Origin of the sequence: Agrobacterium sp. 22094 (genome assembly GCF_052046015.1) — a bacterium.
GTDB classification, from domain to species: domain Bacteria; phylum Pseudomonadota; class Alphaproteobacteria; order Rhizobiales; family Rhizobiaceae; genus Agrobacterium; species Agrobacterium cavarae.
Genome location: NZ_JBQEPX010000002.1, coordinates 1 through 230,686, shown reverse-complemented (window position 1 = coordinate 230,686; position 230,686 = coordinate 1). Strand labels below are relative to the sequence as shown.

Here is a 230,686-nt window from a genome sequence, read left to right as displayed (position 1 = left end):
GCATGGTTGCGAGCCAGAAGTTCGGAAACGACAGGCCGACGAGCGAGAAGATGCGGATCACCTGATCCGCCGTCTTGCCGCGTGACGTAGCAGCCTTGATCCCCAGCGGAATGGAAAGCGCGATCGACACAGCCATAGAGATGAAGGCGAGCGCCAGTGTGGCTGGGAGTGCGTCTGCAATCAGTCGAGAAACAGGGGTACTGCCTGTAAAGCTGCGTCCGAAATCAAGCGTCACGAGACCTTTCAGGAAGCTGAAATATTGGACGAAGAATGGCCGGTCGGTGCCAAGCGCTGCACGGATGCGCGCAAGATCGTCCTCCGTCATGCTGCCGCCGCCCTGGAACATGGTGACCGCGGGATCGCCCGTCAGACGGATCGCGAAGGAGACGAGAAGGGTGATGGCGATGACGACAAAAATCGCCTGCAGCAATCGCTTGATGAGAAAACCGGCCACGAGCTTTTCCTTGAGAAATGTCCTGCCTTGCCCGCGCAAAACGGGCAAGGCGATGCGTCAAAGGGTCGAGAGACTTATTCGACGGTGACGTCGGTGAGCTTCAACCGGTTGTCCGGTGGTGCGACGAAACCCTTGACCCGCTTGTTCATGCCGTAGATGGCATTGGTGTTGTAAAGCGGAAGTTCGAGTGCGCGATCAGCGGTGTAACTGCCGATCTCCTTGAGGATCTTTTCGCGTTCGGCACGGTCGGTCAGCGGGCGCTGGGATTCCAGCATCTTGTCCAGCTTCTCGTCCTTGTCGTAAGGGTTCCACTTCTCGCCGGAGTGGTACATGGAGTAGGCCGTGTTGTCGTAGTCGAAGGTCCAACCGCCCCATTTCTGCTGGAACATGGCGCCGGTCTTGCCCTGCGGGATGATGTCGTTCAGCAGCACGTTGGTTTCGTAGGGCTTGATCGTCGCGGTGATGCCGACCATCGAGAGGTAGCTTGAAATGACCTGAGCCACTTCGTTCATCGTCGCGTCATTGCCGCGAATGTCGATCTGGAGCGTCGTGCCCGGCTTCACTCCGGCTTCGGCCAAGAGCTTCTTGGCAGCTTCCGGATCGTAAGGCAGCGGCTTGAGTTCAGGATCGTAGCCAAAGGACAATGCACTCTGGAAGCTGGCGATTTCCGAGGCCTGACCGGCAAGGATCGACTTCACGATCGTGCCGCGATCGACCGCCATGATGATCGCCTTGCGGACCTTCGGATCGGCTGTGACGCCGTCGCGCGTGTTGAAACGCAGCGCATCGACCGTGGGCCCTGGAACGCTGACGATCTCAAGTTTGGAGTCGCCTTCGATAACAGGGATCATGCCGATTGGAATGGTCGGCGGGATGACCAGATCCACACGGCCAGCCTGAAGTTCCGCCACTGCGGTCGCCGGTTCGGCGATGAAGCGGTATTCCAGTTCCGAGAGCTTCGGAGCGCCGCCCCAGTAATCCGGGTTGGCTTCCAGCTTGATGTTATTTTTCGGTGCGTAGGACACGAACTTGAACGCGCCGGTGCCGACAGGATTGAGGTTGAAGTTGTCCTCGCCCTTTTCCTGGATGTATTTCGGTGGCACGATCATGGCGCCGTAGCCTGCCAGCTTGGTCAGCAGCACTGGATCGGGCGCCTTCAGCTTCATGTCCACGGTGTAGTCGTCAATAACATCGACGCTTTCGATCGACACATAGTTGGAGCGCTGTGGGCCCTTTGCACCTTGTTCGCCTAGAAGGCGCTCGAAGGTGAACTTGACCGCGGCTGCGTTAAAGGGCTCGCCGTTGTGGAACTTGACATTCTGGCGAAGCTTGAAGCGGATACGCTTGCCTTCATCCAGTTCTTCCCAGGATTCGGCCAAGCCCGGCACCAGTTTCAAATCCGGGCCGCGATAGGTGAGACCGTCAAAGATGTTGGTGGCCACCGCCGCCCACTGAACCAGAAAGGTGTCGATCGGGTCCCAGCTACCCGGGTCCTGCGGGCTGGAAATGGTCATTTTGCCGGCGGCAAGAGCGGGCGATGCCACGAATGCAACGCTGGCCAAAGCCAGCGATGTCACAGCAGCGGATATTCCCCTTTTGATTATTCTCATCTTCTGTTTCCTCTTCAGATGGTGTGAACGTTGGATCGGTCAGGCGCTTTGAGCGATGAAGTGGCCTGGGTTGATTTCCCGATGGACAAGGATTGGTGGTTCGTCGCCCACGCGGCGCACCGGATTGGGGATCTCACCTTCGATCATGGCGATGCGACGCTCGATAGTCGGGTCGGCGACCGGCACGGCGGAGAGCAGCCTGCGGGTGTAATCATGCGTCGGGGTTTCGAACACCTGGCGACGGCTTCCCATCTCCATGATCTGACCGAGATAGAGTACCGCCACGCGGTGGCTCATCTTCTCAACCACGGCCATGTCATGGCTGATAAAGAGATAGGCCAGCCCGCGTTCGGCCTGCAGATCCATGAAGAGATTGATGATCTGGGCCTGAATGGAGACGTCGAGCGCCGAAAGAGCTTCATCGGCAATGATCAGCTTTGGATCGGATGCGAGGGCACGGGCGATACACACACGCTGCCGCTGGCCGCCTGAAAACTCGTGAGGATAGCGCGAGGCGTGTTCGGACGTTAGTCCAACGCGCTCTAGCAGTTCATCAACACATCGTTTCACGGCCTTGTTATCGTTGATCAATCCGTGAGTGTTGATGGGCTCGGCAATAGAAAAGCCGACTGTCTTGCGCGGATCAAGCGAGGCGAAAGGATCCTGGAAGATGTACTGAACTTCCTGGCGCATGCGGAAGCGCTCGGAGGCGGACATCTGCGAAAAGCTACGCCCATTGAAAGAGATATCGCCGGACACAGCGTTCTGCAATTGCTGGATGGTCCGTCCAATGGTGGACTTGCCGGAACCGGATTCACCGACCAGCGCCAGCGTTTCGCCTGCATGAATGTCGAAGCTCACCTTCTGGACTGCACTCAGACGATGGGTCGTCTTGCCGAACAGGTTCTTGCGGATGTCGAAACGCACGAAGAGATCTTTTACGGAGAGAAGCGGCTTTTGATCGTATTTTGCCGTGTCCTGGACACGCTCTTCCCCGACGGTGACGGGCTCGCCATTCTGCAATACTGTCAAAGGCAAGCGTTTGGGATAGTCTTCGCCTTCCATGCTGCCAAGGCGGGGAACAGCGGAGAGCAGGCCGCGCGTATAAGGATGTTTCGGATTGGCAAAGACCTCCCTGACCGGACCTTCCTCGACCTTTTTACCCTTCCACATCACAACGACATCATCGGCCATCTCTGCCACCACGCCCATATCGTGGGTGATGAAGACCATGCCCATGCCGAGCTTTTTCTGCAGGTCGCGCATGATGTTGAGGATCTGCGCTTGAATGGTGACATCGAGTGCGGTTGTGGGTTCGTCGGCAATCAAAAGTTTCGGCCGGCAAGCGAGCGCCATGGCGATCATCACGCGCTGGCGCATGCCACCGGAGAGCTGGTGGGGATAGCGATTTAACAGTTCGGCCGCATCCGGCAGACGCACCATGTCCAGAAGCGAGCGAGCTTGTGCCATCGCAGCCTGTTTGCCAAGCTTTTCATGCAAAATCAGCACTTCGCAAATCTGGTCGCCGATGGTGAAAACCGGATTGAGAGAGGTCATCGGCTCCTGGAAGATCATGGCGATCTCCTTGCCGCGGATCGACCGCATCTCCTTCTGAGAAGTTCTCAACAGATCCTTGTTTTCAAATAGAATTTTCCCCGTCGGATAGGTCGCACCCATCATATCTGCCAGACGCATCGTCGATAGTGATGTGACCGACTTGCCCGATCCTGATTCACCGACAACTGCAACAGTCCGACCCGCATGCACCGTAAAAGACAGATCGTCCACGACGCGGCTTTCGCCAAACTCAACGCTCAGACCTTGGACGGAGAGGAGCGGCTTGCTGTTGTCCATAAAAGTAATGTCCTTCGTCATGCTCATACCAACACTCTTGGTGCAAGGACCGTGCCAGTGTCGCAGAGGTGAAGGACATAAGCATCGTCCACGCCGGCTGCGCAGGCGCTAAAATTGGTCACAAGGTCGCTTTTTGGGCCGATGAGCAGCATCGTACTGGTTTCCTCCACAATACAAGTCGACGCTAACAAAGGCGAACAATCCTGTCCATCATGTTGAACAATTTTTGCATATTGCCCTACAAATAGTCACATGCTTTTGCATTGGGCGAGAGGTGCACGCGATGGGCACTGCGTAGCATGGCATGATCACGCGGTTTGAAACTGGATGCGGCTCGGCCGAGCTTTTCGGTTTTGAGGCATCTTAGCCGGATGCCGCCGAGCGCGGATGAAGAAACCGAACTCGATCCGCTCGACGGGAGTGACACGGAGGCACTGGAACCCTAGGGGCCTTTTGACGAGGCATTCAGAAATTGAGCCGACACCCTATCTGCTCAGTTACCGTTGGCACGGTCTTCTTCGGCAAGCTGCGAAAACCAGGCCGCGTAGGCTGTGTTCTTCACGAGATGCCGATTAAGATCCGGCTCCCCATCATTCCACCATACCTTTCCCCTCTCGCCGAGAGCGATCTTGGCTTCGTCGACCCGCGCTCTCGCTTGCGCCAGCGCTACACGATCGCCCTTGGCTTGCCGAACCGCTCGCCTCGCTGCCATCAGTTCCTTGACCAACCGTATCCTGGTCTCTTCATCCAGAGCGGGATCGCTTTTGCGCCAGAGGCGCCCGTGGACCACGAAGTACCGACCATCCGGCGTGTCAGGGTAGGAGAGGGGCTTTTCACGACTGCTCACAGCAACGACCCCTGCGCCGGTTCAAAGTCCTGCTGCGTTTCCATTTCACCGCGCCTTGTCAGCTCGGTTTGTGCGCTGAAGCGCACATCGCTATCCCGGTCTTGAAGATAACCCATCAGCGTTTCGGTGCTCAGGCGGTCCCAACCTTTGCCGCGATCCGGACCCGCAGGCACGCGCGGCAGCAGCCCTGGCTCGGTGCTCCAAGCCAATAGCTCCTCGAGCGAGGCGGCGTTCAGCATATCGCGCAGGTGATGGGCGGTCACATAGGCGTCTGGCATGGCGCGGTGTGCTGGCAGGCCAATCTCATGCACCAGCCCTTCCGGCATGCGCAGATAGCGTAACATCTGATTGGAAAAACGCGGCAACTCGGGCCAAACCCGCAGCGCACATTTCCACGTGCAGATCCAAGGCAATCCTCCCGTCAGCCGAGCCGTGCAGTATCTCTGTTCGAAGGCTGCGCGGTGGGCTGCAAAGCCCACCACGCCTCCCTCGGGGCGCAAGACGCTTGGCGCCACTTCCTTCCAAAACGGGGCGTCCGCGACCTGCTCGTCGAGAATATGATGGATGGCCATGGTGTCGGGCGTAATCGGGCGACCGGGATTGACGAAGAGTGCGCCGCGCTCATTCGTCAGCGCCCAACGTCCCCCTTCTAAAAGTGCGACATCCTGCCAGCCGATTTCGCAAACGTCGTTGGCGCCGTTGCCGGCGGTCTCCAGATCAATCACGCGGATGCGGTGCACTGACACCTTCAGCTCTTCCCTAGGCTCTTTCATTGATCATAAATCGAAGCCGAGCTGAGGTTGTTCCCCGTCGTCTGAAATGCTCTCGTTGGTGAGGGAGGAAAGAGTGACTCCGAGCAAGCGAACGGACCGTTTGAACGGATAGACGGTCGCAAGTAGTCCCGCAGCGGTTTCGAGGATCGCGTTGCCGTTGGCGAAGGGGACAGCGCTGCTTCTGCTGCGCGTCGCTTGCGTGAAGTCGGAGTACTTGATCTTCACGGTGACGGTCTTGCCGCTGAAACCTTTGGCCTGGCAGTAGCTCCAGACCTTCTCGGCAAGTGGCTTCAACTCGTCGGTGGCCAGATTGAGGTCATCAATATCCTGCATGAAAGTGTCTTCAGCACCGACTGATTTTCGCACACGGTCGGGTCGGACCCGGCGCTCGTCGATGCCACGCGCGATGCCATAGAAATATGGCCCCGACTTGCCGAAGTGATGTGTCAGAAACTGCAGGGTCTGCGCCTTGAGATCGGCGCCGGTTTCGATCCCCAATCTGCGCATCTTCTCCGCAGTTGCCGGTCCAACGCCGTGAAACTTCTTCACCGCGAGGCCCTCGACGAATGCAGGCCCGCGCCTGGGCGTGATTACCGCCTGACCGTTGGGCTTGTTGAGGTCCGACGCCATCTTGGCGAGAAACTTGTTATAGGAAATCCCGGCGGATGCATTGAGGCCAGTCACCTCTTTGATCTTTTCGCGGATTTCCAGCGCAATCTCAGTCGCGATCGGCATGTCCTTCAAATTTTCAGTGACATCCAGATAGGCTTCATCAAGCGATAGCGGTTCTATCAATGACGTGTATTCGGCAAATATCTCTCTGATCTGCTGCGAGACGGCGCGGTAGACTTCGAAGCGTGGTCTGACGAAAATCAGGTCGGGGCACTTTCGGGCTGCGGTCACGGAGGGCATGGCTGAATGCACGCCAAAGGCGCGCGCCTCGTAGCTCGCCGCCGCCACGACGCCACGCGCCGCAGCACCGCCCACGGCGAGAGGCTTTCCGCGAAGATCAGGATTATCACGCTGCTCGACAGACGCGTAGAATGCGTCCATGTCCACATGGATGATCTTGCGAAGCGGCGAGGGGTCGTTGAAGCTCATGGAGGCCAGAGAAGCTGTTTCGAACAAAAGAAGAACATAGCATGTGTGGTGGCATGCGCCAAGACATCGCGGCCAGAAGTTTGTTGCGTTGATGAAACCAGCGGACCGATGGGGAGTTTGACCTACTCACTATGTCTCAGGGAGATCCGTCATGGCCGACAACGCCACCAGTACCATTCGCGCGACATTCGAAACCCGCGAGGCCGCCGACCTTGCTGTCGAACATTTGGTGCAGCAGCACGGCATTGCTCGCCCAGATATCTTCATCCAGTCGGCTTCCGACGAAAACACCACCGGAACGGAATCGTCACGCGGCGACGTGAAGCGCGCCGACGCTCCCCACGAAGGTGAGATCGAAGTGTCGGTCGATATTGCAGCCGACCAGCTGCAGGCCGTTCAGCGCAGTTTTGGTGATGCCGGTGCGATCCGAGTTTCAGGCCGCTGAGGCGAAGCGATAAGCTTAGGTGGCAAGCCATGCGTTCATGCATGTGAGCTTGCCGCCTAAGTCAATAACGACGTTGATGATCCCGCGTTGTGGATGTATTTGATCCGGCAACGTCAGGGATCAAAATGCAGACCTTTTCTAGATTGCCGCCACTTGAAGCGCTGGTTGTTTTCGAAGCGGCATCGCGTCTCGGTAGTTTTTCCCGTGCAGGCGTCGAACTCGGCCTGACCCAAAGCGCGGTCAGTCGCCAAATCGGCAAGCTGGAAGCATTCATCGGCTCGAAACTGTTCGAACGGGTGCCGACAGGCGTGCGATTGACGACGGTTGGTGAGAATTATTCGATTGATGTCTCCCGACTGATCCTAGATATCGCAAGTGTAACGGATGGTGTTCGCTCCTGGACGGGGGCCAGCCAGATCACGATCGCCTGTTCCAGAGGGATCGCCGATCAGTGGTTTATGCCTCGCCTCAAGAAACTGAAGAACGATATTGCGGGGCTTGAACTCAGGCTGCGCGTTACCGACGACGTTGCGCATTTGCGGCTCGACGAATTCGATCTTGCAATCTTCTACCGCAAAGAAAGACCGATCGGGGTTTGGCTCTCTGAGCTCGGCCAGGAAGAGGTGGTCCCGGTCTCTGGCGCTGGCGCATTGTTGCTGGAAGAGCAGAAGGCGCCGGTCCTCATTTCCATTGAAGACTCCATGCGCGAGTGGCAGGATTGGGGAGATTGGTGGCGATCATCAAAGATGTCCCCGCCGCAGGATGCAGTGCACTGGAAACTTGGAGATTACGGTCTGTGTGTCGCCGCTGCCTCCCAGAGTCTCGGCACGACGCTCGGCTGGACATGGCTCATCCGCGATCAACTGGACAGCGGTGTCCTCGTTCCGGTGCATAGCCACACGATGCGATCCGAAGGACGATTTTATCTCATGCGGCCTGCTGACCGACATCAGCGAAAGATCGTGCGCGAAGTGGCCGACTGGCTGATTGCAAACAACAAGGCGACAGCGCGCTGATTTTCGTTACGCTTGCACCACACGCGCTCTGCGCCGACGATCCAGCATGAAGCGTGCGTAACCGATCAAAGTGAATATCAGCCACGCCACCTGCGAAATCAGGGAGCCAAGATTGAAATTCCATATCAGCGAATAGATCAGGAGAACGCCGCCTAGGATGTTGAGAATGGTGTAGCGACCGTCTTCAACGCTCAGAATGCGCAATTGCAGCAGGGCATATGCGATGAGATAGAAAATTGCTCCTGCAAGGCCAACAATGTCCGCAAGCCCCATTTATACGCACTCCGTAACCGCCTATTATAGACGCCTGGCCACGCCGGCTCATTCCGGCGACGCTCGTGTACTCCGCTTCGCAAACAAGCGGATACGCTTTGATTTCATGACCCCATGCGCAAAAATCATACCCCAGCTTACGGCTGCGTCTCTAGTGCCGAACCGCTGAGTACGATAGGCCAAGCCCCCGAGAGCCGTCCCATGAACGGCGATGATAAAAACAGGGAACTGCACCATGACACACTCCCCATCTTCCTTTTCGCTCGACCGACGTAGCTTCCTCATTGGCGCTGCCGGTCTGACGGCGCTTTCTGCTGGCTTCATCACACAGGCCAGCGCCCAAGACGCTCAAACGCCGAAGAAAGGGGGCGTGCTGAAACTTGGTATCGGCGGCGGTAGCACGACAGACAATCTCGATCCGCGCATCTTGAAGGACTGGGTTCCCGTCAATCAGGCCTTCATGATCATGAATGGTCTTGTCGAGATCGACGCCAACAATCACGCGGTTCCAGAATTGCTCGAAAGCTGGGAAGCGCAGCCGGGTGCCAAGGAGTGGGTGTTTAAGCTGCGCCAAGGGGTGACCTTCCATAACGGCAAGGCGCTGACGGTCGAAGATGTGATTTACTCGATCAATCTCCACCGCGGCGAGACCACCTCTGCAGCGCGTTCGATCGCGTCTGCGCTGAAAAGCGTCGAGAAAGTCTCAGACAGCGAAATCAAGATCGTCCTTGAAAGCGGCAACGCCGACCTTCCCTACATTCTCTCCGACTACCACTTCCTTGTCGTTCCCGAAGGATGGACGGATTTCAACAAACCTGTCGGTACGGGGCCGTTCGTGTTCGAAAGCTACGATCCCGGCGTCCGGTCGCGTTTCACGCGTAACCCCAACTACTGGAAGCCGAACGCCGCGCATGTCGACGCCGTCGAAGTGATCGTCATCAATGATATCGCTGCGCGCACCAATGCCATGATGTCGGGTCAGGTTCATGCGATCAACCAGCTCGATTTCAAGACCGTCGATCTCCTGCGTCGCAACCCTAACCTCAACATCGTCCAGTCGGCTGGTGGCCAGCATTTCACATTCCTGATGGATTGCACGCAGGCGCCTTATAAGGACAACAATGTCCGCCTCGCAATCAAGCATGCGATCGATCGCGAGCAGCTTTTGAAGACCGCCCTGCGTGGCTATGGCCGCCTCGGTAACGATCATCCGATCCCAAGTTCCGATCGCTTTTACGCGGCCGACCTCCCGCAGCGCCCTTACGACCCCGAGAAGTCCAAGTTCTATCTGAAGCAGGCTGGGCTCGATACGTTGAAGGTCGAGATTTCGGCCTCGGACGCTGCTTTTTCCGGCGCGGTCGACGCAGCAGCGATTTTCCGCACCAGCGCTGCCAAGAGCGGGATCGATGTGTCGATCAAGCGCGAGCCAGCGGATGGATACTGGGACAATGTCTGGATGAAGGCGCCGTTCTGCATGTCCTATTGGGGCGGACGTCCGACTGCCGACCAGATGCTGACCATTGCGTACCAGTCCACCTCGGCACAGAACGATACGCACTGGAAAAACGAGACCTTCGACAAGAAGCTGATTGAAGCCCGCGCACTTCTGGACGATGCCAAGCGCAAGGAAATCTATGCCGAGCTTCAGGCGCTGATCTCGAACGAGGGCGGCGCAATGATCCCGATGTTCGGCGATTATCTCGACGCCACCTCCAAAAAGCTCAAAGGCGTCACCACGCACCCCATGTTCAACTTCATGGGTGCTCGTCTCGCTGAAAAGGTATGGTTGGACGCGTAATGACTATTCTTATCCTGAAGCGCATTGCTTTGGGTATTCTGACGCTACTGCTCGTGTCGGCGCTTATTTTCGCCGGCACGCAGCTTCTTCCCGGTGACGTGGCGTCGGCAATACTCGGACAGAATGCAACGCCCGAGTCTCTAGCAGTGCTGCGCACGGACCTCGGTCTCGACCAACCGCTACTGCATCGATATTTTGCCTGGCTCGGCGGGTTTGTAACCGGTGACCTGGGCAATTCTCTCGCCAACCGTCAGCCCGTCGCGGATCTTCTGTGGCCACGGTTCTGGAACACGATGGCACTTGCGTTCTACGCTGCCGTGATCTCCGTGCCGGTTGCCGTTCTCCTGGGGCTGTTAAGCGCGATCTGGAGAGGCACTGTCTTCGACCGGGCCGTCAATATCGCTGCCCTCGCCTTTGTGTCGCTTCCCGAGTACTTCCTCGGCTTGCTACTGATCCTGTTCGTTTCCGTGCAATACAATCTCCTGCCGAGCCTTGCGGACACATATCCGGGAATGAGCATGGCAGACTGGCTGAAGGCGACGACGCTTCCGGCTCTGACGCTTGTTCTGGTAACGGTTGCCCAGATGCTGCGAATGACCCGGACGGCGGTCCTAGCCGTCATGGATCAGGCCTATGTGGAGACCGCTTATCTGAAGGGTCTACGCACGAAGCGCGCCGTTCTCCGCCACGCGCTTCCCAATGCCGCGGCACCGATCGTCAATGTCGTATCCTTCAATATCGCCTACCTGATTACCGGCGTCGTTCTGGTCGAGGCGGTGTTTAATTACAACGGGCTTGGTCGCTTCATGGTCGATGCCGTTTCGAAACGCGATCTACCGCTGGTGCAAGCGGCGGCGCTCGTGTTTGGCACCGCCTACGTCATCTTGAACATTATTGCCGACGTTACGGCCATCGCGCTCAATCCGCGCCTGAGGCATGCCCGATGAAATTCCTGCGTACTGTTTCACCGACGGCATGGATCGGTCTGTTCATCATTTCACTCAACATTATCCTGTTCTTGGCCGGCCCCCATATCGCGCCTTTCGGGCAGGAGGAGATCGTTGGATCGCCCTTCGATCCGCCTTCGGCTGCCCACTGGTTCGGTCTCGATCAGAATGGCCGGGACATGCTGTCGCGCATTCTCGCTGGCGCGCAGATGTCCATCGGCGTTTCGCTCGCCGCATCTTTGTTGTCGTTTACCATCGGCATCACGCTTGGTTTCATCGCCGCTATTTTCGGCGGCTGGCTCGACACCATCCTCTCGCGCATCGTTGATACCGTCATGTGTATTCCGGTGTTGATCTCGGCCTTGGTCGTCTTGCAAGCGTTGGGATCGTCAATTCCGGTTCTCATCGTCACCATCGCTCTCCTGGACTCGACACGCGTGTTTCGTCTGGCACGCATCGTTGCGCAAGGGATCAATGTTCTCGAATATGCCGAAACCGCACGTCTGCGGGGCGAAGGTCTGTTGTGGCTGGTTTTCAAGGAAATCCTGCCGAATGCGCTGCCGCCGCTTATTGCGGAATTCGGTCTGCGTTTCTGCTTCACCTTTCTCTTCGTTGCCGGCCTGTCGTTTCTTGGCCTCGGTATTCAGCCGCCTTTCGCAGACTGGGGCGGTATGGTGAAAGATAATCAGCAGGCTATTCTTTACGGCCTTTATGCGCCGCTTTATCCCGCTGCCGCAATCGCCATCCTGACCATCGGCATCAATCTTGTGGTCGACTGGTTGCTGGCGGGACGTAGCGCTATTCAAGGAGCGGATCGATGAGCGAAGACAAGGTCCTTCAAATCCGTGGCCTTAAGGTCGCAGCTCCCAACGGCACCATTCTGGTCGATGGCATTGATCTCGACCTGTCACGCGGTGAGGTCAAAGGCCTCATTGGTGAATCGGGGGCGGGGAAATCCACGATAGGCCTCGCCGCCATGGGCTACGGTCGAAATGGCTGCCGCATCGTTGACGGCGAGATCGTCGTCGATGGAATCTCTTTGATGAAGATCGGCCGCGCTGGACGTGAGGCGGTGCGTGGCGCGCGTATCGCCTATGTCGCACAGAGTGCTGCTGCGGCTTTCAATCCGGCGATGAAAATCGGCGATCAGATCATCGAGGGGCCTCTCTATCACGGCATCATGAACCGGCAGGAGGCACAAGCCTGGATGTTGGAGCTGCTTGAGGCGCTGCAACTGCCGGATTTTCGCAATTTCGGCAGTCGCTACCCGCATCAGGTTTCCGGTGGTCAGTTGCAGCGCGCCATGGTTGCCATGGCGATGTCATGCCGCCCAGACATCCTCGTGCTGGATGAGCCGACCACGGCTCTGGACGTCACGACGCAGATCGAGGTTCTCGCACTGCTGCGCGATCTTATCCAGCGGTACAAGACTGCAGCCCTTTATATCACGCACGACCTGGCGGTGGTGGCGCAGGTGGCCGATAGCATCACGGTCTTGCGCCATGGAAAGCGGGTAGAGGAGGGGAGCGCCGAGCAGATCCTCGAGCATCCTCAGGAAGAATACACCAAGCGTCTCGTCTCGGAACGCGAAACGAGCATGGCGGGGCAAGGGCTTCACCACGAAAGTGGCGAGGTCTTGCTGGATGTGCGTGACGTGACCGCTCATTACGGGCGCAAAAAGGTATTGGACAATGTCGATCTGACGCTGCGCCGCGGTGAGACTCTCGCCATTGTCGGCGAATCCGGGTCGGGCAAGTCCACGCTCGCACGCGTCATCGCGGGTCTACCGCCTCATTCGTCGGGAGTGATCTCACTCGCCGGACACAGGCTGGCCGATAGCTACAAGAAGCGCAGCCGGGAAGAGCTGCGCCGTATACAACTCGTCTATCAGCTACCGGATGTGGCCCTCAATCCGCGACAGACGGTTGGCGACATCATCAGTCGTCCCATGTCATTTTATTTCAACATGAAAGACGATCAGCGCGCTTCTGAGGTCGGACGGTTGCTCGATCTTGTCGGACTACCGCGAGACTTTGCCGAGCGACTTCCAAAGGCGCTTTCGGGCGGTCAGAAGCAGCGCGTCTGTATCGCCCGCGCTCTTGCAGCGCGTCCCGATCTCATCATCTGCGATGAGGTCACGTCTGCGCTCGACCCCCTCGTGGCAGAAGAGATCTTGCGATTGCTGCGCTCGTTGCAGGATGAATTGTCTGTCTCCTATCTGTTCATAACCCATGATCTGGGTGTCGTTCGCAGACTGGCGGACCGGACGATGGTGATGCAGCATGGCGTGATCGTTGAAACGGGCATAACCGCAGATGTTTTTGCCCCGCCTTACAAGCCCTACACCGAGCAGCTCATTACCTCAGTGCCGGAACTGCGACGAGACTGGCTTGATGGGGTGCTGGCAAAACGCGCAATCCCCGCCGCTTGAGGACGATGGCGATCTCGGATCGCCGTTCAAAATCCTGTCGTCGCTACTGGAGTCCCGGTACGGCGCCTAATCTGACTGGAATATTTGAAATGACAGTGCATGTCCAAGAACACATCTGGATTCCCTTGAGCGATGGTACGCGCCTTGGGGCGCGGCTCTGGTTGCCGGAAGACGCGGAACAATCGCCGGTCCCGGCAATCCTTGAATATATTCCCTACCGCAAGCGCGACGGTACTCGTGGGCGCGACGAGCCGATGCATGGCTATTTCGCAAGCCAGGGCTACGCGGCCATTCGCGTCGATATGCGCGGGACGGGCGAGTCCGATGGACATATGGCGGATGAATATCTGAAGCAGGAGCAGGATGACGCGCTTGAAGTGATTGACTGGATTTCCCGCCAAGCCTGGTGCAGCGGCAACGTTGGGATGATGGGAAAAAGCTGGGGCGGCTTCAACAGTTTGCAGGTGGCAGCGCGCAGACCTCCCGCGCTGAAGGCGATCATCACCGCCTACTCGACAGATAATCGTTATACGGACGACATCCATTACATGGGCGGTTTGCTGCTCAATGATAATTTGTGGTGGGGCACAATCATGCTGGCCTACCAGAGCCGGCCTCTTGATCCAAAGATCGTCGGCGACGTGTGGAGAGAGCAGTGGCTGGAACGGCTCGACAAGCTCCCTTTCTTCCCCGCTCTTTGGCTCGAACATCAGCGTTATGACGACTATTGGAAACACGGATCCGTTTGTGAAGACTGGAGCGCCATTGAGTGCCCGGTGCTGGCAATCGGGGCATGGGCCGACAGCTATACCAATCCGGTGTCCCGACTATTGGAAAACCTTCAAGTTCCACGTCGCGGGATCATCGGCCCCTGGGGGCACATTTACCCTCAGGATGGTGTTCCAGGTCCTGCCATCGGCTTCCTTCAGGAGGCAACCCGCTGGTGGTATCAGTGGCTCAAGGGTGAAGAGACCGGCGTCATGGACGAGCCCATGCTGCGTGCGTTTGTCTGTGACACGATCGAACCCACAGGCACGCGCACCACGACGGAGGGTCGGTGGGTTGGTGAAGCAGAATGGCCATCGCCTGAGATAACTGCAAAGCAGTTCGATCTTGGCGCTGATCGTCGCCTTGGCGGAAACGCATCGCAGGCAGCGATCCTGCAAATCCGTTCTCCGCAGAGCCACGGAAAAGCAGGTGGCGAATGGATGGCAACGGGTTGCCCAGGCGAACACCCGACAGACCAGCGGCTTGATAATGGGGGCGCGCTCGTTTTCGAAACCGAGATACTGGAACAGGATCTCGATGTGTTGGGTGCACCTTCGGTCCGCCTTCGCGTTGCTGCAGATTGCCCGGTAGCACAAATATCGCTGCGGTTGAACGATGTTCTGCCGGATGGCCGCGTGACGCGGGTAAGCTATAAGGTCTTCAACCTGACCCATCGTGATAGCCATGAAGAGCCGGAAGCATTGGAAGCGGGCAAGTTTTACGATGTAGCGATCAAGCTCAACGATTGCGGCTATCGATTTGCCAGAGGTCATCGCGTTCAACTCGCCATCGCAACCGCCTATTGGCCAATGGTCTGGACGTCACCACACAATGCGACGCTCAGCATCTCCGTGGCGGAGAGCAGACTTGAGCTCCCTGTTCGTGCGCCATCACATGAGACGAAAGTGCGTTTCGATTCACCCGCTCACGGGCCGTCGACTCCGATGACGCAGGTCGATGCCGGCACCGTCAGGCGCTGGACCGAACAGGACCATGAAACCGGAATCAACACCTACATCACGGAGGGCGTGGGGGGCTTGTTCGGCGAGGGTGTCATCCGCTTCGACGAGATCGATACTCAACTCAGTCACAGTCTTCGCCGCGAATTGACCGTCAAGGACGACGACCCGCTATCGGCGAAATACGTGCTGACCCAAACCTATGAAATGGGGCGTGACGGCTGGCAGATAAAAATCGAAAGCCGGACAGAAATGCGCTCGGACGAGAACACATTCTACCTGGCCGGAGAGTTGTCAGCATTCGAGAATGGAACGCTGGTCAAGACGCGCCAGTGGGACGAGCGCTTTGACCGCGATCTGATCTGAGCCCAATATCGGATGACCAGCAAGAGCGATCGGTGCTGAGCGCACCCTTCGCTCAATTGGCTGAGGCATGGCAGAAAAAGTGCGTCTCAGTTTCCCATTGGTGCTTTTGGCCAATCGAAATGAGCCTTCGAGGTCGCTCTTATTCCCCTACGGCAACGCCTTCTCTGCGTGGATCGGCGCTGCCAATCAAGCCTTTGCCGGTGATCTCGATGGCGTGCAAGCCGGAATTCATCTCGCCCGGCTTCACGTCGTACCCGAGTGATTTGAGAGGTTCAGCCATGTCTTCCGCCTTGGTACCGGCCTCGATATCGTAGGTCCCGAAGCGATTGATGAGATGCGGCTGGGCCACGATCTCCTCAACGGGCATACCCCAGTCGATATAGGCAATCAGCGCCTGCGCCACATATCCGATGATCTGGCTGCCACCTGGCGAGCCGATGGCGAGCAGTGGTCTTCCGTCCTTCATCACGATGGTTGGTGCCATCGATGAGCGCGGCCGCTTTCCAGGCTCGACCCGATTGGCAATCGGCAGGCCGCCGTCATGGGTCTTGAAGGAAAAGTCCGTCAACTCATTGTTGAGGAGAAAGCCGTTGGTCATCAGACGCGAGCCAAATCCGTTTTCGATCGTTGTCGTCATGGAAACGACGTTGCCTTCCTTGTCGACGATGACGAAGTGGCTGGTGGACGGCAATTCCAGTGCCGCATCCCGGCCGAAGAGGAGCGCGTGGTCCCACCCAGGTTCACCGGCTTTGACCGCATCCTTGCTCAAGGCCTTGTCACCATCCAGCAGCCTTGCGCGCTCACCCAGATAGGATTTGTCGAGCAGGCCCTTGATCGGCAACGGCACGAAGTTTGGATCGGCCACGTAACGTTCACGGTCGGCAAAGGCAAGACGTTGGGCATCGCCGATAATGCGCCAGCTTTCCACATTCTGTGGCCCCAAAGCCTTGAGATCGAAATTCTCCGAGAGGCCGAGGATTTGGCTGACGGCGACTGCTCCTGACGACGGCGGGCCCATGCCGCAGACATCGAGAGCGCGATAGGTGAAGCAGACCGGCTCTCGCTCGATGATACGATAATTGGAAAGGTCGGCGAGCGAAAGTACGCCGGGATTGCCGGTGGCTTCCCGCACGGTCTTGACGATGTCCTCCGCAATTTTCCCCTTGTAGAATGCGTCAGCACCATCTTTCGCGAGAAGCGCAAGCGTGTCTGCGTATGATGGATTTTTTAACACGGTGCCTGCCTTCAAAGCCGCGCCCGAGCTATCGAAGAAATAGGACGTGGTCTCCTTGTAGGTCTTCAACCGGTCACCCTCGGAGGCAACCAGGGAGGCGAGGCGTGGCGATACCCGGAAGCCTTGTGTTGCCAGGGTCTCGGCCGGCTTCAGGAGGTTTGCCCATTCCGCTTTGCCGAAGCGTTTGTGGACGTCCTCGAGAAGGCGGACGGTTCCAGGTGCACCAACCGAGCGGCCGCCCACCACGGCGTCCATGAACTTCAGGGGCTGGCCTTTCGCGTCGAGAAAGAGTGTCGGGGTGGCCTCCATGGGTGCCGTCTCCCGGCCATCGAAGGTGGTCAGCTTCCCGCTTTTTGCGTCGTAGTAGACGAGAAACGCACCGCCGCCGAGACCGGAACTCTGCGGTTCGACAAGACCGAGCACGGTCTGCACCGCAACCATTGCATCAATCGCGTTCCCGCCATTGGCAATCACATCACGCCCCGCCTCAGCCGCGAGCGGATTGGCCGCCGCGACCATAAAGCTTTTGGCTTCCACGCGTTGAGCCGTTGCAACCGCCGTCGCTTTTTCCGGGGCAACGGTGTCGGACGCCTGTTGTGCCGAGGCCACGGAGGTGCAGAGTGTAAGGGCTAGAAAAGTTCGGCTGAGAAGTCTCGGTTGCATTTGTCCTATCCTTCTAATTGCCACGACGACCAATGGCAGTGGGACGCGACACCCCGCGAGCCCATGTGGGTCCACCGCAAAACGATTTGGTCACACTATGAGGACTGTGTCACAGCCTGTCCACTCTGACTGATGACAGGTGCACGACGCGCGTATAGGGGCCTCCGATGATAGTCCGGCATTTTACCGCCGATGCTTTTCTGATGATTATCCATCACCGGATGCGCGAAAAAGTATAAGCCATGCGCCAGTGTAGCCGCCTCTGGAAACGCGAAAATTTTAGCCTTTCATCGTGCCGTTGCACGGCTTGTGAACATATCACGCGAAGTTGTTGGCTAAAATCGGTGTAGGATTGGTGTTCATTGTTAGGTTCAATGCACTGCTATTCCTTTTTCAGCATAGAGCAGTCAAAAAAGTATCAGCAATTTCTACGGCGTGAGGTGGAGTAATAGCTCCGGCCGCGCCTATGCTCCATCTCAACGCCTGGGACGAGCCATGAGAGGAATGGTCTCGTTTCGACTTGAGGCGGACGTGCGTGAGGGAGGAGCCATGATGCAGCCCGATCTGGAACTGGTCCACATTCGCAAGGGCGAGTCTTTCGCTGCTTGGCGGCATGGCTACCCGTTCCGTACGGTTCGCTGGCATTACCACCCCGAATACGAAATCCACCTCGTCGTGGCCACGTCCGGCACCTTCTATATCGGCGACTTTGTCGGACGCTTCGACCCCGGCCAGCTGATCATGACCGGCCCCAATCTCCCCCAGAACTGGATCAGCGAGATAGAGCCCGAGGAAATCGTTCCGACGCGCTCTCTCGTGATCCAGTTTCCGGAAGCGTTCATAGAAGAAGCCAGTGCATGCATGTCGGAGATGGAACCGGTCCGCAGTCTGCTGGAACGCAGCCGCCGCGGAATTCTGTTTGACGATGAGACGAGCAATCGCGTCCGGCCTTTGATCGAAAGGTTGATCGAAGCGCAGGGGCTTACGCGCCTCGCGCTCTTCTGGGAAATTCTTGACCTTCTGGTCAAAGCGCCATCTCCCGAGGTTCTGGCCAGTCTCAGCTATGAGCTGGACTTGGCAGGCACTGGCGATAGCGGCATCAATCGCGCCCTGTCGCATCTGCGCCAGCATCTGACCGCGCAGGTGGATGAAATTGATCTGGCTGAGATCGTCGGCCAGAGCCCCAGCACGTTTTCACGCGCCTTCAAGCGCCACACAGGCACGACGCTCGTGCGTTACCGCAATCAACTCAGGATCGATCTCGCCTGTCAGATGCTGCTGGCGGATCAGGACGTCAAGGTTGCCGAAGTCTGCTACGACGTGGGCTTCTCCAACCTTTCGAATTTCAACCGGCATTTCCTGAAACTGAAGGGAATGTCGCCGTCGAGGTTCCGAACCATATTCGCGGCCCAAAAGGCGGCAGTCATGGCGGAATAACCCACCGGCACATCGCAGATTTCATCAATTCGGACAGACGACTGTCCGGAAACGGGTAGTTGCTGCCCAAATTCCAACGGGAGGAAGAGTAATATGAAAATGAAGTCAAAGTTTCTGATGGCGACAGCCGCCCTCGCACTGATGGCCGCTCCGGCTCTGGCACAGGAAAAGCTGAAGATCGGCATGACGTTTCAGGAGTTGAACAACCCTTACTTCGTGTCCATGCAGGAAGCGCTGAAGGAAGCCGCAGCGAGCATCGGAGCCGATGTCGTCGTAACCGACGCCGGCCATGATGTTGCAAAGCAGATTTCCGACGTCGAAGATATGCTTCAGCAGAAGATCGACATCCTTCTTCTGAACCCAACCGACAGCGCGGGCATAGAAGCCGCCGTTCATGCAGCCAAAGCCGCAGGTGTCATCGTCGTCGCTGTCGATGCCAATGCAAACGGTCCGGTCGACACCTTCGTGGGTTCGAAGAACCGCGATGCGGGCTACATGTCCTGCAAACATCTCGGTGAAGCCGTTGGCGGCAAGGGCGAGGTTGCGATCCTCGACGGTATTCCGGTCGTGCCGATCCTCCAACGCGTCGAAGGCTGCAAGGCCGCACTGGCGGAATTCAAGGACATCAAGCTCGTCGACACGCAGAACGGTCGTCAGGATCGCTCCGTTGCTCTTGGCGTGGTCGAGAACATGATCCAGTCGCACCCGAACCTCGTGGGTATCTTCTCCGTGAATGATGGCGGTGCCATGGGTGCGCTTTCGGCGATCCAGGGCTCCGGCAAGGACATCAAGCTGACCTCCGTGGACGGCGCTCCCGAAGCGGTGAAGGCCATCGCCGACGGTACGCCTTTCATCGAAACGACGGCGCAGTTCCCACGTGACCAGGTCCGCGTTGGACTTGCCATGGCGCTTGCTCAGAAATGGGGTGCACGCGTTGTGCCGAAGGAAGTGCCGATCGACGTCATGGTCGTGGACAGCAAGAACGCCAGCGAATTCAGCTGGTAATAACTCCTCCCAGGCTCCGTCCCCGCTTAGGCGGGGGCGGGACGCTTGGATCTAAAGACATTAGAGCGTCCTTTGTGCGTCCTGAAAGACGCACGGCGCTCTAAATCCCGACCATTGAGGAGGGTAGAGTGCTCGAACTGAACGGAATAAGAAAAAGCTTCGGCAAAATCGAGGTCCTGCGCGGCGTCGACCTCCAGGCACGCCCCGGTGAGGTGCACGCGCTTCTCGGCGAAAACGGTGCCGGCAAGTCGACCTTGATGAAAATTCTCTGCGGCATTTTGCAGCCCTCCGACGGGAGGATCCGCATCGACGGAAGAGAGCGGCAATTCGCCAATTATGACGAGGCGATTGCTTCCGGGATTGGCATCGTCTTTCAGGAATTCAGCCTGATCCCCTATCTCAACGCCGTAGAGAACATGTTCCTTGCCCGTGAGATCCGCGGGCCGCTTCGCCTTTTGAACAAGGGCGCCATGCGCAAGCGGGCTGCCGAGATCATGAGCCGCTTGGTGGTGGATGTTCCACTCGACGTGCCGGTCAATCGGCTCTCGGTCGCCCAGCAGCAATTCGTCGAAATTGCAAAGGCGCTTTCTCTGGATGCGCGCATTCTGGTGCTCGACGAGCCGACGGCAACGCTCACTCCGTCCGAGACCGAGCACCTGTTCAATGTCATGCGAGAGCTGCGTCGTCAGGGTGTGGCGATCATCTTCATTTCGCACCATCTCGAGGAAATTTTCGAAATCTGTGACCGCATCACCGTTCTGCGTGACGGCGAGCTCATCGGGTCTTGCATGACATCCGAGGTGGACAATGACCGCCTGGTTGAAATGATGGTGGGCCGACGCATCGAGGCGAGTTTCCCGCAAAAGCCGAAGCTTGATCCGTCGGCCGAGGTGGTGATCGATGTTGAAGAACTCCAGCTGAAGAAGGGCGGGCCTGTCTCGCGGTTTTCACTGCGCAAGGGAGAGATCCTCGGCTTCGCGGGGCTGGTTGGCTCGGGTCGCTCGGAAACGGTGCTCGCCATGCTTGGCGCGCACTCGGCTTCACGGCGCAGAATAAAACTTGATGGCTCGGAAACACGGTTTTCCGGTCCTGATGATGCGCTGATCCGCGGAATCGGTCTGCTGCCGGAAAGCCGAAAGGAGGAGGGGCTGATTACCAGCTTCTCCATCCTTCAAAATATTTCGCTGAACAACTACCGCAAATATCGGAAAGCCCACTGGTTCCTCGACCTGAAGAAGGAACTGGAGCACACGAAGAAAGCAATGGCGCAGGTGCAGGTCAAGGCGCAGGGACCCTATGCCCGCGTTGACACCCTATCCGGTGGCAATCAGCAGAAGATCGTGATTGCCCGCTGGTTGAACCATGACATGCGGGTGCTGATCTTCGACGAGCCTACGCGCGGCATCGACGTTGGCGCAAAAGCCGAGATCTACGCGCTGATGCGGGCATTCGCCGCGAGCGGCCACTCCATCATCATGATCTCGTCGGAACTGCCCGAGGTGATCGGCATGTCCGACAGGGTCTGCGTCTTCCGCTCCGGCGGCATCGTCGCCACGCTTCAGGGCGAAGATATCAATTCCGAAACAATAATGACAAACGCTACCACCGGGAGAGTTGAACATGTCGCTTGATGCTAACACCGGCGTTGCCGCGAAGACGGGCGGCTTCAAACTGAGCGGCCTGCTGCATTCGCCGCTGGCATTGCCGCTCGCAGGTCTGATCGTCGTCTCGATCCTGATGGGTCTTGCGAGCGACAATTTCTTCAGCGTCAACAACATCATGAACGTGCTTCGGCAGGTGTCCGTCGTTGGCATCCTTGCCGTCGGCATGACTTTCGTCATCCTGACCGGCGGCATCGACTTGTCCGTCGGCGCGGTCATGGCGCTTGTGGGAACGCTCTCGGCGGGATTGATGGTCAATACCGGATTGCCGGCTTCGATCGCGCTGCCTGCCGGACTCTTCATTGGGCTCGGTATCGGCATATTCAATGGCGCACTCGTCGCCTGGGGAAAAATGCCAGCCATCATCGTCACGCTGGCGACAATGGGAATGGCGCGTGGTCTTGGCCTCATCTATTCCGGAGGGTATCCGGTCAGCGGCATTCCGAGCTGGATTTCCTGGTTCGGTGTCGGTCGCATCGGTGTCGTTCCAGTCCCCGTTGTCATCATGGTCGTCATCTACGCCATCGCCTGGGTCCTTCTCCAGCGAACCGCCTTTGGCCGTCACGTCTACGCCCTTGGCGGCAACGAGCTCGCAGCCCGGCTTTCGGGAGTGAAAACGCAGCGCGTCAAGCTCGCCGTCTATGGCATTTCAGGTGTCACCGCCGCCCTTGCCGCACTCATTCTGACCGGTCGCCTGATGAGCGGTCAGCCCAATGCCGGCGTTGGTTTCGAGCTGGATGCGATCGCTGCGGTGGTGCTTGGGGGGACGGCGATCGCCGGTGGCCGCGGGCTCATCCTCGGCACGCTGATCGGCGCCGTGCTGCTTGGCATTCTTAATAACGGCCTCAACCTGATGGGCATCAACCCCTATCTGCAGGACGTCATCAAGGGCTTCATCATTCTGCTGGCCATCTACATCGGGCGCGAGTGGCGCTAGGTCAGCCGACAACCTTTCCATAACGCAGGAGAACTAAATGTCTGAATTGCTGCAAGGCAAAATCGCGGTCATCACCGGTGCCGCCTCCGGTATCGGGCTTGCTACCACCGAGGCGCTCTTGGAGCAGGGCGCCACCGTGGTCATGGTCGACTGGAACGAGAAGGCCTTGAATGAGCTTGTCGCAAAGCTTGGCGAGCGTGCCATTGCGCAGGTCACCAATCTTCTGGATACCGACAGCTGCAACGCCATGATCCCCGAAATCCTGGCAAAGGTCGATCACATCGACATTCTCTATTGCAATGCCGGGACTTACATCGGCGGTGACCTGACGGAGACCACACCGGAAGCCATCGACAAGATGCTGAACCTCAACGTCAACGCCGTCATGAAGAATGTCCACGCCGTCGTGCCGCACATGTCGGAGCGCAAGACTGGCGATATCATCGTTACCTGCTCGATTGCCGGACACTTCCCCACCTATTGGGAGCCTGTCTATTCCGGTTCCAAGTGGGCGATTACCAGCTTCGTCCAGGGCATGCGCCGCCAGATGATCCCGCACGGCGTACGTGTCGCCCAGGTCTCGCCCGGTCCGGTTGTCTCCGCGCTGTTGGCAGACTGGCCGGAGGAAAACCTCCGCAAGGCCAAGGAATCGGGTAGCCTCATCGACGCAAGCGAAGTGGCCGATGCTATTGTCTACATGCTGACGCGCAAGCGCACCGTCACCATCCGCGACATGCTGGTTCTGCCGACCAACTTTGATCGCGTCTGATAATCGAGTGGCGGCTGTCACATCAATGGGTTCAGCCGCTTCTATCATGTGTTGTGTGATCCGCTCGAGGAGTATTGCAAATGGCTTCCTACCTGATTGGCGTCGATGTCGGCACCGGATCTGCTCGGGCAGGTGTCTTCGATGTGGAAGGTAAGCTTCTCGCAACGGCCAAACGGCCGATCTCAATGCACCGGCAAGATGGCGGTATTGCCGAGCAAACAAGCGGTGAGGTGTGGCAAGCGGTTTGCGAGAGCGTCCGGGAAAGCGTTTCGCGAGCCGGTATCGATCCGGTAGACGTGACGGGTCTCGGTTTCGATGCAACGTGTTCGCTTGTGGTCTGCGGTCCGGACGGTGAGACGCTTCCGGTTGGCGCCCCCGACCATCCTGAGCGGGACATCATCGTTTGGATGGACCACCGCGCGGTTGGACAGGCTGAGCGGATCAATGCCGGCAACCACGCCGTCTTGCAATATGTCGGCGGGCGCATTTCGCCAGAGATGCAGACGCCCAAGCTCCTATGGCTTAAGGAAAACAGCCCTCGTGTTTACGCCCGCGCCGCGCACTTTTTCGATCTGACGGATTTCCTGACATGGAAGGCCACCGGATCGCTCGACCGCTCTGCCTGCACCGTGACCTGCAAATGGACCTATATTGCCCATGAGGATCGGTGGGACGCTGATTATTTCAATGCCATCGGTCTCGGGGACTTGGCGGAGCAGGGCTTCCGTCGCATTGGTCAAAACGTCGTCCATCCAGGCACTGCGCTCGGCGCCGGGCTGACGGATGAGTCCGCGAAGGCAATGGGGTTACGCCCCGGCACCGCTGTCGCCGCCGGTCTGATCGACGCGCATGCTGGCGGGGTGGGGACGGTCGCGGCAGGCGGAGACGCCTCGCGATGCCTCGGTTATGTGTTTGGCACCTCATCCTGCACCATGACGACCACCGCCGAACCTGCTTTTGTACCAGGTGTCTGGGGTCCGTATTATTCTGCCATGGTTCCAGGCGCCTGGTTGAATGAGGGCGGGCAGTCCGCCGCAGGTGCTGCCATCGATTATCTGGTGCAACTGCACCCGGCGTTTACGGAGGCGAAAGAGCGCGCAAACAATGAGGGCAAGGCCTTGCCGGTCTGGCTCGCCGATCGCGCGTTGAGCTTAGCTACGTCGGCTTCTGCCGCAGCGGATATCGCCAGGGATTTTCATGTGGTGCCGGAATTTCTCGGTAACCGCGCACCGTTCGCCGATCCTCACGCGCGCGCGGTCATCGCTGGTTACGGTATGGAGACAGGGGTGGATTCGCTAGTTGCGCTTTATGTCGCTGGACTTCTTGGCCTCGGATACGGGCTTCGCCAGATCATCGAGACGCAGGCCCGACACGGTGCCCCGGTGGAAACCATCAGCGTCAGCGGCGGCGCCGGTGCCCATCCGCTTGCCCAGCAATTGCTGGCTGACGCAACCGGCATGCCCGTCGAGTTGACGGAATGCGAAGAGCCGGTTCTTCTTGGTTCGGCTATGCTTGGCGCAGTTGCGGCAGGAACTTTCCCGGATCTTTCGTCGGCCATGCCGAAGATGTCTCGGGTTAAAAACCTTGCCTCGCCAGAGGCCGCGTTTCGCGAGGTGCATGACGTGCGCTACGAAGCGTTCCTGGCGCTGCAGAATGCAGCCCGCGCCATTCGCTCCAATACCCATTCCTGAATACCGTCGAAGTCAAAGATCAGCAGGCCAACGCGGCCGCATTACGCGAGGATACCATGCAGTTTTCTGGAAAGTCCGTCATCATCACCGGAGCTGGCAAAGGGATTGGACGCGCCTGTGCCCGCCTCATGGCGGCACGCGGTGCAGAGGTCGTGGCGATCAGCCGGACGCAGTCCGATCTCGACAGCTTGAAAGCCGAAATTGGCGGACGTTCGATCCGCGCCGATCTCGCCGATGCCGTCGCCACTCGTGCTGCGATGGCAGAGGCAGGCACCTGCGATTTTCTGATCAACAGCGCCGGGATCAATGTGTTGGAAAGCGTATTGAATATGACCGATGCAGGCTATGAAGCTGTGCTCGGCATCAATCTGCGCGCCGCCATCATCACCTGCCAGGAGTTTGCCCGGGCACGCGTCGCAAATGGCGGTGGTGGTGCGATCGTCAACATCACGTCGATTGCCGGTCACCGCGGGTTTCAGGATCACCTTTGCTACGCGGCCTCCAAGGCGGGGCTTGAGGGCGCGACACGCGTGCTCGCCAAGGAGCTTGGTCCCCATGGCATCCGCGTCAACGCGGTCGCCCCCACCATCACGCTGACCGAACTTGCTGCGGAAGCATGGAACGATCCGGTGAAGAGCCAGCCGATGATGGTTCGCCATCCGCTTAATCGCTTCGCTGAAGCGGAGGAAGTGGCAGAGAGCATCGCACTCCTGCTCTCTGACGACAGCAAGATGATAACCGGTGCCATTTTGCCGATCGACGGTGGTTTCCTGGCTGTTTGATCGGTGGTTTTGCGAAGCTGATCCGCAGCGAAGCCGCGCGCTTGGCGCTCGATGGGCGAGGCGTGGCTATCGTTCCGCCTGCTTCGGAGAGGTTGAGACTGCAAGCGGATCGGCCTCGACGAAGGCGGCAAAGGATTGGGCGATATCCCCGATGTCGCCATCGACAATAAAGACGAGAACGCTTATGCGGTCCTCTGCTGGCCAGGCGGCCATGTGGACGGGCTGGTGGATGAGATGTTGAACGCCGTGGATCACCACCGGCGTCTCATGTCCGTCGACGCCGATGATGCCCTTGACGCGCAGGAGCTTCTCGCCATGCCTGTTGACCAGCAACGAGAGCCATGTCGAAAACCGCGGCCATGAGACGGCGTTGGGCGTGGTTAGGGATATGGCGCGGATCGCCCCATGCGCGTTGACGTCCTGAAACGGTGCATGCGCATGGTCATGGTAGCGCTCCGCTGCGACCCAACGCCTTGCTTCGGCTGGCCGGGCTGAAAGGTCGTGGATGTCCTCCGTCAGGATCAGGCTCGCAGCAGGATTGGCAGGATCACTGATTTCAATGCTGGCCGTCGGATTCATGGTCGACAGCTTGGCGATGAGCGCCGCTATCGCATCGGGCTCGGCAATGTCCGTCTTGGTGATGACAAGTCGATCGGCGACGGCGACCTGCCGCGCGCTTTCGGTATAGGTCTCAATGTTGTGTTGGCCATTCGGAACCTCGACGACGGTGACGATGTTGCCCATCGAAAAATGATATTTCAACATCAGATCAGCCGTCAGCGTGGCGACGATCGGGGCCGGGTCGGCAAGTCCTGTTGTCTCGATGATGAGCCGGGTGAAAGACCCTATACGACCTGACTTGCGCTTTTCGAAGAGCGACAGGATCGCCTGCTTGAGATCGCCGCGGATTGTGCAGCAGATGCACCCACTCTGCAGAAGGACAGTGTCGTCCTCGATTGTCTCAACCAGCAGGTGATCGAGGCCGATGCTGCCGAATTCGTTGATGATCACGGCGGTGTTGGAAAGATCGGGACCCGACAGCAACGCGTTAAGCAGGGTCGTCTTGCCTGAGCCCAGAAAGCCGGTGAGGACGTTGACGACGATGGGTGGTTGAGCGCCAGATGGCATCACGCCTCCCGCATTTTCGACAGAAGCGTTGGATCGAGAGGGTCGATCACCTCGCCGGCAAAAGCCTCAGCCAATGGCCACAATTGGCCCAGATGGTCTACGACGGCACTTTTTCCCGTGCGGCCGGTGAGAACATACCGATCATTCCAGACCTTCAACCGCAGGCCAAAATGAGTGAGGACTGCATTGACGGCGCTGGCCTGACGGTAGCGCTCGGCGGCAGGCGTCATCGACGCAACGCCTTTGCCGCCGCTGCTCCAATGATCCGCCGCGCCAAGCGCACCGCACAGGCCGCACATTCGCTTTCTCCCTTATGCCTTGAGACTTATGATTGCGGACGCGCCGTGCCGCTGCGCGGGTAACGCTTGGCAAAGTCAGCGGCGATTTCTTCCATGGTGACGAACTTCACGCCCTCAAACTGACGGATGTGGTCGAAGATGCGCTCGTGCATCTTGAGGACGTGCGGTTTGCCGGAAACATCCGGGTGGATGGTAAGCGGGAAGACGGCATAGTCATAATTTTCATAGACCCACTCGAACTGGTCGATCCACATTTGCTCGAGGTCGCGCGGGTTGACGAAGCCGTGGCTATTGGGCGCGGCCTTGATGAACATCATCGGCGGGAGGTCGTCGAGGTTCCAGGACGCAGGGATTTCGATCAGGTCGGTTTCGGGACCTTGGGTAAAGGGTTTCATCCAGTGCGACGGATGCTTGGAATAATCAATCTTCGTCCAATCGTCACCGACGGTGACGTAATAGGGGTGGTGGTCGTTGTGCATCAGGGAGTGATCGTAAAGAATACCTTTTTGCTTCAGCAATTCGTTGGTCTTGGAGCCGAACTCCCACCAGGGGGCCACATAACCGCGCGGCGGCTTGCCGGAAAGCTTGGTGATGAGATCGACGCATTTGTCGAAGATCGCTTCTTCCTGTTCGGGCGTCATGGCAATCGGGTTTTCATGGCTATAGCCATGCATGCCGATTTCGTGACCGGCATCGGCAACCTGCTTCATCTCATCCCAGAATGTCTCGATCGAGTGCCCGGGAATGAACCAGGTGGTCTTGATGCCCCACTTTTCGAAGAGACGGAGCAAACGCACAGAGCCGACCTTGCCTGCAAAGACGCCACGGGAAATATCGCAGGGGCTGTCTTCGCCACCGTAAGAGCCAAGCCAGCCCGCGACGGCATCGACGTCGACACCATAGGACACCAAAATTTCCTTCGCCATGATCGCTTCCTTCTGTAATGGCCGGGTCGGCCTGATTGAATTCAGGGCAGTTCGGTTGGAGGGAGGCCCGAGCGGCTGCCCCCCATGCTGATATGTTTGCGCATATAATAAAGCGCACCGTCTGGATCGCCGCGTTCGATCGCCTCCAGGATCAACTCATGCTCCTTGACCGCAGGCCAAAGATCGCCAGGGTGCAGGACCGGCATGCGCTGGCTCTCCTGCATGACGCCGGCGAATGTCCGATGCATATCGACGAGGAGGCGGTTGCCGGAGATCGCCAGGATCTGGCGGTGAAACTCGGTATCTGCCTCCACGTAACCGCTCAGATCTGCGTCCTGTGCCGCGCGGCGAAATGCGGCTAGCGTGTTGCTCAGGGCGGCAAGATCGTGCTCCGTGCGAGACATCGCAGCAAGTTGCGCAGCATAACTCTCGACGACATGCCGCAACTGGTACACCTCGCGAAGAGAATAGGGTGCGGCTTTTGGCCAGGCACCGTTCCTCTCGTCGCTGCCATCGGCGATAACGAAACCGCGACCATTGTCTTGAGCTTTGATTTTGCCTGTGGTCAACAAAACGGAGATGGCCTCACGAAGCGTCGCTCTGCTGATGTCGAGCAGCCTTGCAAGCTCCCGCTGCGGTGGCAGCGCGGAACCCTGCGACCAGTGGCCTTCAGCGATCATCGAGGCGAGTGCTCTCACCGTTGCCGCGACAGCGCTTCCGCCTGCGCTTCCCGCTTCTGCTTTTTTCCCGATCGCTGTCTCAACCAAGTGTGCGCTCCATCTTGGTCTGACCAAGAGTTCCATTCAATACAGAAGATCGGATTTCGGTCAGGCCGTCAACGTCAAAGAATAGGCAGTTGGTGCCCAATTCTTCGCCATTTGACAATCTTGGTCAGACCAAGTTAGCTGACGTAAAGATTTAGGGGAAAGATCATGACGAAAACTGTTTGCCTCATCACCACGGGCGGTACGATTGCCTCGCAGAAAAATGCGAGCACAGGCCATGTGACGGCGAAGCTTGGCGCAAGCGAGCTTCGGGCGTCGTTGGGAAGCCGTCTCACCGGTGTCGAGCTGGTGGTCGATGAATTCATGACGGTGGGGAGCTTCGCACTCTCGCTCGAAGACGCCTTTGCTCTCGCCTGCAGGATAAGAGACCATCTCGCCGACCCCAAGATCGACGGTGTCGTCGTCACGCACGGAACCGACACAATGGAGGAGAGCGCCTATATGGCCGATCTTCTCATCGATAGCGAGAAGCCGGTCGTCTTTACCGGTGCGCAGCGCGCTGCCGATGAACCGGATGGCGATGGTCCACGCAACATTGCCGACGCGGTTCGCATCGCTGCATCTGAGACCGCCCGCGGTCTGGGAGTCCTTTTGTGTTTCGAGCAGGAGTTTCATGCAGCCCGCGACGTGACGAAGTCCCACACCTCTCGCACCGACACGTTCATCTCTGCCGAACATGGGAAGCTGGGTGAAGTCGATGGTGACTTGGTCATCGTGCACCGGCGCCCGGTGGGCCCGGGCAAAATTCCTGCGACACGTGTCGAGACGGATATCGAGATCGTCAAGCTCGGAATCGGCACAAGCGACAGGTTCCTGCGCTTCGCCGCCTCGGAGGGAATGCGTGGCATCGTGATCGAGGGCTTTGGCCGTGGCAACGCCACACCTACCGTCACGGCTGCCGCTATCGATCTCGTCAAGAGCGGTGTTCCGGTCATCATGACGAGCCGATGCCAACGTGGTCGCGTCAAGCCGATCTATGGGAATGGTGGCGGCAAAACGCTTGCGGAAGGCGGCGTTATCTTTGCAGGGGATCTCAGTTCGCAGAAGGCACGCGTTCTTCTGGCGATGCTGCTCGGATCCGGGTTGGGAATCGAGGACATACGCCGTGAGGTCGAGCGCTTCGGTCTTTAGTCGGCGTGTCGGTCTATCGAATGCTTGAAGCGGGACCTTTGGAGGTCCCGCTTCATTCTTGACGTCAGTCGATACGAGCGCCGCTGGCGTTGAAGAAGTGCAAATCTGCCGCCTTTGCGCCGATCTGCACGACGTCGTCCATCTCGATGCGCGAGCGTCCGGCCACACGAAACACGATGGCGCTGCCATCTGCCAATATGCCATGCACGTAGCTTTCCGCGCCGACCAGTTCCACCGCAGCAACCTTGACGGAGGCGGTAAAAGCCTCGTCCTGGTGAGCGTCTGCGATCAGGTGGAGGTCTTCCGGACGGATGCCGAGAGTGGCTGCTGTGGCCGGAATTGCCGCGGTCTGCGTCATCGACCAATTGCCGGACGATGTCCGGATCGCCAGCAGGTTCATCGACGGCGAGCCGATAAAGGTCGCGACAAAGGTCGTTGCCGGACGCTCATAGAGTTCGATCGGCGTGCCGACCTGTTCGATGCGCCCTGCATTCAGGACCACGAGCCTGTCGGCCAGCGTCATCGCTTCCATCTGATCATGCGTGACATAGACGCTTGTCGTTGCAAGCGAGCGCTGGAGCCGCTTGATCTCGACACGCATCTGGACGCGAAGCTTGGCATCGAGGTTCGATAGAGGCTCGTCGAAGAGATATGCGGCGGGTTCGCGCACGATGGCGCGGCCCATCGCCACGCGCTGGCGCTGGCCGCCGGACAGTTGCCTCGGCTTGCGCTCAAGGAACTGCTCGATCTCGAGCGCCTTGGCTGCCTGCTCGATACGGCGATCGATCTCGTCTTTCGGCGTATTGCGGTTCTTCAACCCGTAAGCAAGGTTCTGCCGCACCGTCATATGCGGGTAGAGCGCGTAGTTCTGGAACACCATGGCGATATCGCGCTCTGACGGCTCCAAGTCGTTGACCACCCGATTGCCGATGGAGATTTCACCGCCTGAGATGCTCTCAAGGCCTGCGATCATGCGAAGCAAGGTGGACTTGCCGCAGCCGGATGGGCCCACAAGGACAACCAGTTCCCCATCGGCGATCTGCAGCGACACGCCTTTGATGGCTTCGACATTGCCATACATCTTGCGGACATCGTTCAAAACAATCTGGGCCATTACTTTTCTGTCTCCACAAGACCTTTAACGAACCATCGCTGCATCAAAACAACGACGATGATAGGTGGGATGATAGCGAGGATCGCGGTTACCATGACGTAGTTCCAGGGGGTGGAGGCGTCAGTGAAATCGACCATGCGGCGCAGGCCGATGATGATCGTGTTCATCTTGGCATCGTTCGTGACCAGAAGTGGCCAGAGATATTGGGTCCAGCCATAAATGAACAGGATCACGAAGAGTGCTGCAATGTTGGTGGTCGAGAGCGGAAGAAGGATGTCCTTCATGAAGCGGAAGGGTCCGGCATTATCGATGCGCGCTGCTTCGACCAGTTCTCCCGGGATGGTCAAGAAGAACTGCCGAAACAGGAAGGTTGCCGTCGCTGACGCCATCAGAGGCAGGGTCAGGCCTGCATAGGTGTCGATCAAACCGAGATCAACGATCACCTTATAGGTTGGCAGGATGCGTACTTCGACTGGCAGCATCAGCGTGATGAAGATCATCCAGAAGAAGAACATCCGGAAGCGGAAGCGGAAAAAGACGATGGCGAAAGCGGAGAGGAACGAGATGATGATCTTGCCGACGGCAATCGCCATTGCCACAACGAAGGAGTTGAAGAGCAGGCGTTCAAGACTGACGCCGACCACACGTTCGACACCACCCGCCACGGCTTCCCGATAATTTTCTATCAGATGTCCGCCCGGGAGCAGCGACATGGGCGGGCGGATGATGTCTTGCGACGTCATCGAGGAAGCAATGAACGTGTAGTAGATCGGGAAGGCGACAATGATGATGCCGATGATGAGGATGAGATGGCCAATGCCATTTGCGATGGGGCGTTTTTCAATCATGTCCGGTCCTCATCCGTAATGGACCCGCTTCTCGACGAAGCGGAACTGGAAGGCAGTCAGGCCGATCACGATGATCATCAGGATCACGGACTGGGCCGCGGATGAGCCAAGGTTCAAATTGACGAAGCCATCATTGTAGACCTTGTAGACCAGCGTTTCGGTCGCCTTGGCGGGACCGCCTCCGGTTACGGCATGGATGATGCCGAACGTGTCGAAAAAGGCGTAGACGGTATTGACCACCAAGAGGAAGAAGGTGGTGGGGGCCAGAAGCGGGAAGATGATGGTCCAGAAGCGCCGGCTCCCACGAGCACCGTCGATGGCTGCGGCCTCAATGAGCGATTTAGGGATTGCCTGAAGACCGGCCACGAAGAAGAGGAAATTGTAGCTGATCTGCTTCCAGGCGGCTGCGACGACAATCAGCGCCATTGCCTGGTCTCCCTTAAGCAACGGGTCCCACTGGAAGCCGGTCGAGCGTAGCAGATAGGCGAGCGTTCCCATGGCAGGGTTGAACATGAAGAGCCACAGCATGCCGGCAACCGCTGGTGCCACGGCATAAGGCCAGATAAGCAGCGTGCGATAAAAGGTCTGTCCGCGCACGACCTTGTCGGCGGCCGTTGCAAGCAGCAATGCTACGGCCATGGAAACCAGGGCCGTCAACGCACTGAAGACGATCGTGACCTGAAGCGCGTGGAGATAATTCGGGTCCGAAAGTGTATCGGAAAAATTGGCGAGACCGACGAACGTCGTTTTAAGCCCGAATGCATCTTCCTGCAGCACCGATTGATAGATCGCCTGGCTTGCGGGCCAGAAGAAGAAAATCGCCGTCAGGATGATCTGGGGTGCCAACAGGAGGTAGGGCAGGATTTTGTTCGGGAAGTGAACCGTGTGCAAGGGTGATGCTCCTCAGCCGGCCAGGGAAAAAGCATTGCCCGCATCCAGAGATGCGGGCAGCGGCTTCAGCTTATGGTGATTACTTGGAGGCAGCCGCGATGGCTGCATTGCCGCGCTCGACGATCTGGTTCAGCGTCGTCTTGGCATCCTGCTTACCAGCCAGCATGGCTTCGAACTGCTCGTTCATGATGTCGCGGACCTGTGGCAGGTTTGGCAGGCGAACACCCTTGGAGTTTTCCGTCGGTGCCTTGCCCATCATCTGAAGGATCGGCGTTTCACGCGCCGGATTCTTTTCGTAGAAGCCGGAAGCCTTCGTGGCTTCGTAAGCGGCATTGGTTACAGGCAGATATCCGGAAACCTGATGCAGGCGTGCCTGGATCGGCGTTTGCGACAGGAAGTGGAAGAACTGGGCAATGCCCTTATATTCTTCATCCGTCTTTCCGCCAAAGACCCAGAGGCTCGCGCCGCCTGGAATGGTGTTCTGTGGTCCGTGACCTTCGTAATAGGGAAGCTGTCCGATGCCGTAATTCATTCCCGACTTTACGATGTCGCCAAGACCGCCGGAAGACTCGGTCAGGATTGCGCATTCACCCGACAGGAAAAGCTGTTTCGCTTCGGACGTGCGACCGCCGTAACGGAACGTCCCGTCCTTGGCCATATCGGCGATCGACTGGAAATGCTCGACAAAGAGCGGCGCGTTGATCTTCAACTCCACCTTGCCGCCACCGAGGCCGTTTTCATTCGTGCCGTAAGAAACATTGTTCCAGGCGGCGAAGTTCTCGGTCTGGATCCAGGTCAGCCAGGTCGAGGTGAAGCCACAGGGTGCCGCACCGCTTTCCTTGATCTTGCGAGCCGCTTCGAAAACTGCGGGCCAGGTCTTTGGAGGGTTCTCCGTGTCGAGGCCGGCTTTCTTGAAGGCATCCTTATTGTAGTAGAGGATCGGCGAAGACGAGTTGTACGGGAAGGACAGCATTGTGCCATCCGGCTTGGAATAATAGGCAACGATGCCTGCCAGATAGTCGGCCTTGTTAAACTCGAATCCACCCTTCTTGAGAACATCGGCGACCGGCATGATGGCGCCTTCTGCACCCATCATGACACCAGAGCCAGCATCGAAAACCTGAATGATGGCTGGAGGCTGCTTCGACCGGAAGGCTGCGATCCCCGCATTAAGGGTTTCCGGATAGGTGCCCTTGAACACCGGTGTGATCTTGTACTCGCTCTGGCTCTCATTGAACTCCTTGGCGAGCTGATCGACCACCTCGTTGTTCGCACCGGTCATGGCGTGCCACCATTGCAGCTCGGTCGCGGCAAAGGCAGAGGTGCCAAAAGAAAGCGAAATAGCAAATGCCGCCGCGGATGCAGCGAGACGTTTCGTGGACATGATGCCTCCCTAGTTTTACGCATGGTCCAGCAACAAGCTGTCCAGGATTTTTTTGCGCCGGAACCTCCCAGAACCAGCGGCAACTCGCTTCATTCGAAGCGTGTCATATAGAAAACGAAAACAAGTGAACGTGCAACGAAATTATGACAGTTGGTTTTCGCGGGTTGTGCAAAACCAAGGGCTGAGAAGATCAATGGGCCACTGGCTTAGGCGTGGAACACTCCAGACGATGTAGAGAAGCCCCGAAGACAATCGTCCTCGGGGCTTCTGGTTTGACGATATTGTGATCGCCGTCACACCGCTTCGCTCATTTTGTAGTCGGTGTTTGCAGGCTCTTGCTTGTGCTGAATCAGCGGGCGGTTGCCGGAGAGTTTGCGAACGAGCACATAAAAGACCGGCGTCATGAAGATGCCGAAGATCGTGACCCCGATCATGCCTGAGAAGACTGCGACGCCCATGGCGGCACGCATCTCGGCTCCCGCACCCGTAGAGATGACCAGCGGCACCACGCCCATGATGAAGGCAAGCGATGTCATCAGGATCGGACGCAGGCGAAGGCGGCTGGCTTCGATGGCCGCGGCAACCGGTGAGCGGCCTTCGAACTCCAGTTCCCGTGCGAACTCCACGATCAGGATGGCATTCTTCGCCGATAGCCCGACAAGGACGATGAGGCCGATCTGGGTGAAGATGTTGTTGTCTCCGCCCGTCAGCCAGACGCCGGTCATGGCGGCGAGCACGCCCATCGGCACGATCATGATGATCGCGAGCGGCAGAGTGAGGCTCTCATACTGTGCGGCCAAAACCAGATAGACCAGCAGCAGCGCCAACGGGAACACCAGCAAACCTGAGCTTCCGGCAAGGATCTGCTGATAGGTCAAATCCGTCCACTCAAAAGAGATGCCCGATGGCAAGGTCTCACTGGCAATGCGTTCTATGGCTGCCTGGGCTTCGCCGGAAGAGAAGCCGGGCGCTGGGCCGCCATTGATATCAGCCGACAGGAAGCCATTGTACCGCGTTGTGCGCTCCGGGCCGGTCGTGGCATTCACCTTCAACAATGCGGACAGGGGTATCATCTGTCCATTCGATGAGCGAACTTTCAACTGACCGATATCTTCCGCCTGGGAGCGGAACTTGGCATCGGCCTGCACACGCACGCTGTAGGTGCGACCGAAGGCGTTGAAGTCGTTCACGTAAAGAGAGCCAAGATAGATCTGCAGCGTCTCGAACACGTCCGTTACCGAGACACCCAGTTGCTCTGCCTTGGCACGATCGAGATCGGCGTAGAGCTGCGGCACATTGATCTGGAAGCTTGAGAACAGGCCAGCCAGTTCGGGCGTCTGATAGGCTTTGCCGAGGAAGGCCTTGGTGACCTCGTCGAGCGTCTGGTAACCGAAGCCTGCGCGGTCTTCGATCTGCATTTTGAAGCCGCCTGTGGTGCCAAGTCCGTTGACGGGCGGTGGCGGGAACATGGCGATGAAGGCATCTTGCACCGCGCCGAATTTCTGGTTGAGCGCCATAGCAATAGCGCCGCCAGAAAGCTCCGGTGTTGTGCGCTCTTCAAATGGGCTCAAGGCGACGAAAACGACGCCCGCGTTCGAGCTGTTGGTGAAGCCATTGATGGAGAGACCCGGAAACGCGATTGCATGTTCGACGCCTGGCTGCTGCATGGCAATATCACTCATGCGCTTGATGACGTCTTCCGTCCGGTCGAGACTTGCAGCATCCGGCAACTGGGCAAAGCCGATCAGATACTGCTTGTCCTGCGCAGGCACGAAGCCGCCGGGCACCGCATTAAACATGGCATAGGTTGCGCCTGCGAGCAGCATATAGACGACCATGACTATGCTCTTACGATTGAGCAATCCGCCGACGCCCTTGCCATACCCGTTCGAGGCTGCTCCGAAGGCGCGGTTGAAACCCCTGAAGAAGCCACCCAGCACCTTGTCCATGCCGCGGGTCAGCCAATCCTTCGGTGCGTGGTGATCCTTCAGAAGCAGGGCTGCCAGTGCAGGAGACAATGTCAGCGAGTTAATGGCCGAGATGACCGTCGAAATCGCGATCGTCAATGCAAACTGACGGTAGAACTGTCCCGAGAGGCCCGAGATGAAAGCAAGCGGCACAAAGACGGCCACGAGTACCAGGGCGATCGCAATGATCGGACCCGAGACTTCCTTCATGGCGCGATAGGTCGCCTCACGCGGAGAAAGACCGTTCTCGATGTTGCGCTCGACATTTTCGACAACGACGATCGCGTCATCCACGACGATGCCGATCGCCAGCACAAGCCCGAACAGGCTGAGCGCATTGATGGAAAAGCCGAAGACATACATGACGGCGAATGTACCGATGATCGACACTGGAACGGCAATCAGCGGGATGATCGAGGCGCGCCATGTCTGGAGGAAGAGGATAACGACGATGACGACGAGAGCGATGGCTTCCAGCAGCGTGTCAATGACCTTGTCGATCGAGGCACGGACAAACTCGGTGGTGTCGTAGACGATTTCGTATTTCACGCCATCGGGCATCGCTTTCTGCAGGTCCTGCATGGTCGCAGCGACCTGGTCTGAAATGGTGATGGCGTTCGAACCGGGAGCCTGGAAGACCGGGATAGCCACCGCAGATTCGCCGTCAAGCAACGAGCGCAAGGCGTAATCGGCTGCGCCGAGTTCGACACGCGCCACGTCACGCAGGCGGGTGATCTCGCCATTCGAGCCGCTTTTGACGATGATGTTGCCGAATTCTTCCGGAGTGGAAAGCCGACCTTGTGCGTTGACGTTGAGCTGCAGATCGACGCCGTTCGGGCTTGGCGAAGCACCGATCGTGCCGGCTGCCGCCTGTACGTTCTGTTCGCGAATAGCGTTGCTGATATCGCTTGCGGCAAGGTCGTGCTCGGCGGCCTTCTGCGGGTCGATCCAGATACGCATGGAGTAATCGCCGGCACCGAAGATCTGTACCTGGCCCACACCCTCGATGCGCGCCAGTCGGTCCTTGATGTTGAGGACGGCGTAGTTGCGCAGGTAGGTGAGGTCGTACCGATTGCCAGGAGAGACGAGATGCACGACCATCATCAAGTCAGGAGAACTCTTGACGGTGGAAACGCCGAGGCTTCTGACTTCAGCGGGAAGACGCGGCTCGGCTTGCGAAACGCGGTTCTGCACCAGCTGCTGCGCTTTGTCCGGATCGGTCCCCAGCTTGAAGGTGACAGTCAGCGTCATGACACCGTCGGAGGTCGCCTGGCTGGACATGTAGAGCATGTTCTCTACGCCGTTGATCTGTTCCTCGAGCGGTGTCGCCACCGTCTCGGCAATGACCTTCGGGTTGGCACCGGGATAGGTGGCACGAACGACGATGGAAGGTGGCACGACTTCCGGATACTCGGAAATCGGCAAGGCGCGCATGCCAATCAGGCCTGCCACGACGATAAGAACCGATAGGACGCCAGCAAAAACTGGCCGGTCTACGAAAAATCTGGAGATGTTCATGGGTTAGCCCTCTCCGGGTGAATTCTGAACGCGGGAGACCACCCCGGTCGCGTGTCGCCACCGGCAGGGATCTTTCTGCATCGATTGGGAATAGGACGGGCCGAGGAGGGCCCGTCGGATCAATTAGTGGGCTGCGGCGAGCTTGTCGTCGGTCTGCGGAGTCACGACCGCACCGGGGCGGATGCGCTGCAAGCCGCTGACGACGATCTTGTCTCCGACCTCAAGGCCGCTTTCGACGACACGCATTCCCTCGGCCGATGGGCCGGGTTTGATCTGGCGGTAGTTCACCTTGTTGTCCTTATCGACGACAAAAACGAACTTCTTGTCCTGATCGGTGCCAATCGCGCGGTCGGTGATCACGATGCGCTTTTCCGACTTCGGCTCGCCCAGTCGGACGCGAACGAACTGACCGGGAATGAGATGCCCATTGGTGTTGGCGAATACCGCGCGGACGCCGATGGTGCCGCTCGCACCGTCTACCTGATTGTCGATCAGATGCAGGGTACCCTTGATGGGCGTGCCCTCATCGGCGAGCGTGCCGACTTCAACGGGGATCTGCTCCAGCGCCTGAAGTGCCCCGTTAGAGGTAGGCAGTTGCGACAGCGCCTTGGCGACGATCTCCTCGCTGGCATTGAAGCTTGCATAGATAGGATCGACAGACACAAGCGTGGTGAGAGCAGGGGATGCGGAGCCGGCGGCAACCAGATTGCCGACCGTCACATCAAGCTTGCCGACGCGTCCTGAAATCGGTGCGCGCAACTCCGTGTAGCTGAGATCGAGCTGTGCCGTCGTCAGTGCTGCGCGGGCGGCCCGCAGTTGCGCTTCGGCCTCCGCCACATTGCTTTGGCGTTGATCAAGATCGCTTTGCGAAATGGTGCGGTTGTCGGAAAGTCGCCGACCGCGCTCCAGTTCGGTTTTAGCAAGGCCGATCTTTGCGTCCGCCGAGGCAACCTGTGCCTCCGCACCCGCAACCGCTGCCTGGTAGGGAGCTGGATCGATGGTGAAGAGCAGATCACCAGCCTTTACCAGTGCGCCTTCACGGAAGTGAACCGCTTGAATCTGGCCAGCAACGCGGGAGCGGACCTGAACACGCTCGACAGCTTCGAGCCTGCCGGAAAATTGCTCCCAGTGGGTGATGTCTTTGCTTTGCACAACTGCGACCGTCACTGGAACCGCAGGCGCCTCCGCCTGCGGAGCCGCAGCAACGGCGCCCGTCGTCATGGGAAGATCGAATAGCAGCGCTGCGGCTGCTACGGACATGGCAAGTCCTATGCCGGCACCCGCAAGGGCACGGCGCTTGTTCTTGAGCGTCATGGGATACTCCTTGGCTTCGTAAGGAAGCCGATCAGTGATTGTCTAAAATGCTAATTCTTGAGGTCTTGAACAAAACCCGAAAACTCGTCGCAAACAGCCGAAAGCCACTTGCCACCCTCACCTCGATAAAGCCCTGTCCAGCCGGAGCCGGCAGGGAAAACATGCAGCCGAACTTGTATCCCTGCATCACGCAGGCGCGCGGCATAATTCACTGTCTCGTCACGCAGAGGGTCGTCCTCGGCGGTAAAAATCAAAGCTGGGGCCACACGGTCGAGCCGTGTACACTGGCACGGTGCCGCGTATGGGTGCGCTACCCCACAGGCCTTTGCCAGGTACCGGCTCCAGCCTTCGGCCCAACGCTGCCGCATGCCGATCTTGTCGGCATCCCGAAAGGAGGTCGACGCCATCAGCGGATCGATCATCGGCGACAGCAAGATCTGTCCTGCCAGTTTCCCAGGCATCCGATCACGAGCCTTTAGCGCCAGGCCTGCGGCAACATTCCCGCCAGCCTCTTCTCCCGCCACGAACAGCAAGGATTTCGCGCTACCATACTGCTTGCGGCTATTGCTCAGACAATCGAGCGCATCGAAAGCCCGATCGATCACAGCCGGAAACTCATTGCAGGAGCCGGTGCTATAATCTGCCTCGATGACCACCGCTCCACTTTCGGCAAGCGCTTTCGCGACCGGTAGCTCCTCGCGCTGAGCCCCTTCTGCCAGAAAAGAGCCACCTCTAAGATAAAGGACCAGCGGAGGCGTCCGCACTTTGCCTTCGTTGCTGTAGACACGCACGGACAGGGGCGTGCACGTTGTGCCGCTCGTTTCGATCTCGTGCCACCGGGTGTCCATCATCGTTTCCTTGAGAGACTCTATCTACGTCTCTTGTAGTACTTTCTAATATGGATATATTGTTCGGGATAAGTTGCGCAAGCATCCAAATTCGAAAACACTATTCCAAATAAACGGACAATCGAGCGAGGTTGACAGGATGGACCAGCTAGCGGCGATGCGCGTCTTCGCACGGGTCGTTGAGACAGGAAACTTCACAAAGGCTGCCAATGCCCTGAATATCCCCAAGACGACCGTGACCAACATGGTGCAGGGTTTAGAGGCGCATCTGCGTACAACGCTACTGAACCGAACGACGCGCCGCGTCATGGTGACCACAGACGGTGCACTTTACTATGAGCGTGCAACGCAAATCCTGGCGGAAATCGACGAGTTGGATGGTAGCGTTTCGAGCGCCAACGTCCAGCCTTCCGGTCGCCTGCGCGTGGAGATGGCCGGGATGTTCGCCGATAAGATCATCATTCCGAATCTTTGTGATTTTTACCAGCGCTTTCCGCAAATCCGGCTCGACATCGGTGTTGGAGACCGTCTTGTCGATTACATCGCCGAAAACGTGGATTGTGCCCTGCGCGTGGGCACACTGCGTGACCAGTCGCTTATCGCGCGAAAAGTCTCGGACCTCGACTTTCTTACGGTTGCCTCACCCGCTTACATCGAGCGCTTCGGCATGCCAAAGACGCCGGAAGATCTGGAAGTCGATCATCATTGTGTTGGTTACCTGAATGCCAATGCAGGACAAGTGATGAGCATGGCCTTCGACGACGGTACCCGTACCGTTGAAATTAGCCCGCGCTACATCGTATCGGCGAACGATGCGAGAACCTATCAGCATGCTGTTGTTGCCGGAATGGGCGTCGGACAATTGGTACCGTTCTCGATAAGGGACGAGATCAGGGAGGGAAAGCTGGTGCGTGTTCTTCCTGAATGGAAAAGCGAGCCCATGCCGATCTACATCGTCTACCCACAGACCAGACACGTGACGAACAAGGTTCGCGTTTTCGTTGATTGGGTGGCAAAGCTACTGAACAGAAGCGCACTGGGAACTTTATAATTTACTTTCATAAAGTTTTTTAAACAATTGAAAAACATGAGATACAGTCTCGTCATCATTTCCTTCGTTGCGTCAATGATCGATTTGCTGTCGTATGGATGAGGAGGCGCAAGTGGTGTCAGCGATCAATTCAGAACGATCGACCATCACCAAGCGCGCGTGTTTCAAGAGGAGGCAAGAAATGACCAAACGTATCGTTTTCACCGGGGGCACAGGCAAGGCTGGGCGCCATGCCGTTCCCAAGCTTCTGGACAAGGGATACTCCGTCCTGAATGTCGATTTGAAGCCCTTGGACTTGCCCGGAGTGAATACGCTGATCGCGGACATCATCGACAGTGGTCAGGTCTTCAATGCCCTGACGACCCATTTCGGTTTCGATGGTTTCGAAAACGGCGCTCCGCCTTCTGCGCCCGATGCCGTCGTGCACTTCGCGGCGATCCCTCGGGTGCTGATCGAGCCGGACAATGAAACATTTCAGGCCAATGTCGTCGGCACATACAATGTCATTGAAGCTGCGATGAAGCTCGGCGTCCGGAAAGTCATCATCGCCTCAAGCGAGACCACCTATGGTGTGTGCTTTGCGGAAGGAGACAAGGACTTCCACTCGTTTCCTCTCGAAGAGGATTACGATACCGACCCAATGGATAGCTATGGTCTTTCCAAGCTCGTAAATGAGAAGACGGCACGTGCCTTCGCCATGCGATACAAAGCCGATATATACGCCCTGCGCATCGGCAACGTGATCGAACCGCACGAATACGGCAACTTCCCGGCCTTCATTGATGACCCCATGTCTCGCAAACGCAATGCCTGGAGCTATATCGACGCGCGCGATCTCGGGGAGATTGTTCATCTGTGTATCGAGAAGGACGGCTTGGGCTTTCAGGTGTTCAACGCGGTCAACGACACGATCACGGCCGATCTTCCGACCGCCGAATTCCTCGCCAAATATGCACCCAATACGCCTGTGACGCGCGAAATGGGAAGGGACGAAGCACCGCTGTCCAATCGTAAGGCGCGAGAAGTTTTGGGATTCAAGGAAGAGCATCCCTGGAAGCGCTATGTGACAAGGTAGGCTCGGCCTGTCTGACCACGACGTAAAAATGATGGCGGGTCTAAATGCGGATCCGCCATTGGCCTCTTCTCCCGTTGATGCGTGAGCCTCCCCCCGCTTCAGGTCGTTCTTGTTTCGTGCGCCGTTATCTCAAAGCCGCTGCACATTTTTGCGTGGACCATGATTTAACGCTTTTTCTTGATGGTCTTGTTGCCACGTGGTCCGCTTAGCACTGGAGTGCGGCTGCTGTTTTCGGCAGACAGGCTTCTCCAACGTTCGAGGCGATCGGCATCGACCTCGCCTTTCGCTATCGCATCTTGTACCGCGCATCCAGGTTCATGCGCATGGGTACAATCGCGAAACCGACACAGAGGCGCTAACTCTGTGATCTCGGCGAAGAGCGTATCTATTCCGTCGGTGATATCGCTGACGTAGAGCGTCCTTATTCCCGGCGTATCGATGACCCAGCCACCGCCTTGAACAGCATGCAGGGACCGCGCCGTCGTGGTGTGCCGGCCCTGTGCATCAGACTCACGGATGGTTCCGGTTTTCTGCATAGCATCGGAGGCGGTCAGTGTGTTCACCAGCGTTGACTTTCCAACACCGGATGATCCCACCAGTGCAACAGTTTGACCAATGCCCAACCATGGCATCAACGAGACGACAGCATCGGCAGAGTGCCCATTCAGCGCAATCACGGGGAGATCGCGCTGCAATGCCTCTGCTTTTGACTGAAAATCCCCAACGTCTGCCGTTGTGTCCGCTTTGGTTAGCACGATCACGGGCTTGCTTCCGGCCTGGTCTGCCATGATCAGATAACGTTCCAGCCGGGCGGGATGGAAGTCCGCATTGCATGAGGTCACAATCAATAATGTATCGATGTTGGCGGCAACCAGTTGCTGGCCACGTCCGCCCTCCTGGCGTCTTTGAAACAGGCTTTTTCTGGCCAGTCTGGCGACAAACATTCCGGTCAGCGGATCGGCGAGGATCCAGTCGCCGACTGCAAAGTCTGCTGTGTTGCTGTTGGCTGGTAGTTCCAACGCAGCAGACCCCGCTACATCGATTGCCTCCACGCGTGAACGGTGAACCGATGATATGCGTCTTGGCGCCAAGCCGGAGTCTTTCTCGCTCACTTGATCGGCAAAGAAAGGGGACCAACCGAGTTGCTCAAGAGACGGGGTTATCGCAGTCGTCATGAACTGTTGCCTCGCCTATTTCTGGGGATCGCGGCTCGGCAGAGATCTTGCATAAGCGGCGGCTTCTCCTGAGTAAGGGAAATCTTCGCCCAATTGACGATCGCCATCGAGCACCTTGAACGTTGGACCATCGACCTCAGCGATCTTGTAGCCATTCACGTACTCAAATTTCGGCGTTCTAAAACCCATCGGCGTTCCTTCGCTCAGGCAAAATTGCTCTTGGAACTACCTGTCTATCAGGCAGCACCCTAAAATACGACGTGCAAAACCGCCGCGTCACTCGATACTCGATAGCGCGTCGATATCTTGTCCGATGGCACAAGCTGGGGTCGCTCGGATCTGAAGGCGATTGGACCTTAGTTTTTCTTCTTCTTTTTCTTTTTACCGGACGAGACGACGATATCCCGGTACTCGTCCATATCGCCCTCGAAGGTGGTGACAGTGCCATTGTTGACAAGCCACAGGCGGTCTGCAGTCGCTTCGATGAGATGACGATCATGCGAAATCAGGATGACCGCACCATCATAGTCGTTGAGAGCCTCGATCAGAGCTCGACGACTATCGATGTCCAGATGGTTCGTCGGTTCGTCGAGGATGAGCAGATTGGGCGCATGGAATGCTGCAAGCCCCATCAGCAGACGCGCCTTTTCTCCACCGGATAGATCCTTGGCCGCGGTTGCCATCTTTTCGGTGGCAAGACCCATTTGCGCGACGCGTGCACGCACCTTGGACTCAGGCGCCTGCGGCATCAGCTTGCGCACATGATCGACTGCTGAGTCCTCAGGCACCAGGTCATCCGTCTGGTGTTGAGCAAAAAAACCGACCTTAAGGGAAGGCGCTGTGCGCAGATCTCCAGTCTCCGGCGCGAGACGGCCGGAGATGAATTTGGCGAACGTCGATTTGCCGTTGCCATTCGATCCCAGGAGCGCGATGCGGTCATCATTGTCGATGCGCAGATCGATACCCTTGAGGATTGGATTTCCAGGCTCATAGCCAACAGAACCACCATCGATGGCGATGATCGGCGAGGCAGGCTGCTTTTCCGGGGTAGGAAATGTCATGGGTTGAACGTGATCTTCGATCACAGAAGACACGGTGCCCATCCGCTCCAGCGCCTTGACGCGCGATTGTGCCTGCTTGGCCTTCGATGCCTTGGCCTTGAAGCGGTCGATGAAGCTCTGCAGGTGCTTGCGCGCTGCCTCGTTTTTGACCTTGGCCTTGTTTTGCAGTTCGTCGTTTTCGGCCTTCTGGCGTTCGAACTGGTCGTATCCACCGCGATAGAACGTCAATTTCTTCTGGTCGAGGTGGACAATGGCATTGACGGCGTTGTTCAACAGGTCGCGGTCATGGCTAATGATGATGACTGTGTAAGGATAGCGGCGAATGTAATCCTCAAGCCAAAGCGAGCCTTCCAGATCGAGATAGTTTGTCGGTTCGTCGAGCAGTAGCAAGTCAGGTTCGGCAAACAGCACCGATGCCAGCGCCACGCGCATGCGCCATCCACCGGAAAAGGATGAGGCGGGGCGAAGCTGGGCCTCCTGATCGAACCCAAGGCCTGCCAAGATGCTGGATGCGCGCGCCTCGGCCGAATGCGCGTCGATATCAACGAGCCGCATCTGGATGTCAGAGATTCGTTCCGGATCGGTCGCTGTTTCCGATTCCAGCATCAGCGCAGCACGCTCCTTGTCGGCAGCCATGACAATCTCGATGAGACTATCTTCAGTGCCTGGAGCTTCCTGAGCCACCTGACCAATCCTGGCATTCTTTGGGATCGAGACTGATCCGGTTTCGGCGCCGTGATCGCCTGTGATGACTTTGAACAACGTGGACTTGCCGGCGCCATTCCGCCCAACGAGGCCGGCCTTGGTGCCGCTCGGAAGCGTAACGTTGGCTTTATCAAGGAGGAGACGTCCGGCGATGCGGGTCGAAAGATCAGAAATGGAAATCATGAAGACGTCTTGGTCAAACTTGCGGGTGATAGCAAGCGCTGGACGTTCTGCGCCTTTGATTAGGGAAAATAGAATTGTTTGTGGATGCTGCGTTGCAACACGTCACGCGTGAAGAACGCGGGCTTTCACAGGCCGACAAGGCATCTACGCGGAAATCAGGCTTGGACAAGACAAGCTGGTGGGCGGCACCTGCGGCCTAGATGCATGGTGGTACACCTGCCCTTAGGAGAGGTTTCTGCCGTAGACCTGCAACGCTATTAGAAACGTCAGACAGCCAATCGCCGTCAAGATCAGTGCTTTCTTCCAGGCCTCCTTGTCTCGATATGCCAGCGCCGCAATGAACGTGCACACTGTCCAGATACCCGTCGTCAGCATCAACAGCCATGAGTAGATGAAGGGTCCGAGATCGTATCCGCCCCCGCCGATGGACGGCCCGGCAGACAGATCAATCTGAAGCGAGATCAGTACGGAAACCGGAACGGCAAGCGCCGCGAGCCAGAGCCAGAAAGACCATCTGCGCATTATTACTCCATCAGCCTAAAATCGACCGCAGCGGCTTGGCGGTTCGATGCAGCAATCTGCTTTAGAAGGAGATGTGTTGCTTGTCATGGCCTTCGCAATGATGGGGTTTCGTTCTTATGATCTTGCGCGGTACGAGGTGTTCAACCTGAACCGTTGCGACGCAGGCGCACGAGGTCATACAGATGACAGTTGTTGAGCGTGCCTTCAAAGAGTGAAAGCTAGCGCGGCATGCGTGCAAATCCCTTCGCCAGGATCGGTCCCGTTGGACGCCCTGTTGGCGAACCGCCTGCTTGCTCAAGCGTCAGCTCGTAAAGCTGATCGGCGCGTGGTTTCGGAAGGGCTGGTCCTTGAAGGCGAGCCGAATGCACGCCGTCAAGCAGACCAAGGGAGACCGGCCCCACATCGCGCGATGGCAGGGTCCAGACCTGGATCGTCTTGTCGCGCGGAACGGTGAAATCGGCCAGCAGCCGGACAGAGGCTTCGTCATTGCCGAAATCCTCCACGACCGCCTGGACTTCGCCGGCATCATTGACAAGCACCGCGATGACCAGCGGTTCTACCGTTCTGGTCAGGCTGTAGACGAGTCCAACGGCCAGTAGCAGTGACGCGGCGAGAGAGGTGAGCGCTGCGAACTTCCAGCGCCTTAGGCCGTTGTCGTTTGCGACTGGCCGGTCAGGGGCACGATGGTCTTGACGGGGCAGAGCAGACTCGATGCGCCGCCAGAGGTCTTCGCTGACCGATTGAGGAACCAGGCTCGTGTCGAGTGGCAGGAACCGATCCCTGCTTGCCGCGATCGCGGCCTTGAGTTCAGGATCACGTTTCATGGCATCCTCGATCTCTCTGGCCTCAACCCCGTCGAGCAATCCCAGTACATACTCGTCGGCAAGATGAGGCACGTCCTTGCGGTCATAGTTCATGCCAGGCACTCCCGCAGTGCCGACAGTCCACGCCGGATCCATGATTTGGCAGTACCGAGCGGAATTCTCAGGCGACCTGCTATTTCGCCGTGTGAGTAACCGCCGACATAGGCCATCAGAATGCCTTGCCGCTTCGTGTCCTCGAGAGAGCCGAGGCATTCATAGAGGCGGGAATTGCGGTCCAAGCGATGCCAGGCCGCCATGATCTCATCTGCCTGCTGATCGTCGCGGAGCGTCTCAACGTCTTCGACCACATGCTCTCGTCTGCCGTCACGAAGCAGATTGAGCGCTCTGTTGCGGACAATGGCATAAATCCAGCCGCGTGCCGAACCGCTATCGGAGCGGTACTGATGGGCGTGCGTCCAGATGCGGATGAAGGCGTCCTGTACCACCTCTTCTGCAAGCTCACGACGCCGAACGATACGTTGGGCCACGGCGATAAGCTTGCCTGCCTCTTGATCGAATATCTGACGCAAGGCCAGCCGGTCGCCGTTGGCGCAGCCATTGAGCGCTTTTTCTAGATCAACCGGCAAAGAGCCCATCGCTGTCAAACTCATCTCCTCGGATCGGAAAGGTAAATCCGCTGTCTTTGCCATCTATACCCGGGTCGCGGCCACTTAGATGCAGCTTTCAAAAAAATTTTCACCTGCTGCATCCAATCGCATCCCCCGTGGTGTCTCAAGATGGAGGGTTGAAAGCCATGTGGCGAAACCTTCTTTGATTTTAAACGCACGGGAGAAGAATATGCAGACCATTCGTTTTGCTTTGGCAGCCTCCATATCCGTCGTCGCTACGGCGACATCCGCGCTGGCAGCGCCGGTATTGGGATTGAGCGGCGACAAGACACTCGTCATGTTCGACACGGAAAAGCCCGCGGTGTCGAAGACGATGGAGGTCACAGGCGTCGATAAGCTTGTCGGCATCGATTATCGCCCCGGCAACAAGACCGTCATTGGCGTTACGCCCGATCATCGCATCGTCAGCATTAATCTGGAAACGGGCGCTGCAAGCGATATAGCGAAAATGGACAAGATGCTGACGATCACCGATGCTCCGGTGGTGGTCGACTTCAACCCGATGGCGGATCGTCTGCGTTTCATGAGCGGAACCACCAACCACCGGGTTCACCCTGACACGGGTGCGGTAACGGTTGACGGTACGCTCGCCTTCGAAGAGGGCGATATGCACAAGGGCGAAACGCCGAATATCGTCGCGGCCGCCTATACGAACTCCATCGGAAAGCCGGAAAAGACGGCGATGTACAATATCGACGCCACCATTGGCGCGTTGATCCAGCAAACGAAGCCGAATGATGGGACGCTGAAGGCGATCGGTAAGCTTGGCCTCAAGGATAAGCCGGCGACATACGCCTTCGATATTCAGGGCATGGAAGGTGGCAAGAACACGGCCTACCTTGCCGCAAACAAGATGCTCTATACGGTCAATCTCGAAACCGGCAAGGCGACCGAAGTCGGCGCGATCACCGGCGTGGAGAATGAAGTGAGGGACATTGCCGTTCTGCCGGCGATGTAAGGAACGAGGGGGCAGGCGGCCAAAGCTGACTGCCTCCTTCCATCTCATAGACTGTGGGGCGTGACGCCGGGTACTTGCGCCTTTAGACCGTCATCACCGCCGAATTGAGCTTGCCCGGCGAGGGGGTATTCACGCTAATCTGCCGCTCACGCGATTCTCGAGGGAGGAAACGATGAGCCGCAACATCATTCTGGTCGATCCATTGCCGAGAACGCTGGACCTGATCATGGAGCCTTCCGTTCGAGCCCGTCTGGAGGCGCTCGGCGAGGTGGTCGTATCCGAAGACCGCCAGATGCCCGCCGAAGAGGTGGAGCGCTACCTCCCAGACACGGTTTTGATTTTCGGCCAGACTGACATGCCAAGAGAGCGTTTGGATCGCGCGCCGCGATTGAAGGCGATCATTAATGTGGAATCGAATTTTCTGCCCAATGTCGATTATCAGGCCTGCGTCGAGCGAGGCATATGGGTGATCACACCGGCGTCGGCTTTCGCATCACCGGTTGCGGAAGCGTCGCTTGCCATGGCGCTGGACCTGGCACGCGGCATTACCGCAGCGGATCGTGCGTTCAGGCAGGGCACCGAGCGTTATGGACTTGAAGGGAATTCGGAGACATTCCGCTTTGCCGGAGCCCCGGTCGGCATCATCGGTTTCGGCGATCTTGGTCGTGAACTGCGTGAGCTCATTCGACCGTTCCGAAACACGGTCCGCGTGTTCGATCCCTGGCTACCGAAGGAGATTGTCGAGCGGCTCGACTGCCTGCCATCGACGCTTGATGAACTCCTGCGAGAAAGCCAGGTCGTCTTCGTCTTTGCCAGTGTCACAAGCGAGAACGAAGGTTTCCTCGGCAAGAAGGAATTCGCCTCGATGAAACCGGGTGCGGCTTTCCTGTTGATGAGCCGTGCCGCCGTCGTAGACTTTCCGGCGATGCTTGAGGCTGCAGCATCAGGCCATATTAGGGTGGCAACCGACGTGTTTCCGGATGAACCAGTCAAGCCAGACGATCCGATCCGGAGCGCGCCTGGCATCCTTCTCTCTGCTCACAGGACTGGCGGTACACGCGATGCCTTCTATGCTTTGGGCTCGATGGCCGTCGCGGATGCGGAACTCATCATGAAGGGGCTTCCACCGAGGCTTTGCCGTCGTGCTGATCCAGCGACGGCCAGGATGATGAGATCGAAGCCGGTTTCCGTTTCATAATCATGAGCTTATCCGCGTGACCTAAACGGATATGGCTGCTCGACTCTAGGTCGGTCATAAAGCGTTTCGCTGCTACCTCATGCTCGTGTTGGCTTCCGCCAGAATCTGCTCGAATTGTTCCAGTTGCTTTTCGCCTGTGCCGCTTGAAACCTGGAAGATCAGCCTGTCGTCCCGTTGCACTGCTCCTGCCTTTTTCGTGAGGTGTGCGAGCAGCTTGGCTGGGGTCTTTGGTGTGAAGGTCAAGGCGAGCGCCTTCGGTCCCGCCTCGAGCTTTGAGATGCCCAATCGCGCCGCGCTTAGTTGAACGCGGCTTGTTCGCAGCAGGATGAGCACCTCCGAAGGCAATTCACCGAACCTGTCCTCAAACTCTTCTTTCAGATCATCTATCTCGAGGAGACTGGAGGCACGGGAGAGCTTGGCATAGAGATTGAGTCTGGTGGCGGGATCCGACACATAGTTCGCCGGTATCGTCGCCGCTGTGTCGAGCTGAAGGATCGTCTGTTGCGGGAAAGGTGATGACTTCTTGCCCAGTTCCGCGACGGCCCCAGCCAAAAGCTTTTGGTACAGTCCGACGCCGATCACCCTCATATGCCCAGCCTGATCATCACCGGCGATGTCGCCACCGCCACGCAGATCGAGATCTCGCACACTGATCGCCAAGCCAGACCCCAACCGGTCACTCTCTACAAGCGTGGAAAGCCGCGACAAAGCCTCGTCGCCCAGATCTGCCCCCTCTTCCAATAAGAGGGTCGCTCTGCCCTGCGCGCCAGAACGACCGACGCGTCCGCGCAGTTGATGAAGTTGAGCAAGCCCGAAGCGCTCTGGGTGCCATATAAACATGGTATTAGCCCGCGGCACGTCCAGCCCATTCTCGATAATGTTGGTGGCGAGCAGGACATCTCCATCGCCTCCCGCAAAACCGACAATGGTCTCGTCGATTTTTGCTGCCGGCATCCTGCCGTGCGCCACCTTGACCGAAAGTTCTGGAACGATGTTCTTCAGTATGGTTTCGACACCCTCGATGTCCTCAATACGAGGAACGACGACGAAGCTCTGTCCGCCTCGGCGATGCTCCCGCATCAAACCCGTTCGCATCGATGCGCGGTCGAAAGCAGCGAGTGAGGTACGCACCGGGCGCCTTCGCGATGGCGGCGTGGTGAGAAGGCTAACCTCCTGCACGCCAACCATAGCCGATTGCAGTGTTCGCGGAATTGGCGTCGCGGACATCATAAGCGTGTGAAGGGAAGGCGCGAGCCTGTTCATCGCACTCTTCTCTTTCAACCCAAAACGATGCTCCTCATCCACGATCAACAGCCCCAGCCGAGCAAAACGCACATCTTTTGCGAAGATCGCTTGCGTCGCCACGATGACCCCGATTTTGCCCTCGGCCAGAGCCGCTTTGGTTTGCTTGCTTGCGGCTGGCTTCACCAGCCGCGACATCATTCCGACAGAGACGTCTGTCCCTTCGAAGCGTTGCTGGAAGGTTTGGAAGTGCTGACGCGCTAAAACGGTGGTGGGCGCGATAACGGCAACCTGTCCGCCAGAGAGGGCCACCGCCGCCGCGGCACGCAGCGCGACCTCCGTCTTGCCGAAGCCGACGTCTCCGCACACGAGGCGGTTCATTGCCTTTCCCGATGCGAGATCAGACAAAACATCGTTGATCGCTTTTGATTGATCGCGGGTCTCGGCGAAAGGAAAACGGCGCGTGAATGCTGCAAATTGAGTGCGAGGAGGGATGAATGTCTGCGCCTGTGAGGACTGCCTCTGCTTGGCAATCTTCGAAAGGTGACGGGCAGTTGAAACGATGTCCTGCGCAATCTTCTGGCTCTTTTTGCTCCAGGCCTCGGTGTGAAGACGATCGAGCGAAACAGCATCAGGCTCGGAACCATAACGCCAGAGCTTGTCGAACTCTCGCATGGGAACGAGGATGGAATCTCCATCGCGATACTCCAATCGGGCTGCGTCGCGCGCGACGTCTTCGACAAGGATCGTCTCGAGATCCTTCAGAACGCCAATGCCATGATCTTCGTGCACAACCACATCACCGATCCGAAGCTCGGGCTCGGTTAGCAATTGATGAGAGTTGGTGTCGGCCATCGGTGCATCGGGCGTAGCAACGACGACGATACCCTCACTCGTATCGACAAAACCTTCCTGGAGATTGGTGGCAATCTTCATGAGACTGCCAGGCGTCGCTTTCAAAACATCATCCCATCGGGCGACGGTGCCGTTGGGAGCGTCCGCTCCCTTCTCCAGTCGCCGATAAAGAGCCTCGGCGCGCTTGCCGTTACCCGCGATCAGAACCTTTTTATGCTCTTGAAGGGCGTCCTGCGCGAATCTGGTGACCGACTTCCGGTAGTCGGCGTTATAGGGCTTCGTCGGCAGATCCTCACCATCGTCGATTTTTAGGGTCTCCAACCCCATACGACCGGTCTGCTCGTCCCATTCGCCGCGGTCGAGATAGAGCGACGGACGCGACGCTGCATCCGCTGCGCCGAAATCAATATGGGCCTGCTGCGCGTCGTCGATGATGTCCAGATAGTGTTCGAGCCGCTGATTGATGCCCTGTCCCAGGATCAGGGTTGTATCACCGAGGAGATCAAACGCGCTTGGCATGTGATCGTACTGGCGAATGAGCGAGTTCTCGATGGTGCTTGCAGATGGACCGGCGTCTTGAGAAGCGTCATCACCCTTAATAACTTCGGAAGCGGGGCCAATCGATACGTGCTCCAAAGAACTTTCCGTGCGCTGCGACAGGCGGTCGAAGCCATGCAACTCCAGGAGGTTGTCATTCTCATCAAGGACAATCCGCATGGGCCCCGGAGCACCGGCAGGGTAGATGTCGATGACGCAGTCACGGACAGCCAATTCCCCCGGATCGTCGGCAACGCCTTCTTCCGTATATCCTGTGCGTGCGATGAAATCCATGAACGCATCGCAGTTGAACGATGTGCCGACCTCCAGTTGGAAAACGCTCTCGGAGATCGCGTCTGCCGGCGGGACGCGTTGAAGGATAGCTTCCAAGGACGTCAGCATCAGGCGACGGCTGGAACCCCCACCAATCCATAGTCGCAGCGCGTCCATTCTTCGGCCCATGCAGTGACGAGACGGGAGAACGCGGTCGTATGGAAGGCAATCCCATGGAGGAAACACAATATGGTTTATCTCTGGGAAAAGAGCAGTGATGGCATCCGCTATCCGGTCAGCCTCTCCCTCGCTCGCCGCAACATAGCAGAGTGACGTTTCGGATTGGGCAAGCAAAGCAGCAAGCCTCGTTGCAACGAATCCTGGCGGTAGCTTTGGTGGCTGGATCGGCTCAGGGGCGTTGTTAGATGCGGCGGCTCTTTTCTTATTAGGTCTAGACGCGCTCACATCCATTCGCATTTCTTTCATAAGCAATTTCACCAGCCATCGAGAACAAAGTTCCCAACAGCTTGTTCCTTGCCAACGTCATCTTTGCAGCGCGTGAGCCCGTGCGGATGAACGATTGTGACGGCCCTTTAGCGAGCCGTCGAGGATGCGTCCATTTTCGCTTCGATTGGATTTGAACGATCAGAGATCCTTTGCAATACGCAGACCGTCGTAGATTGCGGCGTGGGTGTTACGCGCCGCTACTGCATCGCCAATCCTGAAAAGCTGAAACGTGCCGTTCTCGTTTCGCGTCACGGATTGGGAATCGCCTGCAATAAGCTGATCGTGGGAGACTTCACCACCGTTGATCGATTGCGGCTTGAGCTCGAAGTAGAGTTCATCCAGCGGCCGTGTTCCGTGGTTGACCACTACCTGGTCGAAGAGCTTGCGCTTGTCGACACCACCATAATCGCTGCCGATGTGGGCCAGCAACTGGTTTCCGCTTCGCTCCACTGCCGTCAACGTATAGGTCACCGTGAACGTGGTTTCGAGCTTCTGCAATGCTCTGATATAGGGGACGAGATTCATGCCCATGACCTCCGGCGCAAAGGCGCGGTCGCGTGTCATGATCTCCACCTTCGCTCCGGACTTCGCGGCAATCTCGGCAGCTTGAAGGGCTGCGTGGTCGCCGGCATCGTCGTAGATCAGGACGTTCGTGCCGGGTTTGACGTCGCCCGAGATGATGTCCCATGAAGACACCACGAGTTCGTTGCCGGCCACCAGTACATCGGTATGGGGAAGTCCGCCCGTGGCGATGATCACCACGTCTGGCATCTCAGCCTCTACGGTCTCCACATCCGCCCAGGTGTTGAAGTGAAACTGAACGCCGAGCTTTTCGCACTGGCTCATCCGCCAGTCGATAATACTAATCATCTCCCGGCGGCGCTCGCTTTGAGCCGTCAAACGGATTTGCCCACCGGCGTTGTTGGCGGCCTCGAAGACGACAACCGAATGGCCGCGTTCGGCAGACACCCGGGCCGCCTCAAGCCCCGCGGGTCCCGCCCCAACGATGACCACTTTTCTACGTCGCGTGGCTTTGGGGATGGTGTGAGGGATGTCGACCTCTCGTCCCGTTGCGGCGTTGTGGATGCAGAAGGCCATGCCGCCCTGGTAGATGCGATCGAGACAGTAATTCGCCCCGACGCAGGGTCGTATGTCATCCTCCCGCTTTTCCATGATCTTACGGACAATGTGGGGGTCTGTCATATGGGCGCGCGTCATTCCAACCATATCGACCTTGCCGGAAGCGATGGCGTGCCGAGCCGTTGCAACATCGGGAATTTTTGCGGCGTGGAACGTCGGGAAATTGGTTGCTGACCGGATCTGACCGGCGAAATCGAGATGCGGCGAATTGGCCATCCCCTGGATCGGAATGACATCCGTCAGTCCTGGGTCTGTATCGATATGGCCGCGGATGACATTGAGGTAGTCGATCAGGCCGCTTTCCTTTAGGCGTCGCGATATTTCGAGACCTTCCTCCGAGCCCGCGCCATTCGCTACCCGCTCATCTGCCGTGTAACGAATGCCGAGAATGAATTCGTTGCCAACGCGCTTTCTAATCGCGCCAAGCACGTCGAGACAGAACCGCATGCGGTTGTCGAGCGAGCCGCCATACGGGGCATCCAGCTCATTGGTTCGAGGCGAGGTGAACTGCTCGAGGAGATGGCCGTATGCCTCCAGTTCCACGCCATCCATGCCGCCTGCCTGCATCCGCTCTGCGGCGTCGGCGAAGTCCTTGATGATCCGCTCGATATCCCAGTCCTCTATCTTCTTGGGAAAAGCGCGGTGCGCGACTTCGCGATGATGGGATGGGGCGACGACCGGGAGCCAGTCGCCCTTGTCCCATCGCGTGCGACGGCCAAGATGGGTGAGTTGAACCATGATCGCCGAACCCTGCTCATGCACGGCATCGGTCATTTCCCGGATCCAGGGAACAATCTCGTCCTTATAAGCGAGCAGGTTGTTGAAAACCGGAGGGCTGTCTTTCGATACGGCTGCTGATCCGGCCGTCATCGTCAGTGCAACTCCGCCTTTCGCCCGCTCCACCGTGTATGCGCGATATCGCTCCTTTGGCATCCCGTCTTCCGGATAGGCCGGTTCGTGCGCTGTGACGATGATGCGGTTTCGGAGCGTCAGGTGCTTAAGTTGAAAAGGCTGGAGGAGGGGATCGTTCGACATCGGCTTTCTCCGCAAGAGGGTTGTCGTCAAACTAAAAAAAAATGTACATAGGTGTCAATATTAAGAGCATGGCAGTACATTGGTTCGATGCATGTGTGATCAGGCAATTGTTTGAGATCCACCGGTTTGATAGGAACCGACCATGACAGAGATTTCTCACGACAGCGGTTGGCGCGGATCGCAAGAGGTGTGGCTGCAGGCTGCCTATGAAGCCTTGTTGGAAACCGGCGTCGAGTCGGTGAAAATCCTGCCGCTTGGAAAAAAGTTGAACTTGTCCCGCACGAGCTTCTACTGGTTCTTCAAGGACCGGGAAGAGCTTCTGTCGGCGCTTCTCACCCGCTGGCGGGAGAAGAACACTGGCAATTTGGTCAAGCAGTGCGAGGCTTATGCTGAGAGTATCGTTGAGGCGATGTTCAACGTCTTTGATTGTTGGATTAGCCCCGAACTGTTCGATCCACGCTTTGAATTTGCGGTTCGGAGTTGGGCCCTGCAGTCTGAGGACATTTCGACAGAGATAGAAAATGCCGACCGCGCAAGGCTCTCCGCGCTACAGAATATGTTCATGCGGTTTGGCCACGCCGAGCTGGACGCGGATGTTCGGGCCCGCACGACCTATCTCGTTCAAATCGGCTACGTTTCGATGCGCACGAAAGAGAACATTTCTTTGCGCATGAAACGCATTCCTCACTACATCGAGGTGTATACCGGTATCGCGCCCCAGCAGCGCGATCTCGACCGCTTTTTTGCCCGCCATAGCTTCAAGGGTGCCGATCTTGGATGATTTTACGACCTTCCACGGCAACTCGATTTGAGTTTCCTGCGAAAATTGCCGACGAAATGTTGTGCCTACGGTGTCAGAAGCTAGGTCGACGCTTAAGCAGTTTTATCAGGCAGCGTAGGCCCGCCTAGGATCGCCCCTCTATCCGCGCTTCTTGAAAGCGTCCGGTCCTGCCTCGAAGGTGAGCCTCGATAGGGATGCTTCGGCGGTCAACGGCTTGTCGAACAAATAGCCCTGACCCAAGTGGCATCCTGCGGAACGCACAATTTCACGATGTTCTTCGGTTTCGATGCCTTCGGCGACGATCGTCAACTTCAGCCGGTGGGCAAGATCGCATGTCCCGGCAATGATTGCGGCGGCTTCCTCGGAATGTGATGCGCCGCGCAGGAATGACTGGTCGATCTTTATTTTATCGAAGGGGAAGCGACGTAAATAGCTGAGAGAAGCGTAGCCGGTGCCAAAGTCATCAAGGGAAATTCGGCAACCCATGAGCCGGAGTTCATGAAGAACGGAGAGCGCGCGTTCGTCATTCTCGATCAACGTGCTCTCCGTGATCTCGATCTCGAGGCGCTCGGGTGAAACGCCATTTTTTGTCAGAGATGCGCGCGTATGGAGCACAAGGGATGGATTCGTCAGCTGAGCTGCGGACACGTTGACAGCAATAAAGGTGTTGGTCGGAAGAAGGGCTGCCTGCTGGCAAGCGGCTTCGATAACCCAAGATCCGATAGGGCCGATCTGGCCGCTCTCTTCAGCGATCGGAATGAACTCCACAGGGGAGATGAGACCGAGTTCAGGATGTTGCCAGCGTAACAATGCCTCGAAGCCTCGCGTCGTGTCGGTGGCAAGATCGACGATCGGCTGAAAAAGCAGAAATAGCTGTCCTGTTTCCGTAGCAGTCGCGAGATCGTTTTGCAGACATTGCCAACGTGTCAGGTGTTGGTTCATGTCCGGGTGAAAGATCATGAACTGGTTGCGTCCAGCCTTCTTTGCTTCGTAAAGTGCGATATCGGCGTGTCTGAACAGGGTTGAGCCGCGATCGGAATTAACGTCGCTTGAGCTGACACCGAGGCTGACGCTTGAGGTGACGAGCCTGCCATCGATGTCGAAAGGTGCACGGACTTCCTGCAAAATCCGCTTGCTGCATTCGACGGCCTCATTTGCTGCGTTCGAGCCAGTGTATAGAATGCCGAATTCGTCACCGCCAATTCGTGCAATGACGCTGGCGCCGATGCACGATGTGCTCAGTCGCTTAGACAATTCGACAAGCAATCGATCGCCAGAGGCGTGCCCCAGCGTGTCGTTGATCATCTTGAAGTGATCGACGTCGAGGATGATCAGTGACTGTTCGACATTCTGTTTACCCGAAATCGAAGCGTGGAAGCCAATCCGGTTTGCGATACCCGTCAAAGAGTCTATTCGTACGACGCGGTCCAACTTGGCATTTTGGCGGAAAACAAACACCAGCAGAACGGCGCCAAAGGCAACGAATGTCATCGTGACAAAACAGATCGTGGCAAAGATGATGCTGAGCTGGCTCTGGTTCTGTTGAATCTCGTCTCCGACAGTCGCATGCGAAAGCGAACCTAGTCGCAGCACGGGCGCGATGAAAGGCTGAAGTTTTGATACGCCTTCGCGCATGGCCGTCGGAGAATGCGGCTCGGAGACCAGCGGCGCAAGCGTCGATACAACGGTTTTCAGGTCTTCCAGCATCGCCTTCTGCTTGGGGTCGCTGCTAGACGAACTGGATGACAGGATCTTCAACCGGTTATTGATGATGCTGAGCCGAAACGCGACATCACCGATTTCGCCTGATGTCTGACTTTGCTGGAGAGCAAACTGGAGGCGCAGCAACTCGACCGCGGTTTGGCCTAGATCGAAGGTGCGATTATAGCGGGATGCTTCCACGATATGGCGTTGGTAACTGAAAGCCAGGAAAGAACTCGCAACAGCGATCAACGCAAGTGCCGCCGTGACAAGTGTCAACGTTATCTTGGTACGCCGGTAGCGGACTGGAAGGTCAATTGTGTCCCCGATCGCTCTCACTGGACGTTGATTTCCGCAATTTGCCACACAGCACGACTGTAATAGGTCTGATGCTGCAATTCGGGGCGGCTATCGAATGGGAAAACCAGAAACACCGGACCCTTGTCACTGACCGGCATAATCGTGCCGTTTTGGCGGGTCGCTAGGAGCGCACCGGCCTCTTGCAGCTCGGATATATCCGCTTCCACTTCGTAGTCATTCAAAGCGATGATCTGTAACTTCGTGCCGCTGAGCTGCGTAGAAGACAGGAAATCTTTCAGCGACACACCACTGAATTCCGTCACGCCATTATGCCAAGGCGTCGTGGTCGAGAAGCTGGTCTGGGGCATCTTGTCCATTGCCGGCAGATCAAGAGCGATCGAAATTGGCTGCCCAGAAGCAAGTCCCTGAATCTTCAAGATTGGTTCTGAAGAATGTGCAGTATTACCGCCAACAACACCAGCAAGCATCAGCCCGGTCAAGAAACGAATAACGTGTCGGCGAGTTGGCATGGATCATCCCCAATTTGATTGCCAAGCCTTACCTCAAGTTTCGTTGTGTTCAATCTTATTCGATTGCGGTATTATGTTATGTGTAACAATTATTTAATGCCGCTGCAGGAACCGGTCGCATTTTAAGACTTTTGGGTGCGGTGCTTAAGTTTCCGGCTCATAATTTGAATTTGCGCATGTTGTATCAAGTCGAAGTAGTCAAGCAGTGCTTCTAAAGCGTCGCCAGCTCGCAGGATGGTACAGCTCTCTAGCCGAGTGGCATCCGATGCGCCTGAAAAATGTCAGGGCGATCAAGGGGCTCGTGGTCGGTGGAGCTTTGCGAGAGTCCGGCGATCATACTAAGCTCCCTGTGCGTTTTTACGTGTGGCATGTCGCAAATAGACGGATTCTGGCTGGGGATGTCTGCCCCCGAATCTCGCGATCACGTGGATTTTACGAAGTGCCTTTTTGGTACGACACGGCAGTGCATTTGCGTCTCATGCAGCGTCTGAACGCAAGTACCGACCACTTCGCGAAAAATATTTGAGGTTTTTTTATGGACATTGGAAAAAAATTGCCGTAAATTGTCCGCCTTGGTAAGCTTCACGCTCGCCACTCCGTATTTTCATTCGGGTTAGATAACGAGCATGCGAAAGCATCATCACGGATCTGAGCCCTCGTTCCAAAGCTTGCGGTAGCGGTGATGTCGCAAACAAGCTGTAATCCTGTCGATGTCCCGATCCTCTCGAACCGTGAGGTTGTCGGGGTCCCACTGCGATAAAGAAGGAGAATGCCCTTGCTCTATGCTGGGCTGAATTAAATTTATGAATTCTCAAACTGAAAATGACGCACTGGCTCCGCCGGTTACGACCAAAATCAGTCTCAATAACGTCTATAAGATATTCGGTGAGGACACCGACAAGGCGCTGGATATGGTTCGCGCCGGGAAGACGAAATCTGAAATCCACTCCTCGACTGGATGTTCGGTTGGCGTCAACAAGGCAAGCTTCGATATTCAAGCCGGCGAAATTTTTGTCATCATGGGCCTCTCAGGCTCGGGCAAGTCCACCCTCCTGCGATTGCTTAACCGGCTGATCGAGCCCACGGCGGGTTCGATTGAGATCGATGGCCAAGATATCACCAAAATGTCCCGTCGCGACCTGATCGAGGTGCGCAGGCGCGATATCAGCATGGTATTCCAGTCCTTTGCTCTTCTGCCCAACCGCACAGTGATCAACAATGCCGCCTTCGGACTTGAGGTTGCCGGTATGGGAGAAGCTGAACGTAACGCAAAGGCGCTCCTGGCGCTCGAAGCTGTCGGTCTCGCCGGTTACGCAGACAGCATGCCCGATCAGCTTTCAGGGGGGATGAAGCAACGCGTTGGCTTGGCTCGCGCGCTTGCCAGTGAACCCACAATCCTGCTCATGGATGAGGCATTTTCCGCTCTCGATCCATTGATCCGCATGGAAATGCAGGACGAACTTGTCCGCCTCCAGGCAGAGCACAGCCGAACCATCGTTTTTGTCAGTCACGACCTCGACGAGGCGATGCGCATCGGCGACCGGATCTGCATCATGCAAAACGGCGATGTCGTTCAGGTCGGCACGCCAGACGAAATCGTGATGAACCCGGCAAACGACTATGTGCGCTCCTTCTTTAGAAACGTTGACGTGACACACGTCTTCAAGGCCGGCGACGTCGCACGAAAAACGCAGGTTACCATCATCGATCGGCAAGGTGTAACCGCTGCCGCAGCGCTCGAGCGAATGAAAACATTCGACCGCGAATACGCAATTATCCTGGGGCGTGACAAAACCTATCACGGCGTTGTTAGCCAGACCACGCTCGTCGAAAATATGCGTTCCGGACATTCGGACCCCTATAGGGCAGCGTTTCTATCCGAGATCGAACCGATCCCAGCTGACGAGCCGTTGTCGAACGTCCTCGGACGTGTCGCTGCGAGCCCATGGCCGGTTCCAGTTGTCGACAACTCCAGGCGCTACCTCGGCTCCATCAGCAAATCGACACTGCTTGAAACGCTCGACCGCGCGAGCTGATTTCAGCATTTCCCCCAACCGGCCAACAACCGGAGTTTGACTATGAATTTCGATATAGGGGACGGCGTCGATGCCGTCGTCAATTATGTTCTGGACAATTTTTCACCCTTCTTGGACTTCGTCGCCACTGTGATCGGGTTCGTGACAAGTACCTTCCAGGAAACGCTCACTGCCATTCCCATGCCTGTGGGCATTCTCATCTTTGTCATTCTGTCGTTTTGGCGGGTCGGCGCAGCTTTTGGTGTGTTAGCTGGACTTGCGCTTTGGCTCGTTGACCACATGGGACTCTGGACAGCGATGATGGAAACGCTGTCACTTGTCATAGCTTCAACATTGATGGCCATGATCATCGGTCTTCCGCTCGGGATCGCCATGGCGCGAAAGGATTCCGTTGCTGCGCTCGTCCGACCGGTCCTCGACCTCATGCAAACCATGCCCGCATTCGTCTATCTCATTCCTGCGGCAATGTTTTTTGGGCTTGGTGCGGTACCTGGTGCTATCGCGACCGTCATCTTCGCCATGCCACCGGTGGTGCGGCTCACCAATCTCGGTATTCGCCAGGTGCATGTAGAGTTCATCGAAGCTGGAAACGCCTTTGGCTGCACTCCTTCGCAGTTGCTCTTCAAGGTTCAGTTGCCGAACGCCATGCCCTCGATCATGGCGGGCATCAACCAGACGATCATGCTGTCGCTTTCCATGGTTGTCATTGCATCCATGATTGGCGCAGGCGGCATTGGGAACACGGTTCTCACCGGTATACAGCGTCTCGACGTGGGCACCGGTTTCGAAGGCGGTCTTGCTGTCGTCATCCTCGCGGTGATCCTCGATCGCCTTACCCAAAGCCTTGGAAAGCCTCAATCTGCCATTTGGTCGGGGCTTTTCAAGAGAAAGAGCGAGCGCAAGGAATTGTCTCCGGCAACCGCCTGAGCGACTGCGCCGCCCCATGATGCGGATGCCGAATCCGCAAATTCAAACCTCCCAAAAGGAGAACATATGTTCAAGATACTTTCCTCGACCCGCCGGGCCGCACTTGGTGGCGCCATTGGCTTTGCTGCCGCTGTGCTCTTTGGCTCGACAGCGCCGGCGATGGCGCAAGATGCAAAAACCGTCAAGCTCGGCTTCGCCCCCTGGTCCGACGCTGAGTTCGTCACCAAACTTGCTGCCAAGCTGATTAAGGAAAAGCTCGGCCAGGATGTGGAGCTCGTCCAGACGGATGTCGCTCCGCTCTACCAGGGCGTGAGCCGTGGCGATATCGATGCAATGATGATGGCGTGGTTGCCGGCAACCCATGCGGATTACTTTGCGAAGGTGAAGGACAAGGTCGAAACGCTCGGCACAGTCTATGACGGCGCGAAGCTGGGTTGGGTGGTGCCAGCCTATGTTCCTGAAGCAGAGATTTCTTCGATCGAGGACCTGAAGAAACCTGACGTTCAGAAGAAGTTGTCCGGCACGATACAGGGCATTGATCCGGGTGCTGGTTTGACCCGCCTTTCACAGCAGGCGGTCAAGGACTATGACCTCGGCGAATACAAGCTGCAGATTTCCAGCGAAGCAGGCATGCTAACGACAGTTGACCGCGCGATGCGAAGTGAAAAGTGGTTCGTCGCCACGTCCTGGAGCCCGCACTGGATGTTTGGAAAGTACAAGCTCCGCTATCTGACAGACCCGAAAGAATCCTTGGGTCAGGCGGAGCATGTCGACATCCTCGCATCGAAGAAATTCAGGGAAGAAAACCCCAAGGCTGCCGAGTTTCTTTCACGCATGAAGGTGCCGCTCAACGACCTGGAAGCGGCAATGTTCACAGCCCAGGAGACCTCTTACGAGGCTGCGATCGAAAAATACATTAAGGATCATCCAGATCAGGTGAAGGCCTGGGTTGGAGAACAGAGTTAATGAAATCCGGCCTCCTCAGACGATAGTCGAGGAGGCCGGTTCATTGCCGGGGTAGGGGATATGATGCAAGGAACCAATCACAAAGCGCTGACCGATACCGACACGCTCGGAGGACGCATCTCGTTGGCGCGTGATGCATCTGCGCTGTCACTCGATAATGCTGCGAAGATGGTCGGCGTGGAGAGCGACGTTTGGAGCGCGTGGGAAAATGACCGGAGCGAGCCGGGTCGTGAGTACCTCGAGACGATCGCCGCGTCTCTGCAGGTGAGCGGAGTATGGCTTTCGACAGGGTTCGGTCTCGGGCCGCGATGGCCAGGTGATGAGACGCTTTTCTAAAATTTGTCCAGGGAGATCTGAGCACCCGCTCTATACATCACCCGCATGCGGACCTTGCCGCATGTCTAGCCGATCCTATTTTAAAAATGGCGCACCTGTACGGGGTGCGTCAGCTGACGGCGACTGATGGCCGCATGGGCACACGCGCTCATGTTTGTCTTCATCGATGACGCTCATCATACGCTCCGAAGAAATTTCAGTCACAAAACGTTTAGGCTCATAACTGTTCTGAAACCCTCATTTGATAGCGTCAGCCTTCAACCAGGGTCCGGTTATGATGCAAGTACAGATACGTTTGGCCGAGATTATCGAAGCCCTCAGCAAGGCGCTCGATATGACCGAGGGCCAGCCAGACGGGCATTGTATCCGCTGCTGTTACATCGGAACGAGCATCGGACGAGAGATCGGCCTCAGTGAACCAGAGCTGCACGACCTCTACTACACACTTCTGTTGAAGGATCTCGGCTGCAGCAGCAACGCTTCGCGCATTTGCGAGCTTTATCTGGCGGATGACATCAGCTTTAAGAATGATTTCAAGCTGGTCGATGGAAGCCTGGGGCAAGTCCTGAAGTTCGTGATCAGCCACACCGGGGCCAAGGCCGGTCTTGCTGAACGTTTTCGCAGCCTCCTTAATATTCTTAAAAATGGGGGCGAGATTTCCACTGATCTTATACAGACGCGGTGTCAGCGCGGCGCAGACATTGCGCGACAAATGCGATTTTCGGAAAACGTCGCAGAGGGCATCATTGGTCTGGATGAGCATTGGAGTGGGCGAGGAAAGCCGAGCGGTCTAGCCGGAGAGGAAATCCCGCTTTTTTCGAGAATCGCGCTCTTGTCGCAGGTAATCGATGTGTTTCAGGCCAGCAGCGGCCCCCAAGCCGCTCTTGACGAGGTTGCAAAGCGCAAGGGAGATTGGTTCGATCCTGCTCTCGTTGATGTCTTTGTAAGGATCGCGTCTCAGCGAGAATTCTGGGAGGAGCTGGCCTCGCCCGACTTAGAGAGAATTGTTCTTGATTCCGAACCCGGGCAGCACGGGGTCTTGGCCGACGATGATTATCTTGATGATATCGCCGCTGGTTTTGCGAAAGTGATCGACGCCAAAAGTCCGTACACTTCGGGCCATAGCGAACGCGTTGCGCTATACACCGATCTTATAGCGGAAGAAATGGACATAGATTTCGAAACCCGGCGGGTTTTGAAAAGAGCGGCTTTGCTGCATGACATCGGCAAGCTTGGTGTGAGCAGTACTGTGTTGGACAAAGCTGGGAAACTCGATGATGAAGAGTGGAGCCAGATGAAGCGACACGCGGAATTTTCAGAGCAGATTCTTTCTGCGATTGGAGCGTTTGCCAACGCGGCCCTGATCGGTGGCGCTCACCACGAGCGTCTGGACGGAAAAGGATATCCGCGAGGTTTAAGCGCAGAGCAAATCCCGATGGAGGTTCGGATCGTTTCCACCGCCGATGTCTTTGATGCACTGACTGCAGACCGACCTTACAGGCAGGCTATGCCGCTGCAGGAGGCATTCTCGATACTTTGGGAAGGCGCGGGCCGATCACATGATCCCATCTGCATCAGCGCCCTTGAACGTGCCTTAGCACGAACCCCTCTTACGACATTTGCCCGTCAGTTAGCGCTGCAGGAGAATACTTCGTCCTCACATGAGGCAACGAAAGCCGCCTAACGCGTGCACAAACAAATATGGAGTTGGTTTCAGCGCCGTTGGAGACTTAGGTTCAGGACGTGTTGGACACAAACACTGCCCGAAGCAAACCGAGAGGCCAAGACTTCGTTCTCGATCGGATGTCGACGCCCAAAATTGCTCGTCCTATGTCAAACGCGGGCGGGTGAAGGTGAGAAGAAAATTTGGCTGAAGTTGCCCTGTGGCCTGACCGCTTGCCTTGCGCGCAAAGCGTCCTTTTCTAATCGTGATGGCGGTTGCCGGGATAGGCAAGCAAGGTACTAACTCCAGTTTTAGCTAGCTATCCGTCGCATGAGAGTGGAGACCACTCTATGGGAGGTCTCGATGATCGTGGATCGTTGCTTGCGTATCTATGTCCCCAAATCGCTTGCAAACCTCTTGGTAGACGTTAACCTAGCGATATATCGCGCGTGCCACATGCGGCGAAATGATTGGAGTTCCGCCCTTGGTAGACTTACCCTATATGCTTTTGACGGGTGCTAGTCGTGGGATCGGGCACGCTACGGTCAAGCTGTTCTTGCAGCACGGCTGGCGAGTATTGACGGTGTCGCGGCAGCCATTTTCGGAGGAGTGCCGCTGGCCATCGGCTCGCGAAAGCCATATTCAGGCCGATCTCGCCGATCTTTCCGGTATCGACGAATTGGTCCAAATGGTGCGCAGCCGTCTTCCTGATGGCAAGCTGGCGGCGCTGGTAAACAATGCAGGTATCTCGCCGAAGGGGCCTGAGGGCAGCCGCCTTGGGGTGGCCGAAACCGATGCGGCGACCTGGACAAAAATTCTGAACGTCAACCTGGTTTCCACCGCTCTCCTCGCTCGCGCGCTACTGCCTGAACTCCAGGCTGCGCGCGGTTCCATTGTCAATGTGACATCGATTGCGGGCTCTCGCGTCCATCCCTTCGCCGGGGTTGCCTATGCCGCGTCCAAGGCCGGACTGGCCGCGCTTACCCGTGAACTTGCGCACGAATTCGGGCCCCGCGGTGTTCGAGCCAATGCGATTGCTCCGGGCGAGATTGCCACCTCAATTCTGTCTCCCGGAACAGATGAGCTAGTGGAGGCCGAGGTGCCGCTGGGGAGGCTCGGTACGACGGACGAAGTTGCCAGGACCATCTACTTTCTCTGTACCGAACAGTCATCCTACATCAATGGCGCAGAAATCCACATCAACGGCGGACAGCACGTCTGATGTTACGAAACGTTCTGGCCATGGGAGTGTCGCTGTTCGCCTCTCGGGCAATTTCGGCAACAGCCAGCACTGAGGTGCCGTGCGTCATTCTACACGCATAAGCGCTCTCTCTTTTCAGAGTCTATGCATCGCCTGAGGCGTTCCTTTTAGTAGCCGCTGTCTCGATCACCTTCATTGAGTGGCGGCATTCCCGCCAACACGCGTGTCGCATTCTCGAAGATCTGCGCGACGACATCTTTGGGATCTGGCATGGACGCGATGTGAGGCGTTGTGAAGATCTTGGGATGATCCCACAGGGGGCTCTCCTCGGGCAGCGGTTCTTTCGCGAAAACGTCGAGTACAGCTCCGCGAAGGTGGCCGCTTTCGATTGCTTCGATCAGATCAGCTTCGACCAGGTGCTCGCCGCGGCCCATGTTGATGATTGCAGCACCTTTCGGGAGATGGGCGAACAGCTTGGCATTCATAATTCCTCGCGTGGCGCCGGTGAGGGGAAGCAGGCAGATCACCGCGTTGCAACCGGAGAGAAACACCGGCAGTTGCTCGTCACCGTAATAGGTGATGATGCCCGCTTCTTCCTTGGGTGAGCGTGCCCATGCGCGGACATTGTAGTTGAGGGCAAGAAGGCTGCGTCCGACGGTCCGCCCGATCGCACCAAATCCTAGTATGCCAACCGAATAATCGCGTGCCGGGATCTGCGAAGGGCGTTCCCAGCATTTCAGTGTGGCATTTTGCAAATGTCGGTCCATCTCGCGATGAAACAACAGGACCGACCAGATGGCATATTCTGCCATGCCAAGCGCATGCCGGTCGTCCACCACACGGCAAACTGGGAGAGAAGGGAGGCGTGGATCGGCGAAAATGTTGTCCAGGCCGGCAGCGATACTATGGACCAATCGAAGGTTTGGCATAGTAGCAAGAAGCCCGTGAGGCGGATTCCAGGCGACCGCAACGTCGGCGGTCTCAAATCCGGCCTCTGGATAAATGCTGAGTCTCGCGCAAAGCCCGGACGCATTGAAGGCGTCTTTCAGAAAGCTGAGGTCGAGAGTGCTACTGATTAGAGCTATGTGCGGCTTCTGATTTAGTGCCTCATTCATCGTCTCAATCCTGTCCAAGCCCGTTCCGGGGTAGCGCATTTTTGGCACAAAGCCGCAAATGCGTGCCATCCGCTTAATTTTTAATCCACATTTTAGTGAGTTCAACTTTTATGCAAAAATGGCGCAGTCTTGCTTGACACCCAGCGCTCAAGGGAGTCAAGATGATGTACCAATATATTGGTATATTGTTACTGCGATGAGATCGCAAAGTGACGTCTGCAAGAAACGAAAATCCATAAGGGGAACTTCATGCGACGACTGATTTCTGCATCCCTAGCCATTTTCATGATGACAACCGCTGCATCAGCGCAGGCTGTTCCAGGGGGTAAACTGAACCTGATCGTTCAGCCCGAACCGCCAAGCGTTATGATCGGCACCACAACAAATGGGCCGGCCCTACTGGTCGGTGGCAATATCTACGAAAGCTTGCTCCGCTACGATGAAAACCTCAAGCCCGAGCCATCGCTCGCCAAATCCTGGACCATTTCCGATGATGGCCTGACCTATACGTTTACGTTGCAGGACGGCGTGAAGTGGCACGACGGCAAGCCAATGACATCGGCTGACGTTCTGTTCTCCGCCAACGACTATCTTATGAAGATGCAGCCGCGTCATCGCAACTTGATGACCCATGTGGAAAGCGTGACCGCGCCGGACGAAAAGACCGTCGTGTTCAAGCTGAAGCAACCTTTCGAAGCCTTTATCCGCGGTTTGGCCTTCTACACGATGCCGATCGTGCCCAAGCACATTTATGAAGGTACCGACTACGCGACGAACCCAGCCAACGACAAGCCGATCGGAACGGGCCCTTTCAAGTTCGACGAATGGAAGCGTGGCAGCTACATCCATCTCGTCAAGAACAATGACTATTACATCAAGGGCAAGCCTTACCTCGATGAGCTGTACTATCAGGTCATTCCAGACGGTGCGTCGCGGTCCGTTGCATTCGAGACAGGCAAAGTCGATGTCCTACCGGGCGGATCGGTCGAGAATTTCGACATTCCCAGACTGAAGGATTTGCCCAACAGTTGCATAACGGAAAAAGGCTGGGAGTACTTCGCTCCATTATCGTGGCTATGGTTGAACAACCGCAAGGCACCGATGGATAATGTGAAATTCCGCCAGGCAGTGATGTACGCGCTTGATCGCGAGTTTGCCAAAGACGTTTTGTGGAACGGCTATGGCAAGGTTGCAACCGGTCCACTGTCGTCAAAATTGCCCTTCTACAAGGATGTTGAACCGCATTATCCACACGACATCGATAAGGCCAAAGCACTGCTTAAGGAGGCTGGCTATGATGGCAAGCCTCTGAAGCTTCTCCCGCTCCCATATGGTGAAACATGGCAGCGCTGGGCAGAAGCGGTGAAGCAGAATCTTGAGGAAGTCGGTATTCCAATCGAGATCGAAGCGACGGACGTTGCGGGTTGGAATCAGCGCACGTCGAACTGGGATTACGACATCGCCTTCACATATCTTTACCAGAATGGCGACCCGGCCATAGGCGTGGATCGCAACTACAAGACCTCTCAGATCGCAAAGGGCAATCCGTTCAACAATGTCGAGGGCTATTCCAATCCGGAACTCGACAAGCTGTTCGAGCAGGCAGCCGTGGCCTATCCAGCCTCCAAGCGTCAGGAACTCTACGATCAAGTTCAGAAGAAGCTTCAGGAAGACGTGCCGGTCGCCTGGCTGCTCGAGCTCGGTTTCCCGACGATCTATAACTGCAAGGTTCAAGACATCGTCACGACGGCGTCAGGCCTTCCGGAATCCATGCGCGACGCCTGGATCAAGAAGTAAGTCGATATTTGGCGGAGATCAGTCTCCGCCAATCATTCAGACCGAAAACCCTAGTCGGAGCCACGCTCATGCTCAGATTCATCTCGGGGCGCCTGCTAAAGGCAGCCGTGATCTTAATCTGTATCACCGTGCTCAACTTCTTTCTCATTCATGCTGCGCCGGGAGACCCGGCTTCGGTGATGGCGGGAGAAGCAGGTGATGCCGATCCCGCCTTCCTTCAACAGCTCCGAGAACGGTTTGGTCTCGATCAGCCACTTTATGTACAGCTTTGGATCTATGTGTCTTCGGTCCTTCGGCTTGATCTCGGCGACTCCTACCGTCAGCAGCTACCGGTGCTTCAGCTCATTAGCGAACGTTTGCCGGCGACGTTGCTTCTCTCACTCTCCGCTTTTGTGATCTCGCTCGGTCTCGGTGTTGCGGCTGGCGCTTTTGCTTCTGCCCGGCAAGGAAAGTGGGCCGACACGATTATCTCGCTGGTGGCGCTGATCTTCTACGCGACACCGCTGTTCTGGCTGGCGCTGATGGGCGTCTTACTGTTCTCCGTCGAACTCGGCTGGCTACCCGGCTTCGGTTACGAAACGGTCGGGGCCAACTACACCGGCGTTGCCCGTATGCTTGACATATTGCGGCACCTTATCTTACCCGCCATGACGCTCGGCCTGTTTTTCATGGCCGTCTATGCCCGCATGACCCGCGCCTCGATGTTGGAGGTTGGCAGGCTCGATTTCGTCAAGACTGCGAAGGCCAAGGGTCTGCGTCCAGGCATCATCCAGCGCCGGCATGTGCTGCGCAACGCTCTCTTGCCGGTCGTAACCCTTGCCGGTTTGCAGGCAGGTCAGTTGGTCGGTGGAGCCGTGCTGATCGAGACTGTCTTCGCGTGGCCGGGCATCGGCCGGCTGATGTTCGATGCATTGTCGCAACGAGACTATAATCTTTTGCTTGGTGTGTTTGTCGTCTCCGCCGCGATGGTCCTGCTCTTCAACCTCATCACCGACGTGCTTTACCGCCTCGTCGATCCGCGCATCAAGGTGGCGTCATGAAGGATTTCTGGAAACGCTTTTCGCAGAATCGCGGTGCTGTCGTCGGCCTCGTTATTTTGCTCCTGGTCGTCATTGTATCGATCGTTGCTCCCTTCCTTTACACCAAATCCCCCTGGGCAATGGTCCAGCGGCCGTTCATTCCGCCTTTCACCATGGATGCCTTCTTCCTCGGTACGGATCCGATGGGGCGTGATCTCGCTGCAGGTCTCGCTTACGGTGCCAGGGTGTCGCTTCTCGTTGGTCTTGTCTCGACCTTGGTCTCTCTGCTGATTGGTATTCCGATCGGTGCGATCGCCGGTTACTTCGGCGGTTGGGTCGATGATGTGCTGATGAGGTTCACCGAGTTCTTCCAAAGCGTTCCAAGCTTTGCGCTTGCAGTGGTGCTGGTGGCCATTTTTCAGCCGAGCATCTATTCGATCGTGATCTCGATTGCCATCGTCTCCTGGCCTCCTGTCGCCCGCCTTCTGCGCGGCGAGGTGATGTCGCTCCGGTCGCGTGAATTTGTCGAGGCAGCTGTTCTTTCCGGCCAAAGGCACTCCACGATCATCTGGCGGCAAATTCTGCCGAATACACTTTCGCCGATCATCGTGCTTGCCTCGATGATGGTGGCTGCGGCGATCCTGATCGAAAGTTCGCTTTCGTTTCTCGGATTGGGCGATCGTAACATCATGTCATGGGGTTACATCATCGGCGCCGGTCGCACCGTGATCCGCCAGGCCTGGTGGGTGAGCTTTTTCCCCGGCCTTGCAATCCTGTTGACTGTGCTGGCGCTGAACCTAGTCGGGGAGGGGCTGAACGATGCCCTCAACCCTCGCCTTGCGCGAAAGGGGAAGTAAATATGGCCGACACCATAGATACCGATGACGTGAGCTTTGAAGGGACTGCTGCGGCCGTTCTTCATCCGGGAGCGCTGGAGAAAGAAGGGCGCGGGGAACCGGTCGTCCATATCGACCGGCTGAGCATCGCATTACCGGATGGCGCAGACCGGCCCTTTGCAGTCGACCGTGTCAGCTTCAAGCTCTTTCCTGGAGAAATGCTTTGCGTAGTCGGCGAAAGTGGCTCAGGCAAATCGATGTCTGCCAATGCGCTGATGGGACTATTACCGGATACGGTGCGCGTGGCGCAGGGCCGCATCCTTCTAGGCACAACAGATCTCGTTACTATGCCAGCCGACGCGCTCTACGCCATTCGAGGGCGCCGCGTTGCGATGATTTTTCAGGAACCGATGTCTGCGCTCAACCCGCTGATGAAGGTTTCGGCGCAGATGGAGGAGGTTTTCGAAGCGCATGGGTTGCTGACACCAAAGGAGCGAAAAGAAAAAGCACTGTCGCTTCTTACGGAAGTCGGCCTGCCAGATCCGCCGCGCGTTGCAGCCAGCTACCCGTTCCAGCTTTCCGGCGGTCAGCGCCAACGCGTTATGATTGCCATGGCGCTGGCGTTGGAACCGGAGGTGCTGATCGCAGACGAGCCGACCACCGCGCTCGATGTGACGACGCAGGCGCAAATTTTGAAACTGATCGCCAAGCTCCAGAAGGAGCGCAATATGGCGGTCATGTTCATTACCCATGATTTCGGCGTCGTAGCCGAGATCGCCGACTATGTCAGCGTCATGCAGCTCGGTCGAATAGTCGAACAGGGGACAGCGGAAGAAGTCCTTTTCTCGCCGAGACACCCCTATACGAAGAAGCTGATCGCTGCCATTCCCCGCGCTGGCGAGGGCGTCAAGCACGTTGACGACCGGGAGCCACTGCTCACTGTCGAGAACCTTTCGAAGGTTTATCGTATGGGCACGGGGCTGTTCTCCAAGGTGCGCGAGGTGAATGCGGTCAAGAATGTGTCCTTCACACTTTGCCGTGGCGAAACGCTGGGCATTGTGGGGGAAAGCGGATCCGGTAAATCCTCAGTGGGACGTTGTCTCGTACGGCTGCAAGATCCCAGCAGCGGGCGCATCTTGCTTGGCGGTCAAGACATGGCGCATTTGAAAGGCGAAGAACTGCGAACCATGCGCCGGCGGATGCAAATGATTTTTCAAGATCCTTACTCATCGCTCAATCCGCGCGAAAAAGTCGGGCGCATCATTGCCTCAGGGCCTATTGCTTATGGCGAAGATGAAAAGAAGGCGTTGGCACGCGCGGCCGAATTGATGGAGATGGTCGGTCTCGATCCGAAGGCGACGAACCGTTTTCCGCACGAGTTTTCTGGCGGTCAGCGCCAGCGTATCGGCATTGCGCGGGCGCTGGCGCTCGAACCTGAGATCATCATTGCCGATGAGGCCGTTTCAGCCCTTGACGTGTCGATCCAGGCCCAGGTCCTGGAACTGCTGGGCCAGCTCAAGAAAGACCTCGATCTCTCTCTCGTCTTCATCACTCATGACCTTCGCGTAGCGGCAAAGATCTGCGACCGTGTGATGGTGATGCAGAAGGGCGAGGTGGTCGAACTCGGCTACGGGAACATGATCTTCGATAAACCCCAGCACCCCTACACAAAGAGCCTGATCGAGGCCATTCCCGGTCGGGCGAAGGAAGCGCTCATGACGGCCTAGTGGAATGAATTTGACACTTGATGCCGACGTGAGCCGGCCTTGATGATGAAATGTCAAAATCAGACCACTCGTCCGGTCGATATCAACCAAGTTGGGGGCTTAAGAGCCCGATTGTGGAGCAGTACATGACGATTATGCCGAATTCTGTGGAAGCCCGCGACATCGCCTATCAGATGCATCCGATGGTCAATCTTCGAAAATACGAAAAATCAGGCGGTCTTGTGATCGAGAGCGGCGACGGGATCTATGTCACCGACAATACGGGAAAGCGTTATATCGAGGGACTAGCCGGGCTGTGGTCGGTGGCGCTGGGCTTCGGCGAAAAGCGTCTGGTGGAGGCGGCCAAGGCACAGATGGAGAAGCTGCCCTATTATCATAGCTTCGCCTACAAGACTCACGGACCTTCGGTCGATCTGGCGGAGATGTTGATCAAGCTCGCTCCCGTGCCGATGTCGAAAGTGCATTTTACATCCTCGGGTTCGGAAGCCAACGACCTTGCCTGCAAGATGGTGTGGTACCGTTCCAATGCGCTTGGCAAGAAAGACAAGAAGAAGATCATCGGCCGGATCAAGGGCTATCATGGTGTGACAATCGCTTCCGGTTCAATCACGGGCCTGCCTCGCAATCATGAAAGCTTCGATCTGCCGCTCGACCGGATGATCCACACGTCATGCCCATCCTACGTGCATTTCGCCTTGGACGGCGAGAGTGAAGCCGATTTCACCAAGCGCATTCTGAATGATCTGGAAGAGCTCATTCTGAAGGAAGGTCCGGAAACGATCGCTGCCTTCTGGGGGGAGCCTGTGATGGGCGCTGGCGGCGTGCTGGTGCCGCCGGATGGTTACTGGGCCGGCGTTCAGGAGATCCTGAAGAAATACGATATTCTTCTTGTCGCCGACGAAGTGATCTGCGGCTTCGGCCGCACGGGCAAGATGTTTGCGTGCGAAACGCTCGGCATTGAGCCGGATGTGCTGGTCGTGTCGAAGCAGATCTCCTCGTCCTACATGCCGCTTTCCGCGATTATCATGAACGATCGCTTTTATCAGCCGATCGCCGATGAATCGGATCGGATCGGCGTCTTCGGTCACGGGTTCACCGCGTCCGGTCATCCCGTCGCGACAGCCGTCGGTCTCGAGAATCTAAAGATCATCCAGGAACGCGACCTTGTCGGCAATGTCGCGCGCCTCGAAGAAAAGTTCCTCCACGGACTGGCGGCACTTGCCGAACATCCGCTTGTGCATTCGTCGCGTGGCATTGGCCTTCTTGGCGCGCTGGAGGTCAACCCATGGGCGGATGCAAATGCCGGAGACGCCGCTGCGGCGGTTGCGGCGGCATGCCAGAACGAAGGCCTGATCATCCGCAATATTGGAGAAGCGATCTGCTTCTGCCCACCATTGATTATCACCGCCGAGCAGGTCGACGACATGTTTGGTGCCGTCAGTCGCGCACTGGCCACCGTTCAAGCCACGCGCGCCTAAGCCTTGAGGATTGAGATATGGATGTGACGAACAAAACCGACCTCGGCGAGATGACGGCCGTGCAGCTCTCGCAGCTCTTCGCCTCGGGCCAGGCGTCCCCCGTGGAGGCCGCCAAGGCATCGCTGGCACGGATTGAGAAATTCAACCCAAGCGTAAATGCATTCGCTTATGTCGTGCCGGAACTGGCACTGGCAGAAGCGAAAGCATCGGAAGCGCGCTGGAAGAAAGGTGAGCAACTTTCCCCCATCGATGGTGCGCCGACAACAATCAAGGAATTGACCCCCGTGAAAGGTATTCCCTGGCGACGAGGGTCAGCACTGGGTTCGACAACGCCATCGGAGAAAGAGTTTCTCATCATGGAACGCCTACGTGGCGCTGGCGTCACTGTCCTTGGCACAACAACATCGCCGGAGTTTGGCTGGAAGGGAGTGACCCACGGCCCGGCCTTTGGAAATACGCTCAATCCATGGCGTACAGATCGCGCCTCCGGAGGCTCGTCTGGCGGTGCAGCCGTTGCCGCAGCGCTCAATATGGGTGTCCTGCATGAGGGCTCTGACGGCGCCGGCTCGATCCGTATTCCGGCCTCTTTCTGCGGAACATTCGGTATCAAGCCGACCTTTGGCTGGATTCCTTCCGACACGCCAACGCCGCTGTTCGAGCTTGCGCATCGCGGCCCGCTTACTCGGACGGTTGAAGATGCCGCGCTGTTCATGAATGCAACAACGGGTCCGACCCCAAAGGCGATGTATGGCTACTGCCCCACTCCCGTGCCGAACTGGCATGAAGGAACCAAGGTTTTCAACATCAAGGGCATGAAGATCGGTTACAGTCGCAATCTTGGCTACGCCGAGGTCCAGCCGGATGTGGCCGCCGCCGTCGAGCGCGCCGCCAAGCGGCTGGCCGACCTGGGTGCCATTATCGAAGAGGTCGATCCGGGGTTCTCCAATCCGCAGGATGCTCTTCTCGCCCTTTGGTACGCCGCCGAAGCCAGAACTGTAGAGTTGATCAATCCAACGGAAGAGCAAAAAGCGCTGATGGATCCGGGCCTGATCCGCATTTATGAGAGAGGCTGTGCCTATACCGCGCGGGACTATGTCGCGGCCGAACAGGTCAGGGCTGATCTTAAAGTAACGATGGCGCTGTTTCATCAGACCTATGACGCGCTCATGCTGCCGACCATGCCGACGACAGCAATTGAGGCAGGTGTGGATTTCCCAGGCGGCATCGAAGGCAAGGACTGGTCTGACTGGTCGCCCTTCACCTATCCGTTCAACATGACCGGCCAACCGGCAGTGTCGATACCCTGCGGCTTCGATCAAGGCGGCCTGCCGATCGGTTTGCAGTTTGTTGGCCCGCGCTATCGCGATGACATCGTGCTCGCGCTGGCCGCGGCCTATCAATCGGCCTTTCCGGAGGAAACGATCAGCGCGCCGAGGCTCGCCTGACATAAGACAACGTGCGGGGACCGACGATGGCCCCGTGCCCATCATTCAATGCAATATCGGGGAACGGGAACATGGCTTCCACGGCACACCAGGAAGCGGCAAGCGCGCTTGGCGCGGAGCTGAAGACAAGCGCGACCACCGTGCTTGCGGATCAGGCAGAGCAGATCGCGCGGGAGAAATACGGCTTTGTCGGGAGGGCGGAATGGCTCTGGGGCGAAAAGGACAGCAATTACCGCCTGACGCTCGGTGACGGTTCGGAATATCTCCTCAAGATCCTCAATCCGGCCGAAAATCCTGCGATGACGAGCATGCACAGTCAGGCGCTTTTGCATGTCGAAGCTGCCGACCCGGGTATTCCAATCCAGAGGATCATTCGAACGCTCGACGGCGAGGCGGATTTCCGGATGACCGATGATGACGGTGCCACCCGTGGGGTGCGCATGGTTACGTTTGTTCCGGGGAAATCCCAGAAATCGCAGCCGCACTCTGCGATCCAACGCTATCGCATTGGTGCGTTGTTGGGTCGGATGCAGAAGGCTCTTCAAGGTTTCACACATGAAGCCGCCCATCATCGCATCACCTGGGACATGTCTCACGCAGCGGGGCTGCGGGACTTGCTGTCCATCTTCGGCGATGAGGCGCAACGAAGGAGGCTGGAGGCGGCGATGACGGACTTCGAAAGCCTGATCCTGCCGCGCATAGCGCAACTGCCCGCGCAGGTTATCCATAATGATTTCAACATGGAAAACATTCTCGTCAGAGAGGAGAATCCAGACGCGATCAGCGGCATCATCGATTTCGGTGACATGGTGCATGCACCGGTCCTATTCGATGTTGCGGTGGGTGCGGCCTACCAGATGGGGGACGCTGCGGACCCCGTCGAAGCGATGTGCGATTTCCTCAAAGGATATGCGACGGAAAAGCCGCTGTCCGATCAGGAACTCGAACTGATATATCCAGCCATCGTGACGCGTATGCTGATGCGACTTGCGATACAGGAATGGCAAGCCAAACTATTTCCGGAACATAAGGAACGTTACACGCGAAATAGTCCCACCGTCTGGGTACAATTTGCCCGCCTCGATGCATTGCCAAAGGATGATACTATTGCGCGACTAGCAGCGGCTTGCCGCACGTCCGTGGAGAGACCGGCATGAACAAGCCAGCAACGACGATGATCAACGGCTTCGACGCGTCGCGTCTGGCCAGTCTGCCGGAGCGGGAGCGTTCGATGATCGAACGTCGTCAGGCGTTGCTCGGCCCGTCATACCGATTGTTTTACGAAAATCCTCTGCACCTTGTGCGCGGAAACGGTGTCTGGCTCTACGACCCTGACGGCAATGCTTATCTTGACGCGTATAATAATGTCCCCTCCGTCGGCCACTGCCATCCCCGAGTGGTTGCTGCGATTGCCGAACAAGCTGCAGTATTGAACACACATACGCGCTACCTCGACGATAAGATCCTTGCTTACTCGACGAGACTGCTTGCAACATTTCCCGAAGAATTGAACCGGGTCATGTATTGCTGCACCGGTAGCGAAGCTGTTGACCTAGCACTACGCATTGCCGGCTATCAAACCGGTGGAACAGGTATCATCATCACCGAAAACGCTTATCACGGCACGACAGCTGTAACGGCCGCCATCTCTCCATCGCTGGGCCCCAACATGCCGCTTGGCATGCATGTGGTCACCGTGCCGGCACCCGATGCCTATCGTGCCGATGGCGGAGACGTCGGCGACATGTTTGCGCAGGAGGTTTCCAAGGCGATTGCTTTCATGCGCCGCCGCGGGATCAAGCCCGCCGCCTTCATCGCCGACAGTATCTTTTCGACCGACGGGATATTCTCGGAGCCAGCTGGCTTCTTGAGAAAGACATTGGAGGTTGTGCATGAGTCCGGGGCGCTTTACATCGCCGACGAGGTGCAACCGGGCTTCGGTCGTACAGGCTCTCACATGTGGGGCTTCATGCGCCATGGCATTGTGCCGGACATCGCTGTGATGGGTAAGCCGATGGGCAACGGCATGCCTATCGCCGCTGCGGTGATGAAGAGCGAGGTGCAGGAGCGTTTTGGCCACGACATTCGCTATTTCAACACCTTTGGCGCCAACCACGTTTCGATTGCCGCCGCCAATGCCGTCCTGGACATCATTGAAGACGAGGCGCTGACCAACAATGCTTTGTCGACGGGCAACTACATGCTGGAGAGCATGCGTCAGCTGCAGCAGACATTTGACGGCATCGGAGATGTTCGGGGCGCGGGCCTCTTTCTCGGCCTTGAATTCGTGAGCGATCGCAAGAGCCGCACTCCGGATGGTGCCCGCTCGCTGGCGGTGGTCAATCGTATGCGTGAACGTCGCGTCCTCATCAGCGCGGCAGGCATTCACGGCAACACGCTGAAGATCCGTCCACCGCTGCCCTTTGGGCGCGAACACGCCGATATCTTCCTCAATACGCTCGAATCCGTGCTGCACGAAACGAATTGATTTCGAGAATTGCTTTTAGACCATCCAAGGATAGACCATGACAGCGTCACCTGACATTAACGCCGAACGCTTGTGGGCCGACATCATGACGATGGGGGCAATCGGCGGCACCGAGGGCGGCGGCAGCTTTCGCCCGGCCCTTTCTGACGCGGACAGGGAAGGCCGCAACCTGTTTCGTTACTGGGCGCAGGAGGCCGGCCTCACAGTCACGGTAGACGAGATCGGCAACATGTTTGCAAGGCGGGAAGGTGAAGACCCGTCTCTGCCGCCACTGATGATTGGCAGTCATCTCGACACCCAGATGCCCGGTGGCAAATTCGATGGCGTCCTCGGCGTGCTCGCTGGACTTGCTGTTGTGCGATCGTTGAATGCCGGAGGCATTGCGACAAAACGGGCAATCGAGATCGTCAACTTTACCAACGAGGAAGGAGCGCGGTTTCAGCCGGGCATCATGGGGTCCAGCGTTTTTGCCGGGCTCTCGCGGCTTGATGAAGCCTTGTCACGCAAGAACGATGAAGGAACGCTGCTCGGCGACGAGCTTGTTGGCATCGGGTATGCGGGATCCCTTCCAGTCGGTGTTCGACCGGTGCATAAATATTTAGAACTGCATATCGAGCAGGGACCAGAGATGGAGGCGGCCGGTGTCACGATCGCCGCCGTTTCCAATAGTTCCTGGGGTTGCAGCGGATTCATCGATATCAAAGGCGAGAATGGCCATTCGCAGACCGCACCGATGTCAAAGCGTCGGAATGCTCTGGTTGCGGCAGCTCAACTCATTATAGAGATCGAGGCGATAGGCGCGGAGAACGAGCCCGATGGAATGGTGAGCGCCACAGTCATCCGGAATTGGCCGAACAACCGAGTAAACATTCCGCACTTGACCAAGCTATCATATGTCGTCGTTCATGCGACGGAGCCGGGTCGGGCCGCGATTATCAACCGCATCGAGTCTGCTGTGAAACGGATTGCGGATGAGACTGGGCTATCGATACACAACGCCAATTCGCATTATCGCCAACGGCTGGATCTATCGAGTGAGCTTTGCGGACAGGTACTGGAAGCAGCAGCGGACCGTGGCTATCCATCCATGACGCTGCCGACGCTGACGTCGCATGACGCCCTATCGATGACGCAGATATGCCCCACAGCCATTATCTTCGTCCCCTGCAAAGGTGGCATCTCCCACAGTGAGAAAGAGTGGTGTGAACCATATCAAGTTGCAGCGGGTGCCAGAGTTCTCCTCGACATGACCCTTAAGATCGCCAACGAGCTCTGACGCTCAGCGGCAAAACATCATCCCATGGTACGGGAAACGGGCGATGTGATACTATGTTGTACTTATTGAACTGCGCGAAAGAGGCATTGGGTGAACTTACACACGAAACTGGGATTAGGTGACACGAGCGTGACCGAAGGCGCGGGCCTACCCAAGGCACTGTGGGCCTATAATGTCATCCGCGACGCAATCATTACCATGAAGCTGGCACCTGGAGAGACGCTTAGCGAAAAAGATACCTGTGCAGAGTTGGGTATCTCGCGCACCCCGATGCGCGAAGCGGTCTTGCGCTTGGCCCAAGAAGGTCTGGTCAACATCGTTCCCAGCGGCGGCACCTTCATCAACAAGATCGTCATGAAAAAGGTCATCGAAGGCCATCTGGTTCGCTCAAGCCTTGAGATGCGCACCATAAGGCTTGCGGCGCGCAACTTCGATCCGGTTCATGAACGCGACCTTGACCTTTTGATTTTCCGCCAGCATGACGCGGCCAAGCGGCGCGATGTGAATGAGGCCTTCAACGTCGACAACGAATTTCATCGTCTTTTGTGCAGGATTTCAGGCTTTCCGGACATCTGGCAAACAATCCACAATGCCACCGGTCAGCTTGATCGCGTGCGCCGCCGTGGCTTTCCAAAGATCGGTTACTTTGATGAGGTAATCGCAGAGCACGTAGCACTCTCTACGGCCATAAAGGCCCGTGATGAGGATGAGGCCGTGACTTTGCTCAGACGCCATCTCAGTGGCATTTCGGCCGTGATAGAGTATGTCGTTCAAACAGATGCAGACGCAATCAGTGGAAAAGACCATATCGCTTTGCTTAATGGACTTGAGGACCTCTAACCCGTCTGGTCGATCGCCGGTCTACGGGCAAGATGCTATGTGCGCGCATCCATACTTCTCGAACGTTGACGGGTCCGCCGTCGCTTAAAGGGCGCGCACTGGCAATACTACTTCCACATTTCGCGCATCCGCGCGCCGACATCGATGCGAATTTGCTGTGCACTACGCTCAGATGCCGCAGCCGAAACTTTGGGCCAGGTCGTAGGTTCGAAATATTGAAGCAGAGTTGCCGGGATAAACCTGGAACGTGATGCATAGACGTGTCGATCGCCCTGCGAGTTCTGCCCATGGGTAAAAAATCGCTGCGGCGTAATCAGCGCCAGGCTGTCCTTCGCGCGTGTCATTCCTACATAAAGCAGACGCCGCTCTTCTTCGAGTTCCTGTGTCGTCCCCGTGCCTAGATCAGACGGTATGCAGCCATCGACAACATTCAGCATGAACACTGAGCGCCATTCCTGGCCTTTCGCAGAATGTATTGTCGAGAGGATGAGGTAGTCCTCATCGAGCAACGGGACTCCTGCCTGGTCGCTCGTAGCATCTGGAGGATCAAGGGTTAGTTCGGTCAAAAACCGTTCGCGGGACGCGTATCCGCCAGCGATTTGCTCAAGCTGTAGAAGGTCAGCTTTACGCGTATCGGCATCTTCATGCATCCGCTCAAGATGGGGTTCGTACCAAAGACGGGCCTGAGCTATGTCCGAGGGCCACCCTTGCTGCGTTTTCCCAAGACCAGCGAGGAGCGTCACAAAAGATGTCCAATCTGCACCCGTCTTTGGTGGCGGCGGGATTTCCGCAAGTGCCATGATCGGTTCAGGATCAGACGAGATAGTATCGAGAATAACACCAGCCTTCTTCGGACCGATGCCTGGGAGCATCTGCAGCAGGCGAAATCCGGCAACCCGATCACGCGGGTTTTGCGCGAAACGCAGGACGGACAGCATGTCCTTTACATGGGCGCTGTCGAGAAACTTGAGACCGCCAAATTTGACGAAGGGGATGTTGCGTCGGGTAAGCTCAACCTCAAGTGCACCACTATGGCTTGATGTTCGAAAGAGAACGGCCTGCTGCTTGAGCGTCATTCCTGTTTCGCGATTGGCAAGCACCTGATCGATGATGAAGTTAGCTTGTTCGGTCTCGTCCTTGACTGTGACAAGTTTCGGGCGCTCGAGCGACTCCCGCTCCGTCCACAGGTTCTTGGTGAAACGCTCGCGTGCAAGTTCGATGACACTGTTCGCTGCCGCCAAGATCGGTTGCGTCGAGCGGTAATTGCGGTCGAGCGTGATGATGTCAGCGGCTGGGGTGAACGACGTCGGGAAGTCAAGAATGTTACGGACCGTCGCAGCGCGGAAGGAATAGATCGACTGGGCATCGTCGCCAACCACAGTCAGACCGCGACCACCCGGCTTCAGCGCCATCAAGACCGAGGCCTGCAATCTGTTGGTGTCTTGATATTCGTCAACCATAACGTGGTCGAACCGCTTGCCGATATCATCGGCTAGATCCGGATCGCCGACCATTTGCGCCCAGTAGAGGAGGAGATCGTCGTAGTCGAGAACGTTCTGGCTCTGCTTTGCCTCTACATAGGCCGCAAACAATTCCTTAAGCTGCTCTTCCCACATCGCCACCCAGGGATAGTGCTGACGCAGTATCTCGCTCAACGGCGTCTGGGAGTTTACCGTGCGGGAATAGATCGCAAGACAGGTGCCCTTGGTGGGAAATCGGCTTTCAGTTTTTGAAAAGCCTAGCTCATGACGCGCCAGGTTGATCAGGTCCGCACTGTCTTCCCGATCGTGAATCGTAAAGTCCATGTTGAGACCGATCTGCTCGGCATACATTCTCAGCAGCCTTGCGCCGATACCGTGGAATGTGCCGGACCACGCAAGTGCGTCCGTCAAGATCGCAGAGTTAGAGCCCAGCACATTGCGGCAGATTCTCTCGACGCGGCGGGACATTTCCGATGCTGCTCTGCGTGAGAAGGTCATGAGAAGAATGCGCCGAGGGTCGGCACCATTGACGATGAGATGAGCGACGCGGTGCGCCAGCGTGTTTGTCTTGCCGGAGCCTGCACCGGCGATGATCAACAGAGGTCCTCCCGTCTCGCCCTCAGCCAGTCCAACGCCATGCTCGACGGCCTCACGCTGTTGCTCATTTAGTTTTTCGAGATAGGCGACGGCCATAAAATCTTACTTGATGCTCAGATTGCAAAGGAGGGGTTGGGAACAAAGACTGAACATACGCCACTCTTTAGCTGTATGGAAGGTTCTCATGCCATCAAGCGATTATTTCTTCCAGAAGAGCAGGAGAATGGTCGGACGACAATCCGGCGCGGCTCGTTTTTAGAGAATGCGCCTTTGATTTTCAAAGCATGCGCAAGTTTTGGCGGCGGCGCTCAGGCTGTCAATTGCGCGATCAGTGCGCCAACTCTAGCGACTTAAATAACCGATGATGCTTGGTGTGGCCTAGTAGGCACCAATCACTAGTACCCAAACGTCTTCGACACGTGACCGCCTGGAGTCAGGGTGCGATTCTGCCGCGGATTATCGTCTCCGAGCTTCCGCTCGGGTCAGCGCGCCACCGAGATTGATAGAGGCGTAATGCGCTTTCTTGTTTTCATACATGAGGGCGTCAGCACGTTTGACGACAGACTCGATTGTCTCGTCTGCTTCACTGGTCGCCACGCCGTAGGACATGCTCAGAGGAGCAGTCGAGTAAAACTGATTGTTGATCCGCAGAAGTTCAAGGATTGTTTCCATCATTGTGGCAGCGGATTTTGCATCTGCGCCGGGCAACAGGACCGCAAATTCATCCCCGCCTATCCGGCAGGCATGGTTCGGCGCCGCCACCGCGCCATTGAGGATCTCGCCGAAGCGGCGCAAGAGTCCGTCGCCTGCGTCGTGCCCAAGTTGATCGTTAGCCTCCTTCAAGCCATTAAGGTCAATGATGACGGCTGAGACAGGGCGCAGCGATTTGCGCTCGAGGCGGTTCATCTCGTCGGCATAGAAGGCGCGATTGTAGAGTTTGGTGAGGACGTCATGCTTTCCGAGATATTCGAGATAGGCTTCTGCCTTCTTGCGTGCCGTGATGTCGGCGAGCGCCACCTGTACGCGAGACCAATCGCCTTCGTGACCCGGGAACACGGAGAAATGCAGCAAAATGTGACGCATTGAACCATCTAGCGCGTAATTCACCACTTCGCGGTGATGAAAGAGATTGCCGTTCCAAAGCTCCATCAGTTGTTCTCGGAAGGGTTTCTCCATGTCGTCACGGAAAATTTCGCCAAGCCGGTGCAGAAGATCGTTTTGATCTCTGGCGCCAAACAGATCGAGTGTTGACTGATTGACGTCTATAACCCTGATCTCGCTCATACATTGGCGCACAAATTCCGGGTGAACGTCCATGAATGTGCGGAAGTCGGTAATGCCGCGGTCACGAATGTCTTCAATCAGCGTGCGGATGCGACTGAAATCCTCAATCCATAGCGATACCGGGGAATGCTGGAAAATGCCCTCCGCCTGACGCCTTTGTTCGGCTTCCGCACGACGGGCGTTTTCGAGGTCGGTGATATCCTCGGTAGTCAAAAGAACCCTGCCGAGCGTCTCTTCATGACCTGGTAGAACTGTTCCTCGCAGCTGGATGTCGAGCCTGCGCCCGGAAATTGTGTAATTGACGGTCGTGCTCGAAAAAGACATTTCGCCATCGAAGAGCGCGGACAGTTCATTGATATGAGTGTCCAGCATATCATCGCGGAAGACGGAAGTGATATTGGCGACCAAGTGCTCGAGGCTATCCGCTTCGAAAAGGTCGAGAGTTTTGGCGTTGACAGCGGTAACGCGGATCCGCGTCGAACAGGCATGAATCCGGTTGCGATCCTCTCTCAGGAAGGCTTTGATATCGGTCACTCCCCTGGAGCGCCAGTCATCGAAAAGCGCCTGCACTCCGCTAAAATCTTCGATCCACATGGCGATCGGCGCAAGATTGAAGATATCGGACTCTAAAGCATCGATCATCGGATTTCCTGGGGTAAGTTCAAGCACTGCAGTGGACCGCGCTGCCGAGACTTTACGAATAATATGTAACCGGTGCTTTAATAGTATTGAAAGTCCTCGATCAAAAGATGGGTGGGCGCGTGCGAGCCCGTAAGGATCGGCATTTCCGCTGGGGCGACACAAAAGGTCAATCCAAGCGAATGTTAACGGGCGGGACGTTGAACAATGTTCGTCATCGTTCGTTTGTCTCCGCAAGCTGCGGATTGAACCTCCCGATTGCTTTTCGAAGTCCTTTATCTTGGCGGAGCCGCACGCATGCGCCGAACTTCATCTATAGAAAACAGTATTTCCAAACAGCTCGCAAAGAAGGCAATGCCAATCGCGCTTTCAGTCGTTGCGATCGGTGTGTGCATGACCATTTACCTGTCGTTCTGGATATCGTCAGAAGACAAAAAGGCAGACGAGGCCGTTCGGAGAAACGTCGCATATCTCACAGATGTCTCCAGCCTCATGTCCCACATTCAAGACGCAGAAATCGGACAGAGAGGGTTCCTCCTCACGGGCGACCAGCTTTACCTTAAGCCATATACCACCGCGATGGAGTCGCTTGATGGGATGCTGGATAAGCTTGCTGCGGGGGCGGAAGACGTATCTGTCGAAACAGGGAGCATCCCGACCCTGCGGAGTCTGGTTGCCCAGAAGAAGTCCGAGCTCGAACAAAGCGTGGAATATCGCCGCAATGGGGACGACAGCGGCGCGATTGCGCTTGTCAAAACCGGGCAGGGTAAAATCCTCATGGATGGGATCCGGTCTGTTTTGGCTCAGATGGAGAAGGATGGACTGGAGCAGCTTGCGAAACGTTCCGACGCAGCCAGCGCTGCGAAGACGCGGATGCACTTTCTCCTTTTGTTGTTCGCCATAATGGTCGGCGGTATGGCGATACTGGTCGTGCGCGCCACGGTCACGCGGGCGAAAGCGGCTGAAAGGACGAGAGATGAACTTCTTTTACATGCGGATCGGCGTCTGATGGCGGTCATGGCAGCCGACCTTGTTGGTTACAGCAGGCTGATGGAAAACAATGAGGCCGACACTCTCGAGCGTTTAAAGGCGGCAAGAGACGTCATCGACACGATAATTGAAGACAATAGTGGTGTGATCATAACGACAGCAGGCGATAGCATCGTTGCGGCATTTCCAAGCGCGCTCTCAGCGATCGACTGTGCGCTCCAGATCCAGAAATTTATGGTGACGCACAATGCCGACAGGCCAAACGACGATCGCCTTCTATTTAGAATAGGTATGAATGTCGGAGACGTCATCATAGATAACGGAGACATATTCGGTGACACCGTCAACATCGCCGCTCGGCTTGAGGGCATCGCTGAGCCCGGAGGCATATGTGTCTCCCGGTCCGTCAGGGATCACATCAGGAAGCAGAGAAAACTAAAGTTTGAAGACGCTGGTTTCCAGCAGGTCAAAAATATCTCTCGACCGATCAGCACGTTTAGGGTCCGCGAAGCCGCCTAGGTATGTTCAACGCTCTCGGTGCCACGGACAAGGGGTATGCTGAGGGCCTTCGGAGCGAGGAACGTTCTCAGCCAGAAACGTTACCTTGTAAGCACGAAATCAGCGCGATCGCGGATCTGTTCGGATGAGGATAAAGTAAACCCTCCAACTTGGAGGGTTTCGCAGAAAACGCGATCTTCGATTGTTTGGTTAGAGCGCGCTTTGCCGAACAACGGTGATTTTGCCAAGTTCAACCAGCGGCGTGACGTCTAGGCTTGTACCTTTGTCAGCCATGTCGAGGCTGTAGAGAAATTCCCGTCCAGCCGGATCGTTATCCGTCGCCTGGATTTTTTCTCGACCGATGTATGGACCGGCCGGGATGGAAATTCCTGAAGCCTCACAGTCCTCTATTGCTCTAAAACGTACGGGTGCACCTTCCATTTGTACCTCCTCGGGATTTGCAAATGAAGAATATGCAGCTGGTACTGCCGGATTATGATGCCCTGAAACAAACCGTGATGCAATTGCCGGTGCCGATTTTCTTGAAGAAGAGACAAATTCTGTTCGGAATGGCATGGGGAAAAAGCAACTTAACAGGCGATAAACGTTAGCTATTTCGTTTATGATGCGGTTTCAGAACGAGCATGCTGGAGAGATCAATGAGCGACGACACTGGGGGCGATCGCGGCCGTGACGCCGAGGCACCACAGGACATTCCGGCAAAGGGTTTAAGGGATGTGTTCTGGCGCGTCGTCAAGGCGATCATGGCTGATCGCGTGACGTTGATTGCTGCTGGCGTCACCTATTTCATGTTGCTGTCGCTGTTTCCGGCACTCGGTGCCTTGGTGGCACTCTACGGATTTGTCGCAGATCCCACGGCGATTATGGCCCACATCGGTTTCCTTGCAGGTGTCTTCCCACCTGGATCGTTCGATTTGATAATGAACCAGCTGACATCTCTCACGCAGCAGGCGACATCGACAAGAAGTCTGGCGTTCTTTGGCGGCTTGCTCGTAGCGATCTGGAGCGCCAACAGCGGTATGAAGGCATTGTTCGACGCGATGAATGTCGCGTATCAAGAAGATGAAAAGCGCAGTCTGGTTCGTTTGAACCTTCTATCCCTGGGGTTCACTTTTTGCGCGCTTGTCGTCGCAATCATTCTGATTGCAGCTATTGGCGTGCTGCCCGCAGTTCTGAAGTATCTGTGGCTTGATGATTGGCAGGAGTTTCTTGCCCGTCTAGCGCGTTGGCCATTCATCATCGTTGTCTTCGGCTGCGGAATTTCAATGATCTACCGGTACGGTCCGAGCCGCGAAGAAGCAAAGATCAAATGGTTAAGCTGGGGCGTCGTCTTCAGCACGGTGCTCTGGCTGGTCGCCTCCGTCTTGTTTTCGTTCTACCTTGAGAATTTCGCGAACTATAATGCGACCTACGGCACTCTCGGCGCCCTCATTGGGTTGATGGTGTGGGTGTGGATTTCGGTCGTTATCCTGATCGTCGGAGCAGAGATCAACGCCGAACTCGAGCATCAAACGCGCAAGGATTCGACAACCGGCTCACCGAAACCAATGGGGGAGCGTGGGGCTTATGTTGCTGACACTGTTGGTGAAGCGGCCAGGGACGGGAGTTTGTGATCCGGCGAGGCGCGGGCAGCATGCAGCGACTGGGTGGAGGCGGCATTTTACGCCCAAACATGTGCTCTCGTTGAGGCTACCATTTTTGCGATCACAACGAGTCTGCTGCGGTGTTGTCAGGTTGTGCGTGGCCCCGGCAATACAGACGGGGCCATAGCGTAATTACAGAACAGTTACGTTCTCTGCCTTTGCCTTGCCCGTCTTACGGTCCTGGCCGACATCATAGCTAACCTTCTGTCCGTCGGTCAAAGCGCCACCGAAGCCCACCGCGGAGATGTGAACAAAGACGTCCGGACCGCCGTTGTCTGGAGTAATGAAGCCGAAGCCCTTATCCTGTGCGAAAAATTTAACAGTACCAGTTGCCATGTTGTCCTCGTTTTATCGATTGGAAACTGCCGCAATATCGACTGTTGCGTTCAACTTCAAGTTTTTCCGTACGCTACCGACGCTGGGCCGCAAATGGAGATGCCTCTTTCGCCCAGCCGCGCATGTGCAGGGTCGCTCTCCATCCTGGAGCCCAGAGCATGGCGACGCTCATCTGGCGTCTCGACTGGAAGAGGGAAACTGGCATGACCGTGACCAGCGGCTCGGTTGGGCACGATTGCGTTATCAACGCCACAAGATCGGATTGGCGGCCAGTATCCAGGCGTTCGTGAAACCGGCGACGGTCATCGTCCTCTCACTCAGGAGAAAACTCGGAGAGAGCGTGACCTAAAGCGTGTCGCGATCTTTCAGATTCGCTCCTTCGCTTTAGGCCCTTTTTTTGTCGCATGTCGTTATCGAAAAACCGCTGCACACTTTTGCGCGACATGCTTTAGGGGCGCTGTTCGTTTCCATTGTAGACTAAAGATGGGAGAGGGCTGTGTGAGTGAAGACGACCTCCGTCTGGCATCTGGTTCGATCTCAATACATCGGCGAGGGGCTGGTAGACCGAGCGGGTATTCTCTGCGGTGATATCGCTGGAAAGAAGTCCGCTGAAGCAGGGCCGGTTATCGTCCCAACCGGGATGATTGATGATAGGATAAAGGCAGATCCCCTCGAGAGGCACACCTGCCTGCATCGCTTTCGCTCCCTGAGAAGCTACATATTCGAACCATTCCGCTCGCCGCTCGTCTTCGATACCCGTCTCGGCAATCAGAATAGGTCGGCCATAGCGGGCATAGGTTTCAGCCAGTATCTTGCTCAGCGGCTTGTAAAGTGGATGGCCGATATCGATCGGAGGACCGCCATGGATCCACTGATTGTTGAAATAGTAATTGACGCCGATGATATCGAGAAGCTCCGGCCGGCCGCCGATTTGGGGCCAGATTCTTCCGGCAATCAGGTCCCAACCTTGAAACTGTGCTTGCCTGTGGCCCTCGCTGGCACCCGCTTCCCAAGGTCGGGCGGGATCGGTAATGACGTTGATAACCGGATCACAGTGAACGAAACGCGCTCGCGGCTCGATCATGAGGATAGTTTCCATCGCAGCAATCGCCGCTCGGGCAAGCTGTACCTTGAGCTCATATCCGCGGCCATTCGCAAAGGGGTTGAGATAGCCGGCATCCCCGCCGCCCCAGGAGAAGAAAGAGATTTCGTTGACGGGGCAATAGAACGGGACATCATCGCTCTCCTCACGCACCAAGCGAGCACATGCGCCGGCAAACAGGGCGAATCGATCCACAAACTGCGGCGACCAAATGTCGAGATCGTCTGGCCATCCATAGTGCAGCAAGTCCCAGATCACCTGCGTTCCGGTTGATTGGGCCGCCCTTAGCATCGGACGAATGCTTGACCAGTCATAGCCGCCTTCTCTTTCGATAAGATGCCAACGAAAGCCATCGCGAACGGTTCGAATGTTGAAGTCTGCAAGCTGGTTGTAATCTCGAGCCGCATGCACGTCGTGACCGACCGCAGCAATCATGTCGAGACGTCGACCTTCAGCTGAGCCGGTAGAGCGGAGCCGGTGCGTCGAGCATTCGAAGCCGCCTTGCAAAAAACTCTTGAACAGACCCGTCGGTCCGGAAGGCTTTCGCCCACTCAGCACCTCAGCAAACAGCTTTTCCCATTGAGGAAGGACAGCTGTAACGCTGTATGTGGCTTCCACCTTCCGTCGGAGCACTTGTCCCAGGGACTCACGCAAAGCGGGGTTTGCGATCAGCCGTTCCATGGCTTCGGCAACGACGGAGGGCTCATTATACGGCACGAAAATACCGCTCACACCGTCTTCTATCTGCTGTATCGCGCCGTTATCGGGTGTGGCAATGACGGGGAGGGCGGCAGCGCCGGCTTCCGCGATGACATGTGGCATGCCTTCGCCCTTTGACAACCAAACAAAAATATCCATCGCCGACAGCAGGGTCAGGATATCCTTTCGATCACCCAGAAAGCGCAACACGCGGTCCAAATTTCGGCTCGTTGCAAGTGACTGCAGGTGTACAGCATAGTCTGGAAGGAAGGCGTCCGGTCCGCCGATGATCACGAAGCGGGTTCTCGGATCGCGGGCATGAACCAGTGCCGCGGCTTCGATGAAATCCTCGACGTTTTTCTTGGGATCCAGCCTGCCGACCCAGCCGATAAGGGTCTCGTCCGGATTCACGCCAAGCGATGTTCTTATGGCGGCCCTTTGAGGGACTTCGAAATCCGACAGTTCTACCATCGACGGAATTTCGATGGCATCACCTCCTCGCCCCGGCATGACAGATGCGGCTGCGTCTCGGATAGAGCGGCATACGCCGACATAGCGACTGGTGAAATGCTTCGGTCCGGCAAGCGCCTCAGAGACCAGCCCGCCATGTTCGATAAGCGGCGGGCGCCAGTGCATCCGTTCCAGCGCAGGATAAATATCGGCGACGTTCTGGCAGGATATGACGATGTCATAACCTGGTATCTTGTTGGCGAGATAGGCAACAGTGTCTTCAAATGAAAGGTGGTAGGGGGTGGTATCCACCTCTACTCCAAGTTCTCGCAGTTGCTCGTGCGTCTGGTGCGGCATGTTCGGCTTGTGGAAACAGGCGACTACATCCAGACGAAAGCGGCTGCGATCCAGATGCCGGGCGAGAAGCCTGACTTCCGTCTCCTCGCCGCCCACGACCAGCCATGCGAAGACGAAGAGAATGCGAATGGGTTGTTCGTGAAGCGTCATTCGTTTACCGCGAAGATGATTTGCAGAAAATCCGGGCGGTTCGTGACGAGGTCTGCCAGAAATTGCGGACCGTCTGCAAAGGGGACAACATGCGTGATCATGTGCTCGCGAATGATCTTGCCGTGTGATTGGAGGAGCCCGATGGTTTCGTGCGACAGGCGCCGCCTTGTCCACAGGCCATCCAGTCCGCGCGGGACGCGATTGATCTGGGCACAGCGAATGTTGAGGCCATTGTGGTGGAATTCCTCACCAAGCCGCAGCGCGTCAGCCCCGCCCTGATAGAAGGCGAGATCGATAACCGTGCCTTGCGGACGAAGCGCTTTAAGCGCGACGTGCAGACTTTGGGGGTGCGCCCGGGTCTGGAACACGAAGTCTGCGCCGCGATCCCCTCCGCCATTGTGCCAACGCGCCTTGGTGTGCTGCCAGGCAGCATCCTCTGTCATGGCCGTCAATCCCATTGATTGCGCCTTGTTGCGGCGAAATTCCGAGGGATCGGCGATGATGACATCGAGTGCACCTGCCCTTTGTGCAAATAGCGCCGTCATCAGGCCGACCGTGCCTGCACCGATAATGACAACTTGGCGACCCGCAGTTCCTGAACCGAAGTTGGATATCGTCTGTCCCAGCGCATCCGCATCCGCGTGGAGAATGCCGTTGGCGGCGATTGGGCCCATCTGCGCAACGAAGACGCCGAGCATGGGGTCGATGTCCTCAGGCATCGGCACCAGCACATCGTGAAACGGGTCCGCCGTGTGACCGGATTTATGCGCATAGGTGGTCGCGAGAATATCGCCTTCACCAAAACCGGAGGCGCGGGATTCTGCAACACGTGCCACTTCCATATAGCCGAGGAAGGGGACCGGATAATTCAGGTCCGGTTCGTTTTGCAGGAATACGCCGCGTCCCGGATCAAACCGGGAGTGAAAGTAAGGATTTGTGTTTTTCATGAAGGTGAGCTCGGTACCTGCCGAAAAACCGGTGTAGAGCGTGTCCATCCGCACCTGACCGTCGCCGGGAGGACCCTCCTCGTAATCAAAGAAAAAAGCCTTTCCCGGTGCCTCGATGCCGAGCGAACGGATGATGCGGTGACCAGGCGCCAGCCCAGGTGGCGGGTCATTTCGCGGCTCATGATGGAGCGGTGAAGCAGGGTTGCGAGTGACGGTGGGTTGGTCGACCGCCACGGGCTCGCCGCTGCGAGCCGATTGCACAACGGCGAGGGCGATGCGATGGGTGGCAAGCGCATCCTGATAGGTGCAGCGTATATGGTTTTCACCTCCACGCACCGCGTCGATGAAATCGCGGTCTTCACGCCAGACGGGATCGCCATCCGCACGGCGGGTCGGTCGCCCCGCACCAACGTCGACCATGATATCATGGTCGGTCAGCTCAATGGCCAAACGATCCGCAAAAATGTTGAGACCGATGCGGTGACTCCAGCCAAGCAGGCATGTGGATGAGATGTTGGCGATGACCCCGGACTGAAAGGTGAGACTTGCGGTGGTGACGCCGGGCACGTCGAAACCGGGAAAATTACTCCGATCCTTGAAACCGACACGGCCATAGACATCGGTGACTTCCCCGACAAGATAGCGAGCCAGATCGATGATGTGGGTGGTCTGCTCCACAATCTGCCCACCGGACATCTCCGACTTCCACCACCATTGCGGCGGCGGGGTTTGGTCCAGCCAGTAGCCCGAAAGAAGCTGGGCGGGATTATCCTGGAGCAGGTTGCGAGCTTCCTCGACTGTATCGAGGTAGCGCCAGTGATAGCCGACGCCGGTAATCAGATCGGCAGCCGTGACGGCGGCGCTCAGTTCTTCCGCCAATGCCAGATCCAGGGTGATCGGCTTTTCAACGAAGAACGGGATGCCTTTGGAGATCAGATCCCGCTCGGCCTCACCGTGGGCAAATGGTGGCACGCAGATATACACGGCGTCCAGCGGCTGTGCGTCCAGCATGTCGCGGTGGCTCTCAAAGGCCCTCGCGCCGAAGCGGCTGGCGGCCTGTTCGGCGCGGGCGAAATCCGGATCAGCAAAAGCGACGAGCGCGACATCCTCAAAACGGCTGAGAATATCCAGATGGCGGTTGGCAATGCCGCCCGCGCCGATGAAGCCGATACGCGTTTTTTCCATGGAAGCGTGTCCTTGTGTGAGGGGTGCGGCGTGCGAAAGAACGCGCTGGTAAACGGAGGCGGTCTCGGCCGCCATGCGCTGGGCGGAAAAGAGTGTCTGAAAACGTTGCGCGCCGGATTGCCCGGCGACCCTTGCCGCTGCGGGATCTTCAAGCGCGCTGATAAGGACCTCCGCCAGCGAGGCAGGATTGCCGGGGTCGGCGAGAAAGGGATGGCAGGAGCCGAGCGCTTCGATATTTCCACCGATATTGGTCGCGACGACCGGGAGCCCGATGGACATGGCTTCCAGCACGGCCAGCGGCAATCCTTCAAATTTGGAAGGAAGAACGAAGAGATCGGCCAGCGCCATGAGATAGGCGATATCGGTTCTGTGGCCCAGGAACAGGATCTGCTGTTGGAGGGACGCTGCCTCTACCAGAGCCTTGATCGTTTCCAGTTCTTCGCCCCTGCCGACAAGAAGGAGGACAGTGTCGGGGTGAGCAGCTAGAACGGCTGGCATTGCCGCGATAAGGCTTGCATGGTCTTTCTGCCTGGAAAAGCGCGCAACGGACAGGAGAACTGTTTTACCGTCAAGTCCGTCGACTGGAGGCGCGTGTCTCTCCCCCTCCGGTCTCAGTGCGAAGATACCGTTGCGGACAAGGCTGATATGTTCTGGATCGACACCATTATCCTCGAAACTGTCGAGGGCGGCTTGTGATACGGCGATGCGGTGGGAAAGCGATGCGCACTGGCGGGCGTAGTTCTGCTGTTGGTCCGTGTCCGTCAAAAGATAGGGCAGGTGTTCGGTTCTTATGACAGCTATGTTGGCATCAAGACCCGCCGTTGCAATGTGATGACCCTCCCAGCCGATACCCGCATGGACGTGCAGGAGCGATGTGCCGGTGGCATGCAGCCAATACCCGAATGTCTCGATATCATCGATGGCCTTGATGGCGAGCCCCGAGCGTGCGGCTCGCGACAGGAGATCGCCCTCGGTGTCGGCATAGGCCGCAACGGTTACGCTCCACTCCTCGTCAAGAGCACGGGCCAGTGTCAGCATGTGCTCGCCCATGCCGGATGGATCCAGACTATCGGTTGCAAGGACGATCCTGCGAGGTTTTTCGCTCATAGACCGGGCACGCCTACGACTTCGCCGAGGATAATTGGTTTGCTGGCAGCTGTCTTCCGCGAGGTGCCTTTAGCAGCCTGCATATGGGCAAAACCGGTGCTGGAAATGACGCCGTCCACGAGCCCCTCCATCGCCAGGAATGTCTTGTCCCAGGACGAACCTTCCAGCATCTGATCGACAGGTTTCCACCATGCGTTGCCGCTTCTTGCCAGCAACAGAGCATCGTCGCAGGCTTGCGCAAAATGCTGCGGATCGCTGGCGATAAAAACCCCTTCCACCTCTCCATAATGACGGATGACATCCTTGATCGCCGTGCTGATCACAGGACGACCGGCGGCCAGATATTCTGGTGTCTTCGTAGGGCTGATGAATTGGGTGGAACCGTTCAATGCGAAAGGCATGAGGGCAGCGTCCCAGCCTGAGACGTAGGCTGGCAATTCGCCGTAATGTTTCTGTCCGAGATAGTGGATATTCTGTGCCCTCGGCAAATCCTCCGGCGCAATCTTGGCGATCGGTCCGATGAAAATGAAGGAATAATCCGGCCTTGCCGCAGCCAGCGATGCAATGAGTTCGAGGTCCAGACGCTCATCGATGACGCCGTAATAACCAAGCTTTGGGCCGGAGATGGCTTGCTGATCGGCCGGTTCAACAACCCTTTGCCGGGCTTGGTGAAAATGATCGACATCGACACCGGACGGGAACGGGTGGATGTTGCTATGCTGCTTGCATTTCGCCTCATAAAGGCTGTAGCCGCCGGTGAAGACAACATCGGCCCGCGCCATCAATGCAGCTTCCATGTCCTTCATGCGGTCCGGTGCGAACCTGAAGTTCGCAAGCTCGTCCATGCAATCATAAATGACCGCGGCCGCATCGATATGACGCGCAAACTCGTACATCGCGGGCGTGTAGAACCAGAGAATTGGCCGTCGTGCGCCTGACATTGCTAGAAACTCATCCAGAAGTCGACTTAAGGCCAGGTTACGCTCGGCTGCATTCCACCAATGAGGAACACGCGGGCGTATCGATTTGACGGTAGTGCCATCGAATGGATGGATTTCAAAGTAGGCGAGATGGTGGTCTGTAGGTATATATTCTTCGAAGAAAAAGACAGCTCTCTGCTTCGCAAAGCGGGCCATCAAATGCTGGGGACGCTGTAGGACGAAATCCCACCGCAAATGCGAAAAACAGATGAGCGGTGCTTCCCGCTCGTTGATTGCAAGTGACTGCGAGGAGATCGAACTAGAAAGGTTCATTGAGGCATCCGGGTTTGAGGACGTAACCGAACCGGACGCAATTAGCTTTGTTCCGGACGAGGGGAAACTTTCTAACTCTTTGACCTGCGCATGATTTTGCGCAGTTTTTCAACGGAGTGCGGCCACGTCCAATTGTCGATCACGGCTTGCCGAGGAGAAAAATCATCGAGTTTTTCCAGCATCAACAAAATCGCTTCGTGAAAGCTTTCTGCCGGTGCGGCCCATCCCGTCTTGGGAGTGATGTATTGCAATCCGCAGCGCAGCCGACTGTTGGCGAGAACAGGAAGACCGGCCAGCATATATTCAGTGAGGATCGCGGGGGCACCGTCATCAATGCCACAGACGACGCCGATCTTGGCGAGGTTCATCAGTTGGTTGACCTCTGCGAAGGGAACACCTGGCGGGCCGATGAAGTCAACGTCAATACCGAGGTCAAGCGCACGTTGGCGCAAGTCATCGCCCAGTTCCCCATAGCCGAAAACGCACAGACTGCGGATCGATCGCGGCAGCTTTTCCAAAGCGTCGAACAGGATGTCGTGACGTTTATAGGCTTGGGCAGCAGCGACGTAGACGATGTCGTAGGGTTTCGGTCCAACAATGGGGTGGAACTGCGTTTCTGATGCGAATTCAGGCCCGATCGGCAAAACCGCGGTTGCCATCTGCGGATGGCGCTGCCTCACCTCTTGTGATTGCCATTCAGCCCCTGTCAAAATCAGATCGAAGCACTGACTCACCTCTGGCGGAATGCGTAGAGCAGGGGCATCAATGGAATTATATATTTTATAGCTTGGCCCGCAGGCGTTCAATATATCCTGTGAGACGCCAAGACCCCATATGCAAAGGATCTCCGGCGGGCCGAATGTGGCAAGATGGGCCACCATATCATTGGAGTGAAACGGCACATCCGGTCCGTTCATCTGAAATGCACGGCGGATGATAAGGGGCGCTTGGCGCATGTCCGGCGCGGGAGGGCTCTCACCGCGCCAATGTGTCCAGATTTCCACGACATCGACAAGACCCGCTTTTACGCAGGCAAGGGGCAGGCGTTCAATATAACCGCCTTCGACGCGAACATCAGCCAACTCTGTGCATTGCGATGCGGGTTTGCCGCGTTCGCCGCTCTGCCATTGCATTTGGAACTCTTCAATAGACGGCACGACGCCCGAAAAGGCATCCCCGTCCTGGAAGTCGCTGATCACAACGAGGCGTCTGAGTGTTTGAGTTTCTCTCATCGCGAACGTATTCCAATTTCGCACGAGTGGTTTTGGACGGCGCCCATCTTAGGAGTGGTGAGTTCCACCCCTAAGGAAAAAGGCCGCCCGAAAGCGGCCCATATCATTTCCGGCGTGCGGCGCGTACCCGCAAACCAAGGGGCAACGGGAAGGCCCCTACCGATGTCGGTTCAGAGAGCCGGGCGGTTGTAACGATCGCGCTCGGTCTTGATCTGGTCGGCGTTATAGGGATCAAGCGTGTCGTCGAAGCGGTTCCAACCCTCTTTCTTATAGGCGTCACGGCGCGAGGCCGGGTCGACCAAGTTCGATCGCTTGAGAATAGCTTCCGCCTCCGGAACCATGCCGTCGTCCACCTTTGCGGTCACGATAGTGCCGCCACGGCGTACGCCTTCCGCATAAACGTGAGCGTCTTCTTCAGAGACACCTGAGTCCGTCATGGCACCTACGATGCCACCTGCCGCACCACCCGCCACGGCACCAGCGGCGACGCCAGCAGCGGTTGCTGCGAGCCAACCGGCGGCTACGACAGGGCCGACACCCGGGATGGCCATGAGGCCGAGGCCGGTCAGCAGACCACCTGCACCTCCCACAACTGCACCTATGCCAGCGCCCGTTCCAGCGCCTTCTGCGGCCTTGGATTCGCTGCCATCGTGGTGATGAGCGTTGTTCGAGACGATGCTGATGTCATTCGATGGCACGCCTGCTGCTTCTAGTTGAGTCACTGCCGAATGCGCATCCGCATTGTCGTCGAATAGTCCAGTTACAGTTTTCATCGGGTTGTCCTCGATTGCGTAAATAGTTGTGATCCAAGGTCTGGCCTTGAGATCACCGCCGGATGCACGCCGCTTTACTTGGCGACAATGTTGCCCTGGTAATCCATGGAGATCATGACGGACTTGCCGTCCTTCATTCCAGCGGCCATCCAGATTCCCTTGTCATCCTTCTTGAGGTCCTTGACGTCGGAATAGCCGGCTTCTTCTATGCGGCTTTTTGCCTGAGCTTCGGTGAAGCTGTTGGCACCCTCGACAGGAGCAGTCGGATTCTTGGTTTCAGGAGTCGCGACTGCAGGCGTGTTACCATCTGTGCTGGTTGCTGGAGCCGACGTCTGGGCAGCAACAGACATCGCTGTGGCGCTCAGCAGCGCCACTGCTAGGATGATCTTTTTCATGATGGTTTCCTCTCGTGGGGGTTGCGTTTCGTGTTTCCCCTAAGACCTAACTGGAACCCCCAACATTCGTTCCTGTCGTTGAGAAATTTAAGCACGGGCTAAACCGCGTTTGTCTTGATAGGCTCGTGTTCACGAAGGACAGCGAAAATGGATCGATCCGTCACACCCGGCGTCACGGGTTTATTCCCGTCACCCCTGCTGGGTGGAAATTATCTATGTTGAAGCAGGCACTGTCCCACAACTGACGGCAGCACCAGAGGTAGGAGATTTCAGCTCCAACTGCCGGAGTTTCATCAATTCCGCTAAACCTCGGCACGATCTATCGTTCATCCATTGGCTTTTCACCGCGGCCTTACTTTTTCACTCGAAGAATCTGTCGTGACTTTTAAAGCGGTAGAATCTCGCGATCGAGCGACAGCATCGGCCCGAAAATCGGACTCGATTTTCGGAAAGCACGATGCGTCGATTCAAAAAGGGTAAGCGTACCTTGGGCGTCCAATAGGACGCCCGGCGCTCTAGCAGCAATCCTCTCCTTCATGGAATAAGGCGGTTTTTACGCAAGCTCTCGAAAAGGGCGAAAAACGCATCGTCTGTGGGTTGATATTCTCTGAAGCCCAGACGTCGGCTTTTGCCCATGTCGGTGACCACCTCGATGGGACGACCCAGATCCGCATCGGTGTGCCATGGAGATGCGAGGCGCTCGATGTCGGACTCCGCCAGGCTGTCGCGTTTCGCGATGTCGCTCCAGATCGCAGCATCCTCACTCATCTGCTCTAGAAGAGGACTCATGGTGCCATCGAATTCGGCAGGCTCAATATCAAACCAGTTGGCGATCCGCCCCCACATCCACTTCCAGCGGAATATGTCTCCATTGACCACATTGAACGCCTCGTTGTGGGCCTGCGGTGTCTCTACCGTCCACAGCAAATGCTTCGCCAAGAGGTTGGCGTCTGTCATGTCGCTCAGACCGTTCCATTGGGCAGAAGACCCAGGAAAGCGGAAGGGACGTCCCGTCTCTCGGCAGATGGTAGCATAGACGGCAATGGTTGTTCCCATGTTCATGGCATTGCCGACGGCCTGCCCTATGACTGTATGCGGACGGTGCACGCTCCAGGTAAACCCATCACGGTTGGCGGCAGCAAAAAGCTCATCTTCCTGCGCGTAATAGAAGTTCTCGACATCAAGCCGGCCCTGTTCTTCACGAAATGGGGTTTGCGGCAAGGTGCCATTGCCATAGGCCTCAAAGGGACCGAGATAGTGCTTCAGACCGGTGACCAACGCCACGTGCATGTTGGGATTGCTCGGGCTCAGACCACGCAGCAGATTCCGGACCATGGACGAGTTCACGCGGATATTTTCTGCCTCGGTCTCCTGACGCGCCCATGTGCTGATGAAGACGGCATCAGGCTTCACATCGCTCAGCGCCTGTGCTGTTTGGCGCGCATCCTGCAGGTCGGCAGCGACGGGAATGATCTGTGCGTGATCCTTTGGACGTCTTGCCAGACCATAGACTTTCCAGCCTTCTTTCAGCAAAAGCTCTGAGGTCGCGCCGCCGACGATCCCGCTTGCACCAACGACCAATGCTGTTCTAACCATGATGATACTCCACTTGCGATCTCGGTAGAGTTGGGCATCCAGTCGCTCGACATCCAGACGGCACCAGTTGGGGACATAGATACCAAGAGGTGACTACATGAGGCCGGGCAGCGATGAGGAAGAGTGGCGCGAGGACTGCGCGCCCCGCCGGGTGCTGGAACTTTTCTCGACGAAATGGACGAGCATGATTCTGCACACGCTGCACAAGCTTCACCAAGGTACGGCCAGGACCGGCGTGCTGGAACGCAGCCTGCCGGGCATCTCAAAGAAAATGCTCACGCAGACTTTGAAGGAGATGGAGCGTTCAGGTCTGGTCTCGCGCCATGTGCATTCAACAAGACCACCGGCCGTCGAATATCGATTGACCGATTTAGGCAATCGTTTCGTCGAGCCCGTAGAGATGCTCTATGGCTGGGGGAGGGACAATGCTGATGCACTGGATGCACTCGAACCTCGCACCACCTCAAGGCGCTAAAGTGCGATGCGGTCAATTTAGTGTACCCATCGCGATTTTCGAAGCGCGATTCAGATCTTAGCGCCGATGCTGCAGAGCGTGTAAGGCTAAAACGTGAAAGCGCTAGATCACGTTTCTTACAAGAAGATCGCTCAAGCGACGTCATTCCATCCCTGATCGCGCTCAGTCCTGGGGGCTTTTAAACAAGGCCGCCGCTGCAATGCACCTGTCATTGCAGAGGCCGAGCGCCGGAGTGCTTCGGCGTTTCTGAGAAACGGCTGGTTGCCTTAGAGCTCGCTCGTGGCTCACCGCCCCTGTTTCCGCATGCTTCACTGAGAGGGCATCTGAGCTATTTCAAAAACAGGCGGATGACGAGCCCGATCACCGCGACCGTACCGACGCCGGCCAGCCATAGGGCGATAAACCAGGCCGTCTTGCGAAGGGCCTCGGCCATCAGTGATATCCTTCTTCTGGATCGATCTTGCCGCGGAAGACCCAGTAGGCGTAAGCGGTATAGGCAAGGATCATGGGGACCAGTATCACGGCGCCGACGAGCAGGAACTTCATCGAACTCTCTGGTGCGGCCGCTTCCTTGATCGTCAGGACACCGGGTATCATGTACGGATAGAAGCTGATCCCAAGTCCGACAAAGCTTAACACGAACACGCCGAGTGCCGACAAGAACGGCTGCAGGTGCTTGCCTTGGGTCAGCCCGCTCCAGAGCGCAAAAGCACAAGCCGCTAGCAGCAACGGTACCAAGGCCGAGAAAAAGGCGGTGGGCCAGGCGAACCAGCGTTCGAAGTAAATCCGGTTGATGAACGGTGTCCAGAGCGACACGATGGCAATCAGCGCCAGAAGCGCGAGGCTTAGGGGACGCGCGAGCTTTGCCGACCGCGCCTGTATATCGCCCGAAGTCTTGAGATTGAGCCATGTAACGCCGAGCAGCGCGTAGCCTGTGAGAACGGCGACGCCGGTCAGGATTGAGAAGGGCGTGAGCCAGTCCCACCAGCCGCCTGCGTATTGCCTACCGGCGACCGCAACGCCCTGCACAAGTGCGCCGAGAGAAATGCCTTGCATGAGAGCTGCTACCGAAGACCCGATCCAGAAACCAAAATCCCAGAGATGGGATTCATGGTGGGTTCGCCACCGAAACTCGAATGCGACTCCTCGGAAGATAAGGCTGACCAGCATCAGTATGATCGGCATATAGAGCGCTGGCATGATGATTGCGTAGGCGAGCGGGAACACGGCCATGAGGCCGCCGCCCCCGAGAACGAGCCATGTTTCGTTGCCGTCCCAGACGGGAGCTATCGAATTCGTCATGACGTCGCGGTCGCGACGCTTTCGGAAGAACGGGAAGACGATGCCGATCCCGAGGTCGAAACCGTCCAGTACAACATAGGCGAGGACGGCGAAGGCGATGATCCCCGCCCAGACGAAGGAAAGATCAATGTCCATGGTGGCCTCCAAGCGAATGATCCTGCGTTGCGCCGGGCACGATGCCTGCGGTCCGGATCGGGCCGGCGTCAAGTTCCTGATCCGTGTCGAGCGGGGTTGGCGGACGTCGCATGAGCTTCAACAGGTAGTAGACGCCCACGCCGAAGACGACAAAATACACCGCGATGAAGATAAGCAGCGAGGTCCCGACTGCGGGAGCGGAAACCGGCGACAGGCTCTCGGCAGTTCGCAGATGCCCATAGACCGTCCAAGGCTGACGACCGACCTCAGTAGTGTACCAGCCGGCAAGGACGGCCACGAAACCGGAGCCGCCCATGGCCACCGCGACACGATGAAGCGATGGCGTGTCATACAGCGTTCCTTTCCAGCGGGCCCATAGCGACCAGAGCCCGACACCGAGCATGAAGAAACCGAGGCCGACCATGATCCGGAAGGTCATGAACGGCATGAGCGCCGGCGGACGTTGGTCGCGCGGCCATTCCTTCAGACCCTTGATCTCGCCGTCCAACGAGTGCGTCAGGATCAGCGAGCCGAGCTTGGGAATCTCGATCGCGTAGCGAGTGGTCTCTGCTTCGTCGTCCGGTATGCCAAAGAGGACAAGAGGGGCGCCTTCCTTATGAGTCTCGTAGTGTCCCTCCATAGCTGCGATCTTCGCTGGCTGATTTTCGAGCGTGTTCAGGCCATGCAGGTCGCCGACGAAAATCTGAGCGGGCGTGACGATCGCCGCCATCCACATCGCCATCGAGAACATGATGCGGGCCTGGCGGTTCGTCCGATCCTTCAGCAAGTGCCAGGCGCCGACCGCGCCCACGGCAAAGGCCGTGGTCAGGAAGGCTGCCAGCACGGTATGGGTCATTCTGTAGGGGAAGGAAGGGTTGAAGATGATCCTCCACCAATCTTCAGGCACGAAAACGCCGTTCGCGTCGACGCTGAAGCCAGCTGGCGTGTGCATCCAACTATTGGCCGACGTGATCCACGTTGCGGAAATCAGCGTGCCTACAGCTACCATGGCGACCGCCACCATATGCGCGGTGTCGCCAACACGCTTGCGGCCAAACAGCGCGATACCGAGGAAGCCCGCCTCAAGGAAAAACGCCGTCAGGACCTCGTAACCCATCAGCGGTCCGATAACTGGTCCGGCTTTGTCTGAAAACGCGGACCAGTTCGTGCCGAATTGATAGCTCATGACGATCCCAGACACGACGCCCATCGCGAAGGTCACTGCGAAGATAGTCTTCCAGTATTCGAAGAGCTTCAGGTAGGCCTCGTCCCGCTTCCACAGCCATAGTGCGTTTAGAACGGCGAGGTAGCTCGCTGTCCCGATCGAGAACGCGGGAAAGAGAAAATGGAATGAGACGGTGAACGCGAACTGTATTCGCGCCAGCATTTCTGCTTCGAGGCCGAGGAAGGTCATGGTGACTCCATCACTGAGGACCCTCGAACTTAGCAATGTAGCCCGATGTTCCGGGCAGGCAAGGCTACTTCATAGAGTCGATGGAGTGCATAGTAAGCTCATCTCAAGAGCTTCCAAGGACGCATGGCGTCGCGTGACGCAATGTCACGCCTATTGTCGCCACCATCTGCTTGCTTGCGACGTTGATCTTGGAAAGCCACGCTCAGGGCTCGCAGGACATCGATCGGAATATTAAGGGCCCTTTTTGGGAGGCGATACTGATGTCCTAATTTTGTGGACATAATTTGTCGTCCGCGGAGAAGTAAGTCTCCGCGGACAAGCCTTTGATCTGCTCAGTTCTTCACGGTGTCTTCGAGGAAGAAGCGGCCGAGTGGGTTCTGGTAGAAGTTGGAAACGTTCTTGCGCATCACGTTGATATAGGGGCTGTAATAGAGGTCGATCCAGTTCACGTCTGCCTTGGCCGTCTTCTGTAGCTCGACATACATGGCCTCGCGCTTGGCAGGGTCCGTTTCGAGACGCGCGGCGGCGACCAGATCCTTCACTTTGTCGTTCTTGTAGCGCGTCATGTAGTTCATGTTCGTGTCGTGGCCGAGTACGAAGGTCGTCTTCTGGTCAGGGTCGAGAATGTCATTTGTCCAGTACATGACTGAAATGTCGTAATCGCCGGCGATCAACATATCCCAGCTCTGGCTGGAGTCGACCTTCTGCAGATTGGCCGTCACACCCGCTTTGGCGAGTTGCTGCTGAAGGAGGACCGCTATCTGCTCGTCGGTCTCCTTACCGGCGTTGACAATGTAGTTCAGCGTCAAGTCTTCGGCACCTGCCGCTTTCAGCATCTGCTTGGCCTTTTCCGGATCGTATGGGCGCTGGAGATTGTCGGCATAGTGATAAAGCGCACCCTTCGGGATATAAGAGTTGGCGACTTCGCCGAGGCCGAACGTGGCGGCTTCAACAATCGCCTTCTTGTCGATTGCAAGATCAAGCGCTTCGCGCACTTCCTTCTTGGCAAGTGCGCCGTGCTCGTGGTTGATCAGCAGATGATCTTCACGCGTCGAGGGATCCATGCGCACTGTCAGGTCCGGATTTTTCTTCATCTCGGCAACGCGGGAGAAGGGAACGGTGATCGCCACGTCTATCTGACCGGTTTGGACGTTCAGCATGCGCGTATTGTCGTCGGGAATAACGATCCATTCGACGCCGTCGAGGCTGACATGGCCGGCATCCCAATAATCCGGGTTTTTCTTCAAGATGATGCGATCGCCTCGCTTCCAGTCTTCAACCGCGAAGGCGCCGGAGCCGACTGGCTTTTCGGCAAAGGCGTCTGGATTGGCTTCTACGATCTTCTTCGGCAGGACGGAAGCATTCGGCAGCGCCATCATGGTGATAAAGGGTACCGACTTGCTTTTCAGCTTGACGACCAGTGTCTTGTTGTCTGCAGCCGTGGCGGTATCAATGATCTTAAAACTGTCAGCCCAAAGCGAGCCCTTGTCGTCACGGATGCGTGTCAGCGAGAAAGCAGCGTCGTCGGCCGTAACAGGGCTGCCATCGGAGAATTTCGCGTCACGCAGTTTAAACGTGTAGGTCAGACCATCGTCGGAAACAGTCCAGCTTTCGGCAAGGCCGGGCAGCAGTTTGGTCCCCGAGGCATCGACACGCACGAGCACGTCAAAGACGTTGGAAAAGACCCAGTTATCGACGTTCTGTGCCGACTTGATCGGGTCGAAAGTGGTGGAGTCCTCATTGCGACCGATGGTCAGGACACCCGCGGCCTCTGCGTAGGAGGCCGACAAGGAGAGGATGGCGGCGAAGGCGGCGATTTTGGCTTTTGTCATCTTAAACTGCATGTGAACGATCCTCTGGTGGTTATTATATTTTGGAGTGTCTCGACAGCGGCTTGTCCGGGTCGATATCGGGAATGGCCTCTATGAGACCGGCCGTATAGGCTTCGGATGGTCTGGCGAAGACATCTTCAGACAAACCTTCCTCTACGATACGGCCTCGGTGCATGACGACGACCCTCTGGCAGAGCGAGCGGACGACCGGCAGATCATGGGCGATAAACACCAGTGTCAGATCCATCGTCGCAACCAGCTTGCGGAAAAGGGCGACGATCTGGGCCTGTATCGTGACGTCGAGAGCGGCGATACATTCGTCGGCGACGATGACGCGCGGATCAATGGCGAGTGCGCGAGCGATGCCGGCGCGCTGGCACTGCCCACCACTCATCGTGCGCGGCTTGCGTTGCGCGAAGCTGCGGTCTAGTTCCACGAGATCGAGAAGTTCATTTATCCGCTGCTGTACCTGGGCGGGGGCTATCTTCTTCTGGACTTTCAAGACTTCGGAAAGCGTCTCACCGATCGTCATGCGTGGATTGAGGGAATTGTAAGGGTCCTGGAAGACCATCGCAGCCTGGGTTCTAAGCGCGCGTAATGCCTCTGTACGATGGAGGCGGAGGCTTGCGCCGGCGAAGCTGACATGGCCGGACGAGGCAGGCGTCAGTCCGAGCATAGCCCGAGCCAGCGTCGACTTGCCTGATCCGCTTTCTCCGACGATGCCGACCGTATCCCCCGGCCAGATCTGGAGCGATATGCCGTCCACGGCACTGAAGTGCTTGCGCTTCGAAAACAGCCCGCTACTGGCAGGAAAACACACGGAAAGATCGTCGATTTCGATCAGCGGTCGAATGTCTGCATGTCGTGCGGCGTCATCCGTAGCCGTGGCCGCTTCAGCCAGCATGGACGGATGGCTGGATATCAGCATCTTGGTGTATTCGGCTTGCGGTGTCTTCAGGATCTGCCGCTTCTCGCCGGTCTCGACAATACGACCGTTTCGCATCACGGCGATACGGTCGCACGTCTGGGCGACGACACCGAGATCGTGCGTGACAAGAATGATGGAGAGCCCGCGCTTATCGCGCAGGTCCAGCAGAAGATGAAGGATTTGCGCCTGGATTGTAACGTCAAGTGCCGTCGTCGGCTCATCGGCGATCAGGATATCCGGGTTGCAGGCAATCGCAATCGCAATCATCGCCCTTTGCCGCATCCCGCCGGAGAACTCGTGCGCATAGCTGCCAAACTGGCGGGGGGGATCGGTAAAGCCAACCTGGCTCATGATGTCGAGTGCCAGCGATTTCGCCGCCTCACGCGAAAGATGTTGATGATAGACTATGCCTTCAAGGATCTGGTCGCCGATGCGCATGACCGGATCGAGATGGCTTGCCGGGTTTTGGAAAATCATACCGATCCGGGCGCCACGGACTGCTTGCAGCGTATTCTCGTCTGTGCCGGAGAGCTCCTGTCCGTCGAACAGGATCGAGCCGCCGGTGCGGTGAATAGTGCGCGATGGCATCAAACCTACGAGCGTGCGGCAGAGCAGGCTCTTGCCCGAACCACTTTCCCCGACGAGCCCTAGAACCTCTCCACGCGCGATATCGATGGAAACCCGGTCGAGAAGGGAGCGTGTTCCCTCGGTCGTCTCGACCGCAACCGAAAGGTCACAAACGGAGAGGAGAGGGGGGTGGGTGAGCACGTGTGTGGTCATCCGTTCACTCCCAGTTGCCTGGCCAGCCCATCGCCGATGAGGGAGAAGCCGAAAGCCAGTACTACGATGGAAAGCCCAGGGAAGAGCGTTATCCACCAGGCCTGCGTCACGAAGCTCTGGCCTTCCGCAACCATCACCCCCCATTCGGCCGTAGGTGGCTGAACGCCAAGGCCGAGATAGCTGATCGCTGCGCCAGACAGCAGAACCAGCACCACATCGGACATGGAAAAAACAATCGATCCCGCAATCGCATTAGGTAGGAGGTGGCGGAAAAGGACGCGTGGGCGCGAGAATCCAAGGCTCTCCGCAGCCATAGCGTAATCGCTATTTTTGAGCACAAGGATCTGCGCGCGGATGAGGCGCGCATATGACACCCAGCCGACCAGCGCCATAGCGATATAGAAGCTGCCGAGGCCCGGTCCGAGAATGGCGATGATGGACAGCATAAGAACCAGGAAAGGAAAGGCGAGGATCACGTCGATCAGCCGCATCAGGACTGCATCGACCAATCCGCCAAAGAAACCGGAAACGGCGCCGATGACCGTGCCGATGACAAAAGGGAAGGCGACCCCGATCAACGCCATCTGGAGATCGACACGTGCCGAATGGATGACGCGCGAAAGGATATCGCGGCCGAAATTGTCAGTGCCGAAGGGGTGAGCAAGGCCGGGCGCCATGAGGCGTGCCTCAGCATCTTGAAAGATCGGATCGTAGGGCGCGACAAGCGGTGCAAGGAGTGCCATCAGCACGAACAGGCCCAGGATGGCGAGCCCGGCGTAGAGCGTGTCGTTGCGGGCCGTGAGCGTGCCCCCGCTCATAGCTTCACCCGCGGGTCTGCAGCGACGGTGACGATGTCAGCCAGGAAGTTGACGAGGACGGTGGCACAGGCGAACACCATCGCCACGCCCTGGACAACCATGTAATCGCGCGAGAATATAGCCCGCACCAGTAACTGGCCCATGCCTGGCAAAGCGAAGACGCTTTCGACGACGACCGTTCCGCCGATCAGCCAGCCGATATTGACGGCCAGAAGATTGATCGTCGGAACCACGGCATTCGGCACGACATGGCGCCAAAAAACGACATGCTCCGGCATGCCCCGGGCTCGGGCGGCGGTTGCGACATCAGATTTTAGCCAGTCAATCATCGATGCGCGCAACGAGCGCATCAGCACTGTGGACAACGATAAAGCGATAGTCAGCGATGGCAGCACAAGATGTGTGAGCTTGTCTGACAGTGTATTGCCGTAGCCTGAAACGGGCAGGAGCGGAATGCTCACCGAAAACAGCAAAATCAGCATCAGCGCCAACCAGAAGGATGGAAGGCCGATCCCGAAAGTGGATACGACGCGCACCGTGTGGTCGACAAGCTGGCCTTCGTTACGCGCAGCGACAGCTGCCAGCGGAACGGCAATCAGGACAGACAGAAGTACCGAAGAGAACACAAGCGCCAGCGTCGGCTCGATGCGATTGGCGATGAGTTGCAGCACATCGATCTTGAAGGTGATCGAGCGGCCCATCTCTCCATGCATCAGGTTTTTGATGAAGTAGAAATATTGCTGCCAGATCGGTTGATCGAGGCCAAATTGCGAGCGGATATTGGCTATGGCTTCCGGCGTCGCCTTGGTGCCGAGCAAAACGCGTGCCGGATCGCCAGGGATCAACCGGACCAGGACGAAGGTGATGATGGAAACACCGACGATCACCGGCAGGAACTGCAAGGGTCTTGCTAGAATGAAGCGATAGCGGTGTAGCATCAGCCTTTTACATCCTCCAGGAAGGAGAGCAGCGGCGGGTAGTAACCCTCCGGATTTTCGTAGAAGGGCATATGGCTGGCATTGCGCACGACATTGATCCGAGCGCCGTCGGGCAGGGCGTTCTTCATACGCAGCGCGCATGCCGGCGTGAGCTCATCGTGCTCGCCGACGACGATCAGCACCGGCGCTTTGATCTTCGGTAGGTCCGGAATGCGGTTCCAGTCCTTCATATTGCCGATATAGAGGAATTCGTTCGGCCCCTGCATGGCCATATAGGGTTCCATATTCCAGTCTTGCAGCGACTGGTTGACAGGGGCTGGCCATTCGGACAGGCGGCATACATGGCGATAGTTCAAAAGGGTGATGGCCGCGAGATATTCCGGGTGATCATAGGACCCTGCTGCCTCATGCGCCTGCATCATCGCAACGGTCTCAGATCCGAGCGCGGCACGCAAACGTTCCAATTCGCTGGCAAGATGCGGCATGTCGGCAACGGTATCGGCCAGGATCAAGCTTTTCACGGCGTCCGGAAAGGTCAGCGTGTAGTCGATGGCAAGCCATCCGCCCCACGAATGGCCGAGCAGGTGGACCCGCCCGAGCCCCAGCGTCTGGCGCACTGCTTCCGTCTCCTCGACATAGCGTTCAATGGTCCAGAGGCCATTGTCTTCTGGACGCTCGGATGCGCCAGTGCCGAGCTGGTCGAAGGCGACCACGCGGAAGCCCCTGTCGATCAGACAGGAATGCGCCTCACGCAGATAGTCGCAAGGTAGACCCGGTCCACCGTTCAAGCAAAGCACGGTTTCCGGACCGTCGCCGAAAACATAGGCTACGACTCGATAACCCTGGATCGTCAGCTCGTGTCTCTCGTCCGGTTCGATTTTGCGCCACATGATTTTTCTCGCGTCTGCACAACATTTATGCAGGATTATTTCTAGAGCAATTCGGGCTCTACACTAGCTATCAGAAGTGATAGGGTGAAGATGTCCAAATGGCAGGTTTAAAATTGGGCGTGGAGCCACGAGAGGTCGGCATGGACGTTAAAGATGTCGAAGGGCGGTTTGCTGCGGCAACGAGCCTAGACGATCAGATCGATCAACTTTTCCTAGCCATGCAGAACTATGGCTTCGATACGCTTATCTACGATTATACGCCCGGTCGCTATGATCTTAGCGGCCAACTGATAATCCCGACTGTGCTGGAACTGCGCAACGTCGACGAGACGATGCGTGATTATTGGTGCCAACGCGGCTACTTCCGTCACGACCCCGTGCAGCATGTGGCGCTTAGCACGACAGGGCCATTCTTTTGGAACTATGACCCAAAGGCGAAGACGCTTATTCACGCTTTCATGAACGAAGAAACCGTGCCCGTCGCTGAATTTCTCTGGGAACGAGGACTGACGGCGGGAGTGACTGTGCCGATCCATCTGCCGGGCGGCGATTACGCCACCGTTACCGGCATTCGTGCAGGCGACCCGGTGCGGCTGGAGCGCGACGTACAGCTTTGTATGGGCGATTTCAATCTGGTGGCACATCTCTTTCAGCGCACCGCGGCGCTACGCATCGGCAGGGAACGGACTTTGTCCAGCCTGCCGCGCCTGACCGCGCGCGAGCGCGAATGCCTGCGCTATTCGGCGGAAGGGTATTCGGCCAAGGAGATATCCCGCCTGATCGACAGGGCCGTGCCGACTGTGGTCATGCATCTCAACGCCGCAACTCGCAAGCTCGGCGCGCGGAACCGCACGCAGGCGGTCGCTCGCGCGGCGCATCTTCGCATGTTCGACCAACCGCGCGCCTAGAGCGCTGTGCGTCCGTTTGGATGCAGCGCTCTAACTTTTTGAATCGAAGCATCGTGCTAATTCGAGAATCGATTCTGATTTTTGGGCCGATGCTGTAGGTCACCCCAACCCTATCAGTTGTGATAGCTGCCGCCCCGGCCGTCATTCGCCTATCGTACTGCTCCATGATCATCGTATCCAAGGGAGCGCCAAACTGACATCCGTTCAAACTCGTGAAGGCTATCTTTCATTCCGCGACTATCGGACTTGGTATCGTGTTACCGGGGACCTGAAAGCAGGCAGGTTACCGTTGGTCGTCGCGCATGGCGGTCCCGGCTGCACGCACGACTACGTCGATAGTTTCAAAGACGTTGCGGCGCTCGACGGGCGCGCTGTGATCCACTACGACCAGCTCGGCAATGGCAAATCGACCCGTCTGCCGGAAAAGGGTGCTGATTTCTGGACAGTGTCTCTCTTTCTCGAAGAGCTGGATGCGCTACTGGCCCACCTTGGCATCGCGGATCGATACGCTTTCCTCGGTCAGTCCTGGGGCGGCATGCTTGGCGCGGAACATGCGGTGCGCCAGCCGCAGGGATTAAAGGCGCTGGTCATCGCCAACTCGCCAGCCAACATGCATACCTGGGTCGCGGAAGCCAATCGTCTGCGCCGCGATCTTCCGGTCGACGTACAGGAAATTCTGCTTGCCCATGAGGAGGCCGGCACGCTGACGCATCCAGACTACGTTGCCGCCTCTCGCGTTTTCTATGACCGCCATGTCTGCCGGGTGACACCCTGGCCCGAAGACGTTGCGCGTACGTTCGCTGCCATGGATGAGGACAACACCGTCTACCGCAACATGAACGGCCCGACCGAGTTTCACGTCATCGGCACAATGAAAGACTGGACGATCGAGGACCGGCTTGAGCGGATCAAGGCCCCGACACTTTTGATTTCCGGTGCCTATGATGAAGCCACACCGGAAGTCGTGCGTCCCTATCGCGAGCGCGTTGCAGACATCCGCTGGGTGCTCTTCGAGGAGTCCAGCCACATGCCGCATGTTGAGGAAAAGGAGCTTTGCCTAAAGACGGTCTCGGACTTTCTTTCAGATTACGATGCGGTCCCCTGAGTAAAATTTTATAACTTGATCAAAATCCTTTCTCCTTCACTCAAGAGCTTCTGCTCAATGATTCTACGCGAAAACAATCGGGACAACTCTGCTCTCGCCCCAAAAGCTTCGTTTCGGGCTGAGACCTAACGGAATGCTCGTTGCCCCGTTTAGGATTGGCCTTAGATGCGGTGGTAGCAAACGCGCGTCTAAGGTTTTTTGTAAACGACCGCAACGGTGCCGTGCTCACAACAGAGCGCGTCATGAACCCGTTGGCTTCGAGCCATCGAAGACATCGCGCCACGGCCTTCTTGGTGATGCCACCGTTGGACCCGTCGCATCGCGTTGAAACGCAGTGGCTTTTGAAAGGATAAGCGCGGTCCAGCTGTATAGTTTCCAACTGTCGGCTATTTGAGAAGTAGAAGGAGTGCAAAGCCCCGGAGCCGCGGTGGGCATCTCTGGTTTGTGTGAGTAGATATTAAAGACATCGCGTTAGGATTTGACGTGATTGTGATATCTCCCCTAAAGGGCCCCAAAATCGGGAAATGACAGCATCCTGTGCATTTGGCAGATTCAGACCCGCGATTTAATTGACAGCAGTCGATGAAGCCGAAAACATCTGGTCGGCTTCATCGCGATCACTAAGCCATGAACATATACTGGCTTGGCGTCGTGCGCCGTCTAGGCATACAGAAGAGCCACGCCTAGATGCGTCGAGAATTCTTGGCAAAGCTGGCTTTGTGTATGCGAGTTTAACCCAACACGAAGCGTGAGAAGGCGAGGGAATTCCTTGCATCCTCGTCCATTTTTGCAGGACTGGCCCCTTCGGTGAGATCGCGCCAGACCTTGATGTCGGAGCCGATCGTGCCGCCGGTTTTGACGAAGGGCTCCATGACGACTGCGCCGGCATAGTTGATCTCCCGTAGCGCTGCGCCAATCTCATGCCATGGCATTCTGCCCTTGCCCGGGACACGGCGGTTGCTCTCACCGGTGTGAAAATGACCGAGAAGAGGGCCCGCAGTGCGGATGGCATCGCCAAAGCTGTCTTCCTCGATGTTCATGTGGAACGTGTCGAGCATGACTTTGACGTTGGACTTGCCAACATCCTTCACGAATGCAACGCCTTCGGCAGCCGTGTTGAGAACGTGGTTCTCGAAGCGGTTCAGGACTTCGATACACAGATTGATGCCGAGGTCATTGGCGAAATCCGCAATGTCGTGAATACCTTCCACGCCACGTGCACGGTCGCCTTCCTTGTCCACAGGCTGCGAGTAGTCGATCGGCCAATAGGAATGCAGCGCGCCACCGATCGTGTGAATATCGAGCTTGGCGACATTACTCAGCGTCTTCTCGAAGAACGCCTTGCCTGCCTCCCGTACAGCTTTATCGGGCGAGGACAGGTTCTTCGACTTGGATGGACCGATACCAGCCGTCAGAATGATGCCGTTGTCGCGGGCGCTTTGCTTGATGGTCGCAAGTTCGGCATCGCTATAGTCATTGATATGATGAGCGGCAACTTCGATCACGTCGAAGCCGAGCTTGGCGACCTTCTCTACATAGGGGCCGAACTTGGCGCTCCACTCATGTTCCCAGTAGGAGTAATAGATTCCGTGTTTCATAGCAGGCTCTCGCTGTTGTCGTTTGATGTCTGTCTTGATTGCAAAAGTGGTGTTCGGGGCTTCACTCTCTCCCTGGATTCTTCAGCCTGAGATCGGGCTCGGCGGCGGTTTTCATGATGAAGATTCCGTTTGGCAGATCGTTTTCCTCGACCTTGCGATCCATTTCGGCCTCATCGAGACCGAAACCGCGCCAACGCGCCCGTAGCCGCTCACGCAGGTCATCCTCCTCGACATCGACGAAGACCGTGAAATCAAAGATTGATTTCAGCCTGTCCCACGGAGACTGCTTTGCCAGCAGATAGTTGCCCTCGCAGACGATGATTTCCACCGATTGCGGAATGAGCCGGCCGCCGGCGCGCGCGATCTCGATGGACCGATCAAAGACAGGAATGGCGATAACGTCGTCTTCGTTGGCCTTTAGACGCTCCAGCATGTGCCGCAGGCCGTGAACGTCGAAGGTATCGATCGCACCCTTGAAGGCGCGTCTACCCATAGCCTCCAGAACTGCGTCGTCGTAGTGATAGCCGTCCATGGGAAATAGCGCTGCAGCGATACCGCTTTCGCTGATAATAAGGTTCACGACACGTTCGGCGATGGTGGATTTGCCCGATCCGGGCGCACCGGCAATCGCGATCATGAGCCTCTGCCGCTGATTGTCGGAGAAACGCTTCATGGCGAGGCTGGCGATTTCACGGGCGTTGTCTTCAATGATAGTCAAGGCTTTGGCTCGCATAATGATTTTTAAGAGGGCTTTCTCGGACCGTTAGCGGCTGGCAAAGACGCCGTATTGAACGGCCTTGTCGCGCAGGAACGGAATTCCCTTGTCCAGTACATCCTCTGCACCGGGGGCGACCGCTCGCCAGGTCGAGGTTGGGCCTGCCATGAAATCAGGCAATCCGCCGAAGCTTTCCAGAACCAGAAGTCCGTCGAAATCAATGGCCGCAAGCGCACCGAAAAGTTCGTCCCAGGCGATGTTGCCAAAACCGGGAGTGCCGCGGTCGCTTTCCGACATGTGCATGTATTTCAGGTGATCACGCGCAGCGACAATTCCGCTCGCCAAACCCTTTTCCTCAAGGTTCATGTGGAACGTGTCGAGATGGACGAAGACGTTGTCCATGCCGATGCGCTCGACGAGATCAACCACTTGTTGCGCGGTGTTGAGGAGATGGTTTTCGTAGCGATTGACCGCTTCGATACCAAACTGCAGGCCGAGCGATTTTGCGTGTTTTGCGACGGCACCCAAGGCACGGGTCAGATTGTCATATTCGCCTTGCGTCGGTGCAAAGCCCGTACGTTCGGTCGTTCCACCGAAAGTGACGCCGGTGAGTGCTTCGGCACCGATCTCCGCAGCCTTGTCGAGAGCAGCCGTCAGGTAATCGATCGCCGCGTCAGGGCGAACCGAGGCCCAGGCATGTTCCGGCAAAACCAGCGAACATGTTGCCCGCAGCTCATGCTTTTCGAGAAGCGCGCGGCTATGGGCTGCATCGACCGAGGAAATGTCGAAAAACGGTATTTCGATATAGTCCTGATTGTAGCTAGCGGCTCCCGCAATGGCGCGTTCGGCGCTTGCGTGGTCCCATACGCTCGTCCACATCATTGCGTGAACACCAAATCCTTGCATCTTATGCTTTCCTTCTGCGCGATGTGGCGAACCTTGACGCCCACGTCCTTGCCGCCATGACGACGATCATCAACACGCCCCATAGCGCCGTGGCAAGATGCTGGTTCGCGCCCATGAGGTTTAGACCGGAGGACAGAAGCTGGAGAACGATCAGCGCGACGAAGACCGGCAGGACACGACCGAAGCCGCCGAATGGATTGATACCACCCAGAAATGCGGCGAGTACCGTGATCAGAAGGTAGGACTCGCCATGTCCGACACGCACGGAGTTGAAACGGGCCAGCATGATAAGGCCTGCAATCGCGCACATCACACCCGACAGTGTGTAGACAAGGATCAGGATACGCCGGGTATTAAGGCCTGAGTAGCGGGCAGATTCGATATTGGAACCGATCATCAAGAGCCCGAAGCCGAGCTTTGCTCTGGTCAGCAACACATGCCATAGCCCGACGCAAGCGATGAAAATGATGAGCGGGATGGGCAGGCCGAGAGCCGAACCGTGACCGATTGTGGACACGTAATCAGGAAAGCCGGAAATATCGCCGCCGCGCGTGAGGAATTCACCAAGCCCGCGCAGGAAGATCATCATCGAGAGGGTGATGAGGATGGGATGCGCCCGCGTGTAGGCAATGGCCGCACCTGTGAGCGCGCCAGCTGCTGCGCCGGTAAGGAGCGCCGCAAGGCAAGCCAGAAGAAAGGCGCTCGGCGGTGCGTTTACCCCGCCGTGGGCCTGCAATACCCATGCTGCGGCAAGGCCCGAAAGGTTGGCAGCGAATGTGATCGACAGGTTGATCCCGCCGGTCAAAAGCGGAAGCAGCATGGCGAGCGTTAGAAGCCCGAGTTCGGGCAGCTGGAAAGCCACGGAACCGAAGGTCCCAGCCGACAGAAAGTTATCCGCCAGCGTTCCGAAGACAACCATGACAGCGACGAAGGCAACGAGGGGTCCCGCCATGTCCGCGCCGAATATCGCGTTGAACTTTTGCGTCAAGGATGTCATCGGCGCGCGCTTCCCTGTTTTGAACTCTTCATGGTGGACGGCAGAAGTCTATCAAAGCGGGTCGAAGAGAGCGTTATGGCGATGAGAATGATGGCGCCGACGACCATCTTGAAGGCGAAGGGCGAGACGCCCATCAGGTTGAGACCGTTCTGAGTGATTGAAACAAGTAGAACGCCAAGCACGCAGCCGATGACCGACCCCTTGCCGCCGCCAAGCCGGGCACCGCCGAGAACGGTTGCGGCGAGAACATCGAGCTCGCGGCCATAGAGCGCGTTTGGAACAACCTCCTGCGCATAATGCGCCTGCATCAGCCCGGCAATTCCAGCCATGAGGCCGAGCCAACCAAAAGAAAGATAATGCATCGCGCCGATGTTGATGCCGAAGCGTCGAGCGCCTTCCGGATTGTCTCCGAATGCATAGAGCTGACGGCCGAAGGTGGTGCGCGAGATCATGAACCAGGTGGCGATGCAGCAGAGGATCATGACGACGACCGGCAGCGTCAATTCAATCCAGGACCCGTCGCTCATTTCGTGTTCGTAGAAGACGACACGGGTAGAGAGCCACTCCGGCAGATCGTAGATCGAGACCCCCTTGGTGAAGAACATCAAGAGACCGAAGAAGATGTTGAAGGTGGAGATCGTCGCAACGATGGAGATGATCTTCAGCCGCCAGACGAGAAACGCATTGATGAGGCCAAGGCCGATACCGACACCACCGGCGATGATGAGGCCCTCTGCCCAGTTGCCACCGCCGAGCGCGGAAAGAGCAAGCACAGTCACATATTGGACGACGGACGCCGCGACGGCAAAGGAGATGTCGATGCCACCTGAAATCAAAACGACCAGCAGGCCGACGGCGAAGATGATGTTGACGGCGGAAACATTCAGCACGTCGAAAGCGTTCGAAACGGTCAAAAAGCGATCGGTCCCGAGCGACAAGCCTGCGCAGAGCAGGATCGTCACGACGACCAGCGCGAATTCGGTAGTATTTCCCAGGATCAGCCTACGCATAGATGGCAGTCTCCAGTTCGGTCATAGACATGGCACGTGGATCGTAGGTTGCGTGGAAGCGTCCTTCGACCATGTGAACGATCCGGTCTGAATTGAAATAGACCTCCGGTGCTTCATCGGAGATCAGGATGATGGAGAGGCCTTGAGCCGCAAGCTTGCGAACAATCTCGAAAATACCGGCGCGTGCGCCGACATCGACGCCAACGGTCGGTGCATCGAGTATGAGGATTTTCGGGCCGATCGCCAGCCATTTGGCAATGGCGACACGTTGCTGGTTACCGCCGGACAGCGTGCGGATCGGGTCTTCCGGCTGGCCGATCTTGACGCCGAGCGAGCCGATCCAGTTCTTGACGACCGTGGCTTTTTTCGACGGCGAAATCAGCCCGCCGACAAGCAATTTACCGAGCGAAGCCATGATGAGATTGTCGGCAATCGATTGCGGCTGGTTGAGCCCGAGTGACAGACGGTCTTCGGAGAGATAGGCAATACCTGCCCGAATGGCGTCGCGGTTCGAGCCGAACTTCACCGGTTTGCCTTCGAGCCGAATTTCACCGGCATGCGGACGATGCATTCCAAACAGCGTCAAAGCGAGTTCTGTGCGGCCGGCGCCAAGCAGACCAGTAATGCCGAGCGTTTCCCCCCGGCGCAGTTCGAAGGAAACATCTTCGAATTCGCCATGCCGCGTCAGTCCGCGAACGGAGAGTACAACAGGCTGATCGTCATGGTCGGTAGCGATGACGGCGCTATCGAAGAGGCGGCCAGTCATGAGTTCTGTGACGCGCGACTGCGTCATGCCCTCGACCGGATAGACGCCGACAAGCGAGCCGTCGCGCAGCACCGTGATCCGGTTCGATATTTCGAGCACTTCGGCCAGTCGATGGGAAACGAAAACGACGGCCACGCCCGACGCTGACAGATTGCGCACGATGTCGATCAGATAATCGGTTTCAGATTGCGTCAGTGAGGCTGTCGGCTCGTCCATGAAAACCAGACGCGCCTCACCGACCAGCGCGCGCGCGATGGCGACGATCTGGCGCTGCGCAATGGGAAGTTCCTTGAGTGGACGATCCAGATCGATCTCGACCCCGAGCCGGGCCAAGGCCTGTTCGGCGGCATGTCGGATTGCGGTCTTATCGACCAGCCCGAATTTGCCCTTCATGGCGTGCTGGAAGCCAATATTCTCAGCGACCGTCATTTCATCGAAAAGCGCCAGATCCTGCCAGATCACCTGAATGCCAAGAGACTGAGCAAGCGCCGGCGTCATGGCTGGGACTGCCCTGCCGTCGAACAGCAGTTCCGCGCCCGCTTCCGGTTTGTAGACGCCGGTGATGACTTTGATGAGCGTGCTCTTGCCGCAGCCGTTTTCGCCGGCCAGACAATGCACCTCGCCAGGATTGACCTCGAAAGCAACGCTCTTGAGCGCTCTAACGCCGCCGAAGGTTACGCTGATATTCTTCAAGGACAAGAGCGGTTTGTCGCTCATGGCGCAATTATCTCCCTTCGCCCGGCCGGAGCAGGGCGTTATTCATTTTCTTGTTTTTGTTGATGATACCGTCGCGTAAACGGTTGGACTACGCGACGATAATCCGATTGACCACCCGTGATGCGTCAGCGTCACGGGTGCAATTGCTGTGCCTGAAGCGGCTTAGAGACCCATGCCGACCAACTTGTCGATGCTTTCCTTGTCGATCTTCAGCAGCTGATCGACAACGATCGTGTTACCCTCGGGGTTGATCTTCCCAAGACCTGGGATATCGTCGCCAGCCTTGGGTGTTTCACCCTTGGAGAGACGATCTGCCAGGGTGACGAAGACTTCGCCGGCCTGCTTGGGGTTCCACATGAAGCCGCCGGTCAGAGCGCCGCTCTTGATGAGCTTGGCGCCCTGTCCGGGAGAAAAGGGACCGATGACAAAGACTTTGCCATCCTTGCGGCGTTCTTCCACAGCGCGTCCAGCGCCGATAGGGCCTTGCGAACCGAAGGCCAGGAAGCCCTTGAGATCCTGATTTGCAGACATGAGGTCGAGCGCTGTGGAGCGGCTCTTGTCCAAATCTTCTGCAACGCCATAACGGTCGCCGACGAGCTTCATGTCCGGATAATTCGCCTTGATGTAGGCAATTGCTGCGTCAGCCCAGGCGTTGTGCAGCGGAACGGTGAGCGAGCCGACGAAGACGGCATAGGAGCCCTTGCCGCCCATCTTTTCACCGAGAAGCTTGCCGTGCGCTTCACCGAAGCCTTTGGCGGATGCTAGTTCGAAATCCCAGTCTGCGCCCTGCTGCTTCGGGGATTCATGCGTGATGACCTTGATGCCGGCTTCCTGTGCCTTTTTCAGCACGGGCTCAAGCACCTTCGCATCGTTTGGAACGACGCCGATGACATCGACCTTCTGTGCGATTAGGTCTTCGATGGCGCGAACCTGAAGGGCAGGGTCGGCGCTGGTTGGGCCGACCATGAAGCCGTTTACGCCGAGCTTGGCGCTTTGCTCCTTGATGCCTGCCTCCATGGCATTGAACCACGGAATACCGCCGATCTTGACGACGACGCCCACCTTGGGTCCTTCAGCAAAAGCCGTGGATGCGAGCAAGGCAAGAGACAGACCCAGTGCGGCTGAAATGATTTTCTTCATGAATGTTCCTCCTCCAAAAGACGTGTACAGCAGGTGTCTCGCCACAGCTTTTGAGCTCTGTGTGCGATTGCTTCGATCTCGGCTATTCGAGATTTTCCTCCTGCTACTCCCATAGCGCGCATCGTTTGCACAATCGATATTTCAAAGTTGCACAATCGATGGTGCATGGAGGTTAGGCGCGATTTTTACTTCCGTCAAGAGGCGGATTGCTCTACACATCGATTTCGCAAGGAGGACGAGAAATGGCAGACCTGACCTCGAAGAAGGCCACGATCTACGATCTGTCGGTATTGTCGGGGGCTTCGGCTTCGACGGTCAGCGCAGTGCTGAATGGAAGCTGGCGTAAGCGCCGTATCTCGGAGGAAACTGCCGGGAAAATTCTCTCGCTGGCAAAGGCCCAACGCTATACCGCCAACCTTCAGGCGAGGGGGTTGCGCAGCTCGAAATCGGGTCTCGTCGGATTGCTGGTCCCGGTTTATGAGAACCGGTTCTTTTCCTCCATGGCGCAGGCGTTCGAGGCCGAAGCGCGCAAGCGGGGCCTCTCGCCGATGGTGGTCTCCGGGCGGCGTGATCCTGAGGCAGAGCGCAAGACAGTTGAGACATTGATCGCTTACTCGATCGACGCGCTGTTTATCGCGGGTGTCGCCAATCCCGATGGCGTTCATCAGGTTTGTGCCGGTGCAGCCCTGCCGCACGTCAATCTCGATCTTCCTGGCAAGCTTGCGTCATCCGTCATTTCCGACAACAGACATGGTGCGGAGATACTGACACGTGCGATACTGGAGCATGCGTCACGCGACGGCGCGCTTTCGCCTGATGACGTGGTGCTGTTCGGTGGACATGACGACCATGCGAGTCTGGAACGTATCGCAGGATTTGATGCAGCCAAGAATGCTTATTTCGGAACGGTCTGCAGCAGAGTAGCGGTGGAAAAGACAGGCTACTCACCGCGTATGACGGATATTGTCCTTGAAAACTATTTCATGCGCCACGGCCGTTTGCCGCGTTGCTTCTTCGTCAATTCGTCCATCAATTTCGAGGGTCTTCTGCGTTTTATGGGGCGGCATGATCCGGCGGTGGTCGCGAACATCGTGGTCGGCTGTTTCGACTACGATCCCTTCGCGTCGTTCCTGCCGTTTCCGGTCTACATGATCAAACCCGATATTTCGAAAATGCTGGAAGTCGGTTTCGAACTTCTGGATTCGTCGCCGGGCGAGCCGTGTGTGACCATTATCGAGCCACAGCTGATACCGCCGCGCACTGCGCTGACCGGCCCGCTCGACGATGTCAGTGAAACTCTGCGCGCTTAATGAACAGCGAGAGGGCATGATCAAGCCCAGGTCACGCGCAAGGCGTGCCTCGGCCAATCCATGATCAGGAATCCCGCAGCGATCTTATACTTGCCTGAAGGGTGCAAAAGGCGTGGTAGCGCCGATCATGCAGTTGCTGGAGCGTTCCAGAGGCGGGCTCGCATGTCTTGCCGGGCTTGCTGAGCTTTTGCATTCCCTGTTTGAGGTCGGTGAAGACCTGCGCAGCGGTGGCGCCGAGAAGGGCCGCTCCCAAGAGGACAGGCTCCGCGGTCTGCGGCGCGATAACGGGCTTGCCGCTGGCATCGGCAAGAAGTTGGCGAATGAGATCATGCTGGCCGGCGCCGCCGCTGATAATGATCTGGTCGATCCCTGCGCCCGCCTTCGTCTGTGCCTCGATGATCTGTCGAAGCCCGTAGCCGATCCCGCACAAACCGGCCACATAGAGGGCGACGAGACTGTCGAGATCGCGCTCCATCCCAAGCCCGGCAATGACGGCGCGAGCAGCCGGATCGGCAAACGGTGCGCGGTTTCCGAGGAATTCAGGGACCACATGAAGGCCTCGGGCCAGCGTGACGACCTGAGAAGGAGAAGCGCTGGTGGCAGATGCCATATTGGCGAGCATGACGGGAAGCGCAACGCCGGTAGCGCGCGCCTTTTCATGCGCCTCGGGAAATGCGGGATGAAGGCTGATCAGATGGTCGATGGCCGCACCGGCAGCACTTTGTCCGCCCTCATTCAACCACAGGCCAGGCACCATGGCAGAGTAGTAAGGACCCCAGACACCGGGAACGAATTTCGGCTCCTCGGTCGAGGTCAGCGTACAGGAGGACGTGCCGAAGACATAGGCGAGGTTTGATTCGGGCGTTCCGCCGATCCCCACCGTGCCGATGCCGCCTGCATGCGCATCGATCATGCCGGCAGAGACAGGCGTACCCGGTAAAAGGCCGAAATCTTCCGCAGACTTGGCCGTCAGCCCTTGACCGACCGGCGTACCGGGCTCGACGATCTCCTGCCCAATACGGGCAAAGTTCTCGTCAGCCAGTTCCGCTAGACCGATCTGGCGGAAATAGCTCGGGTCCCACCGCTGCTCATGGGCAATATACGTCCATTTGCATGCCACCGTGCAGGTGGAACGCGCGAGACTTCCCGTTGCTCTCCATGTGAGAAAATCAGCGAGATCGAAGAACTGCCATGTCTTTGCAAAGATCTCCGGCCGATTTTCCTTAAGCCATAACAGCTTTGGCGTCTGCATTTCAGGTGATATGCGTCCGCCGACATAGCGTAGAACATCGTGGCCCTGCGCATTGATGCGCTCTGCCTGTTCTACGGCACGGTGATCCATCCAGACGATGATGTCGCGCGCCGGGCTTTCAGATGGGCCGACCGGCAAAGAGCACCCGCCTTCGCCCAGCACCACCAGCGAGCAGGTGGCGTCGAAGCCAATGCCCACGATATCGTCTGGCGAAACGCCTGCGCGTGAAATAGCTGTTCGTACGGCATATGAGACTGCCTGCCAGATATTCTCGCTCGACTGCTCCACCATGTGGTGGGCATCCCGATAGATGTCGATGTCGTGCTTGGCCGTTCCAAGGCAGTCGCCTTCCTCATCAAAAATGCCGGCACGCGCACTGCCGGTGCCGACATCGACGCCGATGAAATATCTGGAACGGCTCATGGAAAACTCTCCCGCATTACAACTCCACCTCAATCCCGGCTACAGATCGACGCTGTTGGGCAGGATCACGAGATCTCGTATCACGACATTGCGGGAGCGGGACAGCATGAAATAGACAGCTTCGGCGACTTCTTGCGGCTGCATCAGGCTTCCATTGGCGAGCGCCTCTTCCATCTTTGCTTTCGGCCAGTCATCCAGAAGAGCCGTGACAACCGGGCCGGGCAACACTGCGCCGACGCGCACGCCATGGGGCGCGACTTGGCGGCGAGTGGAATGGACGAAAGCCTGGACGGCGAATTTGGACGCGGTGTAAATCGGCTCCCAAACGACAGGAACCACACCGGCGACAGAGCTGGTAAAGAGAATGTCGCCGCTCTTTTGAGCGATCATGTGCGGAAGCACGGCGTGAACGCTACGAAAGGCAGCGTTGATATTCAGATTGAGCATCCTGTCCCAGCTGTCGGGATCGCCTTCTGCGACAGCACCGCCGATATAGGCGCCCGCATTGGCATGGAAAATATCGAGCCGTCCGGCTTCAGCCAGAATGCGCGGAAGCATCCCTGAAACCTCTTGGCCGTCAAGGAGATTGACGACGAGCATACGGCAACGCTCTCCAAGCTCTGAACAGAGCGCCCGCAACCGGTCCTCGGCGCGATCGATCAGAACAACTGTCGCACCCTCATCGAGAAGTTTGCGTGCGCAAGCCAGGCCAATGCCGGATGCCGCACCGGTGATGGCTGCAACCTTGCCTTCAAAGCTATCGGTCATGTGAGGCTTCCTCCCTACAGTCATTATGCCATTGTCAATCGAACGTTTGTCCGATCTCTTGTTTGCGTCCCTGAACGGCGATGAACGCTTTCTCGACCTCAGTCTCAGAGCGCCTTGCCGTCTGCGGTGAAAAGATAAATGTGGGCATGGTCGATATCCGCGCTGATTGTCTCGCCCTGCGTCACATCCGGCCGACCGTTCACCACAATGGTGACTTGTTCTGCTGGCGTACGGGCGTAGACTTGGGTAGAGCCCCCCAGATTTTCGGCGAAATCGAGGGTGAGGTTGAGCATGGCGTGGTCAGTGCCGATCCTGATATGCTCGGGCCTGAGGCCAACGGTAACGATATCTCCAGGGCGGAGCTTGTTGCTTCGCGGATGGTTGAGCACCAGGCCTTGCCCTTCAAATGCGGGATGGGAAAGACGCAGGCTCGTCGCATCCGCAACCTCGACTTTTGCGGCCAGGAAGTTCATTTTCGGCGAGCCGATGAAGCCTGCGACAAAGGTATTGGCTGGACGGTCATAAAGTTCTGTCGGCGAACCGATCTGCTCAACCAGACCGGCGCGCAGAACCACGATACGGTCCGCAAGAGTCATCGCCTCTACCTGGTCGTGTGTGACATAGACCATCGTGGCGCCGAGATTGCGGTGAAGCTTGGCAATTTCGACGCGCATCTGGCTTCGCAACTCTGCATCGAGGTTGGACAGCGGCTCGTCGAACAGAAAGATTTTCGGATTGCGTACGATCGAGCGGCCAATGGCGACGCGTTGGCGCTGGCCACCGGACAAGGCGCGTGGTTTGCGTTCGAGAAGCGGCTCGATCTGAAGGATACGGGCGGCATCGCCGACGCGCCGTTTGATCTCCTCTTCGGACAGCTTCGCCATACGCAGACCAAACGCCATGTTGTCGAACACGCTCATATGCGGATAGAGCGCATAGGACTGGAACACCATCGAAACTTCACGCTTGGCCGGCTCTTCGTAGGTTACATCCTTTCCATCGATCAGGACCTTACCCGAACTCACATCCTCCAATCCGGCAATCATGCGCAGCAGCGTGGACTTGCCGCAGCCAGACGGGCCGACGAAAACGACGAATTCCCCCTTGGACGCCGATATATCGACGCCCTTGATGACGCCAAGTTCGCCGAACTGTTTCTTGATGTTTTCCAGCTGAAGGAAGGTCATTCTTCGTTACTCCCAATCTGTGAGCGGTTACCGCGCAAGCGGTGCGACGCCCGCTTGACTATTGACGTTTGCTGCGGTCCGGCGGTGCATCCCGCAGAAGCGCCTCCGCGGATGCCTGATCTGTCACCAGTTGTTTGACGTAACCGGCACGCAGGATCGCGCGGATGATTTTGAATTTGTAAAGGCCGCCCGAAGCCAGGATCGAATGCCGCACCGCTTTAAGATCCTTCAGTGACAGAGAAAGGACGCGCTCTGCCAGCGGATGATCGATCGGGTTGCCGTCCTCGTCGAGAAAGACACCGAGCAGGTCTCCAATCGCCCCGGCGTCCAGGAGCGAAGTAATGTTCTCCGAAACGGTCGGCGTCTTTACCAGTAGCGAGCGGGGCGTCATGTCTCCGCACGAAACGAGCGCGATGTCGACCAAGGTTGCGCGCCGCATCGTCTCGCGAATGCCATGATGGGACAGAAGCGCTTCCCGGCTTTCCGCTGTCGGAAAATAAAGCGGCGCCGTCAGATACCAGCATTCGGCGGAGATCGCCCGAGCGTAGCCTGTCGCAACCTCGAATGTGCTCGAGCCTGACCCGCGCGTTAGTCCGCCCATGATCGACGTGACCCAGCTTTCGGGCAGGGCGCGTGGCGTCAGCCGTTTGAGACCGGCGGACAGGGTTTTCCCCCAGCCGACGCCAAGCCCCATTCCGTCCTGCAGCATTCCATCAAGCAAAGCACCGGCGGCCTCGCCAATCACGCGTTGATTTTCGGCGTCATCCGGCAGCGTGGGGGTCACACATGCGCCTTCCAGGCCAAAGCGTTCTTTCAGCTTATGCTCAAGATCGATGCAATCGGCCATCGGCAGACGAATATCGACCACGACGGAGCCATCTGTGCGGATCTGTCCAAGGATCTTGTTGACCCGCAACCGTGTCAATCCCAACTGATCGGCGATTTCCTGTTGGGTCATGCCTCCAATGAAATAGAGCCATGCTACGCGGGCGCGGGTCTGCTGCGCATTGAAATCATCCGCAGCCACACCATTATCCGTTCCTTTGTTCACCATCACTGTCACTCCTGGCTTAAGCAAAGTCCTGCTTAAGGGTGCTGACGGTGCTCTTCAATGCGTCGAGTATGGAGACGCTGTCGCGTTCGAACGGGTAGAAGACCTCAAGAAATACGGGGCAGGCCGAAAGACCTGTCCGCGCGAGCTCAGCCTTGACCTCGCGCGGCTTCACACGTCCCGCTTCAGTGAAGTCCCAATGCCGGTCAAGAATAAAGTCTGTCTGCTGGATATGAACGGCGGAGATCACGTCCTGCAACTCGGCAAGCCATGGCTCCATCGTGTCTGCCTGCTCGCCATAAAGCGGTAAGATGGTGCCGTGGCCCCAGTCGACGCAGAAGGTCCAGGGTGTGGCGCTGCCGGCCGCATCTGTCATCATCCGTCGCGCTTGCGCAATCGTCCATGGCCATTCCCGGCGCATGGGCGTCGGCTCGACATAAAGCGCAGACAGGCCTGCGGCCTTTGCCTTTTGGCCGAGCCGCATCATTCTCTCGAGCAGGCTATCATAGTCGCGTTCGTCGATGGCGTCAGCCTCGGTGCCATCCGGCCTTGAGGCAACGGCGCCCAAAGGACCGCCGACTGCGGGAATGCCCGCTTCGGCGGCGAAATCATAGGCGCGCTCCAGCCAATGTTCGGCGTAGGCCCGTACCTCTTCGTCCGGATGAAGCAACTGGTTGAAGGTGTAATGAGCCAAACCGATGAAGGCACTGTGAATAACGATACCGTAATCGGCGGCGGCATTGCGGACATCTTTGGCATGCCGCGATACGACTGCCGAAGGCCACATCGGGTCGACGAGATCGAAGGAAAACTGGATCTTGTCCAGTCCAAGAGTATCGCGCACGACAGGTGCCCAAAGCTGCGGCGTGATCCACCGCTTCACGCAGAAGGAAAGGTTGATACCAAGTGGGTTCGATGCGCTCATTTGGTCGCTCCCATCGTCAGGCCGCGAACCATGTGTCGCGAAACGATCAGTGCGAAGATTGTCACCGGCAGAACGATGACTGTGCCGGTTGCCATGATCTTGCCCCAGGGCAGCTCATAGCCGGACATGAAACTGGTGGCGGCGACGGGCGCCGTCTGGACATTGCGTCTCGTCAATACCAGTGCGTAAAGTAATTCGTTCCAGGAGAAGATGAACGAGAAGATTGCAGACACCGCAATTCCCGGGGCGCCAAGCGGCAGATAGATTTTGCGGAAGATCGTGAACTGATCCGCGCCATCCAGTCGCGCCGCCTGTTCCAGATCCGGCGGAATGGACTTGAACTGATCGGTGCATATCCACACGACGATCGGCAGGTTGAAGGTCAGGTAGATCAGAATGAGGACAAGATGCGTGTCGAGAATATTGAGTTGCAACGCTAGAATATAGACGGGCAGTGCGAGGACGATCGGGCTCGTCATGCGGTTCGAGATGAACCAGAACCACAGGTCAGATTTGCCGCGAAAGTCGTAGCGGGCTAGGGCATAGGCCGCAGGTGCTCCGAGTGCGACGGCGAGTGCCGTGGTGCAAATGGCGATGATCAGAGAATTACCGACGCCTCCAAGCACCTTGGAGTCGGCGAAAATCTCACGGTAGTGATCGAGCGTCGGCGTAAAGAGCCAGACTGGCGGAGAGGCCAGAATGTCAGACTGCGACTTAAAGCTTGCAGAAACCATCCAGAAGAAGGGAAACAGCGTAAAGAGGACGACTGCGGTGAGCCCTAGGGCGTGTAGAACCTTGCCGGATGACAGGCGCATCAGTTCACCTCCTTATAGAGAACGCGGATATAGAGACGGCTGAGAAGGATTGTGATGATCAGCAGCAGGATCGCCTGGGCGGACGCCGTGCCAAGATCGAACACGCGAAAGCCGATACGTTGAATGTAGATCGATACGAGATCGGTCGCCGATCCGGGCCCGCCACGGGTCATGACGAAGACCATGTCGAAAAGCTTCAGAACGTCGGCCGAGCGCAGGATCAAAAGGGCGGTCAGTCCCGGCATCAGATAGGGAAGTTGGACAAAGCGCAACAAGGACAGCTTCGATGAGGTTTCCAGCCGCGCAGCCTCCTCGATTTCACCCGGCACCATGGAAAGCCCGGCCAGGAAGATCAGGGCGCAGAAGGGTGTCCACTGCCAGATATCCATGATTGCGATGGCTGCGAAGGCGCCGCTTTGCGATCCAAGCCAGTCAATACCACCGATCCCAAGGATATCCAGAAACCAGTTGGCGACGCCGAAATCACCGTTGAAGATCAATCTCCCGATAAGGCCGACGACGGCATAGGTGGTCGCAAGCGGCACGACCAGCGTCACTCGTGCCAGCGATTTGAGAAAACCCATGCCAGGCTTGTGCAGCAGAAGCGCAATCATCAGACCCAGCACGATCTCGATCGGCAATACGGTGACATAGAATTTGGCAGTCAGGAACAATGACGCCCAAAATGTGCTGTCGGACAGAACGGACGCGTAATTTTCAAACCCGACAAAGGGGAAGCCTTCGCGCGGGCGCGCGATATTGTAGCGACGAAACGATGTCACCAATGCAAATATCGTCGGGTAGATCCCGATGAAGAACAGCGTCAATACCGCGGGCGCCAGAAACCAGAATGGTGTCCACCGGCCATAGCCGCGGTTTGGTCTGGAGGTGGGTTCTGACATCGGTCTTTCCTCTCGATGCATAGCAGGCGTCGGCACTGCTTTCGCCGCAATGCTCGGCTTTATTCAAGGTTCGTGTGATTGGCGCGCATCGCCTGGGGCGTCACGTTCAGACGGTCACGCACGGCGAGAACGAGAAGCTCGAAGGCAACGTAGAGCGCGCCCTCATAGAGCGATCCCATCGGCAGGACCGATTGCGTGTCTCCCTGATCGTCGGCCATGGTTTGCGCCGGTATATGCAACACACAATCAGCCTGGCTTGCCGCCGTGCCTTGAGGTTGTGCCGTCACGACGAGAATGCGGGCACCAGCGTTACGCGCAACGCCGATCAGAGCCGAGACGGTTGAGAAATCGCCAGGACCTGCCGAAACGATCAACAGATCGCCTTCAGCCACGGGCGGCGTGGTCATGTCGCCCACCATGGCGCAATGCAGTCCCAGATGGAAAAGGCGCATCGCCAGTCCCTTGATCTGGAGACCTTCGCGCCCGACGCCATAAAGGGCGATCCGCCGGGCTTTTGTGATTTCCGCAACCGTTGCTTCGAATTGCTCCGTGGCGATGTTGCGCAGGCAGACGCCAATCTCGGCAAGGGCTTGGTCTGAGAGATGCAGCATGGATCGGTTCCGGTTAAAGGATCGGCAGGGGGTGGTGACAGCAGTTGCCGCCACCCCCTGCCGTGCAACGACCTCTTGTAGATTTGCGCTAGAGGGTTACTGCAACAACTGCTTCTTGCCGTCGTAGTAGCCTTCCTTCTTCAGGATATCCTCCATGCGCGTGCCGATTTCCTTCGATCCTGCTTCGACCGAAACCTCGCCGAGCATCATCTTGGAACCCCACTCGGCAACGACTTCGGAGATGGCTGGCCATGCCGGGAAACGTGGACGGAATTCCGGAACGCCCTTCTGCCAAGAGGCGACCATCGGCTCGACGAACTTGTACTTCGCCTTGATCTCCGGGTCGTTATAGACGGACATACGGCCGGAAACGCCGCCAGCTTCCACATAGGCCTTGGCGATGTCCTCAGAGGTTGCCCACTGAATGAACAGCCAGGTCGCCTTCTTCTGCTCTTCGGTAGCCTGCGCGGCAACCGCCAGAGAGAAGCCGCCAAGGGCAGGGAGACGGCCAGCAGGGCCTGCGGGTTCCGGTGCTACTGCGAGGCAGTCTCCGAGCTTGGAGGTGGCAGGATCGACGAGCGTACCGTAGAAGGCAGACCATTCCGTGATCATTGCGACCTGACCCTGGGCCAAGGCATTGACAGCTTCTGCGTGGTCGAAGGACACGATGCCGGGTGGCATATATTTCATCAGATCCTGACGGAAGTTGAGGCCGGCCTGGCTTTCCTTGCTCATCAGGTTGGACTTGAACTGCTTGTCGAGCAGCGAGCCACCGAAGGGCCAGAGCATACGCATGAAGCTGTCGGCCGACTGCGTTTCTCCGCGTAGCGATTGCAGGGCGTATGCATATTGGTTCTTCGATGCGTCGGTCAGCTTTGGCGCGTAGACCTTCATCAATTCGTCCCACGTTGCCGGTGGCTTGTCGAAGCCGGCATCCTTGAGCTTGCAGGAGTTGTAGAACATCAGGCCTGAATAGTTGTCGAAGGGAAGGCCGTATGTTTTTCCACCCCAGGAGCCGAACGCATTGAGCAGAAGCGGGAAGAAACCATCCAGCTTGAGGTTCGGATCTGTGATCGACTTGTCCTTGGTGAAATTGTCGATCGGGTCGATCCAGCCGTTTTCGGCAAATTCCCCGATCCAGACGAGATCGACCAGGGCCATCGTGAGGTCGCCTTGCGAGGTGAAGTTTAGCACTTCCTTCTCGCGCGTATTCTCATAAGGAACAATTTCGTAGTTGACCTTGATGCCGGTCTTCTTTTCAAACTCCGGAAGGAGCTTGATGATCGCCCGATAACCTGGGCGATCGAGGAATATACCGCTGATCTCCGTACCCTTCAGCGGCTTGGCTGCATCTTCCAGCCAATCGGCATGCGCCAACATCGGCGCACCAGCGGCTCCTGCAACCAGCGCCAGAACGCTAACGCACACTCTCAACAAACGTTTCATGCCACTCCTCCTATGGTGCCTGCCTGATCGCGCAAGCTTGTTTCAGTCTTTAGTCACTTAAACAATATCTGCCGAAAAGCGCTGCTCGTCGCTCGACACCGCCTCTTCCAAAAAATGCGCTTACCCCTCGAACCTTCGCTTTTGGCACAGCTTGCAGTCTGCGCAAGACGCGCCTTCGTGAAGCGATATCAATGGATTGGGCTCGCCGTCCTCTCAGCGAGAATGCTCAATCGATACACATGTAAATTTAAATTTGCAATAGTAATCATTCGCGAAATATGATTTTACTGAGGTCGGTTAGGGCAGAGGCAAAAAATGACTGACGTTCGATCAGGACAGGGCGAAATCCATCAACGCAGGGTGCTGGCAGAGCGCATTGCGAAAGTCGCAGGAGCCAGAGCAAAAGGATTTCTTTCGAAACCGGAACGGCTGAAAGCAGAGTTGAAATCATCCACGCAAGATTTGGTAAGCATCGCAGACCGTGTGACCGAGAGTTATCTGCGCAGAATGATCAAGAAAAACTTCCCGGATGATGGCATCGTTGGCGAAGAAGCGGGTTCGACGATTGGAAGTTCAGGCTACACCTGGGTGATTGATCCGATCGACGGAACAATGGCTTTCCTCGTGGGGCAACCGAACTGGTCGGTGTCAATCGCGGTCACTCGGAGTTGTGAACCTGTGATCGGCGTCATCTACGCACCAGTTATGCGCGAACTCTACGTCGCAGAGGCTGGTTGTGGCGCTACACTCAATGAGAGAAAATTGATCATGAGAAGCGACTGGACAGTCCAATCAACAAACATAGGCTATGGGGGCACCGAACGTGCCGATCCTGTTGAAGTTGGTGCCTTTGTGACGCAGCTCTACAAGGAAGGTGGAGTTCTTTTTCGCATAGGCTCGGGCGCGCTTATGCTGGCGTATGTCGCCGCCAACCGCCTTGGGGGCTATTATGATCCGACTCTCTTTTGCTGGGATTGTCTCGCCGGAGTGGCGCTCATACGCGAAGCGGGTGGCCTAGCGGAGTTCGCAGGCGATTTAAGTAGCCCGGGGCCAATATGGGCGGGCAATCATACCGTTTTTGCTGACCTTAAGCGGCTAAGCATAGTTCGCAAGGAATAGCTGGAAAGAAAGTCTAAAATTGTGAGAATTGACGCGGCAGTGTCCTCGCATGTCTATGCGTCCTGCTCTCCAGCGCCGAGGCGACGGTGATGATCCTGGAGTGATCTGGTAGAGAGATGCAATGAAGCATTGTGGTCCCCTCGCGCTCTTCGCCGAAACTGATGGCTCCGGAGACGATGCCGGGGCATTTGTTGACGGTACCATCGTTGGACTCTTTCTCGCGAGGCAAGATAACTGAATAGTGTGATGGTAGCCAACGACAGCTACTCGGAATTACCTCTTCTTCAGTCACGATATTGTTTTAAATGATTACAATGTAAGCTCAGCGGGAAAGCTCAGGCGTCCCCCAAAACCGTCGTTGCGCGGCCAAAACCTCATCGCGATGTTGGTCTGCCCAGTTAAGGATTGCCTGCAGATGCGGTTCGAGCGAACGCCCCAAGCGAGATATTTCATAAACGACTGCAACGGGCGCGGTGCTGACAACCGAGCGGGTTATGAACCCGTTGGCTTCAAGCCGGCGCAGACATTGCGTCAGAGCCTTCTGCGTGATGCCATCATTGGCCCGTCGTAGCGCGTTGAAACGCATAGGCCCGCCGCACAGGCATCCTAGCACCAGCAACGACCACTTCGTCGTGATTTCCTCAAGTACGAGCCTGTTTAGTTCGAGGCTTTCCGGTGGCATGGTGGCCATGGGCAGGGATACTCCTGGAGACGTGGTAGCATTCAGGTGCGTAATTGTACTCACGTATAATATGTATACCTATATTGCCTACTCGCATCAAGGAGGCTCAAATGATATCCAGCAATGATCACGCTAGCAGTCCGGAAATATCCAAAACGACTTCGGAAAATGTCATCCTCGTATTCGGCGCAACCGGTCAGCAAGGCGGCGCCGTCGCGTCAGCTCTGCTGGCAGATGGTTGGTCAGTCAGGGCTCTCGTCCGCGACCTGAAGGCTCCCAAGGCCCGGGAAAAAGCGTCTCTTAATATAGAGGTAGTACAGGGAGACTTTAACGACGAAGCTTCGATCAGATCAGCGATGACGGGTGTCTACGGCGTGTTCAGTGTTCAGCCGAGTTCGGGGCAGGGGGCGGCCTATGGCGTTTCTGACGAGGATGAGGTCAGATACGGCACGATGATCGCTGATATCGCCGCACAAGTCGGCGTCAGTCATCTTGTTTACACTTCGGTAAATGCCGCGGGGCCGGAGAAGACAGGCATGGGACACTTCGACAGCAAGTCGCAAATTGAGGCCCATATTAGGTCTTTGGATATCTCCAGCACCATCATCCGTCCGGCGGGCTTTATGGAGTTGCTTATGCTGCCGGGTTTGGGTCTGGATCAAGATGCCTATGTCTCTTTTTTGCGACCAACGCAAATCGGGCAAGTGATAGCGGTACGCGATATCGGTAAGATCGTTGCGGGTATCTTCTCCAACCCGGGCCGCTTCGCCGGTCGAACAATTGAGATCGCCGGGGATGAATTGACAGGAGAAAGCCTGCAGCGAAGCCTCAGCCATGCTGCGGGTCGACCGATCGGATACAGCAGGTTTCCCGATGCTGTCTTGAAGGAGAACGAGTTTCTGCGGCGATTGACTGCGTTATTCGATGACGGGCGGCTCGCGGGACATGCAGATATCGGCGAGCTCCGCAGAGAGTTCGGTCACCTGCTGAGCTTCGATGAATGGCTCGACGGCCCGGGTAGACCGCTTTTTGAAGCGGCACAAAACGCCAGTAGCTCAGCAATCGCTCTGCGTTGAACTCTATGCATCCGACATGAAGCCGCTACCTGCTACTTGGCCACAGTGTTGTTCGATCATAGATATCTGCTTGGTCAATGACTGGAAGATTGCCGAATGTCGAGAATAAGCCGCCTGTTCGAAATGCTCGGTATGCTGCGCGCGCGTCGGAGACCGGTCACGGCACTCGAGCTGGCAGAGGAGCTCGGCGTCTCGGAGAGAAGCGTTTACCGGGACGTCGAGACGCTTCGTCTGCTCGGAGCGCCTCTCGATGGCCAGGCTGGGGTCGGGTTCGTCCTTAGGGAGGGGTTCTTCCTCCCTAATTTCGCCTTCTCGCCGGAAGAACTAGACGCCCTTGTTCTCGGGCTAGGATGGGTGCGGGAAAGAGCGGATCATTCTCTAGCCCAGAGCAGCGAAAGCGCATTGGCAAAGATTATTTCGAGCAGGGCCGACCGATCTTCGGCCGCCGCCGACGCGCCTGCTCTCCTCGCAGCCGCTTCGATTTCCGAGCGCTCTGACCCAGAGCAGGTCGCCTCCCTGAGGGCGGCGATCCGCCTGCTACGCAAGGTCTCGATCAGCTATGAAGACGGTGCTGGCTCTGTTACGGAGCGCGTCTTATGGCCGATCATAATTGTCTATTTCGATGACGTTCGCGTCCTTGCTGCCTGGTGCGAGAGACGATCAGCCTTTCGGCATTTCCGCGTCGATCGCGTTAGAATGGCGACGGTGCTCGATGAGCTGTATCCAGAAAGGCGGTCTTCACTCATGAGGCGGTGGCGGGAGCAGGATCGAGACTGGCGTTCGTTCCTGACAGTTTCTGACGGAGCACCGGGTTAGACTTTCAAACGCGCGCATCAAGAGCGCTTCGATGAAAGGATAATGATATGGTTGCTTTTTCACCTGACGTCTTCGCGAGGTTCCTGGCCAAGGAAGACGATGATCCCGTCGTGATGTTGAATCTTATCCGCTTCTTGCCCGATGGCGGACGCGAACGACATCTTGAGTATTTGCGACTGGCAGAACCAATCCTGGGTCGTTTTGGTGTCCGGATACTGTTCCGAGGCGATGGCCTCGAAGTGCTGACCACAGGCGATGTGCAGGGATGGGATGCGGTCCTGCTGGTTCAGTATCCTCGACGGACTTCTTTCAAGGAGATGGTGGAAGATACGGAATATCAGGCCGCTTTTCAGGTTGGGAGGTCCGCCATTGCAGATATCGTTCTGCAGCCGCTGAAGATCTCTGAACACTTCTAGAAGCGCCGCAGAGATGACGCGGACAATGCATCGCGGTGGGACGCGTTGCAAGCTGCCACCGCGTCATGGGTGAAAACTCACCCATCCTTTTATACGAGTGGGCATGATCCCACCCAATCTGAACAAGAATTCCCTCGAGGCAGCGAATGATTTTTCTTCAGCGTTGTCACCCATTCCCATTCCTGTAGCATCGCAGTGGGGATGGGAGAGGAGGAAAATTTCATGCGTTTCAGCACAACGCTTTTACCGGCGATTGCGTTTATTGCGATCGCTATCGGCAGCGCCACAGCACAACAGGGTGACGGCGAAGAGCCAAAGAGGGCAGACTGCCCTACAGCCTTGCCAGCCGGTACAGAATGTTTCGCAGGCCAGGATCTGCATGGCGCCTATTATTGGATTGCAAAACCAAAGAATTGGAACGGTACTCTGGTCGTGCATGCCCACGGTGGTCCGCGCACTGCGAAGCCACAAGCGGATGACCCGGTAGAAGATCTTACGCGCTTTGTCGTGACGGTTCAGGAAGGCTACGCTTGGGCGGGATCCAACTATCGTCGGCAGGGTTACGGCGTGCGCATGGCCGCGGAGGATACCGACAGCGTAAGGCGCATCGCCATTCAACAGCTTGGCAAGCCGAAACATGTCCTGCTTCACGGCCAGTCGTGGGGCGGCAATGTTGCTGCGAAGACCGCGGAGCTTTATGCGCTCGACTGGCAGGGTCGTAAAAACTACGACGGCGTCGTTCTGACCAGCGGGCTTTTAGCCGGAGGGAGCCGTGGATACGATTTCCGCGCCGATCTACGCGCAGTCTACCAGTATTATTGCAAGAACCACCCGCGAAAAGACGAAATGCAATATCCCGTTTGGCAAGGCCTGCCAAAGGGGGCAACGATGAAGCGCGAAGAACTTGAAAAACGTGTCAATGAATGCACAGGCTTGGGGCTTCCAGCGAATGAGCGCACAGCGCAACAGTCTAGAAACCTGAAAAACATCCTTGCGGTCACCAAGGTGCCGGAGAAAACTCTTGTGGCTCACCTTTCTTGGGCGACCGGACTTTTTTCGGATATCGTTTGGCGCCGACTGGATGGAAAAAATCCTTTTGACAACTCCACGGTCACGTACACGGGGTCCGATGACGATACGGCGTTGAACAAGGGTGTTGAACGCTTTGAAGCCGACCGTGAGGCACGTCGCGCAATGGCCTACGACGCCGATCTCACCGGCCAGATCGTTTTGCCTACAATAACGCTCCACGCAGTCAATGACCCTACAGTCTTCGTAGATCACGAGGCGATCTACCGCCAGACGGTAGAGAAGGCCGGGAATAGCGAACTGCTTGTACAGAATTTCTCCGACGAGGCGGAGCATTCAAAACTATCAACTCCGCAGTACGCAGCGCTGTTTACTGCAATGCTGACCTGGATCGAAGAAGGTAAAAAACCCACCAAACAATCCGTGGCCTTGCTTTGCGAGGGAAAGCGCAAGATTTACGATGAGGCATGCAAGCTTTTGCCTGACTACGAACCAAAACTCCCGGCGGAGTGAGTTTTATCTGTATGTGTGAACCGCGATAGCCGCCTGTCAGCGGCTGTCGCAACTACGAACATTTCAGCTCCTCTAAGCAGCGTATCGACTCAATGGTAAAACTAGGCGCTGCCCCGCCACTAAAATTATTGAGGCCCATAGGTCACGACGATCTTGGTCCCCCACCCCTGACTTGAACTGAGCGACTGCCCGCTGTTATGCCAGCTTCAAGGCACCTCTTAGGATCGAGTTGTTCGAGCCATGCATCGATGAAGCCCGCATTGAACGCATCACCTGCACCTGTGGTATCAACGACATCGACATCGTGAGCTGGTGCATGCCAGATACTTCCATCGGACGAAATCCAGGCTCCTGCTCCCCCGACTTTAAGAGCAACGGTTGGGAAAGCTTCTGAAAGTTTTCTGATCGCTGCGTCCGGGGCCTCATGGCTTGTGATCGCGGTGGCTTCCTCAAGGTTGGGCAAAAAGACATCTACGCCGGCACAAGAATTCAGGAACCCATCATCATAGATTAAAGAGGCGTCCCAACTCGGGTCCAATGAGACGGACATTCCCTTATCTTTTGCGCGCGACACCAAGTCCGGGATTTCGTGGAGAGTGGCAAACTCCGCGATGTGCAGATGGCGTGCTTCTTTCCAAGCTAGAGCATCGTCCAGCGTTGAGGGTAGGGCTGACCCAGCGCGGCGGGTCAGAAATGCTCTGTCCTGACCGACTACTGCCGCCACGGTCACCTGTGGTCCCGCATCCGGTGAGTGATCTATAAATTGGAGTTCAACGCCGCTGTCTTTCATTTTTTCGCCGATTATGGACGAAAGCGCGTCATTGCCCAACCTCGCCAGCAAAGCAGCCGGTCGGCCGATGTAAGTGAGGTGTGCTGCCGCGATGTAGGCGCCACCACCCGCCGCAATTTCCAAGTCGCCCGCAAACAATTCGCGGCCCAATACAGGCAACTCCTCTAACCCAGTGAAAATAAGGTCGCAATAGATTCGGCCGATACTGATAACCGCTGCTTTTTCTCTCGTCATCATGCGCGGCCCAGAAGTTTTTCCGTCTTTGCATCGAAAAGGTAAAGCGTCCCGCGCTCTGCCCGGCAGTGCAAGTGACTACCCACGTCAGGGATGGATTTGTCGCGCGCTGTGGCTATGACCGAACCGTTGTCTATGTCCAGGTGCACCAACGTTTCTGGACCTAGCGGTTCGACCGCCGTCACAATGCCTTCCAGCGCAAAGCTCCCGGTATCGGACATGCTTTCCCCGACCAGGAGATCATGGGGGCGCACACCTATCAAAAGCTCACCCGTTGCCGAAGGGACCGCGCTGGTAGCAGTTCTGGTTCCCCGGAGAAGGTTCATCGAGGGACTACCTATAAATCGGGCGGTAAAAACATCGACCGGAGATTCATAGAGCTCCGTTGGTGTTCCGACCTGCAAAATGTGCCCGTCCTTCATCACAACGATCCGATCCGCCATGGTCATGGCCTCGACCTGATCATGAGTTACATAAACCGTCGTCGTTTTGAGACGCTGATGTAGACGCTTAATTTCGATGCGCATCTGTGATCTGAGCTGCGCGTCGAGATTGGAAAGCGGTTCATCGAAAAGAAATGCTGCTGGATCACGCACCATGGCCCTTCCGATGGCGACACGCTGGCGTTGCCCACCCGAAAGCGCAGCCGGTCGACGATCCAGGAGGGCTTCAAGTCCGAGGACTTTCCCAGCATCTTCAATGCGCCGCCTTTTTTCTTCGCGATCGAGCTTGGACGTGTAAAGTCCGAAACCGATATTCTGGCGAACAGTCATATGCGGATAGATCGCATAATTCTGGAACACCATGGCGATATTGCGCTGTTTTGGCTCCTTTTCGTTGACGATCTTTCCGCCGATCTTCAATATTCCGTCAGAAATCTCCTCTAGTCCTGCAATCATACGAAGTGTCGTGGATTTTCCGCAGCCTGATGGTCCGACAAAAACCACGAATTCTCCGTCGCCGATAGCGAGATCTATACCCTTTACGGCCTCGACTTTGCCGTAGCGCTTTACCAGTTGATTGAGTTCAATAGTCGCCATTATCGTGCTCCCGTAAGGGCAGTGAATTTTTGCTCCAATTCGGCTGCCATTGCGGCCTCATGATCGGCTGCCCGCTGTGCCTCCTTCTCGAACGCGAGAAGTGTGTCGCGATATACGGCGATCGCGTCCCGCATCGGGTCAGGCGCAGGCCCACCGAACCGGGCACGGACTTCAACAAAATGTTCTGGAGAGACGATGTGCCTGAATTGCCCCTCGTCCAATTTAGTTTCTCGTTGTGTGAGCCCGGCAAAGGCTTGCCGGAAAGGCTGGTAACCAGCGTTTGGGAGATCGCCGCCAGAGGCGACCACGCTCTTTGCCACTTGTGCAGCGATTTCGTGCGCCTGACGGAAAGAAAGGTCTTCGATGCGCACGAGAGAGTCGGCGAGCTCGGTTATCGTAATACACGAGCGCCGGATGTTTTGGTCAACGCGATTGGGGTCGATGATGATCTGGCTGACGAGGCTGGCAAATAGATCTAGCACGCGGCCTGCAGTCGCAAACGCCTCATAACCAGTGCCTTGGCTCTCGCCCTCGCTATCGTTCATGTCTGTAAATGGTGTGTTGTGCATGATGTCCAGCATGGTGCGTGCCCGGCCAAGCGTCTGGCTGGCGAGATGCCTCAGATGCTCGATTGGAACGGGATTTCGCTTCTGGGGCATAATGGACGAGATCTGCACCAAGGAATTCGGCACGTAAATCTGTCCGACTTCGAAGCTTGTCCAGAACTGGAAATCCTGAATAACCCTTCCAAGGTGCAGGAACATAAGCTCGATGGCCGAGTAAGTTGATGTCGTGTAATCAACAGCTGCTATGCAAGAGTATGAGTTGCGAACAGGTGCGGCAAAACCAAGGAGGTTCGCCACACGGGCGCGATCAATGGGAAAGCCGGAGGTTGTGATGGCAGCGGCGCCCATAGGCGACAGATCGACAATACGTCTGGCCTCGCCCAAACGCTCGATGTCCCTGATCAGAACCTCGATCGCCGCGGAAAGATAATGGCCGAAGGTCGTGGGCTGAGCGGGCTGTCCATGTGTGTAGGCGACGATCAGGGTTTTGTCGTTGCGCTCGGCCGCATCGATCAATGCTTCGAGTAGAATTCGCGACTTACCGCTTAGCCGGTCGATCTTATCTTTAAGATTAAGCTTGAACAGAGTGTGATCGATGTCGTTGCGTGACCGTGCTGTATGCAGTCTTCCTGCAACATCGACGCCGATGCGGGATTTCAGCTCTTTTTCAATTAGGAAAAAGAAGTCCTCTACCTCGCCGGTATAGACGAGGGTCGAGGGATCTATTGCTTGATCGATGTCCTCTAATGCTTTTGCGATTTTTGAAGCGGTGTCGAAATCAAGAATTCCGGTCTCGTGGAGCATGACAAGGTGGGCGCGATCAATGCGCCGAAAGCCCTCGGCGTGATGGTGTTTAGCGCCATCGAATAGCGGGCGAAGGACAGTTTCCTTATACACATTGTCTGGAAACACACTGGTATCGGAGATATTTGGGCTGTTACGGGTCATGATGTTATCCTTTCAGTCCCGCCAGCATCACTCCACGCACTATGTAGCGTTGCAGTACGATGAAGACGATGAGGGTGGGGATGGTGGCGATAGCGGCACCCGTCATGATCATCTCCCACTGAATCTGCTGTTCAACCGCAAAGCTCGAAAGCCCAACCGGCAATGTGTACAGTTCCTTGCTTGTTGTGACGATCAGGGGCCAGAAGAAGGCCGTCCAGTTGCCCAGGAACGTAAAGATGGCAAGCGATGAGAGCGCTGGCGTCACCAGAGGCAGCGCGACTTTCCACCATATCTGGAATTCATTGAGGCCATCGACACGCGCGGCTTCGAGAAAGTCATTGGGGACGGTCTCGAAGAATTGCTTCATCAAGAATGTTCCGAACGCTGTCATCATGCCGGGGAACATGATCCCCCAATAGCTATCGAGCCAGCCGAGCTGACTGGACATCAGATACCACGGTATGACGAGCATCTCGGTGGGGATCATCAAGGTCGAAAGTATTGCAAGGAAAATAAAATAACGGCCTCGGAACTCGAACTTCGCCAGCGTGTAGCCCACAAGGCTATCGAAAAAGCAGTTGGAAATCGTCACCAAGACGGCAACAACCGTCGAGTTGAAGAACCAGCGCAGGAAACGTCCGTCCGCCAGAACGGTAATGTAGTTATCGAGGGTCGGCGCTGCAGGGATTAGCCGAAGATCGTAGACCTGATCGGCTGTCTTAAAGGAGGTAGCGAACATGAAGAGCAGCGGTGAAACCATGATCAGGCCACCGAGGAATAGCAATGTCCAAGCAAGAATACGACCTGGCCGGATGCGGGCATGGGAAAGCGGCGGAGTTTCGCTCATTTCTTTTCCCTCAATATCCAGAGTTGGAGCAGTGAGACGAACAACAGGATGGTGAAGAGGACGACTGTCTGAGCCGCGGCGTAACCCATCGCGTAGGAATTGAAGGCCGTTTGGTAGATCATCAAGACGAGCGGCTTGGTTGAGCCAAGCGGACCCCCCGGGTCGTTTGTCGTCATATTGTAGACTTGGTCAAAAATGCGCAGGAAGCCGATCGAAGAAAAGACCACGAGAAAAACGGTCGTTGGCTTTAGAAGCGGAAGTGTGATCTTCCTGAGGATGGCCCACTCCCCAAGCCCGTCAATTCGGGCAGCTTCGTAGAATGTCGTTGGGATCGCACGCAATCCAGCCATGAAGATGATAATCTGGAAGCCCAATCCCGCCCAAATGGCTGTCACCATAACTGAATAGAGCGCCTGATCGGTGGACCGAATGAACGGTTGTTGGGGTACCCCCAGCACGCCGAGAACATCATTTATGATGCCGATCGGGGGAGGCTGGTAAAACCAGCGCCAAACCCAAGCCATCGCGGCGGCCGTCGTCAGGTAAGGCAAGAAATACAGTGCCCGGATGAAACCGTGCAGGATCCGTACTCGGTCCAGGAAAAAGGCGATCACGAAGGCCAGTACGAGACTAATCGGGGTGCCGACGATGAGGTAGGTAAAGGTGTTTTTGAACACTTTCCAGAACTGCGGATCTTTGAAGAGCTTCACATAATTGGCGAAACCGATGAATTTGGCCGGTCTTAAAAGATCCCAGTTCGTGAATGATAGCCAAAAGGCCTGAAAAGTCGGGTAGAAGCGGATCACGCTGTAAAACAGGATAGGGATCGCTAGGAAGCTCCATATCCATATGAGACGCTTTGTCCGCATGGGAAGGCGATCTCGCAAGGAGCCGCCGGGGCGGCCATTCGCCACCCCATCTTGATCAATCGCCGCCATGGCAGAAACTCCTATCAGGGTTGCGCCGCGTCGATGATTTCCTGCTCGGCCTCAGCCGCCTGCTTGATCGATTCCTCTACCGACTGGCCTTCAAGAAGGACACGGTTTGTCATGTCAATGGCGTTTTGGCGCTGTGCGGCTTCGTCCAGAAATATCGTTGTGTGGGCATATTCGAGACCCTTCAGGAACGGGCCGTAGATAGGATCTTTGAGGTTTGCGTCCGTAAGAGCCGCAGACCGACGTGCAGGGAGCTCCCCAACAGTTTTCAACCAGATCGACATTGCCTCCGGCGAAGAGATATAGGCGAGAAATTTCTTCGATGCCTCGAGCTTTTCACCGGTGGTCTTTGCACTGATACCATTGGCGAAATAGCTCGCGTAGTTGGAGCGGATATTCTTGTCGTTAGTTGGAAGTTCGGTAACGCCCCACTCGAAATCTTTGATGGTGCGGAACGAGCCGAGGCGAAACGTCCCGTCTATGGTCATTCCAGCTTTGCCAGCACGAAACGCTGCCTGACCTTCATCCATAAAGCCGGCTTGTCCGATCTTCTTTTCGAGCTGGAGGCTGGTATAGAATTTCAGGGCCTGGATGCCAGCGTCGCTGTCATAGGCGACCTTACGGTCATTGTCTGTATAAGGTTCCCCGCCATATTGCCGAATGAGAACTTCGCGCCACCACTGATGGTCCTGTCCACCCATATCGAGCGTTGTTCCAGCGACAGTCAGGTTTCCGGCATCGTCATGCTTGGAAATCTTTTCAGCCGCAGCCACGAACTCGTCCAGGGTTTTGGGAGGATTAGCGGGGTCGAGACCCGCTTCCGTGAAGAGCTTCTTGTTGTAGAACAAAGCAAGTGACCGTACAGCCGTCGGCAGGCCATAATAATCATCTCCCCGCTTCATGGCGCTGACGATGGGGAAAAATTCGCTTTCGATCTTGTCATGGGGGAAGGCGTCCGAGGGTAGTGGCTGCAAGATCCCTCCTGCGGCAAACTTGTCGAGCCAACCGTAGAACAGCTGCATCACATCCGGCCCGTTGCCAGACATATTGGCCGCAATCACGCGTGTCTGATAGTCGGCGTAAGGAAAAGTAACCTGCTTGACGGTGATGTCTGGATTGGCCTTTTGGAAATTAGCGATCAATTCATCCATCGCTTTGACCCGTGTATCGAAGACATACTGCCAATATTGTATCTCAACGGCCTGCGCGGCGTTGAATGCAAATGTGCTGAAGCCGGCGACCAATCCGGCAAATAGAGCTGTCCTGCGCATGTGAGCCTCCTGTTTCTCCGTCCGGTCTTCCGGGTACGGAGTGATCGTTCCCTTTATTCACGCCTTGGCGCGTGACTCATCGACTTCAGACCGTAACGTTTCGTCGAAGCGCAACTGAGCCGGTCGTCAAGATCGGCTATACGGTTCTCTGAAGGCGCGCATTTGTCAATAAGATAATTTACTTGAATTAATGTATTGCGTGTATTCTCGTTCCGGAGTTATGTGTTTCAAGCGGACCGGAAGTGAGAAATGACGTTACACACGATGGAAGCCTATCCAGTCGCTATCGGAAAAAATCCTGAGCGAAGCCGTGAGCATAATCGGCGGGTCGTTCTCGATATCGTGCGCCGGCATGGATCGCTCGGACGAGCTCAACTTGCGAAAATCACCCATCTTACTCCCCAGGCAGTTGCCAACATTGTCGATGAACTGGTCGGTGAGAAGCTTCTGAAAGAGTTAGGTCGACGGCGTACAGGTCGGGGACAGCCGCCAATACAGTTTGCCGTTAATCCAGACGGTGGGGCGACCATCGGAGTGGAAATCGCCGCCGATCACATGGTTACAGTGGGCCTCGACCTAGCCGGAATTCTGCGCGCGCATCGCGTAACGCCTTTGACCGACACGTCGCCCGAAGCCATCCTTAAAACCTTTTCAACAGATCATGCTGCAGTCGCAGACCAGGTGGGATGCCGATTACTTGGCACGGGCGTCGTCATGCCGGGGCCGTTCGAGATCGATGGTATGACCTCGGTTGGTCCCACGACTCTCTCCGGTTGGAACGGGATTGACGCGCGGCAAATGCTAAGCGAGGCATGCGGCCAACAGGTCGTAGTGGAAAACGATGCAACGGCTGCGGCTGTGGGCGAGCGCCTGTTCGGTGCGGGGCAATCTATCCCGAATTTCTGTATGATCTATTTCGGAGTTGGTATCGGCCTTGGCATGATCCAGGACGGCGCCCCTTATCGCGGTGCCTTCGGAAATGCTGGCGAAATCGGTCATGTGACTGTTTCGCCGCGGGGTCGAGCATGTCCTTCATGCGGCCAGAAAGGCTGCCTGGAAGCCTATGCGTCCGTCTACGTCCTCAAGGAGCGGCTGGGTCAAGCAGGTATTGCCAACACCGAGCTCGACAACCTGGAATCCCTATTCAAGATGCAGGATCCAACGGTCATCGACTGGATCGATGATGCGGCAGCGCATCTCGCTCCCATGATCGCCATGCTCGAAAACATTCTTGATCCGCAGACAATCATTCTGGGTGGGGCACTACCCGAGGCGATCATCGCGAGCATCATCCAGCGGATGGGAACACTGCCGACTTCGGTTGGTAGCCATCGTCAGCGCGAATTACCGCGGGTCATGACCGGGAAATCCGGTCAGCTGACCGCCGCGCTTGGCGCTGCTGCCTTGCCGCTATTCGACATCGTGACACCAAAGCTAGAGACATCTCTGGGCACCGCAGCCGTTATCGACTGAAATTAAGGGAGACAAGCATGCTTAGTCCTCGTGAGCGCATCGAACGCCAGATGGCCGATCCCTGGCTCATTCGTCTCCATCGTAGGCTGAGTGCGCTGACTTCCACAATTACCGTCATGCATACGGGTGCGCATCCAGATGATGAGCAGAACGGGTTGCTGGCCTATCTTCGGATGGGGCTTGGCATGCGCACGATCATCGCATGTTCGACACGCGGAGAGGGTGGACAGAACGCGTTGGGGCCGGAGCGTCTGGGCGCGTTGGGCGTCATCCGATCGCGTGAATTGGAAGAGGCCGCCCGGATTATCGATGCAGATGTCAGCTGGCTTGGGCACGGCCCAGCGGATAGAATTCACGATTTCGGCTTCTCCAAGAATGGTGACCAGACGTTCGATCGATGGGGAGAACAGCGCATTGTGGAACGATTGGTTCGCGCCTACCGTAAAGAGCGGCCGGATATCGTCATCCCGACCTTCCTTGATGTGCCCGGCCAACACGGCCATCACCGGGCCATGACGCGAGCTGCCAGAAGCGCTGTTGCGCTCGCCGCAGATCCTGCCGTATTTCCTGAGCACGCTGCCGAAGGATTGCGGCCTTGGAAGGTGGCGAAGTTCTACCTTCCAGCATGGTCTGGTGGTGGCGACACCTATGATGACGAGGTTCCTCCGCCGGACACAACGCTGGTGGTCGAAGCGGTCGGCAAAGAGAAGGCGACCGGCGCCGAATATGACCGGATCGGCGAGTGGTCCCGCTATTATCACGCGTCGCAGGGCATGGGGCGCTGGCCAGAACAGCCGCAGCGTATCTGGCCCTTGCATCTCGCCATTCCAGGAGAAGGGGTGGGTGAGGAAACTTCTATCCTCGACAATCTCCCATCCTCATTGGCGGACCTCGCAGGTTTTGATGGCCTCGATCCGGCTCTCGCAAAGGCGCTTATCGAAGCCGACGGGGCTATTGCTGAAGCCATTTCAGCCTATCCGGATACTCAGCGGATAGCACGGTCGCTGCTCACCGCAGCCCATTTCCTGCAACAGGTCGACGAGAGCTCTGGTCAGCCGTTCCGAGAACTGCATGAGCACAGGATTGTCACCAAACGCAGGCTGGTGGATTTAGCGATTTTGACCGCACTCGACCTCTTCGAACGAGCTTACAGCGAGCCAGCTGATATCGTTCCAGGAGGGACTGCAACGCTTCGGGTCGAGTTATCCGACAGAGCCAGTGAGTTTCAAGCCGACGTCAAGCCGGTTCTTCCTGCGGGTGTAAGCTATGATGTTCGATCGCTTTGTCGGCCGGTCGTTTTTTCTCTCGCGGCGGACACTAATGCTGCTGTTTCTAGTCTCTACCACCCAGGCTGGAAGGCCGCAGGGGGCAACGGCCACGCGTATGTGCAGATATCGGCCGTTGTGGATGGGCGAGAAGTGTCTGGTTTTTTCGACTTGGAAGAACCATTTTTTGTCACCCCCCCTCAGTCGTTGACGCTGAAACCCGATGCTCTCCTCGTCCCAAAGGGACAACATCAGAACAACATTCGTTTTGCGGTAGATATAGACGGGGGACATGCCCCGATCTCTTTCAAAGCCGCAAGCGGTTGGAGCGTGCGCCACTCAGGAGGCGACTGGTTTGCTGAGCTCGCAGGCGAAGGCGCAGCAGGTCTTGTCCAGCTGGAGGCGCTTTCCGGCGGGCAACCGGCCTTTCAGATCACGCCGATTGCTTATCCGCATATCGGTCGGGCACGCTTTCTGTCGCCCTCGACTTTGAAGATTTTGTCGCTGGATCTCAAGCTGCCTAAAAATGCGCGCGTCGGCTATGTTGGCGGCGGCGCAGACAGAGTGGGTATGTGGCTCGCGCGCATGGGCTTAAATGTCACTGAGCTCGACGCGCATGCGCTTGGTGGCGATCTCTCCGCCTTCACAACTATCGTCGTTGGTATATTTGCTTTTGGGATTCGCAGGGATCTTGCAGAGGTAACCGAAAAAATTCATCACTTCGTCGAGAGCGGCGGGCATCTCGTTACCCTCTACCACCGACCGACCGACGGATGGTACCCCGAAGCGACGCCTGTGTGCCGGCTTGAAATTGGCAAACCCTCGCTTCGCTGGAGGGTAACGGACCCAGCAGCAGAGGTCATAGTGTTGCAACCCGATCATCCGCTGCTCATCGGTCCCAATATTATCGATGCCTCAGACTGGACCGGCTGGGATAAGGAGCGCGGTCTGTATTTCGCCTCGAATTGGGACGACGTCTACGAGCCGCTGCTGGCCATGCATGATGTTGACGAGCAACCCTTAAAGGGCGCACTGGTCTCGGGTGTGATTGGAACAGGGAGACACACCCATGTCAGCCTCGTGCTGCATCACCAGATGGACAAGTTGGTTCCAGGTGCTTTCCGATTGATGGCCAATCTTGTGCAGCCGGCGTGAACGACGAAGAAGAACACGACAGGCACCTTGGCCCGCAGAGGAGCGACGTCCATGCGGGTATTGGCTGGCTATTGCTGGACATGGCTCTTGTCGCTGGCGGGATGACCGCGCTGGTGAAAGCTCAGGGTGTAAATTATCCTGCCTTCCAACTCGTTTTCGTTCGGGCGATGATCGGCCTGCTCTTCATCCTGCCGCTCATCTGGCGACACCGAAAAGAGATGAGAGCCGTTCGATATCCCTGGCGCAACCTTTTCCGCATTTGCTGTAATGCTATCGCGTTGACGAGCAATTTCATTGCGATCGGCTTGCTTCCTCTGGCGACTGTGAATGCCGTAGGCTTTTCGCGGCCACTTGTGACAATGGCGCTTGCTGTTACCTTGCTTGGCGAGAGCGTGAACCGGTATCGATGGGCTGGAGCCTGTCTTGCTTTTGTAGGTGTGGTCGTTGTCATCAATCCCGTAGGTGGAGAGATCAATGCAGGTGTTCTGGTTATCCTCCTCTCTGTTATCTTCGGTGCTTTAGCGGTAATACAGGCGCGCGCCCTGCGGGCAGAAAACACGACCGTGATGATGGTCTTCTATACGGTCGGACTTGCCGTTATCACCGCCATTCCAGCCGTATGGACATGGAGGCCAGTCGCCCCATTTGACTGGATTCCCCTCCTCGGAATTGGGCTATTGGCGCAACTTGGGCAGTATTGCTTCCTGCAGGCCTATCGTAAGGCCGCTGCCAGCATTCTTGCGCCTGTCAGCTATCTGTCCCTTCTGGTCGTCACAGCTGTTGGATATTTCGTGTTCCAAGAGGTGCCTGAACAAAGGGTGTTGCTGGGGATCGCGATCATTCTGATTTCGCTACTGTCGACGGCGATCCTTGAACGAATTGCCAGGCCCCGGATGTAGGGTGGATGTACAATTTTGATCACAGGGTTGACGAAAAACATCCCAGAGAGATCCTACTGAATGTACTCGCCGACACCGACGATAGATTTTAGCTTAAACGCTGCGCTTGGAAACCGCAGTTTGGGCATTCAACAACCCATGATCCGCCGGCTGCCCAACGACTTATGATGCCACTGCGCGCCTTCTGGACAAAGACCATGCGATGTTGAACCTATGCTTCGTCGGGACCTAAAGGCGTTGGAACGTTGCCGTCAACGATATGGTGGTCGGCGCCTTCCCCCAAGGCTCTTGAAATTTGTGAACTTGAGCCCTTCCATGTTGTCAACGATTCCAACATCTTCCGCCCTTATCATCCCCGGCAACATATGATGACAGAAAACCTCACCTCAGGAGAAACGCTCGCGAATGATGGTCGACCTCGCTCAGCAGTATCATTGATGACGGCGCGGCACTCGAGCGCATCATCGACGAGTTGACGACAAGACCAGTCTTGATTGGCAGGGTAGATCGCGCAGTTAGTGCGATGCTCCGGAGATGACGCTCGGGATGAATTGGCCATCATCGCTGCCTTCAGTATTATCCACTCCACGTTTTCTGATCTCTTCGACCAGCGAACCTAAAGCCAAATCGAGGCAGTAGGTCGAGAATTCAAGGTCGAGATCCTTAGCGCTGTTGCGCGCATAGGTCACAAGCCGTGCAATCGAAACCAGCTCTGGTGCGATATCGTCGTTTTGATCGGCGTTCTTCTCACGAGTATTTAGTGCCATCATCAATCCTTCATTCCAAATCAGTGTTCTAGGTGAAGGATAAATTAGAAGTTACGGAATTGCGCGTGACATAGGCGTGACACAGCTTGGGGTGCCGAGCAGGATCGGACTACAACCAGCGTCCCTAGAGGATTTTTCGCCACTGCCTCGTCGAAGCGAAGGTCCATGCCGTAGGAACTTCTACTCGGCGGTCGTCAGCCGTCGCTATTGCATCCAGCAACTCCAACGCATCGCGCCGCTTCTGGTTGATAGCGTTCTTCCGCAAGAGCATTTGTAGAGTTTCTCGAGATGAGTTGTTCGGTAGATCGGCGTTGGCGACGATTGCCCGGTAAGTTCGCTCTTTAAAGAACGTTCGTTTGGCGCTTGTCATGAGGCCCACATATTCCGCGTGATCAAGTTGGCACCGCAAAAACAGATCTTCGAGAGTTGCCAAGACGTTCACCAAGGGCTCGGACAGGGACACGTAGTTCATCTCTCTTGGACCATGGATTTGCGCGACATCGGAATCGTCAACGAGTTCGCCACTTTCATAACGGCTATAAATCTTGCCAATCCCGATCATTCCAAATGCGGCACATTCCGCAGCCCTCAAAGCGCCCATACTGCTTGAGCCATAGACGCGAACGCCCTGAGAGAGAGCGAATAAAATTTCCTTGTGCCAGATGGGGGCTACATCTTCGAAATATCCGTCAATTAAACCGATCACCGTGGCACCTTCGGTGACGGCTGCTACGAAATCTCCGTGCTTGGCCGGGCCGCGGACTTCGACATCCGTCGGTACCAGATTCACTGCATCCGGAAGCGTCGGGCCGGCGAATACAACCTTCATAGCGAAAACAACGCCTTCGATATACCTCGGGCCCCAAAACGTCTTTTTCGCTCCCCTGGCGGATTTTCAAGGTCAGGCACCAAGACTTTGGCGACTGAGAATGGAAAATCCGGCGGTGTCAGCGGAGCGACGACGACAGAGCCCACAGATGCAGTTTCAAGATGCTTGAGCACGGTTTCGAACATGTCTTCCAGCGGTCCAAGGCCTACCGTCTTGCGGGGAGGGAGGGGCCTCGGCTCGGCGTTGAAATAGTTCCGAACTTCCTGCGGTAGGGGCCGTTCGAACGTCTCAGGATAGATGTCATCCCTTGCGCCGCCGATATAAGTCAGGCGGGATTGAATCGCTTCCGTAATTGCCCGGATTGCGGCTCGCGCGGGATCGAGATGCGCACCGCTTCCCTTTGTCACGTCGATGAAGCGCGAATTGCTTCCTGATGTGATTGAGGCCGACCCCAAAAACGCTACGAGACAGGCGATGCCGATGTCGCTCGTAATGTCGAACAGCCGAAGTTCTAGACCTGCCTTTTCAATTTTACTGACGAGCCCATCTATGATTGGATCCAAAAGGCTGCGAGGGTCGAGGCAGGTCTTAAGACGCTGATCTGCGTTCGCTATATTCCACAAAGTTTCTGCATCGCGCTCGATGCGTTCCAGGACTCCATGGAAGCTCGCTTCCAAGAGTGTATTTCCAGATGCAAGGCCATCCGAAGACTGCCAGAACCTAACCACCTCTGGAGTACGATCCAGGATGACAGCTTCATAGGGAACCCAGGTTTCAACTTTGGATAAAACATCTCTTGCCCGAACCCATGTTAGCATCTCGTCGTCGGCTATGTCGTTCCGACCTTGGGCGATGAGACCCACGAGGTTATTGACCACCCGCCCTTCCAGTTCGAGGCTTGCTTGTGTTGCAGTGATTGTGTCGATCGATGGACTGCCGGCGATGGCGCGCTCGAGCGCCTCCATCGTTGCAGACACTTTAGCATCAGCATCAGTGATACCCTTGCCGTGATGGATGACGATCGAGCGAGCGTTAGGAGTAACTGCGCTCCAGACGGGAACACCGATATTGTCGAGACCAGTCAATCGAGATACGCGAGTGATCCCGTAGCGTGGTAGGAAGGATGTGACGCGCTTGAGCGTCTCCTCTGGCGTGCAGATACGCGCCGAGTAAGTGGCGTAGCGGGCCTCAGGAAGGTACGGCATCTGATCGTTTAACATCACTATCTTCCCGAGGCCGCATCATTGGCTAGCTTATCCGTCGAGATGACCGGAGAAGGCGTCGTCTGCCGATTTCACGGAGACAGCGAAATCCACGCCTTTGATGATCGTAGCTCCGCTAGCCCGGAGTTTACCCGCTGCCTCCAGCGCGGTTCCTGCCGGCGGCTGAAAGGGCTTAACAGTTCCTGCATCAAGATCTGCAACCCATAGGCCAGTCTCACCTGGCGCTCCGATAACGACGATTCTTGCCATGCTAAAAATCCTTCTTTTGGCTCATTTGCTTCAAAAGCCTGCTTTTCGCAGGCCATCACGGTAGTGATCTTTCTGCCATTGCTCCTTGAACGGCACGGCGGTCAGCCAAGTATCCACATCGAAGTCGGGATTGGTTTCCCGAGCCTTGCGCACGAAGCTCTTCGCCCTTTTTTGGTCGCCAATCATCGCCCAGCTTGCGGCGGAGAGGCGGTTAGCGAGCCCTCTGTCGGCCATGCGCTCGATATAGGATAAGGCTTGCTCGTACTCTTCGAGGCAGTAGGACGCGCCGGCTGCTGTCCAAAGGTAGACATCGGGGCTCAAGGGGTTGAGCTCGATGGCTTTTTCGATTTTCTCGAGTGCTAGGCCGGGCTTCGATGCATGGACAAGGGTGTCGGCGTAGTCCGCGGTGACATCGGCATAATGGGGGCTGAGCGTCTCGGCCAACTCCAAGGCCTCAACGCTTTCATCAATGCCGCCTAAGAGCATCTTAGCAACACCGAGTTCTCTGTAGCCGCCGACCATGTCTTGGCCAGCCGCGATCGCTTTGTTAGCATGTTTCTCGGCTTCTTTCAGAAGTTGAGCGTCTCCACGTGCCGTGATTAGCCATTCCCTTGAATAAGTTCGAGCGATACCGCTCAATGCTGGCGCGAAATAGGGAGAGTGACTGAGCGCTGCTCGAAATTCTTTGCGTGCACGGCGAATATCTGGAAGACCAAGGTTCTTGAGATGTCGCTGTCCGAGGAGGTAATGGTGGTATGCGACCGGGCTTTGCTCGAAATATTCCCGCGCCAGCTCGTTGCGCTCTATTTCCCCGGTGATCGCCATGGAAATTCGGCGAGCTATCTGACGCCGCTGGACGGCCAGACTGTCTTTTTCCATGTCGTAACGGTCCGCCCAGATGACCTCATCGTTTGCGAAGTAAACCAACTGCACGAAGAGGCTGCATTGGGTGCCTTGGCCTGAAAGCCTGGTATCGAGCACGTAGGAGATGGAATGCTGCGCGATCGTGGTGGCCTTATCCGACTGCCGGCTGATCTGGGCGGCCGTGTAGGGAGCGACCACAGACACTGAGGTCAAGGAACATAGCGCGATGGTGACGTCCTCAATAAGTGCGTCAGCGAAAGGGAGCAGAGGCTGGCGACCGGCAATGCTCTCCACTGGCGGCAGGAGTACAAGCCTCGGCATGGGGCGCTTGAGGCCTGTGCCTGCTTTAGCGCCCAACTGGTCCCCAATTCCTTGCTGCGAAACGGCAAGGAGAGTGCGCTGCCTCTCAAAGACCTTTTTGACAACATTCAGGGCATGGACATCGGGATCTAGTGTCAGGTTACCCCACAGCTTCTGTTTTTGGCCTTCGTAGATGTTTCGGAAGGCCTCTACCTTGCCCTCGGTGGAATAGGTCTCCGCAAGCAAGCTGACGATCATCTCGTCATCCGGGTCGTGCTGAAATATGCGCAGGGCCGCATCCTTGACGAGCGCGATATCCTGCGCAGATTTCGCGATCGGTATCGCAGTGATTAAGGCTTCCCGCAATCGGGATAGGTGTTGTACCCTTTGCTGTCCAATCCAGGCTGAAAGTGCGGCTCCTGTGCTGTCGACGTTTTCGAGAAACGCATGACTGAAAAGTCCGACTAACGAGCGCAGATCAATCAGTGCGTCCGAAACAGGCGGGGCTTCCAATTCCGCAATGTCGCAGTCGATAGCCTTAGCATTGAGCTTTACATCGGAAGCAGTGATTTGAACGAATTGATGACCCAATTCATGCTGGCGGCCGTCGATCCTCGATAATGACTTGCGCATATTGGTATATGCCTGCGGCGGCTCGACCGCGTCCCATAGCAGCTTCGACAACGCCGTCCGCGATTGGGCACGTTGCGGGTGGACAAATAGGTAGGCAAGGATGATTAAACCCTTCTCGGAGAAGGCAACAGCATTCCCCGAAGGATCAACGAGCCGAAGTTCCCCAAGTGTCAACAACCTGAACGCCATTGATCCCCACTACAGTTCCGTCATGGTTATCCAAAAGCCCAGATCTGCGACCTAGCTGTTCAACCTAACTTCCACTGATGAACGCCCTTCAGGGGCAATAGGAAGAAGCTCGTCCATCTCGGCCATAGCCTTGACGAGCGCCACAATCTTTTGGCGGACGTTTGCATCGGGAATTTTTAAAAACGACTGGTTTAGGGCCATGCCCTCACGGGATTGAAGAAATTGCGAAACGTAGTTCATCGTCGTGAAATCTCCGATGCCTGCCGTGGTGACCAGTTCTTCACTCTCTTGGTAGAAGAAGAAGCTTGGCGGGACGCCGAGGACATTTGCGATCTTTTGCAGACGGCTTGCGCCAACACGGTTCGTGCCCTTCTCGTATTTCTGGACCTGTTGAAACGTCACTCCGAGTTCGTTCGCCAACTGCGTCTGGCTCAACTTCAGCATCATACGACGCATGCGGATACGACCGCCCACAAACACGTCGATCGCATCGGGACTTCTCTTGTGGACCATGGATGAACTCCTAATACGAAAAGTTTTATAGTTCCGAGAAACGACGTCGGCGTCCCTCGGGAAACGCGCGTTTATGCTACAGCTTGTATTGAAATTCAGTACAATTTCAATCTCTGGTGCACACACATTTAAGAATTCAACAAGATTACTTAACTCTAGCAAACGCTGCTCTGACGCCCCTGAATGAAAATGCAGGTGATGGATTGCTGTCGTTGGCCGCGTGCACGCCAAATTTCTTGGATCTAGACTCAGGGTAACGGGCGCCGTTGTGGCAGTTCTGTGAGACGGGAACTCAGCTTGGGGATCAGGTTCGAAAGCGATCGCTTAAAGATGAGCACGGAGTTGGTCCATGTTCAAGGTGCTCATCCCAAAGAGCTACATCGTGGGATGACTTCTTGTCCTAGACTGCCCGCAACTGATGAGGCAACGGATCGGCTGAGGGGTGCAGCAGCAATTCGTTTGGGCTTGCGGTCTCAACGCGGTTCCGCCCAAGGGCTTTTGCGCGGTAGAGCGCGCTATCGGCGCTTGCGAGCATCCCGGAGAGGTCGTTGCAGTCCGGCGCCGCAAGGCCGATACTGACTGTGGCGCGAGTCTTCAAGCCCTCTGCCCGAGCGGCTTCTTCGGCGAACCGGCTTGCGATTGCTTGGCCGCGACTGAGAGCTTGGGAATGGTCGCACAATGGCAGAAGCGCAGCGAATTCCTCACCGCCCAAACGGACAAGAAGTGCGCCCGGGCCTGCTTCTTTGCGGGCAGTGTCGGCGAACAGCTGCAAAACCTTATCTCCGGTTGGATGTCCATGACGGTCGTTGATTGCCTTGAAGTGGTCGAGGTCGAAGGCGAGCAGTGAGACGGGGTTATCATGCCGCTCCCGCAGCATCCGAGATGCCTGCTCGAAAAAGGCATGGCGGTTCGCAAGTCCAGTCAGTTGGTCGGTTTGTGACATACGGAGCAGGTTGAGCTTTTCCTCCTCTCGTATAATCATCAAAAAGGACATTGGCATCGCCACCGAGTACAAGACAGCCTCGTACATCGTCGCCTTCCCGATGATGGAGATCATATCGTGCCCGTAGCGCTCAATGAGAACAGGGGCAATGAACGCTCGGGCAAAATAGAACAGGGCATGGAAGGCCAAAATCGTTACTGCGACCGGACGGGAGCGCAATCGCTGCACAGTGCGGCTGCGCAGGAGCATCCATGCTGTCAGGCCGCAGGTCAGAGCGATGGGGATAGACGAGACATGGTTCCAGAATGCGGCCGGGAAGTGCGTGCCAGCGATTGCCCAAGCGATGGCTAGGAAGCTTAGCGCTGCGACGGACGAGCAGAAATGCCGTTGACCATCAAGCCCGGCGACTGCATTAAGGACCAAGAGGTATCCTGACATCATCAGGATGTTGATCGCCGCCATACCGAGCACGACCGGAAAGTGGCTGCGGTTCATGGCGAGCATGCACCCAAGAACGAACGCGAAGAGTGCCGCGGCCAGAACACCGAGCACACGTGCGCGACCTGGATGGGCCTGCCTTTCCCAAAGGAGAAGCGAGGCTGACACCAGCAGCGTTCCGACGGTCAAGTACCAAAGTGTTTGTAAATCGATCTGCATTGCTCTGCCTGCCTTACGTCAAAGCCTACAGGGTGGTCTCTATAAGATTCCTTACGTCGTCTTTTATATCGCGGATATGGTTGGCGTAACGTTAAGCGTGCTGGGTGCTAAAATTAAATCTAGGGATGTGTTCAGGCGGAAGGGTTTGGCGGCTGATTGAATGCGGCCGTCGACGGGCCTGCCTGGCGAGAGTAGATGGTCAGTCAGATCTCGCAACGGTCCATATCGCAATGTTTCGCGGCTCCACCAACAAAGTAGCTAGGTTGCCATGCCAAGCCGCTCGATAGGGTCGATTTAGCTAGACGTTGAGAACGTTCTCCCCATCTATGCATGTTTCATGAAGCTGGAAGACGTTGCCCGCGAAGCGCTCGCGGTACCTTTACACGTGCTTAAACAATCGTTGCCGGCACGTGCCGTGAACAACTATTCATCCGATAAATAATCCCACTTTAGCGGTTTGATCCCAGGCAAGCGGTCTTGGTTCAGATCACGCCATCCGCCCAATAGTCGCAGCCCTGCGAATTGCCTCGATCATGAGGGCGAGCGAGGTGAACACTGCAGTATCCGTCCGCATTGTCAGCCCTACGGGGCCGCTAGTATCGGAGGTGTTAAAGGGCAGAATCGCAAGTGCGCCCGCTGCGACGTCGTCGACGACTACACCTTCTGAAATGATCCAGATGGCGTCGCTCATGCGGACATAGGCGCGTCCAAACGAGTCTGAGACTGTTTCGATCTGCGTCTTCGGCATCGCCACGCCCTGTGCGATCAAAAACTGTTCGACGATCGGGCGGATCACCGAATTGCGGGTCGGCATCAAAATTGGGTAATTTGAAAGCTCGGTGAAGAGATCGGCCTTGCCTGACAGCAGTCGATGGCCGGGACGAACGACAAAGACAACCTGCTCCGAGTAGAGGTGCTCGAAGCTGAGGCCTGTCATTTTCTCCGGTGTGGCAAGCCTGCCGACTACAAGATCAAGGTCACCCTGGCGCAATTGCTCAAGCAGGATGGCGTTTTCTCCAGTGACAATCTTAATGGGAGCCTGCGCTGCTTCAGCGAGAAAGTGCGTCATGGCCTCGGGCATGATGCGCGCCGATACCGTCGGCAGTGCGCCGATGCGCACCGGCGGGTCGGTATGCGCCGCTTCCCGTGACACAGCGTCGACCGCCTGGCGAAGGGCGGCCATCGTGGCGCCCGCATGGCGCAGGAAGATATCGCCGAGACGCGTGGGACGAATACCGCGACCTTCGCGTTCGAAGAGTGCGACACCTAACACATCCTCGAGTTCTCGCACCGTTTTGGTGACTGCCGGCTGGCTGATATGCAGTACGTTGGCAGCTCGCATGACGCTCTTTTGTCGCGCCACCTCGATAAAGGCTTGCAGATGCCGGAGTTTGATACGTGGATCGATGAGAGAAGTCATAACCACCAAGTTATGAGAAATGCCGAAAATCTCATTTTACTTAACCAGCGCGATCTTGCAATCTCCGCGCAAGAGGAGTGAAAGATGAATTTTCTTCAGGTCGGCGATGCCGCGATTCACTACCGGACCAAGGGTCTGACGGCTGGCAAACCGGTCATCGCGTTCGTCAACTCGCTTGGCACGGATTTCCGTATATGGGATACCGTCATCGACGAGCTTGGCGATGCTTATGCCTATCTGCTTCACGACAAGCGCGGCCACGGCCTTTCCAGCGTCGGAACGCCGCCCTATACGATAGAGACTCATGCGGACGATCTTATCGCCCTTCTCGATCATCTGAAGATCGGCGAGGTCATCGTCTGGGGGCTTTCGGTCGGTGGCCTCATCGCGCAGTCGGTCGCGATAACACATCCCGAGCGCGTTGCGGCCCTGGTCCTTTCAAATACAGCGCAGAAAATCGGCACGGCCGAGATGTGGAATGCGCGTATCGACGCCGTCCGCGCAAACGGGCTTGAGAGCCTTGTCGATCCCGTGATGGAGCGTTGGTTTACCCCTGCATTTCGCCGCGACGACAATCCGCTTTACGCGGGCGCTCGCGCCATGCTGCTTCGCCAGTCGGCCGAGGGCTACTGCGGCACCTGTGCGGCGATCCGCGATGCCGATTACACCGATGCTCTTGCTCGTCTCGTTGTCCCAACACTTTGCGTCGCTGGCGATCAGGATGGATCGACTCCATCTGAACTCGTAGAGTCGCTGGCCGGTCTCGTTGCCAACAGCTACTTTGTTAGGGTCTGCAACAACGGACACATCCCGCCGCTTGAGCAGCCGACTGCCTACGCAGCTGCGGTCGCGGACTTCCTGAAGGCCCTTCCGCCAGGCGATACCGAACCACTATCCGTCGACCGCCACAGCCGCGGCATGGCCACGCGCCGCGCGGTGCTAGGCGATGCCCATGTGGACCGGGCGAGCGCGCAGGCATCATCCTTCGATCAGCCATTTCAGACATTGATCACCGAAAGTGCCTGGGGCACAGTCTGGTCCAGCGATCGCTGGACAAAGAGAGAGCGCTCAAACGTGACCATCGCGCTTCTTGCAGCACTTGGGCAATATGAGGAGATGGCGATGCATGTCCGGGCGACCGCCAATACCGGTTCCAGTGAGGACGATATTCGCGAGGCGCTGATGCATGTGGCGATCTATGCTGGAGTGCCTGCCGCCAATCATGGCTTCAAGATTGCCAAGCAGGTGCTGGCAAACCGAAACGCATCCTCCCCGCTGAAGGAGCAGACGACGTGAGCAATCAACCACCGGAAACCGGCCCCTTCTTTGCCCGTGATCGGGAGATGCAGCCGCAAGCCTACACGCCCTGGTACAAGACCTCCGTTTTGCGCTCGCCACAGCGTGCGCTGATTTCGCTTGAGGGCACCAAGAGCGAAATCAGCGGCCCGGTTTTCGGTCATGGGTTGCTGAACCCGCTCGATAACGACCTGATCCTCAACTATGCCAAGCCCGGCGAAATGCCGATCGGGCCGCGCATTCTCGTGCATGGCCGCGTGCTCGATCAGCGCGGTGCGGGTGTCGCCGGTGCGCTTTTAGAGTTCTGGCAGGCCAATGCCGGCGGGCGCTATCGGCACAAGAAGGAAAGCTATCTCGCCGCCGTCGATCCAAATTTTGGCGGTGTCGGTCGCACAATCACCGACGGGAATGGCTATTACTGGTTCAAGACCATTCAGCCCGGTCCCTATCCATGGCCGAATGGCGTGAATGACTGGCGCCCGGCCCATATCCATTTCTCAGTCTTCGGTCATGGTTTTCAGCAGCGGTTGATTACCCAGATGTATTTCGAGGGCGATCCGCTCATCTGGCGGTGTCCGATCGTCAAGACGATCCCTGACGTAGATGCCATCCGTCGATTGATCGCGCCGCTCGACATGAATGCGACCATTCCCATGGATATGCGCGCCTACAAGTTCGACATCGTGTTGCGTGGTCGCCGCTCCACCTTCTTCGAGAACCGCCCGGAGGGGAACTGACATGGTGCAGCCGCTCGATTATCTGAAGGAAAGCGCCTCCCAGACGGCGGGACCCTACGTCCATATTGGCTGCACACCGAACTTCGTTGGCATCAACGGCGTCTTCAAGCAAGATCTCGGCGCGGGAAAACTCTATGACGACAAGGCCACCGGCACCCGCATCACCATTCGTGGCACCGTCTTCGACGGCGGCGGCTATGCGCTGAAGGATGCGCTGGTGGAAATCTGGCAGGCCGATGCTCAAGGACTCTATAACAGCCCGAGCGAAACGGCCGGCGCTCCCGACCCCCATTTCGCCGGCTGGGGCCGGTCGCCTGGCGATATGGATACCGGTGAGTTCCTCTTCGAAACGATCAAGCCCGGCCGCGTTCCATTCAAGGATGGACGCTTCATGGCGCCGCACATCACCTTCTGGATTGTCGCGCGCGGCATCAATATCGGTCTACATACGAGAATGTATTTTCCGGAGGAGGACGCGGCAAACGTGGCTGATCCAGTGCTGGCCCGCATCGAACACAAGGACCGCGTTCCGACGCTGATCGCAAAGCCGGATGGCGAGAATGCCTATCGCTTCGACATCCGCCTGCAAGGCGATGGCGAAACCGTCTTCTTCGATATATGACCGCGATGACCCTCTCGCCCTTCGATCATCCTTTCCTCTCCGGCCTCTTCGGCGATGCCGAGATCGCGTCGCTGTTTTCTGCAGAGGCCGATATTGCCGCTATGATCCGCTTCGAGAGGGCTCTGGCACTGGCCGAGGCAGATTGCGGTATACTCGCCGTCGATATTGCGGAAACGATCGACGCCGCGCTTGGCACCTTCGTGCCGGATATGGCCGCGCTTGCGGATGGAATGGCGCGTGATGGCGTCGTCGTTCCTGCGTTCATTCGACAGATGCGCGCGGCAGTCGGTGGGGTGGCTGCGGAGAAGGTGCATTTCGGCGCAACTAGCCAGGATGTAATCGATACCAGCTTGGTGTTGAGACTGAAAGTAGCGAACGACATCATCCAGGCTCGGTTGGATGCGCTGATCGGCGATCTCGACGGACTTCTGGAACGCGACGGCGACAAGCTGTTGATGGCGCATACGCGGATGCAGGCTGCAATCGAGATCAAGGCTGCCGACCGGATCGGTGCCTGGCGATCACCCCTGGAACGGACGCGGTCCCGGCTCGCTCATTTTGCCGTCGACGGGTTTGCCTTGCAGTTCGGTGGCGCGGCGGGAACGCTCGAACGCTTCGGAAATGATGGTCCGGCTTTGCGGGCTGCACTCGCCGGTCGCCTCGGTCTTCACGATCAGGCCCAATGGCACAGCCAGCGTGACATGATTACGGAGTTCGGGGGGCTGCTTTCGCTTGTCACCGGCAGCCTCGGAAAGATCGGCCAGGACATCTCTTTACTTGCCGATGCAGGGGCCGAGATAAGCCTCGCAGGTGGCGGCGGGTCTTCCGCCATGCCGCACAAGCAGAACCCCGTTGCAGCAGAACTGCTGGTCACGCTGGCGCGTTTCAACGCAACACAGGTTTCGGCGCTTCATCAGTCGCTTGTTCATGAGCAGGAACGGTCGGGTGCCGCTTGGATGCTTGAGTGGATGACGCTGCCACCCACGGTATTGGCGACCGCCTCCGCACTACGGACTGCGCGCCGACTGCTAGGCGACATCAGACGGATCGGGCGAGAGCCTGAAGAATGTGGCGGTCATCACACTTAGGAAATGACCTGTGAGAGAGGGTGTTGAAACATTATCGCTCCTTGCCGCGTGATGTTTCCTTATGTGTTGAAATAATTGGATAAATAGGAATAAAGTCGCTCCGAAAATCAGTCGTAAAAGCTGCATTTTCACCCTTCCTGAGCGTTGACTTTAAAATGAACTAACTGGTACAAACATTCAGAGGTCGGATATGGAGGGGCTTAGGAGAGCTCTTCTTGGAACACAGTCCGGCAAGAACAAGGGAGCGTTCGAAGCCTGAGTGCGGAGAACGGGGAGACGACCCAACGGCGGGCTGATGCCTTAACCGGAAGGTTGTGGAGGAACCATGTCATACAGTCTCGACTTCTCGGCGGTCATCGATCGCCTTCCCGAGTTGCTCGTCGCGTGTCTTGCCACCATCGGCCTGGCGCTTGCCGGCATGTCGCTGGCGACCGTCATCGGGATTCTGGGCGTCGTAGCACGTCGGTCACGCTTCAAGCCGTTGCGCGGCTTTGTCATCGGCTTTGTAGAGCTGATCCGCAATACGCCCTTTCTGGTCCAGATATTCTTTATCTTCTTCGCGCTGCCGCAGCTCGGTCTGCGTCTTAATCCGACAGTGACTGCTATCGTCGCGCTGGCGCTTAATGGTGGCGCCTATGCGATCGAAATCATTCGCGGGGGTGTGGATGCCGTCCCAAAGGGGCAGGTGGAAGCAGGGCTCGCGCTTGGCCTCGGTCGCGCGCAAATCTTCCGGCACATCATTCTCAAGCCTGCGCTGCGGGCAGTCTACCCCTCGCTCACCAGCCAGTTCATCATGCTGACGCTGACGACCTCCGTTTGCACGTCGATCGCCGCTTACGAACTCACCTCGGTGGCGCAGAAGATCGAGGCGGATACCTTCCGCTCCTTCGAAGTATATTTTTCCATCACGCTGCTCTACCTCGTGATTTCCTCGCTGATGATGGGCGTCTTTGGTCTCATCTCGCGCATCTCTTTCAGCTACCCGGTCAAGTGAGGAGACGATCATGGCAAGCATAGGCCCCAACGAACTGTTCTTCCTCATGCAAGGCCTGAAGTGGACCATCGCATTGACCTTGATCGGCTTTGCTGGTGGTGGTGTCTTCGGCCTTCTCGTGGCATTGGCCCGCACTGCCGAAGTCCCATCCATCCGTCGCGCAACGGCTGGCTATATCGCGGTCTTTCAGGGTACACCGCTCCTCATGCAGCTCTTCGTGGTTTATTACGGCGTGGCTCTGCTCGGCTTCAACATCGATGCGTGGATCGCTGTCGCCATCGCTTTCACACTGCATGCCAGCGCCTTTCTTGGTGAAATCTGGCGCGGTGGTATACAGGCTGTTCCGAAGGGGCAGACGGAAGCGGCTCGTGCGCTCGGCCTGCATTACAGGTCGATCATGAACGATGTTGTCCTGCCGCAGGCATTGCGCATTTCGTTGCCGGCCACCATCGGTTTCCTGGTGCAGCTCATCAAGGGCACGTCGCTCGCTGCCATCGTCGGCTTTGTCGAATTGTCGCGCGCCGGCCAGATCGTCTCCAATCAGACGTTCCGTCCGCTTACCGTTTTCGCCATCGTTGGCCTCATCTATTTCCTGATCTGCTGGCCGCTCTCTCTTTGGGGTGCCGGCGTTGAGAAACGCCTTCAGACCGCCGCTCGATAGAGCGTCGTGGAAAGACCCGTCGGCTTTTCGAAAATCGGCTTCGATTTTCCGGACGATGGTGGAGGAGATCTACTTTCGTGACCATGCATTCATCAGTTTACAAGGAGGATAATATGATGAAATCCAGCATGACTTTCGGTCGCCGCAGCGTACTTGGGCTAATAGCCGCCGCTGCCGCTCTGCCCTTCATGGCCCCGGTCGATGCCGCGGCCGGCACGCTTGAGGAGGCGAAGGCGAAGGGCAAGGTTGTTATTGGCATTCAGGGAGACAACTCGCCTTGGGGCTTCGTCAATTCTAGCGGGATCCAGGATGGCCTCGACGCGGATATTGGCAAAGCCTTCGCCAAAAGCCTCGGTCTTGAAGCCGAGTTCGTACCGCTCGCCGTTGCCAACCGTATTCCGGCGCTCATGACCGGTAAGGTGGACGTGCTTTTTGCAACGATGGGCATGACGCCGGAGCGCGCCAAGACGATCCAGTATTCGCAGCCCTATGCCGGCAACGTTCTGTCGGTCTATGGGCCCAAGGACAAGAAGATTGCCGGTTTTGACGATCTGAAGGGACTGAATGTCGGGGTACCGAAGTCGAGTGCCATGGACACCGCCATCACGGCGGGCGCAGGCGACAAGGCAAGCATTCTGCGCTTCGACGACGATGCCGCCAATATTCAGGCGATCGTCTCCGGTCAGGTCGAGGCCGTAGGCGGCAACCAGTTTTATGGTGATCGCCTGAACGCTGCGGCCCCCGGCAAGTATGAGTCCAAGTTCGACCTGACGACCCTTTACAATGGCGCGGGCACCCGTCCGGGAGAGAAGGACTGGAACCAGGCCATCAACACCTTCCTCGAAAAGATCAAGGCCGATGGTGAGTTGCAGGCGATTTACACCAAGTGGATGAAGCGCGAGGTTCCGAAGTTCCCGGAATCCATGCCTGACGTCCCCTTCACCGTGAAGTAAGGGAGGTTTCCATGCCGCAATCCGCCGCCCAGGCTCCGCTGATTGCCCTCGAGGGCGTCGGAAAGTGGTATGGAGCCTACCATGCACTTAGGGATATCAATCTGACGGTTCGCAAAGGCGAGAAGATCGTTCTTTGCGGCCCGTCCGGCTCTGGGAAATCGACACTGATCCGCTGCATCAACCATCTGGAGGAAATCCAGGAGGGGACGATCACCGTCGAAGGCACCAAGCTCACCGATTCCGTCCGCGCCATCGATGCCGTGCGTCGGGAGGTGGGCATGGTGTTTCAGAGCTTCAACCTTTTCCCGCACAAGACCATCATGGAAAACTGTACGCTTGCGCCGATGCGGGTGAAAGGGCTGTCCAAAGCGGATGCTGAGGAAACCGCACGCAAATATCTCGCTCGCGTGCGCATCCTCGATCAGGCCGACAAGTATCCCGCCCAGCTCTCCGGCGGCCAGCAGCAGCGTGCGGCAATCGCGAGGGCGCTGTGCATGGAGCCGAAGGCGATGCTCTTCGACGAGCCGACCTCGGCGCTCGACCCGGAAATGGTCAAGGAAGTGCTGGATACGATGATCGGCCTTGCCCGCGACGGGATGACCATGATCTGCGTGACCCACGAAATGGGCTTTGCTCGTCAGGTGGCGGATCGCGTGGTGTTCATGGCGTCGGGCGAGATCATCGAGGAGGGGCCGCCGGAAGAATTCTTCCGCGATCCCAAACACCAGCGCACGCGCACCTTTCTCGGCGAAATCTTGGCGCACCACTGAAGCAAGCGGCGGGATGACCCGCCGCGCCTTTCACGCCGCATAAACGGTCCATATCCATGACAGAACGAACCGCCTATCAGGTCGGCCTTATTGGCGCCGACATCCAGCTTTCGAAATCGCCGGCGCTCCACATGCGCGAGGGTCGCGCACACGGACTCGACTATTCTTACGAACTCGTGGACATCAATGTCCGCAACGTGCCGGAGACCGCGCTGCCCGACCTTCTCGCGGAATTGGAAGCCCGCGGCTTTGCCGGAACCAATATTACGCATCCGTTCAAACAGGCGGTAATCTCCCATCTGGACGAGCTTTCCGAGGACGCCCGCATGCTGGGCGCCGTCAACACGGTCGTCTTCCGAGATGGCAAGCGCATCGGTTACAATACCGACTGGTACGGTTTTTACGAAAGCTTTCAGCGCGGTCTACCCGATGCCTGGCGCGATCGGGCGCTTCTCATTGGTGCAGGTGGCGCCGGTGTCGCGGTTGCCCATGCCGCATTGAAACTCGGCATCGGCAGGCTGGATATTTTCGACCAGGACGCGGACCGTTCGGCACGGCTTGCGCGTGAACTCAACATCCGCTTTGGAGAGGGGCGGGCGACGCCAGCCAAAACGCCCGCAGCCGTGCTCGGCGATGCTGATGGTCTCATCCACGCAACACCCATTGGCATGCCCGCCCATCCCGGTATTCCCGTTGATCCAGATCTGATTAGTCCGCGCCACTGGGTTGCCGATATCGTCTACATGCCCCTCATCACCAGGCTGATCGAGACCGCTGCGGCGAAGGGTTGTCAGACATTACCGGGCGGCGGCATGGCGATTTTCCAGGCTGTCGGTGCATTCAGGCTATTCTGCGGACGTGAGCCGGATGCGGAGCGGATGAGCGCACACTTTGCGGAGATGTTTCAAGCGGAGGCGGCCGCATGAGCCTATTTTTCGTTCTGAACGGACCGAACCTCAACCTGCTCGGACAGCGCCAGCCGGAAATCTACGGTCGCGAGACTCTTGCCGATGTCGAAGCAACGTGTCGCGAGGTAGCGATGGCCTCAGGTCATGAACTCTTCTTCGCCCAAAGCAATCGGGAATACGAGTTGATCGACTGGATCCACGAGGCACGCGGCAAGGCCGCAGGCATCGTCATCAATCCTGGTGCTTTCAGTCACACGTCGATTGCCATCCTTGATGCGTTGAACGCATATGAGGCGCCAGTGGTCGAGGTCCATATTTCCAACATCCACAAGCGGGAGGTCTTTCGCCACCACTCCTATGTATCGATGCGAGCCGACGGCGTTATCGCGGGTCTCGGTATCGACGGCTACTGCGTGGCGCTTCGCCATCTTATCGCTCGTCAGACCCTATAGCGTCGATATGTTCGGGCCGCACCACATAGCGCAGGACCATTACAGCCACGTGGCGGGCCAGCGTTTGTTGCGCTTGCGGCGTGAAAAGGTCTTCGCCGAAGATGGAAGAGAAGGTCGGAGCGTTAGAGACGTTGAAGAAAGAGAGCGCACTGATCTGCCAGTGGAGCTCCAGTGCCTCGATGCCTTCACGAAAGACACCGCTATCCTGACCGCGCTTCAGCACCGCCTCGAGCGCGGCAATGGCGGGACGGTTGAGGCTTCGGATGGACTTCGACATCTGCACATGCCGGCCGTGATGGATATTTTCGATCATGACCATGCGGATGAAGGCCGGACTGCGGCGGTGATGCTCGAAAGTGTAGCGACAGAGTGCGTCGAGCGCAGCCATCGGGTCAAGATGGTCCAGTGCCAGATCGCTTTCGCCACCGCGCACCTTACTGTAGGCTTCTTCCAGAACATGCTGGTACAGGCCTTCCTTGTCGCCAAAATAATAATAGATCATGCGTTTGGACGTTTTCGTCCGTGCCGCGATTTCGTCTATCCGCGCCCCAGAAAGACCGTTTTGGGAAAATTCCTCCATCGCGACCGCCAGTATGTCGCGCCGCACGCCTTCCGGATCGCGCTTTGCCGGACGCGCCTTTTTACCCTCAGTAGTCGTCGCGGTGCTCGTCATGTTTCCCCCGGATGCTTTGCATCCGCGTTTTTCCACGTTCCATATTAACCAACTCGTACATAAACACAAAAGGTAAGGCAATATGGCCCAGTACCAGACAGACAAGCAGAGCGTGATGATGCGCACGTCGATGGCGACAGTGTCGATCAGCGGCGAGTTTCCTGAAAAGCTGGCAGCGATTGCCCGTGCTGGCTTTGACGGCGTCGAGATATTCGAGAACGACTTTCTAACCTACGATGCCTCGCCACGCGAGGTGGCAAAGATCGTCCGTGATCATGGTCTGGACATCACGCTTTTCCAGCCGTTTCGAGATTTCGAAGGCATGCCGGAGCCTCACCGCAGCCGCGCCTTCGAGCGGGCGGAGCGCAAGTTCGAAATCATGCAAGAGCTTGGCACTGATCTCATGCTGATTTGCTCGAACGTATCGCCGATCTCTCTTGGCGAGATAGACCGGGCGGCAGCTGATTTCCACGAACTCGGGGAGATGGCCGCCCGGCATGGCGTGCGTGTCGGTTATGAAGCTCTTGCCTGGGGACGCCATATCAACGACCATCGCGATGCATGGGAAATCGTGCGGCGGACCGATCACCCGAATGTCGGCATCATCCTGGACAGTTTCCACACCTTGTCCCGCAAGATCGATCCCAATTCGATCCGCTCCATTCCCGGCGACAAGATCTTCATCGTGCAGCTTGCCGATGCGCCACTCTTCGACATGGACCTCCTCTACTGGAGCCGCCATTTCCGCAACATGCCGGGCGAGGGCGATCTGCCTGTCGTCGATTTCATGCGTGCTGTGGCAGCCACCGGCTATACCGGCCCGCTCTCCCTTGAAATCTTCAACGACCAGTTCCGTGGCGGATCAGCCAGGGCTTTGGCAGAGGACGGACATCGCTCGCTCGTCAATCTGATGGACCGCGTCCGGCGCCACGAGCCCGATATCCGTCTTTCCATGCCGGAGATGCCGGACCGTATCGAGGCGAAAGGGGTGGAGTTCGTTGAGTTCACCTCGGCACCCGACGAACAACAGACCCTCATCGATCTTCTGCAAACGCTGGGCTTTAGACGCACCGCCCGGCACCGCAACCGCGCCGTCGATCTCTATACCCAGGGCGATATCCGTATCCTGATTAATACGGATGAGAGTGGCGATAGCTTCGCCGGCGCTTCCTATGCCGTACATGGCACCAATGCCTATGCATTTGGCCTCAGGGTCGATAATGCCGAGCAAGCGCTCGCCCGCGCGCGCGCACTCGGTGCGCCTGTCTTTTCCGAGCCCCGGCAGCCCGGCGAAGTCGCGGTGCCCGGCATTCAGGGCGTCGGCAACGGTGTCATCTACTTCCTCGACGATAATGCGCCGCTTGGCAGTATCTGGGAGAGCGAATTCGAGGCTTTGGTCGACGAGGGCGGGTCGCCCACAGCGCGTCTTACCCGTATCGACCATCTTGCCCAGACAACCCATTATGACGAGATGCTGACGTGGCTTCTATTCTACACATCGATCTTCTCGACCCGGCGCACACCGATGGTCGATGTCGTTGATCCTGGCGGACTGGTCCGGAGCCAAGCCATCGAAAGCGAGCCGGAACCGCTTTTCCGCCTCACCATGAACGGTGCTGAAAATCGCAAGACCTTTGCCGGCAAATTCCTGGCAGAAGGCTTCGGCACCAGCATCCAGCACATCGCATTTGCGAGCGACGACATCTTTGCGACTGCCGAGGCGCTGAAGGCCACCGGCTTTCAGGCGCTGCCGATCTCGCGAAACTATTATGATGACCTCGAGGCGCGCTTCGGTCTTGAACCGGATTTCTCCGATGCGCTGCGTGCTGCCAGTATCCTTTACGACCGCGACGAACACGGCGAATATTTCCAGATCTATAGCCGCACTTTCGGTGAAGGGTTCTTCTTCGAAATCATCGAGCGACGCGGCGCCTATAACGGCTATGGCGCCATGAACGCGCCCTTCCGCATTGCCGCCCAGCGTCGCCTACTGCGACCGGAGGGCCTACCGAAGCTATAGTCGTTCTTTGTTGCAACACACGGACACCGTGTTGCTAGCGGTGGCTCAGACGGGGGTATGGCACCGGTGGTAGAGAACGGCATCGCAACTTGGAACAATGCCCGGACGTTGCAGTGCTATCGAGGATGCTATGCGGCAAATGCCAATGAGGAGCACATCTCTCGCGAGATCACGCTCCTCATCAAGGCAAGATATTTTTTGTTTGCCTAAGGACGCCCACCTCTACGCGGCAGAATTTGCGATCCGATCAAGCTTGGCCCAGGCGTCTCGACATTTCCTCCCGTGTCTTCCCGCTACGGTGCAGGATGAGGATCACGGTGGTGGTGCCGCAGATGGCCGCGATGGGCAGCAGCGTGTAGAGAAGTTGCTGCGGACCCATGCCGCTTGCCAGGAGCCAGCCAGCGACGAGAGGTCCGACGATTGAACCAAGCCGACCGACAGAAACGGCAAGGCCTACGCCGGTGCCGCGCACCTCGCTTGGATAGCATTGTGGGGCAATACCATAGAGCAGCGCCTGTACGCCGATGACCGTCGCGCCGACAAAAGTGCCAGCCGCCAGCGCCGCCGCAACATTGCCCGCGGGCAACATGGCAAGAGATGTGATTGCCAGCATCAGACCGATAAAGCAGAGCGCTGCGGAAAAGGCAGGCCTGTTGCCGTCCAGCAGCCGCCCGCCAAGGATGGCGCCAGCTGCGCCGCCGATATTGAAAACGATCTGCACGGTCGACGCCGTTTCACGCGCAAAGCCCAGTGACACGAGAATCTGCGGCAGCCAGTTGAGAAGCAGATATACGACGATGAGGCCGAAGAAGAAGGCGGCCCAGAGCAGCAGCGTCTGTGGCAGTGCACCCGGCGCCATCAGCACGTCGCGGCGACGGGCAGGTGCCCTTGCATCGCGTGTCACGCGGAACGGTCCCATCATGAGTTGGAGCGGCAGGGCCAGCAGCAATGGCAAGATGCCGCCTACCAGGAATATCGAGCCCCAGTCGTCATGCAGGCCAAGCAGGGCGATGAGGCTGGCGAGTGCGCCACCAAGCGGCACGCCGGCATACATGATCGCAACTGCCCTGCCGCGCCGCTCAGGCGCAACGGATTCAGCGGCAATTGCGATGAGATTAGGCAGCGCGCCCCCAAGGCCGACGCCGGTCAGAAACCGCATCGCAACCAAATGCTCGAACGTGTCGGAGAAAGCCGTGCCGATCGAAAACAGGCCGAAGACGATCAGCGAAAGGGCAAGCCCGTTGCGCCGTCCAAAGCGATCAGCGATAACGCCGCCGCACAGCGCGCCGAGCACCAGTCCGAAGGTCGCCGATGAGAGGAAAACGCCCAGCTGTGACGGTGAGAGCCCAAAGGCGGAAACAAGTTTCGGCACAGCAACACCCGCTGCCTGAAGGTCGAAGCCTTCGATAATCGCGGCGAGAAACACAAGCACGAGTGCGCGCGTTCCCGTCCCCGCATGAATATGCGTGGCTTTAGTCATGATATTCTCCTCCCAAAGGCCGCCTCAGCGGCAATCATGCTTTCATTTGGCCTGCGTCTGACGGAGCCTCAGCGATGTCTCCCGCAGTCCTCCCGAGCCTATCCTCTGCGAGTAAGGGCTCCCTCTCTTCAACGCCGCCGCTCGAAGGCGATGGCTAAAACTGTAAGCGTGCTTTCTGCCCGTTCGGATGACGTCACGCGCCCTTCCAGATGCGCGACAACAATTGGCGCAGCACCTCGCGTTCTCTTGGCGTCAGCGCACTAAATGTACGTTCCTCCTGCGCCATGACACGCGCGCGCCATTCGGCCACGGCCTCAGCACCCGTCTCACTCAAGTGCAGATGCTGAATGCGCTGGTCCTCATCATCGGCGAGACGTTCAATCCATCCCTGAGTGTCGAAGTGCGCGAGGATTGGTGCGAGATTGGCCCGCTGCAGCCGCGCCTGCCGGCCGATCTCAGCTGCGGTGATACCTGGCGTCTCATCGATCAGGCACAGAACCGTGAAAGGTATTGGTTTGATCTCGTCGCCCAGCGCCTCGGCAAAACCCGCCAGATCGAGGATCGAGGCCCGACGCAGATGGTAACCGAGGAGATCGTCCATGACAGGCGCTCTTAACCCTTCAATGTCCCGCATTCTCGCCTTCACGCGTCGCCCTTTTCAAAAATAGTAAAATTGACCCTTGTCAGTTTTGTATCGCTATGTGATATAGCAGTCAATCGCTATTTCACATAGCAATGTTTGAGGTCGGGAGCCTCGGACGCTCTAGGGAGGAGAAACCATGACATCGACATTGAACCTGTTTCGACGCGTGAATCCGATTAGCGGCGAGGTGGCGAGCGAAGCGCCGGCGCAAACGCCTGATGAGGCGATAGCTGCAGTCGATGCGGCCGCTCGCGCCATGCCGGCCTGGGCCGCACAAGGGCCGAATGCGCGCCGCGCCGCGCTTCTGAAAGCGGCTGATGCCGTCAGTTCAAAGGGCGACGCCTTTGTGACTGCGATGATGGCCGAGATCGGTGCGACCGAAGCCTGGGCGCGCTTCAACGTCATGCTTGCTGCGTCGATGCTGCGCGAGGCCGCGTCACTCACCACTCAAGTTGCTGGCGAAGTTATCCCTTCCGACAAGCCGGGCTGTCTTGCCATGGCCATTCGCGAACCAGCGGGCGTCGTGCTTGGCATCGCGCCCTGGAATGCGCCGGTCATCCTAGGTGTGCGTGCGTTGGCCACTCCTCTGGCTTGCGGCAATGCAGTGGTGTTCAAAGCAAGTGAACTGTGCCCGAAAACCCATGGCCTTATCGTCGAGGCCCTGGCGGAGGCCGGATTGCCCGAGGGTCTCGTCCAGCTTGTCACCAATGCGCCGCAGGATGCGGCAGACGTCGTCGGTGCCTTGATCGATCATCCGGCTATCCGACGTGTCAATTTTACCGGCTCTACGGCCGTCGGGCGCGTTGTCGCGATGCGTGCGGCACAAAACCTCAAGCCCTGTGTTCTGGAACTTGGCGGCAAAGCGCCGCTTGTAGTGTTGGACGATGCGGATCTCGACGAGACAGTGAAGGCAGCTGCCTTTGGCGCTTTTTTCAACCAGGGCCAGATCTGCATGTCGACGGAACGGATTATCGTCGTCGATGCTGTGGCGGATGCCTTCCTTGAAAAATTTGCCGCCAAAGTGCGGATGCTCACCGCTGGAGATCCGCGCCAGGGTGCGGCACCGCTTGGCGCTGTTGTGGATATCAAAACCGCCGATAAGCTTAAGGGCCTGATCGACGACGCCGTCGCCAAGGGTGCAAAGGTGATTGCGGCGGGCGAGCCGAACGGCGTGCTCGTTCCTGCCCATGTCGTCGCGGATGTCAGCGCTGGAATGCGCCTCTATTCCGAGGAGAGCTTCGGGCCTGTCGTCGCGGTGATCCGGGCGAAGGACGAGGCCGACGCCATCCGCATTGCCAATGACAGCGAATACGGTCTTTCGGCTGCCGTCTTCACAGGAGATGCGGCCCGCGGCCTGAAGGTCGCTCGACAGATTCGCTCTGGGATTTGCCATGTTAATGGCCCCACGGTGCATGACGAAGCGCAGATGCCTTTCGGCGGCGTCGGGGCTTCGGGCTACGGGCGCTTTGGCGGTAAGGCCGGTATTGCGGAATTCACCGAGCTTCGCTGGATCACGGTCGAGACCGAAGCCGGACGCTTCCCGATCTGATCTTACGTCGAGCCTGTGCTCGCCTTCAAATCATGTAAAAGGAAACCAATTTCATGACCGAGAATAGCAGCAAGGCGGACGTCGTCGCCGTCGATATTGCCGAAGGCATCGCCTGGGTCCGTTTCAACCGTCCGGAAAAGCGCAATGCGATGAGCCCCGAGCTGAACCGCCGGATGCTGGACGTGCTGGACGAGCTGGAGTTCCGCGAGGATGTTGGCGTTCTTGTCCTCAGCGGCGAAGGCACGGCCTGGACGGCTGGCATGGATCTCAAGGAATATTTTCGTGAAACCGAGGCCAAGGGTCTGGCTGGCGTGCGCAAGAGCCAGCGCGAGAGCTATGGCTGGTGGCGTCGTCTGCGCTGGTACCAGAAGCCGACTATTGCGATGGTCAATGGATGGTGCTTCGGTGGCGGTTACGGTCCGCTCTTCGCCTGCGATCTGGCCTTTGCAGCGGATGAGGCTAAGTTTGGTCTCTCCGAGATCAACTGGGGTATTCTGCCAGGCGGTGGCGCAACGAAGGTAGCAGTAGAGCTGATGCCCTTCCGTCAGGCCATGTATCACGCCATGCTTGGTGAGCCGATCGACGGTCAAAAGGCCGCTGCCTGGGGCCTCGTCAACGAAAGCCTGCCGCTTGCCTCGCTAAAGGGCCGGGTGACCGAGGTTGCCAAGGTTCTGCTGGCCAAGAACCCCGTAGCCCTTAAGGCGACCAAGGATGCGGTGCGCCGCGTCGGCGTCATGACCTATGACGAGGCTGAGGATTATCTTGTGCGCGCTCAGGAAGCCGCCAATTCCTACGACAGTGAAGGTCGCAAGGAGGGCATCCGCCAGTTCATCGACGAGAAGACCTACAAACCGGGTCTCGGCTCTTACGACAAGAGTAAAATCCACAGCTGATAGAGGTTTTACTGGGAGGAGGACCAACATCATGCATAACTGGCTAGCCCCCGATCCGGTGGGCCTGCATGCGCAGGCGCGCCCGGAAAAACTCGCCCTTGTCGATTTGGCGTCCGGGAGGCGCTGGACCTATCGGGGCCTCGACCGGGCGATCGAGCAGGCAAGAGCGGCAATCGACACGCTCGGCCTTGGGCCGGGTGACAGGCTCGCGTCGATTGCACGCAACTCCGCCGATCTTGTGATTGCGCAGCAGGCCTGTCTGCGGTCCGGCCTTATCTTCACGCCACTGAACTGGCGGCTCGCGGCTGCCGAGATCGATTCTATTCTCATCGACTGTACCCCCGCACTGATCCTGGTCGACGGATCGTCGGCAGGTTTCGCGGTGCCGGACGGCGCAAGACTGCTCGATATCGCAGCGTTTACTGCACGTTGCGAAAATGCGGCGGCAGGCGAACGAGGCTCTCCGCAAGATGCCAACCGGCCTTGCGTCCTTCTCTACACCTCCGGAACGTCCGGCGTGCCGAAGGGCGTCATTCTAACCCCCCAGACACTGTTCTTCACCGGCGTCAATTTCGGCGTGCTGGGGCAGGTGACGTCGGAGTCGGTCTTTCTCGCGGAATCGCCCTTCTTCCATGTCATCGGCCTGGTAACCTCCGTCTGGCCGCCATTGGTTCAGGGCGGTACGGTGCTGGTCTCATCCGGCTTCGATCCGGTCGTTACCAATTCCCGGCTTGCGGACCGCGCGCTCGGCATCACCCATTACTTCTGCGTCCCGCAGATGGCGACGGCGTTGAAGGACGCCGATGGTTTCCAGCCGGAAAACTGGTCGCTCGCTGCGCTTTTCACCGGCGGCGCTCCGAACCCGCCTGCCAATATCCGTTGGTGGCTGGAGCGTGGCGTTGCCATGGTGGATGGCTACGGAATGACCGAGGCCGGAACGATCCTTGGCATGCCGCTCGATCCAGCCCTGATTTCCAATCATGCCGGCGCGGTCGGCCAAGCGGGACCGGCCACGGCCATTCGCATCGTCGATGCCGAGGGCCGGGAGGTGCAGGACGGGACCGCTGGCGAGATCATCGTCAAAGGGCCGCATGTCACGCCCGGTTACTGGAACCGACCGGAAGAGCGCGATGCCGCCTTCACGCCGGATGGCTGGCTGCGCACCGGCGACATTGGACTTCGAGATGCCGATGGGTTCGTGACCGTTGTCGATCGCCAAAAGGATATGTTCATTTCGGGCGGTGAGAACGTCTATCCGGTAGAGATCGAAAGCGTCCTCGCCGAACATCCAGCGGTCCTCCAGGTGGCGGTTATTGGTGTGCCGGACCCGCGTTGGGGCGAGGCGGGGCATGCCTTCGTTATCCTGTCACCAGGATGCGAAGACGCGGAGGGCGAACTTCGTGCCCATTGCGAGGCGCGGCTTGCCCGCTTCAAGGTGCCGAAACATTTTCGGATCGTCACGGAACTGCCCCGTACCAGCACGGGCAAAATCCGCAAGAACAAGCTCCGGGAGAGTCTTTCCGCCTGACCGTTCCGTACCCAGCATCCAGCAGCGCCGCCAGACGACGCAGAGCCAGTTAGGAGACAATCATGCGCACGCAAGTCGCTATCGTCGGAGCCGGTCCCGCCGGACTTATCCTTGCTCATCTCCTCCGTGCCTCCGGCATCGAGACGGTGGTGATCGAGCGGCAGACACGCGCCTATGTGGAGGGACGGGTGCGGGCAGGGGTGCTGGAACAGGGGACGGTGGACTGCTTGTCCCGCCTTGGGCTGGACCGGCGCTTGCGCAAGGAAGGGCTGCGCCATTCCGGCACGCATCTGTCGGCCGATGGCGATGATTTTCGCATCGATCTCGAACAGGCTTCGGGCGGTGCTTGCGTTACGGTCTATGGCCAGCAGGAGGTGACGCGCGACCTTTTCGAAGCCGCCGAGGCGCGGGGTCTGACGATCCTCTTCGAAGCGAGCGACGTCGGTCTCCACGATATAGAGACGGAAAAACCCTTCGTTACCTTGCGCACGCCGTCCGGGGAGGTCCGGGTCGACTGCGATTTCGTGGTCGGCTGCGACGGGTTCCATGGCGTCAGCCGCCAGACGATCCCCAGCCATGTTTTGCGCATCTTCGAGCGTGTCTATTCGTTCGGCTGGCTCGGCATTCTCACCGAGCGTCCGCCTGTCAGCGAGGAACTCGTCTATGCCAGTCACGAGCGCGGCTTCGCGCTTGCCTCGATGCGTTCCATGACGCGCAGCCGCTATTACATCCAGTGCGACATGGGCGAGCGGCTGGAAGACTGGCCGGACGAACGTATCTGGGATGAACTGGCCGTGCGGCTTGGACCCAATCTCGGAGCGCGGCTCCAGCGCGGGCCTTCCTTCGAAAAAAGCATTGCGCCGCTGCGCAGCTTTGTTGCGGAGCCGATGCGCTATGGCCGACTGTTCCTTGCCGGAGATGCTGCTCATATCGTGCCGCCGACTGGAGCGAAGGGCCTCAATCTCGCAGTGTCTGACGTGACCATGTTGGGTCAAGCGCTGGCGGAATTCTACAGTGAGCGCTCGGGCGCGGGGATCGACACCTATTCGGCGCGAGCGCTGGGGCGCGTCTGGAAGGCTGAGCGCTTTTCCTGGTGGTTCACCACCCTTACGCATCGTTTCCCCGAAACGGGAGCTTTTGAGCGACGAATGCAGGTGGCAGAACTCAGCTATCTACGGAGCTCACCACGTGCGCAAGCAAGTTTTGCCGAAAACTACGTCGGCTTGCCCTTATAACGGGTGACGGCGCGCTCAAACGAGAAGCCCTTTCAACTCCCCCTGTACTGCACCCAGCGCAGGCAGATAGCGCTCGACCAAATCCTGCATGGAAGCTGCGGAGGCGGCGACACCGACATTGAGGGCGGCGATTGTCTTGCCCCGGGCGCTCTTCAGCGGCACGGCCAGCGAGCGCAGCCCGATCTCGACTTCCTGATCGATCATCGCATGACCACGGGTGGCGGTCTCTTCGATTTCAGCCATGAGAGCATTGATATCGGTAAGCGTCATCGGCGTGCGTGCAACGATGTCGGAGCGCTCCAGAAAGGCGCGACGGTCTTCTAGGGACAGGGAAGCCAGAAGGACCCGCCCCATGGATGTGCAATAGGCGGGCAGCCGCGATCCTGGCATCAGGGCAATCGACATGACGCGACGCTGGGCGGCACGTGCGACATAAACGATTTCGGTATCATCGAGGATTGAAACGGATGTGCTTTGTCCGATGTCTTCCGACAGTTGATCCAGAAAGGGCTGCACGATGCGTGGCAGTGGCATTGAAGCGAGGCACCCCGTTCCAAGTCGAAGTACCTTTGGTGTGACCGTGAAGAATTTTCCATCATAGGCGGCGTAGCCGAGCTCGGCCAGCGTCAAAAGACAGCGTCTTGCTGTCGCACGATCCAGTTGGGCGATCTCCGCCGCCTCGGAAATAGACAGTTTCGGCCGTTCGGCGCTGAAGGCTTCGATAATGCTCAGCCCTTTGGCGAGGCCACCCATCATGTCGCGTCCACTCACAGCCATGTGCCGCCTCCTTCAATATTGTGCGATAATCGAACAAATATACTATATCGCACAAATAGGCTTGATGTCGATCCGAGTTGGGATTTACCTGAATCTTGAGCGGGCCAAATGACAGGTCGCTGGAGGACAACGGTATGGACAAGAGGATACACAGCCTGGCGGATGCTGTGGCTGATATCGAAGATGGCGCAACGTTAATGATCGGCGGCTTTGGTGGCTCGGGCGCGCCCATCGAGCTCATTCACGCTCTTATCGATCGCTTCAAGGAAACGGGTAAGCCCTCAGGGCTCACGGTTATCAACAACAATGCCGGCAATGGCCGTATCGGCATCGCGGCGATGATCGATGCTGGCATGGTCAAGAAGATGATCTGCTCCTTTCCGCGTTCATCCGATCCGCGGGCCTTTACAGATCGCTACCTCGCAGGCGAAATCGAGTTGGAACTGGTGCCGCAGGGTACGCTTGCCGAGCGCATTCGCGCCGGCGGTGCCGGCATTCCCGCCTTCTACACGCCGACCGGTTTCGGTACCGAACTTGCTGACGGCAAGGTGATCGCCGAATTCGACGGTCGCAAATATGTGCAGGAGCGCTGGTTGAAGGCCGATATAGCGCTGGTCAAGGGGCATCTCGGCGACACCCACGGCAGTCTCACCTACCGTCTGGCCGGGCGCAATTTCAATCCGCTGATGTGCATGGCGGCCAAAAGGACCGTCGCGCAGGTGTCGAAAATCGTGACGCCAGGAGAGATCGATCCGGAGCAGGTGATCACGCCAGGCATTTTTGTCGATGGGGTCGTGGAAGTGGCTGATCCGCAACAGGAAGAAGCGCTGATCCGAGCAGGAGTGGCATACCCATGAGTGACGCACCCATGATTGATACTCGCGACGACATCAAGCTTTCCAACGCCCAGATTGCCTGGCGGGCCGCTCAGGATATTGCCGACGGCGCCTATGTAAACCTCGGCATCGGCTTCCCGGAAATGGTCGCAAAGTTCCAGCCCAAGGGCCGCGAGGCGATCTTCCATACGGAGAACGGCGTCCTGAATTTCGGTGAAGCGCCGCCCCCTGGTGAAGAGGATTGGGATCTCATCAATGCCGGGAAAAAGGCCATCACGCTGAAGCCCGGTGCGGCCTTCTTCCACCACGCCGACAGCTTCGCCATGGTGCGGGGCGGGCATCTGGATGTGGCGATCCTTGGGGCCTATCAGGTCGCTGAAAATGGTGATCTTGCCAATTGGCGTGTCGGCTCCAAGGGCGTGCCTGCCGTGGGTGGCGCGATGGATCTTGTCCATGGCGCAAAACAGGTGGTGGTCATCACCGAGCATGTCACCAAGGACGGCAAGCCGAAACTGGTCGAGCGTTGCACCTTTCCCCTCACTGGCGTCGGCTGCATCACGCGCGTCTATACCAGCCATGCAGTGATCGACATTGTGAATGGCAAATTCGTCGTACGAGAGAAGCTTGCAGCCATGACTATGGATGAGCTTCAAGCCATGACGGGCGCGAAGCTCCATATCGATGGCCATGTCGACGACCTCGTGGTTCCGGCGCTGTAAGGAGTAAATCAATGACCGAAGCCTTTATCTGCGCTTATATTCGCACGCCCATCGGCCGTTTCGGCGGATCCTTGTCATCTATTCGTGCTGACGATCTCGGCGCAGTGCCGCTCAAGGCGCTGATGGCACGTTATCCGACCGTCGATTTCGACGCCGTCGATGACGTCGTCTATGGCTGCGCCAACCAGGCGGGGGAGGATAATCGCAACGTTGCGCGCATGTCGTTGCTGCTGGCTGGTTTGTCGGTTTCGGTTACAGGCACCACGATCAACCGCCTGTGCGGTTCCGGCATGGATGCTGTCATTACCGCCGCTCGGGCGATCAAGTCGGGCGAAGCTGAATTGATGATTGCGGGCGGCGTGGAATCTATGAGCCGCGCGCCCTTCGTTCTGCCAAAGGCGGAGTCTGCCTTTTCGCGCAACGTGGAAATCTATGACACCACCATCGGCTGGCGCTTCATCAACCCGATGATGAAGAAGCAATATGGCGTCGACTCGATGCCTGAAACTGGCGATAATGTCGCGATTGACTTCAATATCGCCCGTGAGGATCAGGACGCCTTTGCCTTGGGAAGCCAAGCGAAGGCCGCTGAAGCCCAGGCCAATGGCCGCCTTGCTAAAGAAATCACGCCGGTGAGCGTGCAGCAGAAAAAGGGTGAACCGCTAATCGTTGATCGCGACGAGCATCCGCGTGCGACATCGATGGAAGCGCTCGCCAAGTTGAAGCCAGTCAATAAAATCGAAGGTGGCACGGTTACAGCGGGTAATGCGTCCGGCGTCAATGACGGCGCGGCAGCGCTCATCATCGCTTCCGAAGCTGCTGCCAGAAAGCACGGCCTGACCCCCATCGCCCGCATTCTGGGTGGCGCGACGGCAGGCGTTCCCCCGCGCATCATGGGCTTTGGTCCCGCACCGGCAACCAAGAAGCTTCTTGCCCGCCTCGGCCTCGCTCAGGAGCAGATCGACGTCATCGAACTCAACGAAGCGTTCGCCTCCCAAGGCCTAGCGACGCTGCGGGATCTCGGCATTGCCGATGACGACCCGCGCGTTAACATCAATGGTGGAGCCATCGCGCTCGGCCATCCACTCGGCATGTCCGGCGCCCGCATCACCGGCACGGCAGCGCTTGAGCTTTCCTTGTCCGGCGCGCGTTACTCGCTTTCCACTATGTGTATCGGCGTGGGGCAGGGCATCGCGGTCGCGCTGGAGCGGGTGTAGGCTGGGTTCAATCCTGAAGTGCGTGTTGCGGATGATATCAGTGGATTATCAGCCACAGGGAAGATGTAGTGGGACGGTAAATACTTCCATGATGGGTCGAGAAGCAGCCTTGGCGATCGCTTCAGCATCGACGGCATCATTTTTCTGACGCTTCACGAAAGGCTTGACGTGCTCAGGGGCCTTAAGACGCACATCCTCGCCCAGCTTTCTAATCTCGCGACACCAGTGATGGGCTCGGGCGCAGGCCTCCCGCGGGGGGGGGCACGGGCCTGCCTGGCGAGAGTAAATAGTCAGTCAGACCTCGCAACGGTCCATATTGCAATATGTCGCGGCTCCACCAGCAGAGCATCGACATTCTCATGAAAAGCCGTTCGATAGGGCCGATTTAGCTGAACCTTGAGCACGTCCGCCCGATCTGTCCATGTTTCATGAAGCTGGAAGACGTTGCTCCGCTTCGGATCGACGTGCAACGCGGATCGCACAAACGTCTGCTCATGGCGCATTGCGTCTAGTACCGGGTCGAGAAGGGCGAGGAACCGGCCAACTTGATCAGGTAAAACGTGGAAGGTGATGACGTAGGTTTCAGGCTGTGTGTGCGAGGTCATCTTAGCGCCTCCGGAAACAGGACGGTAATGTTTGTGGCGCCTTGCAAAGTATATCTGCGTGACACTCTTCGGATCGGAATCCGTGAGGGCGCTGATAGTTGATACCTGCGGGGTGCCCGATCAGAGGTCGACTTGATCATGCCAACACCCGGCCGCTAATGTCGTTGGCAAGCCTTGAAGCGTGCGTGACCATAATTCCATGTGCCACCCCTTCGTAAACGACAAGTTCCGCGCCGGGTATCGTGGCAGCGTAAACGCGCCCACTGGACTCCAGCGGCGCGGAAACGTCGCAGTCGCCGTGGATTATCGTGACTGGCAGTTTCAAGTCGTGGGCTTCCGCCGAAAGGTTACTCAGCGCGATCGTCTGTTGGAAAGCGACCAAAGCCCGGCGAGAGCAATCCATAGCCATTGAGCCCATCCAGTCCTTGACGCGTCTATGGGCGCCGGGAGCGAAGGGGTCGACGTTGGCGTCGATCCAGCCCGACAGGTTGGAGGTGAGTTCTCCGCACAGCCTTTCCACCATTTCAGAAGTTACTCCACCGACGCCAATGACTCTAGGCCCGGTTGCACCCACTAGAATGAGCCTTTTGATCCGGTTGCCATTGTACCGCGAAAGGTAGCGTATTGCTTCGCCGCCGGCGCCGGAGTGCGCCACAAGCGTCACGTTCGAAAGGTGGAGAGACCTCATCACCTCAGCGAGATCGTCGGCCAAGTCGTCGTAAGAGTAGGTCGCCCGATCGGTAGAACGACCGTGTCCGTTTCGGTCGTAAGCGATGGTCCTGAGACCTGCGTCATTGAGACGAAGCCTAGTTTCACCCCAAATTCGGCTGTCCATAGCCCATCCAGCCAAGAAGAGCACGGGCGGACCATCACCCCAATCGCTGACGTGAAGAAAATGCCCGTCTCCGCGTGAAACAAATGCCGGCATCATACGAACTCCTTGTCGAGGAACCCGATGACCTCTTCGATTTGACCGTCCTGCGTTGTGCGGATGATGTCGGTCCCCGTGGCGATCAGCCTTCCGTCCTCGCCTGAGAGCGTCCAGGAGAACCGCGCAAATGAGCCATGCCCGTCAGGTTCGCCCCGAAGTGTAAAGGTGTGGCCCGGGAGTTGGGCCCGGACACCTGCGATCATTGCAGAGATGCCCCCCCAACCTTCGCTTGCCATTATCGGGTCGGCGTAGCGAGCTCCCGGTGTCCAGGCGTTGGCCAGTCTCTGGTCGCGTGATGTGGCGTCAGGATCATTCCAGAGCGCAAGATACTCACTGGCCAGCAAGTCGGGATTTATCATTGTCCGCCTCCATATTAGATGACGAACCAAGAATGCCGCAGCCGCTAGACGAAGACGATTACCTCCGAGGTAATGACTTAGACGATCCAGACCGTTAGTCTCCGCCACATGAGCGCAATATCGACGACCCTTGGTGAGGCATTGAGAATGTGGCGGGCAAGACGCCGACTTAGCCAGCTTGATCTCGCGGGCGAAGCGGAGGTCTCTACTCGCCATCTCAGTTTCATTGAAAGCGGCCGTGCGTCTCCTAGCCGCCATGTGCTATTGCGTCTTGCGGAAGCACTTCGCTTACCTCTGAGAGAGCAAAATCAATTACTGCGTACCGCGGGCTTCGCCCCGATCTATGAAGAGCGTGGATTCTCATCTCCAGACATGGAAAACGCTTTGGTTGCCGTGGAAGCAGTGTTGCGAGCGCATGCGCCCTTTCCGGCGCTGGCCGTCGATCGGCACTGGAACTTAGTGCTTGCCAATGATTCCGCGCGGCAGATGCTGATCGGCATCGATGAGAGGCTGCTGAGGCCTCCCGTAAATGTGTTGAGAGCGACGTTCCACCCACAGGGGCTGGCGCCAAGCATTTTGAACCTCGCCGAATGGCGTCACCATGTTTTGTCACGACTTCGAAGAGACATCGATCAATCTGCTGACCCGGTACTAGAAGCGCTCCACACCGAACTCTCCGGCTTTCCTTTTCCCGCTAGTCGCCGCCCGCCAAGCTCTACCGAGCGCATTGCCGTGACGCTTTCCATTCGCAGCGAAGCAAATCGTGGCGTGATGTCGTTTCTGTCAACAACGACCGTGTTCGGCACTGCGGTGGACGTTACGCTCGCCGAACTGACGCTGGAATGCTTTTACCCGGCAGACGAGAAGACGCGAAAATCTCTAATGGAGGGAATGACCAAGCCATTATGAGCCGTTTGTTCAGCAGTCCGAGCGTTCTTAGACCAGCTTCACCGCACGAACATGTTAGTCATCTTGCCATGCAATGGCGGCAATGCGCCAAGCATTCTGAGTCCGCACCAACTGAATGAGCTTTGCGCCGCTTCCACCGTAGGGTTCGCCCGAGAAGATTCCACTCTTTGCGTAGGTCGAATGGCGGCAGGCTATGCCACGCAATACCTGAGTGGTCGCTGAAGTCTCCCACTCATGAAAGTTGATAAGCGAGCCGTCGCTGAGCATCCGCTCGCGCGGTACGATGAACGTATCCACGTTCATCGTTTCCACCTCAGCAGCATTGGCTCGCACGATGACTGCCTCAGGAAGAAACATTTCCCGCAGCCCTCGCACGTTAATGACCCGTCCGCTGCGGTTGTCGAACGCGGCATAAAATCTGCCGACCAATTCGTTGATTGCTGCGTGCAAATCAGGATTGTCACGTTCGGTGGTCATAGAAGCCTCGTTATTCCTATCTATGGAATTTACACCTACCCTAATAAGGCAGCGTGGTTCAACGACAGCGCTATGTTACGTCTACGAGGGACACTGATGAGGGGAGCGCGTGAATGCATTCCGCAGGCGAACGGATAGCTGCCAAAGAACTGTAAATGCTCGCCAACTTCTCTGACGTCAGCTCGGTGCCTCGTCGCAGCTGCCTGATCACTTCGTCGATCGCAGATTGCCTGGAACTCTGGTCATATTCCACCAAGCCGCCTTTGGCCGCCGTTGACGTTCCGATCCGTGCAAGCGTCTCTTCCAATATGTTCGGTATCAGCTTAGTTTGACGCGACCAGATAATGTAAGAGCTGATGACGACTGAGGTTCGATGGACGCACTTGCCATGCAAAATGAAGCCCCGAATGTCATTTTGACCGATCGTCTTACGATGCGGTTGCCAGAGGTGTCTGATTTTGCGGACATGGTTCAGCTCTGGAGCGATCCCGATGTCGTCCGCTATATCGGAGGCCGTACTTCCACTGACGATGAGGTTTGGCAGCGCCTTTTACGTTATAGAGGCCTCTGGGCGCTGGTTGGTTATGGCTATTGGACTATTCGTGAGACCAAGACCGGTGATTTCGTAGGGGAGATGGGTTTCGCGGATTGGCACCGCGCCGGCCTTCCTCAACTGAAGGGCGTGCCTGAAGGTGGATGGGTTCTTACCTCTGCAATGCAGGGAAAAGGTTATGCCCGAGAGGCATTGAACGCTGCGCTGCAATGGCTTGATAGATCCATCACACCGCGTACGTCTGCGTGCATCATTGCACCTGAAAACAGGCGATCCCTCCGCCTTGCCGAGCAATGTGGCTATCAGGAGGTAACACGAACCGCCCACCGGCAAACCGATACGCTAGTTATGGTGCGCGATCATTTGCCTAGGGGCCATGATTGCGGCGCTGATTGAATTTTGGTTGAAAATTCGCTCAAAATGGCTCGGCTGGGAAACCTTGAATTTCAGAAATTGCTTGTTGGAAAAGTCTTGAAATCCCATCTGTTTTTTCCATCGCGAGCGACATTGGTTGCTACCTTTTTGCATTGGGTTTGGGCTTAGTCAACCGGGCGTGGGCGCAGGAATAATTTCCGCTTCGTGCCTCAAGAGGGCACATAGGTGATGGTTTAAATTCGGGACAAACTAAAAAATTGTTGCAACGTATCATCGCAGACGGTCCTCACGCTCTTTCCGGAGCAAATTGCTTTCAATTCGGAGTGGGTGATAAGCGCCCTGGAATGTCCTGCCCACCGCAAGCAATCTTCAAGTTTTGCAAGCTTCTGCCCGCCATTTAAAGGTGCGACTATAGAGCCGTTGGCGTGAAGGCGCTCGGTGGAGAACCTCCGGCCATCCATTAACGAGATATGGACTTGATGCGGTAGGCGCTCAACGCCGCGCTCTTCTTCTGCGCTGTAAGAAGTAATACTGATCTTCGCCATGTGGGCTCGGAAACTTTGCCGCGTAGCAGCTTGAGGAGTGAAATCACGGAGTGATAGTCCTCCGCCCGAGAGCGCGACAGCCAAGCAGTAATGCATGGAAAACCTCGCCTGCATTTCATCGGTAGGATCGTCATAGGGAAGATTGTCAAATGCAGATCTTCCAACTTTCGTATCGATCCGTTCGATGTCATCAAGCGAAAATCCGTATTTCTTTTGAAGGTCCAACGCCGCGTCAATGGCTCTGTGAGTGGATGCGCAGCATGGATGAAGTTTCGTGACCAGACCGCGGGTTTCGATGATGTGCTCCTCGTTCCATGTGAGGTCCGCCCACCCCGTCGCTTCGTTGCCTCCGAAGAGATCGAGGAAGCCTTGCGATCGTTCGAGGATATCGAGCCTGCCGCCCAAACCCGATCGGGCAAGTAACGCGGCCTCGATCGCATTTCGCGCCGCGATGCCTGCGTGAAAGGGTTTTGCTCCGGTGCCAAATTGTCCTTTTGGACCCGAGGCCATGCTTGTGGCGAGGCTCATTGCGTTTGCTATCTTAGCTTCGTCAAGTCCGAGAAGGACGGCCACACCTGCGGCGGCTCCGACGCAGCCGATTGTCGAGGTTCCGTGCCAGCCCCGATTATAGTGCGAGGGGATGACGCCGAAGCCAATGGATCCCTGCGCTTCCAGCCCGGCAAGATATGCTCTGACCATCATGTGGCCCGAAAACTCGTCGCTGCTCGTCGCGACGGAGAGAAGCGCTGGCACCAGGACCGCTGATGCGTGGGCGCGTGCGGGATGAAAATTGTCATCGAAATCGAGGCAGTGGGCGGCAGTGCCGTTGATGAGGGCAGCGATGGAGCGCGATGCGCGGCCTCCTGTGAAAACCAGCGATGCGCCAATTTCATTGATCTCGTCACGAAAAGCTGCGGCCACAGACCGTGGGGCAGCGTCATTCCTGCCCGCAATCATACAGCCGATAGTATCCACAATCGCGTCTTCCGCCCGCTCTATTGCGATTGCTGAAAAGGACGTTCTTGCAATGACCTGTCGGGCAATCTTTTCGAGAACGGTTGTCATTGACGCGCTTCCTTGCAAAACTCGGAGAGAGCTGCATTGATGAACGGGCAGGTCTATCGGCGCAATCTTATGCAAATGACGGGTGACGTTATCCGGGAGAATGAGACTGAAAAAATCGGGCGACGTTCAGATCAGCATCAAGCATATTCAGGCCTTCGAAGCGATTGCGGCCACAGGCTCAACCATTGCCGCTGCCGTTGATCTCGGTATTTCTCAATCCAACACCAGCCGACTTCTGCATCAGTTGGAGATCTACCTCGGTGTTCGGTTGTTCGACAGGGATAAGAACCGACTTTCGATGACGCGTGAGGGGTTGAAGCTAGGACCGGAAATCCGCGCCATTGCGGACAAGCTTACGGCTCTGAAAATAACGGCGCAGGAACTGGAAGAGGGACGCTCGACGGAAATCCCGTTGAGGATAGCATTTCCTGCGAGCCTTTCCGCAACGCTTGTGCCGCGTCTGATCAAGAGATTTCTGGCCGAAGCAGGTCCCGTCAGAATCGAAATTGCCTCTGGGAATTATCTTGCGATAGAACGGATGGTAGCGGAAGGGGCGGTCGATCTTGGTTTCACGCGCCTGCCGTCGCCGACGCCGGGACTTCGCGAAGAGCACGTCATGCCGACGCGTAATATTTGTGTTCTCCGTAAGAGCCATCCGCTTGCCGGTCGGGAGAAGATCAACGTTGAACAATTGAAGACCGAGGATCTGATACTTCTCAATCGGGAGCGGGCCGTCCGTCATGAGTTGGAAGCGATCTTTTATCGCGCAGGACTTCGCCGCCGCCCGGCAATCGAAGCGCATTCCGTCGGTTGCGGCTGCGCTCTTGCGGCGGAAGGGCTGGGCATCGCAATCGTCAGCGAATTGCTGGCGCTTGAATATCAGGCCTTGCCACTGGCATTCGTTCCGCTTGAACCGACCATCTCCGTCGATTACGCAATCGTCAGTTCCGAACTCTCCCCGCTTCCGAAAATCGCTCTGCCGTTCTTGAACTACATCCGGGAATGGGCTTAAGCGTTTTCATATCGGCGGGAGAGGGAGTGGCGAAAGCATGATCAATTTCAGGCAGCTTGAGGTTCTGAAAACCCTGCTTGCAACAGGGTCGACGATCGCTACCGCCAAGAGCATGGGGCTTAGCCAGTCCGGCGTGAGCCGTCTCCTTCAGCAGTTAGAGACCGATCTGGAACTGAGGCTTTTTGATCGAGATAAGGGCAGACTTATCCCAACGCCTGAAGCCAGTATTCTGGCGCGGGATGCCGAAACGATCCTGCTTGGATTGAACAGGTTTTCAGGACTGGCGGAAGATCTCCGCAGCGGTGCAAAAGGGCCAGAACTGGTGCGGGTAGGGCTTCCCAGCAGCATGTGGGAAAATTTCGCGCCCGCGATGATGAAGGAATTCGTGCGTGATTACCCGTCGGTCCGGATCGAAACCTTTTTCGAGACGACATCCAACATCGCACGTCTGGTTGAGCAGAAGGTCATCGATTTCGGCTTTCTGCGCAACGAACATCCCGCTTTACCTGGGATCGATATGGAAATTGTGGCATCAGGCACCAGCGTTTGCGTTCTGCCCGAAGGTCACGAACTTGCGTCGATGAAGGAAATTAGTGCACGGGACCTGCGTGGGGTGCCGCTTATTCTCATCGGTCGGCAAAGGCCGACACGTATGCTGCTCGATCAGACCTTTGCGCGCGAAGCCGTGAGGCAGAACGTGAAAATCGAGACTCATACCAACAGTTCGGCCTGCTCCTATGTGGCTCACGGTTTGGGAGTTGCCATATTGAGCAGCTTTTTTGCCAATCTCTACCAAAACCTTCCTATCGTGCAGCGCCCATTCGTTCCGGTCACCAAGCAGGAATTTGCGCTCGCAACCCCCTCTGGCACGTCTGCTTCTCTGGCAGCAAAAGCCTTGATGGACGCGCTCAAGCGCCAAATCGAAATCTCACAAAAGCATTGCTCTAGCTGTTAAGCACCGCGCCACAGATCAAACTCAACGCGCACCTGCGTCTGCAAAATATGCATTAGCCTATGAAGATAATGCATAATATTGCGCTCATTTTTTTGATCCGTCATAGTTTCAAACATAACAGCCGGTGACTTTGTAGATCCGGTCCCGCCAATCGCGTTCAGGGGAACCGATGATAAGATTCATATTCCATCGATTGCTGATGGCGATCCCGACATTGTTGATCGTCGCAATCACAGTCTTCGCTCTTATTCGTTTCATCCCAGGTGATCCGGCAGCTCTGATGCTGGGAGACATGGCGACACCAGATCAAATTGCCGAGATGCGCACTGAACTTGGCCTCGATACGTCACTGCCGCAGCAGTTTTTCGTCTGGGCGGGCAATGTGCTGAGCGGTGATTTCGGCCAGTCTATCGTGAACAAGGAGCCGGTGCTTCCGCTGGTTGTTTCGCGCTTCATGGTTTCAGCCGAGATCGTCGTGGTCGCGGTCATTCTGGCAAGCCTCATCGCGGTGCCAGCCGGTGTCATAGCGGCGTGGCGCCAGAACAGCGCCACGGACCTCGTACTGATCGGCACGGCGACAGTGCTGCTTTCGATCCCGACCTTCTGGCTGGGATTGCTTTTGCTTCTTTTCTTCGGACTGAAGCTCGGCTGGCTGCCGGTGCTGGGATATGTGTCTCTCTCGGATGATTTCGTGTCCGGGCTGTTGTATCTGATCCTGCCCATCATGACGCTTGTCATCCATGAGGCCGGGGTTCTGATCCGCATGGCCCGCGCCTCCACACTGGAAGTGCTGCGGCTGGACTACATCACCCATGCCCGTGCCAAGGGACTCTCGGAGCGGGCGGTTCTCTGGAGGCACGCTTTCAAGAATGCCTTCGGTCCAACATGGACGATGATCGGCCTGATCCTTGGAAATCTGCTTGGCGGCATCGCCGTCATCGAAACGGTGTTCACCATTCCGGGCCTTGGTCGCCTGATGGTCGATAGCATCTTCCAACGCGACTACCCCGTCATTCAGGGCTGCCTTCTCTTCGTCGCCATGTCCTATGTGGTCGTCAACCTGATTGTCGATCTCCTATATCCCCTCTTTGATCCGCGCGTGGTGGCCGAATGAAACAGGTTTCTCTCAATGGCCTGATCGGCGGCGTTCTGATCGCTGCTCTGCTCATCGTCGCAGCCCTGAGCCTCTTCTGGACGCCTTTCGATCCAATGAAGCTGAGCTTCACGGCAAAACTGGCTTCTCCCGGCTCACTGCATCTCCTCGGCACTGATGAGTTCGGGCGAGATGTACTCAGCCGCCTTATGGTCGGCGCACGAGCAAGTGTCTGGATCGGCTGCCTTACGGTCGGTTTCGCCGTTGTGGCTGGTACGTTGATCGGTCTCATCAGCGGGTATGCCCGTGGCTGGATCGATGGCCTGATCATGGCCGTGAACAATGCACTGCTGGCATTCCCCGGCATTTTGCTGGCACTCGGACTTCTCGCGGTGTTCGGCGCAAATCAATACGGCATCATCTTCGCGCTGGGCATCGCATACACGCCGTCCATGGCGCGCGTCGTTCGAGGAGCCGTGCTGTCATTGCGGGAACGCGAATTCGTCGAAGCGTCCCGCGTGATGGGCAATGGCGAAATCTTCACGATGTTCAGACACATCCTGCCCAATTGCCTTGCCCCAATTACCGTACTTGCAACCTCGATGTTCGGCTGGGCCATCCTTTCGGAAAGTGCCTTGAGTTTCCTCGGTCTCGGTGTTCCGCCTCCCGCACCGACATGGGGCAACATGCTGGCTGCAGGTCGGCCTTTCATCGAACAGGCTGTCTGGCTCGGACTCTTCCCCGGCCTCTGCATCGCACTCACATTGCTTGGCATCAACCTTCTCGGAGATGCTCTGCGCGATAAACTCGACCCACGCATGAGAGGTTTGAAATGACTGAAGGAAAGCTTCTCAGCGTCCGCAATCTTTCGCTGGAAATCGTCCGTCGCGATGTCGGCGTGGTGAAGGATGTCAGCTTCGATGTCGCGCCGGGTGAAATCTTCGGCATCGTCGGCGAAAGCGGTTCGGGAAAATCTCTTGCGACAAGGGCGATTGTTTCTCTGCTGCCGCCCGTCATTCGCAAGACGGCAGGTACGGTCATCTTCAAGGGCCGCGACATCACCGCAATTAGTGAAAAGGACTTGCGCACGCTGCGTGGTGCGGAGATTGGATTGGTTTTTCAGGAGCCCATGACCTCGCTCAACCCGTCCATGACGATTGGACGGCAACTGGAGGAGGGGCTCGCACTGCACACGCAGGATCAAGCCTCCACGAGGCGCGAGAAAATTCTCTCCATGCTGCAACGTGTCGGCATTCGCGATCCTGAGCGAGCACTGACGTCCTATCCACATGAGTTCTCCGGCGGCATGCGCCAACGCATCATGCTGGCATCCGTCATGCTTTTAAAACCGGCGTTGCTGATTGCCGATGAACCAACGACGGCGCTCGATGCGGTCATTCAGCGCGATGTCATGGAACTGATGGTGGAACTGACGAAGGCAGAAGGCACGGCAGTCCTTCTCATCAGCCATGACCTACCGATGGTGGCCCGCTACACAGACCGGATCGTCGTTATGGAAAAGGGCTCCATCGTTGAAGCCGGTACGACTGAGCAGATACTGGAACTCCCCCAGCACCCTTACACGCGCAAGCTTCTGTCATCCTTGCCCGTGCGCGGTGAAGTCAGGCCTATCGATACGATATCCGCACCGATGATTTCGGCCCGCAACATCGTCGTGGATTATCCTGGACGGAAGTCGTTTCTCAAGAAGGGCGAGCCAAAACGCGCACTGCATGGAGTCTCGATTGACATTCATGAAGGCGAAGTTGTGGCTCTGGTCGGCGGTTCCGGGTCTGGCAAGACGACCTTGGGACGCACGATTGCCGGATTGGTCAAGGAGACTGAAGGCGAGGTTCTTTTCCAGGGGCGCACGCGCGATCAGGACTGGCGCGACTATCGCCTCAATTGCCAGATGGTTTTTCAGGATCCCTACTCCTCGCTTGATCCTCGCATGACGATCCTTGCTCTCGTTGAAGAGGCGCTGCGTCTCGTTCCCGGAATAGACCGGGTGGCGAAGATGAAGCGCGCCTACGAAACGTTGGAAGAAGTTGGTCTCAACGCCGAATTCGCCCTTCGCTATCCGCATGAACTTTCGGGCGGACAGCGGCAGAGAGTGGCCATTGCCAGAGCGATTGCGCGACGACCACGATTCCTCATTGCCGACGAGCCCGTTTCGGCGCTGGACGTGACCGTTCGCGCGCAGGTGCTCTCGCTCTTTTCCGATTTGCAGAAACGATATGGCTTCTCCTGCCTGTTTATCAGCCACGATCTCGGCGTCGTTGAACAGGTCGCTGATCGCGTCATTGTCATGCAGGACGGCAGGATCATCGAGGAAGGTGACCGCAACACGATCTTCGACATGCCGAAGCAGGCCTACACCCGGCGCCTTCTCTCGGCAATTCCCGCGCTCGATCTCAACGAGACCGGCGGCGTGAAACTCAAGTGGCGCTTGGAGGCGTGACGATGAATACTGCACCTATGATATCCGGCAATCTCGGATCAACTGCCGAAAGGCTGAACGCTATCTGTAATGCACAGCCATTCGTCACGCGCTTCAGCATTAAGAACCTGCGCAATGGCGAGGTTTTTGAACGCGGAGCGGATGAGGAAACGCCTTCCGCCAGCACCCGTAAGACCTCGATCATGATGGCGGCGCTGAAGGCTGTGCATGAAGGTAGGCTCGATCTCGACGAGCAGATTGTCTACGAGGCGCGCTTTGCCGACGAAGTCGCAAGCGGAATGTTTCGCTATCTGACGCCGGGCATCGTGATCTCGCTTCGCGATGCCATCACCGGCATGATGGTGCTTTCCGACAATGTCTGCACCAAGATGGTCTTCGAGCGCCTGACGCTGGAGGAAGTGGACAGCTATTGCAAGGCAATCGGCATGGAAGGCACGCATCACCGTTTTCTGATCCCGCCGCTCGCTCTGTCTCCCGATCATTCCTTGAAGTCCGTTACGACGACGACGGCGCGCGATCAAATGTTCCTGCTTCAGTCGATTCTCGATGCTCAGGGTTCCGAAGAGGCTTCGAAGCGGTTGGGCGTCTCCAAAGAATTGAGTGCCTACGCCTTGCAGACACTGAAAAATCAGATTCTGCGATACGCCATTCCTTCGCGTCTGCCGTTCGGTACGGTCGTCGCTCACAAGGGCGGCACAGGGAAGCGCGGCCGGATGAATGCGGGCATCGTCTACAGCGATGGTCAACCGCTCTACATCATCACCGCTTTCACGGATCAGGTGCCGCAGGAGATGCCGGATGGAACACCGGGATACACCATGTCTCTCGAAACCATCGGACGCCTTTCGCGTGTCTGCTGGGATGAGTTTCGAGCTTGAGCCAACAGCATTAAAACCAACAATAACAGAGGGTAGAACATGAAAAGCTTACTTCTTGCTGGAACTATATTGATGGCGCTTTCGGGCGCGACCCACGCGCGCGATATCGTCATTGCGCAGAGTTCGGATCTTCGCAGCAACATCCCCGGCGTCAACCGGGATGGGAATACGGATGGCGTCATCCTCCATATTGTTGAAGGACTTGTAGGCTACGCCAATAACGGTGAGGTCAAGCCGCTGCTGGCTGAAAGCGTCGAAACGTCGGACGATGGCCTGACATACACCTTCAAGCTTCGTCAGAACGTCAAGTTCCACAATGGCAAGCCACTGACCGCAGATGACGTGGTGTGGAACTGGAACCGGTACATGGACCCCGCCACGAAGTGGACCTGCGTCAAGGATTTCGACGGCGGTACAGTGAAGGTGACAACTATCAAAGCCGTTGATGGACAAACCGTCACCATGTCTCTGGAAAAGCCCTCTGCTGTCTTCCTCGGTTTGATGGCGCGTCCGGAATGCGGTTACACCGGAGTGATCTCAAAGGATTCCCTCAAAGCGGATGGTGCGTTCGACAAGCCAATCGGAACCGGTCCGTTTAAATGGGACGAGTGGAAGAAAGGCGAATACATTCATCTGTCCAAGTTCGATGACTACCAGTCTCCGGCCAATGACGGCAAACCGGATGGCATGGTCGGCTCGAAGCGACCACTGGTGGATGGCATCAAGTTCATGGTCATCCCCGATGCATCCACTGTGAAGGCAGGTCTCCAATCGGGTGTGCTCGACACTGCGGAAATCTCGCCTGATCTCATTCCGGAGTTTGAGAAGAGCGAAAAGGCCAAGGTCATTATTTCGCAGAACAACGGCAAAAACCTCTTCTACATCCAGACCCGCGACCCCGTCATGAGCAAACCCGGGGTTCGCCGTGCAATCGCGATGGCGCTTGACATGGACGAGCTTGTTGCTGCGGCCTCCAATGGTACCGGAAAGGCCAACGGCTCGATGGTGGCGTCGGACTCTATCTACTTCAGCGAGACACAGAAGAAGCGTCTTCCTTACGATCTTGATGCGGCGAAAAAGGAACTCGAAGCATCCGGCTACAAGGGTGAGCAAATCAACATCATCGCCAACAAGCGTGGCAATGTACCCAGCTTCCCGGCAGCCGTCATCGCTCAGGCGATGTTGCAGCAGATCGGTCTGAACGTGCAGATCGAAGTTCTGGACTATGCAACGCAGGTTGATCGCCGCCGCTCTGGCAATTACCAGATCATTTCGCAATCCGTCGCACCCCGTCTCGATCCTGCGTTGATGTACAGCTTCTATGTGGGCGATAAGGACAAGAACGCTTCGCTCATGTGGGATAATCCGAAGGCGATCGAACTGATGAAGGCTGCTTATGCGGAAATCGACCAGCAGAAGCGTCAGGCAATCTTCGACCAGTTCCACGAGCTCATGTTGCAGGATATGCCAGGCATCTTCCTCTACGACATGATCGACGTTTGGGGAGCGACCAAGTCGCTTGAGGGTCAGCCGGTCTGGCAATCCAACGCGCGGCTTTGGGAAGTGTCGGTCGGTAAATAATCCAGTCATTAGGCACCGCGAATAAGCGGTGCCTTTCATATGCACAGAAGCCCTCTGCCATCATCGATGCGCGGTGCCGGTTTCGCTTTGTCTCGAGGAACAGCATGCCAGATCAATCAGCCCTGAAATCACTAACGCAATCGATCGACGACCTAGCTCCTAATTTTACATCCATAAGTGATCAAATATGGGATCTGGCAGAACTGAAGTACGACGAATATAAATCAGCCAAACTTCTTGTTGAGACATTGAAGCAACATGGTTTCTCCGTTGAGGAAGGCATCGCGGGAATGGAAACCGCGTTTGTCGGCCAATACGGGCATGGCAAACCTGTCATCGCATTCCTTGGCGAATATGATGCTCTTGCAGGCATGAGCCAGCTTGCGGACATTGATGAGCAACGGGAAGGTGAGCCGGGTGCCAGCGGTCACGGCTGCGGCCATAACCTATTAGGAGTCGGGTCTCTCATCGCGGCAATCTCGCTGGCAAGACATTTGGAGGCTAATGGTCTGCCGGGGACAGTTCGATACTATGGTTGCCCTGGAGAGGAGGGCGGTTCCGGCAAAACCTTCATGGTGCGGGCAGGTGCCTTCGACGATGTGGACGCCGCACTGACCTGGCACCCAGCCCCATTCAATGGCGTCAGATCGACAAATAACCTCGCGGTACTTGAGTATTACTATAGGTTCAAAGGCACCGCCGCGCATGCCGCCAATGCGGCTCATCTTGGGCGGTCGGCTCTCGATGCCGTCGAACTGATGAATGTCGGTGTCAACTTCCTTCGCGAGCACATGCCGCAGGATTGCCGCGTGCATTATGCCATCACCGATGCAGGCGGACGTGCCGCTAACGTGGTTCAGGCAAAAGCAGAGGTGCTTTATCTCGTTCGCGCGCCCGAAATGCCCCAGGCTCTGGCACTGGCCGAGCGCGTGGATCAGGTCGCGCGCGGTGCCGCCATGATGACCGGAACTGAGGTGGAGATCGTGTTCGACACCGCCGCCACAAACTTGCTGCCGAACCTCACGCTTGAAAACGCAATCCACGAAAATCTGATGGCGATTGGGCCGGTGCCGTTTGATGAGGCAGACATGGAGTTCGCCCGTAAAATCCAAGCCACATTTACGCAGGAAGCGATCAAGAGCAGCATCAAACTTTATCAGATCAAGGATGATGTCTTCTCCAACGAGAAGATTGACGGATCGACGCCGCTACATTTGGGATTGCGTGCTTTCGAAGGGCACTCCCATTTTCGAGCAGGATCTACCGATGTGGGCGACGTCAGCCGTGTGACACCTACCGCACAGTGCTGGGCGCCAACTTGGGCGATAGGAACAAACCCTCATACATGGCAAGTCGTGGCGCAGGGCAGAAGCCGTGCAGCCCATAAGGCAATGGTGCATGCTGCTAAAGCTCTTGCTTCGACGGGCCTTGATTTGGCAACATCTCCGAGTCTGTTGGCCAAGGCAACAGCAGAATGGAAAGCTGCAAGGGGCGACGACCCTTATGTCTGCCCAATACCTGAAAACGTCATGCCTGGTGCTTTGCATTCCAGTAAGGAGCAATCGCTGGGGTAACGGATGAATATCAAACAGACGCTAGAGCGCCCCAGTCAATAAGGAGCGAGCGTTAAAGCGAGCTTCCTGAGGTGGATGCTGTTGCGCCTTCTGGGCGTCAGCGCGCCTCAATTCGCGTTCTGGAAGCGCGTGCCGGAGGGCATTGTGAGTCCGCCTACTTGCCGATCTGACGTTGTACCGCATGGTTGTCAGACAGATACTCTATGCTTTGGGTATGTTGGTTTCAGATCGGAACGCTTCGCTAGGCGTCTTAAAGATTGTTGCTTATTTTAGAAGAATTACGGAACCAGATTCTCACGAATCGACAAACGAACGATTTTTGTTCTAAGTGAACTTGCGCTGATTTCGCTGCGACGATAAACCGCAGCGGCCCACCTGACTCATTTCCCGATGGATCTAAACAACAATTTTCAAGTGATGCCCGTCACAAAGCGAGTTGCCTATGAGAGACCTTCCAGGCCGTCCTTCACGTCGAAATTTTCTTAAAGCGTCCGCTGCAAGTGCTGCAGTCGCTGGACTCGCAGCCGTGCCGCTGAAGGCTGAGGAGCAACTAGAGCCGGTCGCGCTGGATGCGTACACGCCTATCTGTCTCAAGCCCAGCGAGTGGGCTTTCGTAGTGGCAGCGGTAGCAAGATTGATCCCTTCCGAGGGCGAGGGCCCCGGAGCCATCGAAACACGTGTCCCGGTCTTTATCGATATGCAGTTGGCTGGCGATTTCGGTCGCGCTGCCGATTGGTATATGGAAGGTCCTCATGAGGCCGACGCAAGTCCGTTGCGTGGCTGGCAGACACCGCTGACGCCGCTTCAGATTTATCAACAAGCCATCCCGGTATTTGACGAATGGTGTCGCACGACACATGGGAAGATTTTCGCGGAGCTGGATGAGGCGACGCAGGATCAGGCGCTTACCTCGCTTCAGAAAGACGAAATGAAGCTTCATCCGGAAATGCGCGATTTCTTCTCCATTCTGCTTGGAAACACCAAAGAGGGTTATTTCGCCGATCCACTGTATGGCGGAAACCATAAAATGCAGGCGTGGACCTATATCGGTTTCCCCGGCGCGCGTGGATCGTACAAGGAATGGGTTCTCAAACATAACGTTAAATATCCGCTGGGACCGGTTTCGATCTCTGGCGAGAGGGCATGAACGATGGCTAGAACTGAAAAGAAAAAAGATGTCGTCATCGTCGGTCTTGGTTGGACCGGATCGATCCTCGGCATGGAGCTTGCGCAGGACGGGCTTGAGATCGTCGCGCTCGAGCGCGGTCATGACCAGAATACCGTTCCCAATTTCCAATATCCTGAGATGATCGATGAGCTGAAATACGGCGTACGTCTCGGCATGATGCAAAAACCGCGGAATTCGACAGTGACAATTCGTCGGAGCGAGACCGAGGTGGCATTGCCCTATCGCAGCCTCGGCTCCTTTCTACCGGGTATTGGTGTCGGCGGTGCCGGCACGCACTGGAACGGGCTCAACTGGCGTCCTATGACGTCAGAATATCGTCTTCGATCCTATGTCGAGGAACGTTGGGGGGCATCCATTATCCCCGAAGATATGACCATTCAGGATTACCCGGTCACGTATGACGAGCTCGAGCCCTATTTCGACCGTTTCGAACGGGTTGCAGGCATCTCGGGCAAGGCTGGTAACATCAAGGGTGAGAAGATCGAAGGCGGTAATCCGTTCGAGGCTCCACGCTCCCGCGATTATCCCATGCCGCCTATGCCGACGACCTGGGACGGAGCCAAGTTCGGTGAAGTCACTAAATCCATGGGCTACCATCCGTTTCCGCGCCCCGGCGGTATAGCGTCGCAAGCCTATGTCAACGAATACGGCATGCAGATGGGCCCATGTAATCATTGCGGCTTCTGCGAGCGTTATGGTTGTTATAACTATTCGAAATCTTCGCCGCAGACCGCCATTCTTGACGCCCTGAAGCGCAAGCCGAATTTCGAATATCGCACGGAATGCGAAGTGTTGCGCATCGAAATGGCACCGGATGGCAAGACCGCGACCGGCGTGACCTATTTCGACGAAAAGGCGCAGGAGGAAGTCTTCCAGCCTGCCGATCTGGTAATTCTGGCTGCCTATCAGCTGCACAACGTTCACCTGATGCTGCTATCCGGCATCGGGCAGCCCTATGATCCGAATACGGGAGAAGGCGTTACCGGCCGCAACTATGCCTATCAGATGAATGGTGGCTACACGCTGTTTTTCAAGGACGAGGTTTTCAATCCATTCATCGGCACTGGTGCCAATGGCATGACCATCGATGATTTCGGTATCGATAACATCGATTTCGGTCGGGAAGGCTTCATTGGCGGCTCCTACATCTCCGCCGGGCAATCGAATGGTCAACCGATCCGCTCCATGGCGCTTCCAGCAGGCACCCCAAGCTGGGGCGCAAAGTGGAAGCAGGCCGTGGGTGAATGGTACGGGCACTCCATGTCCATCGGTTCGCACGGGTCCCATATGGCCTATCGTGGCAATCACCTCGATCTCGATCCGACCTACAAGGACCGGCACGGGCGTCCCTTGATGCGCATGACGTTCAACTGGAATGCCAATGACATTCGCATGACCCAATTCATGAAGTCGAAGATCGAGCCGATTGCGAAGGCTCTCAACCCGACATCCATGCAGGAAGGCTTCAAGAAGGAAGGTGCCATGTATGATGTCAGGCCCTATCAAACCACGCACAATGTCGGCGGCTCCGTAATGGGCGACGATCCCAAGACATCGGCGGTCAACCGGTACCTTCAGGCCTGGGACAAGCACAATATCTTCGTTCTTGGCGCCGGGGCATTTCCGCAGAATACGCAGTATAACCCCACCGGCATGGTGGGTGGTCTCGCCTATTGGGCAGCTGAGCATATCCGCAAGGACTACCTTCCCAACCCACGGCCACTAGTTTGAGGAGTGCCACCATGAAAACGCTTCTCAAAGTTCTCGCCGCTCTCGTCCTCGTTGGCATTGCTTGTCTTCTCGCCTTCATTTTCGTGCCCGTTCAGCGCACGGAAGCAACTGCTGAACTGGCAGCAAATTTCAAGCCAGCAGAAGGTCGTGGGGAATACCTCATGCGTGCCAGCGATTGCATGGCCTGTCACACGAATGAGGGTGGAACACCCTTTGCAGGCGGTCGTGCGATGCAGAGCCCGATGGGAACAATCTGGACCACCAACATCACGCCTGACAAGGAAACCGGTATCGGGAGCTATACGCTCGACGATTTTCGTGCCGTTCTCTATGATGGTGTGACGCCGAACGGCACGCATCTTTATCCCGCCATGCCGTATGAGAATTACCGCAAGCTAACGGAAGAAGACGTAGTTTCGCTCTACGACTACTTCATGCATGAGGTGAAGCCTGTCTCGAATAAAGTCGAGCCAACGAAACTCGCATTTCCTTTCAATATGCGATTTGGTCTGCGTGCATGGAACTGGGTTGCTTTGCGTGGCGAAGCCGGATTTGCACCCAACACAGCAGAAGACGCCATTTTTAACCGTGGCAAATATCTGGTCGAAGGGCCGGGTCACTGCGCCGCCTGTCACAGCCCACGCTCGGTGCTGATGACGCAGGATGGTATCGACGAGACGTACAAGAGCTTCCTCTCGGGTGGTGAAATCGACAACTACACGGCTCCGGATCTCAGAGGCCCTAGCAGCGGTCCACAAAAATGGGGAGTCGAGGAGACGGCAGCTTATCTTGCCACCGCTCGCAACGCTCATTCAACGGCAACAGGAGAAATGATGCTGGTGGTGCGCGATTCCACTCAGTACCTGACGCAAGATGACAATCGGGCGATAGCAAGCTTCCTGACGAAGATCGGGACGCCTGGACAACAGGCCGCAAAATCGGCCGACGCGCCAACGCCGACGGAAGAACTCTTGTCGAGCGCTGGACCTGACATGCCGCTCGGAGCGCGGCTCTATCTGGACAATTGCGGTGGATGTCACCTCGTGAACGGTAAGGGTGCGCCGGAAATATTCCCGGAACTTGACGGAAACTCACTGGTGACAGCGAAGTCTAGCAAAGGCCTGATTAGCGTGATCCTCCATGGTGCAGAGCTTCCTTCAACTGAAAAACGCCCCATGAAGGTGAGAATGCAGGGCTACGAGGATCGCCTGTCCGACGAGGAGATCGCAACGCTTGCCACCTTCCTGCGCAACGCGTGGACGAACAAAGCTTCTGCGGTAACCACGCAGGACGTGGAAGCGATCAGAAAGCTCGGCAACGCTCACTAATGGCCACAAGAAGTAAGTAAGAGCCCTCGTCATCTCAGTGGGGCTCTTTCGTAACCGAATTTGATGATCGCCATCCTTGTGCGAGATACGGTGTATTTTGGCTTTCTTCGTGAGAGGGGCGACAACTGAGAAGGAAGTCGTTCGTTTCATCGACGCTTAGAAGGTACCCACATTGAACAAGGTCGCAGCAGAACTGTAATCGAGAGGTCGGTCGACGGAGGTGGAGCGATAAGCTTCCGGTCTTTTTACACTTCGATGCCCGGCGGCGGACGTACTCGACTTCATTTGCGTTGTCACCTTGCAGAAACATCGCGTTCCAAGTTTCACAACGATCCGAGCAGGAAAGGCGGAATACCCCTATAAAGCACGTAAGTTCTTCTCAAGCGGCAATAGCGGGCACATTCAGGAGATGATTTGACTTCAGGACAATTTGAAAAACACATGCGGTGTATCATCGCTGCCTTCACTTTTGTCCACTCGCGTTTCTGATCTCTCCAACCAATCGCCAATCCCCATGCCCAAGTACTTAGAAAGACGCAAGGCCGCCGCATGTAGCGTGCTTTACAGAGAAAGCTCACTCATTGGTGATGAGGTGCATTCGCGCAAACTCAATGAGGCTCTCAATGTGCGCTTTCGTTGCTTCAAACGCCGCGCCGGGGTCGTTGCGCTGCAAGGCGTCGATGATGGCAAGATGTTCCGTAGAATCTGGTGTCAGGCGGTCTTTCAACTGGCCGATTTCAAAGAGGCGCGTGGCGGCTCGCAGATTGCGTAAAACACCTGCCATAACTTCGTTGCCACAATGGTCCATTATCAGGTTATGCAAGTGGTCGTCTGAAAACCAGTGGGCATCCGTATGGTACGCAGTAGCGCCCATAAGCTCGTCAATTTCGCGCCGCACCTCGACGAGTTTGCGACCGGGTATGCTTGGCATGGCCTGTACAGCCGCGTGTGGTTCGATCAACAGACGTAGCTTCAGGCTCTGGATGTATTCTCCGATATCGACGTGTCGCACCACGTAGTTGCGGCCGTCGCCTTTGTGAACCAAGCCTTCACCTTCCAGCCGCTGCAAAGCTTCACGCAGGGGCGTGCGCGACACACCGAGCATCTCGGCAAGCTGCGCTTCGATGATAACGTGGCCGCCTCCAAGACGACGGTGGCGGATCATGTCAGAAACAGCGTTATACGCGAGGGCGGCAAGTTTGTGGCCTGCGTCTTTGGACCGTTTTCCTATGCCAGGATCAGTGTCTGTTTGTGTCAAAGCGCATCAGCCTCCAGGCAGCTATTGGTCTATTCCCAGTTGATGTTGCCCCAAAGGCTTTTCTTGTTTTCAGCCATGGTCCATACCGCTCGATATTGTCAACTACCGGGGAGTCAATGGCATGAACGGTCAGGTCACGGCGGAACGAAGCCTCGCGGATGAGACCTATTCTGCACTGCTCGGGGAAATCCTCTCCGCGCAAATGGCGGGTGGTGCTGTGGTGCAGGAGCGCAGGCTTGCCGCGCGACTGGGCGTCTCTCGTTCGCCAATGCGTGATGCGTTGGGACGTCTTGAAGGGCAGGGGCTTCTTGCGCGCAACGCGAAGGGCGTTCTCACGGTGCGTATCGTCACCCTGTCCGACTACCTGAACAGCGTGGCGATGCGAATGCTCGTTGAGCCAAGTGCGGCGGCGCAAGCGTGTAAGGGAATAACGGCTGAGACAGTCGCAGACCTCGCCGCGATGCTTCAGGAGATAGAGCTGGATCCAGATCCTGATCCCGAGTTCGTATGGAAGTTCGATGATGCTTTGCACCAGGGCATTGCTGATGCCAGCGGAAATCCCTTCATGGCGGACACCATTTTGCAAATGCGGCGCTATACCACGATCTTCGAACGCCAGCGCAAACTCGCTCAGCGCAAGCCGGGTCTTGCCGACCATCAGGGCATTGTAAATGCACTCATGGACCGTGATGCCGATGCAGCCCGCATGGCTATGACGCTGCATCTTGAACGGGTGCGCCAGAACGTCCTTTCGACGTACTGAGCCGAGCCAGCCTATCCCAAACCTCAGATATTTCAATTTTTGACTGCCTTGGCGGAAAGATGTTGCATACGGCAAATGATTGTGTATGAAAGTGGTATACCAAATGAATGCGAAATCAACAAGCATCGTTGTTCAGGTCCACGAGAAGATCGAAAAACCAGAGGGTCATCATGTCATTCCACACCATCTCCATTGCCTCCCTTCTATTACTCTCCACGGCAGCGTCGGCGTTTGCGCAGAGCTGCACGCCAAAGGTTCCCGATTCCGAATTGGTCAAGCCTGGGACGCTGACAATGTCGGTTAATCCAACATTACCGCCGATGCAGTTCGTCGATTCCAACGGGGAGCTCAAAGGCATGCGGGTCGAACTTGGCAAGGAAATTGCGAAGCGGCTTTGCCTAACGCCTGAATATGTCCGTATCGAATTCTCGGCGATGATCCCCGGTCTTCAGGCTGGCCGATGGGATATGATCAACACTGGAATATTCTTCACGAAAGAGCGCGCGGCCATCATGCAAATGATCCCCTACGAGGATCAGGCCATCAGCGTTTCGGTGGCGACGAGCAATACGACGGTGAAGGACAAGGATGGGCTTGATGGTCTGCGTGTCGGCGTCGAGCTCGGCGGCTTCGAAGAAACGAAGACCCGTGCTCTTGACGCTGAACTCAAAGCCGCCGGCAAGACAGGGCTCGTCATTCAGACCTTCGATAATTTCGCGCTAGCCTTCCAGGCGCTGCGCGCCGGTCAAGTCGAGGGCGTTGTCTCAATCGATGGTGTCGCAAAGGAATATGATAGCCGTGGCGATTTTCGTCGTGCCGTCAGCGGTCTTTATCCAGCACCGGTTGCCGTTGCGTTCAAGAATGCGAAACTTGCAGACGCGGTATCCGGCGTCCTCAAAGACATGAAGACAGATGGTTCGTTGGGAAAACTTTTCGACAGCTACGGCCTGCCGATGATCGCAGGCGACTACTCAGTCAAGGGTCCAGGCCGCTGATCTGAGCGGTTCATCATTCTGATGGATGCCGGCTCGTCCGGCATCTCCTTAGCATTAAAGGTCCCTCCATGTCGTACTGGAACTGGTCTGGCTTCTTCGACTATCTCGTCAATCCCTTCATCCTCGGAGGTGTTGTCACCACGATCTGGCTGACCTGCGTCTCACTTGTGTTCGGCCTACTACTCGGCTTTGTCGTGGCCCTCATGCGCCGATCCAAGCTAAGGCTTATCAGGTGCATCGGGTGGTTCTATATCTGGCTGTTCCGTGGCACGCCGCTGCTCGTGCAATTGATCGTGCTCTATACCGCATTACCGCAGCTCGGGATCAAGTTCTCCGTTGTACAAGCCGCGTTGATCGGACTGGCTTTGAACGAAGCAGCATATCTGGCGGAGATCATCCGGTCCGGCATCGAGGCAGTTCCTGCAGGACAAGCGCGTGCGGCGAGAGCTTTAGGCATGACCGAGCGTCAAATCATGCGCCACATCGTCATGCCGCAGGCGTTCAAGGTCATCATCCCGCCCCTTGGTAACTCGGTCAATGGTCTGCTGAAAACGACATCCGTCACCTCCGTCATTTCAATGGAGGAGCTGCTACGGCGCACCCAGGTACTGATCCAGGAAAAGTTCATGGTGCTCGAACTCTTCGCGGTGGCTGCCATCTACTACCTTCTTCTTACGACCCTCTGGGACTTTGTGCAGCGGCATATCGAAAGGCGCTTCGGCCAGTCCACAGCTCCGCTACAGCTCAGCGAAAAGCGCTGATACTCATTAAAGGACTTATTGCATGCCAAAGCCGTTTCGTGGTGTCTTTACCGTGATGATCACTCCCATCGACGCAGATGGGAAAGTCAACCTGTCAGCTCTCGCTGCCTTTACGGATTGGCAGATCCGGGAGGGCGTGCATGGACTCATCCCTCTCGGTTCGACAGGAGAGTTCCTTTCACTCTCCGACCAGGATTGGGACGACGTTGCCCGCACTGTTATCCAGACTGCCGCTGGACGTGTACCAGTTCTGATCGGAACAGGTGCTGAAGATACCCGTGAAGCGGTTCGCTTGAGCTGCAAGGCCGAGGCACTGGGCGCGGATGGCGTGATGATAATCCCGCCATTTTACTCGACGCCGACGGACGACGAACTGGTAACTCATTACCGAACCATTGCCCGCTCGATTTCCGTTCCGATCATGGTCTACAACAACCCTGCGACGTCGAATGTGGATATGAAGCCTGAACTTCTCGCTCGCATCGCCGAGATTGAAGGCTGTGACTATGTCAAGGAATCGACCCTTGAAGTCACGCGTATCCGCGATATCGTTCGCCTGGCTGGTGACAAGATGACTCCTTTCGGCGGTATTCTCGGTTTTGAATCTTTCGTCATGGGTGCGCAGGGCTGGGTAGCCGTTGCATCCAATGTGGCGCCAGCAGCAATGTCACGTATCTTCACACTAGCAGCCGATGAGAAGAAGTACGATGAAGCGCGTGCGCTTTATCTGGAGTGGCTTCCCATCATCCAGGCGGTCGGTGGGCAGGCCTATGTCGCTGGTTCCAAGGCCCTGCTGAACCACATGGGATTTGCCGCAGGATCGCCGCTGCCACCGCGTCTGCCGTTGCCATCAGATCAGGATGCCGCGATGAAGACTTTGGTCGAGCGTTTCGGCTTAAGCTTTTCGCAGAACTGAGCCGGAGAAAACAGATGCCCGGTTCGATCATCCAGGATGCAGGCGTGACCGTCTATTTCGATGGCGTTGCGCATCGTGTCGATCCGGGCCTTTCGGTTGCCGCCGCGCTGACCGCGCTGGATCGAGCCGACTTCTCCACTGATGCAGCCGGGAAGAAGCGTGGTCTTTTTTGTGGCATGGGTGTGTGTCACGATTGCCTTGTAACTGTCGATAGCCGCACCAGCCAGCGCGCCTGTATGACGCCTGTCCGAGACGGCATGCGTGTCGCTCGTCAGCAGGCGCGTCCCGATATCACTTCTACTGACCTCGCCGACCTGAGGTCTGTCCCAACAGAACTTGCTGAGTTCGAAATGGACTTGCTGGTCATTGGAGCGGGGCCGGGTGGTCTCGCTGCCGCGGTGGCAGCGGCAGAAGCCGGGGCCTCTGTAACTGTGGTGGACGAGCGGCACACATCGGGCGGCCAATTCTTCAAGCAGCCTAACACGGATGCAGCACGCTTGGCGCTCAAGGCTGACCGGCAGGCCGCAGATGGGGCTGCGTTGATCGAAAGAGCACGTTCGCTTGGCGTGACCATTCTGTCAGGCGTGACCGTCTGGGGCGCGGCTCACGGAGAAGATGGAAAAGCGGTAATTTCCTGCCTGGGCCATGATGGTGTTTTCTATTGCCGACCTACGATGCTTGTCATCGGCACCGGGGCTTTTGAGCGACCGCCGGCCATCAAGGGTTGGACGCTGCCAGGCGTCATGACGGCAGGGGCTGCACAAACCCTGCTTCGCAGCTATGGCACGCTTCCTGGCCGGCGCATTCTGATTGCCGGGAACGGTCCTCTCAATTTTCAGGTCGCAAGCGAGATCCTCAAGGCTGGCGGTGACGTGATCTGTCTGGTGGAGCAGGCAGGCGCCCCATGGAGCAGACCAGGCGAAGCGTTCAGTGTTTTCCGCCATGACGCGGCGCTTGCGCTCAAAGGCATGAAAGAGATCGCAAGATTGGAGCGAGCAGGTGTCAAGCTCGCCTGGAACGCGCAACTATCGGAGATCAAAGGTGATGGCAGGGTAGAGGCGGTGACGGTTTCCGGTCTTGGGGGCGACTTAACCTTCGAAGTCGATACCGTTTTATTGGGTGGACATTTTACCTCGTCCAACGAGTTATCGCGGTTGCTCGGTTGTGCTCATCGTGTAACCGGGAACGGCACCCTCACAGCAGATTGTGCCGAGGATGGCGAAAGTTCGCTCCCTCACATCCATATCGTCGGCGAGGCTGTGCGTTTTGGTGGTGCACACCTGGCAATGGCTGAAGGTAGGCTTGCCGGTCTGGCTATTGCCGCGAAGCTCGGCTTGAAGCCTCAGCCAGACACCACAGCTAAGAAAAAACTTGCGCGCGCCAAAGCGTTTCAAGCAGCGCTTTGGCGATTGTTTGCGCCGGCGGCAACACCTTTGGAACCCGCAGATACCGTGCTCGCCTGCCGGTGCGAAAGTGTTGCAATCGGTACTCTGAAGAGCCTTGCCGTTAAGGGTCCGCTGGACATCGCAACAATGAAGCGCCTGACCCGTGCCGGGATGGGACGCTGCCAAAGCCGCTACTGTGGCCGGACCCTCACAGAATTGACACGCCGACCCATGAGCGAGACCGACGGCCTGCTTGCACCGCAGATGCCACTACGTCCGGTGCCTCTTGCAGCACTTGCGATTGAGAAGCCGGAGTGGGGAGGGCATAGACGAGCACTGTTGCCCGCACGTCCGCCATTGCACCATACCGAACCGCTGCCGATGAGAGAAGCGTCTACCGTTGTCATCGGCGCGGGGATTGCCGGACTTTCGAGCGCCTTGTTTCTGGCAGAAGCGGGCGAAGATGTTGTGGTGTTGGAACGTGGCTTTCCAGGCGGGCTGGCATCGGGCGGGAATGCTGGCAGCCTTCATGCGCAATTGTTGTCATTCGATCACGGAGCTCGCGCAGAAGCAGGTGGAGGGCCAGCCGCAAAAACGCTTCCGTTGCAGCGGGACTCCATTGAGCTATGGCAGATGCTGGAGGAAAAGCTCGGTCGCGATTTTGAGATGAAGATCACGGGCGGCCTGATGGTTGCCGAGACCGAAACGCACATGCGCTTCCTTGAGGAGAAGACTCGGGTTGAACGCGAAAATGGCATCGATTGTCATGTGATTGGCGCCGAAGACTTGCGAAAGCTTGAGCCCGCGCTTTCACCGTTGATGATTGGCGCCGCCTTTTGCCCAATGGAAGGGAAGATCAACCCGCTTGTCGCGACACGACACGTGCTTGATGGCGCTTTGGCCGCTGGTGCTCGCGTATTGGACCGTACTGAAGTGCTGTCGATCCGCCGCGAAGGGTCAGGATTTATCATCGAAACCTCGCGGGGACCGCTACGGGCAGGCCGCATCGTGAATGCTGCCGGTGCTTTTGCTTCGCGCGTCGGGGCAATGCTGGGGCTGGACATTCCCGTGTTCGGGGCGCCGCTGCAGATGGTGGTGACCGAGGCCGCTGCGCCAGCTATCTCGCATCTGGTTGCCCATGCCGATCGTCATTTGACGCTCAAGCAGGCTGCAAATGGAAATTTTCTGATCGGCGGCGGTTGGACGGCTGGTCTCGATCCGGTCCACAGCCATCCTCGCCCGATGTTCTCCAGTCTGGAGGGCAATCTTTGGGTGGCGCAGCACGTTGTCCCGGGTCTTAGAAAACTGCACGTCATCCGCAGTTGGGCTGCCATGAACATCAACATCGACGGCGCACCGATCCTCGGAGAGCATTCAGATGTGCCCGGTTTCTTTAATGCAGTCACATCCAATGGCTTTACGCTTGGGCCTCTCATCGGCCAACTCACGGCCAATCTCGTCCTTGGCCGAGACCCCGGGCGCGATTTGTCGGCCTTTTCTATCAACCGTTTTCAGGGAGTTCGATCATGATCGAAATCACCGGCGTCACGAAATACTATGGCAATTTTGCCGTGCTCAAGAATTGCTCAACGAGTGTTTCCAAGGGCGAAGTCGTCGTGGTCTGTGGGCCGTCCGGATCTGGCAAATCGACCCTGATCAAATGTGTCAATGCGCTGGAGCCCATTCAGGAAGGGTCTATCCGAGTGGATGGCATCGAAGTCAATGATCCCGGCACCGATCTTCCTGATCTTCGTTCTCGCGTTGGTATGGTGTTTCAAAATTTTGAACTCTTTGCGCACCTAACAATCGAAGCCAACATCATGCTTGCCCAGCGCATCGTTCTTCATCGCAGCGAAAGCATTGCCAAAAGACGTTCCATGGATCTTCTGGATCGCGTCGGGATGACGGGGCACGCCCACAAATATCCAGGCCAATTGTCCGGCGGACAGCAGCAACGCGTCGCGATAGCCCGGGCGCTTGCCATGAACCCGAAAGCCATGCTGTTCGACGAGCCGACATCAGCTCTCGATCCCGAGATGATTTCCGAAGTGTTGGATGTAATGACCGACCTTGCCAAAGAAGGCATGACGATGATGGTTGTTACCCATGAAATGGGTTTTGCACGCAAAGTCGCGACACGGATGATCTTCATCGACCAGGGCGAAATTGTCGAGGACCGGCCAACGGAAGATTTCTTCAGTAATCGTCACAATCCGCGCACAGAAGCCTTTCTCAGCAAGATCCTCCATCATTGAGAGTTTGATATGACCGAATTCGACCTAGTCGTTAAGGGGGGCACCATAGCGACCGCCTCCGACATTTTCAAAGCCGACATAGGCATTCTCGGCGGCAAAATCGTCCAGATCGGCGAGAAGCTCGACGGCGGTGCCCAGACAATCGACGCCAGCGGCAAATATGTTCTGCCGGGTGGCATTGATAGCCATGTCCATATCTCCCAGCCCTCGGGAGATGGCATCGTCATGGCCGACGATTTCGAGAGCGGTACCCGTTCTGCGCTTTTCGGCGGCAATACGACGATTATGCCGTTTTGCCTACAGGAGAAGGATAAGCCGATGCGCGAGGCGCTTAATGCTTATCACGAACTCGCTGAAGGCAACTGCTATACCGATGTCAGCTTTCACCTCATCGTTTCGGATCCAACGGACAGTCTCCTTGGGCAAGAGCTTCCGGCTTTGGCCGCTGACGGATATTCTTCCTTCAAAGTCTTCATGACCTATGAGGGGCTTCGGCTCAACGATGCAGAGATACTGAAGACGCTGGACGTGGCACGTTCGACAGGCGCGACTGTCATGGTCCATTGCGAAAACGAAGATGCTATCCGCTTTCTGATCACACGACATGAGGCGGAGGGTGACGTTGCTCCGCGAGCGCATGCCTCTACACGACCGGTGGCGGTTGAACGCGAAGCGACACACCGGGCGCTAACACTTGCCGAAATCGTTGATGTGCCCGTTGTCATTGTCCATGTCTCCAACGGCGAAGCGATGGAGGAAATCGCGCGAGCCCGATCTCGTGGTCTCAAGGTGGTTGGCGAAACATGCCCTCAATATTTGATGCTGACCGCCGATGATCTAGACGGCATGGATTGGGAAGGCGCGAAATTTGTCTGCTCTCCTCCACCCCGCGACAAGGCTGCTCAAGAAGAATGCTGGAGAGGCATTGAAACCGGTATTTTCGATCTGTTCTCGTCAGATCACTGCCCGTTCCGCTACGATGACGAGCGCGGCAAGCGTAGTCCGAAGGGACTTGAAAGCTTTCGTCACATCCCGAACGGTATTCCCGGTGTCGAAACGCGTCTTCCAATCCTTTTTTCGGAAGGGGTCATGAAGGGGCGCATCGATCTGCCGCGCTTTGTAGCGCTCTCCGCGACCAATCATGCCAAAACCTACGGGCTCTACCCGGAAAAAGGCACAATCTCGATCGGTGCGGATGCCGACATCGCCATTTGGGACCCGACCATCAAACGCACGATACGCCATGCCGATCTGCACGATGGTGCCGATTATTCGCCCTATGAAGGTCTTGAAATTACGGGCTGGCCGACGACCGTCATCCTCGGCGGTCGGTTGATGGTTCGTGACGGCGCGCTCGTCGGAAAAAAGGGCGATGGCACCTACCGCTCAGCCCGCACCCAAAGCACTAAAACTATCTAAGCAATTCGGAGACCTAAATTTATGAAACTGAAAATCACTGCTGGCCCGTTCGTGTTCGATGCCGTGCTGGAAACGGAAAAAGCTCCACAGACCTGCAAGGCGTTCATAGAACGTCTGCCTTTTGAAGGCCAGATCGTGCATGTTCGCTGGTCAGGGGAGGGCGTATGGGTACCACTTGGAGACTATAATTTCGGCGTCGGCTACGAGAACCACACCAGCCATCCCGCACCCGGTCATATCATTCTTTATCCGGGCGGCATCAGCGAGACAGAAATTTTGCTCGCTTATGGCGGTGTCGATTTTTCGTCCAAGATGGGACAACTCGCTGGCAACCATTTCATCACCATCACGTCTAACCTCGAAAATTTGCCTGTGCTTGGTAGCCAGACTCTTTGGGAAGGTGCGCAGCAAATTCGGTTCGAACGTACTTAGAGGTGTTTTGAGGCAGAGGCGAAGATGCGAGACCTTGTAGCCTTAGATATTACCGAGAATTCGTATTTTCTGAGAAATAGAAGAGTCTTCAAGGAAATATTATCAACTTGGCGGCACTGCCATGAGCACGGCTGTTTACCGATCTATTCCTAAATGTTCTCGGCACCGCTCGTTATCCTGTATTCCTAGTTTTTCGACATCGCGAAGGATATTAATGAGGACGGTGAGGGCTTCGAACTTTGACATTCGTATATTGGTATTTCGCCTGCCAGGCCGGTCTTTCGGTGTCGTCAGCCGTGAGGTGACAACGGTCTCCAGCTCCCACTTATAGACCGCCCATTCTCCCACCATATGCTCGGTAACGGGCTCCGTCAGGTGGGTGATGCAATTTCTCGCATGCGGTAGTGCCCCTTCGCACTCTTGAGCTTATAGTGGTGCATGCCTCCCCCTGACATTTGCAGGACCTCAACCCTCTTTCTTATCGTCCGACGCCATTGTGCGACCAAACACGGCAAGGTCCTTTGAGGAGAGGTCGATATTGAAATTCAATTTCGAAATGATTTTCGACATTAGGCCTTCGGCTGGGCGCACCTTGAGAGACTTGCGCAGAGTTTCTCCATTAGGCGTGAGCTCGTAGGTGAATTCGCCTTCCGCCATGTACCCCTGCGCTTTCAACTCCTCCAACATCTCGGGGACAGACTGGGCGTCCGGTACCAATGCCGACTTCGACACGTGATGCCCTTCCGTTTCGGCAAGGCCGGTCGCATTTGCGACCTGATCCGGAGACGCGTACCCATGGTCAACAATACCGAGTGCCAGCGTATCAGCCGGGGGGAAGAAGTACTGGTGTACGTTCAGTTCTTTGAGCCGCTCTACCGCAGCCTCGCTGCTCCCTGCTTCGCCAAACAAATCCCAGTCAGTTTCATTGAACTCATATGTGGGGATGGGGCATATTCCGTGGTGGATATCAGAGGCCAAATTGTCCAATGACAGGATATCCACTACCGCATTCTGGAATTTTAAGCCGGGGTCTGCCTCACCGGTGATAAGCTTTTCCCAGTTCAGCATGCTGCTCTGTTGAAGTAGCTGAAGCGCAAACGAAAGCGGAGGAACCGGAGTGTTTGTGATCGAATTGATCACGGAAACGATAGTTGCACCGTACTTCTCGTTGACAGCTTCATTGGGATGGTTCGTAAAGTCGTTCTTGAATTCAATGATTTTCTCGAAATCGATAAGCCCCGCTGCAGTTGTGAAAAGCTTTCGGGCAACGTGAGCAATGTCGATTGGTACCGGTCGAGCGACGAGGACGCGAGTACCAGGCATTGTGGACTGAATGTCAATCCTCATAAGAGCGGCAACGCGCGGATTGAACTCGGCGGAAACGACCAAGAGGCGTTTTGTCGCTTCGTCAATGCCGATAGCCTGCACTGTGTGGTCTATACCCGACGCGCCACGGATCGTCGTATGTTCGCGGAATTCGGTACCTAGCGCCTCGCAGATCGCCTTCCAGGAAAGGACGGATCCCGATGGCTTAATGTCTTTCCATACGTCTGCACTCAATGTCGTACCTCGCATGTTTCAGTAGATCCTTTATTACCAGATATACTTACAAGATCCGAGGGGCGCGTCATCGTTATCCCGCGAGTAGTGAAGCGCCGCGACCGCTAACAAGTGCCATAGGCAGGCAGAGAATCCGCCTCGATAGTAGTCCATCGGCGAGAACGTGGACCAATTGAGAACTTTCCGCGCGTAAGTCCATCCCAACCACTGGGTCGCAAATTCTGATCATTTCAAAGCGAAATCCTTTCCTTCGTTAAAAAGTGCTAGCTGCAACACACGGGCATTTTGAACTGCGTCCCCGGCCGACGATTGTCGTCTCTCCATATCTCCGCCCAGTGCAGATCGTTCGCGCCTCCGTAGGCTATGCTTCTGCGGCCAGCGATGGAGAGACTGGATTTAAATCAAGCACTCGCACAATCAAGCGTGAACTACCACCAGGAGCTTTTCCAACTTGCTTATCCTCCTCATGAGTATTTCAATACGTCCATCTAAACTCCAGCGCTTCACTAGTATCGGGATGCCACTTATCGGCAGCAACGGGCAGCGCAAATCAATCGAAGCGATCCTCGTTGGTTGAGCAAGCCTAGAGCTGCAAAAACTGGTTGCAATCGCTGATGGTTGCGCAGGAAAATGTAGGCATTGGTCGACGGGTGCCTCCGGTAGCAAAACTTTCACCGCAGCACTCGACATGCAACTCTAAATAAGCGATTGCTTTTGCAATTCTCGCGGATTCTCACATGCAGCGGCCCTACTTACAAAAAACCATCGTCGAGCTTCGGATCCTGTTCGAACAATTCAGAAATGACAAAGCAGAGCTAAAGCTGCTGGCTTTGGAGCTTTCAAAACGAAGTGTCCAGAAAGCGAAGGTCCTTGGTCAAGAGGTAGAAGACGTTCTTCGATCCTTGTCAGACGTAACCGAAATTAAAAAAGATTCGCATCGACCAATAGGCCACGTCGGACGAGCGTCGATAGCTACGCTACCAAGCCAACTGGAAGATAACCTTACCCAGGATGTGTCTCCTTTAGAGCTCGAAGGCCCACATCCCGTTACTCCTTCTCGACGAAAAGACGATCCGGCCTCCATATTGTCTGCTTGGACTGCGCTGGAGGCATTGTCACCGCAAAGCTATAAACGACCGGAGGATCTGGCGTCTGGGGAGCGAAGCAGAGTTGTGCCTTTAGCCGGCGCAGATCTTCCATGGAAGCGAGGTCTGAAAGCTAAACCAAAACATCGACTGTTTTTTCAGATAGTCCTTGGTTGCATCGCGCTCGATCGGGCGACAGATCTCCTCGTTGAGGCCTTTGGAGAGGATGAAGAGCGTTCAAGGCCGGATGGGCGCAAGGCAGCCATCGCCGCCATTCTCGTCGACAAGGATGGCTACTTGCTAGACGAGAATGCCGTTGCTATTTCAAGCTTCGCTTGGGCTCTGCGACCGGCGCTCGAACGCAATCTTGGTCATCTTGGAAATTGGCCAAAGGTTCAGGCCTTTGTCCTTGAGAAGCTTGACAGGATCGTCCGTCGCAGGGACGGGGATGGCAACCCGCTCCCAATAGACTCAGACTCTATCGACTCGGCTTATAATTGGCTGGTGCGGCAGTTCTCTATTCCCCATGAGCTACTGGAGGCACCCACCTTCACGCTCAAGGTGTTTCACCATTTCAAGTCGAGGACGCCACCTGAACCATCGCTCCTCAACTCTTTCTTTCTCGACGATATCGGGTTGGCGTCACAGCTTATTGCTTCCGGCCAGCAGGGTGACGGACTCAGCAGATATCTCGGGATTTCAAGGGTTGGCCATCCGATTGACGTACTGGTGCCGCCTTCAGCGGGGGAGCCGCACATTGCACCCTTAAAAACACCCCAGGCCCGTTGGCCCTCCAGTGGTCATCATCCGCTCGTCTTGCTGCAGCAGGCAGCAGTTAATGTCGCGAGAGACGAATTGGTCGCCAAGACCGGTATAATTGGCGTGAACGGTCCACCCGGAACCGGAAAGACCACCCTTTTGCGTGATGTTGTTGTCGGATGTGTTCTTGATCGAGCATCCGCTATGGTACGATTTGAAAAGCCGGTCGATGCGTTTTCAACAACGGGACAGAAGCTGGGCGTTGGTGGAAACGCCTTTTTCCACTTCTATCGCCTGGATCAAAGCCTACGTGGGCATGAGATCGTGATTGCATCCAGTAACAATAAAGCTGTCCAAAATGTTAGCGAGGAACTGCCGCTTCTTAAAAACAACGGACGGGCGGATGAGATTTCGTACCTGCGCTCCATCAGCGACCTTGTTGCTAATCCGAGGCGCTTTGGCGTGGAAGATGAGGGTGACAGTGATCGTTCGCAAAAGAGGACGTGGGGATTAATTGCTGCCGTCCTTGGCAATGGGGTTAATCGATCAACTTTTCAGCAGACCTTCTGGTGGCATGAAGACGGCGGGTACCGGATTTACCTGAAAGCAGCCAAGGGTGATGATGTCCTGCGAGAAATCAAGGACGAAAATGGCAAGCTCATACGTCGTGAAATCCCCTCTGTAGTCACAAACGAGTCTCCGCCGGTCAACGAGGTCGCCGCGCTGTCGAACTGGAAAAAGGCTCGAAATCGCTTTCTAACACTCCGCAAACAGATCGATTCAGAAATCGCGGCACTAGAAGCTGTTCGAAAATCCTGTGTCGAATTGCCACGCTTAAAAAAGGCGGTCGCTGCTGCGCAGATTAAGCTGGGACCCATGGTTATGGCCGTTGAGCAGGTGAGCGCACGGGAAAACGAGGCGTCAGCTGGGCTGTCTGAAGCACAATCTGTGTTTGAGCGGGCACGAAATGAAGTTCTTGCTCACGATCTCCAACGCCCAGGGTTCGTTGCTCGACTGTTTGGGATGTCGTCGTGGCGCGTATGGCAGGCGCGCAAAGGCGTCGTCAATAGTGAAAGCAACAAAGCGCGGTCGAGGCAAACAGACGCAACCGCATTGCACGAGGCTGCCAAAACGGAGTTGATACGGCTTAAATCGGAAGTCGACCGGGCTAAGGCAGATCTACAAGCTCTTCGTTTGGATGCTGCCACACATCAGGAAACGATTGAGATAGCCAGAGCGACGCTCGGCGCACGATTGGTCGATGATCGGTTTTTTACGCAAAATCATGAGGCAATTAATCTAACGGCGCCTTGGTTGCCGGACAGCCTTCATCGTAAGCGAGAGGATCTGTTTGCCGCAGCGCTCAACGTACAGAAAGCTTTTGTCGATGCCTCAGCGCAGAAAGTGCTTCACAACCTAAATATCTTGATGAGTGCGTTTACCGCCGGCGCTCTTCGCAATCCGAGCCACAAGGCCCTCCTCGGCGACCTCTGGTCTACGCTCTTTATGGTGGTGCCCGCAGTTTCAACGACGTTTGCGTCCGTCAACACTATGTTTGGTGACCTCGGTTCGGAGACAATTGGTTGGCTCCTAGTCGATGAAGCTGGTCAGGCTGTACCGCAGGCCGCGGTCGGCGCAATCATGAGGGCCAAGCGTTCGATTGTTGTTGGTGATCCACTCCAGATTCCGCCGGTGGTCTCCCTTCCCGAGAAACTTAATCTCGAGATCTGCAAATTCTTTGCCATTGATCAGTATCGTTGGTCCGCTCCTACGGCATCAGTTCAGACCTTAGCGGATCGTGGCTCGCCATTTCAGTCCACATTCAATGGGGAGACTGAGCCGCGACGGGTCGGGTTTCCGTTGCTTGTCCATCGGCGGTGCCAGGATCCAATGTTCAGCGTATCCAATGCGATCGCCTATGACGGGCAGATGGTCCACGCAGTGTCGGATCCAAACCCCGGTGAAGTTGGGCAGGATTTTGGACCATCCTGCTGGTTCGATATTGATGCCGACGCAGACACAAAGTGGTCACCAGGAGAGGGAGATGTTGTTGTTCGAATGATGCGGAGGATCGCGATGCTCGGCATTGTGTCTCCAGACGTGTTTATAATCTCGCCTTTTAAGATCGTTGAAACGGAGATGCGCCGTCGGCTTGAACGAGAGAGTCATATCTTCAAGGCGATCGGGGAGGATGCTGCTTCCTGGGTGCGGGATAGGGTCGGAACGATTCATACGTTTCAGGGCCGAGAAGCTGAGACCGTAATCCTGTTGCTTGGTGCACCCAAGCCTGCACAGCATAGGGCCCGTGTTTGGGCAGGTAACCCTCCCAACATCCTCAATGTTGCAATTTCGCGGGCAAAACAGAACCTCTACGTGGTGGGGTCGCAGAATGCATGGGCTGGGGCAGGGCAAAGTTTTCAGACGCTCATCCGCTCTATGCCGGTACGCAAAATATGATGACTTTCGCTGGTGCGACGTGCTGCTAGCGTGAAAGTGAAATATCGAAAGGGGGAAGCTAAGATGGCTCGACGGGGTGGGTTAGAAAAGTTTGTGATGGCGATGGCGAGGGAGGCCGCGCGGCAACAGCGTGTAAGTGCGGCCAATCGCAAGCGCCAAATACGGGAAGCGGAGCGACAAGTTCGCGAAGCTGAGCGCGATGAGCGGGCAAGATTGCGTGATGAAACCCGGTATCAAAAACAGCAGATTGTTTCTCAGCGGGAGACACAGAAGGCCGAAGCGATCCGCAGGTTAGAAGACCGGCAACAGGAAACAGACAAGAAGAACGACGCAATCGCTGATCGGCTGAAAGAGCTGGAAGATATTCTGACAGACACTTTAGCAGTCGATGATACACTGGATTTCGATAGCCTGAGGGTGAGCCAGAACGCGCCGATACTGAAACTGGGGGCTGAGCTGGAGACCTCGGCGCAATCGCCCCAGCTTGAGCACTACCTTGCTGATGTACGGAAGCCGTCCAAAATTGCGTCGCTTATGCCGGGCACGAAGGGCCGCCACAAACGAGCCGTCGAAGAGGCGGAGAATCGTTATGCTGCTGATTTGGATGTTTGGCAGAAAGGCGAGACAAAACGGACAGACATGGTGCGCTCGCTCAGGGGCAAGTATGATGATGAGCTGAATGCTTTCAAATTGAAAGTTTCTCAACGGGATGCTGAAGTTAACTCGTTCCGGAACCTTTATTTTTCCGCGGATCCAGATGCTGTTATCGCCTATAATACGATGGTACTGGAGCGGTCAGCTTATCCCGAAGATTTTCCGAGAGCCTTTTCTATCGGTTATTCTGCGACTTCAAAGCAATTGGTCATTGAATTTGAACTGCCAACCGCTGATGTCGTGCCGCAATCGTCTGAGTTCCGATTCGTGAAGGCTCGCGATATTATCGAAGCAAAGCCTCGAAAAGCCACCGAGACCAAAGCACTTTATCAGGATCTGGTTGCAAGCATTGCGTTGCGAACGTTGCATGAGGTGTTCGAGGCTGATCAAGCGCAGGCGATCGACACATGCTGTTTCAATGGTTTCATTCACACGGTCGACCCAGCGACAGGCCGTGATGTTCAACCTCACTTGATTTCTGTCAGGACAACGAAACCAGTATTCACCGAGATCAATCTGTCACGGGTCGATAAGGCAACGTGCCTCAGAAATCTGGGCGCCGCAGTTTCGCGACATGCCGCCGAGGCGCAGCCGGTTAAACCTATCGTTGAGTTCAACATGATGGATGCGAGGTTTATCGACCAGACGGATCTTGTTTCCGGGTTAGGTTCTGCGCCGAACCTGATGGACCTGACCCCGGGCGAATTTGAGACGCTCGTCGCAAATCTGTTTGGTCAAATGGGACTGGAATCCAAGTTGACGCGTTCGTCAAGGGACGGTGGTGTGGATTGTATCGCCTTTGACAAACGGCCAATTCTGGGCGGGAAGGTCGTTATTCAAGCCAAGCGCTACCGCCATACCGTCGGCGTCTCTGCAGTTAGGGATCTCTACGGCACTATGATGAACGAAGGGGCCAATAAAGGCATTCTTGTCACCACCAGCGGGTACGGGCCTGATGCGTTCAATTTTGCGTCCGACAAGCCGATCGAACTAATCGATGGCGGGGGGCTGCTTTATCTGCTTCAGGAGATTGGGACCGAGGCGCGGATTATCTTTCCACCGTCATGTTAGTAACCGCGCGGAGCGGGGCGAACGCAGCCGAGGTGGGCGATGGGCGAGCCCGCTCATCGACGCTCCAGAACGTGCTGCCTCGGCGCGGTGCGCTGCTCGACAAATTCTGTGAGAACCCCGTATGAAGCACCATTACATCCCGCAGTTTTACCTCAAGCCATGGCAAGGCCCCGATGGGAAGATTGAGGTCTTTTATCGGCGGCCCGATGGCCTTATAGTTAGCAAGCGCATGCATCGTAAAGCCACGGGCTATGCGATAGATTTGTACAAGCTCCCGGGTGTCGCCCCTGCTGAAAAATATATGATGGAAAGCGCGTTTATGGCGCCAATCGACGACGAAGCCGTCCGTGCTCGCGACCTGCTACTGGGCGAGATGGCACCAGCCGGAGGAAGAACTCGCAGCGCTTGGAGCCGGTTTATATTGTCCATGATACTGCGCAGTCCTGAAGAGGTCGCGGCATTTAAAAAGTGCTACACCGATCTCGTGCCGACGCTACGTCCGGAATTTCAAACAACACGCGCTGCAATGAGGCAAGTTTCAAACTGCACGCGTGATGAGGGGTACATCGTACCGTACAATTCGACCCACATAGAGCGGTCAGCAATGTTCGCGATCACTACTTTCATCGAACACCCACCCGCATTAGACCTCTTCCAACGCATGCACTGGATGATTATTGACACCAGATCAGTAAGAAGAAGACTCATGACCTCAGATCGGCCAGTGATACTAACGCAGGGCATGCTGCAATACGCCGGGCATTATGCCCTTCCGATAAGTCCAACGCGGCTATTTCTCGCAGCAACTAATATTGATTTTGCTAAGCAATTCTCCTCTATGCCGCGGAGCAAGATCGTTCGAGTAATCAATACGCTTGTCGTGGGGCAGGCGAGAAAATACGCTTATGCTGTCGATGGTACGCATCTCGCTGAAGTGCGACGCGAAATGGGCAAACAGCCTGCTCCGACTATTCTAGGCCCTATGTTGAAAGCTGCCGAAGCTGCGAAGATTGCGGGCAGGCGGATTTATACTGGTAGCGACGCCTGTTGAAGCGTCTTCTAGCGAAAATCACATTGAACCAAATTGAAGTTGGCGGAGCCAATTCATCAAGCGAACATCTGTAACAGTAGTAGCGATTTGTATGATTTCATGGTGGAGAGGGTTGAGCTCCTGCCCAAACACCAAAAAAACCTGAAACACAAGGGATTCGAATCGTCAAATTGAATTTCTGTATACCAATATTGTGGTTCGCGTTTTTATTAGTTTTAGACGCCAGACGTCAATAATTCAAGATTTCGCTTTTTGTCGATGATGCGAGCGGTCGTCTATGATTCGTGTGGTTATTTTAGATCGAGGCCCAACGTGCTTCGGTGAGTTGCTGAAATACCTTTGACCAATTCTCTCTTTGCGTCCGGCGCAAATATAGACCAAAAGTGCCCGCCAACAGTGCATAAAAGAATTTGATGGATCAACGCTTCCGCTTTGATGACCGCTTGAAGAGCCAACGTGTGCGTTGCTTGATTGAAGCCAATTTGCGCTATTGAAGTATGGCTATTCCATGCTCCAGGGATTTGACCATGGATAACAGCTGAGATTTTTGAGTACCAACTATCTAACTCGCCTATCAGACCAAAAACCTGCTGTTTTGTTGAAAAGTCGGCGGTATGAGTTTTATGATATTCCACGATGTCGGATTTGGAGACGTAGAATTTTTCGACCCGTACGAGAGTCGCAAGTTCCTCTTGGTGGGTTCGAAAATAGCTATAATAGAGGCAGGTTTCAACAGATGTGCGTGCGGCAGCAGCTGCTGATTTATAAGTGCATAGGCCTAAAGAAATCGCGATCTGTTGCATTGCGACTTGCATTTCTCGGAGAAAACACAGTGCCGGATTGCCTTCATCGGCAATCTCTAACTGATTAGACCAAACCGCAATGCGGTGTAGCATCATTTCAACCGTGCTGAGTGTCGTGGCATCGTTGTAGGCAGCATCGATGTTCGCTCCCCAGTTAATTCCTTTGAGGACGTCAACGAGGTTGACCATCAGTCCCGCGTTTCCGTTATGCCACGCAAATAAGGGTCGGGATCGCCAGATGCTTCCAACACGTCTAGTAATTTTTGGAATTGAGACGATGTTGAATGGGCAAGAAAATAATCAAGTATTTGACGAGAAGAGTTATTCGTGCGGCCTGGGGGGAGAAGATCATCGTCGATACTTAGGATGATATTTACAAGTGACGATTTGCTTAATTTCTTTGCCTTGATGATGTTCTCAGCGTGAATGATTTCGTCGCTCAGGCGCGCCCTAGAATCGCTCAGCTGGAAATGCTGGCTTACATTCTCGATCATGTAGGCGAGCTCGTCGGCGAGGCGACCGCGCCTTAGCTCTTCTGCCAGTTGACGCATTTCCTTCGCACTCAATCTGCTGTCGACAACCGTGCCAAACAGCAATCGCAGGAACGCTTTGTAACGGGATGATTCGATCATAGTCCAACTTTCGTACGAAACTCGCGAGCTACAGCGATGAGATTTTGGAACGCTGAAGTGCTGTATGGCTTATTGCTTTTCCAAACAAAGCCTGAACCACCTTCTGGTTCTCCGAAAGCCTTATACCACTTCAGAGTGGCGGACAAACAGAGAGGGGCATACTGAGAATTGGCCCTGATAGAAGACTCCTCTGCCGATACTCCGTTCCTTGCCGTAGAGTTGAATAAAATAAGGGGTTTTGCGCTCTTTGAGCCATTCTTCTTCGCGTCTATGAACGCCATCATCAAACCGATGCCACGCACTGCGTATTTTTGCGGAACAACTGGTATCAAGACGAAATCCGAATTCACCAAAGAGGTTTTAGTAAACAGCGATCCTGCGGGGTGGCAATCTATTAGTATCAAGTCATAAAGCGAACGGCACTCTTCGATAAATTTCTCGAACCGCTCTTCGATGGGTTTCACGTTGGTCGTTGCTTGTCCAAGAGCAACATACATCAGATCGAGTGTCGACGGTATAAGATCAAGTTTACTGTTCTGAAATGTGAATATGTTTGTAGCCAATGAAGATACAGGGGGAGGAGTATGATTACCGGGGACTTGAAGCGTGTACGCGTTTAGCTGTACGCCACTATCCATCAATACTGCCAAAGTTGTCTTACGATCAGCTTCTGCGGCGAAGTATTGCGGTGGCGGAATATACGCCTGAGATAAGTTGAATTGCGGATCATAATCTATAGCCAGCACTTTGAGTGCTGGTTTACCCCCGACAAGGAATGAAGAAAGTATCCCTGCTAGATTGACCGTCACAGTGGTTTTCCCAACCCCACCCTTCATGTTCATCACTGTGACAACTACAGACATATTTCCTCCGGTTGGCCAATCTAGCAGCCAGTAAACAAATCTTCGGCTGGTTGAGTTTCCTTACGACACAACCAATTAATATCTTCTTGCAGGCTGCTAACTGGCCTGTAGAAGCTCAGGGAGACGTAACGCCGAGGATGTTCCATGGTGGTTGGATCATGGATATGAGGCCAGCTTCCAGTCCGGCCGCCGTGTTAACTGGAGGCCCTTTCCATTCGCCTGCTGACGGCACGGCGACCAGCACCTTGACCCGCTTCCCTGCCGAAATGGCTTCCTGTCTCAGAGCCTTTACACGGGCATTCGTCCTCTGGCGCTCGTAGCCTCGCCGATATCCATCGAGACGAGAGCGCAGACCGCGCTGGGTCAAGCCGACGTACTTGACTACATCGTCTACAACGAAAGAGTACACACCAGCGTCAACGGGTGCCTTGGCGTCGATTTGAAAATCTTCGTTCTCGCCCCGCCACTCGCCGAGGAAATGGAAGCCTGCACGCAGAAGCACTTCCCACGACGTCGCGGCGGAACTATTCGTCTCGTCGTCGGCTGTCACCTCGACCACAACACGCTCGCGTTCGAGGCTGACCTCTTCCTGCCGGCGGATGCCTTCGGTTATCCCGGCGCCGATAAGGACCTTGCGGACATGCTGGTATCGTATACCGAGAAAGGATGCGATCTCAGTCCTCAGATATCCGGCGCGGGTCAATGCCGGATCATGTCTGACTTCGTTTGGAGGCCTGTGGTCACTTCGCCAAATGTTGGTCTCGCCATCGCGGTTTACTCGTCAGTTCGGAATCCCATTCCGACAGTTGGAAGATGAAATTAACATCACGTTGCGACGCAACACTTGACGCGAATCGAATTAAGAACACGAAGATGCGATGCCCATGGAGGCTTTGCCGCAGTCGTCGCGCCAGCTAGTTTGCTGGGGATTGAGGCCGTCGAGAGATAGGTACAGAGCGTTCAGCAGAAGCGGATCCAGTTCGCAGAACCGCTCATCATTCTTTCGAGAGGGGCGAGGACTATCCGCTTCAACCAAGTGTGTTACGACATCGTTCAGTTAGCTTGGGGCCCCATCTCGGTCATCGAAGGGAGACGCCCGACATCTTCATTGTCTAAAACACTCGTCAGAACGAATGTCAGATAGTCACCCTTCACGGCAATGGCGGGATGAATAGATAACTCAGGTCCGGTGGCAGGTTGAATGCAGCGGAAATTATTTCCGCTATCTGAGCATTAGCTTTCGGAGATTTAGATTAGTGCAACTCAGTTTGCCTGCTTCCGTGACCTGTGGCATGTTCCTTTCGAGGGTATTGCGAAGCATCTGGGTGGGCATTGTCGGCGAATTTCGATCATTTACAGGAGCTCAGCGTTGAGCTGCATCGTCTCGGTGTGCTTGCAGAACGGTTCTTTACCGAAGATGCCAACACCTCCCTGATCAAGAGTCGCCAGTTCGGCGAGTATATGGTCAAGGAGATCGCCGCTCTTTCCGGCGTTTACGATTCTGCTGCTCGAGAGACAACAAACGATCTCCTTCGACGTCTTCAAACGCAGCAGGTCTTGCCACGTGAGGTCTCCGACATTTTCCATGCCGTGCGGAGAAGCGGCAATAAGGCGGCCCACAGTCTGTCGGGCTCGTCCGCGGAGGCGTTAGCGGCGCTGAAGTTTTGTCGAGCGCTCGGTGTCTGGTACCGACGCACCTACGGGCGCGATCCGAACTTCAATCCCGGTCCGTTCGTGCCGCCTAGGGCCACAGCAGACGTCGACCAAGCGACGCAAGCAGAGCTCGCAGCTCTTCGGACCCAAGTCCGGGAAGCCGAGGAAAAGCTGGCCGCTGCTCATGCTTCGTCTGAGGAACTCGCCAAGGCGCGTGCCGCTGCCGAAGAGCTAGCTCGGCAGGCGGCGGCCGATAGTGAAGTATTGGAACGGGCTGCGGTTCAGATGGAGGCCAATCAGGTCGCGCTCTCCCGCAAGCTTGCCGAACTGCAGAAGGTGGCGGAGGCTCAGCCCGATCAAATTCAGTTTGAGCTCAAACAGGCAGGTCTTCAGGCGGCGGCTCGCCTGGAACTGGATGAGCGCCAGACACGTCGTCTGATTGACGTTCAGCTTGTCAATGCCGGCTGGGAGGCGGATAGCGATAACCTGACCTATCAAAAAGGCGCGCGTCCGCAGGAGGGACGTAATCTCGCGATCGCCGAATGGCCGTCGGATGGTGGTCGGGCAGACTATGTACTGTTCGTCAGCTTAACCTGCGTCGGCGTCCTTGAGGCCAAACGTGAGAGCGTCGACGTTCCCTCCACCCTCCATCAGGCTGAGCGTTACGCTCGGACCATCGTGCTTTCCCCGGAAGAGATCCATCCGGATGGCCCTTGGAAACGCGGTCTGAACGAGCCCTTCCGCGTGCCATTCGTCTTCGCGACGAACGGTCGACCCTATGTTCGCCAGTGGCTGACAAAATCCGGCATTTGGTACTGTGATGTACGGCGGGAGACCAACCACCCCGTCCCGATGACAAGCTGGTTCTCGCCGAAGGATCTTCTCGACAAGCTGACCACCGATGTCGATACCGCAGCTCAGGGGCTGGCCGAAGAAAGCTTCGGCAAAGGCCGGATGCGCCCGTACCAGGAAGAGGCGATCTCAGCGATTGAAGACGCCGTAGTTGCCGGCCAACGCGACATCCTCGTTTCCATGGCGACCGGCACGGGCAAGACGCGCACGGCGATCGCGTTGATGTATCGCCTGTTGAAGCACAAGCGCTTCCGCCGCATCCTCTTCCTCGTGGACCGAAAGGCGCTCGGCCGACAGACAAGCGACGCGCTCGAAACCACCGAGATCGAGGGCATGCTGAACTTCGCCCAGATATACAAGGTTGCCGGGCTGGAGCAAAAGCTGCCGGAGGATGAGGATCAGGTGCAGGTCGCGACCGTACAGTCGCTGATTTCCCGCATCTTGAACGAAGCTGACCCGACAAAGCGTCCGACGCCTGGCACCTTTGACTGCATCATCGTGGACGAAGCCCATCGCGGCTATACGCTGGATGCTGAGCTGCGCGAAAGTGATATCGGCTTTCGAAACATCGACGACTACCAGTCGGCCTACCGCCAGATCCTTGATTACTTCGATGCGGTTAAGGTGGCGCTTACGGCGACACCCGCGCTGCACACCCGTGAGATCTTCGGCCATCCAGTCTTCCATTATGGCTACCGCCAGGCTGTCGTCGAAGGCTATCTCAACGACCACCTGCCACCGAGGCGCATTACCACCGCCCTGTCGGAAGCCGGTATCCATTTCAAGGGTGGCGAGGAAGTCGAGATCATCGACCGCAAGACCGGTCAGATCGATCTCTTCGAACTGCCCGACGAGGTTTCGCTGGATTATGATCTTGCCGAGTTCAACAGGCGCGTCTATTCGGAGGCTTTCAATCGCATCGTCTGCCGGGCGATCGCCACCGAAATCCCGCCATCCAAGGCTGGAAAGACGCTGATCTTTGCCGCGCGCGATGCCCACGCGGACGACATCGTGCGGTTGCTGGCCGAGGAACTTCGGGAAGAATACGGCGCAGACGCCGTGCCGCATGGCATGGTAGCCAAAATCACCGGTACGGTCGACAAGGCAGATGATCTGATCCTGAAGTTCAAGAACGACCCCTATCCGAAATACGTGGTCACGGTCGATCTGCTGACCACCGGCGTGGACGTGCCATCCATCTGCAATCTCGTTTTCGTCCGTAGGGTCAAGAGCCGCATCCTTTACGACCAGATGATAGGCCGTGCCACGCGACTCTGCCCCGATATTAGAAAAGAGCATTTCCGTATCTTCGATGCCGTCGATCTCTATGCCGAATTACAAGAAATGAGCGATATGCGACCCGTCGTCGTCAAGCCGGATATTGCGCTTGGTCAACTTGTGGCAGACTTTCAGAAGGCGGAAACCGAAGAAGACAAACAATGGGTTGCCGGCCAGGTCATCGTGCGCATGCGCAGCCTGGTGAAGCGCATGGATGAAGACACCCGAGAAAGCTTCGAGCGACAGACCGGCGAAAGCCCTGACGCAGCCTTGCAACGGCTCTCCACTCGTTCCGGTAGCGAGCTTCAGACGTGGTTGGCGGCCCATCCTCGGGCTGTCGAACTGCTGGAGCGCCGCCCGCTCATCACGACGAAGAGTGATGGCGTAGCGATCTCCACCCATGAGGACGAACTGCTGCGCATCGAAGAAATCTTCGGCAAGAACACGACGCCGGAGGATTACATCACCGGCTTCGAACGCTTCGTACGCGAAAACATGAACCAGGTCCCGGCGCTGATTGCCGTCACCCAGCGCCCGCGTGATCTCACCCGCAAGGAGCTTTCCGAACTCGCAGGCCTGCTCGACGAGAAGAACTATTCGGAAGCCATGCTGCGCGCTGCCTATGGCCGCGCTCGCAATGCCGATATCGCCGCCCATATCATCGGCTTCGTCCGCCAGGCAGCTTTGGGCGACCCGCTCATCCCTTACGCCACCCGCGTCGATAATGCGATCGTCAAGATTGAGGCTTCTCGATCTTGGACCCAAAAGCAGAAGGAATGGCTGCGCCGCATTGGGCGTGCCTTGAAGGACAAGCCTGTCGCAGATCCGACGCTGCTCGACCAGGGCGCTTTTGCCGACAAGGGGGGCTTCAAGCGCATCGCGCAGGAGTTTGATGGAGAACTCGATGAAGTCCTGCACGCCTTCAACGAGGCGATCTGGGCGCCGCCCGCCGCCTGATCCTCAGACTGGCGTTGACCCGAGCCGCTCGCTCGCTAAAACCGCAATAACGATCCCCGATCCGAAAAGAATCATGCCATGAATGCCAATGCCATCGTCCAGAAACTCTGGCGCCTTTGCACGGTCCTGCGCAAGGACGGTATCACCTATCAGCAATATGTCACCGAGCTGACCTATCTGCTGTTCCTGAAGATGATGGCCGAGCGCAACCGCGAGACAGGCAGCCTGCCCAAGGGCATGCGCTGGGCGGATCTGGTCTCGGCGAACGGTCTGGCGAAGCTCGAACATTACCGCAAGGTTCTCGTCACCCTCGGCGCCTCGAGCACCCGGCTGGGACAGGACGATGCCCTCGTGCTTTCGCCCGGCGACGGCGCCAGCTCGGAAGAGCGCAAGCGTTATGGCGATGCCCGCCCTCTGCCGGAAATGGTCCAGAAGATCTTCGACAACGCCTCCACCTTCCTGCGCGAGCCGCAGAACCTGACAACGCTGGTTACCGCTATCGACGAGCTAGACTGGTTCTCCGAGGAGCGCGATCAGTTCGGCGATCTCTATGAAGGCCTGCTGCAGAAGAACGCGGAAGAAACCAAGCGCGGCGCCGGGCAGTATTTCACACCCCGCGTGCTGATCGAACTTCTTGTCCGCTTGATGCAGCCACAGCCCGGCGAAGTCATTCAGGATCCCGCCGCTGGTACCGGCGGCTTTCTGATTGCCGCCGATCGCTACATGAAGGCGCGCACCGATGATTATCTCGATCTCGGCGAGAAGGAGCAGGAGTTCCAGAAGCGCCGCGCCATTCACGGCATGGAAAACGTGCCCGGCACGCTGCGCCTGCTGCTGATGAACCTCTATCTGCACGACATCGACGGCGATCATGTCGATCTCGGCGATACGCTCTCAGACAAGGGCAAGGGTCTTGGCCGCGCCAACCTCATCCTCACCAACCCGCCCTTCGGCCCGGCAGGCGGCGCGCCAACCCGCGATGACCTCTCCGTCACCGCAAACGTCTCCTCCTACCAGCTTCCCTTTGTCGAACACTGCATCCGCGCACTGCAGCCCGGTGGCCGCGCAGCGATCGTCGTGCCGGATAATGTGCTGTTTGAAGACGGGCGCGGGCGCGAATTGCGCCGGATGATGATGGACTGGTGCGAGTTGCACACCATCCTGCGCCTGCCGACCGGCATCTTTTACGCGCAAGGAGTGAAGACCAATGTGATCTTCCTGACGCGGGCCAAGACCGAGAGCGGCAACACCAAATCCGTATGGATCTATGACCTGCGCGCCCAGATGCCGAAATTCGGCAAGACCACGCCGCTGACGCAAGCCCATTTCGAAGGCTTCGAACATGCCTTCGGCAAACACCCTTACGGCAAGGAGCGCGGCCCGGATGAAGGCGAAGCCGGCCGCTGGCGCATGTTCACCCGCGAGGCTATAGCCGCCCGTGGCGACAACCTCGATATCGCCTGGCTGCGAGAGGCCGAGGGAGAGGCGGAAGAAGGTCTCATCGAACCCGACGACATCGCCGCCGCCATTTTGGGCCATCTTCAGGCCGCGACGCTGGAGATCGAGGCGCTGATGGCGGAGCTGGGCGAGGAGATTTTGCCGGAGGCGGCGGAATGAGCGGGCTGCCGAAGGGGTGGGTTGAGGCTGAGGTGCGGGAAGTAGTTCAGCCCACGGAAAACTGCGATCCAACTAAGGAGATTGACCTCGCGTTTCGATACGTCGACATCGGCTCGATTAACAACAAGACCTTTTCAATTGAAAACCCTAAGACGACTCTTGGCCGTGACGCGCCGTCTAGGGCAAAGAGGAGAATTCGTAGCGGAGACGTCTTGTTCTCGACCGTTAGGACTTATCTGAAAAACATCGCTTTGGTCCCCGATGAGCTGGACGGCGAAATCACTTCGACCGGCATTGCGGTACTGCGCCCGTCGCACGCAGTTCTGTCGGATTTTCTGTTCCCCCTTGTTCGATCAGAAGGGTTTATACGTCCACTTAGTCTGAAGCAGGACGGGACCCTCTATCCGGCCATTACAGACAGCGATCTACTCAACCACAGGATTCCAATCCCGCCCCTGGCAGAGCAAAAGCGCATCGTGGCCAAGCTGAATGCGCTGAATGCGAAATCCGCTCACGCCCGCACCCAACTCGCCCGCATCGAAACCCTCGTCTCACGCTACAAACAGGCCGTGCTCAGCAAGGCCTTCAGCGGGCAGTTGGGTCGCAAGGAGTTGAATGAACTTGTTGTGCGCATTAAAGCAGGCAAGAACTTGCGTTGCGAAGAAAGACCGCCGCGTTCGGATGAAAAAGGAGTCGTGAAGGTAAGCGCGGTAACCTGGGGTGAATTTCGTCCAGACCAGTCAAAGACGCTTCCGTCGGACTTCGAACCCGAAGAGGACACGCGCATAAGGTCGTGCGATTTTCTGTTTTCCCGTGCGAACACGATCGAATTGGTGGGTGCCGTTGTCATCGTAGGGGATACTCCGGACAACTTATACCTAAGCGATAAAATCCTCAGACTCGAGTTCCGCGAGCCGATAGACAAGTGGCTCCTGTGGTACTTGCGATCACCGATGGGGCGTGAGGCTCTTATGAACATTTCGTCTGGTAATCAGCTATCCATGCGAAACATAGGGCAGAAAAGTCTCCTTTCACTTTTCATCCCATATGCGGACTTTGAATTGCGAGACGAAATTGTCCGCCGCATCGAATCCGCTTTCGCGAAAATCGACCGGCTGGCGAAAGAGGCAAAGCGCGCGCTGGAGTTGGTGGACCGGCTGGACGAGGCAATCTTTGCTAAAGCCTTCCGCGGCGAACTGGTCCCTCAGGACGAAAACGACGAACCCGCCGAACACCTGCTCGCCCGCATCCACGCCAAGCGCGAGGCAGAGCCGAAGGGCAAACGCAGGCGGGGTGCTAAGGCATGAAGGTTTATGAGAGCGCTTTGACTGAGGCCAATCTCAAGTCGGGCCATATCTACATCACATCGTTTCGGGACCAACTCCCGCCGGACGTCTTCGGAGGCTCCACACGGAATTCTCCTCCTGCGAACCGGATTTCACTCGAGTACGAGGATCTTCGGATCGACACATATGTCCCGACAACTGAGGACGGCGCGCCTCGTAATTTTTTTCAGAATCGCTCCTTCGTTCGTACCTTCTTCGAAGATACCGGAGCTAACCTTGGCGATGTGGTGGTTTTCCAGCAGTTGTCGCCATACCAGTTCAGACTGTCGCTCCGCAAAGCTGCAACAGTGGGAGGATCAGCACCCCCACCGGTCGTCGCTAGCGAGCGGAGCCTCGCAACGCGATCCGTTTCTTCGAACTCCATTCATAACACTTCGCGCGTGTTCATCGCCAATTTTGGTCGCGGCAACTGGGCATGGCCATCCTGTCTTGAAAGAGGCGCCGTTGCCACGATGATGAACGTTGAGGCGTTCGAATTCTGGAAAAGCGGAAACCGTGAAGGGTTTATCGAGCACTCTCTTAAAGGGCTAACGGCTGCTGGTGCAACTCCGACAAGGTCTGTTGCATCGCGCTGGTATAATCTCATGTCGGCCATTGCCGAAACAGAGGGTGACATTTGGATCCACCGCGAAAAGGACCAGCTATGGTGGACAAAGTCACTCGCAGAAGCGCCCATCTTTGAACGACAGTTTGAGCCGCTGCCAGACAGACGCGATGTGATCGTCTGCTTCAAGGCATGCGAGCCATGGCGGAATGTTACATTCCAAGGGCATCAACTTTTATGGAGGGGCCTCCACCCGAAGGGGCGTGAGTTTCTCTTCACCGAGGGCACGCTTCAACAGTTGAGCAGTGAAAATGCTGAATATGCGATGGCATTGGTGCAAGATCTGGAGCTAGAGCATTGGCACCAAAAAGCTGCTTGGCGACAGAAAATCGCGGAAAGCAAGTCGCAGGCGGAGCCACTTAGTGCGTTGTCCGCTCTTGATAAATCCGTTTTGTCGATGGTCCAGACGGCGAAGTACACGACGTCAGTCTCTAACGGACAAATGGCCATCAAGTTTGTGAAGAACAAGGATCTTCTGCTTTCAGATGGCGATCTCGAGCGGCTTATTCGAGAACTTATTGAAATGCAGGACCAACTATGCGCGCTTTCCGGGTTGCCACTACAATTTCTCGGTATGGAAACCGACAAACAGATGCTGGCGTCATTGGACCGCATAGACAGCAATGGGCAATACGCGAAGGGCAATTTGCAGGTGGTCTGCCGCTTTATCAACAAGTGGAAAAGTGACATGCCCAACCCCGAGTTTCGGCGACTCATGGACTGTGTCCAAGACGTTGAGCGACTGTGAGGCCATCATGCCAATACCCGATTACCAGACCCTCATGCTTCCTGTCCTCCGTATGGCTGCTGCCGGTGAAACCCGCGTGGCCGACGTTGCAGAGCGCATAGGCGATGAACTTGGCTTGACCCAGGAAGAGCGCGATGAGCTTCTGCCGAGCGGGCGGCAGCGCCTGCTGCACAACCGCATCCACTGGGCAAAGTTCTATATGAGCAAGGCCGGGCTGGTTGCCTCGCCCGCACGCGGTCGTTTTGTTGCAACTGACAAGGGCAAGGCGCTGCTGGCGATGTCTCCGGAACGTATCGATGTGGCTCTGCTGATGCATGAGCCTGAGTTCCGAGAATTCTACAGAAGCGAAGGCGCGGCAGCAGAAGAGGATTGCATTCCTGCCAAGCCCGTCCAAGACATCTCTGCCCGGACGACACCGGAAGAGCAGATCGATGTGGCTTATGCGTCCATGCAGGCTGCCTTGCGCGATGAGTTGCTTCAGCGCATCCTCGCCAACAGTCCTGCCTTCTTTGAGCAGCTTATCGTCGACCTCCTAGTTGCCATGGGCTATGGCGGCAGCCACAAGGATGCCGCAGCGCAGCTCGGCCGCTCCGGTGACGGCGGTGTCGATGGCATAGTGAACGAAGATCGCCTCGGCCTCGACCGCATCTATGTCCAGGCCAAGCGCTACGCCCCCGGCAATGCCGTTGGGCGCCCGGATGTCAACGGCTTCGTCGGAGGCCTCGTCGGCCTCGGTGCCACCAAGGGTGTCTTCGTCACCACCTCCACATTCAGCCAACCAGCTCGGGACTACGTCAGGCATCTGGCCCAGCGCATCATCCTCATCGACGGGCAGGAATTGGCCGACCTGATGATCGAACACGGCGTCGGCGTCCGCAGCTACCGGACTGTCGAATTCAAGCGGCTGGATGAAGATTTCTTCGGCGAAGATTGAGGATCGGCCTCTTTGGCGGAAATAATTTCCGCCTCGTCATCCCTTGAAGACCGTCTCACGGTGGTATTGCAAAAACTGCGAGTGCGGCCGGTCGTCAGGGCGTGATGGGACGAGGAGACGTCGCTCCGGATTGATGAGCCGCGTGATGGTATCAGGAACGCCGCCGCTTGCGATCAACAGGCTGTACTCGTCGTCAACCGAAACCAGGCCGCGATCGAACATCCAGTGTACGGTGCCAGAGAGTGCAAGGCCGTTGCGAACGCTGTCCGGACCGCCATGGGCCACCGGGCGGATGTGGGCGGCTTGCACCTCCGATCGTCCGCCGCCGTCGAAAAGCTTGAGGCCGGTCACAGCGCATGTGTCGTGGTAGGCCGTCTTTATGGCTGCGGAGAATGCTCTGTCCCGGAAGGGGCGCTGCACCACTTGCGACACGATGCGCCGATCGATGCTGTCGATCTCAAAAGGCATCTGCGGGTTATCGCCAAATCCTACACGCGCCTCTTCGACAGGATCCGGCGTTGGGCGCTCTCGATCACGATTTCCGAGGATATGAGCAAAGCCGGCAGCAAGCATCGTGTCGTATTCAGCGTCAGGAATATTCCGTACGGCGCGGCCGAATGCACCTTTGTTAGTTGAGCAGTCCTCTTTGCGAAGGCCGCCTTTGCAGCAAGCTTACGATTTGGGCGCCGCGCTGGAGAACACGTCGGAACTCGTCGAGCCGGGGACGGTCGAAAAATGGGTTTCACAGCGATGCGATATCTCATCGAAGACGGCCCGAAGCTATAGTGCTGTTGCTTGAAACCTCGAGGCTTATCGTCAGCGAGCGGTCGAACTTGCGACCAGCCCGACCGTGCTTTTTCACCTGGCGTCCGCGTCAGAGGAAAAGGTCGAGGCTGCCCTTGCTCATGCCGCAGGGGACGGCGGCATTGGTCAGCAAAGTGAGCGATACTAATGGTTGTCAATCAGGCCTTTAAGATTTGCACCAAGGCCAATCAAGTCAGCGAGGCGGGAAGATGTCTTAGAGATGATCGTGAGCGCCTTCTGCTGCCTAGCGTAGATGGCAATATTCTGATGCAGCCGGCCCCGGAACTCGATTGCGTCCTTGGATCCCTTTTCCTGCTCCTCAACCGCCATCGTGGCGATATGTCTGATCATTTCGGTTCGTTTGTCTTCCGTCTTCTGACCAAGAGCGACGTAGAAATATTCCTTGTCGGGATCGAACTCGAAAACGAGTGCAGGGAGATGGTTCTCTCTAACTTGATACTCCCGCGCAAGTTGCCGGTTCAACTGATAGCCGAATGCATCAGCGTCTATCCAAGAGTCCACTCTGTAGCCCTCACTGCACGGAATGAGCATATGCCATGCATCGGCAACGTGAGCGTCGAAGGCGCGCTTCATACGAAGGACGAGTTCGATGTTTTCTACTGAATATCCATGGTCAACATACACCGATACCAGAGACCGGTCTTCTTTAAGTTCTTCGAGGTCAGCCTTGGATCTTATAACGCGCATTTCTATCCTCCTTGTTTAGCGAGCAAGTATCCGACGGACCTATCACCACCCGCTTAATGGAATCTGTCGGCGGTGATCTCCAATTCACTTGCATTTCAAGGGACCGGCGCGGGAAAACCTTACAGGAGACCCAGAATATAGCTTTTTTACAGGAAGCAGCCGAGCGACGGGCATCACGCCGGAACTGGCGAAACGACATTTGCGCATCGATCACGGCGACGGAGACGCTTTGATCATGCTCTACATCTAAGCAGCCGAACAATATGTCGCGAACTACATTGGCAGAACGCTTGTCGGCCTCCATCGTTTTCCGGCTGAGCTGAAGTTGGCAATCCTTCGCCTCGTATTCTTCTGTTATGAGTGCCGGAACATCGCCACGTTCGTTTTGTCCTGACAGATCACGCCACAAGTGGTTGCCGTGACGCTGGATAACTACCGTGAAAAGTGGTTCTACGATCGCGAATGATGGTCTCGACAAGCTCATGGCGGCAATGGATCGCGTTAAGAACCCGCGCGCAAGAGCATCTACACGGTGCTGGTGTCATCGGCGGGAGGACATGCCTCGATGCAGCAGCACCTTGCGCCCGACGATTCGGCGAACAATGCGTCCGATTTGAAAACTTGGCCGTAACCGGGCTCGGCCAGATGACACCGCCGCCGTATAGCCGGCCAGGCGGTTACCGTGTGGCAGGTGAGAAGGAGGTGATCGTGGCCGCTGGAAATGCAGACGTTCGCTATCCGCATCCTGTCAAATACGGGACAGCAAGACCGAAACGCAGCCGTTTTTCTGGCCGTCCGTTCGGCTTCTCCGCAAACGACTTCAGCAACGCATTGACCATATCGAGCCGTTCAACGCCCGAGCTCTAACCCTTTCCGCAGCGACTGCTCGAGCTGATACGTCCTTCTCTGCTCAGCCGTATGTGCCCGCTCAACCAGCCGCGCGACATTCCTGATGCGATCGACGTTCTGAAGCTGATCCTTGCCCAGCCGCATAACCATCTTCTCCAGCTCTCGCCTGTTGCTCGTCCCGAATCGTTTATCGAGCGCGTTAGCGATCGCGGCTGACTCGGCGAGCGCCTGTCGACCCTCCGGCGTCTCCATCATCCGCTCAAGGAACTGCGGCTTCTGGCCGCTGTCGAGCTGGTCGAACGCTTTCAGCATCTCCTCGCTCTTGGGTGTGAGAGCCGGCACCTCGACGATGTCGCGCTTCTCGCGCTGCCATTCTTCCGACCGGCGCGCTTCGTCCAAACGTCGCTCCCAGGTTTCTGCCGCATACCCGACATGGCTGGAGAGGCCTTGTGCTCTACTCAGTGCCTGCTTGCGCTCTGCATTGTCGCCGAACAGGCCGGTCTTGCCACGCAAGCCCCCAAACTGCTCCGGCCGCTCTCTGACCGCTGTGACCAGTTCGCCTTTGTCTATTTTGTCATCCAGGATGAGGCCCTTGAAGGTGAGAGCAACGGTAAAGGGATCCTGATAGACCGAGCCTGCCATCAATTGCAGATGCGGGATCTCACTCTCCAGATGCGGCATGGCATTGTGCCAGGCGACCTCGTCGATGGTTTGGTCGTAATGCGTGATCGCTGGTGCGAGCGGGGCAGGGGTGTCGTTGTTCTGTGAGAGCGTTTGTTCGAGCGGTTGCGGTTGCTCGACCGCACGTTCCTGCTGAAGGACCTTCGCTCCGATTGTGGCAACCTCAAGCTCGCTCGTCCCGCTTGCTCTCGCCTGCAATCCGCGCCGTTCAGCAAACACCTGCTTATAGTCGAGCGTGGTTTCCTTGACGCCGGAGCGCCCCATGCTGGCGACCATCTCCTTCATGTCCTTCAGCTCATCGCGGCCAGTATACAGCGTCACATCCTTATGATGACGCGTCATGGCGACATAGGTCAGATGCCGGTCCATGGTGGAGGATGCCATGACGAAAGCGCGGTCGACGGTGGCGCCCTGGGCTTTGTGGATGGTGGTGGCATAGCCATGATCAAAGGATTGGTAATCTTTGACGGGTAGAGCGAGATGGCGGACGTTGTTTGGTCCGCCCGAAGATCCGTCGAGCCGCAGATGTAGTGCGTTCGGCTCGACGGCTTCCACTGTTCCCAGCATGCCATTCTTCACATCGAGATCGCGATTGTTTTCCAGAAGGACGATGCGGTCGCCAGGCGCGAAGGCACGCTTGCCGTTGACGGTCTGATAGATGATCTCACGGTTTCCTTGGGCCTCTCCGTATCCTTGTTGACTGCCAGCTTGACCATCGCCTTTCGCCAGCAATCCTTCAGCCTGCAGCGCATCTCGAATGCCGTCATTGATAGCACGAACATCCACCCGGCGATGGGCTAATGCAATGCGGGAGCCTTCCGGGTTCTGCGCCCGATCGGCAAGATAATCCCGGATCAGATCGGCACAGGCCTGCTCTCGATCATTGGCAAAGCGAATGCTGTTTCGCTCCGCATACTGCTGCAATCCGTCCGCCGTGCGATGCGTGGCAAAGGCGACGG

194 protein-coding genes and 3 pseudogenes (1 of these 197 cut by a window edge) are annotated in these 230,686 nt (G+C 56.8%); 98 read left to right on the top strand and 99 right to left on the bottom strand.

What is annotated here, in order from left to right:
• The 6 genes from ACTJK5_RS13530 to dinB all read right to left on the bottom strand — a co-directional run.
• Positions 1-454, bottom strand: partial view of an ABC transporter permease gene (locus ACTJK5_RS13530; RefSeq protein WP_062424339.1) — the 5' end (the start) only. Its footprint begins 470 nt before the window's first position; only the first 454 of its 924 coding nucleotides appear in the window; it begins with the start codon at positions 452-454; its stop codon lies beyond the left edge, outside the window.
• A 74-nt stretch (positions 455-528) separates the two neighbouring features.
• Positions 529-2,064 carry an ABC transporter substrate-binding protein gene (locus tag ACTJK5_RS13525; protein ID WP_112357988.1) on the bottom strand — a complete coding sequence of 512 codons (1,536 nt, stop codon included), beginning with the start codon at positions 2,062-2,064 and terminating at the stop codon, positions 529-531.
• A gap of 39 nt (positions 2,065-2,103) precedes the next feature.
• Complete coding sequence (locus ACTJK5_RS13520; protein ID WP_440612676.1) at positions 2,104-3,945, bottom strand: ABC transporter ATP-binding protein; 1,842 nt, start codon at positions 3,943-3,945, stop codon at positions 2,104-2,106.
• Between the two features lie 466 nt (positions 3,946-4,411).
• A complete protein-coding gene (locus ACTJK5_RS13515) occupies positions 4,412-4,765 on the bottom strand; it encodes a hypothetical protein (RefSeq protein WP_440612675.1) in 354 nt (117 codons plus the stop codon).
• Complete coding sequence (locus ACTJK5_RS13510) at positions 4,762-5,505, bottom strand: exonuclease domain-containing protein (RefSeq protein ID WP_440612674.1); 744 nt, start codon at positions 5,503-5,505, stop codon at positions 4,762-4,764. The genes ACTJK5_RS13515 and ACTJK5_RS13510 overlap by 4 nt, the downstream gene beginning before the upstream one ends.
• A 36-nt stretch (positions 5,506-5,541) precedes the next feature.
• On the bottom strand, positions 5,542-6,639 hold the full coding sequence (gene dinB / locus ACTJK5_RS13505; RefSeq protein ID WP_112953804.1) for a DNA polymerase IV: 1,098 nt from the start codon (positions 6,637-6,639) through the stop codon (positions 5,542-5,544).
• A 151-nt stretch (positions 6,640-6,790) separates the two neighbouring features.
• Here dinB and ACTJK5_RS13500 point away from each other — a divergent pair, with 151 nt between their 5' ends.
• Both ACTJK5_RS13500 and ACTJK5_RS13495 read left to right on the top strand, forming a co-directional pair.
• The gene (locus tag ACTJK5_RS13500; RefSeq protein ID WP_062441378.1) at positions 6,791-7,084 is read left to right on the top strand and encodes a hypothetical protein; all 294 of its coding nucleotides are present in this window, start codon (positions 6,791-6,793) and stop codon (positions 7,082-7,084) included.
• A 125-nt stretch (positions 7,085-7,209) separates the two neighbouring features.
• On the top strand, positions 7,210-8,100 hold the full coding sequence (locus tag ACTJK5_RS13495; RefSeq protein WP_112953802.1) for a LysR substrate-binding domain-containing protein: 891 nt from the start codon (positions 7,210-7,212) through the stop codon (positions 8,098-8,100).
• A 6-nt stretch (positions 8,101-8,106) separates the two neighbouring features.
• Here the strand turns inward: ACTJK5_RS13495 and ACTJK5_RS13490 are convergent, their stop codons facing one another.
• Positions 8,107-8,373 (bottom strand): CBU_0592 family membrane protein, encoded by a 267-nt coding sequence (locus tag ACTJK5_RS13490; RefSeq protein WP_112953800.1) that lies wholly within the window; start codon positions 8,371-8,373, stop codon positions 8,107-8,109.
• A 235-nt stretch (positions 8,374-8,608) separates the two neighbouring features.
• Here ACTJK5_RS13490 and ACTJK5_RS13485 point away from each other — a divergent pair, with 235 nt between their 5' ends.
• The 5 genes from ACTJK5_RS13485 (at position 8,609) to ACTJK5_RS13465 (ending at position 15,642) form a co-directional block, all read left to right on the top strand.
• Positions 8,609-10,171: an ABC transporter substrate-binding protein gene (locus ACTJK5_RS13485; RefSeq protein WP_113227216.1), complete on the top strand. Its 1,563-nt coding sequence runs from the start codon at positions 8,609-8,611 to the stop codon at positions 10,169-10,171.
• Positions 10,171-11,118 carry an ABC transporter permease gene (locus ACTJK5_RS13480; protein WP_440612673.1) on the top strand — a complete coding sequence of 316 codons (948 nt, stop codon included), beginning with the start codon at positions 10,171-10,173 and terminating at the stop codon, positions 11,116-11,118. The genes ACTJK5_RS13485 and ACTJK5_RS13480 overlap by 1 nt, the downstream gene beginning before the upstream one ends.
• Entirely contained in the window at positions 11,115-11,939 is an 825-nt protein-coding gene (locus ACTJK5_RS13475; protein ID WP_062424350.1) for an ABC transporter permease, read from the top strand. The genes ACTJK5_RS13480 and ACTJK5_RS13475 overlap by 4 nt, the downstream gene beginning before the upstream one ends.
• A complete protein-coding gene (locus tag ACTJK5_RS13470; RefSeq protein WP_440612672.1) occupies positions 11,936-13,549 on the top strand; it encodes an ABC transporter ATP-binding protein in 1,614 nt (537 codons plus the stop codon). The genes ACTJK5_RS13475 and ACTJK5_RS13470 overlap by 4 nt, the downstream gene beginning before the upstream one ends.
• 89 nt (positions 13,550-13,638) lie before the next feature.
• Entirely contained in the window at positions 13,639-15,642 is a 2,004-nt protein-coding gene (locus ACTJK5_RS13465) for a CocE/NonD family hydrolase (protein ID WP_440612671.1), read from the top strand.
• A 139-nt stretch (positions 15,643-15,781) separates the two neighbouring features.
• Here the strand turns inward: ACTJK5_RS13465 and ggt are convergent, their stop codons facing one another.
• Positions 15,782-17,539: a gamma-glutamyltransferase gene (ggt, locus tag ACTJK5_RS13460; RefSeq protein ID WP_440612670.1), complete on the bottom strand. Its 1,758-nt coding sequence runs from the start codon at positions 17,537-17,539 to the stop codon at positions 15,782-15,784.
• 552 nt (positions 17,540-18,091) lie between these two features.
• Between ggt and ACTJK5_RS13455 the strand changes: the two genes are divergently transcribed.
• The 7 genes from ACTJK5_RS13455 (at position 18,092) to ACTJK5_RS13425 (ending at position 25,821) form a co-directional block, all read left to right on the top strand.
• On the top strand, positions 18,092-18,976 hold the full coding sequence (locus ACTJK5_RS13455; protein WP_062441914.1) for an AraC family transcriptional regulator: 885 nt from the start codon (positions 18,092-18,094) through the stop codon (positions 18,974-18,976).
• Positions 18,977-19,069: 93 nt separating this feature from the next.
• Positions 19,070-19,981 carry an ABC transporter substrate-binding protein gene (locus ACTJK5_RS13450; protein ID WP_440612669.1) on the top strand — a complete coding sequence of 304 codons (912 nt, stop codon included), beginning with the start codon at positions 19,070-19,072 and terminating at the stop codon, positions 19,979-19,981.
• Between the two features lie 128 nt (positions 19,982-20,109).
• On the top strand, positions 20,110-21,612 hold the full coding sequence (locus tag ACTJK5_RS13445; protein ID WP_440612668.1) for a sugar ABC transporter ATP-binding protein: 1,503 nt from the start codon (positions 20,110-20,112) through the stop codon (positions 21,610-21,612).
• Entirely contained in the window at positions 21,602-22,579 is a 978-nt protein-coding gene (locus ACTJK5_RS13440) for an ABC transporter permease (RefSeq protein WP_062441356.1), read from the top strand. Before ACTJK5_RS13445 ends, ACTJK5_RS13440 begins: the two co-directional genes overlap by 11 nt.
• A 37-nt stretch (positions 22,580-22,616) precedes the next feature.
• Positions 22,617-23,348: an SDR family oxidoreductase gene (locus ACTJK5_RS13435; protein ID WP_440612667.1), complete on the top strand. Its 732-nt coding sequence runs from the start codon at positions 22,617-22,619 to the stop codon at positions 23,346-23,348.
• Positions 23,349-23,428: 80 nt separating this feature from the next.
• A complete protein-coding gene (locus ACTJK5_RS13430) occupies positions 23,429-25,039 on the top strand; it encodes an FGGY-family carbohydrate kinase (RefSeq protein WP_440612666.1) in 1,611 nt (536 codons plus the stop codon).
• Positions 25,040-25,095: 56 nt separating this feature from the next.
• Positions 25,096-25,821 carry an SDR family oxidoreductase gene (locus tag ACTJK5_RS13425; protein WP_062441351.1) on the top strand — a complete coding sequence of 242 codons (726 nt, stop codon included), beginning with the start codon at positions 25,096-25,098 and terminating at the stop codon, positions 25,819-25,821.
• 66 nt (positions 25,822-25,887) lie between these two features.
• Here ACTJK5_RS13425 and ACTJK5_RS13420 read toward each other — a convergent pair whose 3' ends face one another.
• Genes ACTJK5_RS13420 through ACTJK5_RS13405 form a run of 4 tightly spaced genes read right to left on the bottom strand, consistent with a single transcriptional unit; the run spans position 25,888 to position 28,941 of the window.
• Positions 25,888-26,949, bottom strand: a complete 1,062-nt coding sequence (locus ACTJK5_RS13420) for a CobW family GTP-binding protein (protein ID WP_440612665.1) — start codon at positions 26,947-26,949, stop codon at positions 25,888-25,890.
• Positions 26,949-27,248 carry a hypothetical protein gene (locus tag ACTJK5_RS13415; protein ID WP_062599859.1) on the bottom strand — a complete coding sequence of 100 codons (300 nt, stop codon included), beginning with the start codon at positions 27,246-27,248 and terminating at the stop codon, positions 26,949-26,951. Before ACTJK5_RS13415 ends, ACTJK5_RS13420 begins: the two co-directional genes overlap by 1 nt.
• 26 nt (positions 27,249-27,274) lie before the next feature.
• Positions 27,275-28,174 (bottom strand): polysaccharide deacetylase family protein, encoded by a 900-nt coding sequence (locus ACTJK5_RS13410; protein ID WP_113225282.1) that lies wholly within the window; start codon positions 28,172-28,174, stop codon positions 27,275-27,277.
• Between the two features lie 41 nt (positions 28,175-28,215).
• Positions 28,216-28,941 (bottom strand): FadR/GntR family transcriptional regulator, encoded by a 726-nt coding sequence (locus ACTJK5_RS13405; protein WP_162743284.1) that lies wholly within the window; start codon positions 28,939-28,941, stop codon positions 28,216-28,218.
• Positions 28,942-29,106: 165 nt separating this feature from the next.
• On the opposite strand from ACTJK5_RS13405, the gene ACTJK5_RS13400 reads away from it, so the two are divergent.
• Positions 29,107-30,090, top strand: a complete 984-nt coding sequence (locus ACTJK5_RS13400) for an asparaginase (protein ID WP_312930740.1) — start codon at positions 29,107-29,109, stop codon at positions 30,088-30,090.
• A gap of 64 nt (positions 30,091-30,154) precedes the next feature.
• Here the strand turns inward: ACTJK5_RS13400 and ACTJK5_RS13395 are convergent, their stop codons facing one another.
• From ACTJK5_RS13395 to ACTJK5_RS13365, 7 genes are all read right to left on the bottom strand, one after another.
• Complete coding sequence (locus ACTJK5_RS13395) at positions 30,155-31,204, bottom strand: sn-glycerol-3-phosphate import ATP-binding protein UgpC (protein ID WP_113225279.1); 1,050 nt, start codon at positions 31,202-31,204, stop codon at positions 30,155-30,157.
• A complete protein-coding gene (ugpE, locus tag ACTJK5_RS13390) occupies positions 31,204-32,052 on the bottom strand; it encodes a sn-glycerol-3-phosphate ABC transporter permease UgpE (protein WP_062424364.1) in 849 nt (282 codons plus the stop codon). Before ugpE ends, ACTJK5_RS13395 begins: the two co-directional genes overlap by 1 nt.
• A 9-nt stretch (positions 32,053-32,061) precedes the next feature.
• A complete protein-coding gene (ugpA, locus tag ACTJK5_RS13385; RefSeq protein ID WP_112358007.1) occupies positions 32,062-32,943 on the bottom strand; it encodes a sn-glycerol-3-phosphate ABC transporter permease UgpA in 882 nt (293 codons plus the stop codon).
• A gap of 79 nt (positions 32,944-33,022) precedes the next feature.
• The gene (ugpB, locus tag ACTJK5_RS13380; protein ID WP_113180358.1) at positions 33,023-34,327 is read right to left on the bottom strand and encodes a sn-glycerol-3-phosphate ABC transporter substrate-binding protein UgpB; all 1,305 of its coding nucleotides are present in this window, start codon (positions 34,325-34,327) and stop codon (positions 33,023-33,025) included.
• A 293-nt stretch (positions 34,328-34,620) separates the two neighbouring features.
• Entirely contained in the window at positions 34,621-37,812 is a 3,192-nt protein-coding gene (locus ACTJK5_RS13375) for an efflux RND transporter permease subunit (RefSeq protein ID WP_062424367.1), read from the bottom strand.
• A gap of 123 nt (positions 37,813-37,935) precedes the next feature.
• On the bottom strand, positions 37,936-39,126 hold the full coding sequence (locus ACTJK5_RS13370) for an efflux RND transporter periplasmic adaptor subunit (protein WP_440612664.1): 1,191 nt from the start codon (positions 39,124-39,126) through the stop codon (positions 37,936-37,938).
• Positions 39,127-39,176: 50 nt separating this feature from the next.
• Positions 39,177-39,974 (bottom strand): alpha/beta hydrolase fold domain-containing protein, encoded by a 798-nt coding sequence (locus ACTJK5_RS13365; RefSeq protein ID WP_112358009.1) that lies wholly within the window; start codon positions 39,972-39,974, stop codon positions 39,177-39,179.
• Positions 39,975-40,113: 139 nt separating this feature from the next.
• Between ACTJK5_RS13365 and ACTJK5_RS13360 the strand changes: the two genes are divergently transcribed.
• On the top strand, positions 40,114-41,025 hold the full coding sequence (locus ACTJK5_RS13360) for a LysR family transcriptional regulator (RefSeq protein ID WP_440612806.1): 912 nt from the start codon (positions 40,114-40,116) through the stop codon (positions 41,023-41,025).
• Positions 41,026-41,206: 181 nt separating this feature from the next.
• Positions 41,207-42,100 carry an NAD-dependent epimerase/dehydratase family protein gene (locus ACTJK5_RS13355; RefSeq protein ID WP_440612663.1) on the top strand — a complete coding sequence of 298 codons (894 nt, stop codon included), beginning with the start codon at positions 41,207-41,209 and terminating at the stop codon, positions 42,098-42,100.
• Between the two features lie 164 nt (positions 42,101-42,264).
• On the opposite strand, the gene rsgA is transcribed toward ACTJK5_RS13355, so the two are convergent.
• The 6 genes and pseudogenes from rsgA to ACTJK5_RS13325 form a co-directional block, all read right to left on the bottom strand.
• Positions 42,265-43,275, bottom strand: a complete 1,011-nt coding sequence (rsgA, locus tag ACTJK5_RS13350) for a ribosome small subunit-dependent GTPase A (RefSeq protein WP_440612662.1) — start codon at positions 43,273-43,275, stop codon at positions 42,265-42,267.
• A 15-nt stretch (positions 43,276-43,290) separates the two neighbouring features.
• Positions 43,291-43,464 (bottom strand): hypothetical protein, encoded by a 174-nt coding sequence (locus tag ACTJK5_RS13345; protein WP_165456979.1) that lies wholly within the window; start codon positions 43,462-43,464, stop codon positions 43,291-43,293.
• 176 nt (positions 43,465-43,640) lie between these two features.
• Positions 43,641-45,224 (bottom strand): annotated as a pseudogene (locus ACTJK5_RS13340) (ABC-F family ATP-binding cassette domain-containing protein); the annotation flags it as partial.
• A gap of 222 nt (positions 45,225-45,446) precedes the next feature.
• Entirely contained in the window at positions 45,447-45,746 is a 300-nt protein-coding gene (locus ACTJK5_RS13335) for a hypothetical protein (protein WP_274101234.1), read from the bottom strand.
• A gap of 218 nt (positions 45,747-45,964) precedes the next feature.
• Positions 45,965-46,663, bottom strand: coding sequence for an anti-sigma factor (locus tag ACTJK5_RS13330; protein ID WP_440612661.1), 699 nt, complete (start codon positions 46,661-46,663; stop codon positions 45,965-45,967).
• Positions 46,660-47,205, bottom strand: coding sequence for a sigma-70 family RNA polymerase sigma factor (locus ACTJK5_RS13325; protein WP_062424375.1), 546 nt, complete (start codon positions 47,203-47,205; stop codon positions 46,660-46,662). Before ACTJK5_RS13325 ends, ACTJK5_RS13330 begins: the two co-directional genes overlap by 4 nt.
• 202 nt (positions 47,206-47,407) lie before the next feature.
• Between ACTJK5_RS13325 and ACTJK5_RS13320 the strand changes: the two genes are divergently transcribed.
• Both ACTJK5_RS13320 and ACTJK5_RS13315 read left to right on the top strand, forming a co-directional pair.
• Entirely contained in the window at positions 47,408-48,196 is a 789-nt protein-coding gene (locus ACTJK5_RS13320) for a DUF4394 domain-containing protein (RefSeq protein ID WP_162741883.1), read from the top strand.
• A 172-nt stretch (positions 48,197-48,368) separates the two neighbouring features.
• Complete coding sequence (locus tag ACTJK5_RS13315; protein ID WP_440612660.1) at positions 48,369-49,394, top strand: hydroxyacid dehydrogenase; 1,026 nt, start codon at positions 48,369-48,371, stop codon at positions 49,392-49,394.
• Positions 49,395-49,466: 72 nt separating this feature from the next.
• On the opposite strand, the gene ACTJK5_RS13310 is transcribed toward ACTJK5_RS13315, so the two are convergent.
• Both ACTJK5_RS13310 and ACTJK5_RS13305 read right to left on the bottom strand, forming a co-directional pair.
• Entirely contained in the window at positions 49,467-52,478 is a 3,012-nt protein-coding gene (locus ACTJK5_RS13310; protein ID WP_440612659.1) for a DEAD/DEAH box helicase, read from the bottom strand.
• A 468-nt stretch (positions 52,479-52,946) separates the two neighbouring features.
• Positions 52,947-54,983 (bottom strand): NADH:flavin oxidoreductase, encoded by a 2,037-nt coding sequence (locus tag ACTJK5_RS13305; RefSeq protein ID WP_162743452.1) that lies wholly within the window; start codon positions 54,981-54,983, stop codon positions 52,947-52,949.
• Positions 54,984-55,125: 142 nt separating this feature from the next.
• Between ACTJK5_RS13305 and ACTJK5_RS13300 the strand changes: the two genes are divergently transcribed.
• Positions 55,126-55,764, top strand: a complete 639-nt coding sequence (locus ACTJK5_RS13300) for a TetR/AcrR family transcriptional regulator (RefSeq protein ID WP_112519710.1) — start codon at positions 55,126-55,128, stop codon at positions 55,762-55,764.
• 138 nt (positions 55,765-55,902) lie between these two features.
• Here ACTJK5_RS13300 and ACTJK5_RS13295 read toward each other — a convergent pair whose 3' ends face one another.
• The gene (locus ACTJK5_RS13295; protein WP_112519711.1) at positions 55,903-57,744 is read right to left on the bottom strand and encodes a putative bifunctional diguanylate cyclase/phosphodiesterase; all 1,842 of its coding nucleotides are present in this window, start codon (positions 57,742-57,744) and stop codon (positions 55,903-55,905) included.
• 56 nt (positions 57,745-57,800) lie between these two features.
• A complete protein-coding gene (locus tag ACTJK5_RS13290; protein ID WP_162692977.1) occupies positions 57,801-58,295 on the bottom strand; it encodes an oxidoreductase in 495 nt (164 codons plus the stop codon).
• An 803-nt stretch (positions 58,296-59,098) separates the two neighbouring features.
• On the opposite strand from ACTJK5_RS13290, the gene proV reads away from it, so the two are divergent.
• From proV to ACTJK5_RS13260, 6 genes are all read left to right on the top strand, one after another.
• Positions 59,099-60,331 carry a glycine betaine/L-proline ABC transporter ATP-binding protein ProV gene (gene proV, locus ACTJK5_RS13285; protein ID WP_062424387.1) on the top strand — a complete coding sequence of 411 codons (1,233 nt, stop codon included), beginning with the start codon at positions 59,099-59,101 and terminating at the stop codon, positions 60,329-60,331.
• Between the two features lie 36 nt (positions 60,332-60,367).
• Entirely contained in the window at positions 60,368-61,258 is an 891-nt protein-coding gene (locus ACTJK5_RS13280) for an ABC transporter permease (protein ID WP_440612658.1), read from the top strand.
• Between the two features lie 66 nt (positions 61,259-61,324).
• Positions 61,325-62,224 (top strand): glycine betaine ABC transporter substrate-binding protein, encoded by a 900-nt coding sequence (locus ACTJK5_RS13275; RefSeq protein WP_236769460.1) that lies wholly within the window; start codon positions 61,325-61,327, stop codon positions 62,222-62,224.
• Positions 62,225-62,287: 63 nt separating this feature from the next.
• The gene (locus ACTJK5_RS13270; RefSeq protein ID WP_274101221.1) at positions 62,288-62,560 is read left to right on the top strand and encodes a transcriptional regulator; all 273 of its coding nucleotides are present in this window, start codon (positions 62,288-62,290) and stop codon (positions 62,558-62,560) included.
• 277 nt (positions 62,561-62,837) lie between these two features.
• A complete protein-coding gene (locus ACTJK5_RS13265) occupies positions 62,838-64,244 on the top strand; it encodes an HD-GYP domain-containing protein (protein WP_440612805.1) in 1,407 nt (468 codons plus the stop codon).
• 481 nt (positions 64,245-64,725) lie between these two features.
• Positions 64,726-65,445, top strand: coding sequence for an SDR family NAD(P)-dependent oxidoreductase (locus ACTJK5_RS13260; protein WP_062424401.1), 720 nt, complete (start codon positions 64,726-64,728; stop codon positions 65,443-65,445).
• Positions 65,446-65,591: 146 nt separating this feature from the next.
• On the opposite strand, the gene ACTJK5_RS13255 is transcribed toward ACTJK5_RS13260, so the two are convergent.
• The gene (locus ACTJK5_RS13255) at positions 65,592-66,644 is read right to left on the bottom strand and encodes a 2-hydroxyacid dehydrogenase (protein WP_440612657.1); all 1,053 of its coding nucleotides are present in this window, start codon (positions 66,642-66,644) and stop codon (positions 65,592-65,594) included.
• Positions 66,645-66,788: 144 nt separating this feature from the next.
• On the opposite strand from ACTJK5_RS13255, the gene ACTJK5_RS13250 reads away from it, so the two are divergent.
• The 10 genes from ACTJK5_RS13250 to ACTJK5_RS13205 all read left to right on the top strand — a co-directional run bounded on the left by ACTJK5_RS13250 (position 66,789) and on the right by ACTJK5_RS13205 (position 79,445).
• Positions 66,789-68,336 carry an ABC transporter substrate-binding protein gene (locus ACTJK5_RS13250; protein ID WP_113180385.1) on the top strand — a complete coding sequence of 516 codons (1,548 nt, stop codon included), beginning with the start codon at positions 66,789-66,791 and terminating at the stop codon, positions 68,334-68,336.
• A 68-nt stretch (positions 68,337-68,404) separates the two neighbouring features.
• Positions 68,405-69,376, top strand: coding sequence for an ABC transporter permease (locus ACTJK5_RS13245; protein WP_440612656.1), 972 nt, complete (start codon positions 68,405-68,407; stop codon positions 69,374-69,376).
• Positions 69,373-70,212 carry an ABC transporter permease gene (locus ACTJK5_RS13240; RefSeq protein ID WP_440612655.1) on the top strand — a complete coding sequence of 280 codons (840 nt, stop codon included), beginning with the start codon at positions 69,373-69,375 and terminating at the stop codon, positions 70,210-70,212. The genes ACTJK5_RS13245 and ACTJK5_RS13240 overlap by 4 nt, the downstream gene beginning before the upstream one ends.
• A gap of 2 nt (positions 70,213-70,214) precedes the next feature.
• Positions 70,215-71,918: an ABC transporter ATP-binding protein gene (locus tag ACTJK5_RS13235; RefSeq protein ID WP_440612654.1), complete on the top strand. Its 1,704-nt coding sequence runs from the start codon at positions 70,215-70,217 to the stop codon at positions 71,916-71,918.
• Between the two features lie 125 nt (positions 71,919-72,043).
• Entirely contained in the window at positions 72,044-73,396 is a 1,353-nt protein-coding gene (locus tag ACTJK5_RS13230) for an aspartate aminotransferase family protein (RefSeq protein WP_312930761.1), read from the top strand.
• Positions 73,397-73,413: 17 nt separating this feature from the next.
• Positions 73,414-74,841 carry an amidase gene (locus tag ACTJK5_RS13225; RefSeq protein ID WP_312930762.1) on the top strand — a complete coding sequence of 476 codons (1,428 nt, stop codon included), beginning with the start codon at positions 73,414-73,416 and terminating at the stop codon, positions 74,839-74,841.
• Between the two features lie 71 nt (positions 74,842-74,912).
• Positions 74,913-75,998 (top strand): phosphotransferase, encoded by a 1,086-nt coding sequence (locus tag ACTJK5_RS13220; RefSeq protein ID WP_312930763.1) that lies wholly within the window; start codon positions 74,913-74,915, stop codon positions 75,996-75,998.
• Entirely contained in the window at positions 75,995-77,329 is a 1,335-nt protein-coding gene (locus ACTJK5_RS13215) for an aspartate aminotransferase family protein (protein WP_113326465.1), read from the top strand. The genes ACTJK5_RS13220 and ACTJK5_RS13215 overlap by 4 nt, the downstream gene beginning before the upstream one ends.
• Positions 77,330-77,366: 37 nt before the next feature.
• Positions 77,367-78,605 carry a Zn-dependent hydrolase gene (locus tag ACTJK5_RS13210; protein ID WP_440612653.1) on the top strand — a complete coding sequence of 413 codons (1,239 nt, stop codon included), beginning with the start codon at positions 77,367-77,369 and terminating at the stop codon, positions 78,603-78,605.
• A gap of 129 nt (positions 78,606-78,734) precedes the next feature.
• Complete coding sequence (locus ACTJK5_RS13205) at positions 78,735-79,445, top strand: GntR family transcriptional regulator (protein WP_207773901.1); 711 nt, start codon at positions 78,735-78,737, stop codon at positions 79,443-79,445.
• 107 nt (positions 79,446-79,552) lie between these two features.
• Here ACTJK5_RS13205 and ACTJK5_RS13200 read toward each other — a convergent pair whose 3' ends face one another.
• Both ACTJK5_RS13200 and ACTJK5_RS13195 read right to left on the bottom strand, forming a co-directional pair.
• A complete protein-coding gene (locus tag ACTJK5_RS13200) occupies positions 79,553-81,619 on the bottom strand; it encodes an ATP-dependent helicase (RefSeq protein WP_440612652.1) in 2,067 nt (688 codons plus the stop codon).
• Between the two features lie 360 nt (positions 81,620-81,979).
• Positions 81,980-83,449: a diguanylate cyclase domain-containing protein gene (locus ACTJK5_RS13195; protein ID WP_440612804.1), complete on the bottom strand. Its 1,470-nt coding sequence runs from the start codon at positions 83,447-83,449 to the stop codon at positions 81,980-81,982.
• Between the two features lie 294 nt (positions 83,450-83,743).
• Between ACTJK5_RS13195 and ACTJK5_RS13190 the strand changes: the two genes are divergently transcribed.
• Entirely contained in the window at positions 83,744-84,955 is a 1,212-nt protein-coding gene (locus ACTJK5_RS13190; RefSeq protein WP_082546347.1) for a CHASE3 domain-containing protein, read from the top strand.
• A gap of 189 nt (positions 84,956-85,144) precedes the next feature.
• Here ACTJK5_RS13190 and ACTJK5_RS13185 read toward each other — a convergent pair whose 3' ends face one another.
• Positions 85,145-85,375 (bottom strand): hypothetical protein, encoded by a 231-nt coding sequence (locus tag ACTJK5_RS13185; RefSeq protein ID WP_062424414.1) that lies wholly within the window; start codon positions 85,373-85,375, stop codon positions 85,145-85,147.
• Between the two features lie 23 nt (positions 85,376-85,398).
• Here ACTJK5_RS13185 and ACTJK5_RS13180 point away from each other — a divergent pair, with 23 nt between their 5' ends.
• Together ACTJK5_RS13180 and ACTJK5_RS13175 are read left to right on the top strand one after the other, a co-directional pair.
• Positions 85,399-85,545 (top strand): hypothetical protein, encoded by a 147-nt coding sequence (locus ACTJK5_RS13180; RefSeq protein ID WP_153310440.1) that lies wholly within the window; start codon positions 85,399-85,401, stop codon positions 85,543-85,545.
• 48 nt (positions 85,546-85,593) lie between these two features.
• Complete coding sequence (locus tag ACTJK5_RS13175; protein WP_440599030.1) at positions 85,594-86,568, top strand: YihY/virulence factor BrkB family protein; 975 nt, start codon at positions 85,594-85,596, stop codon at positions 86,566-86,568.
• A 162-nt stretch (positions 86,569-86,730) separates the two neighbouring features.
• Here ACTJK5_RS13175 and ACTJK5_RS13170 read toward each other — a convergent pair whose 3' ends face one another.
• The 8 genes and pseudogenes from ACTJK5_RS13170 to ACTJK5_RS13135 form a co-directional block, all read right to left on the bottom strand.
• Positions 86,731-86,934: a cold-shock protein gene (locus ACTJK5_RS13170; protein WP_062424416.1), complete on the bottom strand. Its 204-nt coding sequence runs from the start codon at positions 86,932-86,934 to the stop codon at positions 86,731-86,733.
• Positions 86,935-87,382: 448 nt separating this feature from the next.
• Complete coding sequence (locus ACTJK5_RS13165; RefSeq protein ID WP_440612651.1) at positions 87,383-89,692, bottom strand: glycosyltransferase; 2,310 nt, start codon at positions 89,690-89,692, stop codon at positions 87,383-87,385.
• Positions 89,689-92,931, bottom strand: a complete 3,243-nt coding sequence (locus ACTJK5_RS13160; protein ID WP_112519737.1) for a glycosyltransferase — start codon at positions 92,929-92,931, stop codon at positions 89,689-89,691. Before ACTJK5_RS13160 ends, ACTJK5_RS13165 begins: the two co-directional genes overlap by 4 nt.
• Positions 92,932-93,044: 113 nt before the next feature.
• Positions 93,045-94,184: pseudogene (locus ACTJK5_RS13155) on the bottom strand (glycosyltransferase family 1 protein); the annotation flags it as partial.
• Between the two features lie 71 nt (positions 94,185-94,255).
• The gene (locus tag ACTJK5_RS13150; RefSeq protein WP_112519739.1) at positions 94,256-95,416 is read right to left on the bottom strand and encodes a glycosyltransferase family 4 protein; all 1,161 of its coding nucleotides are present in this window, start codon (positions 95,414-95,416) and stop codon (positions 94,256-94,258) included.
• Positions 95,417-95,586: 170 nt separating this feature from the next.
• Positions 95,587-96,189: a hypothetical protein gene (locus ACTJK5_RS13145; protein ID WP_112519740.1), complete on the bottom strand. Its 603-nt coding sequence runs from the start codon at positions 96,187-96,189 to the stop codon at positions 95,587-95,589.
• 74 nt (positions 96,190-96,263) lie between these two features.
• Positions 96,264-96,584, bottom strand: coding sequence for a PepSY domain-containing protein (locus ACTJK5_RS13140; protein ID WP_062441223.1), 321 nt, complete (start codon positions 96,582-96,584; stop codon positions 96,264-96,266).
• 534 nt (positions 96,585-97,118) lie between these two features.
• Positions 97,119-98,180 (bottom strand): SDR family oxidoreductase, encoded by a 1,062-nt coding sequence (locus ACTJK5_RS13135; protein ID WP_440612650.1) that lies wholly within the window; start codon positions 98,178-98,180, stop codon positions 97,119-97,121.
• 97 nt (positions 98,181-98,277) lie between these two features.
• Between ACTJK5_RS13135 and ACTJK5_RS13130 the strand changes: the two genes are divergently transcribed.
• Entirely contained in the window at positions 98,278-98,655 is a 378-nt protein-coding gene (locus tag ACTJK5_RS13130) for a winged helix-turn-helix transcriptional regulator (RefSeq protein WP_062424421.1), read from the top strand.
• A 432-nt stretch (positions 98,656-99,087) separates the two neighbouring features.
• On the opposite strand, the gene cydB is transcribed toward ACTJK5_RS13130, so the two are convergent.
• The 7 genes from cydB to ACTJK5_RS13095 all read right to left on the bottom strand — a co-directional run bounded on the left by cydB (position 99,088) and on the right by ACTJK5_RS13095 (position 107,692).
• Complete coding sequence (gene cydB / locus ACTJK5_RS13125; RefSeq protein WP_130977618.1) at positions 99,088-100,092, bottom strand: cytochrome d ubiquinol oxidase subunit II; 1,005 nt, start codon at positions 100,090-100,092, stop codon at positions 99,088-99,090.
• Positions 100,082-101,506 carry a cytochrome ubiquinol oxidase subunit I gene (locus ACTJK5_RS13120; RefSeq protein WP_440612649.1) on the bottom strand — a complete coding sequence of 475 codons (1,425 nt, stop codon included), beginning with the start codon at positions 101,504-101,506 and terminating at the stop codon, positions 100,082-100,084. The genes cydB and ACTJK5_RS13120 overlap by 11 nt, the downstream gene beginning before the upstream one ends.
• Positions 101,507-101,838: 332 nt before the next feature.
• Complete coding sequence (locus ACTJK5_RS13115) at positions 101,839-103,338, bottom strand: ABC transporter substrate-binding protein (protein WP_440612648.1); 1,500 nt, start codon at positions 103,336-103,338, stop codon at positions 101,839-101,841.
• A 34-nt stretch (positions 103,339-103,372) separates the two neighbouring features.
• Positions 103,373-105,046: a dipeptide ABC transporter ATP-binding protein gene (locus tag ACTJK5_RS13110; RefSeq protein ID WP_440612647.1), complete on the bottom strand. Its 1,674-nt coding sequence runs from the start codon at positions 105,044-105,046 to the stop codon at positions 103,373-103,375.
• Positions 105,043-105,864 carry an ABC transporter permease gene (locus tag ACTJK5_RS13105; protein WP_112519746.1) on the bottom strand — a complete coding sequence of 274 codons (822 nt, stop codon included), beginning with the start codon at positions 105,862-105,864 and terminating at the stop codon, positions 105,043-105,045. Before ACTJK5_RS13105 ends, ACTJK5_RS13110 begins: the two co-directional genes overlap by 4 nt.
• Positions 105,861-106,802 (bottom strand): ABC transporter permease, encoded by a 942-nt coding sequence (locus tag ACTJK5_RS13100; protein ID WP_112519747.1) that lies wholly within the window; start codon positions 106,800-106,802, stop codon positions 105,861-105,863. Before ACTJK5_RS13100 ends, ACTJK5_RS13105 begins: the two co-directional genes overlap by 4 nt.
• Positions 106,802-107,692, bottom strand: a complete 891-nt coding sequence (locus ACTJK5_RS13095; protein ID WP_112519748.1) for a proline iminopeptidase-family hydrolase — start codon at positions 107,690-107,692, stop codon at positions 106,802-106,804. Before ACTJK5_RS13095 ends, ACTJK5_RS13100 begins: the two co-directional genes overlap by 1 nt.
• A gap of 140 nt (positions 107,693-107,832) precedes the next feature.
• On the opposite strand from ACTJK5_RS13095, the gene ACTJK5_RS13090 reads away from it, so the two are divergent.
• Positions 107,833-108,600 carry a LuxR family transcriptional regulator gene (locus tag ACTJK5_RS13090; RefSeq protein WP_440599019.1) on the top strand — a complete coding sequence of 256 codons (768 nt, stop codon included), beginning with the start codon at positions 107,833-107,835 and terminating at the stop codon, positions 108,598-108,600.
• Between the two features lie 193 nt (positions 108,601-108,793).
• Entirely contained in the window at positions 108,794-109,705 is a 912-nt protein-coding gene (locus ACTJK5_RS13085) for a proline iminopeptidase-family hydrolase (RefSeq protein WP_112519750.1), read from the top strand.
• Between the two features lie 731 nt (positions 109,706-110,436).
• Here the strand turns inward: ACTJK5_RS13085 and ACTJK5_RS13080 are convergent.
• The 7 genes from ACTJK5_RS13080 to ACTJK5_RS13050 all read right to left on the bottom strand — a co-directional run bounded on the left by ACTJK5_RS13080 (position 110,437) and on the right by ACTJK5_RS13050 (position 117,554).
• Positions 110,437-111,303, bottom strand: a complete 867-nt coding sequence (locus ACTJK5_RS13080) for a D-psicose 3-epimerase (protein WP_112519751.1) — start codon at positions 111,301-111,303, stop codon at positions 110,437-110,439.
• A 61-nt stretch (positions 111,304-111,364) separates the two neighbouring features.
• Complete coding sequence (locus tag ACTJK5_RS13075) at positions 111,365-112,021, bottom strand: nucleoside triphosphate hydrolase (RefSeq protein WP_112519850.1); 657 nt, start codon at positions 112,019-112,021, stop codon at positions 111,365-111,367.
• A 45-nt stretch (positions 112,022-112,066) separates the two neighbouring features.
• Positions 112,067-112,924, bottom strand: a complete 858-nt coding sequence (locus ACTJK5_RS13070; protein WP_112519752.1) for a sugar phosphate isomerase/epimerase family protein — start codon at positions 112,922-112,924, stop codon at positions 112,067-112,069.
• Between the two features lies 1 nt (position 112,925).
• On the bottom strand, positions 112,926-113,921 hold the full coding sequence (locus tag ACTJK5_RS13065) for an ABC transporter permease (protein ID WP_112519753.1): 996 nt from the start codon (positions 113,919-113,921) through the stop codon (positions 112,926-112,928).
• Positions 113,918-114,931 (bottom strand): ABC transporter permease, encoded by a 1,014-nt coding sequence (locus tag ACTJK5_RS13060; RefSeq protein ID WP_112519754.1) that lies wholly within the window; start codon positions 114,929-114,931, stop codon positions 113,918-113,920. The genes ACTJK5_RS13065 and ACTJK5_RS13060 overlap by 4 nt, the downstream gene beginning before the upstream one ends.
• Positions 114,924-116,414, bottom strand: a complete 1,491-nt coding sequence (locus ACTJK5_RS13055) for a sugar ABC transporter ATP-binding protein (RefSeq protein WP_112519755.1) — start codon at positions 116,412-116,414, stop codon at positions 114,924-114,926. Before ACTJK5_RS13055 ends, ACTJK5_RS13060 begins: the two co-directional genes overlap by 8 nt.
• A 162-nt stretch (positions 116,415-116,576) precedes the next feature.
• On the bottom strand, positions 116,577-117,554 hold the full coding sequence (locus tag ACTJK5_RS13050; protein WP_113176035.1) for a substrate-binding domain-containing protein: 978 nt from the start codon (positions 117,552-117,554) through the stop codon (positions 116,577-116,579).
• Between the two features lie 242 nt (positions 117,555-117,796).
• Between ACTJK5_RS13050 and ACTJK5_RS13045 the strand changes: the two genes are divergently transcribed.
• Positions 117,797-118,864, top strand: a complete 1,068-nt coding sequence (locus tag ACTJK5_RS13045) for a LacI family DNA-binding transcriptional regulator (protein WP_112519757.1) — start codon at positions 117,797-117,799, stop codon at positions 118,862-118,864.
• A 64-nt stretch (positions 118,865-118,928) separates the two neighbouring features.
• Here ACTJK5_RS13045 and ACTJK5_RS13040 read toward each other — a convergent pair whose 3' ends face one another.
• The 9 genes from ACTJK5_RS13040 to ACTJK5_RS13000 all read right to left on the bottom strand — a co-directional run bounded on the left by ACTJK5_RS13040 (position 118,929) and on the right by ACTJK5_RS13000 (position 128,244).
• Positions 118,929-120,539: an FGGY-family carbohydrate kinase gene (locus ACTJK5_RS13040; protein ID WP_112519758.1), complete on the bottom strand. Its 1,611-nt coding sequence runs from the start codon at positions 120,537-120,539 to the stop codon at positions 118,929-118,931.
• A 39-nt stretch (positions 120,540-120,578) separates the two neighbouring features.
• Complete coding sequence (locus tag ACTJK5_RS13035) at positions 120,579-121,307, bottom strand: SDR family oxidoreductase (RefSeq protein WP_112519759.1); 729 nt, start codon at positions 121,305-121,307, stop codon at positions 120,579-120,581.
• Between the two features lie 104 nt (positions 121,308-121,411).
• Positions 121,412-122,494 carry a sn-glycerol-3-phosphate ABC transporter ATP-binding protein UgpC gene (locus tag ACTJK5_RS13030; RefSeq protein ID WP_112519760.1) on the bottom strand — a complete coding sequence of 361 codons (1,083 nt, stop codon included), beginning with the start codon at positions 122,492-122,494 and terminating at the stop codon, positions 121,412-121,414.
• 58 nt (positions 122,495-122,552) lie between these two features.
• Positions 122,553-123,548, bottom strand: a complete 996-nt coding sequence (locus ACTJK5_RS13025; protein WP_112519761.1) for a sugar-binding transcriptional regulator — start codon at positions 123,546-123,548, stop codon at positions 122,553-122,555.
• A gap of 16 nt (positions 123,549-123,564) precedes the next feature.
• A complete protein-coding gene (locus tag ACTJK5_RS13020; RefSeq protein ID WP_062424442.1) occupies positions 123,565-124,470 on the bottom strand; it encodes a sugar phosphate isomerase/epimerase family protein in 906 nt (301 codons plus the stop codon).
• Entirely contained in the window at positions 124,467-125,285 is an 819-nt protein-coding gene (locus ACTJK5_RS13015; protein WP_062424443.1) for a carbohydrate ABC transporter permease, read from the bottom strand. The genes ACTJK5_RS13020 and ACTJK5_RS13015 overlap by 4 nt, the downstream gene beginning before the upstream one ends.
• Positions 125,285-126,187, bottom strand: a complete 903-nt coding sequence (locus ACTJK5_RS13010) for a carbohydrate ABC transporter permease (RefSeq protein ID WP_112519762.1) — start codon at positions 126,185-126,187, stop codon at positions 125,285-125,287. The genes ACTJK5_RS13015 and ACTJK5_RS13010 overlap by 1 nt, the downstream gene beginning before the upstream one ends.
• Before the next feature lie 59 nt (positions 126,188-126,246).
• The gene (locus ACTJK5_RS13005) at positions 126,247-126,798 is read right to left on the bottom strand and encodes an SIS domain-containing protein (protein ID WP_112519763.1); all 552 of its coding nucleotides are present in this window, start codon (positions 126,796-126,798) and stop codon (positions 126,247-126,249) included.
• A 96-nt stretch (positions 126,799-126,894) separates the two neighbouring features.
• The gene (locus ACTJK5_RS13000) at positions 126,895-128,244 is read right to left on the bottom strand and encodes an ABC transporter substrate-binding protein (RefSeq protein WP_112519764.1); all 1,350 of its coding nucleotides are present in this window, start codon (positions 128,242-128,244) and stop codon (positions 126,895-126,897) included.
• Between the two features lie 315 nt (positions 128,245-128,559).
• Between ACTJK5_RS13000 and ACTJK5_RS12995 the strand changes: the two genes are divergently transcribed.
• Positions 128,560-129,363 carry an inositol monophosphatase family protein gene (locus ACTJK5_RS12995; protein ID WP_112519765.1) on the top strand — a complete coding sequence of 268 codons (804 nt, stop codon included), beginning with the start codon at positions 128,560-128,562 and terminating at the stop codon, positions 129,361-129,363.
• A gap of 322 nt (positions 129,364-129,685) precedes the next feature.
• On the opposite strand, the gene ACTJK5_RS12990 is transcribed toward ACTJK5_RS12995, so the two are convergent.
• Positions 129,686-130,054 carry a winged helix-turn-helix transcriptional regulator gene (locus ACTJK5_RS12990; protein WP_112519766.1) on the bottom strand — a complete coding sequence of 123 codons (369 nt, stop codon included), beginning with the start codon at positions 130,052-130,054 and terminating at the stop codon, positions 129,686-129,688.
• A 101-nt stretch (positions 130,055-130,155) separates the two neighbouring features.
• On the opposite strand from ACTJK5_RS12990, the gene ACTJK5_RS12985 reads away from it, so the two are divergent.
• The 4 genes from ACTJK5_RS12985 to ACTJK5_RS12970 all read left to right on the top strand — a co-directional run bounded on the left by ACTJK5_RS12985 (position 130,156) and on the right by ACTJK5_RS12970 (position 133,895).
• Positions 130,156-131,121 (top strand): NmrA/HSCARG family protein, encoded by a 966-nt coding sequence (locus ACTJK5_RS12985; RefSeq protein WP_440612646.1) that lies wholly within the window; start codon positions 130,156-130,158, stop codon positions 131,119-131,121.
• Between the two features lie 96 nt (positions 131,122-131,217).
• Complete coding sequence (locus tag ACTJK5_RS12980; protein ID WP_113176036.1) at positions 131,218-131,937, top strand: helix-turn-helix transcriptional regulator; 720 nt, start codon at positions 131,218-131,220, stop codon at positions 131,935-131,937.
• A 47-nt stretch (positions 131,938-131,984) separates the two neighbouring features.
• Positions 131,985-132,353 carry a DUF1330 domain-containing protein gene (locus ACTJK5_RS12975; RefSeq protein ID WP_062424450.1) on the top strand — a complete coding sequence of 123 codons (369 nt, stop codon included), beginning with the start codon at positions 131,985-131,987 and terminating at the stop codon, positions 132,351-132,353.
• Positions 132,354-132,575: 222 nt separating this feature from the next.
• Positions 132,576-133,895 (top strand): alpha/beta hydrolase family protein, encoded by a 1,320-nt coding sequence (locus ACTJK5_RS12970; RefSeq protein ID WP_112519769.1) that lies wholly within the window; start codon positions 132,576-132,578, stop codon positions 133,893-133,895.
• 142 nt (positions 133,896-134,037) lie between these two features.
• Here ACTJK5_RS12970 and ACTJK5_RS12965 read toward each other — a convergent pair whose 3' ends face one another.
• The 6 genes from ACTJK5_RS12965 to ACTJK5_RS12940 are packed head-to-tail and all read right to left on the bottom strand — an operon-like array spanning position 134,038 to position 140,526.
• A complete protein-coding gene (locus ACTJK5_RS12965) occupies positions 134,038-134,922 on the bottom strand; it encodes a PfkB family carbohydrate kinase (RefSeq protein WP_112519770.1) in 885 nt (294 codons plus the stop codon).
• Positions 134,919-135,959, bottom strand: a complete 1,041-nt coding sequence (locus tag ACTJK5_RS12960; protein WP_111846558.1) for an ABC transporter ATP-binding protein — start codon at positions 135,957-135,959, stop codon at positions 134,919-134,921. The genes ACTJK5_RS12965 and ACTJK5_RS12960 overlap by 4 nt, the downstream gene beginning before the upstream one ends.
• Complete coding sequence (gene argH, locus ACTJK5_RS12955; RefSeq protein ID WP_112519771.1) at positions 135,959-137,473, bottom strand: argininosuccinate lyase; 1,515 nt, start codon at positions 137,471-137,473, stop codon at positions 135,959-135,961. The genes ACTJK5_RS12960 and argH overlap by 1 nt, the downstream gene beginning before the upstream one ends.
• A 4-nt stretch (positions 137,474-137,477) precedes the next feature.
• A complete protein-coding gene (locus ACTJK5_RS12950) occupies positions 137,478-138,320 on the bottom strand; it encodes a carbohydrate ABC transporter permease (RefSeq protein WP_440612645.1) in 843 nt (280 codons plus the stop codon).
• Positions 138,317-139,258, bottom strand: a complete 942-nt coding sequence (locus ACTJK5_RS12945) for a carbohydrate ABC transporter permease (RefSeq protein ID WP_062424456.1) — start codon at positions 139,256-139,258, stop codon at positions 138,317-138,319. The genes ACTJK5_RS12950 and ACTJK5_RS12945 overlap by 4 nt, the downstream gene beginning before the upstream one ends.
• 14 nt (positions 139,259-139,272) lie before the next feature.
• Positions 139,273-140,526 carry an extracellular solute-binding protein gene (locus ACTJK5_RS12940; RefSeq protein ID WP_112519773.1) on the bottom strand — a complete coding sequence of 418 codons (1,254 nt, stop codon included), beginning with the start codon at positions 140,524-140,526 and terminating at the stop codon, positions 139,273-139,275.
• A 249-nt stretch (positions 140,527-140,775) separates the two neighbouring features.
• On the opposite strand from ACTJK5_RS12940, the gene ACTJK5_RS12935 reads away from it, so the two are divergent.
• The 3 genes from ACTJK5_RS12935 to ACTJK5_RS12925 are packed head-to-tail and all read left to right on the top strand — an operon-like array spanning position 140,776 to position 145,318.
• Positions 140,776-141,999, top strand: coding sequence for an ROK family transcriptional regulator (locus ACTJK5_RS12935; RefSeq protein WP_062424458.1), 1,224 nt, complete (start codon positions 140,776-140,778; stop codon positions 141,997-141,999).
• A 17-nt stretch (positions 142,000-142,016) separates the two neighbouring features.
• Positions 142,017-144,419 (top strand): PIG-L family deacetylase, encoded by a 2,403-nt coding sequence (locus tag ACTJK5_RS12930; protein WP_112519774.1) that lies wholly within the window; start codon positions 142,017-142,019, stop codon positions 144,417-144,419.
• Positions 144,416-145,318 (top strand): DMT family transporter, encoded by a 903-nt coding sequence (locus ACTJK5_RS12925; RefSeq protein ID WP_062424460.1) that lies wholly within the window; start codon positions 144,416-144,418, stop codon positions 145,316-145,318. Before ACTJK5_RS12930 ends, ACTJK5_RS12925 begins: the two co-directional genes overlap by 4 nt.
• 515 nt (positions 145,319-145,833) lie before the next feature.
• Here the strand turns inward: ACTJK5_RS12925 and ACTJK5_RS12920 are convergent.
• The 8 genes from ACTJK5_RS12920 to pcaQ all read right to left on the bottom strand — a co-directional run bounded on the left by ACTJK5_RS12920 (position 145,834) and on the right by pcaQ (position 153,905).
• Positions 145,834-146,088 carry a hypothetical protein gene (locus tag ACTJK5_RS12920; protein WP_246666300.1) on the bottom strand — a complete coding sequence of 85 codons (255 nt, stop codon included), beginning with the start codon at positions 146,086-146,088 and terminating at the stop codon, positions 145,834-145,836.
• 121 nt (positions 146,089-146,209) lie between these two features.
• Positions 146,210-146,914 (bottom strand): TfuA-like protein, encoded by a 705-nt coding sequence (locus ACTJK5_RS12915; RefSeq protein WP_112519775.1) that lies wholly within the window; start codon positions 146,912-146,914, stop codon positions 146,210-146,212.
• Positions 146,911-148,134, bottom strand: coding sequence for a YcaO-like family protein (locus tag ACTJK5_RS12910; protein WP_335323912.1), 1,224 nt, complete (start codon positions 148,132-148,134; stop codon positions 146,911-146,913). The genes ACTJK5_RS12915 and ACTJK5_RS12910 overlap by 4 nt, the downstream gene beginning before the upstream one ends.
• Positions 148,135-148,167: 33 nt before the next feature.
• Positions 148,168-148,386 carry a hypothetical protein gene (locus tag ACTJK5_RS12905; RefSeq protein ID WP_112519776.1) on the bottom strand — a complete coding sequence of 73 codons (219 nt, stop codon included), beginning with the start codon at positions 148,384-148,386 and terminating at the stop codon, positions 148,168-148,170.
• 30 nt (positions 148,387-148,416) lie between these two features.
• Complete coding sequence (locus ACTJK5_RS12900; RefSeq protein ID WP_112519777.1) at positions 148,417-150,372, bottom strand: hypothetical protein; 1,956 nt, start codon at positions 150,370-150,372, stop codon at positions 148,417-148,419.
• Positions 150,373-150,423: 51 nt separating this feature from the next.
• Positions 150,424-150,885 (bottom strand): helix-turn-helix domain-containing protein, encoded by a 462-nt coding sequence (locus ACTJK5_RS12895; RefSeq protein WP_112358064.1) that lies wholly within the window; start codon positions 150,883-150,885, stop codon positions 150,424-150,426.
• Between the two features lie 400 nt (positions 150,886-151,285).
• Positions 151,286-152,485: a GGDEF domain-containing protein gene (locus tag ACTJK5_RS12890; protein WP_112519778.1), complete on the bottom strand. Its 1,200-nt coding sequence runs from the start codon at positions 152,483-152,485 to the stop codon at positions 151,286-151,288.
• A gap of 487 nt (positions 152,486-152,972) precedes the next feature.
• The gene (gene pcaQ / locus ACTJK5_RS12885; RefSeq protein WP_112519779.1) at positions 152,973-153,905 is read right to left on the bottom strand and encodes a pca operon transcription factor PcaQ; all 933 of its coding nucleotides are present in this window, start codon (positions 153,903-153,905) and stop codon (positions 152,973-152,975) included.
• An 84-nt stretch (positions 153,906-153,989) separates the two neighbouring features.
• Between pcaQ and pcaDC the strand changes: the two genes are divergently transcribed.
• The 10 genes from pcaDC to aroQ all read left to right on the top strand — a co-directional run bounded on the left by pcaDC (position 153,990) and on the right by aroQ (position 162,386).
• Positions 153,990-155,201: a bifunctional 3-oxoadipate enol-lactonase/4-carboxymuconolactone decarboxylase PcaDC gene (gene pcaDC, locus ACTJK5_RS12880; protein ID WP_113176037.1), complete on the top strand. Its 1,212-nt coding sequence runs from the start codon at positions 153,990-153,992 to the stop codon at positions 155,199-155,201.
• Positions 155,198-155,938 (top strand): protocatechuate 3,4-dioxygenase subunit beta, encoded by a 741-nt coding sequence (pcaH, locus tag ACTJK5_RS12875; RefSeq protein WP_440612644.1) that lies wholly within the window; start codon positions 155,198-155,200, stop codon positions 155,936-155,938. The genes pcaDC and pcaH overlap by 4 nt, the downstream gene beginning before the upstream one ends.
• A 1-nt stretch (position 155,939) precedes the next feature.
• A complete protein-coding gene (gene pcaG, locus ACTJK5_RS12870; RefSeq protein WP_113176039.1) occupies positions 155,940-156,560 on the top strand; it encodes a protocatechuate 3,4-dioxygenase subunit alpha in 621 nt (206 codons plus the stop codon).
• A gap of 5 nt (positions 156,561-156,565) precedes the next feature.
• Positions 156,566-157,648 carry a 3-carboxy-cis,cis-muconate cycloisomerase gene (locus ACTJK5_RS12865; RefSeq protein WP_113176086.1) on the top strand — a complete coding sequence of 361 codons (1,083 nt, stop codon included), beginning with the start codon at positions 156,566-156,568 and terminating at the stop codon, positions 157,646-157,648.
• Between the two features lie 325 nt (positions 157,649-157,973).
• Complete coding sequence (locus ACTJK5_RS12860; protein ID WP_062424470.1) at positions 157,974-158,642, top strand: amino acid ABC transporter permease; 669 nt, start codon at positions 157,974-157,976, stop codon at positions 158,640-158,642.
• A gap of 10 nt (positions 158,643-158,652) precedes the next feature.
• Positions 158,653-159,303: an amino acid ABC transporter permease gene (locus ACTJK5_RS12855; RefSeq protein ID WP_440612643.1), complete on the top strand. Its 651-nt coding sequence runs from the start codon at positions 158,653-158,655 to the stop codon at positions 159,301-159,303.
• Positions 159,304-159,416: 113 nt separating this feature from the next.
• The gene (locus ACTJK5_RS12850; protein WP_112519782.1) at positions 159,417-160,256 is read left to right on the top strand and encodes a transporter substrate-binding domain-containing protein; all 840 of its coding nucleotides are present in this window, start codon (positions 159,417-159,419) and stop codon (positions 160,254-160,256) included.
• A gap of 11 nt (positions 160,257-160,267) precedes the next feature.
• Positions 160,268-161,026 carry an amino acid ABC transporter ATP-binding protein gene (locus ACTJK5_RS12845; protein WP_112358073.1) on the top strand — a complete coding sequence of 253 codons (759 nt, stop codon included), beginning with the start codon at positions 160,268-160,270 and terminating at the stop codon, positions 161,024-161,026.
• 56 nt (positions 161,027-161,082) lie between these two features.
• The gene (locus tag ACTJK5_RS12840) at positions 161,083-161,952 is read left to right on the top strand and encodes a shikimate dehydrogenase (protein WP_112519783.1); all 870 of its coding nucleotides are present in this window, start codon (positions 161,083-161,085) and stop codon (positions 161,950-161,952) included.
• Positions 161,949-162,386 (top strand): type II 3-dehydroquinate dehydratase, encoded by a 438-nt coding sequence (gene aroQ, locus ACTJK5_RS12835; protein WP_062424474.1) that lies wholly within the window; start codon positions 161,949-161,951, stop codon positions 162,384-162,386. The genes ACTJK5_RS12840 and aroQ overlap by 4 nt, the downstream gene beginning before the upstream one ends.
• Here the strand turns inward: aroQ and ACTJK5_RS12830 are convergent.
• Positions 162,364-163,059: a TetR family transcriptional regulator gene (locus ACTJK5_RS12830; RefSeq protein WP_062424475.1), complete on the bottom strand. Its 696-nt coding sequence runs from the start codon at positions 163,057-163,059 to the stop codon at positions 162,364-162,366. The genes aroQ and ACTJK5_RS12830 overlap by 23 nt on opposite strands.
• 118 nt (positions 163,060-163,177) lie before the next feature.
• Here ACTJK5_RS12830 and ACTJK5_RS12825 point away from each other — a divergent pair, with 118 nt between their 5' ends.
• Positions 163,178-165,079, top strand: coding sequence for a bifunctional sugar phosphate isomerase/epimerase/4-hydroxyphenylpyruvate dioxygenase family protein (locus ACTJK5_RS12825; RefSeq protein WP_440612803.1), 1,902 nt, complete (start codon positions 163,178-163,180; stop codon positions 165,077-165,079).
• Between the two features lie 247 nt (positions 165,080-165,326).
• Here the strand turns inward: ACTJK5_RS12825 and ACTJK5_RS12820 are convergent, their stop codons facing one another.
• Entirely contained in the window at positions 165,327-166,559 is a 1,233-nt protein-coding gene (locus ACTJK5_RS12820) for an MFS transporter (protein ID WP_062424476.1), read from the bottom strand.
• 193 nt (positions 166,560-166,752) lie between these two features.
• Entirely contained in the window at positions 166,753-167,160 is a 408-nt protein-coding gene (locus ACTJK5_RS12815; protein ID WP_062424477.1) for a MarR family winged helix-turn-helix transcriptional regulator, read from the bottom strand.
• Between the two features lie 178 nt (positions 167,161-167,338).
• Here ACTJK5_RS12815 and ACTJK5_RS12810 point away from each other — a divergent pair, with 178 nt between their 5' ends.
• The 4 genes from ACTJK5_RS12810 to pobA all read left to right on the top strand — a co-directional run bounded on the left by ACTJK5_RS12810 (position 167,339) and on the right by pobA (position 172,407).
• Positions 167,339-168,751 (top strand): aldehyde dehydrogenase, encoded by a 1,413-nt coding sequence (locus ACTJK5_RS12810; RefSeq protein ID WP_440612642.1) that lies wholly within the window; start codon positions 167,339-167,341, stop codon positions 168,749-168,751.
• Between the two features lie 53 nt (positions 168,752-168,804).
• A complete protein-coding gene (locus ACTJK5_RS12805; protein ID WP_062599739.1) occupies positions 168,805-169,644 on the top strand; it encodes a p-hydroxycinnamoyl CoA hydratase/lyase in 840 nt (279 codons plus the stop codon).
• A 31-nt stretch (positions 169,645-169,675) separates the two neighbouring features.
• Positions 169,676-171,172, top strand: a complete 1,497-nt coding sequence (locus ACTJK5_RS12800) for an AMP-binding protein (RefSeq protein WP_440612641.1) — start codon at positions 169,676-169,678, stop codon at positions 171,170-171,172.
• Between the two features lie 62 nt (positions 171,173-171,234).
• Positions 171,235-172,407, top strand: coding sequence for a 4-hydroxybenzoate 3-monooxygenase (pobA, locus tag ACTJK5_RS12795; RefSeq protein WP_440612640.1), 1,173 nt, complete (start codon positions 171,235-171,237; stop codon positions 172,405-172,407).
• Positions 172,408-172,422: 15 nt separating this feature from the next.
• On the opposite strand, the gene ACTJK5_RS12790 is transcribed toward pobA, so the two are convergent.
• Entirely contained in the window at positions 172,423-173,184 is a 762-nt protein-coding gene (locus ACTJK5_RS12790) for an IclR family transcriptional regulator domain-containing protein (protein WP_440612639.1), read from the bottom strand.
• Between the two features lie 134 nt (positions 173,185-173,318).
• Here ACTJK5_RS12790 and ACTJK5_RS12785 point away from each other — a divergent pair, with 134 nt between their 5' ends.
• From ACTJK5_RS12785 to pcaF, 3 genes are read left to right on the top strand one after another with little or no spacing between them, the layout of a single operon-like run.
• Complete coding sequence (locus ACTJK5_RS12785) at positions 173,319-174,041, top strand: 3-oxoacid CoA-transferase subunit A (RefSeq protein ID WP_440612638.1); 723 nt, start codon at positions 173,319-173,321, stop codon at positions 174,039-174,041.
• A complete protein-coding gene (locus ACTJK5_RS12780; protein WP_272865800.1) occupies positions 174,038-174,739 on the top strand; it encodes a 3-oxoacid CoA-transferase subunit B in 702 nt (233 codons plus the stop codon). Before ACTJK5_RS12785 ends, ACTJK5_RS12780 begins: the two co-directional genes overlap by 4 nt.
• Before the next feature lie 11 nt (positions 174,740-174,750).
• Positions 174,751-175,956, top strand: a complete 1,206-nt coding sequence (pcaF, locus tag ACTJK5_RS12775; protein WP_113226225.1) for a 3-oxoadipyl-CoA thiolase — start codon at positions 174,751-174,753, stop codon at positions 175,954-175,956.
• An 87-nt stretch (positions 175,957-176,043) separates the two neighbouring features.
• On the opposite strand, the pseudogene ACTJK5_RS12770 reads toward pcaF, so the two are convergent.
• The 4 genes and pseudogenes from ACTJK5_RS12770 to ACTJK5_RS12755 all read right to left on the bottom strand — a co-directional run.
• A pseudogene (locus ACTJK5_RS12770) lies at positions 176,044-176,220 on the bottom strand (IS110 family transposase); the annotation flags it as partial.
• Positions 176,221-176,246: 26 nt separating this feature from the next.
• Positions 176,247-176,561, bottom strand: a complete 315-nt coding sequence (locus ACTJK5_RS12765; protein ID WP_062599733.1) for a putative quinol monooxygenase — start codon at positions 176,559-176,561, stop codon at positions 176,247-176,249.
• A 136-nt stretch (positions 176,562-176,697) separates the two neighbouring features.
• Positions 176,698-177,489 carry an alpha/beta fold hydrolase gene (locus ACTJK5_RS12760; protein WP_440612802.1) on the bottom strand — a complete coding sequence of 264 codons (792 nt, stop codon included), beginning with the start codon at positions 177,487-177,489 and terminating at the stop codon, positions 176,698-176,700.
• Positions 177,489-177,851: a nuclear transport factor 2 family protein gene (locus ACTJK5_RS12755; RefSeq protein ID WP_062599731.1), complete on the bottom strand. Its 363-nt coding sequence runs from the start codon at positions 177,849-177,851 to the stop codon at positions 177,489-177,491. Before ACTJK5_RS12755 ends, ACTJK5_RS12760 begins: the two co-directional genes overlap by 1 nt.
• A gap of 108 nt (positions 177,852-177,959) precedes the next feature.
• On the opposite strand from ACTJK5_RS12755, the gene ACTJK5_RS12750 reads away from it, so the two are divergent.
• Complete coding sequence (locus ACTJK5_RS12750; RefSeq protein WP_440612637.1) at positions 177,960-178,760, top strand: helix-turn-helix domain-containing protein; 801 nt, start codon at positions 177,960-177,962, stop codon at positions 178,758-178,760.
• Positions 178,761-178,814: 54 nt separating this feature from the next.
• Here ACTJK5_RS12750 and ACTJK5_RS12745 read toward each other — a convergent pair whose 3' ends face one another.
• The gene (locus tag ACTJK5_RS12745; RefSeq protein WP_062424489.1) at positions 178,815-179,237 is read right to left on the bottom strand and encodes a hypothetical protein; all 423 of its coding nucleotides are present in this window, start codon (positions 179,235-179,237) and stop codon (positions 178,815-178,817) included.
• Between the two features lie 373 nt (positions 179,238-179,610).
• Between ACTJK5_RS12745 and ACTJK5_RS12740 the strand changes: the two genes are divergently transcribed.
• Complete coding sequence (locus ACTJK5_RS12740) at positions 179,611-180,186, top strand: GNAT family N-acetyltransferase (protein WP_440612636.1); 576 nt, start codon at positions 179,611-179,613, stop codon at positions 180,184-180,186.
• Between the two features lie 212 nt (positions 180,187-180,398).
• Here the strand turns inward: ACTJK5_RS12740 and ACTJK5_RS12735 are convergent, their stop codons facing one another.
• Positions 180,399-181,775, bottom strand: a complete 1,377-nt coding sequence (locus ACTJK5_RS12735) for an MmgE/PrpD family protein (protein WP_440599008.1) — start codon at positions 181,773-181,775, stop codon at positions 180,399-180,401.
• A gap of 100 nt (positions 181,776-181,875) precedes the next feature.
• On the opposite strand from ACTJK5_RS12735, the gene ACTJK5_RS12730 reads away from it, so the two are divergent.
• The 11 genes from ACTJK5_RS12730 (at position 181,876) to ACTJK5_RS12680 (ending at position 195,577) form a co-directional block, all read left to right on the top strand.
• On the top strand, positions 181,876-182,787 hold the full coding sequence (locus ACTJK5_RS12730) for a LysR family transcriptional regulator (protein ID WP_112957053.1): 912 nt from the start codon (positions 181,876-181,878) through the stop codon (positions 182,785-182,787).
• 40 nt (positions 182,788-182,827) lie between these two features.
• A complete protein-coding gene (locus tag ACTJK5_RS12725) occupies positions 182,828-183,742 on the top strand; it encodes a LysR family transcriptional regulator (protein WP_062600543.1) in 915 nt (304 codons plus the stop codon).
• Between the two features lie 169 nt (positions 183,743-183,911).
• Positions 183,912-184,856, top strand: coding sequence for an ABC transporter permease (locus ACTJK5_RS12720; protein ID WP_111846531.1), 945 nt, complete (start codon positions 183,912-183,914; stop codon positions 184,854-184,856).
• Positions 184,853-185,671: an ABC transporter permease gene (locus ACTJK5_RS12715; protein ID WP_062599723.1), complete on the top strand. Its 819-nt coding sequence runs from the start codon at positions 184,853-184,855 to the stop codon at positions 185,669-185,671. Before ACTJK5_RS12720 ends, ACTJK5_RS12715 begins: the two co-directional genes overlap by 4 nt.
• Positions 185,668-187,296: an ABC transporter ATP-binding protein gene (locus tag ACTJK5_RS12710; RefSeq protein ID WP_116493325.1), complete on the top strand. Its 1,629-nt coding sequence runs from the start codon at positions 185,668-185,670 to the stop codon at positions 187,294-187,296. The genes ACTJK5_RS12715 and ACTJK5_RS12710 overlap by 4 nt, the downstream gene beginning before the upstream one ends.
• A gap of 17 nt (positions 187,297-187,313) precedes the next feature.
• Positions 187,314-188,174, top strand: a complete 861-nt coding sequence (locus ACTJK5_RS12705) for a serine hydrolase (protein WP_111846779.1) — start codon at positions 187,314-187,316, stop codon at positions 188,172-188,174.
• A gap of 39 nt (positions 188,175-188,213) precedes the next feature.
• Complete coding sequence (locus ACTJK5_RS12700) at positions 188,214-189,755, top strand: ABC transporter substrate-binding protein (protein WP_440612635.1); 1,542 nt, start codon at positions 188,214-188,216, stop codon at positions 189,753-189,755.
• Positions 189,756-189,859: 104 nt separating this feature from the next.
• Positions 189,860-191,329, top strand: a complete 1,470-nt coding sequence (locus tag ACTJK5_RS12695; RefSeq protein WP_440612634.1) for a M20 family metallopeptidase — start codon at positions 189,860-189,862, stop codon at positions 191,327-191,329.
• 442 nt (positions 191,330-191,771) lie between these two features.
• The gene (locus ACTJK5_RS12690; RefSeq protein ID WP_113261162.1) at positions 191,772-192,476 is read left to right on the top strand and encodes a gluconate 2-dehydrogenase subunit 3 family protein; all 705 of its coding nucleotides are present in this window, start codon (positions 191,772-191,774) and stop codon (positions 192,474-192,476) included.
• A gap of 3 nt (positions 192,477-192,479) precedes the next feature.
• Positions 192,480-194,249 carry a GMC family oxidoreductase gene (locus ACTJK5_RS12685; RefSeq protein WP_153310391.1) on the top strand — a complete coding sequence of 590 codons (1,770 nt, stop codon included), beginning with the start codon at positions 192,480-192,482 and terminating at the stop codon, positions 194,247-194,249.
• 11 nt (positions 194,250-194,260) lie between these two features.
• Positions 194,261-195,577 (top strand): c-type cytochrome, encoded by a 1,317-nt coding sequence (locus ACTJK5_RS12680; RefSeq protein ID WP_440612633.1) that lies wholly within the window; start codon positions 194,261-194,263, stop codon positions 195,575-195,577.
• A 574-nt stretch (positions 195,578-196,151) separates the two neighbouring features.
• Here ACTJK5_RS12680 and ACTJK5_RS12675 read toward each other — a convergent pair.
• Positions 196,152-196,835 (bottom strand): GntR family transcriptional regulator, encoded by a 684-nt coding sequence (locus tag ACTJK5_RS12675; protein WP_440612632.1) that lies wholly within the window; start codon positions 196,833-196,835, stop codon positions 196,152-196,154.
• Between the two features lie 121 nt (positions 196,836-196,956).
• Between ACTJK5_RS12675 and ACTJK5_RS12670 the strand changes: the two genes are divergently transcribed.
• The 8 genes from ACTJK5_RS12670 to ACTJK5_RS12635 all read left to right on the top strand — a co-directional run bounded on the left by ACTJK5_RS12670 (position 196,957) and on the right by ACTJK5_RS12635 (position 205,761).
• Positions 196,957-197,598, top strand: a complete 642-nt coding sequence (locus ACTJK5_RS12670) for a GntR family transcriptional regulator (protein WP_440612631.1) — start codon at positions 196,957-196,959, stop codon at positions 197,596-197,598.
• Between the two features lie 170 nt (positions 197,599-197,768).
• Positions 197,769-198,593, top strand: a complete 825-nt coding sequence (locus ACTJK5_RS12665) for an ABC transporter substrate-binding protein (protein ID WP_153310387.1) — start codon at positions 197,769-197,771, stop codon at positions 198,591-198,593.
• Between the two features lie 68 nt (positions 198,594-198,661).
• Entirely contained in the window at positions 198,662-199,354 is a 693-nt protein-coding gene (locus ACTJK5_RS12660) for an amino acid ABC transporter permease (RefSeq protein ID WP_113261166.1), read from the top strand.
• 22 nt (positions 199,355-199,376) lie between these two features.
• Entirely contained in the window at positions 199,377-200,270 is an 894-nt protein-coding gene (locus ACTJK5_RS12655) for a dihydrodipicolinate synthase family protein (protein WP_296020667.1), read from the top strand.
• Between the two features lie 14 nt (positions 200,271-200,284).
• Entirely contained in the window at positions 200,285-203,185 is a 2,901-nt protein-coding gene (locus tag ACTJK5_RS12650) for an FAD-dependent oxidoreductase (RefSeq protein WP_440612630.1), read from the top strand.
• Positions 203,182-203,910: an amino acid ABC transporter ATP-binding protein gene (locus ACTJK5_RS12645; protein ID WP_112521660.1), complete on the top strand. Its 729-nt coding sequence runs from the start codon at positions 203,182-203,184 to the stop codon at positions 203,908-203,910. Before ACTJK5_RS12650 ends, ACTJK5_RS12645 begins: the two co-directional genes overlap by 4 nt.
• A gap of 9 nt (positions 203,911-203,919) precedes the next feature.
• Complete coding sequence (gene hydA, locus ACTJK5_RS12640) at positions 203,920-205,329, top strand: dihydropyrimidinase (protein WP_440612629.1); 1,410 nt, start codon at positions 203,920-203,922, stop codon at positions 205,327-205,329.
• Between the two features lie 21 nt (positions 205,330-205,350).
• A complete protein-coding gene (locus ACTJK5_RS12635; protein WP_440612628.1) occupies positions 205,351-205,761 on the top strand; it encodes a DUF3830 family protein in 411 nt (136 codons plus the stop codon).
• A gap of 465 nt (positions 205,762-206,226) precedes the next feature.
• Here the strand turns inward: ACTJK5_RS12635 and ACTJK5_RS12630 are convergent, their stop codons facing one another.
• A complete protein-coding gene (locus ACTJK5_RS12630) occupies positions 206,227-207,336 on the bottom strand; it encodes a hypothetical protein (RefSeq protein WP_440612627.1) in 1,110 nt (369 codons plus the stop codon).
• Between the two features lie 722 nt (positions 207,337-208,058).
• Here ACTJK5_RS12630 and ACTJK5_RS12625 point away from each other — a divergent pair.
• From ACTJK5_RS12625 to ACTJK5_RS12615, 3 genes are all read left to right on the top strand, one after another.
• Positions 208,059-211,622 (top strand): DEAD/DEAH box helicase, encoded by a 3,564-nt coding sequence (locus ACTJK5_RS12625; RefSeq protein ID WP_440612626.1) that lies wholly within the window; start codon positions 208,059-208,061, stop codon positions 211,620-211,622.
• A gap of 63 nt (positions 211,623-211,685) precedes the next feature.
• Positions 211,686-213,347 carry a restriction endonuclease gene (locus tag ACTJK5_RS12620; RefSeq protein ID WP_440612625.1) on the top strand — a complete coding sequence of 554 codons (1,662 nt, stop codon included), beginning with the start codon at positions 211,686-211,688 and terminating at the stop codon, positions 213,345-213,347.
• Positions 213,348-213,468: 121 nt separating this feature from the next.
• A complete protein-coding gene (locus tag ACTJK5_RS12615) occupies positions 213,469-214,398 on the top strand; it encodes a DUF4238 domain-containing protein (protein WP_440612624.1) in 930 nt (309 codons plus the stop codon).
• Between the two features lie 290 nt (positions 214,399-214,688).
• Here ACTJK5_RS12615 and ACTJK5_RS12610 read toward each other — a convergent pair whose 3' ends face one another.
• The 4 genes from ACTJK5_RS12610 to ACTJK5_RS12595 form a co-directional block, all read right to left on the bottom strand.
• On the bottom strand, positions 214,689-215,390 hold the full coding sequence (locus tag ACTJK5_RS12610) for a hypothetical protein (protein WP_440612623.1): 702 nt from the start codon (positions 215,388-215,390) through the stop codon (positions 214,689-214,691).
• Entirely contained in the window at positions 215,390-215,833 is a 444-nt protein-coding gene (locus tag ACTJK5_RS12605; protein WP_440612622.1) for a hypothetical protein, read from the bottom strand. Before ACTJK5_RS12605 ends, ACTJK5_RS12610 begins: the two co-directional genes overlap by 1 nt.
• On the bottom strand, positions 215,830-216,696 hold the full coding sequence (locus ACTJK5_RS12600; protein WP_440612621.1) for a ParA family protein: 867 nt from the start codon (positions 216,694-216,696) through the stop codon (positions 215,830-215,832). The genes ACTJK5_RS12605 and ACTJK5_RS12600 overlap by 4 nt, the downstream gene beginning before the upstream one ends.
• Positions 216,697-216,811: 115 nt before the next feature.
• Positions 216,812-217,399, bottom strand: coding sequence for a GIY-YIG nuclease family protein (locus ACTJK5_RS12595; RefSeq protein ID WP_440612620.1), 588 nt, complete (start codon positions 217,397-217,399; stop codon positions 216,812-216,814).
• Between the two features lie 629 nt (positions 217,400-218,028).
• Here ACTJK5_RS12595 and hsdR point away from each other — a divergent pair.
• From hsdR to ACTJK5_RS12570, 5 genes are all read left to right on the top strand, one after another.
• Positions 218,029-221,436, top strand: a complete 3,408-nt coding sequence (gene hsdR, locus ACTJK5_RS12590) for a type I restriction-modification system endonuclease (RefSeq protein ID WP_440612619.1) — start codon at positions 218,029-218,031, stop codon at positions 221,434-221,436.
• A 78-nt stretch (positions 221,437-221,514) separates the two neighbouring features.
• A complete protein-coding gene (locus ACTJK5_RS12585; protein WP_440612618.1) occupies positions 221,515-223,053 on the top strand; it encodes an N-6 DNA methylase in 1,539 nt (512 codons plus the stop codon).
• Entirely contained in the window at positions 223,050-224,360 is a 1,311-nt protein-coding gene (locus ACTJK5_RS12580; RefSeq protein ID WP_440612617.1) for a restriction endonuclease subunit S, read from the top strand. The genes ACTJK5_RS12585 and ACTJK5_RS12580 overlap by 4 nt, the downstream gene beginning before the upstream one ends.
• Complete coding sequence (locus tag ACTJK5_RS12575; RefSeq protein ID WP_440612616.1) at positions 224,357-225,751, top strand: hypothetical protein; 1,395 nt, start codon at positions 224,357-224,359, stop codon at positions 225,749-225,751. Before ACTJK5_RS12580 ends, ACTJK5_RS12575 begins: the two co-directional genes overlap by 4 nt.
• Before the next feature lie 7 nt (positions 225,752-225,758).
• Positions 225,759-226,685, top strand: a complete 927-nt coding sequence (locus ACTJK5_RS12570; RefSeq protein ID WP_440612615.1) for a restriction endonuclease — start codon at positions 225,759-225,761, stop codon at positions 226,683-226,685.
• A 36-nt stretch (positions 226,686-226,721) separates the two neighbouring features.
• On the opposite strand, the gene ACTJK5_RS12565 is transcribed toward ACTJK5_RS12570, so the two are convergent.
• The 4 genes from ACTJK5_RS12565 to ACTJK5_RS12550 form a co-directional block, all read right to left on the bottom strand.
• Positions 226,722-227,258, bottom strand: a complete 537-nt coding sequence (locus tag ACTJK5_RS12565; protein WP_440612614.1) for an HNH endonuclease — start codon at positions 227,256-227,258, stop codon at positions 226,722-226,724.
• Positions 227,259-227,633: 375 nt separating this feature from the next.
• Positions 227,634-228,197, bottom strand: coding sequence for a hypothetical protein (locus ACTJK5_RS12560; RefSeq protein WP_440612613.1), 564 nt, complete (start codon positions 228,195-228,197; stop codon positions 227,634-227,636).
• The gene (locus ACTJK5_RS12555; RefSeq protein ID WP_440612612.1) at positions 228,172-228,681 is read right to left on the bottom strand and encodes a hypothetical protein; all 510 of its coding nucleotides are present in this window, start codon (positions 228,679-228,681) and stop codon (positions 228,172-228,174) included. The genes ACTJK5_RS12560 and ACTJK5_RS12555 overlap by 26 nt, the downstream gene beginning before the upstream one ends.
• 365 nt (positions 228,682-229,046) lie before the next feature.
• The coding region (locus ACTJK5_RS12550) for an ATP-binding domain-containing protein (RefSeq protein ID WP_440612611.1) at positions 229,047-230,686 on the bottom strand (1,640 nt) is incomplete at its 5' end.

Bases quoted from the DNA above. Each gene is read 5' to 3' on its own strand.
- ACTJK5_RS13525 (WP_112357988.1), bottom strand. From the start codon at position 2,064: ATGAGAATAATCAAAAGGGGAATATCCGCTGCTGTGACATCGCTGGCT.
- ACTJK5_RS13520 (WP_440612676.1), bottom strand. From the start codon at position 3,945: ATGAGCATGACGAAGGACATTACTTTTATGGACAACAGCAAGCCGCTC.
- dinB (WP_112953804.1), bottom strand. From the start codon at position 6,639: ATGAGCTTCAACGACCCCTCGCCGCTTCGCAAGATCATCCATGTGGAC.
- ACTJK5_RS13500 (WP_062441378.1), top strand. From the start codon at position 6,791: ATGGCCGACAACGCCACCAGTACCATTCGCGCGACATTCGAAACCCGC.
- ACTJK5_RS13495 (WP_112953802.1), top strand. From the start codon at position 7,210: ATGCAGACCTTTTCTAGATTGCCGCCACTTGAAGCGCTGGTTGTTTTC.
- ACTJK5_RS13490 (WP_112953800.1), bottom strand. From the start codon at position 8,373: ATGGGGCTTGCGGACATTGTTGGCCTTGCAGGAGCAATTTTCTATCTC.
- ACTJK5_RS13485 (WP_113227216.1), top strand. From the start codon at position 8,609: ATGACACACTCCCCATCTTCCTTTTCGCTCGACCGACGTAGCTTCCTC.
- ACTJK5_RS13480 (WP_440612673.1), top strand. From the start codon at position 10,171: ATGACTATTCTTATCCTGAAGCGCATTGCTTTGGGTATTCTGACGCTA.
- ACTJK5_RS13475 (WP_062424350.1), top strand. From the start codon at position 11,115: ATGAAATTCCTGCGTACTGTTTCACCGACGGCATGGATCGGTCTGTTC.
- ACTJK5_RS13470 (WP_440612672.1), top strand. From the start codon at position 11,936: ATGAGCGAAGACAAGGTCCTTCAAATCCGTGGCCTTAAGGTCGCAGCT.
- ACTJK5_RS13465 (WP_440612671.1), top strand. From the start codon at position 13,639: ATGACAGTGCATGTCCAAGAACACATCTGGATTCCCTTGAGCGATGGT.
- ggt (WP_440612670.1), bottom strand. From the start codon at position 17,539: ATGCAACCGAGACTTCTCAGCCGAACTTTTCTAGCCCTTACACTCTGC.
- ACTJK5_RS13455 (WP_062441914.1), top strand. From the start codon at position 18,092: ATGCAGCCCGATCTGGAACTGGTCCACATTCGCAAGGGCGAGTCTTTC.
- ACTJK5_RS13450 (WP_440612669.1), top strand. From the start codon at position 19,070: ATGAAAATGAAGTCAAAGTTTCTGATGGCGACAGCCGCCCTCGCACTG.
- ACTJK5_RS13440 (WP_062441356.1), top strand. From the start codon at position 21,602: ATGTCGCTTGATGCTAACACCGGCGTTGCCGCGAAGACGGGCGGCTTC.
- ACTJK5_RS13435 (WP_440612667.1), top strand. From the start codon at position 22,617: ATGTCTGAATTGCTGCAAGGCAAAATCGCGGTCATCACCGGTGCCGCC.
- ACTJK5_RS13430 (WP_440612666.1), top strand. From the start codon at position 23,429: ATGGCTTCCTACCTGATTGGCGTCGATGTCGGCACCGGATCTGCTCGG.
- ACTJK5_RS13425 (WP_062441351.1), top strand. From the start codon at position 25,096: ATGCAGTTTTCTGGAAAGTCCGTCATCATCACCGGAGCTGGCAAAGGG.
- ACTJK5_RS13420 (WP_440612665.1), bottom strand. From the start codon at position 26,949: ATGCCATCTGGCGCTCAACCACCCATCGTCGTCAACGTCCTCACCGGC.
- ACTJK5_RS13415 (WP_062599859.1), bottom strand. From the start codon at position 27,248: ATGTGCGGCCTGTGCGGTGCGCTTGGCGCGGCGGATCATTGGAGCAGC.
- ACTJK5_RS13410 (WP_113225282.1), bottom strand. From the start codon at position 28,174: ATGGCGAAGGAAATTTTGGTGTCCTATGGTGTCGACGTCGATGCCGTC.
- ACTJK5_RS13400 (WP_312930740.1), top strand. From the start codon at position 29,107: ATGACGAAAACTGTTTGCCTCATCACCACGGGCGGTACGATTGCCTCG.
- ACTJK5_RS13395 (WP_113225279.1), bottom strand. From the start codon at position 31,204: ATGGCCCAGATTGTTTTGAACGATGTCCGCAAGATGTATGGCAATGTC.
- ugpE (WP_062424364.1), bottom strand. From the start codon at position 32,052: ATGATTGAAAAACGCCCCATCGCAAATGGCATTGGCCATCTCATCCTC.
- ugpB (WP_113180358.1), bottom strand. From the start codon at position 34,327: ATGTCCACGAAACGTCTCGCTGCATCCGCGGCGGCATTTGCTATTTCG.
- ACTJK5_RS13375 (WP_062424367.1), bottom strand. From the start codon at position 37,812: ATGAACATCTCCAGATTTTTCGTAGACCGGCCAGTTTTTGCTGGCGTC.
- ACTJK5_RS13370 (WP_440612664.1), bottom strand. From the start codon at position 39,126: ATGACGCTCAAGAACAAGCGCCGTGCCCTTGCGGGTGCCGGCATAGGA.
- ACTJK5_RS13365 (WP_112358009.1), bottom strand. From the start codon at position 39,974: ATGGACACCCGGTGGCACGAGATCGAAACGAGCGGCACAACGTGCACG.
- ACTJK5_RS13360 (WP_440612806.1), top strand. From the start codon at position 40,114: ATGGACCAGCTAGCGGCGATGCGCGTCTTCGCACGGGTCGTTGAGACA.
- ACTJK5_RS13355 (WP_440612663.1), top strand. From the start codon at position 41,207: ATGACCAAACGTATCGTTTTCACCGGGGGCACAGGCAAGGCTGGGCGC.
- rsgA (WP_440612662.1), bottom strand. From the start codon at position 43,275: ATGACGACTGCGATAACCCCGTCTCTTGAGCAACTCGGTTGGTCCCCT.
- ACTJK5_RS13345 (WP_165456979.1), bottom strand. From the start codon at position 43,464: ATGGGTTTTAGAACGCCGAAATTTGAGTACGTGAATGGCTACAAGATC.
- ACTJK5_RS13335 (WP_274101234.1), bottom strand. From the start codon at position 45,746: ATGCGCAGATGGTCTTTCTGGCTCTGGCTCGCGGCGCTTGCCGTTCCG.
- ACTJK5_RS13330 (WP_440612661.1), bottom strand. From the start codon at position 46,663: ATGAACTATGACCGCAAGGACGTGCCTCATCTTGCCGACGAGTATGTA.
- ACTJK5_RS13325 (WP_062424375.1), bottom strand. From the start codon at position 47,205: ATGGGCTCTTTGCCGGTTGATCTAGAAAAAGCGCTCAATGGCTGCGCC.
- ACTJK5_RS13320 (WP_162741883.1), top strand. From the start codon at position 47,408: ATGCAGACCATTCGTTTTGCTTTGGCAGCCTCCATATCCGTCGTCGCT.
- ACTJK5_RS13315 (WP_440612660.1), top strand. From the start codon at position 48,369: ATGAGCCGCAACATCATTCTGGTCGATCCATTGCCGAGAACGCTGGAC.
- ACTJK5_RS13310 (WP_440612659.1), bottom strand. From the start codon at position 52,478: ATGGACGCGCTGCGACTATGGATTGGTGGGGGTTCCAGCCGTCGCCTG.
- ACTJK5_RS13305 (WP_162743452.1), bottom strand. From the start codon at position 54,983: ATGTCGAACGATCCCCTCCTCCAGCCTTTTCAACTTAAGCACCTGACG.
- ACTJK5_RS13300 (WP_112519710.1), top strand. From the start codon at position 55,126: ATGACAGAGATTTCTCACGACAGCGGTTGGCGCGGATCGCAAGAGGTG.
- ACTJK5_RS13290 (WP_162692977.1), bottom strand. From the start codon at position 58,295: ATGCCAACTCGCCGACACGTTATTCGTTTCTTGACCGGGCTGATGCTT.
- proV (WP_062424387.1), top strand. From the start codon at position 59,099: ATGAATTCTCAAACTGAAAATGACGCACTGGCTCCGCCGGTTACGACC.
- ACTJK5_RS13275 (WP_236769460.1), top strand. From the start codon at position 61,325: ATGTTCAAGATACTTTCCTCGACCCGCCGGGCCGCACTTGGTGGCGCC.
- ACTJK5_RS13270 (WP_274101221.1), top strand. From the start codon at position 62,288: ATGCAAGGAACCAATCACAAAGCGCTGACCGATACCGACACGCTCGGA.
- ACTJK5_RS13265 (WP_440612805.1), top strand. From the start codon at position 62,838: ATGCAAGTACAGATACGTTTGGCCGAGATTATCGAAGCCCTCAGCAAG.
- ACTJK5_RS13260 (WP_062424401.1), top strand. From the start codon at position 64,726: ATGCTTTTGACGGGTGCTAGTCGTGGGATCGGGCACGCTACGGTCAAG.
- ACTJK5_RS13250 (WP_113180385.1), top strand. From the start codon at position 66,789: ATGCGACGACTGATTTCTGCATCCCTAGCCATTTTCATGATGACAACC.
- ACTJK5_RS13245 (WP_440612656.1), top strand. From the start codon at position 68,405: ATGCTCAGATTCATCTCGGGGCGCCTGCTAAAGGCAGCCGTGATCTTA.
- ACTJK5_RS13240 (WP_440612655.1), top strand. From the start codon at position 69,373: ATGAAGGATTTCTGGAAACGCTTTTCGCAGAATCGCGGTGCTGTCGTC.
- ACTJK5_RS13235 (WP_440612654.1), top strand. From the start codon at position 70,215: ATGGCCGACACCATAGATACCGATGACGTGAGCTTTGAAGGGACTGCT.
- ACTJK5_RS13230 (WP_312930761.1), top strand. From the start codon at position 72,044: ATGACGATTATGCCGAATTCTGTGGAAGCCCGCGACATCGCCTATCAG.
- ACTJK5_RS13225 (WP_312930762.1), top strand. From the start codon at position 73,414: ATGGATGTGACGAACAAAACCGACCTCGGCGAGATGACGGCCGTGCAG.
- ACTJK5_RS13220 (WP_312930763.1), top strand. From the start codon at position 74,913: ATGGCTTCCACGGCACACCAGGAAGCGGCAAGCGCGCTTGGCGCGGAG.
- ACTJK5_RS13215 (WP_113326465.1), top strand. From the start codon at position 75,995: ATGAACAAGCCAGCAACGACGATGATCAACGGCTTCGACGCGTCGCGT.
- ACTJK5_RS13210 (WP_440612653.1), top strand. From the start codon at position 77,367: ATGACAGCGTCACCTGACATTAACGCCGAACGCTTGTGGGCCGACATC.
- ACTJK5_RS13200 (WP_440612652.1), bottom strand. From the start codon at position 81,619: ATGGCCGTCGCCTATCTCGAAAAACTAAATGAGCAACAGCGTGAGGCC.
- ACTJK5_RS13195 (WP_440612804.1), bottom strand. From the start codon at position 83,449: ATGATCGATGCTTTAGAGTCCGATATCTTCAATCTTGCGCCGATCGCC.
- ACTJK5_RS13190 (WP_082546347.1), top strand. From the start codon at position 83,744: ATGCGCCGAACTTCATCTATAGAAAACAGTATTTCCAAACAGCTCGCA.
- ACTJK5_RS13185 (WP_062424414.1), bottom strand. From the start codon at position 85,375: ATGGAAGGTGCACCCGTACGTTTTAGAGCAATAGAGGACTGTGAGGCT.
- ACTJK5_RS13180 (WP_153310440.1), top strand. From the start codon at position 85,399: ATGAAGAATATGCAGCTGGTACTGCCGGATTATGATGCCCTGAAACAA.
- ACTJK5_RS13175 (WP_440599030.1), top strand. From the start codon at position 85,594: ATGAGCGACGACACTGGGGGCGATCGCGGCCGTGACGCCGAGGCACCA.
- ACTJK5_RS13170 (WP_062424416.1), bottom strand. From the start codon at position 86,934: ATGGCAACTGGTACTGTTAAATTTTTCGCACAGGATAAGGGCTTCGGC.
- ACTJK5_RS13165 (WP_440612651.1), bottom strand. From the start codon at position 89,692: ATGACGCTTCACGAACAACCCATTCGCATTCTCTTCGTCTTCGCATGG.
- ACTJK5_RS13160 (WP_112519737.1), bottom strand. From the start codon at position 92,931: ATGAGCGAAAAACCTCGCAGGATCGTCCTTGCAACCGATAGTCTGGAT.
- ACTJK5_RS13150 (WP_112519739.1), bottom strand. From the start codon at position 95,416: ATGAGAGAAACTCAAACACTCAGACGCCTCGTTGTGATCAGCGACTTC.
- ACTJK5_RS13145 (WP_112519740.1), bottom strand. From the start codon at position 96,189: ATGAAAACTGTAACTGGACTATTCGACGACAATGCGGATGCGCATTCG.
- ACTJK5_RS13140 (WP_062441223.1), bottom strand. From the start codon at position 96,584: ATGAAAAAGATCATCCTAGCAGTGGCGCTGCTGAGCGCCACAGCGATG.
- ACTJK5_RS13135 (WP_440612650.1), bottom strand. From the start codon at position 98,180: ATGGTTAGAACAGCATTGGTCGTTGGTGCAAGCGGGATCGTCGGCGGC.
- ACTJK5_RS13130 (WP_062424421.1), top strand. From the start codon at position 98,278: ATGAGGCCGGGCAGCGATGAGGAAGAGTGGCGCGAGGACTGCGCGCCC.
- cydB (WP_130977618.1), bottom strand. From the start codon at position 100,092: ATGGACATTGATCTTTCCTTCGTCTGGGCGGGGATCATCGCCTTCGCC.
- ACTJK5_RS13120 (WP_440612649.1), bottom strand. From the start codon at position 101,506: ATGACCTTCCTCGGCCTCGAAGCAGAAATGCTGGCGCGAATACAGTTC.
- ACTJK5_RS13115 (WP_440612648.1), bottom strand. From the start codon at position 103,338: ATGACAAAAGCCAAAATCGCCGCCTTCGCCGCCATCCTCTCCTTGTCG.
- ACTJK5_RS13110 (WP_440612647.1), bottom strand. From the start codon at position 105,046: ATGACCACACACGTGCTCACCCACCCCCCTCTCCTCTCCGTTTGTGAC.
- ACTJK5_RS13105 (WP_112519746.1), bottom strand. From the start codon at position 105,864: ATGAGCGGGGGCACGCTCACGGCCCGCAACGACACGCTCTACGCCGGG.
- ACTJK5_RS13100 (WP_112519747.1), bottom strand. From the start codon at position 106,802: ATGCTACACCGCTATCGCTTCATTCTAGCAAGACCCTTGCAGTTCCTG.
- ACTJK5_RS13095 (WP_112519748.1), bottom strand. From the start codon at position 107,692: ATGTGGCGCAAAATCGAACCGGACGAGAGACACGAGCTGACGATCCAG.
- ACTJK5_RS13090 (WP_440599019.1), top strand. From the start codon at position 107,833: ATGGACGTTAAAGATGTCGAAGGGCGGTTTGCTGCGGCAACGAGCCTA.
- ACTJK5_RS13080 (WP_112519751.1), bottom strand. From the start codon at position 111,303: ATGAAACACGGAATCTATTACTCCTACTGGGAACATGAGTGGAGCGCC.
- ACTJK5_RS13070 (WP_112519752.1), bottom strand. From the start codon at position 112,924: ATGCAAGGATTTGGTGTTCACGCAATGATGTGGACGAGCGTATGGGAC.
- ACTJK5_RS13065 (WP_112519753.1), bottom strand. From the start codon at position 113,921: ATGACATCCTTGACGCAAAAGTTCAACGCGATATTCGGCGCGGACATG.
- ACTJK5_RS13060 (WP_112519754.1), bottom strand. From the start codon at position 114,931: ATGCGTAGGCTGATCCTGGGAAATACTACCGAATTCGCGCTGGTCGTC.
- ACTJK5_RS13055 (WP_112519755.1), bottom strand. From the start codon at position 116,414: ATGAGCGACAAACCGCTCTTGTCCTTGAAGAATATCAGCGTAACCTTC.
- ACTJK5_RS13050 (WP_113176035.1), bottom strand. From the start codon at position 117,554: ATGAAGAAAATCATTTCAGCCGCACTGGGTCTGTCTCTTGCCTTGCTC.
- ACTJK5_RS13045 (WP_112519757.1), top strand. From the start codon at position 117,797: ATGGCAGACCTGACCTCGAAGAAGGCCACGATCTACGATCTGTCGGTA.
- ACTJK5_RS13040 (WP_112519758.1), bottom strand. From the start codon at position 120,539: ATGAGCCGTTCCAGATATTTCATCGGCGTCGATGTCGGCACCGGCAGT.
- ACTJK5_RS13035 (WP_112519759.1), bottom strand. From the start codon at position 121,307: ATGACCGATAGCTTTGAAGGCAAGGTTGCAGCCATCACCGGTGCGGCA.
- ACTJK5_RS13030 (WP_112519760.1), bottom strand. From the start codon at position 122,494: ATGACCTTCCTTCAGCTGGAAAACATCAAGAAACAGTTCGGCGAACTT.
- ACTJK5_RS13025 (WP_112519761.1), bottom strand. From the start codon at position 123,548: ATGGTGAACAAAGGAACGGATAATGGTGTGGCTGCGGATGATTTCAAT.
- ACTJK5_RS13020 (WP_062424442.1), bottom strand. From the start codon at position 124,470: ATGAGCGCATCGAACCCACTTGGTATCAACCTTTCCTTCTGCGTGAAG.
- ACTJK5_RS13015 (WP_062424443.1), bottom strand. From the start codon at position 125,285: ATGCGCCTGTCATCCGGCAAGGTTCTACACGCCCTAGGGCTCACCGCA.
- ACTJK5_RS13010 (WP_112519762.1), bottom strand. From the start codon at position 126,187: ATGTCAGAACCCACCTCCAGACCAAACCGCGGCTATGGCCGGTGGACA.
- ACTJK5_RS13005 (WP_112519763.1), bottom strand. From the start codon at position 126,798: ATGCTGCATCTCTCAGACCAAGCCCTTGCCGAGATTGGCGTCTGCCTG.
- ACTJK5_RS13000 (WP_112519764.1), bottom strand. From the start codon at position 128,244: ATGAAACGTTTGTTGAGAGTGTGCGTTAGCGTTCTGGCGCTGGTTGCA.
- ACTJK5_RS12995 (WP_112519765.1), top strand. From the start codon at position 128,560: ATGACTGACGTTCGATCAGGACAGGGCGAAATCCATCAACGCAGGGTG.
- ACTJK5_RS12990 (WP_112519766.1), bottom strand. From the start codon at position 130,054: ATGGCCACCATGCCACCGGAAAGCCTCGAACTAAACAGGCTCGTACTT.
- ACTJK5_RS12985 (WP_440612646.1), top strand. From the start codon at position 130,156: ATGATATCCAGCAATGATCACGCTAGCAGTCCGGAAATATCCAAAACG.
- ACTJK5_RS12980 (WP_113176036.1), top strand. From the start codon at position 131,218: ATGTCGAGAATAAGCCGCCTGTTCGAAATGCTCGGTATGCTGCGCGCG.
- ACTJK5_RS12975 (WP_062424450.1), top strand. From the start codon at position 131,985: ATGGTTGCTTTTTCACCTGACGTCTTCGCGAGGTTCCTGGCCAAGGAA.
- ACTJK5_RS12970 (WP_112519769.1), top strand. From the start codon at position 132,576: ATGCGTTTCAGCACAACGCTTTTACCGGCGATTGCGTTTATTGCGATC.
- ACTJK5_RS12965 (WP_112519770.1), bottom strand. From the start codon at position 134,922: ATGATGACGAGAGAAAAAGCAGCGGTTATCAGTATCGGCCGAATCTAT.
- ACTJK5_RS12960 (WP_111846558.1), bottom strand. From the start codon at position 135,959: ATGGCGACTATTGAACTCAATCAACTGGTAAAGCGCTACGGCAAAGTC.
- argH (WP_112519771.1), bottom strand. From the start codon at position 137,473: ATGACCCGTAACAGCCCAAATATCTCCGATACCAGTGTGTTTCCAGAC.
- ACTJK5_RS12950 (WP_440612645.1), bottom strand. From the start codon at position 138,320: ATGAGCGAAACTCCGCCGCTTTCCCATGCCCGCATCCGGCCAGGTCGT.
- ACTJK5_RS12945 (WP_062424456.1), bottom strand. From the start codon at position 139,258: ATGGCGGCGATTGATCAAGATGGGGTGGCGAATGGCCGCCCCGGCGGC.
- ACTJK5_RS12940 (WP_112519773.1), bottom strand. From the start codon at position 140,526: ATGCGCAGGACAGCTCTATTTGCCGGATTGGTCGCCGGCTTCAGCACA.
- ACTJK5_RS12935 (WP_062424458.1), top strand. From the start codon at position 140,776: ATGACGTTACACACGATGGAAGCCTATCCAGTCGCTATCGGAAAAAAT.
- ACTJK5_RS12930 (WP_112519774.1), top strand. From the start codon at position 142,017: ATGCTTAGTCCTCGTGAGCGCATCGAACGCCAGATGGCCGATCCCTGG.
- ACTJK5_RS12920 (WP_246666300.1), bottom strand. From the start codon at position 146,088: ATGATGGCACTAAATACTCGTGAGAAGAACGCCGATCAAAACGACGAT.
- ACTJK5_RS12915 (WP_112519775.1), bottom strand. From the start codon at position 146,914: ATGAAGGTTGTATTCGCCGGCCCGACGCTTCCGGATGCAGTGAATCTG.
- ACTJK5_RS12910 (WP_335323912.1), bottom strand. From the start codon at position 148,134: ATGTTAAACGATCAGATGCCGTACCTTCCTGAGGCCCGCTACGCCACT.
- ACTJK5_RS12905 (WP_112519776.1), bottom strand. From the start codon at position 148,386: ATGGCAAGAATCGTCGTTATCGGAGCGCCAGGTGAGACTGGCCTATGG.
- ACTJK5_RS12900 (WP_112519777.1), bottom strand. From the start codon at position 150,372: ATGGCGTTCAGGTTGTTGACACTTGGGGAACTTCGGCTCGTTGATCCT.
- ACTJK5_RS12895 (WP_112358064.1), bottom strand. From the start codon at position 150,885: ATGGTCCACAAGAGAAGTCCCGATGCGATCGACGTGTTTGTGGGCGGT.
- ACTJK5_RS12890 (WP_112519778.1), bottom strand. From the start codon at position 152,485: ATGCAGATCGATTTACAAACACTTTGGTACTTGACCGTCGGAACGCTG.
- pcaQ (WP_112519779.1), bottom strand. From the start codon at position 153,905: ATGACTTCTCTCATCGATCCACGTATCAAACTCCGGCATCTGCAAGCC.
- pcaDC (WP_113176037.1), top strand. From the start codon at position 153,990: ATGAATTTTCTTCAGGTCGGCGATGCCGCGATTCACTACCGGACCAAG.
- pcaG (WP_113176039.1), top strand. From the start codon at position 155,940: ATGGTGCAGCCGCTCGATTATCTGAAGGAAAGCGCCTCCCAGACGGCG.
- ACTJK5_RS12865 (WP_113176086.1), top strand. From the start codon at position 156,566: ATGACCCTCTCGCCCTTCGATCATCCTTTCCTCTCCGGCCTCTTCGGC.
- ACTJK5_RS12860 (WP_062424470.1), top strand. From the start codon at position 157,974: ATGTCATACAGTCTCGACTTCTCGGCGGTCATCGATCGCCTTCCCGAG.
- ACTJK5_RS12855 (WP_440612643.1), top strand. From the start codon at position 158,653: ATGGCAAGCATAGGCCCCAACGAACTGTTCTTCCTCATGCAAGGCCTG.
- ACTJK5_RS12850 (WP_112519782.1), top strand. From the start codon at position 159,417: ATGATGAAATCCAGCATGACTTTCGGTCGCCGCAGCGTACTTGGGCTA.
- ACTJK5_RS12845 (WP_112358073.1), top strand. From the start codon at position 160,268: ATGCCGCAATCCGCCGCCCAGGCTCCGCTGATTGCCCTCGAGGGCGTC.
- ACTJK5_RS12840 (WP_112519783.1), top strand. From the start codon at position 161,083: ATGACAGAACGAACCGCCTATCAGGTCGGCCTTATTGGCGCCGACATC.
- aroQ (WP_062424474.1), top strand. From the start codon at position 161,949: ATGAGCCTATTTTTCGTTCTGAACGGACCGAACCTCAACCTGCTCGGA.
- ACTJK5_RS12830 (WP_062424475.1), bottom strand. From the start codon at position 163,059: ATGACGAGCACCGCGACGACTACTGAGGGTAAAAAGGCGCGTCCGGCA.
- ACTJK5_RS12825 (WP_440612803.1), top strand. From the start codon at position 163,178: ATGCGCACGTCGATGGCGACAGTGTCGATCAGCGGCGAGTTTCCTGAA.
- ACTJK5_RS12820 (WP_062424476.1), bottom strand. From the start codon at position 166,559: ATGACTAAAGCCACGCATATTCATGCGGGGACGGGAACGCGCGCACTC.
- ACTJK5_RS12815 (WP_062424477.1), bottom strand. From the start codon at position 167,160: ATGGACGATCTCCTCGGTTACCATCTGCGTCGGGCCTCGATCCTCGAT.
- ACTJK5_RS12810 (WP_440612642.1), top strand. From the start codon at position 167,339: ATGACATCGACATTGAACCTGTTTCGACGCGTGAATCCGATTAGCGGC.
- ACTJK5_RS12805 (WP_062599739.1), top strand. From the start codon at position 168,805: ATGACCGAGAATAGCAGCAAGGCGGACGTCGTCGCCGTCGATATTGCC.
- ACTJK5_RS12800 (WP_440612641.1), top strand. From the start codon at position 169,676: ATGCATAACTGGCTAGCCCCCGATCCGGTGGGCCTGCATGCGCAGGCG.
- pobA (WP_440612640.1), top strand. From the start codon at position 171,235: ATGCGCACGCAAGTCGCTATCGTCGGAGCCGGTCCCGCCGGACTTATC.
- ACTJK5_RS12790 (WP_440612639.1), bottom strand. From the start codon at position 173,184: ATGGCTGTGAGTGGACGCGACATGATGGGTGGCCTCGCCAAAGGGCTG.
- ACTJK5_RS12785 (WP_440612638.1), top strand. From the start codon at position 173,319: ATGGACAAGAGGATACACAGCCTGGCGGATGCTGTGGCTGATATCGAA.
- ACTJK5_RS12780 (WP_272865800.1), top strand. From the start codon at position 174,038: ATGAGTGACGCACCCATGATTGATACTCGCGACGACATCAAGCTTTCC.
- pcaF (WP_113226225.1), top strand. From the start codon at position 174,751: ATGACCGAAGCCTTTATCTGCGCTTATATTCGCACGCCCATCGGCCGT.
- ACTJK5_RS12765 (WP_062599733.1), bottom strand. From the start codon at position 176,561: ATGACCTCGCACACACAGCCTGAAACCTACGTCATCACCTTCCACGTT.
- ACTJK5_RS12760 (WP_440612802.1), bottom strand. From the start codon at position 177,489: ATGCCGGCATTTGTTTCACGCGGAGACGGGCATTTTCTTCACGTCAGC.
- ACTJK5_RS12755 (WP_062599731.1), bottom strand. From the start codon at position 177,851: ATGATAAATCCCGACTTGCTGGCCAGTGAGTATCTTGCGCTCTGGAAT.
- ACTJK5_RS12750 (WP_440612637.1), top strand. From the start codon at position 177,960: ATGAGCGCAATATCGACGACCCTTGGTGAGGCATTGAGAATGTGGCGG.
- ACTJK5_RS12745 (WP_062424489.1), bottom strand. From the start codon at position 179,237: ATGACCACCGAACGTGACAATCCTGATTTGCACGCAGCAATCAACGAA.
- ACTJK5_RS12740 (WP_440612636.1), top strand. From the start codon at position 179,611: ATGGACGCACTTGCCATGCAAAATGAAGCCCCGAATGTCATTTTGACC.
- ACTJK5_RS12735 (WP_440599008.1), bottom strand. From the start codon at position 181,775: ATGACAACCGTTCTCGAAAAGATTGCCCGACAGGTCATTGCAAGAACG.
- ACTJK5_RS12730 (WP_112957053.1), top strand. From the start codon at position 181,876: ATGAGACTGAAAAAATCGGGCGACGTTCAGATCAGCATCAAGCATATT.
- ACTJK5_RS12720 (WP_111846531.1), top strand. From the start codon at position 183,912: ATGATAAGATTCATATTCCATCGATTGCTGATGGCGATCCCGACATTG.
- ACTJK5_RS12715 (WP_062599723.1), top strand. From the start codon at position 184,853: ATGAAACAGGTTTCTCTCAATGGCCTGATCGGCGGCGTTCTGATCGCT.
- ACTJK5_RS12710 (WP_116493325.1), top strand. From the start codon at position 185,668: ATGACTGAAGGAAAGCTTCTCAGCGTCCGCAATCTTTCGCTGGAAATC.
- ACTJK5_RS12705 (WP_111846779.1), top strand. From the start codon at position 187,314: ATGATATCCGGCAATCTCGGATCAACTGCCGAAAGGCTGAACGCTATC.
- ACTJK5_RS12700 (WP_440612635.1), top strand. From the start codon at position 188,214: ATGAAAAGCTTACTTCTTGCTGGAACTATATTGATGGCGCTTTCGGGC.
- ACTJK5_RS12695 (WP_440612634.1), top strand. From the start codon at position 189,860: ATGCCAGATCAATCAGCCCTGAAATCACTAACGCAATCGATCGACGAC.
- ACTJK5_RS12690 (WP_113261162.1), top strand. From the start codon at position 191,772: ATGAGAGACCTTCCAGGCCGTCCTTCACGTCGAAATTTTCTTAAAGCG.
- ACTJK5_RS12685 (WP_153310391.1), top strand. From the start codon at position 192,480: ATGGCTAGAACTGAAAAGAAAAAAGATGTCGTCATCGTCGGTCTTGGT.
- ACTJK5_RS12680 (WP_440612633.1), top strand. From the start codon at position 194,261: ATGAAAACGCTTCTCAAAGTTCTCGCCGCTCTCGTCCTCGTTGGCATT.
- ACTJK5_RS12670 (WP_440612631.1), top strand. From the start codon at position 196,957: ATGAACGGTCAGGTCACGGCGGAACGAAGCCTCGCGGATGAGACCTAT.
- ACTJK5_RS12665 (WP_153310387.1), top strand. From the start codon at position 197,769: ATGTCATTCCACACCATCTCCATTGCCTCCCTTCTATTACTCTCCACG.
- ACTJK5_RS12660 (WP_113261166.1), top strand. From the start codon at position 198,662: ATGTCGTACTGGAACTGGTCTGGCTTCTTCGACTATCTCGTCAATCCC.
- ACTJK5_RS12655 (WP_296020667.1), top strand. From the start codon at position 199,377: ATGCCAAAGCCGTTTCGTGGTGTCTTTACCGTGATGATCACTCCCATC.
- ACTJK5_RS12650 (WP_440612630.1), top strand. From the start codon at position 200,285: ATGCCCGGTTCGATCATCCAGGATGCAGGCGTGACCGTCTATTTCGAT.
- ACTJK5_RS12645 (WP_112521660.1), top strand. From the start codon at position 203,182: ATGATCGAAATCACCGGCGTCACGAAATACTATGGCAATTTTGCCGTG.
- hydA (WP_440612629.1), top strand. From the start codon at position 203,920: ATGACCGAATTCGACCTAGTCGTTAAGGGGGGCACCATAGCGACCGCC.
- ACTJK5_RS12635 (WP_440612628.1), top strand. From the start codon at position 205,351: ATGAAACTGAAAATCACTGCTGGCCCGTTCGTGTTCGATGCCGTGCTG.
- ACTJK5_RS12630 (WP_440612627.1), bottom strand. From the start codon at position 207,336: ATGCGAGGTACGACATTGAGTGCAGACGTATGGAAAGACATTAAGCCA.
- ACTJK5_RS12625 (WP_440612626.1), top strand. From the start codon at position 208,059: ATGCAGCGGCCCTACTTACAAAAAACCATCGTCGAGCTTCGGATCCTG.
- ACTJK5_RS12620 (WP_440612625.1), top strand. From the start codon at position 211,686: ATGGCTCGACGGGGTGGGTTAGAAAAGTTTGTGATGGCGATGGCGAGG.
- ACTJK5_RS12615 (WP_440612624.1), top strand. From the start codon at position 213,469: ATGAAGCACCATTACATCCCGCAGTTTTACCTCAAGCCATGGCAAGGC.
- ACTJK5_RS12610 (WP_440612623.1), bottom strand. From the start codon at position 215,390: ATGGTCAACCTCGTTGACGTCCTCAAAGGAATTAACTGGGGAGCGAAC.
- ACTJK5_RS12605 (WP_440612622.1), bottom strand. From the start codon at position 215,833: ATGATCGAATCATCCCGTTACAAAGCGTTCCTGCGATTGCTGTTTGGC.
- ACTJK5_RS12600 (WP_440612621.1), bottom strand. From the start codon at position 216,696: ATGTCTGTAGTTGTCACAGTGATGAACATGAAGGGTGGGGTTGGGAAA.
- ACTJK5_RS12585 (WP_440612618.1), top strand. From the start codon at position 221,515: ATGAATGCCAATGCCATCGTCCAGAAACTCTGGCGCCTTTGCACGGTC.
- ACTJK5_RS12580 (WP_440612617.1), top strand. From the start codon at position 223,050: ATGAGCGGGCTGCCGAAGGGGTGGGTTGAGGCTGAGGTGCGGGAAGTA.
- ACTJK5_RS12575 (WP_440612616.1), top strand. From the start codon at position 224,357: ATGAAGGTTTATGAGAGCGCTTTGACTGAGGCCAATCTCAAGTCGGGC.
- ACTJK5_RS12570 (WP_440612615.1), top strand. From the start codon at position 225,759: ATGCCAATACCCGATTACCAGACCCTCATGCTTCCTGTCCTCCGTATG.
- ACTJK5_RS12565 (WP_440612614.1), bottom strand. From the start codon at position 227,258: ATGCTTGCTGCCGGCTTTGCTCATATCCTCGGAAATCGTGATCGAGAG.
- ACTJK5_RS12560 (WP_440612613.1), bottom strand. From the start codon at position 228,197: ATGCGCGTTATAAGATCCAAGGCTGACCTCGAAGAACTTAAAGAAGAC.
- ACTJK5_RS12555 (WP_440612612.1), bottom strand. From the start codon at position 228,681: ATGAGCTTGTCGAGACCATCATTCGCGATCGTAGAACCACTTTTCACG.